We start from the raw sequence: 230,686 nt of genomic DNA, 5'->3' as shown, positions 1-230,686 counted from the left end.
CGGGTCCACTCATGAATGGCCGGCGGCAGCAGCGACAGGGCCAGTGCCGGGGTCGCACCGATCCGCAGGCTATGCCCCGGCGCGCGACGCAGGCTTTGCGCCAGGCGCCGCACCCCTTGCAGGCTCTCCGTGACCTTGTCGACCTCACGCTCCAGCTCCAGCGCTTCGGGCGTGGGCTGCAGTTTGCCGCGCACCCGCAGGAACAACGGAAAGCCCAGTTGCTGTTCCGCGTGCTGCAGAACCTTGGTCACAGCGGGTTGGGAAACATGCAGCAACTGTGCAGCACCGCTGACCGAGCCGGTCTGACGGATAGCCTGGAAAATCTCGATATGGCGAAGACGCATGGCAAGTCCATAACCTTTGTTTATGGCTCAGCGATCTTTATTCATTTTTCGCCACCTGTCACCTGGCCCTAACCTCAGGCTCGTTTCAACAACGACCTAGGACTGACATGGCTCAGCATGTATGCATCATCGGCGGTGGCGTCATTGGCCTGGCAACCGCTTACGCACTGGTACGCGACGGCTTTGACGTTACGCTGGTCGAGGCGCGCGATTCGCTGGGCAGTGAAACCAGCTTCGCCAACGGCGGCCAGCTGTCCTATCGCTACGTGGCGCCGTTGGCCGACGCAGGTGTGCCCTTGCAGGCCATTGGCTGGATGCTGCGTGGCGACTCGCCGCTCAGATTGCGCCCTCGCTTCGATCCTGCCCAGTGGCGGTGGATGGCCTCATTCCTCGGGGCTTGCCGCTCTTCGGTCAACCGCGCCAATGCAGGCCATCTGTTGCGCCTCGCGCTGTTGAGCCAGTCGACCTTGCAAGCCTGGCGAGAAGAAGATGGCCTGGGTGGTTTCCACTGGCGGCGCAACGGCAAGCTGGTCACCTTCCGCCAGGCCGGCAGCTTCGAACATGCGCGCAAGCACCTTGCCGCGCCCCAGCAACAACAGGTGCTGTCGCACGCCGACTGCACCCGCCTGGACCCGGCACTGGCAGAGGCGTTCTTTGTCGGCGCCATCTATACCCCGGATGAAGAAGTCGGCGATTGCCATGGCTTTTGCCAGCAACTGGCGGCGCGCTTGCAGGCTTCGGGACGCTGCAGATTCCGCCTGGGCCAGGCGGTGTCCGGCATTCGCCATGCCCATGGCGTGGTGAGTGCGATCGAACTGGGCGACGAGGTGCTGCCGGTGGAGCATCTGGTCCTTGCGGCCGGCCACCGCAGTGCCTTGCTGGCTCTGCCGGGTGTCGATCTGCCGCTGTACCCGCTCAAGGGTTACAGCCTGACAGTACCGATCGGCGCCCAGCACCGGGCGCCGGACCTGAGCATCACCGACTACGACCGCAAGATCGTCTACGCCCGGATCGGTGAACAGTTGCGGGTGGCGGCGATGGTCGACATTGTCGGTTTCGACCCGTCGCTGGACCCCAAGCGCCTGGCCTTGCTGAAACGCCAGGCCCGCGAGACCTTCGCCAATGCCGGTAATTATGACTATGCCATCGAATGGGCCGGCATGCGTCCGGCTACCCCTAGCGGCGTGCCGCTGCTGGGCGCAACGGCGTATCGCAACCTGTGGCTGAACCTTGGCCATGGTGCACTGGGCTTCACCCTGGCCTGCGCCAGTGCACGATTACTCAGTGAACTGATAGGCCAACGCCGCCCCTCCATTGACCTGCAGGGTTTTACGCCCCGTGCGGCTTGAACACTCACACCTGGAAAGGACCACCCGATGACCATTCACCGTATCCAGCCCAACCCACGCTTGTCCGGCGCCGTGACCTTTGGCGACCTGGTGTTTCTCTCCGGCCAGGTGCCGGACGATGCCACCGATGTCGGCGGCCAGACGCGCCAGGTACTGGAAAAGATCGACGCATTGTTGGCCGAGGCCGGCAGCGACAAGGACCATCTGCTCAGCGCGACCATTTACCTGAAGGACATCGGCAACGATTTCGCGGCAATGAATGACGTCTGGTCTGCCTGGCTATCGCCCGGCCAGGCGCCCAGTCGTACCACCTTGCAGGCCGAACTGGCGCGCCCGCAAGTGCTGGTGGAAATAACCATCATCGCGGCACGTCGCTAATCCCCCCACCTGCAACGGAGAATAACAATGCAAAAAATCACGTTGATCGGCTGCACCCTCGCCCTGTTGCTAGGCACTCAGGCCCATGCTGACGAAGCAGCGCTGGGGCCTACCTTGAGCAAGATCGCCAACGCCAACAGCATCACCCTGGGCTATCGCGACGCTTCAGTGCCGTTCTCCTACGTGGGCGATCACTCGGGCCAACCCATGGGCTACTCGGTAGACCTGGCGAACAAGATCGTCGAGCGGGTACAGCAGAAGCTGGCCTTGCCCCAGCTCAAGGTGAAGTACAACCTGGTGACATCGCAAACCCGCATTCCGCTGGTGCAGAACGGCACCGTCGACCTGGAATGCGGCTCGACCGGCGTCACCGCAGAGCGACAGAAGCAGGTGGCGTTTTCCTATGGGTTCATCTATGTCAAAGGCCAGTTGCTGACCGCCAAGGACAGCGGGATCAAGCACTTCGCCGACCTGCGCAGCAAGAATGTGGTGACCACTGCCGGCACTACCAACGAACGTTACCTGAAGAGCTACAACGTCGATAACAAGATGGACATGTCCGTGATCAGCGCCAAGGACCATGGCGAAGCGTTCCAGATGTTGCAGTCTGGCCGGGCAGCGGCGTTCTACATGGACGATGCACTGCTCTATGGCGAACGCGCCAAGGCCCGCGACCCGCACAACTGGGTGGTGGTCGGCGAAGAGCAGTCGCGGGAAATCTACAGCTGCATGGTGCGCAAGGATGACCCACAGTTCCTGGCGCTGGTAAATGCAGCGCTGGGCGAGCTGTACAGCTCAGGGGAAATCAACGGGATCTACCAGCGCTGGTTCCAACAGCCGATTCCGCCCAAAGGCTTGAACCTGGAGTTCCCGATGACCAGCGAACTCAAGGCCATCTTTGCCAAGCCGGTGAGTGACCCGGTGCAGTAACTTCAGTATCCCTCCCCTTCCGCTAAAAGGCAGTGACCTGCAAGGGTCACTGCCAAAAGCCGCTTGCGAGTGAGCGTTTTCATCGCCATGGCGGTCATGCCTGCCTGCCGCCGTATCCATCACGCAACCGCGTTGCCCGCCAGCTCCCACCCTTCAGGCCGCAGAGTGTGCCAGTCGCTGACCTGTTGATAGGCATGGCCGATGCGCAGGATCAGTGGCTCGGCGAACGCTTGCCCCACAACCTGCATCGAGACCGGCATACCCTTTTCATCGAACCCGATGGGCAGCGCCACCGAACACAGGTTCATCAAGTTGGCGAACCGCCCCAACAACGCCAGTGGCGTGCCATATTCGTCGACCTCCTCCAACGGCACGCTGCCAATAGCGTTGGTCGGGAAAACGCAGGCGTCGATGTTGGCCATCGCCTCCTGCATGGCTTGCCGGGCGGCACGGCGCTGATTGTGCAACTGGATATACGCCGCCGCGTCGATGGCGCGACCACTGAGTATGCGACGTTGGACATGGGGGTCGAAACGCAGGTCGTCGCGCTCGAACAAGCTGCCCAGGCTGGCATAACCCTCGGCGCTCATCAGCCCGCCAGCGATGCGCATGCACTGCTCCAGAGAAGTGGGCAGCGGTTGTTCGATCAATTGCATGCCCAACGCGGCCAGTTGCTTGAGCCCCTGGTCGTAAGCCTTCAGTACGCCGGGAGCGATATGCGCGCGTTCCGCCTGCGGCAGCACCCAGATGCGCAAGCCGGCTACCGGCCGGCCAAGACCGGCAGCGGCGCTGAATACCGGTGCCTGGGCCGCAACCGGGTCCAGCGGGTCCGGGCCTAGCAAGGCATCCAGCATCCACGCCGCATCTTCAACCGTGTGCGTGATAGGCCCGACCGAGTCCAGCGAAGGGCACAGCTCGATCAAGCCATGGCGGCTGACCAGGCCACGCGTGGTTTTCAGCCCGACCAGGCCGCACATGCCCGCCGGAATGCGCACCGAGCCGCCGGTATCGGTCCCCAGCGCAGCGCTCGCCAGGCCGCTGGCCACGGCCACTGCCGAGCCACTGCTGGAGCCACCCGGAGCGCGATGTACATTGCGGTCCCACGGGTTCCACGGCGTGCCCATCACCGCGTTGGTGCCCCAGCCACCGAAAGCGAATTCGACCGTTTGGGTCTTGCCAAGAATGATTGCGCCGGCACGCTCCAGGCGTTGCACCGCAGTGGCGGTCAACCTCGAAACGCGCGGTTCCTGCGCCAATGAGCCACCGGTAATGGCCTGGCCATCGATCTCGAACAAGTCCTTGATCGCCACGGGAATGCCATGCAGCGGCCCGAGGTGTATGCCGGACGCACGTTGACGATCCGCAGCAATCGCCGCGCTCAAGGCCCGCGAGGGATAGGCCTCGACATAGGCATTCAGTTGCTCGTCAAAACGCTCGATGCGCGCCAGTTGCGCCCGCACCAGCGCTTCGCTGGTCAGCGAGCCGGCCCGCAGCGCCTGCTGCAACTGGCCAATGCTGTGGAAAGTTACCTGATCCATGGTGTTCATAGGTTCAACCTCGCACGGTTTTGCGCCCGCGTGAAATGTGCTTTTCAAGCACACGCGACAGCATTGAAAGAGGGAAGGCGATTACGAAATAGAACAGCCCTACCAGCAGGAAGACATGCATTGGCAGGAAGGTTTCCGAAGCGATGGCCCGCGCTGCCAGCATCAACTCATCGGTGGCAATCAGGGCGCACAGCGAGCTGTCCTTGAGGATCGACACGTAGGCGTTGAGCAGGGGCGGCAATATGACCCGAAACACTTGCGGCAGGATGACGCTGGTGAACGCTTTCAGTGGCGTCAGGCCAATGGCGATAGCCGCTTCGCGCTGGCCGCGATGCAGCGAATCCAGGCCGCCACGGAGGATTTCCGCAACATACGCGGCCCCCTGCAAACCCAGGCCGATGGCCCCGGCCCAATAGCCGGACAAGGTCAACCCCAGGCTGGGCAGCGCGAAGTACAGGGCCAGCAGCAACGCCAGAAGCGGCACTGCCCGCATGCTCTGGATGAACAACGCTGCCAACCGCTTCAGGATCGCGCTCGGGCTTCGCATCGCCCAGACTAACAACGCCCCCAGCACGACCGCCAGAGCGAACCCTAACAGCGACAATTCGGCGGTGATCCGTGCACCGAGCATCAGGCGGACGCTCCAGTCGCTCCAGTACTCCGGGTATTGCTGAAAGAAACTGATCATCGCGCACTCCCCAGATGACGTTCGAGCCGAAGGAATCCCACACCGATCGGCACAATCATCACGGCGTAGATGCACATCACTGCCAGGTAGATCAGCGAAGTCTGGAAGGTGGAGGTCACCAGATTACGCGCCAGGAACATGATCTCCGGCACGGCAATGGCTGAGGCGATGGAGGTGTCCTTGACCAGTTGCGTGACGTAGTTGGCGAACGCTGGCAAGGTCACGCGCAGGGCCTGGGGCAAGAGAATGCAGCGCAGAATCTGCATCCGGCTCAGGCCGACAGCCAACCCGGCTTCATGCTGGCCGACATGCAACGACTGCAAGCCACTGCGGAAAATGTCGGCCAATACCGCACTGCCCACCAGGCTCAAGCCAAGGATGGCGGCCAGCCACGCGGGCAAGTTGATGCCAAGGTAGGAGAGTCCGAAATAGATCAGGAACAGGTGCGCCAGCGCAGGCACATTGCGCATCCACTCAATGAAGCAGCCGATCACGCCATGCAGCAGCCGTGAGCGACCGAATGTCAGCAACACGGCAAGCACCACGCCGCCGGCACTTGCCAGCAGCAAGGTGCACAGCGCGATTTCCAGGGCGGTGAGCGCGCCTTTCAACAGCAGGGGCAATAGCCCGAGAAACACTTCGAAATTCGCCATCAAGCGCCCTCCATGGCCATGCGCCCAAGAAAACTGCGGGTACGCTCATGACGTGGACTGTCGATTACCTGCGCCGAAGGCCCTTGCTCGACAATGTGCCCACCGTCCATGAAGATCACCCGGTCCGCCACATCCCGGGCGAAGCGCACTTCGTGGGTCACCATGATCATGGTGCGGCCCTCTTGCGCAAGCTCACGAATCACGGCAAGCACTTCCCCCACCAGTTCGGGGTCCAGTGCCGAGGTTGGCTCGTCGAACAGGATGACCTTGGGTTGCTGGGCCAACGCGCGTGCGATAGCCACTCGCTGCTGCTGCCCGCCGGACAACTGCTCGGGGTAGACCTCGGCCTTGTGCCGCAGGTGGACTTTTTCCAGCATGGCATCAGCCAGCTCGTAGGCCTGCTTGCGCGGCATGCCCTGCGCCTTGATCGGCCCCAGCGCGACGTTGTCGCGCACAGTCAGATGTGGCCAGAGGTAGAAAAGCTGAAACACCATGGCGATCTCGCGCCGCTGTGGGGCCATTTCCCGATCGCTCATCAGGCGTATGCGCTTGCCGTCCCTGACCTGACCGATCAGCTCGTCGCCCAGCCAGATATCGCCGCGGGTGGGCTTTTCCAGGTAATTGATGCACCGCAGGCAAGTGGACTTTCCCGACCCGCTGGGGCCGATCAACGACAGCGTTTCACCGGCTTTCAACTCCAGGTCGATGCCCTTGAGCACTTCCAGATCACCATAACTTTTGTGCAGGTCATGCACGCGCAGCAACGCAGGTTCGGACGGCGTCGACATCTTGGTTAACCTCTTTATTGTTATAGGTATGGCGATGAACCGGCACGGGCAACCAGGCCGATTCATCCGCTCATGCGCTTACTGGCAGCCAGGCAGTTGCCAGTCGGCCGGGCGGTCGACTCCCACCCTCAGGTTGTTGCCTTGCGGCACATACCAGACATCCTGGGACAAGCCGTAGCGGGCACCGATCTTGCGCATTTCACAGCTTTTCCAGAGGCTCTGGATCTGCTCGTTGACCGCGGCCACCAACTGCGGGCTGGCCTCTTTATTGAAGCCGTACACCACCTGTCCCAGGCCAGTCAGCAGTGGGAAATCCGGATCGTTGTCGGTGAACGCGTTGAAGCGCAGGTGCCATTGCTGGTTGCGGAAAATGGCGTACTGCATGACTGGCGGGTCGCCAATCACGGCATCGATACGCCCGGCGAGCAGATCGCGCACTGCGGCATCGGAGGTGTCGTACAGCGCTACCTGCAAGCCTTCGATCTTGCGCATCTCGGGAATGAACGAAAAACCCGTGATAGTGCCGACTTTCTTGCCCTGCAAATCCTTGAGGCTGTTCCAGTTGGTCTTGTCGGTCTGGGTGATGCCGTTCTTGAAATAGTGAATCGGGTCACTCACGGTCATGATCTTCGCACGCTGCACGGTCCAGCCCATGGTGCCGGCCATGACATCCACGCGGTTGGCTTGTACCGAGGCAATGGTACTGGCCCAGTCCATCAAGGCCGGCTTTACCTTCAAACTCAGCTTCTCGGATATTTGTTGAAGGATTTCACCGTCGTAGCCGACCAGCCGGCTGTCCTGATAACCGGTCCCGGGCATATCCCCGGTGAACGCGACGGTCAGGCTGCCCGGCTCTACCGTTTCCAGTGCGAAGGCCGGTAGCGAGGCCAGCATGGCGACCAGCAAACCCGCATGAATACTGGCAAACCGTCGAACATTGGGCTTGTTCATCACGTGCTCCTTGATTGCTTTTTTTTATGAACAGCATGGTGTTGGGCTAGCGCTCATCGTATGGTGATCAGCGGCATAACTGGTTGGATGGTTTGCAGGAATGATTGAATATTTGCGACATTTCGGAGATGCACTGCCCAACGCCTCCAGCGCAAGCCTCGTGGAAGCGCTGGACAAGGGGCAGGCACGACATCCGCCAAGCCGACGCGGCGCCGCCGAGCTGTCTATCGGTATCGTGCTATGGCCGCGCTTCCCCTTGCTGTCACTCTCGGGGCTGACCGATGCGTTGCGCCATGCTGCCGATACCGGCGATCAGAGCCGCCCGATACGATGCCAATGGAAAGTTCTCGGCACCCCCGGGCAAAGGGTCGTTTCCAGTTGCGGGCTGGACGTACCCATCGACAGTGAACTCGGCAACCCTCATCAATTCGATTACATCGTGGTGATTGGCGGGCTACTGGATTACCTGGAGACTGCGCCGAAGACTTATGCGGCATTCCTGCATCAGGCAGCCGCCGCTGACGTGCCGTTGATCGGCTTGTGCACAGGCAGCTTCGTGCTTGCGCGACACGGCCTGATGGAGGGGCGTACTGCCTGCGTGCATGCCTACCATTGCGATGACTGGAAACGCCTGTTTCCCAGATTGCGCTTTGTCAGCAACAGTGACTTCCTCATCGACAAGGACCGCATCACCTGCGCCGGCGGTATCTCGGTGATCGAGTTGGCCATCCACCTTATCGGGATGCATTGCGGCCCGGATCGGGCCGGCAAGGTCGTTCACCAGATGACAGTCGCGAAAAACAGCTCTGGCAGCTTCGTCGATCGGCGCAAGGCACTTGGCTACGCCAGCGCTTCGAACAGGCGCCTGCACGAAGCCCGTGATGCTGATGGAAAAGCACATGACCGAGCCTTTGGACATCGACGCGATCGCGAACCTTGTCGGTACCAGTAAACGGCAGCTGGAGCGGCTGTTTGTCGCCGAAACCGGTAGCACGCCGGCCCAGTTCTATCGCCAGGTCCGACTCCGGTTTGGCCGCTGGCTGCTCATCAGCTCGGATCGACATATCGGAGAAATCGCTTTTGAATGCGGTTTTGCCGATGCTCCCCATTTCATTCGGCATTTCCAGAACCTGTTCGGCATGTCCCCCGGCAAATTGCGCAAAGAACTGCTGCGAAATGCGACCCCGACCAAGGGGGAAACAGCTTCATGAACCGTGAATATCGAGCCGTCGCGGGGCAGAATATGACTTCACGGACCAGCCAGCATACAAGGACTTGCCATGCACCTGACCCACCGCCCCGTACAGCCCGACGATATCGCTGAAATCTGCAGCTTCCCGCAAAGCCCGGCCGAACTGTTCTACATGTTCCCCAAAGCCGACTACCCCCTCACCCCCGCGCAACTGAGCAATGCCATCGCCCAACGCAGCAGCTCCACGGTGGTGGAAGGCAACGGCACGGTGCTGGCCTTCGCCAACTTCTACAAGGCCGAACACGGCGGCGTGTGCGCCCTGGGCAACGTGGTCGTGGCCCCCGCCGCACGCGGCCACGGCGTAGCGCGCTACCTGGTAAACGCCATGATCGAACTGGCCCGCCAACATTTCGCAGCCCGGGAGGTATGGGTGTCGTGCTTCAACCACAACACAGCGGGCCTGCTGCTTTATCCACAGCTGGGCTTCGTGCCGTTCGGCATCGAGGAACGGCAGGCGCGGGATGGCTCGCGGGTGGCGTTGGTGCAGATGAAACAGGTGTTGATTCAGCCCGGCTGAGTCAGCGTGGCACTGCATGGGGCTGGACGAGAAGATTCAGAATACCTTGCAACAATCAGCCGCCGAACCTTCGCCCTACCTCGACGTCGGATCCTGCATCTGCCCGTTTTCGAGGTACCCCGCGTGAAAGACATCATCGTCCGCAAGTACCGCCTGGCCGTGAAGACCATCGGCTATATCGGCTGGTCGCTGTTCTGGCTGCTGATCTGGGATGTGCTGGTCACCATCGACTTCATGCTGTTCTTCAACAGCAAGTTCACCCTGCCGCTGATCCCGTTGACCTTGCTGGGTTCTGCGCTGGTGGTGCTGGTCAGTTTTCGCAACAGCAGCGCCTACAACCGCTGGTGGGAGGCACGCACGTTGTGGGGGGCGCTGGTCAACAGTTCGCGCAGCTTCGCGCGGCAGGCGCTGACCCTGATCGATGACCCGGACGATGGCCTGAACCCGGTCAAGGCAACCCTGCTGCGCCGGCATATTGCCTATGTGAACTGCCTGGCGGCGCACCTGAAGGGTGAGCGCTGCCCGGACGAACTGATGGCGTTCATCCCGCCGGCGGAATTCGAGCGGCGCAACCGCTCGAACAATTTTGCCAACGACATCCTCAGCGGCTCGGCGGCGCTACTGGCGCGGGAGTATCAGGCAGGCCGGCTGGACAGCATTCGCCTGGCGCGCTTGGAGTCGACGCTGGTAGACCTGTCCAATGCCCAGGGTGGCATGGAGCGGATCGCCAATACGCCGCTGCCCTACCCTTATGTGTATTTCCCGCGGCTGTTCATCACCCTGTTCTGTTTGATCGTGCCGGTGGGGCTGGTGGAGTCGCTGGGTTGGTTCACGCCATTGGCTTCGACGGTGGTGGGGTTCATGCTGCTGGCCATCGAGCGGATCGGGACGGATCTGCAGAGCCCGTTCAGGCTCAGTGAGCACCAGATTCAGATGGACAGCATTTGCGAGACGATCGAACGGAACCTGGAGTCGATGCAGCGGGAGGCGCAGTGTGGGGAGTTGGCTTAGTGCCAGACCTCAAGGGCCCTATCGCCGGCAAGCCAGCTCCCACAGGGGCAGTGGGATCCTGCGACCTTGCACAGTACCTGTGGGAGCTGGCTTGCCGGGCGATAGGGCCGCAACGCGGCCCCGGCAATCTGTCAGGCCCGCACATAGCGCTGACGCAACACATCACTCAACGCATCCACCAGCAATACCAGCACCAGCATACCCATTATCACCGTGCTGGCCTGGGCCTCCTGGAACAGGCTCAAGGTGGTATACAGCATCTGCCCCAACCCGCCAGCCCCGACAAAACCCAGCACGCTGGCCATGCGGATGTTGTTCTCCCACCGATACAGGCTGTAGGCCAACAGCTGCGGCCACAGATTGGGCAAGGTGCCAAAGCAGAACGCCGCCACCTGGCTGCCGCCCTGCAGGCGGATGGCCGCCGCCGGCTCCGGCGGTGCGTTCTCCAGCGCCTCGGCAAACAGCCGGCCCAGCACGCCAGCAGTATGCAGCGCCAACGCCAAGGTACCGGCATTCGGCCCAAGCCCGGCCGCCAGCACCGTCAGCGCGGCCCACACCAGCTCCGGGATGGCCCGCAAGGCATTCAGCAGCAGCCGCGCGCAGGCCTGCAATGGCCAACCGAAGCGGCCAGCGGCCGGCAGCGCCAACAGCATGCCCAGCACCATCGCCAACAAGGTGCCCAGGCCCGACATGGCCAGGGTTTCCAACGCCCCGTGCGCCACCGCGCGCAGGTGACCGGCAGACAGGTCCGGGTGCAGGAAACGCCCGGCATAGTCGCCCATCTGCCCCAGCCCGCCGTTGCCGACCAGCGCCTGCAAGTCCAGCTCCAGGTAGGCGAACGAGGCCATCACCGCAGCCACGATGGCGCCTAGCACCAGCCAATTGATGACCCGGTTCATGCCAGTCTCCAGCGCAGAACACGACTGAGCAGGTCGGCCAGCATCACCAGGACCAGGAACGTCAGCAGCATGCTCGCCACTTCCGCCCCCGCAAACATGCGCATCGACAGGTCAATCTGCTGCCCCAGCCCGCCAGCACCGACAAAGCCCATCACCACCGAGGCACGTACCGCGCACTCCCAGCGGTACACGGTGTAGGACACCACTTCGGACACCGCACTGGGCAGGATGCCGTAAAAAAAAGCAACCAGGCGGCCACTACCCGCCTGCAGCAAGGCATGGGCCGGGCGCTGGTCGACCGACTCGAAGATCTCGGCATAGACCTTGCCGAGCATGCCACTGTAGGTGATGGCAATGGCCAGTACGCCCGCCGTCGGCCCCAGCCCCACGGCCCGCACGAACAGCAATGCCCAGACGATCTCCGGCACACTGCGCAGGAAAATCAGCAACCAGCGCACCGGCAGGCGCAGCAGGCGCGACCACAACCCGGCGCGACCACCACGGGAGGCTGCACGCAGCGACAGGGCACGGCTGGTCAGCAACCCGGCAGGGACCGCCAGCAGCAACGCCAACGCCATGCCGGCCGTGGCCACGGCCAGGGTCTGCAGGGTGGCTTCATACAGCAGCGAAAGGAAGTCGGCATCGTGTGCCGGTGGCCAGAAGGCACTGGTGAAACTGGCGATTTGCTGGCGGTTCTCTGCCTGCAGCAGCACACCGGGGTTCAGTTCGCTCAACCGGATACCAGGCCATAGCACCGCCACCGCCAACAGGGTCAGCAGCAACCGCGGCAGCAGCGCCGGGTCGCGGGCATCGAGCTTCAGCATCGCGGAATCTGCACGGTCAGGGCCGGCCCCTGGCTTGGCGGTGAAGCCAGTTGTTCGTTGGCGTACAGCGCATCCAGCAACTGCTCGGTCACCGCTTGCGCCGGGCAGTCGAACGCCACCTGCCCTTCGCGAATACCAATCACCCGCGGGAAGTGCGCCAGCGCCAGCTCCACGGCATGCAGGCTCGCCACCAGGGTCACACCATTGGCCTGTGCATGGCGGTTGAGCAACGCCAGGCTGTGGTCAGCCAGCACCGGGTCCATGGCCGACACCGGCTCATCGGTCAGCAACACCTGCGGCCGCTGGTACAACGCTCGGGCAATACCCACCCGTTGCAACTGGCCACCGGACAATTGCCCGCACTGCACGAACAGTTTGTCGGCCAGGCCCAGTTCGGCCAGGGCTTGGCGCGCCCCAGGCACATCACTGGGGTACAGCAGGTTGAGCAGGCCGCGCAGCACACCCCACTGCCCCAGGCGGCCGGCCAGCACCGCCGTCACCACCCGCTGGCGCGGTGGCAAAGGTGGTGCCTGGTGCACCAGGCCTACCCGCGCACGCAGGCGCTGGCGGGCCCTGGCGGATAACGCCCAGGGCTGCTCGCCGAGCAGCTCCAGGCGCCCGCTACTGGGCTGGACGGCGGTCGCCATCAGGTGCAGCAAGCTGGACTTGCCCGCCCCCGAAGGCCCGATGATGGCGACGCGCTCGCCCTGGCCGATGCTCAGGCTCACGGCATCAAGCGCACGCACCGGGCCATGGCGCAGCCCGGCCCCGTGCAGTTGGATAGCCACGTTGGAAGCCACTGTCGATGTCACTTGAGCAGGCCGGCCTCGCGTGCAGCCTGTTCGGTGCCCACGTAGTTCTCAGGTTTGGTCTCGATGAAGCGGCTGGCGGCCTGCAGGTCGAGGATCGCCTTGTGCTCCGGGTTGGCCGGGTCAAGGTCGAGGAAGGCTTTCTTGATCTTCTCTTTCAGCGCCGGGTCCATGTTGCCACGCACGGTCCAGTTGTAGTCGAAGTAGGTCGGGGTGGTGGCGAACACCTTCACTTTGGCGGTATCGACCTTGCCGGCATCCACCAGCTTCTGCCACACGCTGGCGTTGAGCACGCCGCCATCGACCTTGCCGGCCTGCACCCAGGCCACGGTGGCATCGTGGGCGCCGGAGTAGGCAACGCGGCTGAAGTAGTCTTCAGGCTTGATGTTGTCCTGCTTGAGCATGAAGTAACGCGGCATCAGGCTGCCCGAGGTGGACGAGATGGAACCGAAGGCGAACGATTTGCCCTTGAGGTCGGCCAGGCTCTTCACATCGGGGTTGGCGGTGATGAACTTGGAGGTGAACTGCGCGTCCTGTTCACGCTGCACCAGCGGCGTGGCGGTCGGGTCCTTCAGGTGCACCTGGACGAAGGTGAAGCCTCCCAGCCAGGCCAGATCGAGGCGACCGGAGGCCAGCGACTCGACCACTGCCGGGTAATCGGCCACGGGTACGAACTTCACTTCCATGCCCAACTGCCTGGCCAGGTACTCGCCCAGCGGCTTGAACTTGCGCTGCAGTTCGGTCGGCGCTTCGTCCGGGATGGCGCTGACCCGCAGGGTTTCAGCGGCCTGGACGACAACGGCACAGCAAGACAGCACGAGGCCGGCGGCGAGCGCCAGGGGGCGTTTGAGCATGGGTGTTCTCCGGTTCAATAGCGGGGAAAGGCCGGCCTTTGCGCCGACAACGGGAATTATAAGAGGCGCAGGCTCAAAGGCCAGCTTTGCTACAATCGCGCAACAAATTGACCTGCCGAGGTACACATGAGCGAGCCGATTCGCCTGACCCAGTACAGCCATGGTGCCGGCTGTGGCTGCAAGATCTCCCCCAAGGTGCTGGACGTGATCCTCGCCGAAAGCGGCACCCAGGCCCTGGACCCGAAACTGTGGGTCGGCAACGCCTCGCGTGACGACGCAGCCGTGTATGCGCTGGACGACGAGCGTGGTGTGGTCTCGACCACCGACTTCTTCATGCCGATCGTCGATGACCCGTATGACTTCGGCCGTATCGCCGCCACCAATGCCATCAGTGACATCTACGCCATGGGCGGCGACCCGCTGATGGCCATTGCCATCCTCGGCTGGCCGGTCAACGTGCTGCCGCCGGAAGTGGCCCGCGAAGTGATCCGCGGTGGCCGTGCGGTGTGCGCCGAGGCCGGTATTCCGCTGGCCGGCGGCCACTCGATCGACGCGCCCGAGCCGATCTTCGGCCTGGCCGTCACCGGCGTGGTCAGCAAGCGCCACCTCAAGCGCAACGATACCGCCAGCGCAGGCTGCCGCCTGTACCTGACCAAGCCACTGGGCATCGGCATCCTCACTACCGCCGAGAAGAAGGCCAAGCTGCGCGAGCAGGACCAGGGCCTGGCCCGCGACTGGATGTGCACCCTCAACACCCCCGGCAGCCGCTTCGGCAAGCTCGACGGGGTCAAGGCCATGACCGACGTCACCGGTTTCGGTCTGCTCGGCCACCTGGTGGAACTGGCCGAAGGCAGCGGCCTCACCGCGCACCTGGACTACGCCGCCGTACCGCGCCTGCCCAGCGTCGACCACTACCTGGCCGAGGGCTGCATCCCTGGCGGCACCCTGCGCAATTTCGACAGCTACGGCCACAAGATCGGCGCCCTGAGCGACGACCAGAAGCACCTGCTGTGCGACCCGCAAACCAGCGGCGGCCTGCTGGTGGCAGTTGCCCCGGAAGGTGAAGCCGAGTTCCTGGCGGTGGCCGCCGAACTGGGCCTGCAACTGGCGCCGATCGGCAAGCTGGTCGAGCGACAGAGCCACGCGGTCGAGGTGATCTGATGCGCCCCGACTGCACCGATTTCCGCCAGCTGTTCCTCGACGACGTGCCGATGATGGACATGCGCGCACCTGTCGAATTTGCCAAGGGCGCCTTTCCCGGTGCCGTCAACCTGCCGCTGATGAACGACCAGGAGCGGCAGAGGGTCGGCACCTGCTACAAGCAGCAGGGCCAGGCTGCCGCTATCGCCCTTGGCCATCAACTGGTCAGCGGCGCCACCAGGCAGGCACGCCTGGAGGCCTGGGCAGCGTTCGCCAAGGCTCACCCGGAAGGCTACCTGTACTGCTTCCGTGGTGGCCTGCGCTCGCAGATCGTGCAGGGCTGGTTGCGCGATGAGGCGGGCATCCAGTACCCGCGCGTCAAAGGTGGCTACAAGGCCATGCGTACCTTCCTGCTGGAAACCACCGAGCAGGCAGTGGTGCAATGCGATTTCGTGCTGGTGGGGGGCCTGACTGGCACCGGCAAGACCGATGTGCTGCACCAGCTGGATAACGTGCTGGACCTGGAAGGCCATGCCAACCATCGCGGTTCCAGCTTCGGCAAGCGCGCCACCGCGCAGCCGGCGCAGATCGACTTCGAGAACCAGCTGGCCATCGACGTGCTGAAGAAGCGCGCCCGTGGCATCGAACAGTTCGTGCTGGAGGATGAAGGCCGCATCGTCGGCAGTTGCACGGTGCCGCTGGCGCTGTACCAGGGCATGCAGCAGTATCCGCTGGTGTGGCTGGAAGACAGCTTCACCAACCGCGTGGAGCGCATCCTGCGTGACTACGTGGTCAACCTGAGCGCCGAGTTCGTCAGCGTGCATGGCGAGGAGGATGGCCGCCGGCTGTTTGCCGAACGCATGTTGCAGAGCATGGCCAATATCTACAAACGCCTGGGCGGCGAGCGTCATCAGCGCTTGTCGGAGATCCTGCGCGAGGCGCTGGACGAGCAGCTGCGCAGTGGTGCGGTGGACTTGCATCGGGGCTGGATCGAAGGGTTGTTGAACGAGTATTACGACCCGATGTATGCCTACCAGCGCGCTGCCAAGGCAGAGCGCATCGAGTTTGCCGGGGATGCCGTGGAAGTGCGCGAGTACCTCAAGGCCCGAGCCCTGCGCGCACCGCGCATCTGACAGGCGCTGCAACACCTGTAGGAGCGGCCTTGTGTCGCGATAGGGCTGCACAGCAGCCCCGGCTATTGCTGCCTTGACGCTGACATCGCGGGGCCGCTTTGCGGCCCATCGCGACACAAGGCCGCTCCTACAAGGGCGGGCCAATAATTCCTGAAAAAGCTCTACTGCCTCGGGCTAAGCACCCGTTCCAGTTCCGCCGCGCGGTCGCCGGTCATGTCCATCAGGCAGGTGCCACCTTCCAGTTGCGCCATGGTCCCGCCACTGGCCTGCACATGGAACTGGCAATTGCCATCGCGGTAGGCCAGCCATTTACGCTGCACATCGCGCAGGCTCTTCTGCTGCCCGGCATCCAGCTTGGCCATCAGTTGCTTGTACACCCGGTTCAAGCGCTGATCCTGCACTTGCGTCTCGGCCCCGATGCACTCGCTCATGGCCACGGTGCTGGAGGCTTTGTCCATGCACTGTCCATAGGCCGCCGTGTAGTCGTCCGCCACCGCCAGCGGCAGCACGCAGGCCAGTGCCAGACCTGTCAGGTAATGCTTGATCATGCGAACTCTCCTTGTGGATATCACAGCGTCTGCGGCTGTTCCGGCGGCATCAGCACCTTGCCCGGCTCGAAGCGCAACGAAGGCATCTGCGTAGCCGTATAAAGCGCCACACCCAACGCCGCAATCAACGCCACGTCGAGCCAGTTCCAACCCGGCATGTCATTGGCACTGCGGGCCTTCCAGCAATGCCACGCCTGGCCCAGGCAGAACACCACCATCGCCGCCAGCCACAGGTAGAAGCCAGCACCAAAACCGGTCAGGTCATGGAATTCATAGGTCTGGTTATCGGGCAAACGCGTGATGCCGAAGCTGCTGGCCGCCAGGTACACAGCGGCCAACCCGGCCAGCAACGCCAGCCGCCGGAAGCGTCGATGGGCCAGGATCGCCAAGGCCAGTAGCGGGTTGGCGAACCATTGGTACAGGCCGAAGGGCACGCCCCACGGCCCGTAGAGCAGCATCTGCAGGGCCGGCATGTGGCGGTCGCCGCTCATCAGCGCGCCATCGAAGAACAGGGCGAGCAGGTAAAGCAGCAAGCTGACGCTCAGGTAGAAAACTGGCAAAAGATTTACTTCCTAGGCAACCGGGGGCTCTAGCAGAAGGCCATAAATACCCGAATCAGACAACTCGCCGCCAACGCACCAACGCGCACGCAGGGTACCTTCCAGCACAAAACCCTGGCGCTCCAGGGTGCGTGCCGACCCTTGGTTGCGCGGGTCGATTTCGCCTTCCAGGCGACGCATGTGCAAGGTATGGGCGAGGTAATCGATGAAACAGGTCAAGGCTTCGTCCATGTACCCCCTGCCCTGCACTGCGCTGGCCAGGCAGTAGCCGATCTCACCACGGCGGGACACATCGTCGATGTTGAACAGCTGGACCATGCCGATCAGTTCGCCGTTGTCGCGGCGGTACATGCCGAGCTTGAGCTGGTCGCCATTGGCATAGGCTTCGCGGTCGGCGGCCAGGGCGCTTTCGGCTTCGGCCAGGTCTTGCCAGGGGGCATGGTGCCAGTAACGCATGACCTCGGGATCGGCCATGATCGCCAGCCATTGGGCAGCATCGGCGTGGCGCATGGGGCGCAACTGCAGACGCGGGCTGTCGAGGCAGAGGTCACTGGGGAAACTACGGGGTGGGGTCACGCCGGATCTCCTGTCCATTGCTGGGGAGAGGACAGTTTAACGTCAAGCGATCGGTTCAAGCATCCCGGGGCTGCTGCGCAGCCCATCGCCGGCAAGCCAGCTCCCACAGGTTCACCGCAGGCCCGGAACCTTGCGCTGTACCTGTGGGAGCTGGCTTGCCGGCGATGGGCCGCAGAGCGGCCCCAGAAATCGCTCAGGCGCCGCGGTTCAACCCCACTTCCATGTCATTGATCAGCGCCTTGGCCATGGCACTGAGAATCCGCGCCGCGCTGCCGGCGATCTTGTCGCCCTCCATCTCGGCCTCTTCGTTCAGGTGCTTGATGCAGCCGATCAGCACCGACAATTCATCGAATGCGAGATCGAGCGGGACGCCGGGCTCTACCCGGTACAGCTCAAGGAATTTTTCCACGCCGGCGGTGGTGCGGGATTTGAGGTGGTCGCTCATGCCTTGGCCTCCTGCGCTTTCATGTGGGCTAGCAGGGCTTGTAGCAGGTCGGTTTGGGCTGACATCGCTTCCAGCAGGCTGGAACGCAGGGCTGAGGCTTCGGCGCCGAGGTATTGGATAATGGTGCCGGAGAGGTTGTCCATGACCTGGGTGGCCTGGGACTTGGCGGCTTGGTAGGTAAGGTCTGTAACAGATGGATCAGGTACGAGGTTAGTCATAGTCATCTCGGAAGTAGTCTCAGAGGCAACCCCAAACTTCGGGCTTCTCACACCCGGTCGCCAGTTGCGACGACGCTGAAACGCTATCTCTGAGGTATGTACTTGCCTATCAGACGGCATCCGACTGAGGTCGTAGGATAATTCCTAATCCCTGGCAACCTGAAGCATTTGGTTTCAGGTTCAGAATCTTCTTACAGCTGATGGCCTCTTCGCGGGCACGCCCGCTCCCACAGGGACCGCACAGTATTTGAACCCTGTGCAGTACCTGTGGGAGCGGGCGTGTTCTGGTCAAGTTTTTCCGGACACCGATTACGGTGATCAAGCCGCCTGCTGCTCCATGGCTATTGGCGACAGATAGTTGTTGTAGCTGTGGAGCCGGATTCGGTTGTATCGCATGAAGAAGCTGGTCATATCCTGCCTGGCTTCTTCAATTTCCTGGTAGCCCTTGGGCGGAACCCACTCTGACTTAAGCGTCCCAAAGAAACGCTCTGTTGGCGCGTTGTCCCAGCATTGCCCCCTGCGGCTCATGCTCTGCGTTATCCCATGCTCAAGCAGCTCGGATTGGAAGCGCTGGCTGGTGTATTGGCAGCCTTGATCCGAATGAAACATCAAGCCTGGCTGCTTGCCCCGAACCCCTACCGCCATCCTCAATGCCTTACTAACCAGGTTGGCATCGTTGATCAGGGAAAACGCCCAACCAACGATCCGACGGGCGAACAAATCAATTACTACTGCCAGGTGATACCAACGTTTCCCGACCATCAAACTGGTCACATCACCGCAACCAGACTTGGTTGATCGCAGTAGGCTCGAAGTTACGTTCGAGCAGGTTCTTAGCCACGAATGCCTCGACTCCTCTGGAGCGATACTGATGCCGACGGCGCTGTCTGCTGGCCAGATTTGCTTCCTGCATGAGTCTTCCGGCCAGATACCGACCTACCTTCAGTTGCTGGGCTTTCAAGTGCTCAGAGAGCATCCTTGCGCCTGCGCTTCCACGGCTTTCAGCGTGCAATTGCACGACCTTTTCCCTGAGCGCGTCACGCTTGGTATTAGGCGCTGAACGGCGGTGAAGCCAGTCATAAAATGCGCTACCGGGATACATTCAGCACACGGCAAAGCAGGCTGGTCGGATACGCACCAGACTCTCTCAGCTCCTCGATCAGGAAAAACGATCGGGATCCGACATCAAGAGAGCTGTAGCCTTTTTTAAGATTTCAGCCTCGGCCTCCAGGCGCTTGATCTTGGCCCGCAGTTGTTGGAGTTCTCGCTGTTCGTCGCTGATCGCCTTGGTACCGGCTACTGGCTGGCCTTTTTGACGCTCTTTGCGCACCTGATCAACCCACCGGCGCAGAGCCGTAGGGCCGACGTCCATTGAGGCGCAGACGTCGGGAATCGAGCAGTTGTCATCAAGAACCATGCTTGCAGCACGTTGCTTGAACTCGCGGGTGTAGGTCTTTCGTTCTTGCATGGAAACCTCCGGATTGGGCGAATCATATCGCCCTTAAGAGGTGTCCGGGGTCATTAGGCCAGTTCAGCGTGCCCGCGAAGAGGCCATCACAGGCAACCTGGATGCTTCAGGCCACCTCAGCCCCATCATCCGGCCAATGCGGCTCGTTGGCCTCTGGCGGGGTCAGCGGTGGCAGCCCATACGCCGCCCGCGCATCGTCGCAGCTGGGGTTATGCACCCCACCCACCCACGACGCCTCGAACTCGCGGCAGGGGCTGGAACGGTTGGCATAAATGGTACAAGCCACCTCTTTGCCGATCTCGCCAGCAAGGCTGACACAGCGGCAGGGCTTGGCATCGGTGCCGATCATGGCAACGCGGGTGGGGTTGATCTGTACCACCAGGTCGTCCGGCACAACGCCCCCGGCAGACTGGCATTCGCCCCAGAAGAAGGACACACGGAAGTACCCGCAGCAGGCGCCGCAGTCAAGGCAAGGGTTATATTCGGACATGATGGCACGGAGGGAAGGTTGTTGTTATCGGGGCTGGCCCGCGGCGCCATTTTCAGTCCAAGCGGGGGCGGCTGGATAGAGGGGCAATGCAAAAAAATCTGCCGCTGATCCGGCCGCCCGTTACGGCTAGCAGATGGCCTTGTAAGTCGCAGCATCCCAACGCTGCAAAGCCAGGCCTGCGCTCGGGTCGTACTCGCCACCCTGCACCTTGCTGAAGTAGGTGCGGGCTTCGCCGCAGTGCACCAGCCGGTCGTGCTTTTCGCCCTCGGTGAGCAGGGTATAGGACGCACTGCGCATGGCCTGATACTGCTGCTCAGCCGCCGCCATGAGCCGGTGATACTTCATCAGCTGGCTGTCGCCCAAGGCCAGGCGCTTGTCCAGTTGCACACCCCAGCGGGTCAGGCAGACCTCGGCAAAATGGCGAACAATCAACCCCGGTTCCACCAGCACCTTGCCGTCGCCCGCACCATCCACCGAGGCATTACCCACCAACGTGGCATGCCTGCCTGGCATCGGGTAGACACATATCCGAGTATTGCTTGCAACTATCGGAATCACGCAAGCAAAACCCTTGGAGCGCTCATCCCGCGAGTAGAAACCTACATACTCTTTGACGTTATCAGCCAGCATTACGCGCTCGACTTGTACATTGCCGACGCCCGGCACCGGGTCGATGGCAAAGATGTTCACCGGGATGCCGCGCAACACAGGGTCCTTTGCCATGGCGTTTGCCAGCATGTGGCAACTGATCCCTCCCCTGCTCCAGCCCACCAGGTTCACCTGGGTTGGCAAGCGCGGCTTGCGGAACATACTGATGATGCGCTCCTGCAATTCCTGTGGCGTTGGATGGCGATCACCGTAGTCGTAGGTACGCCAGAACCAGGAGGCAACGGAAGACACATCCGGAATGGGTACGCCAGCGGCCTTCAGGCGCTGGTACTCTTCCTCGCTCAGCTTGGTGCGCTGCCAGCTGCTTTCGCCCCTGATCACTTGCAGCACATGGTTGACGTTTTCTTCCCAGCCGCGGCCGAACAACTGACCGGTCCAGTTGAAGTAGCCGCCGGGCTCGACGAACAGGTGGTCGTCCTGGAGGTTGCCGCTGCCGGGGCCGTCCACGGCGATCCAGTGGGCGAACTCGCGGCCCTGGTCGTTGCTGGCCAGGGTCGAGACCAGTTCGCCATTCCAGAAGTTGGGGTTGGCATCGTCGAAGCGGTGCGAGCCGGTGCCGCAGAAGTAGGCAGTGAAGACACTCATGGGGGAATCTCTTTGGTGAGAAATGAGTGCTGACGATAGGTAGGCAGATGGGTGAGATGCAGGCGGAAAGCTCGCCTTTGAGTCCGTAGGGGGCTGCTTTGCAGCCCATCGCCGGCAAGCCAGCTCCCACAAGGTCCCCACAGGACCAGAACCTTGTGCAGTACCTGTGGGAGCTGGCTTGCCGGCGATGGGCCGCAAAGCGGCCCCAATGGCCTTACTTGCGAGCCAGGCCGTCAGCCCGGAACATCTGGCGGATGCCGCGAATGGCCTGGCGAATTCGGTCCTGGTTCTCGATCAGGGCAAAGCGCACATGGTCGTCGCCATAGTCACCAAAACCAATCCCCGGCGACACGCACACCTTGGCCTCGGCCAGCAGCTTCTTGGAAAACTCCAGCGAACCCAGGTGCGCATACTCCGGCGGGATCTTCGCCCAGACGTACATCGAGGCCTTGGGGTTCTCGACCATCCAGCCCAGCTCGTGCAGCCCTTTCACCAGCAGGTTGCGGCGCTGGCGGTACTGCTCGGCGATGTCGCGCACGCACTGCTGATCGCCTTCCAGGGCTGCAATGGCAGCCACCTGCAGCGGGGTGAAGGTGCCGTAGTCGTGGTAGCTCTTGATCCGCGCCAGGGCGCTGACCAGCTCGGGGTTACCGACCATGAAGCCGATTCGCCAGCCAGCCATGTTATAGCTCTTGGACAGGGTGAAAAACTCCACCGCAATGTCCTTGGCCCCTGGCACCTGCATGATCGACGGGGCTTTCCAGCCGTCGTAGACGATGTCGGCGTAGGCCAGGTCATGCACCACCAGCACGTTGTATTGCTTGGCCAAAGCCACCACACGCTCGAAGAAGTCCAGCTCCACGCATTGGGCGGTGGGGTTGGACGGGAAGCCAAGAATCATCATCTTCGGCTTGGGGATCGACTCGCGGATGGCCCGCTCGAGCTCGTTGAAGAAGTCCACACCCGGCACCAGCGGTACCGAACGCACCTGGGCACCGGCGATCACCGCCCCGTAGATATGGATCGGGTAGCTGGGGTTGGGCACCAGCACCGTGTCGCCCTGGTCGAGGGTAGCCAGCATCAGGTGCGCCAGGCCTTCCTTCGAGCCGATGGTGACGATGGCTTCGCTTTCCGGGTCGATGTCGACCTCATAGCGTTCCTTGTACCAGTTGGAGATGGCCCGACGCAGGCGCGGGATGCCGCGCGAGGTGGAATAGCCGTGGGTGTCTTCACGCTGGGCGACCTGCACCAGCTTCTCGACGATGTGCGGCGGGGTGGCGCCATCGGGGTTGCCCATGCTCAGGTCGATGATGTCCTCGCCACGGCGGCGGGCAGCCATCTTGAGTTCGGCAGTGATGTTGAAGACGTAAGGGGGGAGACGATCGATGCGCGCAAAGCGGCGCGGCGAACCTGGGTTGGCCATGGCTTCCTCTGAGTACGTAAGCGCCCGGAACCGTCCGAGCGACGCTGGCCGATGTGGCGGCCTGGATCAGAAGATAATGCCGAAACAGGATACCTGTAAAGGACAATTTCCTGTTTTGTTATATCTTTTCAGATGTATTTTTTGAAAACCTGGGATTTATGCTTTCCTGCGCTGGCCTCTTCGCGGGCTTGCCCGCTCCCACAGGGTTACCCACAACCCCTGAGACTTGCGCCGTACCTGTGGGAGCGGGCAAGCCCGCGAAAGGGCCGGCACAGGAAAAACACCCATAAAAAAACCCCGGCGCAGAGGCCGGGGTTTTCGTGAAACAGGCAGCTATTTCAGCGTGCGTATGTCATCAGCACGTCCGCGGCAGTCTGGCTGTCCACACCCATCATCACACTCAGGGCAGTGACGGTGAGGATGGAGAAGCCGAACACCTTGCGGGCCCACTTGCTGTCGTCCTCGGCCTTGTAGCCACCCCAGGCCATGTACAGCCAGTACAGGCCCATGGCAGCTGCCACGGCCAGGTAGCCGAGGCCGGCGTAACCGCCGAGGGTAAGCATAAGGGTCGCGAGCACGAAGGCCAGCACGTACAGCACGATCTGCTTCTTCGCCGCGAGGACACCACGTGCCACCGGCAGGACCGGAATGTTGGCAGCGCTGTAATCCTTGAAGCGGAAGATGGCGATGGCGAAGCTGTGCGGCATCTGCCACAGGCTGAACATCACCAGCAGGGTAACCGCAGCCAGGTCGAAGCTGTTGCTGACGGCGCAATAGCCGATCACCGGAGGCATGGCACCAGACAGGCTGCCGACCAAGGTGCCGTGCACCGATTTACGCTTCAGCCACAGGCTGTAGAAACCGACGTAGACGATGAAGCCGATCAGCGCACAGAACGCCGACAGCGGGTTGGCCTGGACATACAGCAGGCTGAAACCCGCCACCCCGAGCAGGGTGGCGTAGGTCAGCGCGAGGGGCAGCGACATGCCGCCCTGGACCATGACGCGGTTCTTGGTGCGCTCCATCTTGTGGTCGATGTCACGGTCGATGCAGTTGTTGAACACGCATCCGGACGCTACCACCAGCGAAGTACCGATCACCACCGCCAGGAACAGGGCGAAATCCACATGGCCCTTCGAGGCAAGGAAGAAACCGCCTGCCACGGAAAGCACGTTACCGAAAATGATCCCCGGTTTGGTGATTTGGATAAAGTGCTTAACGGACATGCAGTCTTACCTCACTTGGCCAACATTTCGAAGTGGATGCTGAACATGATCCACAGCGACAGGCCGACAAGCAGAGCGATCACCAGAGTGGTGAACAGGAACGTCGAAACGTTGTTGCGTTGCTCTTTCGAGCGGTCCATGTGCAGGAAGTACACGAGGTGTACGACTACCTGGATCACGGCCATGGCAACAATGATCAGAACGGTCAGGTTCTTCGGCAGGCTTGGCGACATGGCCAGGCCGAACGGGATCGCAGTCAGGATGATCGACAGGATGAAGCCGATCATGTACGACTTGACGCTGCCGTGGTTACCTTCGTGATGAGTGTCGTGTGCGTTAGCCATTACAGAACTCCCAGCAGGTAGACGACGGTGAATACGCAGATCCAGACCACGTCCAGGAAGTGCCAGAACAGGCTCAGGCAGCTCATGCGGGTCTTGGCGGTCGGCGTGATGCCGTGCTTGTTGATCTGGTACATCATGATTGCCATCCAGATCAGGCCGGCGGTCACGTGCAGACCGTGGGTGCCTACCAGGGCGAAGAAGCCCGACAGGAAGCCACTGCGCTGCGGGCCGAAGCCCTCGGCGATCAGGTGATGGAATTCGTAGATTTCCATCGCGATGAAGCCTGCACCGAACAGGAAGGTCACAGCCAACCAGCCCAGTACGCCCGCTTTCTTGCCATCGAACATCTTCAGCATGGCGAAGCCGAAGGTGATCGAGGACAGCAGCAGGAACAGCGTTTCAACAGCTACGAAATCGAGCTGGAAAATGTCATGACCCGACGGGCCGCCGGCAAAACTGCCGGACAGCACCGCGTAGGTGGCGAAGAGCGACGCAAACAGGATGCAGTCGGTCATCAGGTACAGCCAGAAACCAAGTACGGTCATCTGGCCCGAGTCGTGGTGGTGGTCGTCATGCCCATGGTCGTGACCATGAGCAGCACCGTGCATTACTTGACTGGACATTGATTACACCCGCTCAAACGATTCGACACGTGCGCCGGCAGGCAGAGCACCTGCTTTGGCCAGCGCTTTCATGCGCTCGCCTTCGATGCGCGCCACTTCTTCGGCCGGAACCATGTAGCCCTGGTCGTCACGCGCAGCGTGGCGAACGAAGACAGCGATGGTTGCAACCAGGCTCGCGCCAACCAGCCACCAGATGTGCCAGATGAAGGCGAAGCCGAAGACGGTCAGGAACAGGCCCATGAACAAACCGGTAGAGGTGTTGCTCGGCATGTGGATCGCTTCGTACTTGGCCGCAGGCTTGTAGGCAACGCCGGCTTCCTTGGCTTCGTGCCAGGCATCCAGGCCAACCTTCTCAGGCATGTGGGCGAAGTTGTAGAACGGAGGTGGCGACGAAGTCGACCATTCCAGGGTACGGCCGCCCCATGGGTCGCCGGTCACGTCCAGGTTCTGGTTGCGGTCGCGAACCGATACGTACAGCTGGATCAGCTGGCAGGCGATACCGAACAGGATCAGCACGGCGCCGACAACGGCTACGTACAGGTAGGGTTCCCACAGTGGGTTGTCGGAGTGGTTCAGACGACGGGTCATGCCCATGAAGCCCAGGGCGTACAGCGGCATGAACGCTACGTAGAAGCCCGAGATCCAGAACCAGAAGGCAGCTTTGCCCCACTTCTCGTTCAGGGTGAAACCGAAGGCTTTCGGGAACCAGTAGGCGAAGCCGGCGATGTAGCCGAATACCGCACCACCGATGATCACGTTGTGGAAGTGAGCAATTACGAACAGGCTGTTGTGCAGTACGAAGTCAGCACCTGGTACAGCCAGCAGAACGCCAGTCATGCCACCGATGGAGAAGGTGATCATGAAGCCCAGGGTCCACATGATCGGCGCGGTGAAGCGCAGACGGCCCTGGTAGATGGTGAACAGCCAGTTGAACAGCTTCACACCGGTCGGAATGGAGATCAGCATCGTCGCCAGGCCGAAGAAGGTGTTGACGCTGGCGCCGGCACCCATGGTGAAGAAGTGGTGCAGCCATACAGCGAAGCCCAGCACGGCGATGGCGCCCGATGCGTAGATCATCGAGTGGTGGCCGAACAGACGCTTGCCGGAGAAGGTAGAAGTGACTTCCGAGAACACACCGAAGGCCGGCAGGATCAGGATGTACACCTCAGGGTGACCCCACGCCCAGAACAGGTTGACGTACATCATCGGGTTCCCACCAAGCTCGTTGGTGAAGATGTGGAAGTCCAGATAACGGTCAACAGTCAGCAGTGCGAGTGCAGCGGTCAGGATCGGGAACGAAGCCACGATCAGCACGTTGGCCCAGGTGCAGGTCCAGGTGAAGATCGGCATGTCCATCAGCTTCATGCCAGGTGCGCGCATCTTCATCACGGTGACGAGGAAGTTCACGCCGGTCAGCGTCGTACCCAGTCCGGATAGCTGTAGCGCCCAGATGTAGTAGTCGACACCCACCCCAGGGCTGTACTGAATGCCCGCGAGCGGCGGATAGGCAACCCAGCCGGTCTTGGCGAATTCACCAACGCCCAGCGAGATGTTGACCAGCAGCACGCCTGCCAGCAACAGGTAGAAGCTCAGGGAGTTCAGGAACGGGAAGGCAACGTCACGTGCACCGATCTGCAGAGGAACCGCCAGGTTCATCAGGCCGGTGAAGAACGGCATCGCCATGAAGATGATCATGATCACACCGTGAGCGGTGAAGATCTGGTCATAGTGTTCAGGCGGCAGGTAGCCTTCGGAGCCACCGGTAGCGGCAGCCAGCTGGGTACGCATCATGATGGCGTCGGCAAAGCCGCGCAGCAGCATGACCATCGCGACGATGATGTACATCACCCCGATTTTCTTGTGGTCGACAGTCGTCAACCACTCGGTCCACAAGTAGGTCCACTTGCGGAAGTAGGTGATAGCACCGACGACAGCGATACCACCGAGCGCAATCATGGCAAGTGTCACCATGACTATCGGCTCGTGATAGGGTATCGCCTCCAGGCTTAGTTTACCGAACATCTCTTACTCCTCTGCACCGGCAGCTGGTTGCATACTCGATTCCACACCCTTGGTAGTGGCCAGATCTTTGCTGCCTGCTTCTTCGTGGCTCGGACGACCGCGGTTCATGCCTTCGTACTTGTCGACGATCAGCTGGAACTGGTCAGGCGAAGCCTCGCTGTACAGCGCGACCGGGTTGTTTTCGCTTGGTTTGGCCAAGGCGTCGTATTCGGCCTTGTCCAGCTTCTTCGGCGACTGCTTGACCTCGGCGACCCACTTGTCGAAGTCTTCCTGGGAGGTGGCAGTAGCCTTGAATTTCATGCCGGTGAAGCCAGCACCGCTGTAGTTGGCGCTGATACCGTCGAACTCGCCGTTTTCGTTGGCGATCAGGTGCAGCTTGGTGGTCATGCCGGCCATGGCGTAGATCTGGCCGCCCAGGCCCGGGATGAAGAACGAGTTCATCACGGCGTCGGAAGTGACGCGGAAGTTGACCGGAGTGTTAGCCGGGAAGACGATCTTGTTGACCGTGGCAATGCCCTGCTCCGGGTAGATGAACAGCCACTTCCAGTCCAGTGCGACCACGTCGATCTGCACTGGCTTCACGTCGGAATCCAGCGGACGGTACGGGTCCAGCTTGTGGGTGGAGTGGTAGGTGAAGTAGCCCAGGGCGATGATGATCAGGATCGGGATGATCCACACCGCGGCTTCGATCTTGGTCGAGTGCGACCAGTCTGGGGTGTAGGTGGCGGCCTTGTTGGAAGCACGGTACTTCCAGGCGAAAACCACGGTCATGATGATGACCGGAATCACCACCAGCAGCATCAGGCCGGTAGCGATCAGGATCAGGTTCTTTTGCTCAATGCCGACCTGGCCCTTCGGGTCGAGCAGGGTCCAGTTGCACCCACTGAGTAAAAGCATGCCTAAAAAGGGCAATATGCCAAACAGTCTGGGGTAACGCTTTTTACTCATCTCACGACCTCTAGATCAGCTTGCTTCAATGCAATTTGTGTTTTGGTAGCCAACACTTCGTCCTGCCAAGTGCGGCATTTCGCGCCCGTACTCGCTCCTGCCCGGGGTCCGACTGCAGGACCTAGGCGTGAAGCGAGTTAGCGGTGCTTATGGTTTCGTAGGCAACAGGCCTGTACTTCAGACCAAGTCCATTTGGTGCGGGAAAACGCGGAGGGGGGTCCGCCCGGTATCGCCGTTGGGCGAAACTTGACGAAGTCAGCAAAAAGGAGCGCTGGGGCTTCCTTCAATCCTGCGACTTGCAAGCAGTGCCGAACGGAAATTGGGGGCGATTGTAGATAGGTCGCCAACCCTTGACTATGACTTATTGAGCAACAGTCTTTTACAGAATCCGTAACAATACTGCTCGGAAATTCAACTTCGCGACAGTTTGTCGCACCCCGCTTGCTAGGCCCCAAAGCCGCATTCTGCAAGGCCTCCGGGTTGATCTGGATCAAGCGGGGAGCAAATTTTCCCTCTTCTCATGCGGTGCAAAAGACCCCATGCAATTCGGGACTTTTGTCTAAGCCCTGCGTCGGTTGCGATAGATACCGAGCGGAACCAGCACGGCCGTCAGGACAAACGCCACCAACGCCCATTGAGCCAGCGACAACCCGAGGATCGGTGGGTACGGCGTGCTGCAGAAGCCGTCGACCCGGAACACCAGCGGCCAGAGCTTGGCCAGCGGGAGATCGTCCACGATCGGCTGCAGGGTGTCGATGCCGCAACTGACCATGGGGTTGGCGAGTATATACACATGGTTGCCGGCCGCAACGATTCCGCCAATGGCGCTGAGCACCACCAGTGCCTCGAAGAAGGTCAGGCTGCGGCGCCCGGGCATCGCCGCGGCAATGAAGGCGAACACGGCGATGAACAGCAGCGCATAACGCTGCAGGATGCACAACGGGCAGGGAGCCTCGCCCAGGACGATCTGCATGTAGAGGGCGCCGCCGATCAGCGAAATGCAGATCAGGCCCAACAGCACCAGAAAGCGCCGTTCCCGATTCAGGCGCGATGTTTGTTCGTTCATTGCCGGTTCCTTCGATGGATAGTGGCAGCGTGGTCCGCCTGCCTGGGCGCAAGTCTACACGCTGGGCAGGGCCTTTGAGCGTGTCGAGGAAGCGGCGTGATAGCGCTGCGCAGGGCTATCCGGTGTGGCTGAGACCGGCCGCAACGACGTCGGTTCAACGCCGGGCGGCAAAAAAACGGCTGCCGGGTGCCGCGCAGGAGCAAGCCCCTCGACACCCGGGAGTGAAGGATACCGTGATTAAAGGAGGATTAAAGATGAAAGCTGCACAGTCGCTTTCATCTCTCCTTTATATATAGGCAGGAAGGTGTGGTGCGCCCAGCGGCTGGGATGAAGGCTCTGTAAACCTGTACCGGCCTCTTCGCGGGCCTGCCCGCTCCCACCAAGTACCCCACAAGGTTTGAAGCTTGTGTAATCCCTGTGGGAGCGGGCAAGCCCGCGAAGAGGACGGTACGGGCGCTACATCACTCCAGCGCAGCCGCCGGCCCGAAGAACTCGTAGCGGCTCTGCTGCTCTGGCACACCCAGGCCCTTCAACTGGCGCTTGACCGCCGCCATGAAGCCCTTGGGCCCGAGGAAGTAGGCATCCACATCACGCGCCTGCGGCAGCCACTCGGCCAGCAGGTCCTCGCTCAGCAGGCCGACGGCATCGGCAGCGGCGCCCCCCTGCGGTTCGGCGTAGCAGTAAAAGCGCTTGAGCTGCGGATGACGCGCGGCCAGCTCGTCGATCCAGTCGCGGAAGGCATGCACGGCGCCGTTGCGCGCGCAGTGGATGAAATGCACCTCACGCTGGGTTTGCAGTGCCGCCTGCAGCATTGGCAGGGTCGGGGTGATGCCCACGCCACCGCTGATCAGCACCAGCGGCTTGTCGCTCGCCGCCAGGGTGAAATCGCCAGCCGGCGGGAACAGCTGCAGGGTATCGCCCAGCGCCAGTACGTCGTGCAGGTAGTTGGAGACCTTGCCACCCGCCTCGCGCTTGACGCTGATGCGGTATTCCTTGCCGTCGCACAGTGCCGACAGGGAATAGTTGCGGCGCTGCTCGGCGCCGTCGATGTCCAGCTTCAGGCCGATGTACTGGCCAGGCTCGGCCTTGAGCACCGGCTTGCCGTCCACTGGAGCAAAGTAGAACGAAACGATTTCGCTGCTTTCCTGTTCACGGCGTACCAGGCGGAACTCGCGGGTACCGCGCCAGCCGCCTTCGGCTTCTTCCTTCTGTTTATAAAGGTTCTCTTCCGCGCCGATCAGGATGTCGGCCAACTGACCATAGGCTGCCCCCCAGGCGTCGATCACGGCGGGGGTAGCGATTTCCTTGCCCAGCACTTCTTCGATGGCACGCAGCAGGCAGCTGCCGACGATCGGGTAGTGCTCCGGCAGAATCTGCAAGGCAACGTGCTTGTTGATGATCTGGCCGACCAGGCCGCCCAGCTGCTCCAGCTGGTCGATGTGGCGGGCATACATCAGCACGCCGTTGGCCAGGGCACGGGGCTGGTCACCGCTGGCCTGGTGGGCCTGGTTGAACAGCGGGCGCACTTGCGGGTACTCGCTGAGCATCATCTTGTAGAAGTGGGTGGTCAGCGCTTCACCGCCGCTTTCCAGCAGGGGAACGGTGGCCTTGATGATTGCACGTTGTTCGGCATTGAGCATTGCAACAACTCCTGAGCCTGTGGCTTCAAATGACTGCCACGGCTGTTACAGCAATCGTGCCAACTTTTATCAGCAGCAAAATCAGGGGTTTGACACAGGTCATGTCAAAACGACCCACCTCGACGTATAGTCAAATCGACTAACGGGAGTCCATATGACCACAAAACCGCTGCTCACCACCCTGCTGCCGCTGGTCAGCGACCTGTCACGCGACCTGCCCGACCAGGAACGCTATCGCCGCCTGCTGCAGGCCATGCGTGGGTTGCTGCCCTGCGATGCCGCCGCGCTGCTGCGCCTGGACGGCGAGTGGCTGGTGCCGCTGGCAGTGGACGGCCTGAGCCCCGATACCTTGGGCCGGCGCTTCCGGGTCAGCGAGCACCCACGTTTCCAGATCCTGCTCAGCAGCCCGGAACCCACCCGCTTCGCCAGCGATTCCGGGCTGCCCGACCCTTACGACGGCCTGGTCAACGCCCCTGATGCCAACCTGGAAGTCCATGATTGCATGGGCTGCCCGTTGATGGTCGACGAGCGCCCTTGGGGCCTGGTAACCCTCGACGCCCTCACCCCGGGGCAGTTCCAGAGCCTGGAGCTGGGCGCCCTGCAGGCCTTCGCCAGCCTGGCCGCTGCCACGGTCACCGTGGCCGAGCGCATCGAACACCTGGCCCTGCGCGCGGAAGACGAACACCGCCGCGCGGAGATCTACCGCCAGGCCAGCGGCCAGGACAGGGAGCTGATTGGCCAGAGCCCTGCACACAAGCGCCTGGTGGAGGAAATCCGCCTGGTCGGTGGCAGCGACCTGACCGTGCTGATCACCGGTGAGACCGGCGTCGGCAAGGAGTTGGTGGCCCAGGCCTTGCACCAGGCCAGCAACCGCGCCGACAAACCATTGGTCAGCCTCAACTGTGCCGCCCTGCCTGACACCCTGGTGGAAAGCGAACTGTTCGGCCATGTGCGCGGCGCCTTCACCGGCGCCCATGGCGAGCGCCGCGGCAAGTTCGAGCTGGCCAATGGCGGCACCCTGTTCCTCGACGAAGTGGGTGAACTGCCGTTGGCGGTGCAGGCCAAGCTCTTGCGCGTACTGCAGAGCGGCCAGTTGCAGCGCCTGGGCTCGGACCGTGAACACCGGGTGGATGTGCGCCTGATCGCCGCCACCAACCGCGACCTGGCAGCAGAAGTACGCACTGGCAACTTCCGCGCCGACTTCTATCACCGCCTCAGCGTGTACCCACTGCATGTGCCACCGTTGCGCGAGCGTGGGCGAGATGTGCTGCTGTTGGCCGGCTACTTCCTCGAACAGAACCGTTCGCGCCTGGGGCTGAACAGCCTGCGCCTGAGCAGCGAGGCCCAGGCCGCGCTGCTGGCCTACGACTGGCCGGGCAACGTGCGTGAACTGGAGCACCTGATCGGTCGCTCGGCGCTCAAGGCACTGGGCCAACATGCCGACCGGCCCCGCATCCTCACCCTGGCGGCCGTCGACCTGGACCTGCGCGCAACGACAACGCCCGGCACCCCGCCCTCCCCTGCCGTGCCCTTGCCGGCGGCACCGCTATGCGAAGGAGGGCTGCGCGAAGCCGTCGACGACTACCAGCGCCAGATTATCGAGGCCTGCCTGCAGCGGCACGAAGAAAACTGGGCAGCGGCTGCCCGGGAGCTGGGGCTGGACCGCGCCAACCTTAGCCGCCTCGCCCGTCGGCTGGGCCTGCGCTGAGCTGAAACGGCGGCGCCCCTGTGGGAGCGGGCGCGCCCGCGAACACCGGCAGAGCCGGTGCCATGCAGCGCGTCGAAGCCTTCGCGGGCGCGCCCGCTCCCACAGGGGCCCACGCATTCCCTGGCACTGTGCAAAATGACTAAAGCCCGACCCAAACAGGCCGATAACCGGTTATCCCCTGTTCCCCACGAAGGTCACCATGGCCACGCAAAATGCTCGCGCGGACTCGCTGTCCCTGCTGCTGTTCACCCTGCGCAGCGGCAAGTTGATGGCAATCAACCTGCTCAAGGTCAGCGAGATCATCCCCTGCCCAGCGCTGACCAAACTGCCCGAATCGCACCCCCACGTGAAAGGCGTGGCGACCCTGCGCGGCAACTCGCTGTCAGTCATCGACCTGTCCCGCGCCATCGGCGAACGGCCGCTGGCCGATCCGGATGGTGGCTGCCTGATCGTCACCGAGATCAGCCGCTCGCGCCAGGGCCTGCATGTGCAGGCGGTCAGCCGCATCGTGCATTGCCTGAGCACCGACATCAAACCACCACCCTACGGCTCGGGCAACCGCTCGTTCATCACCGGCGTAACCCGGGTCGACAACACCCTGGTGCAAGTACTGGACATCGAAAAAGTCATCCACGCCATCGCTCCCCCGGTGCCCGAGCCGTCTCACCACACCCTGAACGACGAAGACATCAGCCTGCTGGCCGCCGCCAACATCCTGGTGGTGGACGATAGCCTGGTGGCCCTGCAGCAGTCAGTGCACACCCTGCGCAACCTCGGCATCGAATGCCACACTGCGCGCAGCGCCAAGGACGCCATCAACGTGTTGCTGGAACTGCAAGGCACCGCGCAGGAAATCAACGTGGTCGTTTCCGACATCGAAATGAGCGAAATGGACGGCTACGCCTTCACCCGCACCCTGCGCGAAACCCCCGACTTCCAGCACCTGTACATACTGCTCCATACCTCGCTGGACAGCGCCATGAGCGGAGAAAAGGCGACCCAGGCCGGAGCCAATGCCATCCTCACCAAGTTCTCCTCGCCGGAGCTGACCGATTGTCTGGTGGTGGCGGCGCGCGCCGTGGCGTTCGCCGAGCGCTGATATATTCGGAGACAAACTCCCCGGCTTGCCGCCGGGGGCGAGTCGGGCATAATTCGCGCCCCTCGCAAGTAATTTGCCGGAATCGCGTATGAAGTTTCTCAGTTCTATCCTGTTCACTTGCGCCCTCGTCAGCGGTATCGCCCAGGCCTCCAGCAGCCAGGCCTGGAACGAGCAGCGCCAGCAGATGCTCAAGGCTTGCCTGGCCGCCAGCCAGTTCAAGGACGCCCACGCCCGCAGCAAGCCCGCCGAGTTCGATGACCAGGTGGGCATGAGCGCCCTGCTGATCGAAGGCGTCTACCCACAGAAACACATGCAGCATCGCACCGGTACCGAACTGTGCCTGTACGACCGCCAGCACCAGCGTGCCTTCGTCAGCGAATGGAGTCCGGAAGCCAAGTGACCGACAACCTGCGTTTCGCCTGTACCGGCTGCGGCAAGTGCTGCACCGGCCACCACGTGCCCTTGACCCTGGCCGAGGCGCGTCGCTGGGCGGACAACGCCGGCCAGGTGGTGGTGCTGATCGAAGCCTTCGTGGTAGACGGGCCTGGCATGCCGGTAGAACAACGTGATCATGTGCTGCGTCGTTCCCATCCCGTGCCCTGCGGCGACAGCGAGGCACGTGTATCGGTGACTTTTGCCGCGTTCAACCCCGGGCGCTGCCGCAACCTCGACGACAACGACCTGTGTACCATCTACGACCAACGGCCGCTGGTCTGTCGCATCTACCCGGTGGAAATCAACCCGCATATCCCGCTGCGGCCAGACAGCAAGGACTGCCCGCCGCAAGCCTGGCAGCAGGGGCCGGAGCTGATTCACGGCACGCAACTGGTCGATGCCGGGCTAGAGGCGCTGGTGCAGGCCTCGCGCCAGGCCGACCGCGATGACATCGCCGCCAAGGTAGCGGTGTGCCAGGCGCTGGGGATGACCACCAGTGCGCTCAAGGGCAACGGGTTTACTGCCTATCTGCCGGACATGGGGGCGTTTGCTGCAGCTTTGGCGCAGGTTCCGGAGAATGCCCGGGCGCAGTGGACCCTGCATGTGGAGGATGAGGCGCTGGTGACGAGCTTGCAGGAACATGGATTGCGCACCACCAACGAGCCCCCGGTGTATTACGCCTTTATCAGCTTCTAGCTATGCCTTTGCAAGGCAACTGCCTTGCTAAGGAACCAAAGCCTGCCGCGTCCCCTGTGGGAGCGGGCGTGCCCGCGAACACCGGCGCAGCCGGTGCCATCCACCGCGTTGTATTCTTCGCGGGCATGCCCGCTCCCACAGGGGTCGCCGTTCGCATGCCACGAAACTGACAGTGCTGTCAGCCAGCGGTCACGCTGCCGACCCGGTTCGGGGACTATAAAGTTGACTACAGCCCTCTTTCCTCACCAATGGCCAAGGTGCCCGCACCGATGCGACGTCCGTCCCGCCCTGTCATCCTCGCCGCCCTGGCACTCCTGGTCCTGGCGGTAGCGGGCATCTGGTTCGGCCAGCGCCAGCCAGCACCTGCCGCCCGCGCGCAAACCGCCGTCCCGGTGCGCGTGGTCAGTGTTGTCCAGCAGAACGTGCCGCACTATGCCAGCGCCATCGGTTCGGTGCTGTCGCTGCACAGCGTCGAGGTGCGCCCGCAAGTGGAGGGGGTACTGACCCAGGTGCTGGTCAAGGAAGGCCAGTGGGTGAAGGAAGGGGACCTGCTGGCCACCCTCGACGACCGAGCCATCCGCGCCAGCCTCGATCAGACTCGTGCCGAACTCGGCCAGAGCCAGGCGCAGATCCAGGTCGCCAATGTCGACCTGCAGCGCTACCGCCTGTTGAGTACCGACAACGGCGTGTCGAAGCAGACCCTCGACCAGCAGCAGGCCTTGGTCAACCGCCTGCAAGCCACGGTAAAGGGCAACCAGGCGGCCATCGCCAATGCCGAGGTGCAGCTTTCGTACACGCAAATCCGCTCGCCAGTTACCGGCCGGGTGGGAATCCGCAATGTCGACACCGGCAACCTGGTGCGTACCAGCGATACCCGCAGCCTGTTCAGCGTTACCCAGATCGACCCGATCGCCGTCGAATTCGCGCTGCCGCAGCAAATGCTGCCGACCCTGCAGAGCCTGCTGAAGGCGCCCACCCCGGCACCGGTGCAGGCCTACATGGACGCCGACGGCGAACGCAGCCTGTTAGGCGAAGGCCACCTGGCACTGATCGACAACCAGATTTCCGCCACCACCGGCACCGTTCGGGTAAAAGCCGAGTTCGACAACAAGGACGGCCGCCTGTGGCCGGGCCAACTGGTCACCATCCGCCTGCTTACTGCCGTGGAAGAAAACGCCCTGGTGGTGCCGCCGCCGGTGGTACAGCGCGGTGTCGACGGGCACTTCGTCTACCGCCTGGACGGTGACAAGGTCACCAGTGTACCGGTCAAGGTGCTATACCAGGACAGCGGGCAAACCATCATTGCCGGGGTCAAGCCGGGCGAGCGCCTGGTGCTCGACGGCCAGTCGCGGCTCAAGCCGGGTTCACGGGTCGAAGTGGCCCCCGACGCCCCCGCTCCTTCGGAAATGGCCGACCGCCGGAGCCAGCCATGAACACGCGCAACGGTGTTTCGGCCTGGTGCATCGACCACCCCATCGCGACCTTGCTGCTGACCTTCGCCCTGGTGCTGCTGGGGGCCATCGCCTTCCCTCGCCTGCCGGTGGCCCCTCTGCCGGAAGCCGACTTCCCGACCATCCAGGTCACCGCCCAGCTGCCCGGCGCCAGCCCGGAAACCATGGCTTCGTCGGTAGCCACGCCGCTGGAGGTGCAAGTTCAGCGCCATCCCCGGCATGACCCAGATGACCAGCAGCAGCGCGCTGGGCTCGACCACCCTGATCCTGCAGTTCACGCTCGACAAGAACATCGACACTGCCGCCCAGGAGGTGCAGGCGGCAATCAACACCGCCACTGCGCGCCTGCCGCAAGACCTGCCCAACCCGCCGACCTGGCGCAAGGTCAACCCGGCCGACAGCCCAGTGCTGGTGATGACCGTCAGCTCCAGCCAGATGCCCGGCAACGACCTCAGCGACTACGCCGAAACCCTGCTGGCGCGCCAGCTGAGCCAGATCGAAGGGGTGGGCCTGATCAACATCACCGGGCAACTGCGCCCGGCGATCCGCGTGCAGGCGCAACCCGAGAAGCTGGCAGCCATCGGCCTGACCCTGGCCGACCTGCGCCAGGCCATCCAGCAGACCAGCCTGAACCTGGCAAAGGGAGCGCTGTACGGCGAGCACAGCGTGTCGACCATCGCCGCCAACGACCAGTTGTTTCACCCCGACGACTACGCCCAGCTGATCGTCTCCTACCGTGACGGTGCGCCGGTGCACCTGAGGGACGTGGCCAAGGTGATCGACGGCGCCGAGAACGCCTACGTCAAAGCCTGGTCCGGCGACCAGCCAGGGCTGAACCTGGTGATCTTCCGCCAGCCCGGCGCCAACATCGTCGATACCGTGGACCGGGTAATGGCCGCCCTGCCAAAGCTGCAGCAGATGCTGCCAGCTTCGGTCGAAGTGTCGGTGCTTCAGGACCGCACCCAGACCATCCGTGCTTCGCTGCATGAAGTGGAGCTGACCCTGATGATCGCCGTGGCCCTGGTGATCGGGGTGATGGCGCTGTTCCTGCGCCAGTGGTCGGCGACCCTGGTGGTGTCCAGCGTACTCGGCGTGTCGCTGATCGCCAGCTGCGCGCTGATGTACGTTTTCGGCTTCAGCCTGAACAACCTGACCCTGGTGGCCATCGTCATCTCGGTGGGCTTCGTGGTCGACGATGCCATCGTCGTGGTGGAAAACATCCACCGTCACCTGGAGGCCGGCGACGACAGCCGCACGGCAGCGCTCAAGGGCGCCGGGGAAATCGGCTTCACCGTGGTGTCGATCAGCTTCTCGCTGATCGCCGCGTTCATCCCGCTGTTGTTCATGGGCGGCGTGGTCGGCCGGCTGTTCAAGGAGTTCGCCCTTACCGCCACGTCCACCATCCTGATTTCGGTGGTGGTTTCGCTGACCCTGGCGCCAACCCTGTGCGCATTGTTCATGCGCCGCCCGCCCAGTGAGCACAAGGATGGCTTCGGCGAACGGCTGGTCAGGTGGTACGAAAAGGGCCTGGACCGCGCCCTCGCCCACCAGCGTTTGACCCTCGGCGTCTTTGGCGTGACGCTGGCACTGGCGGTGCTCGGTTACATGGCCATTCCCAAGGGCTTTTTTCCGCTGCAGGACACTGGCTTCATTCTCGGCACCAGCGAGGCAGCGGCGGATGTGTCCTACCCCTCGATGATCGAGAAGCACCAGGCGTTGGCAAAAATCATCGGTGCCGACCCGGCAGTGCGCGCGTTCTCGCACTCGGTGGGCGTCACCGGCAGCAACCAGACCATCGCCAACGGCCGCTTCTGGATCGCCCTGAAACCGCGTGGCGAACGCGATGTCTCCGCCAGCGAACTGATCGACCGGCTGCGGCCCAAGCTGGCCCAGGTGCCGGGCATTGTCCTGTACATGCGTGCCGGCCAGGACATCAACCTCAGCTCCGGCCCGTCGCGCACCCAGTACCAGTACGTACTCAAGAGCAACGACGGCATGGCACTGAACCTGTGGACCCAACGCCTGACCGAGCGCCTGCGGGAAAACCCGGCGTTCCGCGACCTGTCCAACGACCTGCAACTGGGCGCCAGCGTCACCCGCATCGATATCGACCGCCAGGCCGCGGCACGTTTCGGCCTGACCACCACCGACGTCGACCAGGCGTTGTACGACGCCTTCGGCCAGCGGCAGATCAGTGAATTCCAGACCGAGACCAACCAGTACAAGGTGATCCTCGAATTGGATGCCCGCCAGCGCGGCAAGGCCGAAAGCCTCAACTTGTTCTACCTGCGCTCGCCATTGACCAACGAGATGGTGCCGCTGTCGGCAGTGGCCCATGTGGCGCCGCCCAGTACCGGGCCGCTGTCGATCAGCCACGACGGCCTGTTCCCGGCGGCCAACCTGTCGTTCAACCTGGCCCCTGGCGTGGCCTTGGGCGATGCAGTGACCATCCTCGAGCGCACCCAGCGCGAGCTGGGCATGCCCGATTCCATCAGCGGCAACTTCCAGGGCGCGGCCCAGGCCTTCCAGAGCTCGCTGTCGAGCCAGCCGTGGCTGATCCTGGCTGCGCTGGTGGCGGTGTACATCATTCTCGGCGTGCTGTACGAAAGCTTCGTCCACCCGCTGACGATCATCTCCACCCTGCCCTCGGCCGGCCTTGGCGCGCTGATTCTGCTGTGGGCCATGGGCCAGGACTTCAGCATCATGGGGCTGATCGGCGTGGTGCTGCTGATCGGCATCGTCAAGAAAAACGGCATCCTGCTGATCGACTTCGCCCTCGAAGCCCAACGCCGCCAGGGCCTGACCCCGCAGCAGGCGATCCACCAGGCCTGCCTGACGCGCTTCCGCCCGATCATCATGACTACCCTGGCCGCCTTGCTCGGCGCGCTGCCGCTGATGTTCGGCTTCGGCACCGGTGCGGAACTGCGCCAGCCACTGGGCATCGCTGTGGTTGGCGGCCTGCTGGTGAGCCAGGCGCTGACGCTGTTCACCACCCCGGTCATATACTTGGCCCTGGAGCGCCTGTTCCACCGCCGCCAGGCCGCCCGTGTGGCGGCGCCCAGTGCCAGTTAGGACAAGACCATGCGTGTGCTGATCATCGAAGACGAAGAAAAAACCGCCGACTACCTGCACCGCGGCCTCAGCGAGCAGGGCTTTACCGTCGACCTGGCGCGGGACGGCATCGATGGCCTGCACCTGGCCCTGGAAGGTGATTACGCGGTGATCGTGCTGGATGTGATGCTGCCGGGCCTGGACGGTTATGGCGTGCTGCGCGCCCTGCGCACGCGCAAGCAGACGCCAGTGATCATGCTGACCGCCCGCGAACGGGTCGAAGACCGTATCCATGGCCTGCGCGAGGGTGCCGATGACTACCTGGGCAAGCCGTTCTCCTTCCTCGAACTGGTCGCCCGCCTGCACGCCCTGACCCGCCGTAGCAGCAACCATGAACCGCTGCAGGTGCAGGTGGGGGACCTGAACATCGACCTGATGGCGCGCAAGGTAACGCGCGCGGGCCAGCGCCTGGAGCTGACGGCCAAAGAATTCTCGCTGCTCAGCGTGCTGGCCCGACGGCAGGGCGAAATCCTGTCGAAAACGGCGATTGCCGAGCTGGTCTGGGACATCAATTTCGACAGCGATGCCAATGTCGTCGAAGTGGCGATCAAGCGCCTGCGCGCCAAGCTCGATGGGCCATTCGACAACAAGTTGCTGCACACCATCCGAGGCATGGGCTATGTCCTGGAAAACCGTGCGGGGTAATTCCATCGCACTGCGCCTGTCGGTACTGTTCATCCTGGTGGCGCTGGGCGTGTTCCTGCTGATCGGCTCGGCACTGTACCGCCAGGTCGACCGCAGCCTCGACTTGCTGCCGCAGGCCGAGCTGGATGCACGTTTCAGCGTGCTCGAATCTACCCTCAACCGCTTCGGCACCCCGGAGCACTGGGTCAAGATCAACAACAAGCTCAACCTGCTCAGCGAGGAGGACAAGCGCATCCGCTTCTGGGTAGTCAGCAGCGACCCGGCCTACGAATACGGCCACCCCAGCGAGCTGGTCCGCGCCTTCGCCGAAGGCCCGCAGGGCATGCGTGACCTGCGCCTGCCCGACCGCCTCTACCCTTACAAGGTGCTGGTCAGCGAGCTGCCGGCACTGGGCGAGCGACCGCCGCTGCGCTTTCTGATCGGCATCGACACCGAAACCTTCTGGCAGGCCCAGCACAGCCTGCTGGTGGCGATTGTCGGGCTGGCGGTGCTCGGCGTGCTGCTGGCCTCGCTGCTAGGTTACTGGGTGGCACGCATCGGCCTGCGCCCGTTGCTGGCGTTGTCCAACGAGGCCCAGGCGCTGGCCCCGCCACGCCTGGACGGGCGCCTGCAAACTGAGGACCTGGCACCGGAGCTGGCCCAATTCGCTGGCGCCTTCAATGCCGCACTGGACCGGGTCAGCCAGGCCTATACACGGCTCGAAGCCTTCAACGCCGACGTCGCCCACGAATTGCGCTCGCCACTGACCAACCTGATCGGCCAGACCCAGGTGGCACTGACCCGCGGGCGCAGCGCCGAGCACTACTTCGAAGTGCTGCAATCGAACCTTGAGGAACTGGAGCGCCTGCGCAGTATCATCAACGACATGCTGTTCCTGGCCAGCGCCGACCAAGGCAGCAAAGCCACCGCCCTGACCCAGGCTTCGCTGGCCGAGGAAGTAGCAACCACCCTCGACTACCTGGACTATATCCTGGAAGACGCGCAGGTCAGCGTAAGCGTGCACGGCGATGCCCAGGCGCCCATCGAAAAGGCGCAACTGCGCCGGGCGCTGATCAACCTGCTGAACAACGCCGTGCAGCACACTGCACCGCACCAGGTGATCGAGGTGCAGATCGCTGCCGGGCCGGAGCAGGTCAGTATCGCCGTGAGCAACCCGGGGCCGGCGATCGACGATGCGCACCTGCCGTTGCTGTTCGAACGCTTCTACCGGGTGGATGCGGCACGCAGCAACAGTGGGGGCGGTAACCATGGGTTGGGGTTGGCGATCGTCAAGGCGATTGCGCTGATGCATGGTGGGGAGGTGTTTGTGCGTAGTGGAGCGGGGCTCAATACTTTCGGCATCCAGTTGCCGATCCTGAGGGCTACGCGGTCCTTGTAGATACTCTGTTGGCGGTCAAGCTTTTCTGAGGTGTTCAGAGCTGAAAAGCTTGGCCGTATCAAATGGCTCATCCCCGCGCATACATGCCCAGATGCCTGTCAGGTACTTGCGCATGACAGCAGCGATAGCCTGCATTTTCTTCTTGCCCCTGTTGACCAACGACTCGTAAAAAGCCTTCGCATAAGGGTCGCAGCGCACTGCGGTCAAGGCAGGCATGTACATGGCTGCCCGTAGATAAGCATTCCCACTTTTGCCGAGTCTGCCGGGCTTATCAATGCTCGTTCCCGATTGGGTCTGTCGAACATCGAGACCCGCGTGGCGAGCTACCTGCGAGGACTTGAGCATTTGAGGAAGGATGGTCAGTTCAGCCAATGCCGCAAGTGCAGAGACTTCTCCCATCCCAGGCCCTGCGAGCAGCTGCTTGTACTGCCGAGTAAGCGTCGGACACTGGGCGACCAGCTCGCGGCCCGCCTTACGAAAGCGCTCAATTCGATTATCCAGTGAAGCAATCGCTTCCTCCTGATCCTCGATCAGCATCGACACGGTTGTAGCGGTCGCCTGCAATGCATGCAGTTCGTTCTTCGCCCTTGTACGATGCCCCACCAAACGATTGATGTGTCGCCCCAGAGCCCTCAGTTCAAGCTGCACAAGGCTTGGAGGTGTCCACAAGCGCGGTGTCATACGCTCGCCGTACTCGGACAGCAGTTGAGCATCTATTGCATCGGTCTTGCTGTTCACCAGCATCAGTTTGGCGAAATTGTGGAAGCTCTTGGGGTTGATCACGGATACAGGGAGGTCAGCCGCATGTAGCTCAAGGGCCAAGTCCAGGTAATAGATTCCGGTCGCCTCCATCACGATCGACTTGGGTTTGAGTGCCAGCAGCTTTTTCACCGCAGCCTTACGGCCTGCAGGGGTTTGAGCGATATCCCACTGTCCGGCCGGACGCCCATCTTTACGCACCCCAACGACCGAAGTACGTGAGCCGATATCGACGCCAACCCAGACACTCATTCCTTCCCTCTCCCAAGCGAGTTAGGTAACAATGGCCTCCGGTTCCCCGACCTCGAACTTCATGCTGCTGCAACCTTGTAATGCGAAGTCCGACTTGTCGGCTTCTCGATACTCTTCGCAGTGGGCAATGAGGCGGGGGCCTCTCTACATACAAGGTCAGGGGCAATACCTGCCTTCAGGAGCGATCGGCCTCCCCGGAAGTGCTTCTTCAGCCCGACGAGAATAACCTCTCCCGCTAGGCCAGACACAACATACAAGGAGCGGCCTTGTGTCGCGATGGGGCGCGCAGCGGCCCTAAATTCTGTGAAATAGCATCAATAGCCGGGGCTGCTGCGCAGCCCATCGCGACACAAGGCCGCTCCTACAGGGACCGTGTCTAGCACAAGGGTTTGCGGCGAAAGTCCAATTGCTTTTCCAGCGATAATTACCTTTTACGCAACAGTGCTTATCGCACTTCGCTCTGTTTCAAGTGCATTGAAAGGACTAACTTTACCCCTGTCCTCATTAGCACTTGCACCGCAAGAAGGTAGTTTCAAATGTCCAACAGTATGGGTATTGCCAGCGTCTTCGTCCTGTCTTCCCTGTTGTTGTCGCCCCTGGCCATGGCCGAAGAATCCAATGCTTTCGTCACCCGTAATGCCGAGTTCGCCGCGGTCCACCAGGAGGCCCGCGAAGCCGTAGCCGCACACCAGGCCGACACCGCAAAAGATGCAAACCAGACAGCCTCCAAGGTTTCTGTCGATGCCAATGCCGACAGCTGATCAAACACTGTCGCTGCTCCCGTTTTCCCTTGGCTACGCCATGGGCACCACAGGTGCCGATATGTTAGCCTTTTAAAGCCGCTGCCGATCAGCGGCTTTTTTTATGTGCTTTAACTATCAGCCCAGCTGTAACGTCTCCCTATAAAAAAGATGCACATTCGAAAATAACAACTGCCCCACCGCCACACCAGAGGAGCTAGTACCGGTGCCTTCCGCGTTTCGTTTTACCCCGCTGTTCCTTGCGTTGACTGCAACGATCCCTTTCGCCGCCCAGGCAGATGAAGACAAGGCTGATGGCTTCATCGAAGGCTCGTCCTTCAACCTGCATTTGCGTAATGCCTACTTCAACCGCGACAACCACAACGCTGGCGTGCGCGACACCCGCGAGTGGGGCCAGGGCGCGGTTGCACGCTTCGAATCGGGCTACACCCCGGGCGTGGTCGGCTTTGGCCTGGACGCCCACGCCATGCTGGGCCTGAAACTCGACGGCGGTGGCGGCCATGCCGGCACCAGCATCCTGCCCGAGCACATCAAGGACGACGGTGAGCTGGGCGCTGCCCCGCACGCGTTCTCCACTGCAGGTGCCGCAGTCAAGCTCAAGGCGTTCGACACCGAGCTGAAAGCCGGTGACCTGTTCCTGACCAACCCGGTGATCGCCGGCGGCGAATCCCGCATGCTGCCGCAGACCTTCCGTGGCGTGAGCCTGACCAATACCAGCATCGAGGGCCTGCTGCTCGAAGGCGGCCAGGTGAGCTTCACCAAGCCGTACAACCAGAGCGGCCACCGTCGCATCGACACTTACTACGGCTCGCTGGACGAGCATGACAAGAGCAAGCACCTGAACTGGGCCGGCGCGTCATGGAGCGGGACTCCGAACATAACCGCCAACCTGTATGCGGCCGAGCTGAAGGACATCTGGAACCAGTATTACGCCGACTTCGACTACACCTACGTGGTCAACGACCTGGTCAGCCTGAACCCTGGCGTGCACTTCTATCACACCCAGGACACCGGCCAGGCACTGCTGGGCAAGATCGACAACAACACCTACAGCGTGCACTTCACCGTCAACGCCGGGTACCACAGCGTCACCGCCGCCTACCAGCGGGTCAATGGCAACACGCCGTTCGACTACATCAACCTGGGCGACAGCATCTACCTGGACAACTCGCGCATGTACTCGGACTTCAATGCGCCGAACGAGCGTTCTTGGAAGCTGCAGTACAACTATGACTTTGCCGGTGTGGGCATCCCTGGCCTGACCACGGCGCTGTCGTACTCGCGCGGTGAAGCCGACCTGACCAAGGCCAGCCAGGACACCACCCACTACGACTACTACCGTGCCGATGGCAAGAACGCCATGCACTGGGAACGCGACCTGGACGTGAAGTACGTGTTCCAGGAGGGCGACCTGAAGGACCTGTCGGTGCTGGTGCGCTATGCCACCCACCGTGGCAGCCAGGGTTACGCGTCGATCGACAGCAACAGCGACAACGATGAACTGCGCGTGATCGTGGATTACCCGTTGAACGTGTTCTGATCCCGGACCGCAAGCTAGAGATCCAACCTGTGGGAGCGGGCGTGCCCGCGAACACCGGCGAAGCCGGTGCCATGCACCGCGGCGCTTGCTTCGCGGGCATGCCCGCTCCCACAAGGTTCGCGGTCAGTCCAGAATGAGGTATACCGCGATTCCGTCGGACAAATCTTGTTCGACAATCCCCGCTTCCCTAGAATGTCGCCGCCGCGAACGGCCCTGCCCACGCAGTAGCGAGCATGACCCCCCGATCACCGCGTTTCGCACTCTACAGGTCGCACCCCGAGCTGATCCTCAACCTGGGCAGTTGCCTTGCCGTGCTCGCCATCGTGGCCATCGTCAGCTACCTGCTGGCGCACGAGCGCGATAACGTCGAGCTCGCGGCGCTCCGCTCGTCCAACAATATCGTCCAGTTGATCGAAAGCGACATCCTGCGCAACGTCGAACTCTACGACCAGTCGCTGCAGAGCCTGATCTGGGCGGTCGGGCGCAAGGAACTGCCGGAAATTCCCGGCCCGGTGCGCCAACGCTTGCTATTCAATGAAGCCTTCGTCGACCGCAAACGCGGTGACGTGCTGTGGCTGGACAAGCACGGCAACGTCGTGGGCGATTCCACTAGCAGCGTGCCACGCAAAGCCAACCTCGCCGATACCGGGGTATTCCAGGCGCACGTGCACAATGCCAACCTCGGTTTACTGGTCGGCCCGCCGTTCAAGGCCAGGCTCGGCGACCTGGACTGGTGCATCAGTTTCAGCAGGCGCATCTCCGGGCCCAATGGCGAGTTCAATGGTCTGGCCGCCGGTGCGCTGCGCCTGTCTTACTTCAGCGACCTGTTCCGGCGCCTGGATATCGGTGATGACAGCAGCATCAGCCTGTTCAATACCGACGGTCAGCTGCTTACCCGCCAGCCATCACGGCCACAGGATCCGCTCATAGGAACCAACTACGCCAATCGCGCCAATTTCAAGCGCATACTCAACGACCAGAGCGGTAGTTTCACCGCCCGCTCTGGCAGCAGTGCCAAGCTGCGCATGTATACCTTTGCCCGCGTCCCCCAGCTGCCACTGATCGTGCTGGTGGCTCACTCCGCCGACGAGGTGTTCCAGTCCTGGCGCCGCACGGCGACCGTCGTAAGCGTCGCCACCGGCGTACTGTGCGCAGGAATACTCTGGCTGACGCTGTTGCTGGGGCGCGAGTTGCGCCGCCGCCACGAGGCTGAACAGTGCCTGGCGAGCCTGGCCGCTACCGACAGCCTGACCGGCCTGGCCAACCGCCGCCACCTGGACCAGGTACTGCGCCAGGAATGGGCCCGCTCCCAGCGCAACCGCAAGCCGCTGGCGGTGCTGATGGTGGATGTGGACCATTTCAAGGCGTTCAACCAGCGCCATGGTCACGCCGGTGGCGACCATGCCTTGCGCGAAGTGGCCAAGGCCATCGAGGCATGCATCCGTCGCCCCGCGGATCTGGCGGCACGCTATGGGGGTGAGGAATTTCAGGTAGTGCTGCCGGAAACCGACCTGGCCGGTGCGCAGCTGCTGGCCGAGCGCATCCGCGCCAGCGTCGAGGCGCTGGCCCCGTTCGCCGACGATGCCCATTCGGTCACGGTGAGCATCGGCATCGGCCTGTCGGGCACCCAGCACGACCTGGCGAGGGTGCTGGGTGCTGCAGATGAAGCGCTCTACCGGGCCAAGGCCAAAGGCCGCAACCGGGTAGAGGGGCCTGCCGACTAGCTGTGAGCGCGGGCGGCGTTGCGCAGGGCCCTTACCTGGTCATGGTTGCGCTGCACGCCTTGCAGCTGTTTTTCCACCAGGCTGTAGGTCTGGTCGCTGGCAGTGCGGCCCAGCTTCACCAGTTTCTCACGGGCTTCCTTGTAGGCCTTGAGGGCATGGTCCTCGCCTCGCTCCACCTCGTTCAGCACCGCTTCCTCATCCTTGCCGGTTACCATCGCCTTGAGGTTGACCCAACCCCGATGCAGGTCACCGCTGATGCTGGTGGAAGTTTCCGGGTCGCCACCCAGGCGGCGCACCTCGCTCTGCAATTCACCGGCAGCATTGGCACACTCACCGGCACGTTGCACGAAGAACGCTTTCAGTTCGGGGTTCTTCACATCATCGGCCGAGGCCTTGAAGCCTTTCTCGCCATCCTTGCTGTACTCGATCAGGTCGTTGAGCACATCGATCACGTCTTTGTTGGGATTGCTCATGGCACAAACTCCTTGGCAGGTGATAGTCACCTGTAAGAGAGCAGCGTTCGTGCCAACCGGCGCCAATCAATAAAATTCTTTGGAATCAGCTAGATACCGTTATCAGGTTGGCGCTGGAACCCGGCGTTCTGCATGATTGCCGCTTGGGCCTTCGTGCAGATTGCAGTATGGTCGGCGCTTTTCCGCAGCCAGGTGCGCCGATGATGAAGCCGGAAACCCTCGAACTGCTGGTGACCCGCACCATGCCGTTTGGCAAGTATCAGGGACGAATCATTGCCGACCTGCCGGGGGATTACCTGGCCTGGTTTGCGCGCAAAGGTTTCCCCGCGGGGGAATTGGGCGGCTTGCTGGCGCTGATGCACGAGGTCGACCACAACGGGCTGGGCGATCTGTTGGTGCCGTTGCGGCAGAAGCATCGGCGGTGACCTGTTCCGGCCTCTTCGCGGGCATGCCCGCTCCCACAGGTACTGCATGATCCTGAGGTTTGCAGTGCCCCTGTGGGAGCGGGCGTGCCCGCGAAGAGGCCAGTAATGCCTACAGAAGTCGCTAGCCCTTCACCGGCGCCACCGCCAACTCCACCCGCTCGCTCTTCTTGATCACCGCATACACCACCGCCGTCAGCAAGCTGCCCGCCACGATCGCCAACAGGTACAGCAGCGCATGGTTGATCGCATTGGGGATCAGCAACACGAACAGCCCGCCATGCGGCGCCATCAGCTTGCAGCCGAAATACATCGACAAAGCCCCGGTCAATGCCCCACCGGCCACGCTGGCCGGGATTACCCGCAGCGGATCCTTGGCGGCAAACGGGATTGCCCCTTCGGAGATGAAGCACAGCCCCAGCGCCAGGGCCGCCTTGCCCGCTTCACGCTCGCTCTGGGCAAACTTGCGTCGGGCCAGAATGCTGGCGATACCCAGGCCGATCGGCGGCACCATGCCGGCTGCCATGGTCGCCGCCATCGGCGCATAGCTCGACGAAGCCAACAGCCCCACCGAGAAGGCATAGGCAGCCTTGTTGATCGGCCCACCCAGGTCGACACACATCATGCCGCCCAGCAACAGGCCCAGCAGGATGGCGTTGGTGGTGCCCATGCTGTCGAGAAAGTGGGTGAGGCCTTCCAGCATCGCCGCCACCGGCTGGCCGACCACGTAAATCATCACCAGGCCGGTGAACAGGCTGGCCAGCAGTGGGATGATCAAGATCGGCTTGAGTGCCTCCAGGCTGCTGGGCAGGCGCGCCCAGCGGGCAATGGCCTTGGCGCTGTAACCGGCGAGGAAGCCGGCGACGATACCACCGATGAAACCGGCACCCAGGGTGCTGGCCAGCAAACCACCGATCATGCCGGGCGCCAGCCCCGGTCGGTCAGCGATGGACCAGGCGATATAGCCCGCCAGCAGCGGCACCATCAACTTGAACGCAGCTTCGCCGCCGATCTGCATCAACGCGGCCGGCAACGTGCCCGCCTCTTTATAGGCCTCGATACCGAACACGAACGACAGGGCAATCAGCAGGCCGCCAGCCACCACCATCGGAAGCATGAACGACACGCCGGTGAGCAGGTGCTTGTATACCCCGGCCTTCTCGCCCTTTGCCGGCGTGGTTGCCGCTGCGGCATCGCCGTTGTTTTCCACCCTGCCTTCGGCCAGGGCCTTGTCGAGGGTGGCACGAGCCTGCTTGAGTGCGATACCCGTGCCACAACGGTAGATGCGCTTGCCGGCGAAACGCGCAGTGGGCACTTCGATGTCGGCGGCCAGTAGCACTACATCGGCTGCGGCGATGGCTTCGGCAGACAAGGGATTGCGCGCACCGACCGATCCCTGGGTTTCGACGGTGAGCTGGTAGCCCAGTTGCTGCGCTGCCTGCTGCAAGGCTTCCGCGGCCATGAAGGTATGCGCAACGCCCGTCGGGCAAGCCGTGACAGCAACGATGCGGGCGCCAGCGCCGCCAGCCTCGGCCGGGCTGCCTGGCACTGTGGCCAGCAGCCGGGCGTTGGAAGCCGCTTCATCAAGGAATCCTTCGCGGTCGGCCAAAGCCTGGGATGGCGTGCTCTGGTACCACGCGCTTGCCGACGAAACGCCCCAGATCCACCGGGCCGGTGCTGACCACCAGCACCCAGTCGGCCTCGGCGATCTGCGTGGCGCTCAGTTGCCGCTCGGGGTGGCCGGCGACCTGCACTTCGACGCTGGTACTCCAGCCCCGCCGCTGGGCTGCGGCGGACAGCAAGCGCGCGCTCAGCACGCTCGACACCTGGCCGTTGGGGCAGGCAGTGACAATGGCAATGTTCATCGGCAACCCTCTTGTTGTTCTGTCAGTTGCACACCGGCTTCCAGACGCGCCAGTTGCTCGCGGTCACGAATGCCGAAACCAACCTGGGTAACAGCCTGTGCAGCGATCGCGGTGGCGCGGGTCAAGGTCCGCGCCGGGGCCTCGCCCAACAGCAAACCGTGGACCATGCCGGCCACCAGCGAATCACCTGCGCCTACCGTGCTGGCAACCTGTACCTTGGGTGGGCAAGCATGTAAGGCACGGTTTTGGGTAAACCAGCTGACGCCCTGTTCGCCCGCCGACACCACCACGTGTTCTACGCCACTGGCCAGCAGGCGCTCGGCAGCGGCGCGCTGCTGCGCCGGGTTATCCACAGCCAGGCCAAGCACCTCGCCCAGCTCTTCGGTATTGGGCTTGACCAGCCAGGGCGAGCTCTGCAGGCCGACACGCAGGGCTTCGCCGCTGCTGTCCAGGGCCACCTTGAGGCCTAGCGACTTGAGCTGTTCGAGCAACTGGCGGAACCAGTCGGCACTGATCCCGCGCGGCAGGCTACCAGCCACCACCACCGCATCGTGACCCGGGGCAATCTGTGCCAGGCGGCGCAGCAATGCACTGCGTGCCGCTTCGTCGACTTCCGGACCTTGGCCGTTGATGTCGGTGACACGGCCATCGGCCTCGACCAGCTTGATGTTGCTGCGGGTTTCCCCCGGTACGCGGACAAAGCAGTCGACGAAACCGCGCCAGTCGATCAGCGCCTCGAAGGGTTGCAGGTTATCGCGCCCCAGGAAGCCGCCAACCGTGACGCTGTGCCCCAGGTCAGCCAGCACCTGGGCGACGTTCAGCCCCTTGCCCGCGGCGTGGCTGTGCTGCTCCTGGCTACGGTTGACCTGCCCGGGGCGCAGGGTATGCAGGCCGATGGTGATGTCCAGCGCCGGGTTCAGGGTGAGGGTGAGGATCTTGGCCATTCAGTAACGCTCCACCAGCGCGCGAACCGCTGCGGCGCTGTCCTGTTGCAGAGCCTCGCGCGCCAGGGCGCGGGCCGTCTGGTAATCGGCCTGGCGAACCAGGGCCTTGACTTCGGCAATGCTGCGCGCGGCAACGCTGAGCTCGTCCACATCCAGGCCCAGCAGCACGGCCACTGCCTGCGGGTCGGCCGCAAGCTCGCCGCACACACCCACCCACTTGCCATGGGCATGCGCTGCGCGCACGGTCATGTCGATCAGGCTGAGCACCGCCGGGTGCAGGCCGTCGGCCTGGGCCGAGAGGCTGGGGTGGCCACGGTCGATGGCCAGGGTGTACTGGGTCAGGTCGTTGGTGCCGATGCTGAAAAAGTCCACTTCGCGCGCCAGTTGGGGTGCCAGCAGCGCTGCCGAGGGCACTTCGACCATGATGCCCAGTTGCAGGTCGGCTACCGGGATCTCGGCACGCAGGCGCTCGACCATGGCGCGCGCCTCGCGCCATTCGTGCACCTGCCCGACCATCGGGAACATGATGCGCAGCGGGCGCTGGTCGGCAGCGCGCAGCAAGGCCCGCAACTGGTCTTCCATCACCTGCGGACGCTGCAGGGTAAGGCGCACGCCGCGCACGCCGAGGAACGGATTTTCCTCGGCAGCGATCGGCCAGTACGGCAGCGGTTTGTCACCACCGACATCAAGGGTGCGCACCACCAGCGGGCGCCCGTCGAGGCCATCGAGCACGCGGCGGTACTCGGCTTCCTGGGTCGCCACGTCCGGCGCCTGGGGGTGAGCCATGAAAATCAGCTCGGTGCGCAGCAGGCCCACGCCTTCGGCGCCCTGCTCCACTACCTTGGCGATGCCATTGCTCTCGCCAATGTTGGCGAACACCTCGACCGCGTGGCCATCGCGGGTGACCGCCGGCTCGAAGCGGTTGGCCCAGGCGGCCTGCAAGCGTTGCTCGCGCAGGTCGCGCTCGGCCAGGGCCCGTTGCAATTCATCCGCCGGCGGCGCCACGCTGACCACGCCACGCTGGCCATCGAGCAGCAACGGCGTGCCACTGTCCAACAGCAGTATCGACGCACCCGCACCGACCACCGCCGGAATGCCCAGGGCACGGGCGACGATGGCACTGTGGGCGGTGGCGCCGCCCTGGGCGGTGACGATACCGGCGACACGGCTCGGGTCCAGCCGGGCGACATCGGACGGGCCCACTTCGGTCATCACCAGCACGTAGGGTTGCTCGGGTTCAACCTGGGCCGGCACGCCACACAACTGCGCCAGCACGCGGCGGCCGATGTCACGCAGGTCGGCCGCACGCTCGGCGAGCAAGGCATCGTGCAGCGATTCCTGCTGGCGCGCCGCCGCCTCGATCACCGCCATCCACGCTGCCGCGGCACTTTCGCCCTGGCCCAGGCGCTGCTCGACATCGTCGGTCAGGGCCGGGTCGGCGAGCATTTCCTGATGGGTGACGAAGATTTCGCCAATGGCCTTGTCGCTACGCTGGACCAAGGCCTGCAGCTCGCCATTCACGGCCGCCACGGCTTCACGCAGCTTCTGCCGCTCGTGGGTGCAGGACTCGCCGCGCAGGGGGTAGTCGAACTCACGCTCCACACACACATGCGCCGGGCCACTGGCAATACCCGGCGCAGCACCCACACCCTGGATGCGGCTACCGGCTTCGGGCGCTTGCAGCACTTCGACCACATCGCCGGCTACGGCCGCCGTGCTCTGTGGCAGTGGCTCCACCTCTTCGCCGAGGCCCTCTTCGATGGCGGCCAGCAGCACCGGCAAGGCATCGGCGGCGATGCCTGGCTCAGCTACCAGTTCCAGCGCCTGGCCACGTCGGGCGCCTAGGCTGAGCAGCTTGCTCAGGCTCTTTACCGACACCGCCGGCTGAGCGCTGTCGACCAGGCGTACACGGATTTCCCCCTCGAAACCTTTGGCCAGTTGCGCCAATACCTTTGCCGGGCGGGCATGCAGACCGTGCGGGTTGGCCAGTACGACACGCGCGCTGGGCCAGTCCGCAGGCGCCTCACCGCCCAGCACTTCCAGTACCGCACGGCTGCTGGTCGCCTGGTAGAGCATCTGCCCGCGGCCTTCGATCAGCACTTCGCACAGGCGCTCGAGCAAGGCCTGGTGGGCCGCACCGAGGCTGGCCAGGCAGAACAGGCCGTTGAGCGGCTGGTCGCGGTAACGCAGCGGCTGCTGCGGGGTGATGAAGGCCAGGCCCGGCTGGCGAACCTGGCGCTCGCTGTGCAGCCACCACAGGCCCTCACCCAGCGGCAGCGGCTCGGCCTGCTGCAGCAGGGCGGCAAAACCGTTGTCGACGCAGTCGGCACGCTGCAAAAGGCGGGCGCCACGCCAGGCCAGCTCATCGAAGTCTTCGGCCGGCACGTTCAGGCCGACCAGTTGGGCATCCAGCGCCAGTTCCTGTGGCGCGCCCTGCAACAGTTTCAGCAACGCCTCGGCGGAACTGGCGCGGCGCAGTGCTTCGGCCAGGTCGGTCTCGCCCAGGGCGCGGGTAAGCAGTTGCAGCAGGCGCAGGTGCTCGTCGGAGCGGGCGGCAATGCCGATGGCCAGGTAGACCATCTGGCCATCGCCCCAGTCCACACCCTCGGGAAACTGCAACAGGCGTACGCCGGTGGCATACACCAGGTCACGGGTCTGCGGCGTGCCATGGGGGATGGCGATGCCCTGCCCAAGGAAGGTTGAGCCTTGTGCCTCGCGGGCCTGCAGCCCTTGCAGGTATCCGTCGGCGACCAGGCCGTCAGCGAGCAGCCGGTCGGCCAGCAGGCGCAATGCCTCGGCCTTGTCGGCGGCCTTCTGGCCCATGGCTATTTGCTCTTTGGCGAGCTCGAGCATGACCTTCTCCTTTTGCAGTTCCCGGTCGGGTACTGGAGTATTGTTGTGAAATTCACATGAACGGCCAGTTCAACAGCCTTGCACGGATGGCAGCCGAGGCAGAAAATTCGGCAGCTGAAACGATTAATCTGACCAGGCGGCCACGTTACTCGATAATCTGCCGAGGAAAAAGCCCCATCCTGTCGGACAATTGCGACAATGGTCGTCTGCGCGTGGCGCCCGTGCCGGGTCAAACTACCCGGTCCGGCTTCACAGCCAGCCCCGGTAATAACAAGGAAAATTCGGTGAAACTCAGCGATATCGCCCGTCTGGCCGGTGTGTCCGTGACCACTGCCAGCTACGTCATCAATGGCAAGGCCGAACAGCAGCGCATCAGCAACAGCACTGTCGAGCGGGTACGCGCGGTGGTCGAGGCCCACGGCTTCACCCCCAACCCGCAGGCCGCTGGCCTGCGCAGCCGGCATACCCGCACCCTGGGCTTCATTCTCCCGGATCTGGAGAACCCCAGCTACGCCCGCATCGCCAAGCAACTGGAACAAGGTGCCCGCGCCCGAGGCTACCAGTTGCTGATCGCCAGCAGTGACGACCAGCCCGACAGCGAGCGCCAGTTGCAGCAGCTGTTCCGCGCCCGCCGTTGCGACGCATTGTTCGTCGCCAGTTGCCTGCCGCCGGAAGACGACAGCTACCGCGAACTGCAGGACAAAGGCCTGCCGGTGATCGCCATCGACCGCCGCCTGGACCCTGCGCACTTCTGCTCGGTGATCAGCGACGACCGCGATGCCAGCCGCCAACTGGCGGCCAGCCTGCTGAACGCCGCGCCGCGCAGCATCGCGCTGATCGGTGCACGCCCCGAGCTGTCGGTCAGCCAGGCCCGTGCCGGCGGCTTCGACGAAGCGCTGCAGGGCTATGCCGGCGAAGTTCGCCGCTATCAGGGCGAAGCGTTCAGCCGTGAGTGCGGCCAGCGCCTGATGCAGCAGCTGATCGACGAGCTCGGCGGCTTGCCGGATGCCCTGGTGACCACCTCCTACGTGCTGCTGCAAGGGGTATTCGACACCCTGCAGGCGCGCCCTGCCGATTCGCGCCAACTACAACTGGGCACCTTTGGCGACAACCAGTTGCTCGACTTCCTGCCGCTGCCGGTGAATGCCATGGCCCAGCAGCATGGCCTGATTGCCGCCACCGCCCTGGAACTGGCACTGGCCGCGATCGAGGATAAACGCTACGAACCTGGCGTGCATGCCGTCGGTCGAACGTTCAAGCAACGGATTACAGCGGCCTGACCATGCGCCTGATCGACACCCACACCCACCTGGACTTCCCCGACTTCGAAGCCGACCGCCCGCGCCTGCTGGCCAACGCGGAGGCGCGCGGGGTGGAGCGGATGGTGGTGCTGGGGGTGTATCAGGCGAATTTCCAGCGGGTATGGGACCTGGCCTGCGCCGACCAGTGCCTGTTCGCTGCGCTCGGCCTGCACCCGATTTACCTCGACCAGCATCGCCCGGAGCACCTGGTGCAGTTGCGCGAGTGGCTGGCGCGCCTGCACGGCGACCCTCGGCTATGTGCCGTGGGCGAGTTTGGCCTGGACTATTACCTGGAAGACCTGGACAAGGCCCGCCAGCAGGCGCTGTTCGAAGCACAATTGCAGATGGCCTGCGACTTCGACCTGCCCGCCTTGCTGCACGTGCGCCGCAGCCATGCCCAGGTGATCGCCACGCTCAAGCGCTACAAGCCGGCGCGGGCGGGGGTGATTCATGCGTTTGCCGGCAGTTATGAAGAGGCTCGTGAGTACATCAGGCTGGGCTTCCGGCTTGGGCTGGGCGGTGCGGCTACCTGGCCGCAGGCCTTGCGGCTGCGCAAGACCCTGGCGCGGTTGCCGCTGGACAGCGTAGTGCTGGAGACCGATGCGCCGGACATGGCGCCGGTGATGTACCCGGGGGTGAGGAACAGCCCGGAGCATTTGCCGGAGATTGCCTGCGGCGCTGGCGCAGGTGATGGGGGTGGATGTCGCGGAGCTGGCTGAAGCCAGCAGCCGCAATGCTTATGAGTTGTTCAGATGGTAGACCTGGCGCGGTCGCTGTAGGAGCGGCCTTGTGTCGCGAAAGGGCCGCAACGCGGCCCCGGCAATTTATGCGGCGAAGCTGAAAATCCGGGGGCCGCTGCGCAGCCCATCGCGACACAAGGCCGCTCCTACAGGGTATGCGCCCGACTTCAGCTCAGACCAGCACCGTCCACAGCGCAAACCCTGCATACCACAGCACCGCGCAACGCAGCAGCAGCTCCCACAGGCTGTCCAGCCGGCCCAGCCCGCGCTGGCTGTCTTCTTCCTCGGGAATGTCATCGGCAATGCGCCCGACCCGGGCCACCAGGTGTCCGGCGCTGATGTGCCAGTTCAACACCTCGTGCAGCATTACCCGGGTCACCGCGAGGAAGTTGCCGACCAGGGCAAAACTCAACGCCAGCACCCGTACCGGCAGCCAGTCCATGATGTGCCTCAGTTGCTCGGCACGGGCCTTCAACGCAGGTTGCCTGCTGTGCTCGCCGCACAACGCCAGCAGCCGATAGGCCAGGGCTGCGCCCGGGCCCAGCACGAAGTACCAGAAGATCACCGCGAAAAAGCCCTGGTACACCTGCCACAGCAGGTTGCCCTGCACCCGTACCAACAGGCTGTTCGGCTCGTCGGCCGCCAACCCCAGGTCACGCTCGGCCACGTGCAGTGCGGCTTGGTCATCACCACGCCGCCAGGCATCGCGGAACGGCCCCAGCGATGCCTTGGCATCGCCGCGGCCCAGGCTGTAAACCAGCACCAGCAGGTGCACCGGCAACGCCAGCAAGCCATACGCCACCGGCTCCAGCACATGCAGCAGCAACGCCAGCAGTGCTACCGGTGCCAACACCAGGATCGCCAGCGTCCACCACGGGTGCACCTTGCCGCTGCGCTCCAGGCGCACCAGCTCACCAAGGAAGAACCCGTCGCGCTGCACCTGATGGCGCAGGGCCGAGAACTTCTCGACCCACAGCGCCAGCAACAACACCAGAAAACTCATGCCTTGTCCTCGTTTTGCTGCAGCGCCTGACGGTAGCGCGGCCAGTCGAACGCCGGGCCAGGGTCGGTCTTGCGCTGCGGGGCAATGTCGCTATGGCCCTGAATGCGGTCCAGGTCGATGGTCGGCCAGGCACAGCGGATTTGCCGGGTAAGTTGCGCCAGCACCGCATACTGGGCATCGGTATAAGGCAGCTCGTCAGTGCCTTCCAGCTCGATACCGATGGAGAAATCGTTACAGCCTTCACGCCCGTCGAAGCACGACACACCAGCATGCCAGGCGCGGTCGAGCAATGACACGAACTGGGTTACCGCACCATCACGCTCGACGAACAGGTGCGCCGACACGGTCAGGTGGTTGATGCTGGCGAAGTATGGGTGTTCGTCGGGGTCCAGGCGGTTCTGGAAGAATTGCTGGACCTTGCCGGTACCGAAGCAGGCCGGCGGCAGGCTGATGTTGTGAATCACCAGCAGGGAAACCGATTCGCCTTCGGGGCGGGCATTGAAGTTCGGCGAGGGGCAGTGGGTGATTCCGATTCCGTGGAACCAGCCAGTGGCACGGTCCAATTGCATGGGGCAGATCCTGAAAACGCCGTGAACAGAACATCAGTATGCCCTGTGGCGACTGCCGTTTGCATGTGAATGATTGTAATGCTGTGGGAGCGGGCGGGCCCGCCCCCTCAGAGATCGTGCCAGCTTGGCGCCTACCGCCGCAGGCCCTCGAGCACCGCCTCCAGCGCCCGCTCGAACAGCAGCCCGTCATCCAGCACCCGCACGTCGCCCCGGTGCAGCGCCTGGGCCAGGCTACCGGCGTTCCATTCGCGCACCTTCATACCGGTACGGTTGGCGAAAACCAGCCGGTCGCTGCTGTCGATACGCGCCACCAGTTTGCAGCGCAGCGGTTCGTCCTCATCCAGCACCTCGACCCAGGTACCGACGCGCAGGCGCTCAACCTGGCGCACTGCCGCAGCCTGATCGTCGGCAAACTGCAATGGCGCGCAGGCGGGCTCTTCGGCAATGGTCAGCACGATATCATCAGCCACCAGCACGTCACTCAGGGGCTGGCCCGCTTTGCCAGGCTGCACCTCGTTACCTGCGCAGGCGCGCAGATGCAACTGCTCCAGTTGCAGGAAGAATTCGCGAGTCGCTGCTGAATCCAGGGCCACGCCGGCCAAGCCATCGCGCAGTGCCTTGAGCAGGCCCGGCACCTGCTGCAGCAAGGCTTGCGGCTCATGCGGCGGGGTGATGCTGGCCAGTAGCGTATCCATGGTCTGCAAGGCATCCCGCCAGGCCTGGGAGGCCTCGCCCTGCTTGAGCCAAGCCAGCAGCAACACCTGGCTCCAGGCCTGCACCAGCATCTGTACCACCACCTGCGGCAGTACCCGGCCGCGCAAACGCTGGTTAAGTGCGTGCTGCACCTGCTGCCTGGCCTGCTGGGCCCGGGCGCGCCCCTCTTCGGCGTCGCGTGTGCGCTGTTCAAGTAGCTCGTTGCGCCGCCGCTCGTCCTGGTTGAAAGCAAGAAAGTCTTCGAGCAGTTCGGCGAACAGGCTGGCATCTTCGGCAAAGTCATTGAGCAGGCGCTGGACGATACGCTCCACCCGCAGGTGCAGGCTGTCGCGCATGCCGTCGCCGCCGCACTCCCAGCCGATGGCCGCGCCGGCGATCTCGTTGAGCAGCCGCCGGGCCGGGTGACTGGCCCGACTGAACAGGCCCTTGTCCAGCAGCGCCACTTTCAGCAGTGGAATATGCAGACGCGCGATCAGCGCGCGCAGGCTGGCCGGCAAGTTGTCGTCGTTCTGGATGAAGGCGAACAGCAGGCCAACCAGGTTGATCATGTCTTCGTCAGCCACGTCGATGCGCCGGCGTGTGCCGCTGCGCACGCTGACCCTGAGCAGCAGTTGTTCAAGCTGTTGACCCAGCTCGAATTCGTCGGCCTCGTGGGTAGCGGGCACGTAGTGCTGCAAATGCGAAAGCAGGCGCAGCAAGTCGGCGGTGCTGATTGGCTGTGCGGCAGCCACCGCCTGCAAACGAGGCGCGAACTGCCCCCGCACCGGTGCCAGCAGTGGTTGCAAAGCGGCAAAGAAAGCCTGCCCTGCCGCGTCCGCGCCCCCCTCTTGTCCCAGGTTCGCCGACCCACGTCGTGTACTCACGCGCCGGTCTTCTACACGCCGGCGCGGTGCCGGCGGCAACTCGGGCAGCACACCGGCGGCGGCCAGCAGCTGGTTGGCTTCGCCATAAATCATGTCGACATCGCGCAGCACATAGCGCTCGAACAGTTTGAGCAGGACCAGTTTGACCCGCAGGCCGACCCCCAGGTTGCGGCCAGCATCAAGGAAGTAGCCACACAGCGCAGCCGGCCCCAACGGGTTGTGCTGCTCGTACAGGGGGCGGTCAAGCAGTACCTGCAAGCGCAGGCTCAGTTGCTGCAGGGCAATGCCGTCGCGCGACAGCACCCGCGCGACCATGCCTTCGATCGCGGCGGTACGCTCCACCTGGGCCTTGCTGCCCAGGTTGCCCGGCTCGACCATGTGCGCCCACAGGTCAACCTGACCGATACGGGCGAAGGCATCATAGAAGGTATCGAGAAAACCACGCTCGATGCTCTTGCGCTTCAGGCGCAGGTCGCGCATGGCTTCGAAGTACAGGTTCTGATCATGGCGATCGACGGCCTTGTCGGCCATTTCGAAGAGGGTGTCGTCAGCGTTGTCGAACAAGTCCTGCAGGCCCTGGCGCAACTGCAAGGCGGCCTTGTCGCGCACCTGCAGGAGCAACACCGGAAGGCAAGGCAGAGGCGCACGTACGCCTCGGTCGATGGCGGCCGCCAAGGGCACCACCTTGCCTTCATTCTGCATCCTGGACTCCTTGCAGGGTGTCTCGCCCGAAGGGGCTGAAGATCGTCAAAGTCATGACGCCAAATACCGGTCACCATTATCGGTAAAAATCCGCACAGCTGCCAGCACCGTTTCACCGGCTGGCTAATGACCCTGATTTACCCCGCCTGCTCACACAGGCCGACCAAAGGTCATCGCCAAGGCGACTGTACACACCGGCCCCCTGCCCTATAATCGCCGGCATCTAGCTTGTGGAGCCGACCATGCCGAACCTACGCCTCGCCGACCTGACCGCTGAAATCGAAGCCAACGTGCGCCGCGCGTTGTTGGAGGACATCGGCAGTGGCGATATCACTGCGCAGCTGATCCCGGCCGAGCGCCTGGCCAAGGCGACCATCATCACCCGCGAAGACTGCGTGATCGCCGGCACCGCCTGGGTCGATGCGGTGTTCCGCCAACTCGACCCTCGCGTGGCCGTGCACTGGCAGGTGGCCGATGGCGAGCGCGCCACCGCCAACCAGCCGCTGTTTCATCTGGAGGGCCCAGCGCGTTCACTGCTCAGTGGTGAGCGCAGTGCATTGAACTTCCTGCAGATGCTCTCGGGGGTCGCTACCCGTGCGCGCTTCCTGGCCGACCTGGTGGAGGGCACCCAGGTGCGCCTGCTGGACACCCGCAAGACCCTGCCGGGCCTGCGCCTGGCACAGAAGTATGCAGTGACCTGTGGCGGTTGTGACAACCACCGCATCGGCCTGTACGACGCTTTCCTGATCAAGGAAAACCACATCGCCGCCAGCGGCGGCGTTGCCGCGGCCGTGGCGGCGGCGCACCGCATTGCGCCGGGCAAGCCGGTGGAAATCGAAGTGGAAAGCCTGGATGAACTGCGCCAGGCGCTGGCCGCTGGTGCCGACATCATCATGCTCGACGAGCTGAACCTGGAAGAAATGCGCGAAGCCGTGCGCATTACCGCGGGCAAGGCCAAGCTGGAAGCCAGTGGCGGGGTCAACGAGACGACTTTGCGGGTGATTGCCGAGACAGGGGTTGACTACATCTCGATTGGTGCCATGACCAAGGATGTGAAGGCGGTGGACCTGTCCATGCGCTTGAGCCTGTGAGCTGATTGCGGACACAAAAAAACCGGCCATTGAGCCGGTTTTTTTTGGGGGGGCGCTTTGCGCCCCGGTGTTCTCGAATCAGAACGAGGCGTTGGCCAGCCCGTCCAGGTAACGCTCGACATCCAGCGCCGCCATGCAGCCGGCACCGGCCGAGGTAATGGCCTGGCGGTAAACGTGGTCAGCCACGTCACCGGCAGCGAACACGCCCTCGACGTTGGTGGCGGTGGCGTTGCCTTCACGGCCGCCGTTGACCACCAGGTAGCCGTCCTTGAGGGCCAGCTGGCCTTCGAACAGCGAGGTGTTCGGGGTGTGGCCAATGGCGATGAACACGCCGTCAACCTTGATTTCGTCGCTGCTGCCGTCGTTGTTCTTCAGGCGCGCACCGGTCACGCCCATGTTGTCACCCAGTACTTCGTCCAGGGTGGCGTTGAGCTTGAGTTCGATCTTGCCCTCGGCCACACGGGCGTGCAGCTTGTCGACCAGGATCTTTTCGGCGCGGAAGGTATCGCGACGGTGCACCAGCGTCACCTTGCTGGCGATGTTGGCCAGGTACAGCGCCTCTTCCACGGCAGTGTTGCCGCCGCCCACCACGGCAACCGGCTTGTTGCGGTAGAAGAAACCGTCGCAGGTAGCGCAGGCCGAAACGCCCTTGCCCATGAAGGTTTCTTCCGACGGCAGGCCCAGGTAGCGGGCGCTGGCGCCAGTGGCGATGATCAGCGCGTCGCAAGTGTACTTGCCGCTGTCACCCTGCAGGGTGAACGGCTTGTTGGCCAGGTCGACGGCGTTGATGTGGTCGAAGACGATTTCGGTTTCGAAACGCTCGGCGTGCTCCTGCATGCGCTGCATCAGCGCAGGGCCGGTCAGGCCGTGCGGGTCGCCCGGCCAGTTGTCGACTTCGGTGGTGGTGGTCAGCTGGCCACCGGCCTGCATGCCGGTGATCAGCAGCGGCTTGAGGTTGGCACGGGCGGCGTATACCGCGGCGCTGTAACCGGCAGGGCCGGAACCGAGAATGATGACGCGCGAATGACGTACTTCAGACATGTCGAACTCCTGTCGAGCGGGCCGCAGGGCCGGCATCGTGTGCCGGCTGCGCCAGCTTTGAAATTAAAAAGGACCCACGCAGCACTTGGGGAAGGCTACAACGCGCAGGCCCGGAAAGCAGAAAGTTGAGCGCACTGTAGCGAGGTCGCAAAGATTAAGGAAATATCCTTCGACAATCCACCTCATAGCCATCGTCTATTCAGCGATTTCATCGATTATCAAGCCCTGCCGCTTTTGTTACCGCCCGTTTCCCGCTCGCGGCCCGCCTTTCGTCGGCGCGGCAAACTCGGTAAGGTCAGCGCGTTTCCCTTCTCTGCGGAGTTTCTCGATGCAAGCCCCTGTACTCTCTGGCCCCCAGTACCTGCGCGAAGGCCTGAAACTGGTGCTGAGCCCCAACCTGCGGTTGTTCGTGCTGTTGCCACTGGCGGTCAATCTACTGCTGTTCGGCGGCCTGATCTACTTCGCCGGGCATCAGTTCAGCCTGTGGGTGGACGCCCTGATGCCGAGCCTGCCTAGCTGGCTGAGCTTCCTCACCTACATCCTCTGGCCGCTGTTCGTCGCCCTGGTGGTGCTGATGGTGTTCTTCACCTTCACTCTGGTGGCCAACATCATTGCCGCGCCGTTCAATGGCTTTCTGGCGGAAAAGGTCGAGGTGGTGGTGCGTGGCCAGGACAACTTCCCGGCGTTCAGCTGGGGCGAACTGGTGGCCATGGTGCCACGTACCTTCGGCCGTGAAATGCGCAAGCTGGGCTACTTCCTGCCGCGGGCAATCGGCCTGTTCATCCTGTCGCTGATCCCGGTGGTCAACGTGGTGGCTGCGCCGCTATGGCTGATCTTCGGCGTATGGATGATGGCTATCCAGTACATCGACTACCCGGCAGACAACAACAAGATGAGCTGGCAGGACATGCTGGCCTGGCTGCGCAGCAAGCGCTGGCAGTCGCTGGGCTTTGGCGGCATAACCTACCTGGCGCTAATGATTCCGCTGGTCAACGTGCTGATGATGCCGGCGGCGGTGGCGGGGGCTACGTTGTTCTGGGTGCGGGAGCGCAACTGATCCACAGACCCGATGACTTGCAGGACTTCCTGTAGGAGCGGCCTTGTGTCGCGAAAGGGCCGCTAAGCGGCCCCAGGATTTCAGCATTAATGCACAAATTGCCGGGGCCGCTTTGCGGCCCTTTCGCGACACAAGGCCGCTCCTACAAAAAGCAGACTGTGTCTGGCCTTGGTTTTACTGCCCCAACCGGCTGGAAAACTGCCCCACCACATCCACCACCCGCTTTGCCCCGTCCTGGATTTCGACAATAACGCTCCCCGTCTCGTCCGCCAGCGCCAGCCCCTGCTCGGCCTGACGCTTGCTGGTGTCGATGATCGCCACCGCCGCCTGGGCCAGCTGCTCGTTCTGCTGCACCACCCGGGCGATTTCCTCGGTCGCGGTGCTGGTACGCGAGGCCAGTTGGCGCACTTCATCGGCAACCACGGCAAAGCCCCTCCCCTGCTCGCCGGCGCGGGCCGCTTCAATGGCCGCGTTCAGCGCCAGCAGGTTGGTCTGCCCGGCAATGTCGCTGATGGTCTTGATGATCGAGCCAATCACCCGCGACTGGGTATCCAGCGCCTGGATGCCCTCTGCCGCCTCTTGCATGGACGCTTCCAGCCCGCGCATCACGCTGACGCTCTGGGTGACCACATCGGTGGCCTTGCGGGCGCTGGCATCGGTACCCAGCGAGGTGTTGTAGGCGACATCTGCCGCCTCTGCGACCGCCTGCTCCTGGTTGACCTGCTCGGTGATGACGGTGGCGAACTTGACCACCTTGTACAATACGTCATGAGCATCGAAGATCGGGTTGTACGATGCCTCCAGCCAGACCACCCGGCCATGGGCATCGATACGCTTGAAGCGCTCGGCAACGTACTCGCCACGGCGCAGCTTGTCCCAGAACGCCTGGTAACCGGCCGAGTTGACCTCCTCCGGCTCACAGAAAATGCGGTGATGCTTGCCACGAATCTGTTCCAGGCGGTAGCCAACGGTGGCCAGGAACCGTTCGTTGGCGGTGAGGATGTTGCCATCGAGGTCAAATTCGATCACCGCCGTGGAGCGCATCAGCGCTTTGATCAGGCTCTCATGCTCGCGCGAAGTCTCGATGGTGCGGGTCAGGTCGCTGGAGTGCAGCGTGAAATACTTGATGCGCCCCTCGCTGTTCTTGACCGGCTGCAGAATCGACCGCAACCAGGCTTCCTGGCCATCGCCGCGCAGCAGGCGGAATGCACCGTTCAGGTGTTCACCACGGCTGATCGCGCCCTTCATGCGCTGGTAGAAGTCCAGCGTCTTCACATGGGCAGGGACGATGTCCTCGATGTTGCGCCCAAGCAATTGTTCGGCACGGTAGAGCATCTCGCTCTCGAAGTTGCCGTTGACCATCTCGATCCGCCCCTGAGGGTCGAGTTGCAGTACCAGCATCTCGCTGTCGAGGCTACTCTTGACCTGCTCGATGGACATCAGGTCTTCGCGCAGCTGCCGGATTTCTTGCTTGAGCTTGTTGTTGAACATCACCGCTCTCCTGGAGCGCATCGTCGAATGCATCTGCATCGGCTGTCGCTGCCCCCTCTTGAGCGGCCTGCAAGGAAAAATTCACCAAACGGAAAGCGTCGGTAATCAGGCGTCATCTGTACGTCACATTACAGTCACATTGGCGCAACTCAGCAGGCGGACACTTTTGTCATGAATACACCCGCCCTACGCATTACTCTGGTCAGCGAAACCTTCCCGCCCGAGATCAACGGCGTGGCCAATACCCTTGGCCGCCTCAGCGAAGGGTTGCGCCAACGCGGCCATGAAATCGAAGTGGTGCGCCCGCGCCAGGCCGGTGAGGCACCGCTGCACAACGACCCGCACCTGATGCTGTGCCGTGGCTGGCCACTGCCGGGCTACCCGGGCTTGCAGTGGAGGCGAGGTATCGATGCACAAGCTGTTGCGCCGCTGGCGCCGACAGCGCCCGGATGTGCTGTACATCGCCACCGAGGGGCCGCTTGGGCTCAGTGCACTGCGCGCGGCGCGGCGCCTGGGGGTGGCGGTAGTCAGCGGCTTCCACACCAACTTCCCGCAGTATTCCGGCCAGTACGGGCTGGGCCTGCTGACGCGCCTGCTCACCCATTACCTGCGCTGGTTCCATCGGCGTACGGCGATCACCCTGGTGCCCAGCCTCAGCCAGCGCCTGGAGCTTGAGCGCCGCGGTTTCGAACGCCTGGAGCTACTGGCCCGAGGGGTTGATGCCTGCCTGTTCAACCCGGCCCGACGCAACCCTGCATTACGGGAAAGCTGGGGGCTTGGCCCGGATGACATCGCCGTACTGCATGTCGGGCGGCTGGCGGCAGAAAAGAACCTGGGCTTGCTGCGCCCAAGCCTGGAGGCCCTGCAGAAAGCCTATCCACACAAACGCCTGCGCCTGATCATGGTGGGTGACGGCCCACAGCGTGCCGCCCTGGAACAGCAGGTACCGGAAGCCGTGTTCTGCGGTGCCCAGCGTGGCGAGGTGCTGGCCGAACACTATGCCAGCGGTGACCTGTTTCTGTTTCCGAGCCTGACCGAAACCTTTGGCAATGTGGTGCTCGAAGCCATGGCCTCAGGGCTGGCGGTGGTCGCGTATGACGAGGCGGCCGCTGCGCAGCATATTCGCCATGGCCATAGCGGTGCACTGGCCATGCCGGGGGATCAGGCAGCGTTCATCGACGCAGCCTGTTGGTTGCTGGAAGAAGAAGAAACGTTACGGCGGGTGCGCCTGAATGCGCGAAAGCATGCCAGCCGCCAGGGCTGGCCAGGGATTGTCGAGCAGTTCGAGGGGTATCTGCATGCAGCCCGGAACCAGGCTGCGACTTCACCAGCTTCGAGGCTGGGTGCTACGCGATCTGTGTAGGAGCGGCCTTGTGTCGCGATCGGGCTGCAGAGCAGCCCCTCGATTGTTGCGACAATGCTGATATCCGGGGCCGCTATGCGGCCCGATCGCGACACAAGGCCGCTCCTACAGAGGGACCCGCGTCAGGCGCTTCAGGCCAAGGCTTTCTCGATAGCCTGTACCACCGCCGGATCATCCGGTGCCGTGCGCGGCGAAAAACGCGCCAGTACCCGCCCGTCCTTGCCCACCAGAAACTTCTCGAAATTCCAGGTTATGTCGCCCGGGAACTCCGCCCCCTCACCCGCCAGCAGGCGGTACAGCGAGTGGCGCTGCGGCCCGTTGACCTCCAGTTTGCCACCCAGCGGGAAGCTCACCCCATAGTTGAGGCTGCAGAACTCCTGGATTTCCTTTTCGCTGCCCGGCTCCTGGCCGGCAAACTGGTTGCACGGCAGGCCAAGCACGTTGAAACCCTTGTCCTTGTAAACCTGGTAGAGATTTTCCAGGGCCTTGTATTGCGGCGTGAGCCCACACTTGGAGGCAACGTTGACCACCAGCACCACTTGGCCCTTGAACGGTGCGAGGGGCAGCTCCCCGCCGTTCAACGCGTCCAGTTTCAGGTCGTGAAATGCACTCATGATGACTCCCCTCTCAGGTTCCCGGTTGCCGCGCGGGCAAATTCCGCCCACTAAAAAGGCGCTCGTCCAAACCGTCCACCTCCCGTAGGAAGGCAAATCGGCTTGCCCGAGCGCCTGGCGACTTTCTGAGCTTAGCGCAGAAAATCAGTGGTGATGGCCACCTTCACCGTGGATGTGACGGTGAGCGATTTCTTCATCGCTGGCGTCACGCACGTTGACTACCTTGACCTGGAAGGTCAGGCGCTGACCTGCCAGCGGGTGGTTGCCGTCAACGGTCACGTCGTCGCCGTCGATGTCACGGATGGTGACGATCTGCATTTGGCCATCCGGCGCCGAAGCGTGGAACTGCATGCCCACTTCCAGCTCGTCGACGCCTTCGAACAGGCTGCGGTTCAGGGTGCTGACCAGTTCGGCCAGGTATTCGCCGTAGGCCTCTTCCGGCTCGATGGAAACGTTCAGTTCGTCACCGGCCTGCTTGCCTTCCAGGGCTTTTTCCAGGCCCGGGATGATATTGCCGGCACCGTGCAGGTAAACCAGCGGTGCACCGCCGGCGGAGCTGTCGATGGTCTCCCCGGCGTCGTTGGTCAGGGTATAGTCGATGGAGACAGCCTTGTTGGCGGCGATCAGCATGGGGCAAGACCTTTTGCAAAAGTATGTAGAGCGGACAAGTGTAACCAAGCCATCGCCCGATTGCGAACGCACCGCGGACGAGCAACGGCCCATCAGTCGGATCACCGGCTTCCACCAGGACGAAGAAGGCCACTGGGTGGCCGAGCTTTCCTGCGGCCACACCCAGCACTTGCGCCACCAGCCGCCGTGGCAGGCGCGCCCCTGGGTGCTTGACCCGGTCCAGCGCGCGCAGCGCATCGGTCAGCCCTTCGCTTGCGGCTGGTGCGCACAAGGGGCCGATAGCGCTACCCTTGGCCGTTAATTTCTTGCACCGCTTATTTCGAGAAGCACGCATGCAGACATTTTTCATTGCGCCGACCGACTTCGGTGTCGGCCTGACCTCCATCAGCCTGGGCCTGGTGCGCACTTTGGAGCGCGCCGGCCTGAAGGTCGGCTTCTTCAAGCCGATCGCCCAGCCCCACCCGGGTGACACCGGCCCCGAGCGTTCCACCGAGCTGGTCGCCCGCACCCACGGCATCAAGCCCCCCGTGCCGCTGAGCCTGGCCCACGTCGAGCGCATGCTCGGCGATGGCCAGCTGGACGAGTTGCTCGAAGAAATCATCCGCCTGTACCAGCAGGCCTGTATCGGCAACGACGTGGTGGTGGTCGAAGGCATGGTACCCACGCGCCACGCCAGCTACGCGGCGCGGGTCAACCTGCACCTGGCCAAGAGCCTGGATGCCGAGGTGATCCTGGTATCGGCGCCAGAAAACGAAGTGCTCAGCGAGCTGTCCGGCCGGGTCGAGCTGCAGGCCCAGTTGTTCGGCGGCCCGCGCGACCCGAAAGTGCTCGGGGTCATCCTCAACAAGGTGCGCACCGACGAAAGCATGGCGGACTTTTCCACCCGCTTGCGCGAGCACTCGCCACTGCTGCGCGGCAACGACTTCCGCCTGCTCGGCTGCATCCCCTACCAGCCCGAACTGAACGCCCCGCGCACCCGCGACGTGGCCGACCTGCTCGGTGCCCAGGTGCTCAATGCCGGCGACTACGAGCAGCGGCGCATGAGCAAGATCATCATCTGCGCGCGCACCGTGGCCAACACGGTGCCGCTGCTGACCTCGGGCACGCTGGTAGTGACCCCGGGCGACCGTGACGACATTATCCTCGCCGTCAGCCTGGCGGCGATCAACGGCGTACCGCTGGCCGGCCTGCTGCTGACCAGCGACAGCAAACCTGACGCGCGCATCCTGGGTCTGTGCCGCGGCGCCCTGCAGGCTGGCCTGCCGATCCTGTCGGTCAGTACTGGCTCGTACGACACCGCCAACCAGCTCAATTCGCTGAACCGCGAAATCCCGGTGGATGACCGCGAGCGCGCCGAATTCATCACCGACTTCGTCGCCAGCCACCTCGACGCCGCCTGGCTGCACCAGCGTTGCGGCACCCCGCGCGAACTGCGCCTGTCGCCGGCAGTGTTCCGCTACCAACTGATCCAGCGGGCGCAGCAGGCCAACAAACGCATCGTCCTGCCGGAAGGCGCCGAGCCGCTGCTGGTGCAGGCTGCGGCCATCTGCCAGGCCCGCGGCATCGCCCGTTGCGTGCTACTGGCCAAGCCCGAGGATGTCGACGCCGTGGCCCGTGCCCAGGGCATCACCTTGCCGCCGGGCCTGGAGATTCTCGACCCCGAGTTGATTCGCGGGCGCTATGTGGAGCCGATGGTCGAGCTGCGCAAGAGCAAGAACCTCAACGCCCCAATGGCCGAGCAGCAACTGGAAGACCCGGTGGTGATCGCCACCATGATGCTGGCCCTGGACGAAGTGGACGGCCTGGTCTCGGGCCTGGTGCACTCCACTGCCAACACCATCCGCCCGGCCCTGCAGCTGATCAAGACCGCACCGGGTTCGAGCCTGGTGTCGTCGGTGTTCTTCATGCTGTTCCCCGAGCAGGTGCTGGTGTACGGCGACTGCGTGATGAACCCGCACCCAAGCGCTGCCGAACTGGCCGAAATTGCCCGGCAGAGTGCGGAGTCGGCGCAGGCCTTCGGCATCGCGCCACGGGTGGCGATGATCAGTTATTCAAGCGATTCGGCCAGCGACGAGGAAGTCGAGAAAGTGCGTGAAGCAACCCGCCTGGCACAGAGCGCGGCGCAGGAGCTGCTGATTGACGGGCCATTGCAGTATGACGCAGCGGCCAACCCGGCAATTGCACGGGACCTGGCGCCGGGAAGCCCGGTAGCCGGGCGGGCAACGGTGTTCGTGTTCCCTGACCTGAATACCGGCAACACGACCCACAAGGCGGTGCAACGCAGCGCCGACGGGGTCAGCCTGGGGCCGATGCTGCAAGGCTTGCGCAAGCCGGTGAACGACTTGCCACGCGGGGCGCAGGTTGACGACATCGTGCATACCATTGCCCTGACGGCGATACAGGCAAGCGTGGTGCGCTAAAAACCGGGGCTGCCTTGCAGCCCATCGCCGGCAAGCCAGCTCCCACAGGGTCTGCATGGCCCTTGAGCCTTGTGCGGTACCTGTGGGAGCTGGCTTGCCGGCGATGGGCCGCAAAGCGGCCCCAGGATCGATACCTTACTGCTGAACCTGCCCCTGGTCATACTGCTGACCCGGAATCGGCTTCAGGTTCACTTCCACACGACGGTTCTGCGCGCGGCCATTGGCGTCGGCGTTGCTGGCGATCGGCTGGTCCGGGCCCATGCCACGTACCGAGATACGCGAGGCATCCACACCCTGCGAAGTCAGGTAGGTGCTGACCGCCTGCGCACGGCGCTGGGACAGGTCCATGTTGTGCTGGCGGCTGCCAGTGCTGTCGGTGAAGCCAACCACTTCGATGGTGTTCTGGTTGAACTGTTTGAACGAGCCGGCCAGGTTGTTCAGCGGCGAGTAGAAGCTTGGCGCGATGTTGGCCGAGTCGGTGGCGAAGGTGATGTTGCCCGGCATGATCAGTTTGATCTGGTCACCCTGGCGCTGCACTTCCACACCGGTGTTGGCCATCTGCGCGCGCAGTTCGGCTTCCTGCTTGTCAGCGTAGTAGCCGTAACCGGCTGCGGCGGCACCCACGGCGGCGGCGCCAATCAGTGCACCCTTGCCCCGGTTGTTGTGATCGATGGCAGCACCGGCGATAGCACCGGCCAGCGCGCCCAGGCCGCCGTACTTGGCGGTTTTGCTCATCCCGGTGGAGCCCTGCGCCTGCCCCTGGCTGTCATAAGGGTTCTGGCCGGCACAGCCGGTCATCAGGGCAGCGGCGGTTGCGACGATAATCAGACGACGCATGGTGAACATGGACAAGCTCCTACTGAATTCATGAATGCTGCAGATCATAACGGGATCTATGCCAGCCTTGGATTGCATCGGCAACGAAAAATTCCATGAAAGTGCCTTCATGTGCCATCACGCACGCACGAAGGGGTTTTCGCGCATCTCGTCGCCCAGGCGGGTATCGGGCCCGTGGCCGGTCACCACGATGGCCTCCTCGTCGAGCCGGTACAGCCGCTCCTTGATGGACCGGACGATGGCCCGCTGGTCGCCGCCCCACAAATCAGTACGGCCAATGCCCCGGCGGAACAGGGTATCGCCGGCGATCAGCAGCTTGGCGTCGGCAAACCAGAAACTCATCGAGCCCGGCGTATGGCCTGGTGTATGCAGGGCCACGCCACAACCGCAGGCCAGCTCCTCGTCATCCCCCAGCCAGCGGTCTGGCGCAGGTACCGGAGTGTAGGGCACGCCGAACATCTGGCACTGCATTTCCAGGTTGTCCCACAGCGCCTGGTCGTCCTTGTGCAGGTGCAGCGTGGCGCCGGTCAGCTCCTTGAGCTTGCCCGAAGCGAGGAAATGATCGAAGTGCGCGTGGGTGTGAATGATGCTCACCAGCGTCAGGCCGTGGGCCAGCAGGCGGGCCAGGATCTTGTCCGGGTCACCGCCCGGGTCGACGACAATGGCCTTTTTGGTCAGTGGGTCGCCGATCAGCGTGCAGTTGCATTGCAGAGGGCCTACGGGGAAGGTTTCGCGGATGAGCGCAGATAGGGCTTGGGTCATTGCAGTTCTCATGAGGAAAGCGCAGCGCGCTAGAAGCGTCGAGTCTATTCAATCAAGCGCAGGCAGGTCGCCAAGATTACAAGCTCTTCCTGAGGCAAACGAAAAACCGGCCAATAGGCCGGTTTTCAGACAAATACGAGTGTGCAGCGAGGCGCATCAGCGCTTGACGTGCTGTCGTTCAGGACGGAATTCCTGCCAGAGGGCCTGCGGGCTCAAGCTCGCCCCCCTTCGCCTTCGCGACCTGAAGGAACCGCAGCTGGTTACGGGACACTCGACCAGCAAGACGTCTAGCTTCAGCCTCGAATTTTACAATGGCAAGCAATTCTACCCGTCTCGTTTTGGATCGCATGGTTACCTCCAAAAGCTTGATCGATGCAATCGATGTTATTAGGGATCAACCTGGATCACAAGCCGACCCTCGGCGGTCCAGGTGAAGCCAAGCGCCTCATAAACTGACCTTGCGCCCTCAATAGGGTCTTGTATTTCAATCTCTTGACAACCCAACATGCGAGCATAGAAGTCTATCGATGTCAGCGCCAAACCAGCGATTTCTCCCCGAAGTGGATGCGACCTGCTGGGATTACCTTGAAGCAGGATGACCTTGATACATAAACGACTCTTTCTAGGGCTTGCATAGCAGAGACCACAGAGCTCACTCCCAAACCAGATGGCAAGATCAAACCCTTTGGGATCGCTATCCTTCCAAACGACAATTTCTTCCCAAGGAAACACGCACTCAGCTGCCAGCCACTCCAGGCTAGCACTGACAGCCTCTTGCGTTATTGGCTCTAACCGGAGTTGGTCCAGCTCGATATCTCCGTTCAGTAGTTCTGGTTGCCGACACAGCAATTCATGAGTGAGGGCTCGGGCCTGGGATCGAAATATTTGGTATCGGAGTTTGCTGATTCGCCTTCTCATGCAAACCCCGCATTCAAAATGGAGCCACTGCCCATTTAGAACTCACGACCTACCGGGTGCATGCGTTCCCACACCTGCACGTCTTTCGGTTGCGCGGCATTGAAGTCGCACTGACCGAGGAGCGACGCAAGGTCATGACAGTTTGCGCCGAAGCCCGCACTCTTCCGACGCTCATTCGCTCCCAGGCTTTCAGTCGGTAAGCAGTGGATCAACCTCTGGGTAAATTTCTTCATAACCGCTTCGCTGGTAGTCATCGAAAGCCGAATAATTACCGACGTAACGCCCATGAAAAAGAGCTCAAAAGCCCGTTTGGTTGGGATCAGACTGCTCCTACAATTCACGGCGAAGAGTCGCCGCTATACCAGCAAGAAGCATTGCTTGATGTGTCAATACGGGCCGTGCTGTGCGGGCCTCTCTCAAGGCAAGAACAACCTGAACAACCCCCCCCCAAGCGCCCCGCCATTGGAGATCTCGATCCGCCCGCGCACCCCGCCGCTTTCATGCAGTGCCGCGATCCGCGCCGCAAAGTACAGGCCCAGGCCGGTACTGCCGCTGGTCGAGTCGATACCCTGGATGAATTCTTCCTGGCGTTCGAGCATGCGTTGTGGATAACCCGGGCCGTCATCGTTGACACAGATGACCAGCTGGTTGTCTGCCTCTTCGATGGTGATCAGCAAGGCATGCGCGGCAAAGCGGGTGGCATTGGTGATGACGTTGGCGATCACCGAGGCCACCAGTTCACGGTCGAAGAAACCCAGCGGGTTGTCGGTGTCGATGCGCCAGGTAGCAAGGATGTCCTTGTGCTTGAGCACTTCCTCGTGGGCGGCCAACTGGGCTTCGATGAAGTCGTCCAGTTCGTGGTAATCCGGGCACACCGGTAGCTGGTTCACACCCAGTTTGTACAACCCCAGCAACTGCACCAGCATGCCGTTGAGGTGGCGAAACTCATGCTCCATCACCCCTTGCTCGGCACCACCGCGCAGTTCCTCGGGCAAGCGCTGCACCCACTGGTTGTGGGACTGGATCAGCGCCGACAGGGTATTCTTCAGGTCGTGCACGGTGGAGGCGATCACCGTGGAAAAATCCAGCCCCTGATTGTCTTGATTCATGCGCCGAACACTCGGATGTGCAGTTTGCGGTAGCGGTCGTAGCGGTTGTCGCTGGCAGGGATGCCGGCCACGCTGCTCAGGGCGTCGCGACATTCCTGCATGATCGCCGGCGGAGGGCTGTCACCGCCGATGCGCAGCAGCGCCTGGGCAGTGTTGAGGGCGATGCTGATGTTCTTCGGCTGCATACCCAGCGCCTTGCGGAACAGTTGCAACGCCTCGCCGAGCTGCCCGCCCTGGTAACTGCGAACCCCCTGGCGGTTGAGCGTGACCGCTTCGGTAATGGCATTGAGCACGCTGGGGTCGTCCGTCAGCTTGCCGACCCTCCCCATGACCTTGGGGTCATCGCCATAACTTTCCACACAGCTTTTCAGCACGCCTATTGCCGCGGCTTCCTGACCCATGGCCTGCAACTGCGCGGCGACGGTCAGGGCCGAATCGACCGAGAAGAACTGGTTCATCTTGTCCAGGCGCTGGATCGCCTGTTCAGTCAGCTTGGCAGCCGTTTCAGGGTCGCCGGCCTGCTGCAGGCTGGCGGCCTTCATCATGCGGGCACGCACCTGCAGGCCCTGGTCCTCGGGGTTGTCCTTGGCCACTTCACTGAGCGTGCTGTTGATCTCGACCCGGGTGCGCGCATCCAGGCCAAAGCCGGCGTTCTTGCTCATCAGCGCCTGCACCAGGCCCAGGTTGTTCTCGGGGTCCTTGTAGCGTGAGCTCTGGCCCTGGTTCACCGCATGGCGGAACGCCTTCGAGGCACTCTCGAAGTCTTCGTTTTCCAATGCCAGCTTGCCCAACGTCGACTGCCGGCGCACCGACAACGGCGACAGCCGCACGGCTTCTTCGAGCATGTTCTGCGCGCGCCTGGTTTCACCCTGGGCCACCAGTACCTCGGCCATGCCATCATACAGGCCCGGCATGATCGGGAAGGCTTTGAGCGCCTGCTCGTACACCCCTTGGGCCTGGGCGTTCTGGCCACGCTTGTGCATCAGGCTGCCCAACGCCGAGTACACCCACGGCTGCGGGCGGCTGGCCAGAATGGCCTTGAGGAACTTTTCCAGCTCCTCGAAGCGGTTGAGGTTGCGCAAGGCATCGGCCCGGTAGCGCAGGCACAACGGAGCCAGGCGTGGGTCACGCTTGCACAGCTCGGCGCAGGCCGCCAGCACTTCGCCCGGGCGATTGCGGTCCAGAGCCTGCAGGATCGGCTTGAGCAGGGTCTTGCGCTGGTACAGCTTCTCAACGCGCTGGGCCAGGCCAACCCGGTTGAACGGCTTGGTCAGGTAAGCATCAGGCTCGTGCTCGATGGCGCTCAGGACAATGGCCTGGCTGCTCTCGGCCGTGACCATGATGAATATGCATTCATGGCTGATGTGCTTGTCGAGGATCAGATCTTCGAGCACCTGCTGGCCGTTTTTCTTGCCGTCACCCAGGTGGAAGTCCTGCAGAATGACGTCATAGCGCTTCTGGGCGCACATGCGCAGTGCCTGCTCGCCACTGTCGGCGGTGTCCACGTCACGCACGCCCAGCTCGCGCAGCATGGAACGGGTCGACGTGCGAAAGTCGGTAAAGTCGTCGACGATCAGAAAGCTCTTTTGCCCGTACTGCAGCATCAACACGACCTGCCTTGGAATGATTGAAAAATCGCGCGAAGCGATGCCACCGATCGCTGTATCGGCAGCTGGTCGGTAAAGATGAGGGTAGAGCGTTGCCGGCCACGGACCATGGCCTTGAGCCATGACTTTAGCGAGCAATGCCCCGCATGGCCAGTGTCATGCCAGCAACCCCAGGGATTTGGCCTTGGCCACTGCCTGGGTACGCCGCTCCACCCCCAGCTTGCTGTTGATATGGCTGGCGTGGGTTTTCACCGTATGCAGGGAAATGAACAGCCGCTCGCTGATCTGTTGGTTCGAACAACCCTGGGCAATCAGCTCGAGCACGGCCTTCTCGCGGCCACTCAGGGCTTCGCCAGGGGTGGCGCCTGGCATCTGCGGCAAGCGCTTGAGCAGTTCGGCCTGTACCGGGCAAGCGCCAGCTGCCTGCAACTGTTCGAGAAGCCACTGCGGGTGTTGTTCCAGCAACGGCTGGAACGGCTGCAGCACGCCGCCATGGGCTGCTTCCAGCAACCTTGGCAACAACTGGGCGGCCTGCCCTTCCCGGCCTTCGCCCAGCAACAAGCCAAGCCACTGGCACAGGGCACTGACGCAGAGCATCATGCCGCCACTGGCCTGGCCGCGCTCGACCAGGCCGGCCAGGCGTTGCGCCGCGTCGTCGCTGCGCGACTGGATACGCTCGAGCAATGCCTGCTGCAAGGCGATGTGCAATGGCAGCAACGGGTGGAACTCGGGGGCCGCCGCCGGTTGCTCGCCACCGTAGGTCTGGCCCAGGCGCAGCAGCCAGGACTCGGCCAGGTCGATGCGCCCCTGGGCCAGCCACAACTCGCATTTGACCAGGGTGATCATGGCCAGGTAGTAGACCGGCGGCACATCCCAGATATGCATCAACCGCTCGGCCTCGGCCAGTTCGGCAAAGGCTTCGGCAAAGTGCCCCTCCCTGCCATCGAGCGTAGCGATCACGCAGTGGCCGATGAGCACACTGATATCGCGGCAGGCCCGCGCCTCGCCCAGCCCCGCACGCAAGCGGGCACGGCCCTGGGCCGGCTGCAGACGCGAGACCAGCAGGTAGCCTTCGTAAAGCGTCAGCCGCGCGCGCACGGCATACAGGCGCTGTGCCGACAGCCCTTGCAGGCGCTGCAGCCCCTCGCGCACTTCGTCCAGCGCACGCAACACTTCGCCACGGGCATGCAGCACCCGCGCCCGGTCGTAATGGGCCAGGGCCTCGAACAGTGGGTTGCCGACACGCTGGGCCAGTTCCAGGGCCTCGCGGTTCCAGCCCCGGGCCCGCCAGAAATCGCCATCGGCAATTGCCAGGTTGGACAGCGTCGACAGGCACACCAGGCGTTGGCCATAGCGCTTGCTCGGCAGGCTCTGCAGCGCTTCGCCGCAATAGGCCAAGGTACGCTCGCGGTCGCCCCGGCCACGGGCGATCACCCCACTCAGCGCCAGCCACTGGGCCAGCATGGACTTTTGCGCGGTCGCCGAAGGTGCGGGCAGGAAGCGGCTGAGGTAACCCGCCAGTTCCTCGGCCGCGTCCAGCTGACACGCCAGGCCCAATGCCCAGCTGTACAGCACGATCAGCCGTGGCGTGCTGATGAGCAGGCTGTCGGGCAGGTCCATTTTCCAGCGCAGCAACATGCCAACGTTCTGTTCAGCCAGCAGTTGTTCCTCGGACAGGCTCTGCACGAGGTCGGCGGCGACATCGAGGTGACCGGCACGCAGTGCCTGCTCCACCGCTTCGTCAAGCAGGCCCTGGCTTTCGAACCAGCGGCAGGCACGCAGCTGCAGGCTGGCCAGCGGCTCGCTGGCCTGGCGGCTGCGCAGCAGGTCGGAGAACAGGTGGTGATAGCGGAACCAGTGGCCATGCTCGTCCAGCGGCACCAGGAAAACCTGGTGCGCCTGCAGGAAACGCAGGATCGCGGCACTGTCTTGGCGGCCGCGTATGGCATCGCACAGCGGGGCGCAGAACCGTTCCTGGCATGCCGTGTCGTACAGGAAGGCCTGTACGTCGGCGGGCAGCATGTCGATGACTTCTTCCAGCAGATAGTCGCGGATCAGGCCTTCGCCGCCATGCAAGGCCTGGGGCAAGGAATGTTCGTCGGCAGACTCGCTGGCCGCCAGTTGCCAGAAACGCAACCCGGCCACCCAACCATCGCTGCGCTGGATCAGATTGTCCAGGGCCTGGCCACGCAGGCCGGTGGGCTGGCGACCGATCACCGCCAGCGACTCTTCGTCGGTCAGGCGCAAGTCCTGTTCGTTGAGTTCGACCAGATGCCGCGACAGGCGCAGGCGCGCCAGGTGCCAGTCCGGGCGCTGGCGGCTGGTGACCAGCAGCACCAACCCGGCGGGCAGGTGATTGAGGAAGAACTGCAGGCAACGATCGAGCACTGGCCCCTGAGCCAGGTGATAGTCGTCCAGCACCAGCAGCAAAGGCGTATCGGCTTGCAGGTACAGCGCCAGCTCGTCAAGCAGGCCGTCGAGCCATTCCTCGAAAGCGAAAGGTTGGTGACGCTGGCGCATTTTCAGCAGGCCCATGGCCTGGCCGCCCAGCGCCGGGCAGTATTGCTGCAAGCCTTCGAGCAGGCGCTCGAGGAAGCGGCCAGGGTCGGCATCACGCTGGCTCAGCCCCAGCCACAGGCTACGCCAGTGTTCGGGCAGAGCTTCGCAAAATTCGATGGCCAGGGCGCTTTTGCCGAACCCGGCGGGGGCATTGACCAGCAAAAGCCGCCCGCCGAGGCCCGCTTGCAGCCGCTGGCACAGGCGCAGGCGCGGCACATGGCCGTCCGGCAAGGGTGGCCGGAAGAAACGCCCGTCCAGCAGGCCCAAGGCCTGGCTGGTGAATCCATGCGTACGGGACAGATCTGTCATGGCCGGCTCGTTCTGGTTGGAAGACTACGGCGGTATGGATGCTTGCGAGACTAGCGGGTAACGGTGCGCATTTGAAGATGATGGGCGCAATTGGGTTGTAAAAGACTACGACAAAAAGCAACAGCGCTGATGGACAGGGGCTGGGGCGGGGGTTTGCCGAGGTATTCACCAGATTTATTGCTGTACCGGCCCATTCGCGGGTGAACCCGCTCCCACAGGTACTGCACTGGACTTGAAACCTGTGCGATCCCTGTGGGAGCGGGTTCAACCCGCGAAAGGGCCAGAACGGGAAAATGAAACGCCCCGGACAAGCCGGGGCGCTCAGAGGTTGCGCGATACTTAGCGAATGCCCGACTGGCGCAGTGCCGCCGGCTGGAAGTCAGCCTTGCTGGCGCTGAAGCCGAAGTCGTAGGCGCGTTTTTCTTCGTTCTTCATGCCCAACGCCAGGTAACGCCCCGACTGCAGGTCGTAGATGGCCTCCAGGGTGTACCACGGCACCTCGACGTTGTAGTACGGCTGGGCATGCGCCTCGGACACGCGCCACAGCTGGCCACGGCCGTCGTACTGGTCGATCACCGCAGCCTGCCAGGTGTCCTCGTCGATGTAGAAGTCACGCTTGGCATAGATGTGCCGTTGGCCCGGCTTGAGGGTCGCAACCACGTGCCACACGCGGCGCAGCTCGTAACGGGTCAGGTCCTGGTTGATGTGCCCAGCCTTGATGATGTCGGTGTACTTGAGCTTGGGGTCGTCGAGCTTGTAGGCGTTGGACGCAATGTACAGCTCCTTCTTGCCTTCCAGCTTCCAGTCATAGCGGTCTGGCGCACCGTTGAACATGTCCAGGTTGTCCGAGGTGCGCAAACCGTCGGCCGCGGTACCTGGGCCGTCGTACGACACTTGCGGTGCCTGGCGCACGCGGCGCTGGCCGGCGTTGTAGATCCATGCCTTGCGCGGTTCCTTCACCTGGTCGAGGGTTTCGTGCACCAGCAGCACGGTACCGGCCAGGCGCGCGGGCGCGGTCACTTCCTGCTTGAAGTAGAACAGGATATTGCCCGGGTTGTTCGGGTCGTAATCCTTCATCCTTTCACGGAAAACGAACTGGTCGGAGAAGAACACCGGGTTGAAAGAGCCGTTCTGTTGCGGCGTGGCCTGGGTCACCAGGCGGCTGACGCTGCCGCCCCGATAGCGGGTGATGTGGTTCCAGATCACCTCCAGGCCGCTTTTGGGGATCGGGAACGGCACCGCCGTGCGGAAGTTGTTCAAGCCGTTGCCGCCTTCGACCAGGGTGGTCTTGGTGGCGTTTTCCTTGATGGCGGCGAACACGTCGGCCGGCACCGTGGAACCGCGGTGGGTCTTGAATACCGGGATCTTGAAGGTGTCCGGGTAACGCTTGAGCATGGCCAGCTGGCCCGGCGAGAGCTTGTCCTTGTACTGGTCTGCATTCTGCGCAGTGATGGTGAACAGCGGCTTTTCACTGCCATACGGGTCGGACAGGAAGCCCTTGCCGTCGACACTGCCTGCGGTCTTCGACAGCGGCTCCCACGGGCCGATCGAGCCGTCGGCGTTACCAGCTTTTTCGGCGCCCATCGGGGTCAGGGTACTGCCCAGCTTGGCCGCCTCGTCGGCGGATACTGCAGCCATGACGCTGGTCGCCAGCAGGGACAGGCCCAGTACACCGGCTTGCAGCAGACTTCTGGTCTTGTTCATGTCGTGTCGTCCTGGATCTGAATGCTTAGAAGTTCACGCCGAAGCTGAGCGCGACGAAGTCGCGGTCGTCCACGGTGGTGTACTTGCCATCGAAGAAGTTGGTGTACGACAGGCTTGCCGTGTAGGTTTGCTGATATTCGGCATCGAGGCCCAGGCTGATTGCCTTGCGTCCTTCCTCGAAGTTGGCGCCAGGGCCTGGCGAATAACCATCGACGTCGTGCGACCAGGCTACGCTGGGGCGCAGGTTCACCCCGGCAAAGACGTTGTTGTAGTCCCAGATTGCGCGGACGCGGTATCCCCAGGAATCGGAAGTGGTGTAACCATCGTTTTCGCAGTAGCGCGACACGTTGTTGGCATTGCTGGTGCCCAAAGTGTTGGTATTGAGCGTTTCACACTGGCCATTAGGCAGCGGCCCAGGGCCAAATACCGGATCTCGCCCGTAACGCAGCTTGGAGGTGCTTTCCAGCCCACCAACATGCGTCCAACCGACTTCCCCTACCATGGTCAACCGTTCGGCCCCCATCACCTGATCGAAGAAGTGGGTGAAGGTGGTTTGCAGCTGGGTGATTTCCTTGCGACGGTAACCTGGCTGATCGGTGCCAGCTCGACCTTGCAACACCGATACATCCGGGTTGAGGGGGGTCAGGCCGGAAAAGAGAATATCGGTGGTATTCAGTTGCACGGGCGCGTTCGGACGGTAACTGATCTCACCGCTCCAGGCAGTGCCTGTGGGAAGTGTCGTAGAGAAGCTCAGCCCGTATAGACGAATGTCTTCCGGGTACTCGACGTAATAGCTGGAGTTGCCTGCCACCTGCAGCGGCAAGAGTCTTGGCACCAGGCCGGCCAGCGCCGAAGCAGGTACACCAGCGCGTACCAGCGCACCTGCCAGGCCGGTGGCGCTGTAATGTTGAAGATCAGCGCCACGACCACTGAAAATTGGCGCGCGGCTGTGGTAGTTCATGAAATAGCCACCGAACTCGGTGTTCAGCGGTTCGAACATGTAGCGCATTGCAACGCCGAACTGACCACTGTCGCGTGCATCACGATCTGGACCGCGGTTTACGATTACCCCCTCATCGGGGGAACCATGAGTCACACCTTGCGCCGCCATCGCGGTCGCGACACGGTCATACAGCGGCCCAAGCTGGCTGGCCAAGGAGTTCTGAGTAGCCAGCACGGCCAGATTGTTGTTGCAGCCGTCGGCGATAACATCAGGCTGGGAGAAGAAGGTGCCGCAGTTGTCGACGACAGTCTGGTCCCACTCGATCTGGTAGAAGGCCTCGGCCGACAGGTTGTCGGTCAGGCTCTGCGAAACATAGAACATGTTGACCGGAATCAGGCCTTCCTTGATCTCGGCCCCGGGGCGGCGGAACGCCGACACGTCGATCGGGTTGATCGAGTTGATGCCGCCGCCGATGAAGGTACTTTCACCCCAGCTCACCACCTGCTTGCCCAGGCGCACCGAGCCAGGCTGATCGCCGATGGCGTAGTTGTGGTAGACGAATGCGTCGAGTAGCTCGGCACCGGACGATTTGGCGCCTTCCTTGCGGTTGGAGTCGCTGATGTCCTTGAACTCGCGGCCTTCGTCCTTCAGTTCGAAGTCGTACCAGTACTTGCCACGGACGAACACACCGGTGTCGCCGTACTTCAGTTCCAGGTCATGGATACCCTTGAAGATCTTGGAGAAGGTTTCGCCCTTCTTGAAGTTCAGGTGGCCATCGTCGGATGTCTGCGACAGGCCCTTGCCGCCGTTGTTCACCCCGATCAGGTTCTTGTTGGGGTTGGCCGTCGACCAGCTGGCGCCGATGGAGAGCGACGAGTCGAACTGGCCTTCGATTTCACCAATGTTGAAACTGACAGCGAAAGCAGGACTTGCGAGCGTGGAAGCAAGGCTGACGGCCAGGGGCAACTTGGCCCGGCGCCAGAACAGGTTTGCAGATTTCATCGACGCTACTCCATGTACTTTTTTTGTTATGGCAGTGAGTCCTTTCAAGAACGGCCCGAGCGACCGGTGTGCAGGCTTGCGCCCGCGGCGACACTGCTTGCGCATGTCGCCTTCCCCCATTCCTGAAAATCCCCTGGCCCCGACTATAGCCAGCAAGGCACAGGCGCTTGATCCCTCTAAAGTGTGATTTGCGCTCCGTGCTGCCAACTCGCTGTAATGCTGTCCCGGTTGCGCGCTGGCAGTGCTAAAGGATGGCGCATTTCTGCCGTTTGGCAAGGCCAGGCCGCTCTAGCATGCGGGTCGCGCGCAGTGGTACGCGACCCGCAAGGCGGTTACAGCGTGGACAGGAACGCGCTGTTGCTGGCCTGCCACTGGACGATGTCCTGGCGGATGCGTTTCTTGTCGAGCTTGCCGACACTGGTCTTGGGAATTTCAGTAACAACGGCGATCTGGCCTGGAATGGCCCACTTGTTGATGTGCCCTTGCTCGACGAACGGCTTGAGGTGTTCCTTCAACGCCTTGGCGTCGATGACCTGGCCTTCGCGCACCACCAGCAGGGCAAACGGGCGCTCGCCCCACTGCGGGTCGGCCACCCCCACCACCGCCACTTCGCGCACGGCCGAGTGGCGGCTGATCAGGTCTTCGAGGTCAAGCGAGGATATCCACTCGCCACCGGTCTTGATCACATCCTTGATGCGGTCGCGGATGTCGATGTAGCCCATGCCGTCCAGCGTGGCGACATCACCGGTGTGCAGCCAGCCGCCCTGCCACAGCTCCTCGCTTTTTTCCGGCTCCTTGAAGTAGCCCATGGTCAGCCACGGCGCGCGCAGCACCAGCTCACCCTGGGTTTCACCGTCGGCAGGCAGGAAGTTGCCGTCGCCGTCGACGACAGCCGCCTCGACCAGCGGTACCGGCACGCCGGCCTTGATACGGTAGGTGACGCGCTCATCCTCGCTGCCGGCTTGCAGCTCGTCGTTCAGGTGGGCGGCGGAAATCAGCGGACAGGTCTCGGACATGCCATACGCGGCGGTCAGCTGGATACCGCGCGCCAGGGCGGCCTGGTACAACGAGCGGTTGAGCGCGCTGCCGCCGATGATGATCTTCCAGCCGCCGAAATCCTGGCCTTGGGAAGTCGGGCAGTTGAGCAACATCTGCAGGATGGTCGGTACGCAATGAGAGAAAGTGACCTTTTCCTCACGCCACAGCTTGATCAGCATGTCAGGCTCGTAGCGCCCCGGATACACCTGCTTCATGCCGAGCATGGTGGCGGCGTAGGGAATACCCCAGGCGTGCACGTGGAACATCGGGGTAATGGGCATGTACACGTCGTTGCTGCCCAGCAGGCGCACGCTGTCGATACTGCCGGTCACTGAAGCTTCAGCCAGGGTATGCAGCACCAGTTGCCGGTGAGTGAAATACACCCCCTTGGGGTTGCCGGTGGTACCGGTGGTGTAGAAGGTGGTGGCCACCGAGTTCTCGTCGAAGTCGGGGAAGTCGTAGCCCGGGCTGGCAGCGGCCAGCAGTTGCTCGTACTCGCCCACCAGGTTGGGCAGCTCGGCGGTCTTGTCCGGGCCGTCGGTCAGCAGCAGGGTCTTGTCGACGGTAGTCAGCTGCCCGGCGATGGCCTGGTACAGGCCGACGAAATCGCTGTTGACCAGCACCACGCGGTCTTCGGCGTGGTTCATGGTGTAGAGAATCTGCTCGGGCGACAGGCGCACGTTGATGGTGTGCACCACCGCACCGATCATCGGAATGGCGAACATGCATTCCAGGTAGCGGTGGCTGTCCCAGTCCATCACCGCCACGGTGTCACCGGCCTTTACCCCGGCTTCGGTCAGCACGTTGGCCAGGCGCGCGATGCGTTCGTTAAGCTGTGGGTAGGTCAGCCGCAACTGGTCGCGGTAGACGATTTCGCGGGTCTTTTCATAGCGGCTGCCGGACATCAGCAGGCGCTTGATCAGCAGGGGGTAGGCGTAGGCGCCCTCGGCGGGCTTGATGATGCGGGTCTGCAACATGGGTATCCCTTTCTGAAAAGCGGGCCGGACAAGTCTGGAACTACTGTAGTTCGTCAATGTGACGGCTAAATCAGCCGAAGGAATGATTTGCATGGCGAAGGTATGAGTGGCGGGCGTTGACGGGCGGTAACCGCGGGCTAGACACTGCGCCGAAAGCTTCAGGATTTGTGCTGGAGCCAAAGGCCCTTTCGCGGGCACGCCCGCTCCCACAGTTACCCCGCCCTGCCTCGGAGAACTCCATGCCCAGCCCGCGTCGCGCCGTGTTTCTCGATCACCAGTCCCTGGACCTGGGCGATCTGGACCTCTCGCCCCTGCAGCAGCAGTTCGACACGTTCGAGCTGTTCGCCGCCACCCGTCCGGAGCAGGTCGCCGAACGCCTGCAGGGCGCGGTGGCGGTGATCAGCAACAAGGTCATGCTCGACGCCGCCACCCTGGCCGCCAACCCGCAACTGAAGCTGATCCTGGTGGCCGCCACCGGCACCAACAATGTCGACCTGGCGGCTGCGCGCGCCCAGGGCGTCACCGTGTGCAACTGCCAGGGCTACGGCACGCCGTCCGTCGCCCAGCACACCCTCGCCCTGCTGCTGGCCCTGGCCACCCGCCTGTGCGACTACAACCAGGCGGTAGCCGACGGCCAGTGGGCCAAGGCCAGCCAGTTCTGCCTGCTGGATTTCCCCATCGTCGAACTGGAGGGCAAGACCCTTGGCCTGCTCGGCCACGGTGAACTGGGCGGCGCGGTGGCGCGGCTGGCCGAAGCCTTCGGCATGCGCGTGCTCAGCGGGCAGATCCCCGGCCGCCCGGAACGCGCCGACCGTTTGCCACTGGACGAACTGCTGCCGCAAGTCGACGCCCTGACCCTGCACTGCCCGCTGAACGAGCACACCCGACACATGCTCGGGGCCCGCGAACTGGCCCTGCTAAAGCCCAACGCACTGGTGGTCAACACCGCCCGTGGCGGCCTGATCGACGAGCAAGCACTGGCCGACGCCCTGCGCAGTGGCCACCTGGGCGGCGCCGCCACCGATGTGCTGAGCGTGGAGCCGCCGGTCAACGGCAACCCGCTGCTGGAACCCGGCATCCCGCGCCTGATCATTACCCCGCACAGCGCCTGGGGTGCGGTGGAATCGCGCCAGCGCATCGTCGGCCAGCTCAGCGAGAACGCCCAGGCCTTCTTCGCCGGGCAGCCACGCCGCGTGGTCAGCTGAGCCCGGCGTCTACCTCTGCTACACTGCGCCACTTTTTTCCAGGAGGCGTCGTCCATGGACCCGCGCAGTGAAGTGTTGCTCCGCCAGGCAGAGCTGTTCCAGGGGCCGCTGCTGCTCGCCGGCGCCCCCGCCGACGGCCCGCTCGCCCAGTTGCCCCAGGCCCAGGCCTGGACCTGGCATGCGGGCGACCAGGCCGTGCTCGAAAGCCGCTTCGCCGGCCGCAGCCACTATGCGGTCGAGCCCCCTGAAGTGGCTTTTGAAAGTGCCGTGCTGTTCCTGCCCAAGTCCCGTGAACTGGCCGCCTACCTGCTCAACGCCCTGGCCTCGCGCCTGGCCGGCCGCGAGCTGTACCTGGTCGGCGAAAAACGCGGTGGCATCGAAGGCGCGGCCAAGCAGCTGCAGGCCTTCGGCAAGCCGCGCAAGCTCGACAGCGCCCGCCATTGCCAGCTGTGGCAGGTGACCATCGAGCACGCGCCAGAGGCCAAACCCCTGGAAAGCCTGGCCGAACGCTTCGAGCTCAGCCTGGAAGACGGCCCGTTGCAGGTGGTCAGCCTGCCCGGTGTGTTCAGCCATGGCCGCCTCGATCGCGGTACCGCCCTGCTGCTCAAGCACCTGGATGGCCTGCCGAGCGGCCATGTGCTGGACTTTGGCTGCGGCGCCGGGGTGCTGGGCGCCACGGTCAAACGCCGTTATCCACAAAGCCGGGTGACTTTGCTGGACGTGGATGCCTTCGCCGTGGCCGCCAGCCGCCTGACCTTGGCCGCCAATGGTCTGGAAGGCGAAGTGATCAGCGGCGATGGCATCGACGCGGCGCCGACCGGGTTGAGCCTGATCCTGAGTAACCCACCGTTCCATACCGGGGTGCACACCAACTACCAGGCATCGGAAAACCTGCTGAAAAAATCGGCCGTTCATCTGCAAAAAGGTGGCGAAATGCGCCTGGTTGCCAACAGCTTCCTGCGCTACCAGCCGCTGATCGAAGGGGCACTGGGCAACTGTCAGGTACGCGACGAGGCCGATGGCTTCCGCATCTACCGGGCAACACACGGCTAAAAACAGCGCTTGCCGAAAGCGTTTTGCCTAGGCAGAATCCGCACCGTCCTAGGGGAGTAGTCTCCCGCGAGCGCCCAGCTCGCCCGGTACGCGTCAACATACTTGGTCCACAGACCATGGCGCGTGCGACCCACCATGCCAGCCTGCATGGCGAGATCCGCATAGACGGATCCAGGGTTTGACAAGACCTATGACACGCACACCTTACCCGGGGCGGGGAGGCTGTACGTGTCATAGCCGTGTCGACCCGCCCCCGTAGGAATCCTGATGCTGGAATCTCTGTTGGTCCCCACCGCCATCGTTGCGCTCGCCGAAATCGGCGACAAGACGCAATTGCTCGCGCTCATTCTCGCGGCCCGCTTCCGCAAGCCCTGGCCGATCATCGCCGGTATCATCGCCGCCACTCTGGCCAACCATGCCGCGGCCGGTGCCGTGGGCGCGTGGATCGGCAGCTTCTTCAGTGACTCGGCACTGCACTGGATTCTGGCCGCGAGCTTCACCGCCACTGCGCTGTGGACCCTGGTACCGGACAAGATGGATGACGACGAAAACCCGGCACGCCGCTTCGGGCCGTTCCTGACCACGCTGATCGCATTCTTCCTGGCTGAAATCGGTGACAAGACCCAGGTCGCCACGGTGATGCTGGCTGCGCAATATCCGCACCTGATCATGGTCATTATCGGCACCACCCTGGGCATGTTGATTGCCAACGTGCCGGTGGTACTGGCGGGTAACTTCGCGGCGGACAAACTGCCGTTGACGCTGATCCGTCGCCTGGCGGCCACGGCGTTCTTCGTGCTGGCGATCGTGGCCGTTTATTCGGCGATGAAGGCCAGTGGCTGGGTGGGGTAACCCGAAAGACGACAGGCTGATGCCGAACCTGTAGGAGCAGCCTTGCGCTGCGAAGAGGCCGGTACAGGCACCAGGACATGTGGTGCTCATACCGGCCCTTTCGCAGCACAAGGCTGCTCCTGCAAGGGGTAAGCATCTGGAAGCCGGGGTTTACTTCCTGGCCGCCTGATACAACGGCATCACCTTCGGAATCGCCGCCTGCAGCGAAGCAATGCGGCTCTGCGACGCCGGGTGAGTGCTCATGAACTCAGGCGGTGCACCTTCGGAAGCCTGGCTCATCTTGTTCCACAGGGTAATCGCGGCATTCGGGTCGTAACCGGCACGCGCCGAGAGCTCCAGACCGATCAGGTCGGCTTCGTTCTCGTTGGCCCGGCTGTTGGGCAAGGTCATGGCATAGTTCACCACGGTATCGGCCATGGCCATGCCACCTTGGCCGAGGCCAAAGATGGCACCGGCCCCCTGGCGGGCCATTTCCACGCCATACGCCTTGGACATTGCCTCGCGGCTGTGCTCACGCAGGGCATGGGCGATCTCGTGGCCCACCACCGCAGCAATTTCCGCATCGGTGAGCTTGAGCTGGTCGATCAGCCCTGTGTAGACGATGATCTTGCCGCCCGGGCCGCAGTTGGCGTTGAGCTCGTCGCTCTTGATCACGTTGACTTCCCAGTTCCACTGCGCGGCATCCGGGCGGAACTTTGGCGCCTGGGCGATCAGGCGGTTGGCAATGACCTGCACACGCTTGGCATCGGCGCTGGACTTGTCGAGCACGCCTTTGTTCGATGCCTCCCCCAGGGTCTGCTGGTACGACTGGGCGTACATCTGGTTGACCTCATCGGTCGAGAGCATGCTGAACATGTACTGCTTGCGCTCGACGCCGACAGCTCCGCCGCTGGTGGTATTCACCGCCTGGCAGCCGGCTAGCAGGATGCCAGCACTCAACAGGCTGACGACAAAAGACTTACGCATGAAAACACTCCCTTTCTACATGCGCCGTATCCTAGGCTGACTCGCCGGTGGGCCGCCATAGCCGCATGGAAGATTTTCTTCGCCTGTACCGGCCTTTTCGCGGGCATGCCCGCTCCCACAGGGAATGCCATCAGCCTGAGGTCAGTGTAATACCTGTGGGAGCGGGCGCGCCCGCGAAGAGGCCGGTACAGGCAACCCCTCAAGCCGGGGTAAGGCACTCTGGCGCATCCAGCTTCGGGTCATTGACGAAATTCGCCAGGGCCCGCTCACGCAACGTCGCCGGCGGGCTGGCCAGCAGCTCGTGCAAGCGGGTCAGCGGCGTGTCCGGGTCAAGCCAGGCCGCCTGCCCGGCCTCGTCCAGTATCAGCGGCCGGCGCTGGTTCATCGCCGCCTGGGTCACCACCGCGCAACTCAGCCACACCTGGTCCTGCACCGGGTAAGCCTCCCACACGGCAGCGAAGTACAGCGACGCGCCCTCCCCCGGGGTCAGCCAGTACGGGCGCTTGCGCACGCTGCCACGCCATTCGTAAAAGCCGTTGGCCGGCATCAGGCAGCGGCGCTGACGAAGCGCGTCACGAAACATCGGCTGCTCGGCCAGGGTCTCGGCGCGGGCATGGGCGGGGGTACGGGAAAGGTCGGTGAGCCAGGCCGGGGTCAGCCCCCAGCGCGCCTTGGCCAATTGCAGCTGGCCGTCGAGCTGGCGCTGGATCAGCACCGAGCCCCCCGGCGAGATGTTCCATTGGGCTGGCTGGCCGACGGGAAACCCCGGCAGACTGGCAAGGGCCTGAGGCCAGCGAAACAGGGCATAACGTCCACACATGGGCGAATTAAGAACCTAGCAGATCAAGGTACCGGGGAAACTCTCCGGTTCGTCGCCAACCAGTGGCTGGGCGTCATTGTACGCATCGATCAGTTGCCGTGCGTACTCGGCCTGCTCGTCAGCCACCGCAAGCCCCAGCAGGCCCTGCAGCGGCAACTCGCCGGCAGCACCGACCAGGTCACGGCCGACCAGGTGCGCCTCGATCCCCTCGCTGGCGAGCATGCCCGCCAGCATTTCCGCCTCGAGCAGGCTTTCCGGTTCGTAGATACGCTGCATCAGGCATCGTCCTCACGGCGGACGTCGAGCATCCATTCGTCACCATGCACCTGCAGAATGAACACCACAGGCTGGCAGCACACCTGGCAGTCCTCGGTGTAGACCTGGTCACCGCCTGACAGGTCAACAGTGGTTTCCACACGCTCGCCACAATAAGGGCAATCATAGAAGTCGGTTTCCAGCATCGAGGTCTCCGCAGTGACTTATGCGTATAATTGCCGGTCTATTTACAGGGCCTGTGTGTGTCCGAGCCGTTTTTCGGAGCCCGTCCCTACCTTATTACCCTAGCCGTTTCCAACAAGAGAGCATGATGGGCGAATTCGATGCCATCCGACCGTACGACGACGCTGAGGTCCCTGCCGTTCTGGCACGCCTGCTCAGCGACCCGGCATTCCTCGATATCCTCACCCACTTCCGCTTCCCGCGCGCGGCCGGTGCTCTCGGCTGGTTGCTCAAACCGCTGATCGCCCGCCGCCTGCGCAAGGAGTTCGCCGGCGTCACCTGTGTCTCGACCCTGCAGGACAAAGTCGAGTACTACGTCGACCAGACCATCGACCGCGCCACCGACGGCGTCACCTATTCGGGCGTAGAGCAGCTCAAGGCCGGCACCGCCTACCTGTTCCTGGCCAACCACCGTGACATTGTCATGGACCCAGCCTTCGTCAACTATGCGGTGTACCACGCCGGCCTGCCCACGCCGCGCATCGCCATTGGCGACAACCTGCTGCAAAAACCGTTTGTCAGCGACATGATGCGCCTGAACAAGAGCTTCATCGTGCACCGTTCGATCAGTGGGCGCCGCGAGAAGCTGGCGGCCTACCAGTTGCTTTCGGCCTATATCAACCACTCGATCCGCAACGACGCCACCTCAATCTGGATCGCCCAGGCCGAAGGCCGGGCCAAGGACGGTGACGACCGCACCGATTCGGCGATCCTCAAGATGTTCCACATGAGCCGCAAGGACGAGCCGTTCGGCGCGGTGATCCAGAGCCTGAACCTGACGCCGGTGTCGATCAGCTACGAATACGACCCGTGCGACCAGGCCAAGGCCCGCGAGCTGTACATCCGCGCCACCACCGGCACCTACAAGAAGGCGCCAGGCGAGGACGACAACAGCATCGCCAAGGGCATTACCGGTTACAAGGGCCGGGTGCACATCAACTTCGCCCCGCCAGTGACCGAGTACCACGAAGACACCAAGCAGCTGGCAGCGGAAATCGACCGGCAGATCCTTGGTGGCTACCGGCTGTTCCCGGTGCATTATCTGGCCTATGCCATGTGGGACGGCAAGGATGAGGCGCTGCAGGTGCCGAGCGCCGAGAAGGTGTTCCCGGCTGATGAGCTGGCCCGGGCGAAGGAAGAATGGCAACGCCGCCTGGATGCCTGCCCAGAGGAGCAGCGGCCGTACCTGGTGTTGCAGTATGCGACCCCGGTGCGCAACCAGTACCAGGTCAGGCAGCAGACACCGGTTGCCTGATCGATCCTTGGGCTGCTTTGCAGCCCATTGCGACACAAGGCCGCTCCTACAGGTATCCGCGATCCCCTGTAGGAGCGGCCTTGTGTCGCGATGGGCCGCAAAGCGGCCCTGAAATCTCAAATCCAGGTACTGAACCAGGACAGCAGCAGCGCCATCGCCAGGCACGAAAAACCGAGAATATAGAAGTACCGCGGTACCCGCAGGTCGAACGCGTCCACTACCCCCTCACCCATTGCCATGTATTCGCGGGTCTCGGCCTCGCGCCGCCGCGCACTGTGCAGCAACAACCCGCCCGGGCAGGTCAGCAGCAGCGCCAGCAGATTGATCAACTTGGTCGGGTGGGCGGCCAGGAACCCCCACAGCACTTGCAAGGACATCACGCAACCTCGATGTGAGCGACGGCAAAGGCCCGCATTCTACCCAACTCACAGCTTCACACCCGACCTTGGCGACAAACGTCATCAAGTTTCATCTGACAGCCGCCCAGGCAACAAAAAACCCGCTGCCTGGAACACAGGCAGCGGGTTTTGTTTTACCGCAGAAGGCTTACTGCCCCAGCACCTGACCGATGGTCGGGTCCTTGAACATGCGGGTCAGGGCATCGCTCAGCACATCGCCCACCAGCTGGGTGTTGGTTTCCTGGTTCGGCGCCATGCCGAAACGCTGGTCCAGCGAAGCGCCGTAACGGCCGCTGTAGCGGCGGCCGCCATTGGACACGTCGGCACGGAAGGTGGCACCGATAGTAGCCTCGGTCACGTACAGGTTGTCTTTCGGCGACTGGTACTTCAGCTCGGCCAGGGTCACGGTCAGCTGCGGCGCGTTGTAGGCGTTCGGCGTAGGGGTGAAGCCGAGCAGGCGCACCGCAGCTTCGGCCTGGGCCTGCAGCTTGGGCACGATGTCGTTACCGCTGACGCTGATGGTGCTGGTCTCGGGGTACATGCCACCGCGAGTGCCCAGGGACTGCGAGGCCCGGCCGTCAACCACCCGGACCACGACCGGCTGGCCATGGCCGACCGGGGCGAGCTGGGCCTTGAGCGTGGGTTGCGGGTTGAGTTGTTGCGGGCTGTGGGCACAACCGGCCAGGCTGAGGCTGGCCACGGCGATCAAACCGAACAACAGACGTTGCAACATGCGCGTTACTCCAGAAAAAGCGGCGAAGGCCCACAGTATACCTAGCCACGCATCGACCAGTCATCGGTCCGCCCCGCTTGTCACAATCGTTTCATCGCCACGCCCTTATCCTTGCGCCAAGCCCTAACGCAAAGGACTCGTCGCCATGGCCTCGCTCTGGACCCTGCTCTTCCAACGCCCGCGCCACAATGCCTATGCCCGCCTCGACGCCGACGGCAAATGCCTGGCCTTCAAGCAATGCAGCCAGGCGCCCGGCGGCAGCGGCTGGGTCCAGGTCGGCGAAATCCAGCTTGCCTGGCTGGGCCGCGAGCTACCCGCCAGCGCCCGGGTTTGCGCCCGCGCAAGCCGCCGCTGGCACCAGCGCATCCTCGCGGCCTGACAAACGCTGCAATAAAAACCACGAATGGCGACATTTCTGCCCGCGACATCGCTATAATCTCCCCCCGATTATAAGGACGTCTCCTGATCGGGCCCCGCACTCGCCGATTGACCCCGGCAACTTCAACGCTTCGCCCACAGAGAGCCTTCCACTCAGGTCTTGCATCGGCTGTCGTGCCTGCTTTCCGGCCCTTCACACTGCATGAACCTGCGGGTTGCCATCGCGCAGTCCCCTTTTGAGGTTCACGTCTCCAAAAGAGCGTGAAAAAACGGTTTTCACAACTTCACAAGAGTGTGGCGAGCAAATGAACAGTCTGGCATGTGCAAAAGCGGCAGATGTGTCCCGAACAGCCCTGAACAGGCGGCAAATGCGCTCATCCCGTATGAGTGTCTGAGCCGTTCCATAACGCACGCACGACACCTTGACCATAAGTCGAATTGCCGCACCCGTGGCAAACCGCGTTCAATACTGAGCCCGAAGACTGATTGGCGGTGTCCGCGGAAGTTGCAAGAACTGCGAAAAGTCGGACATGGCGAACCTGGCGAACCCAGGTCCTGTGCTGTCAATTAGGTAGCTGTAGATTGTGGAGACGCGTTAAATGGCGCAGAACGAATCGGTTGATGTGGTACTGGTAGGCGCGGGCATCATGAGTGCCACCCTGGCCGTACTGCTCAAGGAGCTCGACCCGACCCTGAAGCTGGAGGTCGTGGAGGCGATGGACTCCGGAGCCGCGGAAAGCTCCAACCCCTGGAACAACGCAGGCACCGGCCATGCCGGCCTGTGCGAGCTTAACTACACGCCCCAGGCCGCCGATGGCAGCATCGACATCAAGAAGGCCGTGCACATCAACACCCAGTTCGAGGTTTCGCGCCAGTTCTGGGCCTACCTGAGCAAGAAGGGCAACTTCGGCCCGGCGCGTGCCTTCATCAACCCTGTCCCGCACCTGAGCTACGTTGAGGGTGACAAGGGTGTTTCCTTCCTCAAGAAGCGCTATGAGCTGCTCAAGCAGCACCATGCCTTCGCCGACATGGAATACACCGAAGACAAGGCCGTGATGAACGACTGGATGCCGCTGATGATGCCGGGCCGCCCGGCCGACCAGCACATCGCCGCCACCCGCGTGCTCAAGGGTACCGACGTCAACTTCGGCGCCCTGACCAACAAGCTGCTGAAACTGCTGGGCGACTCGCAGGACGCCCAGGTCAAGTACAGCAAGAAGGTCGTTGGCCTGCGCCGTAACGGCAAGGGCTGGACCGTGAGCATCAAGGACGTCAACAGCGGCGGCAGCCGTGAAGTGGACGCCCGCTTCGTCTTCCTCGGCGCAGGTGGCGCGGCCCTGCCGCTGCTGCAGCTGTCGGGCATTCCGGAAAGCAAAGGCTTCGGCGGCTTCCCGGTCAGCGGCCAGTGGCTGCGTTGCGACAACCCGGAAATCGTCAAGCAGCACCAGGCCAAGGTCTACAGCCAGGCCGCGGTCGGCGCCCCACCGATGTCGGTACCGCACCTGGATACCCGTGTGGTCGATGGCAAGAAATCGCTGCTGTTCGGCCCCTATGCCGGCTTTACCACCAAGTTCCTCAAGCACGGTTCGCTGATGGACCTGCCGCTGTCGGTGCGCATGGGCAACATTGGCCCGATGCTGGCCGTGGCCCGTGACAACATGGACCTGACCAAGTACCTGGTCAGCGAAGTGATGCAATCGATGGAACAGCGCCTGGAAGCCCTGCGTCGCTTCTACCCACAAGCCAAAGCCGAAGACTGGCGCCTGGAAGTGGCTGGTCAGCGCGTGCAGATCATCAAGAAAGACCCGAAGAAAGGCGGCGTGCTGCAGTTCGGTACCGAGCTGGTATCGGCCCAGGACGGCAGCCTGGCTGCACTGCTCGGCGCATCGCCGGGTGCTTCGGTAACCGTGTCGATCATGCTGGAACTGATCGAACGCTGCTTCCCCGAGCAGGCCAAAGGTGCCTGGGCTGCCAAGCTCAAGGAAATCTTCCCGGCTCGCGAGAAGACCCTGGCGACCGATGCTGCCTTGTACCACAAGATCAGCGCCGACAACGACGCGGCTCTGGACCTGGTGGAAAGCAGCCCGGCGGCCAAGCATTACGCCTGATTCGGCTGGTAACGAAAAAACGCCCCTCGGGGCGTTTTTTTGTGCCTGGTTACTCACCAACCTGTGCCGGCCTCTTCGCGGGCATGCCCGCTCCCACAGGTTCGGCGCCGCCCTCAGGCTCTGTACCATCCCTGTGGGAGCGGGCGCGCCCGCGAAGAGGCCGGCGCAGGCTAACGATCAGCCACGGGCGTTGGCGATGATCTCGATGTACTCCGCCGCATTGCGCTGGTCAGCAATCTGCTCGACAAAGGTCTTGCCATGCTCGTCCTTGCCATCCAGGTCCAGCCCGGCCTCGACGAAGAAGCCGACAAAACGCTCGAAATCGTCGATGCGCAGGCCACGGTATGCCTTGACCAGCTTGTGCAGCGACGGCGAGGTCACGCCATCGGCCGGCTCGAACTGAAGGAACGCCTTGATATAGTCGTCACTGATCTCGTCACCGATTACCTGTTTCTTGTCTTTACGCATTGCCGACTCCAACTGGACCATCACGAAATTTCCAAGGTCGGCAGTGTACCCCCCGCAGCCCGGACGCCTCAACGCGTACGTACGGTCCCGGTGTGCAGGTCGGCCCAGACGTGGCCGTTGGCGTACGTGAGAAACTGCACATACAGGGTCTCGTTGCGCAGCAGGTCCATGATCACCCGGTAGTCGCTGACCGGGTAATTCAGGCTCAGGGTGCGGGTTTTCTCGTCGTACACAGGCTTCTTCAGGCTCTTGGCGGCCTCACCGTCGAAGGTCAGCAGCACCTGGGAAATGGTCGCGCCCTTGCTCAGCGGCTTGCCTTTGAGGCGTACCTGCAGCGACGAGGTGATCGGGATCGGCTGTTGGTCGGACTGGCGCTGGGTACCCACGACCACCGAGTAGTCGGTCACTTGCAGCAATTGCTGGCCGGTCGGCGCTTCCTGGCGCAGTGACTGGTCGTCAGGTGGCAGGAACTGGCTGTGCAGCGGTGCGGCGGCGAGTGGCAGGCTGATCGCCAGCAGGAGGGGAAGAAACGCACGCATGTGAGGCTCCTTGGATGAAGGAGCACTCTAGCATGGAGTGCCTGGGGCGTATGACCCTATCGCCCTGTAGGAGCCGGTACAGTCAACATCAATCGAACTGCGCGAGCATCCAGGACTGGTACTCGGCCACGCCTTCTTCACCTTCGCGCGGCGCCCAGTGCGCATGCTCGCCCTCGCCCACCGGCCGGTATGGGCCGGCCTTGCACTCGAACAGGATGCTGTCCGGCTCCAGCACCACCAGCCCATGGTAGGTGCCGGGCGCCAGGTCCACGCCGAGGCAGTCACCACCGGCCCGTAGCACGCGTTTGTCAGTCACCGCGCCCTGCTCATCGAAAATCAGCAGGCCCAGGCACCCCTTGAGCACGATCAGGGCCTCGGCCTTGTCGTCGCTGAGGTGGCGATGCGGCGGGATGTAGGTACTTGGTTGCAACCCGACCGCCATGCGGTGGCATGGCTCTTCCATCTCATGGAAATTGTGGTGCTGCCGCCCGCGCGGGTTGGCGGCAGCCCTTGCGGCCAGCCCGGCGAACAGCGACTGGTCGATGAACGCAGGCTGGCGCATGATCACAGCCCCTTTACGGCGAAGATGCCGTTGGCGTTGCGCCAGTAGCCTTTGTAGTCCATGCCGTAACCGAAGATGTAGCGGTCGACGCACGGCAGGCCCACGTAGTTGGCCTTGAGCTCCGGGCTGGCCTTGCGGTCATGGTCCTTGTCGATCAGTACCGCGGTGTGCACAGAGCGCGCCCCGGCATGCTTGCAGAACTCGATGATGGCGCTGAGGGTGTGGCCTTCGTCGAGGATGTCGTCAACGATCAGCACGTCACGGTCGATGAACGACACTTCCGGCTTGGCCTTCCAGAACAGCTCGCCGCCACTGGTCTGGTTGCGGTAGCGCGTGGCGTGCAGGTAGCTGGCTTCCAGCGGGAACTGCAGGTGGGTCAGCAGTTTGCCGGAGAAGATCAGGCCGCCGTTCATCACGCAGAACACCACCGGGTTCTTGTCGTGCAGGTCCTTGCAGATCTGCTCGCCGACTTTGGCGATGGCCGCTTCGACTTCGGCTTCGGTGTACAGGCAGTCAGCTTCCCGCATGACTTGACGGATATGCTCGAGATCGGCGGACATGGCGCTCTCCGGGGGGTGCATTTTGGAAAAGCGGGCAAAGGTACGCATCCGCTCGCCTCAGATCAAGCATTTATGGACTAACGTCCAGAATGACCAGACGACAGCACAGGCTGAATAGATTAATCTAGCGCGGTTTTTTTGCCCGCCTTTCGGAGCCCCCTATGCCTACTCGTGAGATCCGCCATCCGCTGATCCGCCACAAGCTCGGCCTGATGCGCCGTGCCGATATCAGCACCAAGAATTTTCGCGAACTTGCCCAGGAAGTCGGCGCGCTCCTGACCTACGAAGCCACCCAGGACCTGCCGCTCGAAACCTACGAGATCGAGGGCTGGTGCGGCAAGGTGCAAGTTGAAAAAATCGCCGGCAAGAAGATTACCGTGGTGCCGATCCTGCGCGCCGGTATCGGCATGCTCGACGGCGTGCTCAGCCTGATCCCGGGTGCCAAGGTCAGCGCCGTCGGCGTTGCCCGCAACGAGGAAACCCTCGAAGCCCACACCTACCTGGAAAAGCTCGCGCCGGACATCAACCAGCGCCTGGCCCTGATCATCGACCCGATGCTCGCTACCGGCGGCTCGATGGTCGCCACCATCGACCTGCTGAAGAAGGCCGGCTGCAAAGAAATCCGCGCCATGGTCCTGGTCGCCGCGCCAGAAGGCATCGAAGTAGTGGAAAAAGCCCACCCGGACGTGCAGATCTACACCGCCTCGATCGACCAGCGCCTGAACGAACACGGCTACATCGTGCCAGGCCTGGGCGATGCCGGTGACAAGATCTTCGGCACCAAGCAAAAGGACGCCTGATCATGCAGGACGGCTTCAACGACCCGCTCTGGCGCCAGGTCGTTTCGGGCGCGCAGATGCTCTTCGTGGCATTCGGCGCGCTGGTGCTGATGCCACTTATCACCGGCCTCGACCCGAACGTCGCGTTGTTCACCGCCGGCATCGGCACCCTGCTGTTCCAGCTGGTCACCGGCCGCCAGGTACCGGTGTTTCTGGCCTCGAGCTTTGCCTTCATCACTCCGATCATCCTCGCCAAGGGCCAGTTCGGCCTGGCCGAGACCATGGGCGGGGTGATGGCCGCAGGCTTCGTGTACACCTTCATGGGCCTGATGGTGAAAATCAAAGGCACCGGTTTCATCGACCGCATGCTGCCACCGGTGGTAATCGGCCCGGTGATCATCTCCATCGGCCTGGCCATGGCGCCGATTTCGCCGCCAACATGGCGATGGGCAAGGCCGGTGACGGCAGCGTGCTGGTGCCGTACACGACCGCCATGATGATCTCGATGCCGGCCCTGCTGACCACACTGATCGTCGCCGTGTTCGGCAAGGGCATCTTCCGCCTGGTACCGATCATTGCCGGCGTGCTGGTCGGCTTTGCCCTGTCGTTCGCCTTTGGCGTGGTCGATACCGCCAGGATCGCGGCAGCACCGTGGCTCGAGATCCCGAACTTCACCGCGCCGGCGTTCAACTGGCAGGCCATCCTGTTTATCGTCCCGGTTGCCCTGGCACCGGCGATCGAGCACATCGGCGGGGTGATCGCGGTCGGCAGCGTGACCGGCCGTGACTACCTGAAGAAGCCCGGCCTGCACCGCACCCTGCTGGGTGACGGCCTGGCCACAACCGCAGCCGGCCTGTTCGGCGGCCCGCCCAACACCACCTATGCCGAAGTTACCGGCGCGGTGATGCTGACCAAGAACTACAACCCGAAGATCATGACCTGGGCGGCGGTCTTCGCCATCACCCTGGCCTTCATCGGCAAGTTCGGCGCGCTGCTGCAGAGCATCCCGGTACCGGTGATGGGCGGCATCCTGTGCCTGTTGTTCGGCTCGATCGCGGCGGTGGGCATGAACACCATGATCCGCCACAAGATCGACCTGGCCGAAGCGCGCAACCTGGTGATCGTGTCGGTCACCCTGGTGTTCGGTATCGGCGGCGTGCTGATCGGCAGCGGTGACGGCCCGGATGACTGGGGCCTGAAGGGCATCGCCCTGTGTGCCATCGTGGCTATCGCCCTGAACCTGATCTTGCCGGGCAATGATGGCTGGAAGCACAAGAAGCTGGATGATCAGTTGCCTTGATCCTGCTTTAACCTGGTCTGGCCATTTCGCGGGCTTGCCCGCTCCCACAGGTACTCCACTGCCCTCTGGCATTGTGCAAAACCTGTGGGAGCGGGCAAGCCCGCGAAGAGGCCGGTACAGGCAACCTGAAAGTCAGGCTTTCTCGCACATCCCAGCCAGCGCTTTCACCCACTCCGGGTGATCATTCAGGCACGGCACCAGCACCAGCTCCCGCCCGCCAGCCTCGACGAACTGCTCGCTGCCGCGCATGCCGATCTCTTCCAGCGTCTCGATGCAATCGGCAACGAACGCAGGGCACATCACCAGCAACCGCTTCACTCCGGCCTCGGCCAGTTCGTCCAGCCGGGTTTCGGTGTAGGGTTCGATCCACTTGTCGCGCCCGAGCCGCGACTGGAACGATACCGACCACTTGCCGTCCGGTATGCCCAGCTTCTGCGCAAAAGCCTTGGCCGTGGCCAGACACTGCCCGCGATAACACACCGCACGCACCTCGGCACTGGCACCTTCGCAACAATCCGCCGCGCGCAGGTCATGCTTGCCGGTCGGGTAGAGCTTCTTCAGGTGCCGCTCCGGCAAACCATGAAAGCTCAGCAACAGGTGGTCGTAGTCCTGCTCCAGGTACGGCCGGGCGCTGGCCGCCAGCGCTTCGATGTAATCCGGGTGTTCGTAAAATGGTTGCAGCACGCGCATCTGCAACGGCAGCTGGCGTTCGCTTACCGTCTGTTTCGCCAGCTCCACCACAGTGGTCACCGTGCTGTCGGCGAACTGTGGGTACAGCGGCGCCAGGGTCACCTTGCGCACACCCTGTGCTACCAGACGCTCCAGCACCTCGGGCAAGGCCGGCTGGCCATAGCGCATGGCAATCTCCACCGGGCCATGGGGCCAGTATTCGACCATCGCCGCCTGCAAGCGACGGGTCAACACCACCAGCGGCGAACCCTCTTCCCACCAGATCGAGCCATAAGCATGCGCCGATTGCTCCGGGCGCTTGATCAGGATCAACGACACCAGCAGGCGCCGCAGCGGCCATGGCAGATCGACCACATAAGGGTCCATGAGGAACTGGTCGAGATAGCGGCGCACGTCGGCCACCGAGGTGGAGGCCGGGGAACCCAGGTTGACCAGCAGCAGGGCGTGATCGGTCATGCAGCGTCCTATGTCAGAGGCGGCTGGACAGGTTGTCCAGGGCCGATTGCAAATCGTTGAAGCGGAAGGTGAAGCCTGCCGCCAGCAAACGTACCGGGCGAGCGCGCTGGCCGCCGAGCAGCAGGGTCGACAGCTCGCCCAGCCCGGCCTTGAGCAGCAGTGCCGGCACAGGCAGCAACGCCGGCCGGTGCAAGGCGCGGCCCAGGCACCTGGCAAACTCGCGGTTGCGCACCGGCTCGGGGGCGCAGGCATTATAAGGACCGCTGGCATCCTTGTGCTGCAAGAGAAAATCAATCAGGGCGATCTGGTCGTCTATATGGACCCAGGGCATCCATTGCCGCCCGTCGCCCAAAGGCCCGCCCAGCCCCAGTTTGAAGGGCAGGCGCAGGCGCGACAAAAAGCCGCCATCACTGGCCAGCACCAACCCGGTACGTACCAGCACCACGCGAATGCCCTGGGCCTGGGAACGCAGAGCTGTCTCTTCCCAGGCGATGCACAGCTGGCTGGCGAAATCTTCGCGCACCGGCGGTGACGCCTCGGTCAGCTCGCGCTCGCCACCGTCGCCGTACCAGCCCACCGCAGAGCCAGAGATCAGCACTTGCGGGCGCTGTTCACGGGTACCCAACCAGGCCAGCAACTGCTCGGTGAGGGTGACGCGGCTGGCCCACAGCAGGTTGCGCCGGGCGGCTGTCCAGGGCCGGTCGGCAATCGGCGCGCCAGCCAGGTTGATCACTGCGTCCAGCTGATCATCCGCCTCCAGCTGCTCCAGGCGGGCGATGCCACGCACGCCGTTACCACATATTCTCGGCACCTGCTCAGGTCGCCGGCTCCATACCGTCAGGCGATGACCCTGGCCGAGCCAGTACTGGCACAGGTGCTTGCCAATCAATCCGGTGCCGCCTGTCAGCAATATATGCATGGCTGTGTCCTCGCAGAATGCGGCGGTGGTCTATTTTTAACATCAAGGCACTTTTTTGACCCGACGCTCTCGGATAAACATAGGCCAACCTGCCTGCCAACACGGAATATACTTATACAACATTTGAGCATTGTACAGGTTTGCCTGACAGCGTAGTCTGCTTACAGCAAGGTTTGAAGAGGCCATCATGACAGTACCTATTGCCATCATCGGGGCCGGTATCGCCGGCTTGTCAGCCGCCCAGGCCTTGCAGAAGGCCGGGCAATCCGTGCATTTGTTCGACAAAGGCCACGGCAGTGGCGGGCGCATGGCCAGCAAACGCAGCGAAGTCGGCGCGCTGGATCTCGGCGCTCAGTATTTCACCGCTCGTGACCGACGCTTCGTCGAGCAGGTACAACAGTGGGTTGCCGCTGGTTGGGCCGAGCAATGGAAGCCACAGCTGTACAACTACCGCGATGGTGAACTTAGCCCCTCCCCCGACGAGCAGACACGTTGGGTAGGCGTGCCGCGCATGAGCGCAATCACCCGCGGCCTGCTCAAGGACGTGACGGTCAACTTCGGCATGCCGCATCGCCGAGGTGTTCCGCGGCAAGCAGTACTGGCACCTGCAGGACACCGAAGGCTGCAGCCACGGCCCCTACAGCCGCGTGGTGATTGCCGTGCCGGCACCCCAGGCCACCCCGCTGCTGGCCTCTACGCCCAAGCTCGCTGCCGTGGCCGCCGGCGTGCAGATGGAACCCACCTGGGCCGTCGCCCTGGCCTTCGAGGCCGCGCTGGACACGCCGATGCAAGGCTGTTTCGTACAGGACAACCCGCTCGACTGGCTGGCGCGCAACCGCAGCAAGCCAGGGCGTGACGAGAAGTGCGACACGTGGGTACTGCACGCCACACCGGACTGGAGCCGGCAACACATCGATCTGCCCAAGGAAAAGGTAATCGAACAACTGTGGGGCGAATTTGCCGAACTGGTCGGCTGCGTGGTGCCGGCACCTGCTTTTGCCTTGGCCCACCGCTGGTTGTATGCACGCCCGAGCAGCAACCATGAATGGGGCGCGCTGGCCGATGCAGACCAAGGCTTGTACGCCTGCGGCGACTGGTGCCTGTCCGGCCGTGTCGAGGGCGCCTGGCTTAGTGGCCAAGAGGCAGCACGGCGGCTGCTCGAACACTTGGAATGATGGTTATACAAAAAAACAGGTTTGCATAAGTTCCAGGCTGTGCTGGAATAAACTTGTACAAGTTTCGACGTGCGTACAAGTTTATGGAGGCAGCCATGCACGACCCATCCGCCCACAGCAAGCCGCGCATCGCCATCAGCGCCTGCCTGACCGGGCACAGCGTGCGCTATAACGGCGGCCACAAGGCCTCTGATCTGTGCCGCACGCAGCTCGAGGAACACTTCGACTGGTTGCCGGTGTGCCCGGAGGTGGCCATCGGCCTTGGCGTACCTCGCGACCCGATCCGCCTGGTGGGCGACCCCGAGCAACCGGAAGTGGTCGGCACACGCAACCCGGGCATGGACCTGACCGGCCCACTGCGCACCTACGGCGAGCAGATGGCCGGCGAACTGGACGGCATCTGCGGCTACATCTTCATGCAGAAATCGCCGTCCTGCGGCCTGGAGCGGGTCAAGGTCTACCAGAGCAATGGCCACCCGGCCATCAATGGCGGGCGTGGCGCCTATGCCCAGGCATTCTGCGCCCGCCGCCCGGACCTGCCGGTGGAAGAAGAAGGCCGTCTGCACGACCCGGTCCTGCGCGAGAACTTTATCAGCCGCGTGTACGCCTACGCTGACTGGCAACGCCTGCTGGCCGAGGGCCTGAGCCGGGGTGCCCTGGTGCAATTCCACTCGCGTTACAAATACCTGCTGATGGCCAACAACCCCCAGGCCTATCGCACCCTGGGGCGTTTGCTTGGCAGCATGAATCGGGATGACGACCCGCAGAGTATCGGCCCGCGCTATTTCAGCCAGCTGATGCAGGCCCTGCGCCGCTGCGCCAGCCGTGGCACCCATGGCAACGTGCTGCAGCACCTGAGTGGCTACTTCAAAGAAGCCCTGACCCCACAGGACAAAGCCGAGCTGCAGGCCATCATCAACCAGTACCGGCAAGGTGTGGTGCCGCTGGTGGTACCGCTGACCCTGCTCAAGCACCATCTGCGCAAGCACCCCGACCCGTATTTGCAGCAGCAGGCTTACCTGCAGCCACACCCCGAAAACCTGGGGCTGCGCAATGCTGTCTGAGATCCTGCTGCCCATCGGCGAACTGGCCCGCCGCACCGGCGTCAACCCGGTCACCTTGCGCGCCTGGGAGCGACGCTACGGCTTGCTCAAGCCCCAGCGTACGGCGAAGGGACATCGCCTGTATCCGCTGGACCAGGTCGAGCGCGTCGAGGCGATCCTCGCCTGGCTGCAGCGTGGCGCTTCGGTCGGCCAGGTCCGCGAGCTACTGGACAAACCTCCCACTACGCCGCCCAGAGGCGACTGGCAGACCCGGCAGTTCCAGTTGGTCGACGCCATCGCCAACCTGTCGCAGCGCGCCCTCGACCAACAGCTCAACCAGGCCATGGCGCTGTACCCGGCCGTAACCCTGTGCGAGCAATTGTTGTTGCCGCTGCTGGACATACTCGAACTGCGCTGGCGCAACTACTTCAATGCCCGGGTGGAACAGGCTTTTTTCCACACCTGGCTGCGGAGCAAGCTGGGGGCCCGGGTTTATCACGACAACCAGTTGCTGCAAGGCCCGCCGGTGTTGCTGGCCGATGACCACGAGCGCGGGTTCAACCCGGACCTGTGGCTTTGCGCCTGGCTGTTGACCAACAACGGTATTGCGGTCGAAGTGCTGGAGCACCCTATCGCCGGCGCCCAGGTCAGCCATGCGGCCATTGCCCTCAAGGCCCGCGCGATTGTCCTGCACCTGGGGCCGCGCATCGATGCAAAGGCACTGCAGCGCACCTTGGGCAATGTGTCGCTACCCATCCTCCTGGGTGGTTCAACACTGGCGATGCACGAAGCCCAACTGCGCAACCTCGACCATCCCGACCTCTCGCTCTTCGATACCCCACAGGCAGCCTTGCGGTTGCTTCAGCGCAACGACCGGCCACCTGCGGCAATGGACCCATCATGCAATTGACCTGGCTGCGCAGCGACCTGCGCATCGACGACAACACCGCCCTCAGCGCCGCCAGCGAGCGCGGTCCTACCTTGGCCCTGTGGCTGGTCAGCCCTGGGCAATGGCGGGCTCATGACGACGCCGCCTGCAAAGTCGACTTCTGGCTGCGCAACCTGCGCGACCTGCGCCAGTCGCTGGAGCGCCTGAACATCCCCCTGCTGATCCGCAGGATCGACACCTGGGACCAGGCCCCACAGGCCGTGCTCGACGTCTGCCGCCAGCATCAGGTGCAAAGCGTGCACTGGAACGAGGAGTACGGCATCCACGAGCAACGCCGCGACGACACCACCCGCGCGCTGCTGGAAAGGTCGGCCATCCAGGCCCACAGCCATCTCGACCAGCTGCTGTTCCGCCCGGGCACCATCCTTACCCGCAGCGGCGACTACTTCCAGGTGTTCAGCCAGTTCAAGAAGAGCTGCCTGGAGCACCTGCACCGCGGCCTCCCTGCCCTGGCCCACCGGGTAAAACGCCAGGCACCGCTGCAAGTCAGCAGCGACCCGATCCCCGAGCACGTGGACGGCTTCGAAAAACCTGAGCAAGCCCTGCGCGACCACTGGCCGGCCGGCGAAGCCGAAGCTCAGGCGCGGCTGACCCGTTTTCTCGACGAAACCATCGACGACTACCAACAGCTGCGTGACTTGCCTGCCAGGCCCGGCACCAGCCAGCTCTCCGCCTATCTGGCCGCCGGCGTGATCTCGCCACGCCAGTGTCTGCATGGCGCCCTGGCGAGCAATCGCGGCGAGTTCGACAGCGGCAGCAGCGGCGTGCAAACCTGGATCAACGAGCTACTCTGGCGCGAGTTCTACAAACACATCCTGACCGGTTATCCACAGGTCTCGCGCCACCGCGCCTTCCGCGCCCAGACCGAAGCCCTGCCTTGGCGCGATGCACCGGCCGACCTCGAAGCCTGGGAACAGGGCCGTACCGGCTTCCCGATCATCGATGCAGCCATGCGCCAACTGCTGAACACCGGTTGGATGCACAACCGCCTGCGCATGATCGTGGCCATGTTCCTCACCAAGAACCTGCTGATCGACTGGCGCAAGGGCGAACGGCATTTCATGCGCCACCTGATAGACGGCGACTTGGCCGCCAACAACGGTGGCTGGCAGTGGAGCGCGTCCACTGGAACTGACGCAGTGCCCTATTTCCGTATTTTCAACCCGGTTACACAGTCGCAGCGTTTCGACCCGCAGGGGCGTTTCATTCGCCACTGGCTGCCGGAGTTGCAGGGAATGGATGAAAAAGCCATTCATCTTCCCGTAAGATCAGCCGATCTTTTTGTCAGACAGTCCTACTACAGTCCAATCGTCGATCTCGACAGCAGTCGCCAGCGCGCACTGGAGGCATTCAAGGGCCTCCCGCGCCAGCAGGATCAGAGGGCGCTATCTTGAATAATGCACGCAGTATCTGGGTAACGGGCGCCGGCAATGGACTAGGCCTGGCACTGGTGGAAGCGTTGCTCGCTGGAGGGCACCGGGTAGCGGCCAGCGGCAAACACAGCGAGGCACTGGATGCCTTGGCGGCGCGTTATGGCAGCCAATTGTTGCGCTTGCCCTGGCAGCTGCATGAAGAACAGCAGGCGGCCCAGGCCAGCCAGCAGATATGCCATGCCTGGTGCGCGCTGGACGGCTTGATCATCAACGCCGGCACCAGCGATTACCTGGCGGACGACGTGGCGGACAGCGAGTTGTTCGAGGCGATCGTCACTGGCAACCAGTTGGCCGGCGAGCATTGCCTGGCCAATGCGCTGCCGTTGCTGGCGAAGGGCGACTCACCGCAGGTGATGGCGGTGTTCAACCGTCATTCGGCGTTGCAGTTGTATGCGCCGACGCAGGTGACTGCGGGTTGGAACAGCATGCCGCAATGGATGCGCGAGCAGCGTCAGGCGTTGAAGGCTCAGGGGGTTGAGCTGACGGTGGTGGGCCCCCAGTCGTTAAAGACACCTGTCACGCCGGCGCAGGCAATACTGGAAGCGTGGACGCCGCAGAGTGCGGCCGAAGAGCTGCTGCGGCGCTGGCCGCAGGGGGAGCCGGAGCTGGTGCTGGAGGCTCTGGATCTCAGTAGCCTGTGGCCGTTGATGCGATAGCATCTGAAATCGGCATCGGCTTCTTCGCGGGTAAACCCGCTCCCACAGTACTCCCTGCACCTTGAGTCCAGTTGTGTACCTGTGGGAGCGGGTTCACCCGCGAAGAGGCCGGCCCAGGAGAGCTCAGAGCGCCATGCGGTAATGCAGGCTATAGCTCTCCACCCCATCGTTGGGCTGCTTGATGCCCGCGTTGGAATAGTGAATCGCCCGCACGCCAATCTCATGCCCACCGGCAAAGCGCAGACCGAAGCCGATGCGGTCCTCGAACTGGAATGCCGAGCCCAGCTCGTTGTCTTCCAGCTCGGTGCTGGAGAATGCCGCCACACCGATCCCCGCCTCTATGTAAGGCTTCACCGACTCCCCGGCAAACTCGTAAACGAACACCGGAGCAAACGACAGGCTGTGGTTGCTTGCAGTCTCGTCACCGTCCCAATAGGTGTAGGCCCCATCCCAGTAGCCCGTCAGGCGCCCGACGCTGGTCTGCCACCAGCTCGCTTCCCAATTCGATTGCAGCCCCAACCGGTAGACCATGGTCGAGTCGCCGGTCTGCCCAACCGAAAACGAAACGTCGGCAGCCTGCGCCGACAGCGAGTGCCCCAGGGTGAAGGCGGCAGCCGCCGCCAAGCCAAGCAGCTTCTTCATGAGCAACATCCTTCTTTGCTGTTATTAGTGTCCGCCTCATCTCAGGCAAGGCGGTAGAAAACGGCAGTGGCACGATAGTTCAGCTTCATTTCACGTTTTTTTCACAGTGAAAAGCTTTGCACACTGTCCGACTTATGCCACAGCAGGGGCAGGATATTTCTGAGAGATTGTGGATCTCCACTGGTCCACAAGCGGGTATCCCGGGCCGGGCCTTCGGCCAGCAGGTTTTGCGTGCCCAGCAGCCGCTGCAGCTGGCGGGCCACCGCGGCGCCGGTGTCGATGATGGCCACATCGGCTGGCACCATGCAGGCCAGCAATGGGCGCAGGAAGGGGTAATGGGTGCAGCCGAGAATCAGCGTGTCGCAGCCAGCGGCCAGCAACGGCTGCACATAACCTTGTAACAACTGGCGCAGCGCCGGGCTGCCCAGGTCGCCGGTCTCGATCAGGTCGACCAGCCCCGGGCAAGGTTGCGTAATGACCTGTACATCGCTGGCAAAGCGGTCGAGCAGCGCGGCGAACTTGGCGCTCTGCAGGGTACCGGTGGTGGCCAGCACACCGACCACGCCCGAGCGCGTGGCGGCAGCCGCAGGCTTCACCGCCGGCTCCATGCCCACCAGCGGCCAGGTCGGATACAACTCCCGCAGGTCGGCCACTGCCGCCACCGTTTGGCGGTATTGCAGGCCAGTACCATGGCCTTGGCGCCCTGCTCATGGAAGAACCCAGCAATGCGCCGGAGACGCTCACGGATATAGTCCTGCGACTTCTCGCCGTAGGGTATGTGGCCGCAATCGGCCACGTACAGCAGCGTCTCGTTGGGCAACAGGCGCTGGATCTCGGCTAGCACCGACAAGCCGCCGACCCCGGAGTCCATCACGCCAACCGGCGCCGAACGCTCAGCCATCGCGCTTGCCACAGACTGCACAGGCCGGGTCGCGCTTGACCCGCAATTCGCGGATACGCGTGCCGAGCGCATCGATCAATAGCAGGCGGCCCACCAGCGGCTCGCCGAACCCGGCCAGCAGCTTCATCGCCTCCAGCGCCTGCAGGCTACCCACCAGCCCCACCAGCGGGCCGATAACGCCGGCTTCGCTGCAGGTCAGTTCGGCTTCGCTGCCATGACCGTACAGGCAGTGGTAGCAAGGGCTGTAGTCACGCCGTGGGTCGAACACCGACAACTGCCCTTCCAGGCGGATCGCCGCACCGCTGACCAGCGGCTTGCCTGCCGCGACACAGGCGGCGTTGACCGCCTCGCGGGTAGCGAAATTGTCAGAGCAGTCCAGCACCAGGTCGACCGCTGCCACAGCGGCCGCCAGCGAGTCCTCGTCCAGGGCCTGGCGATGGGCAACCAGACTGATTTCCGGGTTGATCGCCTGCAAGCGCTGCAAGGCCGAGTCGACCTTGCTCATGCCAACGCTGGCACTGTCGTGCATCACCTGGCGTTGCAGGTTGGTCAGGTCGACGGTGTCGAAGTCAGCCAGGTGCAGCTCACCTACCCCGGCAGCGGCCAGGTACAAGGCGACCGGCGAGCCAAGGCCGCCGAGGCCTACGATCAGCGCTTTGCTCTGCTTGAGCCGCAACTGGCCGTCGATGTCGATCTGGGCCAGCAATACCTGCCGGCTGTAACGCAACAGTTCCTGATCACTCAGCATGGCAGGCGCCCCAGGGTAATGCGTTCATGGCCACCCAGATCCGTGCGGCTGGCGACCTCGATGAAACCTTGTTCAGTCAGCAAGGCGCGCACCGCCGCAGCCTGATCGTAGCCGTGTTCCAGCAGCAACCAGCCACCCTGCACCAGGTGGGCGGGAGCCTGTGCGGCAATTTCGCGCAGGTCGTCCAGGCCATCGGCACCGGCCACCAGCGCGCTGCTGGGCTCGAAGCGCACATCACCGGCGACCAGGTGCGGGTCTGCGGCGGCGATGTAGGGCGGGTTGCTGACAATCAGGTCGAAACGCTCGCCGGCCAGGCTGTCGAACCAGTGGCTGAGCCGTACCTGGACGTTCGCCAGGCCCAGCCGCTGGCGATTGCGCTCTGCCAGGGCGACGGCCTCCTCGACCCGGTCCACTGCGCTCACCTGCCAGGCCGGACGATCGCTGGCCAGTGCCAGGGCAATCGCGCCGGTGCCGGTACCCAGGTCAAGGACCTTGGCCGGCGTGGCAGGTTGCAGCTCAAGGGCGGCTTCGACCAGCAGCTCGGTATCCGGCCGCGGGATCAGGGTATGCGGCGCCACTTCCAGGTCGATCTTCCAGAAGCCCTGCAGCCCGAGAATGTAGGCGACCGGCTCGCCGCCACGGCGACGTTGCAGGTAGCCGGCATAAGTCTCGGCATCTTCGCTGCTGACGATGCGCTCGGGCCAGGTGTGCAGGTAGCTGCGCGATTTGCCGATGGCCGCGGCCAACAGCAGCTCGGCATCCAGCCGCTCGGTGGGCGATTCTGGCAACTGCGCGTTGCGCAGCAGGCTGGCGATGATGGTCATCAGTCCCCCAGGGCGGCCAGTTGATCGGCCTGGTATTCGGCCAGCAGCGGTTCGATCACCGCGTCCACGCCGCCGGCGAGGATGTCGTCCAACGAGTACAAGGTCAGGTTGATACGGTGGTCGGTCACCCGCCCCTGTGGATAATTGTACGTGCGAATACGCTCGGAACGGTCACCGGAGCCGACCAGCAGCTTGCGCTCGGTGGCGATGGCATTCTGCGCGGCGCTGGTCTGCATGTCGTTGAGCTTGGCCGACAGCCAGGACATGGCGCGGGCACGGTTCTTGTGCTGCGAGCGCTCTTCCTGGCATTCGACCACGATACCGGTAGGCAAGTGGGTGATCCGGATCGCCGAGTCGGTCTTGTTGACGTGCTGGCCGCCGGCACCGGATGCGCGATAGGTGTCTACGCGCAGGTCGGCCGGGTTGATCTCGATGGCCGCCTGTTCGTCCGGCTCGGGCAGTACCGCCACGGTGCACGCGGAGGTGTGGATACGGCCTTGGGATTCGGTCTCGGGCACGCGCTGTACGCGGTGCGCGCCGGACTCGAACTTGAGCTTGCCGTACACGCTTTCACCCTCGACGCGGGCGATGATTTCCTTGTAGCCGCCGTGCTCGCCTTCGTTCTCGGAGAGGATTTCCAGGCGCCAGCCGCGCTTTTCGGCGTACCGCGAATACATGCGGAACAGGTCGCCGGAGAAGATCGCCGCCTCATCGCCACCGGTGCCGGCGCGAATTTCGAGGAACACGTTGCGACCGTCGTTGGGGTCCTTGGGCAACAGCATGCGTTGCAGCTGCGACTCCAGCGTCAGCAATTGTTCCTTGGCTTCACGCACTTCTTCCACGGCCATTTCGCGCAGGTCCGGGTCACTGTCCTTGAGCAGCGCCTGGGCACCTTCGAGGTCGTCCTGGACTTTGCGCCACTCTCTATAAGCAGCGTAGACCGGCTCGACTTCGGCGTATTCACGGGAATAGGCGCGAAAGCGCGTCTGGTCGGAAATGACCTCGGCATCACCGAGCAGTGCGGTGAGTTCTTCGAAGCGGTCCTGGAGGATTTCCAGTTTGTTCAGCAGCGACGCTTTCATTGCGGGGATTTGTCCGTCGAGCCCTCGTTGAGGGCAAAGAGTTCCTGGGCCATGGCCAGCGCATCGAGGCGGCCCTCGGCCGAGAGCCTTTTCAATTGCACACTGGGCGCATGCAGGAGTTTGTTGGTCAGCCCCCGGGCCAGTTGGGCCAGTACCTCTTCGGGGTTGCCGCCGTTGGCCAGCAGGCGCTGGGCCTTTTGCAGTTCTTCGTCGCGCAGGCGCTCGCTTTGCTGGCGATAGGCCTTGAGCACATCCACCGCAGCCAGCTCGCGCAGGCGCAGCATGAAGTCTTCGGCACCCACCGACACCAGCTCTTCGGCGGCCTGGGCTGCGCCCTGGCGGCTCTTGAGGTTTTCCGCCACCACGTCGTGCAGGTCATCGACAGTGTACAGGTAGACGTCGTCCAGTTCGCCGACTTCGGTTTCGATATCGCGCGGTACGGCAATGTCGACCATGAAAATCGGCTTGTGCCGGCGCTGCTTCAGCGCGCTCTCGACCGCGCCCTTGCCGAGGATCGGCAGCTGGCTGGCGGTGGAGCTGATAACGATGTCGCTGTTGGCCAGTTCCTGGGGGATGTCGGCCAGCAGTACCGCGTGCGCACCGAACTGCTCGGCCAGGATGCTGGCCCGCTCCAGGGTACGGTTGGCCACGACGATGCGGCGCACGCCCTGCTCATGCAGGTGGCGGGCGACCAGGGTGATGGTTTCGCCGGCGCCGATCAGCAGGGCCTGGCTACGGCCCAGGTCGCTGAAGATCTGCTTGGCCAGGCTGACCGCGGCAAACGCCACCGACACCGGGTTTTCGCCGATGGCCGTGTCGGTGCGCACCTGCTTGGCGGCGCTGAAGGTGGCCTGGAACAGGCGCCCGAGCAACGGGCCGACGGTGCCGGCCTCGCGCGCCACGGCGTAGGCGGACTTCATCTGGCCGAGAATCTGCGGCTCGCCGAGCACCAGCGAGTCCAGGCCCGAGGCCACCCGCATCATGTGCTTCACCGCCTCGTGCTCTTCGTGCACGTAAGCGCTGGCGCGCAGCTCGTCCAGGCTGAGGCGGTGATAGTCGGCCAGCCATTGCAGCACGGCATCGGCGGACAGGTGGTCCTGCTCGATGTAGAGCTCACTACGGTTGCAGGTCGACAGGATCGCCGCCTCGCGGCTGGATGTCAGTCGGCAGAGCTGCTGCAGGGCGTCTACCAGCTGCTCTGGGGTAAACGCCACGCGCTCGCGTACGTCTACCGAGGCAGTCTTATGGTTGATACCAAGTGCAAGAAAGGCCATGCAAGGTCGCTGGTTGTGACGGGAAGCCGATAATTGTCCTCTTTCGCAGGTTTCAGGACAACCACCGTTCGCTATTGCGCTGATAGCGCTGCGGCTATCGCCGGCTCCAGGCCAGCATCAGCGGCAATTTCAGCTCACACCCCCGCTTTTGATCTGGCTTTTGATCTTGATCTTGATCTTGATCTTGATCTTGATCTTGATCTTGATCTTGATCTTGATCTTGATCTTGATCTTGATCTTGATCTTGATCTTCGCGACTTCAGGAGGCCGAGCAGAGGTCTTGCGGAGGGAGGTGACGGGCATGGATGCCCGTCAAGCGCTGAGGCCCCATGGATGGGGCCTGCAGCGCGTACTCCCGGGAGCAAGACCGGCGCGAGGGAACCCCGGAGCGCAGCGTAGGGGCCGGATGATGGGAGCGCAGCGTTTTTTGGTTACTTTTTGCCGCGTTTGGCAAAAAGTGACTCGCCGTAAGGGCGAAAAGGTGAGTATGCGTCGCCATCGTAAATGGACAATGCGCGATATCAAGACCATTACTTTTCCGCTCTTCGCTCTTCGCTTTCAAGCGTGGGCATCAACAACAAGGTCAACATTCATTTTCAAAGGTGGCGCTTAATCACCTTTCCGCCCTTACGGCGGGTCCCTTTTTGTCGTGGCAAAAAGGAACCAAAAACCGTCGGCTCCCATCATCCGGCCCCTACGCTGCGCTCCGGGGTTCCCTCGCTACGGGCCTGCTCCCGGGAGTACGCGCTGCAGGCCCCATCCATGGGGCCTCAGCGCTTGACGGGCATCCATGCCCGTCACCTCCCTCCGCAGTCCCTTCGCTCGGCCTCCTGAAGTCGCAATCTGCGGCGCCTGAACTATCGCGCGCTTAGAAGCAAGAGCAAGAGCAAGAGCAAGAGCAAGAATCCTGTGTTCGGGGCGCCGCGGCAGGCTCTGCGACGAACCACGCGCGCGCAGCGCGGTCTGCATGACCGAAGCGCAGCTTCACACCTTCGCAGGTGGGTTTGCCCCCGCGCTTGTGTCATCATGCTCCGACCGCCGGTGAGTCCTTCTTAAGCCTCCTTATGAACAAACCATACGCATTGCTGCTTGCCTTCGCCCTGCTCCAGGGCTGCCAGAGCCTGGTCCCGCAAAAGGCCGAGCCTCCCGTCGCCGAGGCCGGCAAGAGCGAGGCGGAAAAGCCCGTGGTGTATGGCTCGTTCAAGCAGGACACGCTCTATAGCCTGCTGGTGGCGGAGCTGGCCGGCCAGCGCAACCGTTTCGACATCGCCCTGGCCAATTACACCGACCAGGCCGCGAAAACCCAGGACCCAGGGGTTTCCGAACGCGCCTACCGCATTGCCGAATACCTCGGTGCCGACGAACCGGCACTGGACAACGCGCTGGTCTGGGCCCGCAACGACCCGCAGAACCTCGACGCCCAGCGCGCAGCAGCCATCCAGCTGGCCCGGGCTGGCCGCTATGACGACTCCATGGCGTACATGGAAAAGGTCCTGCAGGGCCAGGGCGACACCCATTTCGATTTCCTCGCCCTGTCCGCCGCCGAAACCGACCAGAGCACCCGTGACGGCCTGCTGCAAAGCTTCGAGCGCCTGTTGGTGAAATACCCGAACAACAGCCAGCTGGTGTTCGGCAAGGCCCTGCTGCTGAACCAGGACGGCAAGGCCGAAGAAGCCTTGGAGCTGCTCGAGTCGCACCCGCCGCAAAACGGCGAAATCGCCCCGATCCTGCTGCGCGCGCGCCTGCTGCAAGCCCTGGACCGTGGCCCGGAGGCCCTGCCATTGCTGCGCGGGGCGATTCGCGACAACCCCGACGACAAACGCTTGCGCCTGACCTACGCCCGCACCCTGGTCGAACAGGACCGCATCGCCGACGCCAAGGGCGAGTTCCTCAGCCTGGTACAGCAATACCCCGAGGATGACGAGCTGCGCTATTCGCTGGCCCTGGTGTGCCTGGAAAACAAGGACTGGGATGAAGCCGAGGGCTACCTGCAGGAACTGATCGAACGCGACAGCAACGTAGACGCCGCACACCTGAACCTGGGCCGCATCCGCGAGGAGCGCCACGACCCTGCAGGCGCCCTGCGTGAATACGCCCTGGTCGGACCGGGCCCCGACTACCTGCCGGCGCAACTGCGCCAGGCCGACATCCTGATCGCCAACGGCCGTGGTACCGAAGCCTCGCGCCTGCTCGCCGACGCCCGCGAAGCCCAGCCGGACTACGCCATCCAGCTGTTCCTGATCGAATCGGAAAGCTACAGCAACAACAACAAGGACGCCCAGGCCAGCCAGGTGCTGCAACAAGCCATCCAGCGCTACCCGGACGACCTCAACCTGCTGTACACCCGCGCCATGCTGGCCGAAAAGCGTGACGACCTGGCACAGATGGAAAAAGACCTGCGTGCTATCATCACCCGCGAGCCGGAAAACGCCATGGCCCTGAACGCCCTCGGCTACACCCTGGCCGACCGCACCACCCGCTACAGCGAAGCCAAGGCGCTGATCGACAAGGCCCACCAGCTGACCCCGGACGATCCGGCGGTACTCGACAGCCTGGGCTGGGTCAATTACCGCCTGGGTAACCTCGACGAGGCTGAAACCTACCTGCGCAAGGCTTTTGCCAGCTTCCCCGACCACGAAGTGGCCGCCCACCTGGGCGAAGTGCTGTGGACCAACGGCAAGCGCCGCGAAGCCCGCCAGGTCTGGGCCAAGGGCTTCGAAGCCCAGGCCGACAGCCCCATCCTGCGCAAGACCCTCCTGCGCCTGACCGGATCCGAGACCCTCTAACGCCATGTTCCTGCGCCATTGCATTACCTTCACCCTGATCGCCCTGCTGGCCGGCTGTGCCGGCTTCGGTAGCCGCGAGGCCCTGCAGGGCCACGGCGACCCGCAGCAGTGGCGCGCCCATAAAGAGCAGCTGAGCAGCCTCGACGGCTGGCAGATCAACGGCAAGGTCGGCATCCGTGCCCCGCGCGACTCCGGCAGCGGCACGCTGTTCTGGCTGCAACGCCAGGACTACTACGACATCCGCCTGGCCGGCCCGCTGGGCCGTGGTGCCGCACGCCTGACCGGGCGCCCCGGCAGCGTGGTACTGGAAGTGGCCAACCAGGGCCGCTACGAGGCCCCCAGCCCAGAAGCCCTGCTGGAAGAACAACTGGGCTGGCAGTTGCCGGTCTCGCACCTGGTCTGGTGGGTGCGCGGCCTGCCCGCCCCCGACAGCAAGAGCAAGCTGACCCTGGACGGCGACAGCCGCCTGGCCAGCCTCGACCAGGATGGCTGGCAGGTGCAGTACCTGAGCTACACGGAACAGAACGGTTACTGGTTGCCCGAGCGCCTCAAGCTGCACGGCAAGGACCTCGATGTGACCCTGGTGGTCAAGGACTGGCAGCCGCGCCAGCTGGGGCACTGATACATGCAATCTCTCACCCTGCCCGCCCCGGCCAAGCTCAACCTGTGGCTGCACATCATCGGCCGCCGCGCGGACGGCTATCACGAGCTGGAAACCGTGTTCCAGTTTCTCGACCACGGCGACGAACTGAGCTTCGCCGTGCGTGACGACGGCGTGATCCGCCTGCATACCGAGATCGAAGCGGTGCCGCACGACAGCAACCTGATCGTGCGTGCCGCGCGCAAGCTGCAGGAGCAATCCGGCACGACGCTGGGCGCCGATATCTGGCTGAGCAAGGTGCTGCCCATGGGCGGCGGCATCGGCGGCGGCAGCTCGGATGCCGCCACTACCCTGTTGGCCCTCGCCCACCTGTGGCAACTGGACTGGGATGAAGACCGCCTGGCCGCACTGGGCCTGAGCCTGGGCGCCGATGTACCGGTATTCGTGCGCGGCCACGCGGCATTCGCCCAGGGCGTGGGTGAACAACTGACCCCGGTCGACCCGGAAGAGCCGTGGTATGTCGTGCTGGTGCCGCAAGTGTCTGTCAGCACAGTAGAAATTTTTTCACATCCGCAGTTGACACGTGATTCACTCCCCCTTAAGATGCGCCCCGTTCCCGAGGGAAACAGTCGAAATGACTGCCAACCGGTGGTAGAGCAGAGTTACCCGGAAGTTCGCAATGCGTTGAATTCACTGGGTAAATTCACTGAGGCTCGACTGACCGGTACTGGAAGTTGTGTGTTTGGGGCCTTCCCAAGCAAAGCCGAAGCTGATAAAGTTCTGGCCCTTCTTTCAGCGACCCAAACAGGGTTTGTGGCGAAAGGAAGCAACGTTTCGATGTTGCATCGCAAGCTGCAAAGTCTGGTCAAGAAGTCGAGCGCATAAGCGTTCGCAGCAACAGATACAGGGGCGTCGCCAAGCGGTAAGGCAGCAGGTTTTGATCCTGCCATGCGTTGGTTCGAATCCAGCCGCCCCTGCCATTTTCCTTATACTCATCCAGGTTACCCTCAGCCTTCAGGTACTGCGCGTGTCCAAGATGATGGTCTTTACGGGGAATGCCAACCCCGATCTGGCTCGGCGTGTCGTACGTCAGCTGCATATCCCTCTCGGTGACGTCTCTGTCGGTAAATTCTCCGACGGCGAGATCAGCACTGAGATCAATGAGAATGTCCGCGGTAAAGACGTCTTCATTATTCAGCCGACCTGCGCCCCGACCAACGATAACCTGATGGAACTGGTAGTGATGGCCGACGCCTTCCGCCGCTCCTCAGCATCCCGAATCACCGCCGTGATTCCTTACTTCGGATACGCCCGCCAGGACCGCCGTCCGCGTTCGGCACGTGTAGCCATCAGCGCCAAAGTCGTCGCTGACATGCTCACTGTCGTAGGTATCGACCGTGTACTCACCGTCGACCTGCACGCTGACCAGATCCAGGGTTTCTTCGATATCCCGGTCGACAACATCTACGGCTCGCCCGTACTGGTCGACGATATCGAAGACCAGCGTTTCGAGAACCTGATGATCGTCTCCCCGGACATCGGTGGTGTCGTGCGCGCACGTGCCGTCGCCAAGTCCCTGGGCGTCGACCTGGGTATCATCGATAAACGCCGTGAGAAGGCTAACCACTCCGAGGTCATGCACATCATCGGCGACGTCGAAGGGCGCACCTGCATCCTGGTAGACGACATGGTCGACACCGCCGGCACCCTGTGCCACGCGGCCAAAGCCCTGAAAGAACACGGCGCTGCCAAGGTTTACGCCTACTGCACGCACCCTGTCCTGTCGGGCCGCGCGATCGAGAACATCGAGAAGTCGGTACTGGACGAGCTGGTGGTGACCAACACCGTTCCGCTGTCCGCCGCTGCTCAAGCCTGTGACCGTATCCGCCAGCTGGATATCGCACCGGTTGTCGCTGAAGCGGTGCGCCGCATCAGCAACGAAGAATCGATCAGCGCGATGTTCCGCTAAGCGGAACACACGCTGACGAAAAGCGCCCCGCCCCAACACTGGTTGTTGGGGCGGGGCTTTTTTGCCATCCCCGTTGGCGCTGGTCGCAAACGCCCTCGGGGGGCTACTTTGGAGAAACAAAATGACCGAATTCACTCTGAACGCCCAAGCGCGTACTGACCTGGGGAAAGGTGCGAGCCGCCGCCTGCGTCACTCCGCGAACATCCCAGCCGTTGTCTACGGTGGTAACCAGGACGCCCAGTCCCTGACCATCCTGGCCAAGGAAATCACCAAGCTGTTCGAAAACGAGGCTGCCTTCAGCCACGTTCTGGAACTGAACGTCGACGGCGCCAAGCAAAACGTCGTGGTCAAGGCCCTGCAGCGCCACCCGGCCAAAGGTTTCATCATGCACGCCGACTTCGTTCGCGTCGTTGCTGGCCAGAAACTGACCGCCAAGGTACCGGTTCACTTCATCAACGAAGAAGCCCCGGTCAAGAAAGGCGGCGAGATCTCCCACGTAGAAGCCGAGATCGAAGTTTCCTGCGAAGCCAAAGACCTGCCTGAGTTCATCGAAGTCGACCTGGCCAACGCTGAAATCGGCACCATCATCCACCTGTCGGACCTGAAAGCTCCGAAAGGCGTAGAGTTCGTAGCTCTGGCCCACGGTGATGACAAAGCTGTTGCCAACGTTCACGCTCCACGCGTTGCTCCAGAAGCAGAAGGCGCTGCCGAGTAATCCACTCGCGCGCCGGCGTTGATCGGGTTACAGTGCCGCGCGCCCTGTAACCCACCAACTCCAAGGAAGAGCCCCTGACGTGACCGCCATCCAGTTGATCGTCGGCCTGGGTAACCCCGGCCCCGAATACGAACAGACCCGGCATAACGCAGGGGCTCTTTTCGTTGAACGCATTGCCAGCGCCCAGCGCGTCTCGTTGACCGCTGACCGCAAGTATTTCGGCCTGACGGCTAAATTCAGCCATCAGGGCAACGACGTTCGTCTGCTCATCCCCACCACCTACATGAACCGCAGCGGCCAGTCCGTGGCGGCCTTGGCCAATTTCTTCCGCATCAAGCCGGAAGCGATCCTGGTGGCGCATGACGAACTCGACCTGCCCCCGGGCGTCGCCAAGCTCAAGCGCGGCGGTGGCCATGGTGGGCACAACGGCCTGCGCGACATCATCGCGCAGCTCGGCAACCAGAACGACTTCCACCGCCTGCGGCTTGGCATCGGCCACCCGGGCGACGCCAAACTGGTCTCCAACTTCGTCCTGGGCCGCGCGCCGCGCGCCGAGCAGGAGAAGCTCGACGCCAGCATCGATTTTGCCCTCGGCGTGCTGCCGGACGTGCTTGCCGGCGACTTCGCCAAGGCGATGCGCGAGCTGCACAGCCAGAAGGCCTGATTTCCTTTAGAGAGGGGAATACCCATGGGTTTCAATTGCGGCATCGTCGGCCTGCCCAACGTCGGCAAGTCCACCCTGTTCAACGCCCTGACCAAGTCTGGCATCGCGGCGGAGAACTTCCCCTTCTGCACCATCGAGCCTAACAGCGGCATCGTGCCGATGCCCGATGCGCGCTTGAATGCACTGGCTGAAATCGTCAAGCCAAACCGCATCCTGCCGACCACCATGGAGTTCGTCGACATCGCCGGCCTGGTGGCTGGTGCCTCGAAAGGCGAAGGCCTGGGCAACAAGTTCCTCGCCAACATCCGCGAGACCGACGCCATTGCTCACGTGGTGCGCTGCTTCGAAGACGAGAACGTGATCCACGTTTCCAACAGCGTCGACCCCAAGCGCGACATCGAGATCATCGACCTCGAGCTGATCTTCGCCGACCTCGACAGCTGCGAGAAGCAACTGCAGAAGGTTGCCCGCAACGCCAAGGGCGGCGACAAGGAAGCCCTGGCGCAGAAGGCGATCCTTGAACAGCTGATCCCGCACTTCACCGAAGGCAAGCCTGCGCGCAGCCTGATGAAGAACATGAGCGCCGAAGACAAGGCGGTCATTCGCGGCTTCCACCTGCTGACCAGCAAGCCGGTGATGTACATTGCCAACGTCGCCGAAGATGGCTTCGACAACAACCCGCACCTGGACGTGGTCAAGGCCATCGCCGAGGAAGAAGGCGCGGTAGTGGTGCCAGTGTGCAACAAGATCGAAGCGGAAATCGCCGAACTGGAAGACGGTGAAGAGAAGGACATGTTCCTCGAGGCCCTGGGCCTGGAAGAGCCTGGCCTGAACCGCGTTATCCGTGCCGGTTACGAGCTGCTGAACCTGCAGACCTACTTCACTGCCGGCGTACAGGAAGTACGCGCCTGGACCGTACGCGTCGGTGCCACCGCTCCGCAGGCTGCCGGCGTGATCCACACTGACTTCGAAAAAGGCTTCATCCGCGCTGAAGTGGTGGCCTATGACGACTTCATCCAGTTCAAGGGTGAGAGCGGTGCCAAGGAAGCCGGTAAATGGCGCCTGGAAGGCAAGGACTACATCGTCAAGGACGGTGACGTGATGCACTTCCGCTTCAACGTCTAAGCGCCAGCCTGCAGTCCCCACTAACCCCTTGAGGCAAACGCCTCAAGGGGTTTTGTTTTTTCTGGCTTTTGGCGAGCGGTACGCGCACCCTGTGTGGGGCTTTGGCTGACCCTACGGGTCAGCGTTGCCTGCCGTGTTGCTGATCAATCCAAGGAAGAACAATGAAAGAACACCAGTACGAGGTTCAGGTTACCTGGACCGGTAATAAAGGCATCGGCACCTCCAATTACACCGCTTACGCCCGCGACTTCAACGTCGAATCCGCGGGCAAAGCTACCCTGGAAGGCTCGGCCGACCCGGCATTTCGCGGTGACCCGCAGCGCTGGAATCCGGAAGACATGCTGGTGGCCTCACTAGCGGCGTGCCACAAACTCTGGTACCTGCATCTGTGCGCGGTGAACGAGGTAAATGTGCTGGCATACGTCGACAGGCCCTTGGGGCGCATGGTGGAAGGCGACTCCCAGGGCAAAGGGCGCTTTACCCATGTGCAACTGCGCCCGCGGGTGACTATCAGTGCCGACTCGGATCATGAAGTTGCCCTGCGTTTGCATGAAGATGCGCACCGTGAGTGCTTCATTGCCAACTCGGTGAATTTCCCGGTTGAGTGCGCGGCGGTGGTAACGGTCGCCTAGAAGATTTGAGATTGTCGGGGCTGCTTCGCAGCCCATCGCGACACAAGGCCGCTTCCAAAGTACAGCGCCAATCCATCAGTGAGCGGGGTTCCTGCAGAAACGGCCTTGTGTCGCGACAGGGCCGCAAAGCGGCCCCGGAATTCAGCATCTAAGCTGTGATTCAGCACCTTCCCCCGGACGCGCGCATCATGCCCGAAAAAACCCGCCTCGGCTGGCAACGCTGGTTACCCGGGCTGGTCACCCTGCTCCACTACCAACCCGCCTGGCTACCCAAAGACATCGCCGCCGGCCTGGTGCTCACCACCATGCTGGTACCCGTGGGCATCGCCTACGCCGAGGCCTCCGGCGTACCGGGCATCTACGGCCTGTATGCCACCATCATCCCGTTGTTGGCCTACGCCCTGTTCGGGCCCAGCCGCATTCTGGTACTGGGCCCGGATTCGGCGCTGGCCGCGCCGATCCTTGCGGTGGTGGTGCAGTACGCCGCCAGCGACCCGCAACGGGCAATCGCAATCGCCAGCATGATGGCCCTGGTTGCCGGGGCGTTCTGCGTGATCGCCGGGTTGTTGCGCCTGGGCTTCATCACCGAACTGCTGTCCAAGCCGATCCGCTATGGCTACATGAACGGCATCGCCCTCACGGTGCTGATCAGCCAGCTGCCCAAACTGTTCGGCATCAAGGTCGACAGCGAAGGGCCCTTACGCGACATCTGGCACCTGGGCCAGGCGCTGTTGGCCGGCCAGGGGCACTGGCCAAGCTTCTTCGTCGGCGCCGGTAGCCTGGTGCTGATCCTGCTGCTCAAACCGTTCAAGCGCATCCCGGGCATTCTGATCGCCGTGGTACTGGCAACGCTTGCCGTGAGCTTGTTCAACCTCGACCAGATGGGCGTCAAGGTACTCGGGCAATTGCCCCAAGGGCTGCCCAGCTTCGTCTTCCCCTGGGTCAGCGACATCGACCTGGTCGAAGTGGTACTGGGCGGGATCGCCGTGGCGCTGGTGTCGTTCGCCGATACCAGCGTGCTCTCGCGCTCCTATGCCGCGCGCATGAAAATGCCGGTCAATCCGAACCAGGAAATGTTCGGCCTGGGCGTTGCCAACCTGGCCTCGGGGCTGTTCCAGGGCATCCCGATCAGCAGCAGCTCGTCGCGAACCCCGGTGGCCGAGGCGGCGGGTTCGAAAACCCAGCTTACCGGTATCATTGGCGCGCTGGCGGTAACCCTGTTGCTGCTGGTGGCGCCCAACCTGATGCAACACCTGCCCAACAGCGCCCTGGCAGCGGTGGTGATTGCCGCAGCGTTGGGCCTGTTCGAGTTTGCCGACCTCAAACGCATCTTCCGCATGCAGCAATGGGAATTCTGGCTTTCGTTCACCTGCTTCGTCGGCGTAGCGGTATTCGGGGCGATTCCCGGCATCTGCATTGCCGTGGCGATATCGGTGATCGAATTCCTGTGGGACGGCTGGCGGCCGCATCATGCGGTGCTGGGCCGGGTAGATGGCACGCGCGGTTACCATGATGTGCAACGTTATCCACAGGCCCGGCGTATTCCGGGGCTGGTGTTGCTGCGTTGGGACGCGCCATTGTTCTTTGCCAATGCCGAGCAGTTCCAGAGCACGGTGATGGCGGCGGTGGATGCATCGCCTACGCCGGTACAACGGCTGGTAATTGCGGCAGAGCCGGTGACCAGCATCGATATCACCTCGGCGGACATGCTGGCCGAGCTGGACCGGGCGCTGGAGGCGCGGGGGGTGGAGTTGCAGTTTGCCGAGATGAAGGACCCAGTGAAGGACAAGATGCGGCAGTTCGAGTTGTTCGAGCATATGGGGGAGACAGCGTTTCATCCCACATGTTGGGGCAGCAGTGGATGCCTACCTGGAAGAGAGTGGGGTTGACTGGAAACCCTAGGTCTTCCTGGGCTGGCCTCTTCGCGGGCACGCCCGCTCCCACAAGGACTCCACAATCCCTGTGGGAGCGGGCGCGCCCGCGAAGAGGCCAGTACAGGAGAACTAAGCAGTCCGAACCCGCCGCCGATCAATCCATATGAGCATGCCACTGGCATACACCGACACCGCCAGAAACAGCGCCATGCGCACCGCAAATGCCTTGTACACATCCTGCCCGCCCGCGCTGTCCTGCACCGACTGCCCCAGCAAGATCAGCATGGTCGTCAGGCAACTCACCCAGTATGCCGGGCTTTGCCTGGTATCAACGGCACGGTAAAGCCGCCGCCCCTGCCAAAGGACAAACAGCAGCACCCACAGGAAAAACATCCACAGGTGCACGAACAGGCTCAACGCGCCCCACATCAATATCGCCAGCAACCCGGCCAGCAAGGTCGAGCCGATCAACTCTCGGCTGGCATGCCGCGCGCGGGTCTCGCCGGCCTGCTGCCCCAGACTCACGGCCTTCATGATCAGCGGCATGTACTGGTCGGGGGCGATCAGCGCCAGCAAAAACGCCGGCATCACGATCAGCGTGGCACGCAGAGCCACCCAGCTCACCTGGTCACTGTCGAGCAAAGGCGGCGCCGGCTGCGTTGGCGCATCGGCCGGCTCGGGAAACAGCACATGCGCCGCCGCCGTGCCCAGCACCGCCAGCAGCATGCCTTTGGCCAACGCTTCGACCACCGATAGCGCCAGGGTGAAGTCGCTGGTGCCCGCGGCAGCGATCATGGTCAGGCCGATGACCAGCAAATTGGCCAGCAGGCCGTTGCCGCCCTTCAGCGCGTAACGCAAGGTCAGGAACACCCCTACGCCTACCAGCAACACCCCGCTCACCGGGGCATGCCGCAGCAGCGGAATCAGCAGCAGCCCGGTGCCACACGCAAGCAGCACCAGTACCGCCAGGGTCCGGTGCCGCACGCAGGGGCAAGGGCTGGCTGCGCATGGCCAGCAACAGCACAGCGAACACCGGCGCCAGGATTGGCACCGGCAGGCCGATGCCGAAACTCACCGCCAGACACAACGCCACACCCCAGGCCAGGCGCAGGGCGCGCAGGCGGCGCAGCTCAATAGGCATATGACAGCCAGCTCATCAGCCACATGAACAGCCGGCCCAGCAGGTTCAATGGGTTACCTTCGCTTGGCAGGGCCATGACTTCGGCCTGGCCACCAACTCGCAAACCCATCTTGTCCTGCAACTGGTCACGTTCCAGTTCGACGATCACCGGGAAGCGTTGCGCCGAACGCAACCACTCGCGGCTGTTCTGCACGGTCGGCAATGTACCCGGCGGATTACTCTGGCCCACGCTCACGCCATAGCCGATGCTGCGAATACGCCCCTTCAGCACCGTGCCGGGCAGCGCATCGAGCACCACCAGCACCGGGGTTTCAGGGCGCAGCCGGCCGAGGTTGTTCTCGGTCATGTCGGCACTTATCCACACGTCATGGATGGCGATCAGGGTCATCATCGGGCTGCCAGCACCGACATAGTGGCCAACGTCGGTGCGCAGGTCGGTGATCAACCCGTTTGCATCGGCGCGTACCACCGTGCGCGCCAGGTCCAGTCGGGCCTTTTCCACATTGGCCGCCGCGCTGCGCAGCTGGGCGTTGTCGTCCTGCGCCCCGCCCTGCTGCTCACGGGCCCGTTCCACTTCGGCACGGGCTGCCGCCACCTGGCTGATGGCCTGGTCGCGGGTGGCCTGAGCGCCCTCCAGGCGGCGTACCGACACCGTGCCGGGGTCTTCATCGATCAGGCGCTTGAGCCGCTCGGCATCCTGCCGCGCCTTGCGCTCGTTGGCCTGGGCCGCCACCAGCGCCGCCTGGGCCGAGTCGATGCCAGCGGTGTGGGCGCCGATCTGCCGACGTACCGTGTCCAGGTCGGCTTCGGCACGGGCCAGGGCGATGCGGTACTGCTCCTGGTCCAGTTCGAACAACACATCGCCCTTGCGCACTTCCTGATTGTTGCCTACCGCCACACGCTTCACCTGCCCGGCCACCTCGGCACTCACCGGTACCACGTAGGCCTGCAGGCGGGCCTGCTGGGTATAGGGGGTGAAGCGGTCGGCCAGCAGGTACCACAGCAAGCTCATGGCGATCAGCAGCAGCACCCAGCGCATGCCGCGATCGGGGGCTGCCGGGGGTGGCGTTGGCGTGGCGTCGCTCATTTCGTTTCACCTTGTGCATGTGCGCTGGGGCCTGGTTCATCGAGCAGTTCGCCCCAGTCGGTGCGTTGCTGCATCTGCTGGCGCGTGGCCGGGTCGATCGGTGCACGGCTGGCGTCCCAGCCGCCACCCAGGGCCTTGTACAGCGTCACCAGGCTGCTCACGGCATTGCCTCGGCTGACCAGGTAGCCGTCCTGTTGCTGCAGCAGCAGTTGCTGTGCGTCGAGCACGCGCTGGAAGTCGGCAAAGCCTTCGCGGTACTGCGAGCTGGCCAGGTTCAGCGAGCGCTGCGCGGCCTGCGAGGCCTGGTCGCGAATGCTTGCGCTCTGCAGCGAACGCACCAGCCCGCTGGCGGCATCGTCGGCCTCGCGGGCGGCTTCGCGCACATTCTGGTGATACAGCTCGATCAGTTGCTGCAAGCGGGCGTCTTCCACACGTACGGCGTTCTTGCGCCGGCCGTAGTCGAACGGGTTCCAGATCAGGCTGGGCCCGGCGGCGATGTCGAAGGTATCGGGCAGGTGATTGGCCGTGACGAAGCTCCAACCGATGCTGCCCAGCAGGCTCAGCTGTGGATAAAGGTCGGCCTCGGCCACCCCGACCAGCGCCGACTGCGCCGCCACCGCCTGCTCGGCGGCACGGATGTCCGGGCGACGCTGCAGCAGGCTGGCGGGTATGTCCTGCAACACGGCACGGTCCGGCAACGGCAGCTGGCCGTGGCCGGCATCCAGCTGTGGCAGCGGCCCGGGCGCGCGGCCGAGCAGCGAACACAGCACGTTGCGCAGGGCATTGAGCTGGTTCTGGAACTCGGGGATGGTGGCCTGGGTAGCCAGGTACTGGGTGCGCGCCTGTTGCCAGTCGAGTTCGTCGTTTTCGCCATGACGGAACAGCCGCTCGGTTATCTCCAGGCTGCGCGCCTGACGGCGGGCGTTTTCTTCGGCGATATCCAGCCGCGCCTCGGCAGTGCGCAGGGCAAAGTAGGTGTCGGCCACCTGCGCACGCAACAGCAGCATGGCATCGGCGTAGTTGGCCTGGGAGGCGAAGTAGATGGCGTCGGCGCTTTCGATCGCACGGCTGAAGCGCCCCCAGAAGTCGATTTCCCAGCCGATGTCGAAGCCCGCGCTGGATTGCCAGAACACCGAGTCGCGAGCGGTGGCAGTGCCGGACTGGTCCTGCTTCAGGTACAAGCTCTGGGCGCGCAGCTGCTGCAGCTGTGGATAACGCCCGGTCTGCACGATGGCCAACTGGGCGCGGGCTTCGGCAATCCGCAAGCCGGCCACGCGCAGGTTGCTGTTGTTGGCATCAGCCTCAGCGATCAAGGCATCCAGGGCCGGGTCGGCGAACACCGCCCACCACTGGCGCAGGTCGGGCGCTGCGGCCTGCCGCCCGGCCTGCTCCAGCAGCGGGGTGTTCCAGGTGCTCAGCCACGGGTCCTGCGGCGGCTGGAAATCCGGGCCCACCTGGGTACAGCCTACCAACATGGCCGCCAGGCTCAGTGCACAACCACAAAAGCGTCCGGGCATGGCAGTCCTTGGCTCACGCCGTCGGTTCGACGGGGTTTTCCGGCACCTGCAGCGCCACCCACTGCCAGAACAATACGTAGGTGACGCCAAGGATCACCGGGCCGATGAACAGGCCGATGATGCCTTTGACCACCATGCCGCCCAGTGCCCCGATCAGCACCACCGGCATCGGCACATCCACCCCGCGCCCCAGCAGCAGCGGTTTGAGCACGTTGTCGGCAAGCCCGGGCGACGAAGGTATAGATGGCGAAGATGATGGTCGCCACGGTAAAGCCTTCGACGTTGAATACGTAAATGATCACCGGCACCGTGATCAGCGTGGCGGGTGCCTGGGCAATCCCCAGCATGAGAATGACGATGGCCAGCATCCCGGCCCCCGGCACCCCCTTGATGACGAAGCCGACCCCGATCAGCAGCATCTGGATGAAGGCAATGCCGATCACGCCCTGGGCCACCGCGCGAATGGTCGCGGTGCACAGCTTGGCCAGTGGCTTGCCACGCTCCTCGCCCGACACCCGCATGGCGATGCGCTGCGCCGCGATTTCGCCGCGGTCACCGAATGCCATGATGATGCCCGAGACGATGATCGCCGCAATGAACAGCAAAAATGCCCCCCCTGCGCTGGCTACTGCGCCCAGCACCGTGCGCCCGGCGCCTTTGAGTTGAGGCATCCACTGGTTCAGTGCACCAGCCATGTTTTCCGAGGCGGCCAGCCACAGCGCATGCACCTTCGGCCCGATCAGCGGCCAGGCGGCCACCGACTCGGGAGGTGCCGGCACGCTCCAGGCCCCGCTCTTGAGCAGCGTTACCAGGCTGTCCACCGATTCGCCAATGGACATTACCACCAGGTAGATCGGCACCAGCAGCACGACCAGTACCAGTAGAACGACCAGCGTCGCCGAAAGCCCGTCCTTGAGCCCTGTGCGGCGCTGGACGCGGCAATACAACGGGTACAAGGTCACCGCCAGGATCACCGACCACAGCATCAGTTCCAGGAACGGCTGGAACGTCTGGAAGGCGAACATGACCAGCGCTGCCACCAGGCCGGCCTTGATGAGCACATCGAGCAAGCCCCGCGACAGGCTGCTGTCCAGCTTGATACTTGGTTGCATCCTCACCTCCGAACGCCATGTGCGTCATGTGACGCGATTCAGTGGCCCGCTTCAGGGCTTGCCTGGGCCGGGCTGTCGTCACGCAACCGGCGCGCCAGGGCCATCATTACCAACGGCACCACCGCCATCGACAAGGTGATGGCCAGCACCAGCAGGTCATGCACCTGCTGCGCCAGCACCTGATGATCCAGCGCCAGCTTGAACACCACGAAGGCAAACTCGCCGCCAGACGCCAGCACCACGCCCAGGCACAGCGCCTGGGCCTGGTTGAGCCCACCGGCCATGCGCCCCAGGCCATACAGCAGCGGTAGCTTGATAACCACCAGCAGCAGGGTCAGCCCCAGCACCAGCAATGGCATGCCGAACAGCAGGCGCAGGTCGGCACTCATGCCCACGCCCACGAAGAACAGCCCCAGCAGCAAACCCTTGATAGGCTCGATCTGGGTTTCCAGTTCTTGGCGAAAAGGCGACTCGGCCATCAGGACGCCCGCCAGAAACGCCCCCAGCGCCATCGACACGCCCACATGTTCCATCACCCAGGCGGTGCCCAGCACCACCAGCAAGGCGGTAGCGGTCGACAGCTCGGGCAGGCCCGAACCGACTGTCCATTTGAAGACAGGGCTCAACAAGTAGCGGCCAAAGATGATCAGCACACCTATGCCAACCACCACCGCCAGCACCGGCCAGGCGCCTTCGTCGGCGGTACTGACATCACCACCGAGCAGTGGCACCACGGCAATCAGCGGGATCGCGGCAATGTCCTGGAACAGCAGGATCGCCACAGCCAGGCGGCCGTGCGGCTTGCCCAGGTCCTTGCGCTCGGCAAGTACCTGCAGGCCAAACGCGGTGGACGATAACGCAAGGCCCAGGCCCAGCACGATGGCAGCCGGCTTCGACTGGTCGAACAGCCAGTACGCCAGCAGGCCAAGCACCACAGCGCTCAGGCCCACTTGTAGCGAGCCGATGCCGAACAACGCACGCCGCATGGACCACAAACGCCGCGGCGACAGCTCCAGGCCGATGACGAACAGCAGCATCACCACACCCATCTCCGACAGGCGTGCCACGTTATCCGGGTTGTTCAGCAAGCCGAATACCGAGGGCCCTATCAAGATGCCCGCCAGCAGATAGCCGGGCACCGCCCCCATTTTCAAACGCTGTGCCAGCGGTACCAGAAGTACCACGGCCAGCAAAAACACCACCGTTGCCTGTAGCAGGCTGCCGTCATGTGGCATAGGTTTGCACCCTCGCTGCTCCCCGCAGGGAGGGATCAGAAACGCTGTTCTACCTCTTTGAACGGGTAGGGAACGGCCTTGTACTTGCCGATCTTGCCGCGTCTGGGCAGCTTCACCGCCTGCTCCCGGGTGATGTCCTTGTAGGGAATTCGTGTCAGCAGATGGCTGATAATGTTCAACCGGGCACGCCGCTTGTCGTTGGAGTGGGCCATGAACCAGGGCGCCCAAGCGGTATCCGAGGCGGCAAACATCTCATCACGGGCCTGTGTGTAGTCATCCCAGCGGGTGTAGGACTTGAGGTCCATGGGCGATAGCTTCCACAACTTGCGGCCGTCATTGATGCGGTCCTGCAGGCGCCGGGTTTGCTCTTCGGCGCTAACCTCGAGCCAGTACTTGATAAGGATGATGCCCGACTCGACCATGACCTTTTCGAACAGCGGCACGCCAGCCAGGAACCGGTCGGCCTGTTCGTTCGAGCAGAAGCCCATCACCCGTTCGACCCCGGCACGGTTGTACCAGCTGCGATCGAAGATCACCACTTCACCTGCGGCCGGCAGATGGCCGACATAGCGCTGCAGGTACATCTGGGTCTTTTCCCGCTCGGTTGGTGCCGGCAGCGCCACCACACGGAATACCCGCGGGCTGACGCGCTCGGTGATTGCCTTGATGGTGCCGCCCTTGCCAGCGCCGTCGCGGCCTTCGAAGACAATGCACACCTTCAATCCCTTGGCCACCACCCACTCCTGCAGTTTTACCAGCTCCACATGCAGGCGCTTGAGTTCCTTCTCGTATGCCTTGCCGCCCAGTTTTTCCTGCTGGTCTTCGGGGTCTTTCATCCTGGACGACTTCGACATGGCACTCTCCTGTGGGCGATGAAGAGTCAGTATGGTCGATCCATGGCGGTTTGCCGCTTCGCTTGATGTTTTCGCAGGTCGTGCGTCTAGCCGATTGATTTGGTGGGTGTTCGGCAGACTGTGGGAGCGGGTTTACCCGCTCCCACAGGGTAGGGTGTGGCCTCGAGGTCGGTTTACTTGGCCAGCTTGTTGTAGCTGGTCATCAGGTTGCGGTAATCCGGAATATGGTTGGAGAACAGGGTCCCCAGCCCTTCTATGTCATTGCGCCAGTCACGGTGCAGCTCGCAGGCCACGCCGAACCAGGTCATCAGTTGCGCCCCGGCCGCCTCCATGCGCCGCCAGGCCGAATCGCGGGTCAGTTCGTTGAAGGTGCCGGAGGCGTCGGTGACGACGAAGACCTCGAAGCCCTCCTCCAGTGCCGACAGTGCCGGGAAGGCCACGCACACTTCCGTCACCACACCGGCGATCAGCAGTTGTTTCTTGCCGGTGGCCTTGACGGCCTTGACGAAGTCCTCGTTGTCCCAGGCGTTGATGTTGCCAGGGCGGGCGATGTACGGGGCGTCGGGGAACTGCTCTTTCAGTTCGGGCACCAGCGGGCCATTGGGGCCGGTCTCGAAACTGGTGGTGAGAATGGTTGGCAGCTTGAAGTACTTGGCCAGGTCCGACAGGGCCAGGACGTTGTTCTTGAAGCGATCGGGGTCGATGTCCCTGACCAGCGAGAGCAAGCCGGTCTGGTGGTCGACCAGCAGCACGGCGGCGTTGTTCTTGTCCAGACGCTTGTATTGGAAGGCCATGACAGTTCTCCTTGCTTCTGCAGGTTGGGAATATCAGCGTAGGCAAGGATGAGGGGTGGGTAGGACCGTCAGTCGGTTCGCCTGCCGAGGCTGGCGAGGGGGCCGCAGGGCGGCCCCTGCAATGCCTAGCCGAGCACCTTGCCAGACACTTCATCGACCGCCGCCCTGGTGATGGCGACGATCTGCTCGGCATCCTCCTGGCTCAGCACCAACGGCGGCGCAAACCCCAGAATGTCACCATGCGGCATGGCCCGGGCGATCATCCCGCGCTCAAGGCACGCTGCCGACACCTGTGGCCCGACTTTCAACGCTGGGTCAAACGCCGTGCGCGCCTCGCGATCGGCCATGAACTCGACCGCGCACAGCATGCCGTCACCTCGTACTTCACCTACCAGCGGGTGGCCTTCCAGGGTTTCGCGCATGCGCCGGTTCAGGTATGCCCCCACCGTTTCGGCATTCTCGGTCAGGTTCTCGCGCTCGAGAATATCCAGGTTGGCCAGCGCCGCCGCTGCGCAGATCGGGTGCCCGGAGTAGGTCCAGCCGTGGCCCATGGGGCCGGCCTTCTGCGAGCCTTCTTCAATCACGTTCCATACCTTCTCGCCAACGATCACCGCCGACAATGGCGCATAGGCGCTGGTCAGGCCCTTGGCCGTGGTGATCAGGTCCGGGCGGATGTCGTAGCGCTGGCTGCCCATCTTCGAACCCAGGCGGCCGAAGGCGCACACCACTTCGTCGGCGATCAACAACACATCGTAACGGTCGAGCACGGCCTGGATCGCCTTCCAGTAGCCCTTGGGCGGTACGATGATGCCACCGGTGCCCATCAGCGGCTCGCCGATGAACGCGGCGACAGTGTCGGGGCCTTCGGCCAGGATCAGTTGCTCCAGCTCGTCGGCGCAGTAGCGCACGAAGGCCTGCTCATCCATGCCGGCCGGTGCCTTGCGGTACCAGTGCGGGCAGACGGTATGCTTGACGCCCTCCACCGGCAAGTCGAAATGCTGGTGGAAGCTGGGCAGGCCGGTAAGGCTGCCGGTCATGATGCCTGAGCCGTGATAGCCGCGGTCGCGCGAGATGATCTTCTTCTTGCGAGGGCGACCGAGGATGTTGTTGTAGTAACGCACCAGCTTGACCTGGGTCTCGTTGGCATCGGAGCCCGACAGGCCGTAATAGACCTTTTTCATCCCGGCCGGCGCCCAGTCGATAATGCGGCTGGAAAGCTCGATGACTGCCTCGGTCGAGTGGCCGACGTAGGTGTGGTAGTAGGCCAGCTCCTTGGCCTGGCGATGGATGGCGTCAGCGACCTCGGTACGCCCGTAACCGATGTTCACGCAGTACAGGCCGGCGAAGGCGTCGATCAGTTCGCGGCCTTCATGGTCACGCAGGCGAATGCCCTCGGCACCGGTGATGATCCGGCCCTTGAGCGCGCCGCTGGCGTGGTCATGGGCGTGGGTCGAGGGGTGCATGAAGTGGGCGCGGTCCTGTTCGAACAGCTGGCTGAAATCTTGGCTCATGGCAAACACTCCTTAGAACTGACCGTGGTGGTGCAGGCAAACGTATTTGGTTTCGACGAAGGGTTCGAAGCCCTCGCTGCCGCCTTCGCGGCCCAGGCCAGAGGCTTTCATGCCGCCGAACGGGATGGGGTGGCCGGTGAACTTGACGCCGTTGATCGCCACCATGGCGTGGTCGAGCCGGCGCACCAGCGGGTGCACGACATCGAGGCGGTTGCCGACGATGTAGGCAGCCAGGCCGTACTCGGTGTCATTGGCCATGGTGATGGCCTGTTCCAGCGTGTCGAACGGCATGACCCCGGCAATCGGCGCGAAGTTTTCTTCCTGGTAGATGCGCATCGCCGGCGTGACATCGGCAAGCACCGTCGGCTGGAAGAACCAGCCACCCAGCGCATGGCACTCGCCACCGACCAGGCGCCGGGCGCCACGCTGCAGGGCGTCCTCGACCCGGGCCTGGGTGGCATCGAAGGCGGCCTGGTGCATAAGCGGGCCGACCTCTGCCGCCGTCTCCTCGCCATCGACCATCGCCGGCCCAACCTTCAGCGCCCGCACCGCTTCGGCAAAGCGCGCCAGGAATGCTTCGTACAAAGGCCGCTGCACCATGATCCGGTTGGCCGCGCAGCAGTCCTGGCCAGACGTCTGAAACTTGGCTGCCACGGCCACCCGCACGGCCAGCTCCAGGTCGGCATCGGCACAGACGATGAACGGCGCATTGCCGCCCAGCTCCAGCGCCACTTTCTTCACATCCTGAGCTGCAGCTTGCAGCACCAGCTTGCCGACCCGGGTCGAGCCGGTGAAGCTGACCGCCCGCACGCGGCTATCGCGTACCAGGGTCTCCATGGCCATCTGCGGTTCGCCGATCACCACGTTGAACACCCCCGGCGGGAAGCCGGCGTCCTCTGCCAGCTGGGCCAGGGCGAGCGCCGAGAACGGTGTTTCGTGGGCCGGCTTGACCACCACCGTGCAGCCGGCTGCCAACGCCGCAGCCGCCTTGCGAGTGATCATGGCACTGGGGAAATTCCACGGGGTGAGCAGCGCGCAGACCCCGACGGGCTCCTTCAGCGTACTCAGCTGGGCACCCGCAATATGGCTGGGAATGGTCTGCCCGTTGAGGCGCCGGGCCTCCTCGGCAAACCAGGGGATGAAGCTTGCCGCATAGGCGATTTCACCGCGTGCTTCGGCCAGCGGCTTGCCCTGCTCCTCACTGAGAATGCGCGCCAGCGCCTCCTGGTGCTCGAGCATCAGTTCGGCCCAGCGCCGCAGCAGCGCAGCACGGCTGTCCAGGCTCTGCTGGCGCCAGGCCGGGAACGCCCGCTGGGCGGCATCCACGGCGGCGACGATCTGCTCGTGGTCGAGCAATGGCACATGGCCGATCACCTGGCGGTTGGCCGGGTCATGCACGGCGATGCTGTTGCCGCTGTGGCTGTGCAACCATTGGCCATCGATGTGGCACAGGCTGTTGAATGGGTAGTGGTGTGACATGACTGTTCTCCATACCTCGTTGTCGTGGCGCCAGGTTCAGGCCAGTACGTCGGCGATCACCGCCAAGGTGTCGCCGCACTGCACCAGCCCGGGAAAGTGCCGGGCCGTGAGCAAGCCATGGCGACGGGCGCGGTACTCGACCGGGGCGCTGCCGGTGCGGCGGATGTCATGGATGCGGGCGATCACTTCGCCCTGGCTGACCGTTTCGCCCAGGTCGCGGCACATCTCCAGCAAGCCGTCGTGCTCGCTGGCGATGAAGCAATCGCCATCGGGCATGTCCAGCAGGGTTGTTTCGCCCTGCTCCACTTCGCCGGCCAGGATGCCGGCGTGGATCAGCACGTTGCGCACGCCGCGCTCGGCCAGGGCCACGCTTTTCGCCGTGGAGGTGCCACCACCGCCCAGTTCGGTGGTAATGAACACCTTGCCCTGCTCTTCTGCCGCGGTGTCGTACATCGCCTGCGCATCCAGCTCGAGCATGCGCATGCTGTAGGGCGCGGCGAAGGCCCGCATACCGGCTTCACAGCGGGCCTGCTGGGCCTTGTCGGGCAGCACATGGCATGCAGCGAACGGCAGGAAGTCGAGGGTGCGACCACCGGAGTGGATGTCCAGGACGATGTCGGCCAACGGCAGCAAGGTGCGGCGGAAATAGTCGGCGATCTTTTCCGTCACGCTGCCATCAGGCCGGCCAGGGAAGCTGCGGTTGAGGTTACCCCGGTCGATCGGCGAAGTGCGGGTGCCCGCCTGGAACGCCGGTGTGTTCATGAACGGCACGATGATCACCCGCCCGCTCACCTGCCCGGCCTGCAGCTGCTGGGCCAGCTTGCTCAGCGCCACCGGGCCTTCGTATTCGTCACCATGATTTCCACCGGTGAGCAAGGCTGTCGGGCCATTGCCGTTCCTGACCACCGTCAGCGGGATCATCACCGCCCCCCAGGCAGAGTCGTCACGCGAGTACGGCAGCTTGAGGAAGCCGTGCTGCACGCCGTCCTGCTCGAAATCCAGGGTACAGGTGATCGGGTTGGCCACCGTGGCGGCGGCCTGTGCGATTGCATTCATGGGTCAGTCCTTCACGAACAGCTGGCGCGGCACGTTGCACAGGGTCTCGACCCCGGTCTCGGTGATGAGGATGCTTTCGGTGATCTCCAGGCCCCAGTCGTCCATCCACAGCCCCGGCATGAAGTGGAAGGTCATGCCCGGTTGCAGCACGCTGGTGTCGCTCGGGCGCAGGCTCATGGTGCGCTCGCCCCAGTCTGGCGGGTAGCTGATGCCGATCGGGTAACCACAGCGGCTGTCCTTGTGAATGCCGAACTTCTCCAGCACGCCGAAGAACGCCCTGGCGATGTCACCGGTGGTGTTGCCCGGCCGCGCGGCATCAAGGCCGGCCGCGATACCTTCGACCACCGCCTTTTCCCCTTCGAGGAAGTGTTGCGGCGGCTTGCCCAGGTACACGGTGCGCGACAGCGGGCAGTGGTAGCGCTTGTAGCAGCCGGCGATCTCGAAGAACGTGCCGGCGCCGCGGGTGAACGGTGAATCGTCCCAGGTCAGGTGCGGTGCGCTGGCATCAGCGCCGGTCGGCAACAACGGTACGATGGCCGGGTAGTCACCGCCATGGCCATCGACACCGAGGATGCCGCTGCGGTAGATCTCGGCCACCAGCTCGTTCTTGCGCATGCCGGGCTCGATGCGTTCGAGGATGCACCCGTGCATCTGTTCGACGATGCGCGCGGCGATGCGCATGTATTCGATTTCCTGCGGCGACTTGACCGCCCGCTGCCAGTTGACCAGCCCGGCGGCATCGCTGAAACGCGCCTGCGGCAAGTGCTTGCACAGCGCCTGGTAGGCCGCCGCGCTGAAGTAGTAGTTGTCCATCTCCACGCCGATGCTCAGGCCGCCCCAGCCCTTGGCCAGAATCACCTCCTGGCACAGGTAGTCCATCGGGTGGCGCTCGTGTGACTGCACATAGATGTCCGGATAGCCGACGATGTTGTCGTGCTGCATGAACACCGTGCGCCTGGCGCCGTTGGCGTCCTGGCCGCGACCAAACCATATCGGCTCGCCATCGAGCGCCAGCAGCACGCACTGGTGCACGTAGAACGACCAACCGTCATAACCGGTGAGCCAGGCCATGTTCGATGGATCGGTAACCAGCAAAAGCTCCAGGCCCTGTGCCTGCATGGCAGCGCGGGTCTTGGCCAGGCGCTGGGCGTATTCCTGCCGGCTGAACGGCAGGTTGACCACTGTGTGTGACATACAGATGCCCTTCTTGTGAGTGGGTTGCGAAAGGTGTCAGCTGTGGAACGCCAGGCCTTTGCTGGTGGCCATTGCGCGTTCGAAGGCAAGGTTGGCGATGGCGGTGTCCTGGGCCCCGGTGCCGGTCAGGTCGCACAAGGTGACCTCTTCGGCCTGTACACGGCCCGGGTGCAGGCCGGCGATGATCTGGCCCAGCTCGGAATGAACGGCCTGTTGGCTGACGGCGCCAGCGCGCAGGGCGTGGTGCAGTTCGCCCAGCACGCGGGTCTGGCTAAGGCGGTCGGCGACATACCGGTCGAGCAAGGCCAGTACCGTGGGCGCGATCTCGTTCTTGTGCTCGGCGTCCGAGCCCATGGCAGTGATGTGCAGCCCCGGTTGCAGGTGATGCGGCTGGATCAGCGGCTCGCGGCTGGGGGTGCAGGTGATGGCTATATCGACCGCCTGCATGGCCTGGTCGACACTGTCGCAAGCCTGTACCTGCAGTTGCCCGTCGCGCCCCAGGTCATCACACAACGCTGCAGTTCTCTGCGCATCACGGCCCCATACCTTGACCTGCTCGATCGGCCGCACCAGGCGCAGTGCCTGCAACTGCAGGCGTGCCTGTTCGCCACTGCCGATCAAGGCCACGCGGCGGCTGCTTTGGCGCGACAGCCAGCGTGCAGCCACCGCACCGGCTGCTGCGGTACGCACGGCGGTGAGGTAGCCATTGTCGAGGAGCAAGGCATCGAGCAGACCGGTGCGGGCCGACAACAGCATCATCATGCCGTTGAGGCTGGGCAGGCCCAGTTTGGGGTTGTCGAAAAAACCCGGGCTGACCTTGATCGCGAAACGTTCAAGCCCCGGCAGGTAGGCGGTTTTCACGTCCACCTCGCCGTTGTGCTCGGGCACATCCAGGCGCAGGACCGGCGGCATCGCCACCTTGGCCGTGGCAAGCAGGGCAAAGGCCTGCTCGATGGCATCGATCGCGTCACGGTCGAGGGTAACGCAGCTACGCAGGTCGGCTTCGCTGAGCAAGGTGATGGCCGGCATTCGAATACCTCCAGTGAAGAAAACGTGAGTTTCAGGCGTCGCCGCCGTTGATGACGCGCTGATGCTGTGCGCTGTCGACGTTGCGCCCGCTGACCAGCACCACGACCGGGCCGCGGGCCGTCACCAGGCCATCAAGCAGCGCGGCGATGCCGACTGCACCGGCACCTTCGACTACCAGCCGTTCGTGCTGGTAGGCGTGGCGCATGCCATTGGCGATCGAGGCTTCCGGCAGCAGGTGGAGTTGGTCGAGCAGGCGCTGGGTCATGCTCAGGGTGTGTTTGTTGCCCAGGCCGATGCCGCCGCCAAGCGAGTCGGCGAGGGTCGGCAACTCCTCTACCTCGACCGGCCTCCCGGCTTGCAGGCTGGCGTGCATCGCCGCGCCGCGCTGCATGCTGATGCCATGGGTGGTGATCGAAGGCTTGATGCTCTTCATGGCCAATGCCACACCCGCGAACAGGCCGCCCCCGGAGAGCGGAATCAGCACCTGCTCCACTTCGGGCAACTGCTCGATGATTTCCAGGCCCAACGTGCCCTGCCCGGCGACGACCTGAGGGTGATCGAAGGGTGGAATCAGTGCCGCCCCCTGCTGCTCGGCATATTGTTGCGCGGCCTGCTGGGCATCGTCCTGGGAGTGGCCGACGATGCACACCTCGGCACCCAGGTCGCGGATGGCCTGGACCTTGTTGCCTGGCACCAGTTGCGACAGAAACACGGTTGCCTTCACACCCAGTTGCGCAGCAGCGTGGGCCACCGCCCGGCCGTGATTGCCGGTGGAGGCGGTGACCACGCCGCATGCGCGTTGTTCAGCGTTGAGTGCGGCGATGGCATTGCTTGCGCCACGCAGCTTGAAGCTGCCGGTGGTCTGCAGGGCTTCGAGCTTCAGGTAGACCGGCGTGCCCAGGTGCCGTGACAGGCTGGGGGAAAGTTCCAGCGGCGTACTGCGCACCAGGCCGTGGATACGCTGGCGGGCGAGGTAGAGATCGTGAAGCGAGAGCGCTGACATGACCGGGACCCAACAAGTGAGCTGATGTTGGGCGGAGTGTATGAGGCGAAAATTGTCGTGATGAATGTACTAGGGCAATTTGTCGGGGAATTTGTTTTTGCCTGCACCGGCCTCTTCGCGGGCACGCCCGCTCCCACAGGAATCGCGCACGTCCTGAACCCTGCGCCGTACCTGTGGGAGCAGGCATGCCCGCGAAGAGGCCGCTACAGGACAGTTACAATTCGTGGATCTGTGGATACTGCCCGAACAACTCCCGCATATCGCCCAGGGCCTGGCGCAGCTTTGCCTCGGAACATTCGGCGCCCACGCACAAGCGCACGGCCCGCGGCCGCGGTGTACCGCGCACCAGGAACGGCTCTGGCGGCGTCACCGCAATCTGCCGACGGCGCAAGGCGCGCACCAGGCTGTCCACTTCCCAGCGCTCGGGAATGTTCAACCAGGCACCCAAGGCATGGGCGTGCTGACCACGCACATATTCGCCCAGGTATTCACGCAACAACGCCTGACGCTCGCCCAGCAAGGTGCGCTGTAGCGCCACCAACTGCGCGGCGCGCCCGTCATTGATCCAGCGCGAGGCAATCTCCGCCACCAGGGGCGTGGCCATCCAGCTGTTGACCCGCAAGATGCTCTCGGTGCGCAGCGCCAGGCGCTTGGGCATGGCCAGGTAGCCCACGCGCAGGCCGGTCAGCACCGACTTGGTCATGCTGGTGCAGTAAAACGACAGCTCCGGCGCATAGGCACTGAGCGGCCTCGCATGGCTGCCACCCAGTAGCGGCCCGTAAACGTCATCTTCGATGATATGCACGCCAAAGCGCCGGGCAATTTCGGCAATCTCCTGGCGTCGGCTGTCGGGCATCAGGCTGACGGTGGGGTTGTTGAGGTTGGGCGTACACACAAGCGCGGTGACCCGCTCGTTGCTGCAGATATCCTCGAAATGTTCCGGGTTGATGCCCTCACGGTCCATCTCCAGGCCTTTGAGGGTGAAACCGAGCACCTGTGAATTGCCGATCACGCCATGGTCGGTCAACCCTTCGCACAGCACCACATCATCCGGCCCGGCCAGCGAGGCCAGGGCCAGGAAGATGGCGTGGGCGGCGCCGTTGGTGACCAGCACATCGTCACGCTCGACCTGCATGCCCAAGCCGGCAAGCCAGCGTACCGCGGCCTCGCGATGGCTCTCGAAACCGGCAATGGGCCGATAGGCATGGATCCAAGGCTGCTCCTCTTCCACGGCCAGCTCGGCGCAGGTGTCGCGCCAGATGCGTTCATGCACCTGGGTGTGCAGGATGCGGGTGATGGAGAAGTCGACCAGGGTACGCTCGGGCAGGTCGATGATGTCATCCGACACACGGTCGCTCATGCGCCGGCTGACGAAACTGCCACGGCCGATCTCGCAACGCACCAGGCCTTGGCGCTCCAGCTCCTTGTAGGCATTGGTCACGGTTTGCACGCTGATGCCCAGGGCATCGGCCACCTGCCGCTGCGGTGGCAGGCGCTGGTCATGTACCAATACGCCGCGCTCGATTTCGCCGGTAACGGCCTGGACCAGGATCTTGTATTTGGACTCGCCGATGCGGGCCGCGTCCAGGGCTGCCTTCCAACTGTGCATCATGATGTTCGCTTCACTTGCCAGGGCCAGGGTCACAGCATCCCCTGTACAAGTGCCCCGGGCAATTGTCCTAGTGCAATGCCATCGCCGTTTCAGCTTTTGTATGCTCGGCCCAAGGTCGAACTCCCGCTGCCTGGCAGCCTCGAACAAACGACCCACCCTGCTTTCGCTGTTTTGCTCCACTGCCTCCTAACACAGAGCCGTCGACGACGGTTTTTATAACAAACAGGAGCTTCATTGATGAGCCAGCCTTTCAACGTTCCACGCCCCTTCCAGCGCCTGCTGTTGGCCTGTGCCACCTTTGGCGTGCTCGCCAGCGCCCAGGCCGCCAGCCTGGACGAGATCAAGGAAACCAGCCATATCCGCATCGGCTACGCCAACGAAACCCCGTTCGCCTTCACCGAAACCGATGGCCGGGTAACCGGGGAATCACCGGAAATCGCCAAGGTCATCTTCGAGAAAATGGGCATCAAGCAGGTCGATGGCGTGCTCACCGAGTGGGGTTCGTTGATCCCGGGCTTGCGCGCCGGGCGCTTCGATGTGATTGCCGCCGGCATGTATATCACCCCGGCACGCTGCAAGCAGGTGATCTTCACCGACCCGCAGTACGCCCTGCCGGACACCCTGCTGGTGGCACAGGGCAACCCGAAGAACCTGCACAGCTACGCCGACATCGCCAGGAACCCGGACGTGAAGCTGGCGATCATGGCCGGCACGGTCAACCTCGCCTATGCCCGCGACTCCGGCATCACGGATGCGCAGATCCTTCAGGTGCCGGACACCACCGCCCAGTTGCAGGCCGTGCGCGCCGGCCGCGCCGATGCTGCCGTGGGCACCCAGCTGACCATGAAGGGCCTGGCGAAAAAGGGTGGCGACAAGGTCGAGGCGATCAGCGACTTCACGGATGACCCGGCCCACACCGGCTATGGTGCCCTGGCCTTCCGCCCCGAGGACAAAGCCCTGCGCGACGCAGTCAACGCCGAGATGAAGAAGTGGCTGGGCAGCGAGGAGCATCTGAAGACTGTCGCGCCGTTCGGCTTCGACCGCAGCAACGTGACAGACAAGACCGCCGCCGAGCTCTGTGCCCAGCAGTGAATCGAGGTGGCATGGCGCTTGCCGTGCCATTCCCTGTGTAATCCGATTATTCAGGTCGAACCATGGGTGAATTGATACCGTTGTTACTGCAAGGCGCCTGGGTCACTATCCAGGTCACCTTCTTCGGCTCGCTGTTGGCCATCGTCGCCGCGATCCTCGCCGCCCTCGGCCGGCGTTCGTCATGGCGCCCGTTAAGCTGGCTGTGCGTGGCCTATATCGAACTGTTCCGTGGCACCTCGTTGCTGGTGCAGTTGTTCTGGCTGTTCTTCGTATTGCCGCTGCCACCGTTCAACCTCGAACTCAGCGCCTACACCGTGGCCATCGTCGGCCTAGGGCTGCATATCGGTGCCTACGGTGCCGAAGTGATGCGCGGGGCGATCAGCTCTGTGGCCAAGGGGCAGTACGAAGCCAGCACCGCGCTGAACATGCCCGCCTCCATCCGATTCCGGCGGATCATTCTGCCGCAGGCATTGCTGGCGGCCATCGCCCCTGGCACCAACCTGTTGATCGAACTGCTGAAAAATACCTCGCTGGTGTCGCTGATCACCCTGTCGGACCTGAGCTTCCGCGCCCGTCAGCTGGACCAGGCGACCTTCCAGACCCTGGAAATCTTCAGCCTTACCCTGCTGCTCTACTTCGTCCTGGCGCAGGTCATCAACCTCCTCATGCGTCGAGTCGAACGGCGCCTGAGCCGTGGTCGTCTGCGGGGGAGCCTGTCATGAATTTCTGGGACTGGAACTACGTCGCGCAAATCCTGCCCGCATTGCTGCAGGCGTCGCTGAAAACCCTGGGCATCACCTTGGTAGGCTTCCTGATCGCAGTGGTGCTGGGCCTGTTCCTGGCCATCGCCCGGCGCAGCCGCCAGGCCTGGCTGTCGTGGCCGGTGGCATTGCTGATCGAGTTCATCCGCAGTACGCCGCTGCTGATCCAGGTGTATTTCCTCTATTACGTGCTGCCCAACTACGGGGTCAACATGACCGCCATGCAGGCCGGCATCATCGGTATCGGCGTGCATTACGCCTGTTACCTGGCCGAGGTTTACCGCGGCGGCCTCGACTCGGTGGCGCGCAGCCAGTGGGAAGCGGTGGTCGCCCTCAACTTCGCACCGTGGACCGCCTACCGGGTGGTCATTCTGCCCCAGGCGATCCGGCCGATTCTGCCGCCGCTGGGCAACTACCTGATCGCCATGCTCAAGGACACCCCGGTGCTGTCGGCCATCACCGTGGTGGAAATCATGCAGCAGGCCAAGAACGTCGGCTCGGAAAGCTTCCGCTACCTCGAGCCGATCACCCTGGTCGGTCTGTTCTTCCTGGCCTTGAGCGTCGCTCTGGCCTACCTCGTGCGGCGCCTTGAAGTGCGCCTGGAGCTCCGCTGATGATCGCGCCTGTGACCCACCTCGCAACCGCAACTACCACCCTGCCGTTGGACACCGCCATGCCCGCACCGGCCATCGCCCAACCCATCGTCAGCTTCAAGGACGTGACCAAACGCTACGGCAGCTTCACCGTGCTCGATGGCCTCAACCTGGATGTCGCCCCCGGTGAAAAAGTGGCGATCATCGGCCCCAGCGGCTCGGGCAAGTCGACGCTGCTGCGGGTACTGATGACGCTTGAGGGGATCGACCAGGGCAGGATCGAAGTCGATGGCGAATCGCTCACCCACATGCCCGGGCGCAACGGCGCGCAGCTCATCGCCAACGAGCGCCATGTACGCAAAGTGCGGGCGAAGATCGGCATGGTGTTCCAGAGCTTCAACCTGTTCCCGCACATGAGCGCCTTGCAGAACGTGATCGAGGCTCCGGTCCAGGTGTTGGGCGTGAAGCCGGCCGAGGCGCGCGAACGGGCTGCCGAGCTGCTGGAGATGGTTGGCCTGGGCAACAAGTTCGAGCATTACCCGTCGCAGTTGTCCGGTGGCCAGCAACAGCGCGTGGCGATTGCCCGGGCGCTGGCAATGCGTCCCAAGGTGATGCTGTTCGACGAAGTGACCTCGGCGCTGGACCCGGAACTGTGTGGCGAGGTGCTGAACGTGATCCGCCGGTTGGGCAGCGAGCACAACCTGACCATGCTGATGGTGACGCATCAGATGGGCTTTGCCCGGGAGTTCGCGGATCGGGTGTGCTTCTTCTACAAAGGGCAGATCCACGAACAGGGGACGCCGGCGCAGATCTACGAAAACCCGCAACAGGAACGGACCCGTGCATTCCTGAGTGCAGTGCGGGAGGCGAACTGACCGACGATCGTCGCTTCGGTATGCCCCTGTGGGAGCGGGCGCGCCCGCGAACACCGGCGAAGCCGGTGCCATGCACCGCGTTGCATGCTTCGCGGGCACGCCCGCTCCCACAGGATGTGCGGCGCGAAACCTACCTTGCAACCCGCCGATATTGCTGTTTGGGGCTCCGTGGTGATTCGGGATCGGTCATTTCGATCAACCCGGCAGCGAGTGCCGGGTACAAGTAACTCTTGCGGAATGTGGCACGGTGCGAGAGGCCCAGTTGGTGCATCAATTCGCTACTCTTTAAAGCGACGCCTGCAGGCAGCACATTCAGGAGACTCGCTACTTGGTCGCTTACTTGGTCGGTTACTTGGTCGGTTACTTGGTCACTGTCCTCTGCTTCGATAAGCGCCCGCAACAAGGCCTCGAGCATAAATTCGACAAACGGGGTTGCTTCTGCAGCTTGGTCGGCGGCGGCTAGGGCAGCGTAGTAAGCGTCCTGCTGCTCACGAATAACGGTTTCCACAGGCAGGTACGCCAACACCGGCCGCCACTGGCTGAGGAGAAGGGTCTGCCATAACCGTCCCATCCGCCCATTACCGTCAGCAAACGGGTGGATGAATTCAAACTCGTAGTGGAACACACAACTGGTAATCAGCGGATGCCAATCGTTATTAGCGAGCCAGTGCAACAAATCCTGCATCAGCGACGCCATCCGGCTGGCCGGTGGCGCCATATGCAGCAGGCGAGTGCCGCGATAGATGCCCACCCCTCCACGCCGGTAGCGACCAGCGTCATCTATAAGCCCATGCATCAGCATGCCGTGCGCAGTGAGCAGATCGTCCTGGGACTCAGCGCGCCAACCGGACATCGCGTCGTAGGTCGCGAACGCGTTACGGACTTCCTGGATTTCGCGTGGCAAGCCCAGAACCCGCTTGCCATCCAGCAAAGCGGTTACCTGCTCCACGCTCAGGGTGTTGTTCTCGATGGCGAGCGTTGCCTGGATGGTGCGGATACGGTTGCCTCGGCGCAGCTGTGGCGTCAGCGCGCCATCACGGTAGGCAGTCAACAACCCCACTTGCTCGCTGATTTCGGCAACCAGAGCCAGAATACGGGGTGTCACCGTCAGTGGTGGTTGGTATTTGCTCATTGCCTACAGCCCATGGGGATCAGCTGTCACCTTAATCCACGGATCACGCGAGGGTAAAGAAAGCGCAGCCATCACTTCACAAATTCCTGAACTGATTATTTGCCCGCAGCGATTTTTCCCCTCACCGACCGCCACCAGAATCGCTTCACCACAATCACAAGAACCGTGAGGCCACTCCCGTGGACCAGACACTCCAGGTACGGCAAGCTGCCGCCGACCTCGTTGCGGCGTTCGCCAGCAACGACACCGTTCGCTATTTCGCCTGCTTCAGCGAAGACGCCACCTTCCTTTTCCACACCCTGCCGCAACCGCTGCTGTCGCGCCATGCCTACGAGCAACTCTGGGCCCAGTGGCAGGCCGAAGGGTTTGCCGTGCTCGCCTGCGAATCGGGCAATTGCCCAGGTGAGCCTGCAGGGTGACGTGGCGGTTTTCATGCACGATGTGGCCACGCACATCCGCATCGCCGGCGAAGAACACCAGTTGAGCGAGCGCGAGACCATCGTCTTCCGCCGCCACGGCGAACGCTGGCTGGCCTGCCACGAGCACCTGTCGGTCGTATCGCCGGCCTGATCTGCTTTTTTACGCGGCCCTGCCGCCCTGCCATCGCACCCACAAGAAGGCCCGCGCACTGCGCCGGCCCACAACAACCGCGCTGGAGCATCACCATGAGCCACTCGACCGGTATCGAGACCAATGGCGTCGAACAGATCCCCGACGATCAACGCGACGCCTCCCCGCTGGACCTGTTCCGCCTGATCTTCGGCGGCGCCAATACCTTCGCCACAGCCGTGCTGGGCAGCTTCCCGGTGCTGTTCGGGCTGTCGTTCCAGGCCGGTGTGTGGGCGATCCTGCTCGGCGTCGGCGTAGGCGCGCTGATCCTCGCCCCCATGGGCCTGTTCGGCGCACTCAACGGCACCAACAACGCGGTGTCGTCGGGTGCTCACTTTGGCGTGCACGGGCGCATCGTCGGTTCGTTCCTGTCGCTTCTCACCGCAGTGGCGTTCTTTTCGCTGTCGGTGTGGAGCTCGGGCGACGCCCTGGTCGGCGGCGCCAAGCGCCTGGCCGGCCTGCCGGAAACCGACCTGACCCTGGGCCTGGCCTACGGCCTGTTCGCGGTACTGGTGCTGGTGGTGTGCATCTTCGGCTTCCGCTTCATGCTGTGGGTCAACAAGATCGCCGTGTGGGCCTCGAGCCTGCTGTTCCTGCTGGGCATCGTTGCCTTTGCCGGGCCGTTCGATGCCGCGTACGCGGGCAGCGTCAACCTCGGCCAGGCCGGCTTCTGGGCGGCATTCGTCGGTGCGGCGATCCTGGCCATGAGCAACCCGGTGTCGTTCGGTGCGTTCCTCGGCGACTGGTCGCGCTACATCCCACGTGAAACGCCCAAGGCGCGCATCATGCTGGCGGTGATCGCGGCCCAGGGTGCGACCCTGATCCCGTTCCTGTTCGGCCTGTGCACCGCCACCCTGGTGGCCACCCAGGCACCGGACTACATCGCCGCCAACAATTACGTCGGTGGCCTGCTGGCGGTGGCGCCAAGCTGGTTCTTCCTGCCGGTGTGCCTGATTGCGGTGATCGGCGGCATGTCCACCGGCACCACTGCGCTGTATGGCACCGGCCTGGACATGTCTAGCGTGTTCCCACGCCTGCTCAGCCGTGCCGGCGCCACATTGCTGATCGGCGTGCTGGCGATCGGTTTCATCTTCATCGGCCGCTTCACCTTCAACCTGGTGCAGAGCGTGTCGACCTTCGCCGTGCTGATCATCACCTGCACCAGCCCATGGATGGTGATCATGATCCTCGGCCTGATCACTCGCCGCGGCTTCTACCATGCCGACGACCTGCAGGTGTTCACACGCGGCCAGCGTGGCGGCCACTACTGGTTCCTGCACGGCTGGAACTGGCGCGGCATGGGGGCGTGGATCCCCAGCGCGGCGGTGGGCCTGTGCTTCGTCAACCTGCCAGGGCAGTTCGTCGGCCCGCTGGGCGACCTGGCTGGCGGTATCGACCTGAGCCTGCCGGTCACCCTGGGGCTGGCTGGTGTGCTGTACCTGCTGCTGCTCAACCTGTTCCCCGAACCTGCTGGCGTGTATGGCCCCCAGGGCCCGCGTTGGGTGCGTTGCAAAAGCACCCCGCACACGCCGGTAACCACTGCCGAAATGGCCTGACTGGAAACCGACCATGACCACTTCCCACTACATCGCCGGCCGCTGGGTCGAAGGCCAGGGCAGCGACTGCATCAGCGTCAATGACCCGGCCCTTGGGCAACCGTTCGCCGAACTGATGGCCGCCAGCATCGCCCAGGTAGACCAGGCCGTGACCGCTGCCCGTGGCGCCCTGCCCGCCTGGAAAAATACCAGCGTCAGCGAACGCGCCAGTTACCTGCGCGGTTTTGCCGAGCAACTCGGGCAGCGCCGCGAATCGCTGATCACCTTGCAGATGCGCAACAACGGCAAGCCACGTCACGAGGCGGAAATCGACCTGGACGACGCCATCGCCACCTTCGGCTACTACGCCGAACTGGCCGAGCAACTGCCCTCGAAAAACCGCGATGTGCCGTTGGCTGCGCCGGGTTTCAGCGCTCGCACACGCCTGGAACCGGTGGGCGTAGTCGGCCTGATCGTGCCGTGGAACTTCCCGCTGGTGACCAGCGCCTGGAAGCTGGCCCCGGCCCTGGCCGCCGGTTGCACCGTGGTGCTCAAGCCGTCGGAAGTCACCCCGCTGATCGAACAGGCCTACGGCCAGATCGCCGATGCCCTGGGGCTGCCGGCCGGGGTGTTGAACATCGTCAACGGCAAGGCCGAAACCGGCGCTGCACTGAGCAACCACAATGGCCTGGACAAGCTGTCGTTCACCGGCAGCAACAGTGTCGGCAGCCAGGTAATGCGCAGCGCTTCGGCGCAGTGCCGGCCGGTGACACTGGAACTGGGTGGCAAGTCGGCGATCGTGGTGTTCGATGATTGCGACGTGGGCCAGGCGGTGGAATGGATCGTCGCCGGCATCACCTGGAACGCCGGGCAGATGTGTTCGGCGACTTCGCGGCTGCTGGTGCAGGACGGCATTGCCGATGCATTGCTGCCGCGCTTGCAGGCGGCACTGGAAAACCTGCGGGTTGGTAATCCGTTGAGCGAAGAGGTCGACATGGGGCCGCTGACCAGCCAGGCGCAGTGGCTGAAGGTGGCCGGCTACTTTGCCACGGCGCGGGAAGAAGGCCTGCAGTGCCTGGCCGGTGGCAAGGCGCTGGACCGGGATGGCTGGTTCGTCAGCCCGACGTTGTATGCCGATGTGCCGAAAGACAGCCGCCTGTGGACCGAGGAAATCTTTGGACCGGTGCTGTGCGCGCGTCGCTTTGCGACCGAGGAACAAGCGATTGCCGAGGCCAACGATAGCCGTTTCGGGCTGGTGGCGACGGTGTGCTCCGCCGACCTGGAGCGCGCCGAGCGGGTGGCCGATGCGCTGGAGGTTGGCCATGTGTGGATCAACTCGGTACAGGCGGTGTTCGTCGAGACCTCGTGGGGTGGCACCAAGGGCAGCGGGATCGGGCGTGAACTGGGCCCGTGGGGGTTGTCGGCCTACCAGTCGGTCAAGCATGTGACGCGGTGTTTAGGCTGATAGCGCAAGGGGCCGCTTTGCGGCCCATTCGCCGGCAAGCCAGTTCCCACCCCGACCGCATTGACCTCAAGCCATGCGCTATCCCTGTGGGAGCGGGCTTGCCCGCGAAGAGGCCGGTACAGGCGACACAAAACTCTGCCCCCGCGTGACTTTCCCATCCCGGCGCAAAGTCCCACTTCCTGGTACCCCCACAATCACAACACCAGGCCGGACCACCCATGCACCCTCAACGCACCGCCTTGCACAATGAACTGCACGCCCGCCCGTCGCTGTACTTCAACGGCCCGGCGCATGTCTTCCACCTGGCCTTGCTCGGCGGCGATGCTGCCTGCGCGGCACTGCTGCAACGCTGCTGCCCGGAGGCCCTGGACACCGCAGCCGCCCAAGGCATCACGCGCCTGGATGGCCACCCGTTCAAGTGGGAGCGGCACACCGAGTTCTTCACCCTGACCCTGGTGGTGCCCTGCACTGCCGCCGACACCGCGTGGAAAACTCTGCCGCCGGTGCTGGCCGAGGCTATCGCCGCGCAAGCGGCACAAGTGATCAACGCTGTGCAGGTGCTGGTCCGTGACGAGCAGGAACTGGAGTTGCCCCAATACGGCTTCAAGGACCCGTGCGGCTCCTGCGTCGGCGGTGGCGATGCAGTGGTGTGGAGCGATTTTCGCCTGACCGAGGACGGCACCAACCGCTTCCTGTTCATCAACCGTCGCCTCAATGCCTATCGCCAGGGCCGCATGATCCGCCGCCTGCTGGAGATCGAGACGTACCGCATGATGGCCTCGCTGACCCTGACCACCGCCAAGGCCCTGAGCCAGAAGCTGGATGCCTTCGACAAGACCTTGGTCAGCCTCTCGGAGCGCAGTGCCGGGGTCGATGGCCATGATTCCAAAGGGCTGCTGGAAGCCATTGCCTACCTGTCACGCCAGGTGGTCAGCCGCACAGTGAAGACCCGCCACCGCTTCGGCGCCACGCAAGCCTATGCGCAACTGGTGTTCGAGCGCTTGGGTGAGCTGCGGGAAAGCCATGTGGGCGACTGCCAGCGCCTTGGGGTGTTCATCGAACGCCGGTTCAAGCCGACCGTGCGTTACTGCGCGGCCACCGAACAGCGCCTGGAGCAACTGGCGAAGAATGTGGCCAACCTGGGCGACCTGTTACAGGCGCGGGTACAGGTGGAGATGGAAGAACAGAACGCCGGGATCCTGCGCAGCCTCAATGCCCGCGCCGATGCCCAGGTGAAGATCCAGCGGGCGGTGGAGGGGCTGTCGATCATTGCCATCACCTACTACCTGCTGAACTTGTTCAAGCTGCTGTATGGCGGGCTGAATGTGCTGGGGTTGGGGCTGACGGCGCGGGATGGGGTGTTGGCCATGGCGCCGCCGGTGCTGTTGGTGTTGCTGGTGATTTTGCTGAGGATCAGGCAGGCCAAGCAGCATTGAGGCCGGGGGGGGGCGCTTTGCGCCCCATCGCGACACAAGGCCGCTCCTACAGGGATCGCGCAGCCGGTTGGATTGCACATTCCCTGTAGGAGCGGCCTTGTGTCGCGATGGGCTGCAAAGCAGCCCCCCAAGGCTCACACCGACTCGTCAGCCGAGCGAGCGCCCTCCTGCACCAGCACCATGCTTTGCGGCGACGACAGGGCGATACCCTCGTCACGCAACCGCCCAAGGATGGTGAACAACAGGTCGCTGCGCGTACCGGACACCTGCCGCGGCCCCGCCACGTAACCACTCACGCCAATCACCATGCCGCTGCTGGTCAGGTCCTTGAACGACACCGACGTGGCCGGCGCATCCAGAATCGCCTCGTGCTCCTGGTAAGCCGCCAGCAGCAGTTCACGCACGCGGTTGGCATCGGTTTCCAGCGGCAAGGTCAGGGTAATGCCGACCACGCCCAGGGCATTGCCCATGGTCACGTTGCGCACGTTCTGCGAGATGAACTGCGAGTTGGGCACAATCACCGTCGAGCGGTCGGACATCTGGATCTCGGTAGCGCGCACGTTGATACGGCGAATATCGCCCTCGACACCCGCCAGGCTGACCCAGTCGCCCACTTTAACCGGGCGCTCGGTCAGCAGGATCAGGCCGGAGATGAAGTTCTGCACGATCTGCTGCAAGCCGAAACCGATACCCACCGACAGGGCACTGACCACCCAGGTCAGGCTGGTGAGGTTGATACGCAGAGTCGACATCACCAGCATGGCCAGGAAGATGAAGCCCAGGTAACCCACCAGGGTCACCAGCGAGGCACGCATGCCGGCGTCCATGTCGGTTTCCGGCAGCAGGCGATCGCTCAGCCAGCGCTTGACCACGCGGATGGCGAACAAGCCACCGAGGAACATCACCAGCGCCAACAGGATGTCCTGGGGGACGATGTTCATGTTGCCCAGCAGCTTGCCGCCGGTACCGTCCCAGTCACCCAGGCTCAGCAACAGCTCGCTGGGGCTGGTGCCCGACGGCATCAGTGCCAGCAGCAGCGCCAGGAACAGCACCACGGTGCGACCGATGCCGGCCAGGATGGTGCTGGCCTGGGCCTGGTGGCGTGGCGCCAGGCCCAGGGTCGAGGCCAGCGCCAGGCCACCGGGTTGACGGGGCGACAGCAGGGTTTCGCAGAGGTCGCCAAAGAACGTGGTCAGCAGATAGGCGCAGGTGACCACCAGGCCCACCCACAGCAGCTTGGCAGTCAGGAAATAGGCAAGTGTCAGGTAACCGGTGAGCAGGGCCAGCAGGATCAGCGTCAGCCAGATCACCATCACGAACGGGATCAACCCGGCCAGCCCAGTGGGGCGCTCCAGGTCATGCTTGCGCAGGGTACGGCGGTAACGCAGCAGCGCACCGGCGAAGGTGACCGCCACGACCAGCGCGGTGAGGCCGTTGACTGCCACGGTCAGCGCCAGGCTGGCACCTATCACGCTGTTGATGCGTTCCATGGTCATCATGACCATCAGCGCCAACGCCAGCACCTTGGGGAACCAGCCCAAGGCACTGGCCACTTCATCGTGAATCGGCGGCAGGCGCCAGGACGGGCGCTGCAGCATCAGCATGGCGCGGCCCAGGCCGGTGATGAAGGCACTGAACACCACCAGGGCAAGTACATGGTTGGCCAGGCTGGCGATATCGGAGCCCAGCTCGGCGCTGCTCTCCAGCCCCCATCGTAGTAGCGAGACCGAGCCGGCGATGGTACCCAGGGTTGCCAGGCTCACCCCCAGCGCCAACGCACTGCGGCGCAGGCGGCCTTCGGGCAGCCAGCTGACCATGGCGTTGGCCAGCAAACGCTCGAGCATGCGGCGCACCAAGGTCCAGACCAGGATTGCTGCCACCAGGCTGGCAACGAACAGCCAGCGATTTTCGGCGCTGAAGGCACTGCCGATGGCATCAGCCGTCTCGCCACGCAGGTCACGCAGGCGTGCCACATCGTCCTGGGTGGGGCGAATGATGCTTTGCCAGAACGCCGGGCTCAGCGGGGAGGCCGCGCGGCTGGTGATCTGCGAGTTGAACTGGCTGCGGCGCAGGTTGACGATTTGCGTGGACAAGTCGCGCGCTGACTGGGTCAGCTTGGAGGCCTGGTCCTGCTGCGCCACCAAGGCTTTCTTCTCGGCCTCCAGCGCTTTACGCTGCTGGGTCAGGGTAGCCGCCTCGTCCAGCTGGACCGGGCCGATGACCTTGAGCTTGTCGTCGACTTTTTCAACATCAGTGGTGCGCAGGGCAGTCAACGCATCGGCCTGACGCTGCACCTGCATTGCGCCCAGACGCAACTGCGAAAGCAGATCGTCATTGGCGTCGCTGGGTAACGCCCTGGCGTATCTGGTCCAGCCGCTCGCTCAACTGCTCGATGCTGGCGTTTTCATCCAGCACGTTCGCTTCGGCAACCGCCAGATTGGACAAGGGCGTGGCCGGGGCCGACCAGGCCGGGCTGGCAATGGCCAGCATCAGGGCCATGAAAACCATCAGGCCTGGGCAATAACGGGCAAGGCTCACACGCCTCATCGAATATTCCTCTTTACAATTCGATTTGGCGGGGGATTCTACGCGGCTTCACGCGATCAGGAGAGTGCCGTTTCTCGCTTGAGCAACTGTTGTTTGCGCTCGACACCCCAGCGGTAGCCGCTGATGTCGCCGTCCTGGCGCACCACTCGATGACAGGGGATGGCCACGGCGATGCGGTTGGCCGCACAGGCCATGGCCACCGCACGCACCGCCTTGGGTGCGCCGATGCGCTCGGCGATGTCGGTGTAGCTGACCCGGCTGCCGGCCGGCACCTCGCGCAGGGCTTGCCACACCCGCTCCTGAAACGCAGTGCCTTGCACATCCAGTGGCAGGGCCAGGCCCAGCGCGGGTGCTTCGACGAAGCCCACCACCTCGGCGACCAACCGTTCGTAAGCACTGTCGCCGCCGACCAGGTGGGCCTTGGGGAACTGGTCCTGTAGGTCGTGCAGCAGGGCCTCGGGGTCGTCGCCCAGCAGGATCGCGCAAATGCCCTTCTCGCTCTGGGCCACCAGGATCGCGCCCAGAGAGCACTGGCCGAGGGCGAAATGGATGGTTGCCCCGGCGCCGCCGGCGCGGTATTGCCGCGGGCGCATGCCCAGGCGCTGGTCGGCGCTTTCGTAGAAACGGCTATTGGAATTGTAACCGGCGTCATAGATGGCATCGGTGACAGAGCGCTGGCCATCTTCCAGGTGGGCGCGCAGGCGCTGGGCAAGGAAAGCGGTGGCGTAGCCCTTGGGGGTGAGGCCGGTTTCGGCCTTGAACAGGCGATGCAGGTGGAAAGGGCTGACGGCCAGTCGGGCGCTGAGTTGGTCGAGGCTGGGCGCCGGGTCGCTGGCTTCGATCAGCCGGCAGGCGCGGGTAACCAGCTGGCTGTGGCGCGTGGCGCTGGTGGTGGCTATACAACGTTTGCAGGCGCGGTAGCCGGCGGCTTCGGCGGCGGCCGGGGTGTCGTAGAACTCGACGTTGGTTCGCTTGGCCAGGCGTGATTTGCAGCCGGGGTGGCAGTAGATGCCGGTGGTGCGCACGGCGTAGACGAAGTGGCCGGTGGCGGCGCTTTCGCGGGATGCCACGGCTTGCCAGCGTTGGTCGGGGGTGGTGTAGGGGTTCATTGGTCAGCTTCCAGATAAGTTGTCGCCTGTGCCGGCCTCTTCGCGGGCATGCCCGCTCCCACATGGATCGCGTCTGCCTTGATAATTGCGCTGTACCTGTGGGAGCGGGCAAGCCCGCGAAAGGGCCGGTACAGGCCATGCAAAAACCTCAGGCCCGCCACAGGTACCAGGCCGCCACGGTGCGGTACGGCCGCCAACCGCCGCCCAGCGAACGCATCTGCGCAGGCGTCGGTGCCTTGTCCAGCCCCTTCAGCCGCCGATACCCCTCGCGCACGCCAAAATCATCGACCGGCAGAACGTCCGAACGCGCCAGGCTGTAGATCAGCAACATCTCCACCGTCCACCGCCCTACCCCGCGCAATGCTACCAGCCGCTCGATCAACGCCTCGTCAGGCATGGCCAGTGCTTCTTCCCGAGTCGGCACCAGGCCATCCAGCCGGCCTTGGGCGATACCCTGGATCGTCGCCATCTTGCTCGCGGAAAAACCACAGGCGCGCATGGTTTCCGGTGTAACCGCCAGCAACTGTTCCGGCCCAGGGAACTCGGCGTCCGGAAACAGCGCCAACAACCGCCCCAGAATTGCCTCGGCAGCGCGGGCATGCAACTGCTGGTAGGCAATCGCCCGTACCAACACCTCGTATGGCTCACGCCCCGGCGTGGCCTGGTGCAGGCAAGGCCCGGTCGCCGCGATATGCCGCGACCAGTCCGGGTCGAGCGCCGCCAGGTATTCGGTGGCCTCGCGGTACGCGTCAGGCGAAAGATCGGCCAGGATCATGGCACCTCCATCAAGTCGATTGCAGGTCCAGCTTAGCGCAGCCGTTCATCGGGCAAACGCCGGTTCTTGCGCGACTAATTCCTGGCATGCCATTGCTCAGCGCCAGCCCCCGCGCATAGAATTGAGAACAATTCACAATCGCATATATCCCCAGGACCAGGCCTTCGCCAAGATGCAGATCAACGACACGCTCAAGCCGACCGAGGTCGCTCTGCTCTACCAGGCCCACCACAGCTGGCTTAGCGGCTGGCTGCGCAGCCGGGTGGGTTGCAGCGAGCACGCCGCCGACCTGGCCCAGGATACCTTCGTGCGGCTTTTGCGGGCGCGCCAGCTGTCGCCGCTGAAGGAACCACGCGCCTACCTCAGCAGCATCGCCCGCGGCCTGATGATCGACCAGTTCCGCCGCCGCGCGCTGGAACGGGCCTACCAGGAAAGCCTGGCTCATCTGCCCGAAGCCGAGGTGCCCAGCGAAGAGGATCGACTGGTCATCCTTGATACCCTGGCGCGCCTCGACCGTGCCCTGCACCAGCTGAAACCGCGTGCCCGCCAGGCATTTTTGCTGGCTCAGCTCGACGGTTTGAGCATCGTGCAGGTCGCCCTGCGCCTGGGTGTGTCGCGGGCCACCGTCGAGCGGGACCTGGCCAAGGCTCTGGCCGTCTGCTACCGGTTGCGCTATGCCGACGCCTGACAACGCGCCCGCGCAGGCGCAGGTCGACCAGGCCATCGACTGGCTGGTGAAGTTGCGCTTCGACAGCCCCTGCCCGCGTACCGAGCAGCAGTTCCAGCACTGGCTGGCCAGCCATCCGCACAACCCTTTGGCCTGGCAGCGGGTCAGCCACCTCAGTGACGAACTGGCCGGGCTGCCCAAGGGCCTGAGCCGCCGCACTCTGGATGGCAGCCAACGCCAGCGCATCAGCCGCCGCGACCACCTCAAGCTTCTGGCTGTGCTGGCCGTGGGCGGCAGCCTGGGCTGGGCCGCGCGCGAACCGCTGGGCATACCTCAGATGCTGGCTGACAGCAGCACGGCCACCGGCGAGCGCCGCCAGTTGCAAGGCAGCGATGGCAGCCGTATCCAGCTCAATACCGCCAGCGCCATCGACCTGCGTTACAACGCCGGGCAGCGCCGGCTGCAACTGGTGCGTGGCGAGGTGAGCCTGGACAGCAACCCCAACGATAACCGCCCGTTCCGCATCGACACCCGCGTTGGCCAACTGGCCACCCTCGACGGGCAACTGCTGCTGCGCGAGAACGACCAGGGCCTGTTGCTGGGGGTACGCCGGGGCGACGTCACGCTGTTCCCTACCTCAGCCTCGCCACGTCGGGTGCTGCCAGGCGAAACCTTGCAGGTGTGGGCCAGCGGCAGCTTCCAGGCGGTGACGCTGTACAGCGACCCTTGGGGCTGGACCGACGGCGTGCTCAGCGTGCAGCAGATGCCGCTGGGCGAGTTCATCGCCGAGCTGGCGCGTTATCGCCCGGGCCTGCTGCGCTGTGCCCCGGAAGTGGCAGACCTGAAGGTGTCCGGTACCTACCAGCTGGCCGACACCGGGCAGATCCTGCAGCTGCTCACCCGCAGCCTGCCGGTGCGGGTCGACTACCGCACGCGTTTTTGGGTGAGCATCGGTGCGGCCTGAAAAAATTCCGAAAATAAATGAGGTGGAATCTCATTCTCGTCCGGCCTGAAGGAACAAAACCCGAAAAGTGGTCTTCACAACCTTCAGGAGCGCTTCATGATTGCCCCGTGTTCCCCTCGCAACGACAGGCTGCGCCGTGCCGTGCGCGCGGCCGTGTTCGGCCTTGGCTTGGCAGCTGGCGGTGCCTTCCCGGCCATGGCCCAGGCTGCAGTGGCCAGCCAGAGCCAGCAGACTGACTGGAACATCCCGGCCGGCCCGCTGGCCCCGGCGCTGGACCAGTTGGCCCGCCAGGGCGGCCTGAGCCTGTCGTTCGACGCGAACAGCCTGCAGGGCAAGACCACCCGCGGCGTGCAGGGCCGCCATGACAGTGCAGGGGCGCTATCGATCCTGTTGCAGGGCAGCAACGTTCAGGTCCAGCAGGAAAGCGCAACCAGCTTCCTGCTGATCCCGGCCCTGGAGGTGGGAAACGCCCTTGAACTAGGCGCGACCAGCATTTCCAGCGACCGCCTGGGCGAAACCACCGAGCACACCGGCTCCTACACCACCGGCGAAGTGACCATCGGCAAGATGCCGCAAACCCTGCGCCATACCCCGCAATCGGTCAGTGTGATAACCCGCCAGCGCATCGATGACCAGAACATCACCAACCTGACCAACCTGCTGGAGCAGACTCCCGGCGTGGTGGTCAACTACACCGACAGCGAGCGGGTGCAGTACTACTCGCGTGGCTTTGCCATCGATGCCATCCAGTATGACGGCGCCACCGTGGTGCAGAGCAGCGGTGGCGGTTCGTTCATCCAGACAGACTCGGCGTTCATCGACCGCGCCGAAGTGCTGCGCGGTGCCACCGGCATGCTGCGTGGCGCCGGCAACCCGTCGGGCACGGTGAACCTGGTGCGCAAGCGCCCGACCCATGATTTCCAGGCTACGGGCAGCGTGACCATGGGCTCGTGGAATGCCCAGCGCTACGTGGCCGATATCTCCGGCCCGCTGACCGAAGCCGGCAACGTACGCGGGCGGGTGATCGCCGTGCATGACGACCGCGACCTGTTCCAGGACTCGCGCATGGAGCGCAAGGAAGCATTCGGCGGCTCGCTGGCCTTCGACCTGGACGACAGCACCACGCTGACCACCGGTGTCGAGTGGACCAAGCTCGACGCCACCGGCGCTTGGGGCAACCTGCCCGCCGACGCCAGTGGCGCCCCCCTGCCCTTCGGCCGCAGCACCTACCTGGGCGCCGACTGGAACCGCTGGGACCGCAGCAACCTGAACACCTTTGCCGAACTGGAACACCGCTTCGACAACGACTGGACCCTGAAGCTGATGGCCCTGCGTACCCACTTCGAGCTGGACGACCATGGCTTCAAGCAAACCTACATGGAGCGCGCACCGGCCAACCTGAACCCCACCGGCAATCCGTACCTGATGCAATACCAGGTTACCGAAGGCGACGGCGGCGAGAGCCTGCAGAACAACCTGAGCGCCACCCTCAACGGCCCGTTCGACCTGTTTGGCCGCACCCACGAGCTGATGGTCGGGGTCGAGCGGATCCGCAACGACTCCTACGCTTCGGCCACCAACCGGGTGGTTTCCGGGCTGTACGACATCCGCTACTGGGACCCGAAAACCAGCCTGCCAGAGCCGGACATCGACATCACCGCCCACCCGGTGCGCACCCGTACTACCCAGCAAGCCGCACACGCCACCTGGCGCATTTCGCTGGCCGAACCGCTGACCGCGATCATCGGCGCGCGGGCCAACTGGTATGACTACGAACAGGAAAACAACGCCAGTGCCAACGGCAAGTTCAGCGTCGACGAGAAGATCGTGCCGTACGCGGCGCTGATCTACGACCTGAATGACAACTTCAGCGTGTACGCCAGCTACACCGAGATATTCAGCCCGCAGACAGTGGTGGACAAAAACAACTCGGTGCTCGACCCGATCATCGGCGAAGCCTACGAAACGGGCATCAAGGGCGAGTTCTACGATGGCCGGCTGAACACCAGCCTAGCGTTTTTCCGTATCAACCAAGTGGGTACGCCAGTGGATGACATGTCCACGGAGATCGGCTGCAACGGCACCACCGGCCGCTGCAAGATCGCCTCGGGCAAGAGCCGCAGCGAGGGCATCGACCTGGAAATTTCCGGCGAAGTGCTGCCGGGCTGGCAGGTCACCGGTGGCTACACCTACAACACCACCGAGTACCTGAAGAACTCGGCAGCCACCAATGGCAACGCGATCCGCACCACCGACCCGGAGCACATGCTGCGGCTGTTCACCAGCTACCGCCTGCCGGGCACGCTGGATGCCTGGACCATTGGCGGCGGCGTGCAGGCGCAGAGCGACATCTATTCCGAAAGCGGCACGGCGAAGGCGACCCAGGCGGGGTATGCGGTATACAACGGCATGCTCGGGTATCGCATCAACGACAACTACTCGGTGCAACTGAACGCCAACAACATCTTCGACAAGAAGTACTACCGACAGATCGGCACCACGGCGACGGGGTACTACTGGGGGGAGCCGCGCAATGTGTCGGTGACCTTGCGCGGGAGTTTCTGACAGGCATTTGCCTGACCGGCTGGCACCATTCCTGTAGGAGCGGCCTTGTGTCGCGATAGGGCCGCAAAGCGGCCCCCGGGCCTCAGCAGCGCCGCAGATATCGCCGGGGCTGCCTCGCAGCCCTATCGCGACACAAGGCCGCTCCTACAGGGACCGTGCAGCCCTGGAGGACCTCAGTCCACCACCGCCCGCAACCGCCCCGCGCACCGGTACGACTGCCGGGCAAAGCACACGAACAACCCGGCCATCAGCGCCAGCGCGATGGGCAGACCATGCGGCGCCACATCCATCGCCGCACCGCTCACCAAGGGCCCTACCAGGCTACCCACACCCCACAACAAACCCACGCTGGCATTGGCGGTAACCAGGTCCTGCCCCTTGAAGCGCTGCCCGATCAGCACCAGCGCCAGGGTATAGATGCCGCCTGCCACGGCGCCCAGCAGCACCAGCAGCGGCCACAGCAGCCAGGTCAGGTTCAGCAGCCAGGGCAGGCCGATACCGATCGCCATTGCCAGCAGCCCGCACACCAGGTGTAGCCCGGTGCGCTCCACCCGGTCGGCCAACCAGCCAAGCGGCAACTGGAACAACATGTCACCGGCAAACACCACGGTCACCATCAGCGCCGCCACGCCCACGGCAAAGCCATGGCTGGTGGCATACACCGGCAGCAACGACAGCACCACGGCATCGAAGAAAGAAAAGAACAAAACCGCTACGCACAACGCCGGCGCTACACGGAAGAAACCAGCCAGGCCGAAGCTTTTTTCGCCCTCTTCATGTTCCACATGGTCGTTGGGCACGGTCAGCACGATGCACAGCAGCGCCAGGCCATAGCAGGCGGTGACCACACCGGTGATCCAAGGGCTGTCGGCGCCCAGTACCGCCAGCATGGCCGGGCCGAGCACCTGAAAGCCGGTGAAACTGGTGGCGTACAGGGCCATGATCTTGCCGCGGTTGTGCTCCGGGCACAGTTCGTTTACCCACGACTCGCCGAGGATGATGGCGATACCCATGCCCAGCCCCAGGCCCAGGCGCAACAGCGCCAGCAGCCACAGTGAGCCGAACGCCGACTCGAGCAAGGCAATGCTGAGCGTGCACAGGCTGAAGCACAGCAGGTAGATGGTGCGCCGGGTGAGGTGGCGACAGCAGGCGTCGACCAGGAACGCCGAGAGCATCATGCCCGCAGCGGGGATGGCCGAGATGATGCCGATTTCCAGGGTGCTCGCACCGGCATCATGCAGGCGCAACGACACCAGCGGCAGGCTGGCCCCCAGACTGAAACCCACGACCGAAACGGCGAACAACAGGCCCGCCAGCAAACGCATGTTCATGTACCACTCCTTGCAAACCGAAAAGACGTGCAGACACAGGCGCGCCCGCCAGGGCGGCGAGCGACGCGAAAGCGCAGATCAGCTCAGGCGAGGTGTGGCGAGAAGGTGAAGGCAAACAGCACGCTGCGGCGACGCTTGAGCACCGTGTCGCTCGGCCACGCACGACGCAGGGCCTGGAAGGCAGGCTGGCGGGCGTCTGGCAGGGACTGGGTACGGCACATTGCTTTGACTACTACGCAGGTGGTTGGGAAAAGAGGCGGCACTCTAGGCCAAGGGTGTCAGGCCGTCAATCGTCGGGGGCCGCTACGCGCCCCATCGCCGGCAAGCCAGCTCCCACAGGTGGAGAGCAACTGTCTTGCAGGGGCTGCGCATGGCTCGAGGGCGATGCCGGTCGAGGTGGGAGCTGGCTTGCCGGCGATGGGCTGCAAAGCAGCCCCCGGCGATATCAGCGCTTGCCGGTACTCGGCAAGAATACCGCCAACAACCCGAACAACGGCAGGAACGAACATACCTCGTACACGTACTCGATACCACGCAGGTCCGCCACATACCCCAGCAAGGCGGCACCAATGCCACCAAAGCCGAACATCAGGCCGAAGAAGATCCCGGCGATCATGCCCACGCTGCCCGGCACCAGCTCCTGCGCATACACCACGATCGCTGAAAACGCCGAAGCCAGGATAAAGCCGATCACCACGCTCAACACAGTGGTCCAGAACAGGTCGGCATACGGCAGCACCAGGGTGAACGGCGCCACGCCGAGGATCGAGAACCAGATCACGGCCTTGCGCCCGATGCGGTCACCGATCGGCCCGCCAAAGAAGGTTCCCGCCGCCACCGCACCGAGGAACAGGAACAGGTGCAGCTGCGAGCTGGCCACCGACACACCGAACTTCTCGATCAGGTAGAAGGTGAAGTAGCTGGTGAAGCTCGCCATGTAGAAGTACTTGGAGAACACCAGCAGGCCCAGCACGATCAGCGCCGCAACCACCCGCCCGCGGGAAATGCCATGGGTCGCCTGCACGGCCTTGCGCGCCCTGGCCTGGTTGAGGTGCTCCTTGTACCAGCCACGCAGCATCAGGGTGACGCCGAGGAAGAACAGCGCAGCCAGGCCGAACCAGGCCACGTGAGTCTGTCCGAACGGAATGACAATGGCCGCCGCCAGCAACGGGCCGAACGCCGAGCCGGTGTTGCCGCCAACCTGGAAAGTCGACTGGGCCAGGCCGAAGCGCCCGCCCGAGGCCAGGCGCGCGATCCGCGAGGTCTCCGGGTGGAAGGTCGACGAGCCGATACCCACCAGCGCCGAGGCCAGCAGAATCATCGGGAAGCTGCCGACGAAGGCCAGCATCACGATACCCACCAAGGTGCACAGGGTGCCCAGCGGCAGCAAGATTGGGCGCAGGCCGCCGATCGGTAAAGAAGCCGACCCAGGGCTGCAGCAGCGAGGCGGTGATCTGGAACGTGAGAGTGATCATGCCGATCTGGGCGAAACTCAGGTCGTAGTTGGCCTTGAGCATGGGGTAGATCGCCGGCAACACCGACTGGATCAGGTCATTGATCAGGTGCGCCAAAGCGCAGAAACCGATGATGCGCATCACCAGCGGCGTGGCTTGGCTCGCCGCACTGGTGGATGCAGTGGAGGCGCTACTGATAGCCATGTGCCTGGGTCTCCATCCGTAGGTTGGGATCCGATTATCGGGAAACGAATAGATAGATAGCTACCTTTTTTAATTCGCTGATGCGGCGTACTTGCAAATGGTTCTCAATATAAATAGCATCCTTGCCAAATCCTCTGTCTTCATTGGGCGAAACCGCCCTTATCGCGAGCAGACCGAACCCATGAGCCCGATGCCTGCTCGCCCCCGTCCACGACCGATCACCACCCGCCGCAGCCATCTGGGCAAGGGGCTGGCGCTTCTGTTCCTGCTGGGGCTGGGTACTACCGCCTACCTCTACTGGCCGCTGATGCAGCGTCTGGGTAGCCAATTGCACACCGATACAGGTGAGCGACGCAGCCTGCGACTGGCCGATGGAACCCTCCTGCACCTGGAAGGTGCCAGCGCGATGAACGCCGACCTGCGCGGCCGCACGCGCCAGCTGCACCTGGTGCAGGGCCAGGTTGCCATTGAAGTGATGCTGGATGGCCGGGCCATGGAGGTGACGGTGGGAGATGCGCGCATCCAGGTGTTCGGTACCCGCCTGCAGGTCGCTCGCCGCGCTGACCATGACGAACTGGTGGTACTAACCGGCAAAGCCATGGTTACCCAGGACGGCGAACAGCGCTTGGTCTCGGCGGGCGAGCGGGTAACCTTCGATGGCGAACGTATCGGCCCGGTGCAGCACGCCGACCTCAAGGCCGCCGATGGCTGGCGCAGCGGGCAGATAAAAGCCGGCGGCATGCCGTTGGGCAAGGCAGACCCTGGGGCTGGCCGCTAAGTTTTTGAAAGCGTGCAAATTTTTTTTGAAATGAGTGTTGACAGGGGGGCCGTTCAAGAGAATAATGCGCGCCATCGGCTACATAGCTCAGTTGGTTAGAGCATAGCATTCATAATGCTGGGGTCCGGGGTTCAAGTCCCTGTGTAGCCACCAAACAAGACGAAGGGCTTACCGCAAGGTAAGCCCTTTTTCTTTGCCTGCGAAAAATACCCAGGCCCGCCCTCCTTCTCCTGCCTCAACGCACGCCGGTAACAGCGACGGCCAGACCAAGCCCGATCAGCGCCAGGCCGATCAGCCGATCCACCAGCATTTGCCGCTCGATCATCGCCTTGCGCAATGCCGTGCTGGAGAAGAACACCGCCACCAGGCTGAACCACAGCCAGTGGGCAACGGACATGAAAGCGCCGTAGGCAAAATCCAGTACCAGCGGGCTGCCGGGTTGCACCACCTGGGTGAAGGCGCTGATGACGAACAGCATGGTCTTGGGGTTGAAGGCGTTGGTCAGAAAGCCCGTGCGCAGGGCCTGCGTTACGCTGGCCGCAGAGCTGGCGACGCCGTCAAGGCTGATGCGCCGGGTGTTGGTCAGCGACTGGTAACCCAGGTAAACCAGGTAACCCGCGCCCAGCACTTTCATGCCCAGGAACAAAGCCGGGCTCTGGCTGATGATCACCGCGATGCCCAGCACCGTGTACAGAACATGCACCTGCACCCCCAGCGCAATGCCAACGGCGGCAGCCAGCCCGGCCTTGCGACCCTGTGCATAACTACTGCGGGTGACCATGGCGAAGTCGGCACCAGGGCTGATGACGGCGAGCAGGGTGAACAGGGCGACGGCGATGAGTTCGGTCATGCTGGTGGCTCTCGATAGGCGATGGAAATGCACAGACCAGGTAATTATCGAGAGCTTATGGCCCAGGAAAAATCGATTTATAGTGAGGCAAATCTGATAGTTTTCTTCACAGAGGTGTAGTGCCGGTGCCGGCCTCTTCGCGGGCTCGCCCGCTCCCACAAGTCGCTGTGAAACCCTGTGGGAGCGGGCAAGCCCGCGAAGAGGTCGGCACAGGCAAACAGGGATGCCATGAAACTGCCGCCACTCAACGCCTTCCGCTACTTCGACATAGCCGCCCGGACCGAGAGCTTCGTGCGCGCCGCCGAGCACCTGCACGTCACCCATGGCGCAGTCAGCCGCCAGGTGCGCCTGCTTGAAGAAAGCCTTGGCGTGGAGCTGTTCGAGCGCCGCAACCGGGCCATTTTCCTCACTCCTGCCGGCCGTGCCTTGCAGGGCACCACCCAGGCGATCTTCGAGCAGCTAGAAGGCGCCGTGCAGCATTTGCAGCAACAGGCCCGCGACAATGTGCTGGTGCTGTCGTGCGAACCGACCATCGCCATGCGCTGGCTGATCCCGCGCCTGCCCCGCTTCCATGCCGCCCACCCCGACCTGCAGCTGCACCTGGTGGCCGCAGGCGGGCCACTGGACTTCGCCCGCAGCGGTGTCGACCTGGCAATACGCCGCGATGACTTCCACTGGGACAAGCAGCTGTACCACCAGAAGATCTGCGACGAATGGATCGGCCCGGTGTGTCACCCCACCGCTCCCATCCAGCTTGAAGGCCAACGCCTGCTGCACAGCGCCACCCGCCCCGGCGCGTGGCCCACCTGGCTGCGCCTGAGCGGTCAGCAGGCCCGGCACACCGAGCGCAGCGACTATGAACATTTCTACCTGTCGATCCAGGCTGCCAGCGCCGGCCTGGGCCTGGCCATGGCCTCAGCCCTGATGGTGCGTGATGAACTCGACAGCGGGCAGTTGCAGGCGCCGTTCGGCTTTGTGCGCGACGGCTCGGCCTACCACCTGCTCAGCCCGCAGCCGTTGGAAGATGGCGGCAAGCGCCAGCGCTTCGCCGCATGGGTGATGGGCGAATGCCGGGACTGCCTGGCTCATCCGGGCTTGATGCAGAACGACGAAGCCGAACGGCCGTCACCACCCCAGGTACGATAACCCGCGGTATCCACATGAATACGCCCGGACGGATAGCGCCCAAGGCCCATGTTCCAGGCCTGGCCATGCTGCTGCCAGAAACGGCACAGCGGGTTGGGGTCCGCCCAGGCGGGTAGCAGGATATCGACGGCGAAGGCGCGAGTGTGGGCGCTGTTGGCGGCCCCGCCGGCGCAAACGTTCAGGCGTGGATCGCGGTAGGCCGAAACCACCTCGAACTGGCGCAGGATGCCTTGCTCGTCGAGCGTCTTGATCAGCGCGAGCGTCGACCGCACGGCCGGCCAGTTACTGGCAGGTGGCACGGCGAAAGGGGACGCACGGCACAGCTTCCAGTCCGAAGCCGAACGCAGCAACTGATGGATCGGCACCACACCATACAGGCGTGCATCCACCAGCATCTGGCGAAACGGCCGTGTCTGATGGTCCCCGGCCCATTGCGCGAACAACCACAAGTCACGCTCATCGGCCTGCACTGCAGCACACAGCATGCCCAGTGCCAGCGGCAGCCATCCAGCCCTTTTCATCCCTGCTCCCCCTGCCACAGTATGTGCACACTGCCGAGCACGGCAGCGCCCAACAAGGAGTTAAGCATGCACAAGATTGCCTTACCGAGCCTCGCCGCCCTGGCCTTCAGCGGCCTTGCCGCCGCCGACGCACGCATCGACCTGGGCGATGCCCAGCGCGTTACCCGCCTCTTCGCCTACCCCAACAACTGCCACGTGATCTGTTATCGCGACTGGACCCTGGAGCAGACCGTCGAACACTACCTGACCCAGAGCGTACGCCGCGACGGCCATGCCGCCGCCCAGGTGCAGGTTAGCCGCGACAATGACCGCCTGCACGCAACCATCAGTGGCGTACCCGCAAGCTATGCCAAGCCGCTGCGCAAGCTGCTCGACAGCGGTGAACTGGCCTATCAGGGAGCCACCCGGCTGAACAAGGACGGTAAATGGTCCTACGACTGGTACCTGTTCCTGCCACTGGGCATGGCCCTGCAGAACCGGCGCAGCATCGAGCTGCTGCACTTCCCGCCGGACTATTCACTGACCCAGGCCCAGGACTACCTGCGCTCTAACACCACCGACCGCTGGGCCGAGCTGCTGACATTCAATGGCGTCGACGCCAGCCAGACCCCGGCCTACCAGACCATCATCGATATCGCTCCCATCGCCGCACCGGCCAGCGCGGGCGAAACACTGAAGGAAACCTACAGCTACTTCAAGGACTACCAGGTACGCATGGTCGGCGAAATGACCCTGCAGAACCCCGCCAGGCCCCTGCCGATGGTGGCCTTCGGTGCGCCGGTACGCAGCTGGATCCAACAGCAGTACGGGCCGCGGGTAGATGTGCTGGGTCTGGTCAGCATCAGCCCGCAGCCAGGTGCCAAGGTGCCGGTGCTGGGTGCCAACCACCCTAGTGCCATCTGGTATGCGGCGAACAAGGACAGCCACGGTGGCGACCAGGATGCAGCCGATGCCGCCGGCCTGAAAATGATGGGGCAGGACCTGACCGCGGCCTGCTGGCAGGCAGGGATGGGGCGCAATCAACGGGCCGATGCCAGGCTGACGCTGGATGCCTGCTCGACCAAGTGGCAGGTAACGCAGAAGAAACAGACTTGCGAGCTATTCTTCCGCATCGTGCGCAAGTACACGCCGGAGCAGGCGGCCGCCAAATGCAATACCGGCAGCGTGACCAGAAGCCTGCGCGAGCTGGACAAGCCGGCCGAGGTTCAGCCGCTGGATTTGTGATCGACACACCGGCCCTTTCGCGGCCCTGCCCGCGAAAAGGGCCGGTGCAGGCCTGCTCAGTCTTCGAGCAGGGTGCAGGCCATCACCAGCGCATCCTCGCGGCCGCCGGCGATCGGGTAATAGTCGCGACGGCGGCCGATTTCGTTGAAACCGTAGCGCTCGTACAAACGATAGGCCGACTGGTTGCTGGCACGCACTTCCAGGAAGCACTCGCGACCATTGAGCTGGTAGGCCCGGGCCATCAGGTGCTCAAGCAGGCGCAGGCCCAGCCCGCGGCCCTGGTTTTCCGGTTTGACGGTAATGTTGAGCAGGTGCGCCTCGTCGATGATCACGTTGATCACGCCATGCCCCACCTGCTGCTGGCCGTCGAACATCAGCCAGACTTCGTACGACTTGAGCGCATCCTGAAAGATCCCGCGGGTCCAGGGATGACTGAACGCGGCATATTCGATCTTAAGTACGGCATCCAGATCCGCCTCGGTCATCGGGCGGAAGCTGATCGAGTCACTCATTCAACGCTCTTCCAGCGCGCCATCAGCTGGCGCATGGCTTTCCAGACGTCCGCCTTGCGCTGCGGCTCGTCCATCAACAATTCAAGGCCCGGCAAGGCCCAGGCTTCGCCCAGGCCCTCGAGCTTCAGGGTTTGGTAATAGGCGTCACCATCGGCATTGGCGGCAAAGCGCAGCGCCGGCAGGCCGACCAGCCACAGGCAGGTGCACGGGGCGTCCTCCAGGCGCGCCTGGACAAAGCCCTGGACGAAATCGCGCGCCGCCTCCGGGCCCTGGTCCATGTTGCCGCGCACCAGCAGCGGCCAGCGCACCGGCTCGCCGATGATCTGCGGGGCGTCGGGCAGGCCGGCAGCGCGCAGCATGTCCTTGAGCAGCAGGTAGGACGGGTCGCGGCTCTGGAACGGCTGGCCGGTGGCCAACTCCACCAGCAGCAGGCAACTGCCAGCGCGCAGCAACTGCAGCGAGAAGCGTGGGGGCGGCACCGGGGCCGGGCGTGGCGGTGCGGCCTGCTCCTCGGCCTCGGCGGGCTTGGCGACCGGCTTGGGCGCACTGCCCGGGCGCGGAATCTCGATTTTCGGCCGCTCGCCGGAGCGAGCCTGGGGGATGGCTGGCGCCTCGGTGGCAGCCGGTGCCGGCCTGACATCGAACTCGAGGTCCTCGACCGGCGCCAGCGGCAGCAGCAGCTCGGGCCGCGACGGTGCGGCGAACGGCAGTTCGGCGCGCGGCAGCCAGTGCACCACTTGCATGGCGGAAAGGTAGGCGCGGCGACGGGGTTCGGTGAGCAAGAGCGGGTATCCGAGGGGTGAAGACAGTGGGGCATTCTAACGCTGTTGGCTTTCGAGTGCTGCAACTGGTCGGCGGATTTTTGTTGCCTGTGCCGGCCCATTCGCGGGCGCGCCCGCTCCCACAGGTATCACCCAGAGTTGAGGTGCATGAAGGACCTGTGGGAGCGGGCAAGCCCGCGAAGAGGCCAGTGAATCCCCTGCGCAAGCAAAGGTTATCGCCCATTACAGACCAAGGGGTGAAAACCTCCCCCCCGGATGCAGTACAATCGCCCCCTTTTTCTTGGCAACGAGTCGAAGCCAATGATCGAACCCAAGCGCGTCCTGCGCGCCCTAGCCGAACACTGGGCCCTGATCGAGCCGCTGTGCGAGCGTTTCGACCAGGGCACCCTGAGCCTGGTCGAATTGCGTCAGCATGTGGGCCGCCAGCAGGTCGAGAGCACCCCGCAGGACATCACCCAGCTGCTCGACGTGTGGATCCGTCTGGATATCCTGGTCCCGGTGGCCAAGAGCCCGAACCGTTTCGAGCTCAACGCGCAGATCCACGATTTCCTCGCCTACCTGCGCCGCGAACACCGGCTAGGCCTGTGCCTGGAGATCGAAGCCTACCTGCGCCACCTGGAGCGCCTGGCCGGGCATATCCAGGACGCCTTCGACAATCGCGACAGCGACGACCTGGCACGCCAGCTGCGCCTGCTCGACATGCGCGTGCGCGATGTACTGAAGAAGCTCGACAACGACGAGCAGGCACTGGTGGCCGTGGCCGAACGGGCCAAGACCAGCAACCGCCAGATCCCGCTACGCCAGCGCTATGCCGAAGTACTGGCGACCTGGGACGAGTATGTCGAGCCGATGATCCAGCTGGTCAACGCCGACGGCGCCTTCGAACAGGGCGTACGCAAGGTCGAGACCGTATTGCTGAAGCTGCTGGGCGAACAGGCGCGCCTGGGCCACCTGGTCGACGACGACATGCTGCTGCGCACCCATGCGCGCATCCTGGAAATGCAGACCAGCGCCCAGCTGACCCTGCGCCATGCCCGCGAACTGCTGCTACCGCTGCGTGAAGAAGCCCGCCGGCACAACGCCGTGACCCGTGGCGCCGCGCTGGCCCTGTCGGTTATCCGGCGCAAGGGCATCGATGCCGTGCCGCAAGCAGCCATGCCGATGTTCACCCGCCCGCAAAGCACCTTCCTCGGCAGCGCCAGCCAGGTCGAGGCCTACGTCTACGCCCTGGCCCGCTTCGAGCCCAAGCCGGCGCGTTTCCCCAAGGCCCACAAGACCCAGTCCGGCGCCCTGCCCCGTGCACCGCGCACGGTCAAGGAAATGGCCGAACGCTGCGAACAGGCCCTGCCGCTGCCCGACCTGATGGTCTGGCTGCTGGAGCAGGAGCCCGAAGGCGCCACCGACGAGCTGCTGTACTGGTTCTCGCGCCTGTCGCGGGAAAAGCGCTTCAAGCGCGAACGCCTCGACCGCCGCGAATACACCACTCAGGAACACCTGGTCAGCCTGCGCTCGTTCGCCCTGACCTCCAGCCGCGAAGACGCCGCCAGCGCGCCTACCGAATCCAACGCGAGCCCAGCCCATGCATCTTGATCTTTCCGAACTGTCCCAGCTCGCGCCGATCTTCCGCGAGCTGTTCAAAGGCTTCCACGTCAGCCGCCGCGACCCCGAGCTGTACGCCCAGCTGTCGAACTTCCAGGACCAGTACCGCACCCTGTTCAAGGCCCTGGGCTTCGAACTGGTGTGTGACACCCGTGGCTTCTACTACTTCGTGCCGGACATGACCGCCGCGCAGGTCAACAAGACCGCGCAGCGCCTGTCGCTGTTCACCTTCATCCTGGTCGAACACCTGGCCGACCAGGGTCGCGACCCGATGGCCGTGCTCGATGGCGGCAGCATCGGCCGTGACGAACTGCCCTCGCTGCTGGACAAGTACCGCGACCTGTTCCTGCAGGCCGAAGTGCAGACCGTGGACGAGCTGGAAGAAAAAATCCTGCGCCGCATGACCCAGCTCGGCTTCGCCTTCGAGGAAGGTGGCATCTACCGCTTCCTGCCACCGATGCACCGTTTCCTCGACGTGTGCCTGGCCGTGCAGCAGGACCGCGACCTGGCGGCCACCCTGCACAGCGACCTGCCGTTGCCGACCCCGGTGCTGGTCGAGGAAGAAAGCCCCGAAGAACTCAACCGCACCGACGACCCGCTCGACCTCAGCCCCTTCGAGGGCGAGGAAAGCGAAGAGGAAGCCCTGGCCCGGGCCATCCGCGAAGAGCAACAGGAGATTGACGCATGAGCCAGGAACGCTACGGCATCCGCCGCTTCGCACTGCTCAACACCGCCGGCTACAGCCTTGGCCTGTTCCCGCTGGAACACCCGCTGTCGGTCTACGGTGCCAACAACCTGGGTAAATCGGCGTCGATCAACGCCTTGCAGTTCCCGATCCTGGCGCGCATGTCCGACATGAGCTTCGGCAAGTACAGCCTCGAGCAGTCGCGCCGCTTCTACTTCGCCAGCGACACCTCGTACATTCTCTGTGAACTGAGCCTGCCCCACGGCCCGCACGTCATCGGCGTTGTCGGCCGCGGACCGGGCGGCGGTTTCGGCCACCAGTTCTTTGCCTACAAGGGCGAACTGGACCTGGCCCACTACCAGAAGAACGACACCTGCCTGCGCCAGAAAGAGCTGTTCACCAACCTCGAGCGCTTAGGGATCAAGGCCTACGAGCTGAAGCCGGATGAGCTGCGGCGTCTGCTGGTCGGTGGGCACACCTCGGTGCCGCTGGACCTGACCATGATCCCGCTGCGCTCGACCAGCGAGCAAAGCCTGAAAACCTTCCGCGCGCTGTTCATCAACCTGCTGCACATGCGCGAAATCACCGCCGCCAAGCTCAAGCAGCTGTTCCTCGATGCCTTCGAGCACAGCCTGCGCTCCGGTAGCGTCGACTACATCGCCGCGTGCGAGGAAGCCTTCCGCGACGTGCGCCGCATGGAACAGGACTACAACGCCCTGGTCGCCGCCGGGCCGCTGGTCGAAGCCCTGGCCGGTGGTGTGGCCCAGCGCGACATCCTGCGTGGCAAGCTGCACCGCATTTCGCCTGTGCTCGACACCCTGCTGGGCACCTGGCAGGAATACGCCATGGCGCGCAAGGAAGAGCTGGTGATCCAGGCCGAGCACTACCGTGGCGAGCAGGACCGCCTGCAGAACGACCAGCGCGGTGGCACCCAGGAACTGATGCGCCTTGAGCGTGAAATTACCGGTATCCAGCGCTGGCTGGGCGAGCTGTCGGTGCTCAAGCACCGCTTCGCCCTGGTCGATGACGTCAAGGTGCTGGAGCAGCAACTGCTGGCGGCCAAGGACGCCCACGACGAACTGGCCGGCGCCCTGGCCCAGTCGCGGCAGTTCAGCGCCGAAGACCTGGACGAACGCGTCCGCGACCTGGAAAAGCGCCTGAAGCAGGTCAGGCAACAGCTCGACCACGCCGACAACAACAGCTATGCCCGCCTGCGCGAAGAGTTCTCGCAGCAGGACGTCGACCGCCTGATGCGCCTGTTCAACGGCGCGCTGTTCAGCCTGCCGCTGGGCGACCGCGGTATCGAACTGGACGACAGCGACCTGTGGGTAAAATCGCTGGAGGCGGTGCTCGAGGGCTTCAAAGGCGAACGCTTCGAAGCCCCGGGGCTGTCGATCGACCTGTCGCACATCGACCCACCGGCGCTGCAGGCCCTGGCCGACCGTGCCGCTCTGCGTGACCAGAAAGAGCGCCTGGAAAAAGAGCTGAAGCAGCTCAAGACCCAGCAAGCCGTGGCCGCCGACCGCTCCGCCTCCAAGGCGCAGACCGAAACGCTGTACCAGGAAGTACTGGACGCGCAAAAAGCGCTGGAAGACTTCCGCCGCAGCGAAACCCTGGCCGCCGAAGAGCCCGAGAAACTGGAACAGCTGTCGCAGCTCGAAGCCGCCCAGGACGAACTCAAGCGCTCCAGCGACGCCTTCACCGAACGTGTCCAGCAACTGTCCGCCAAGCTGCAGCTGGTCGGCCGGCAGATCGGCGACCTCGAGGCCAAGCAGCGCACCCTGGAAGACGCCCTGCGCCGTCGTCAGCTGTTGCCGGCCGACCTGCCCTACGGCACGCCGTACATGGAAGCCATCGACGATTCGATGGACAACCTGCTGCCACTGCTCAACGACTACCAGGACAGCTGGCAGAGCCTGCAGCGGGTGGACAACCAGATCGAGGCGCTGTACGCCCAGGTACGCCTGAAAGGCGTGGCCAAGTTCGACAGCGAAGACGACATGGAACGCCGCCTGCAGCTGCTTGTGAACGCCTACGCGCACCGCACCGACGAAGCGCTGACCCTGGCCAAGGCCCGCCGCGCCGCAGTCACCGACATCGCCCGGACCCTGCGCAACATTCGCAGCGACTACGACAGCCTCGAACACCAGCTGGCCCTGTTCAACCGCGAAATCAACAAGCGCCAGGTATCGAACCTGGAGAGCTTCCGCGTGGTGCTGGCGCCGAACAAGGAAGCGCTCAAGCACATCGACCAGATCATCCACAGCGCCGGTCAGTACGAAGAGGGCGAAACCCTGTCGGTATTCGACCTGACCCAGAGCGCCGAGCAGGACAACAAGAACGAAGAGGCCAAGGAATACCTGGCAAGACTGGTGGCGGCCAACCACAACCAACTGGGCCTGAAGGACCTGTTCGAGCTGGCGTTTGAAATTACCAAGGTCAACGGCCAGCCGGTGATCCATGCCGACATCGACGGTGCGGCATCCAACGGCACTACCATGACCATCAAGGCGCTGACCAACATGTACCTGTTGCTGCACCTGATGGACCGCGACCTGGCCGGTCGCATCCGCCTGCCGTACTACCTGGACGAAGCGGCGGACATCGACGAACGCAACCAGGCGGCGCTGCTGGAGACCAGCCTGCAGCTGGGCTTCGTGCCGATTCTGGCGAGCGTGAAGCCGCAGGTGTCGGCGCGCGTGGCGATCGACCTGGAAGGTGGCAGCGGGCCGAATGGCATCTACATCGACGAAGCGGACTGGAAGTTCATCAGCCGTCGGGATGAGGTGAAGGCGGTTGTGCGTGAGGACCAGGCTGAAGAGTTAGCCTGAGATCGCTGGGGCCGCTTTGCGGCCCTTTCGCGACACAAGGCCGCTCCTACAGGGGAACGCATATCCCTGTAGGAGCGGCCTTGTGTCGCGATGGAGGCCGAAGGCCTCCCGGCGATCTATCAGGCTATCAATGCGCCCAAGGCAGAATCGGAATCGCGGTCACCGCATTCTGCGGGCTGCCTTCGATCATGCGGTCGCTATACACCAGGTACACCAGCGTATTGCGTTTCTTGTCCAGGAAGCGCACCACCTGCATGGTCTTGAACACCAGCGAGGTGCGTTCCTTGAACACTTCCTCGCCATCCTTCAGCTCGCCCTTGAAACTGATCGGCCCAACCTGACGGCAGGCAATCGAGGCCTCGGCACGGTCTTCCGCCAACCCCAGCCCCCCCTTCACGCCGCCGGTCTTGGCGCGCGACAGGTAGCAGGTCACGCCCTCGACCTTTGGGTCGTCGAAGGCCTCGACCACAATACGGTCATTCGGCCCGAGGAACTTGAACACGGTGGACACCTGGCCGATTTCCTCCGCTCCGGCCAGCATTGGCAGCACCAGCGCTGCCACGCCGATCACGCGCTTGAACAGGCTCATACCAACACCAGATTGTCGCGGTGCACCAGCTCCGGCTCGGCGATATAGCCCAGCACGCTTTCAATGACATCGGATGGCTGGCCGATAATCTTTTGCGCTTCCAGCGCGCTGTAGTTGGCCAGGCCGCGGGCCACTTCAACGCCGTCCGGGCCGACACACACCACCATCTCGCCACGACGGAAGCTACCTTGGACGGTCTTCACGCCAACCGGCAGCAGGCTCTTGTTGGCCTGGCGCAGCGCCTGCACCGCACCGGCGTCCAGCACCAGGGTGCCACGGGTCTGCAGGTGGCCGGCCAGCCACTGCTTGCGCGCAGCAAGCATGCCGCGCTCGGGCGACAGCAAGGTCCCCAGGCGTTCGCCGGCCTTGAGGCGGTCCAGCACGCGCTCGATGCGGCCACCGATGATGATGGTGTGGGCACCGGAACGGGCTGCCAGGCGCGCGGCACGCAGCTTGGTCTGCATGCCGCCACGGCCCAGGGCGCCACCGGTACCGCCGGCCACGGCATCCAGTGCCGGGTCGTCGGCGCGGGCCTCATAGATCAGCTGGGCGTCGGGGTTGTTGCGCGGGTCGGCATCGAACATGCCATCGCGGTCGGTAAGGATCACCAGCAAGTCAGCCTCGACCAGGTTGGCTACCAGCGCCGCCAGGGTGTCGTTGTCACCGAAACGGATCTCGTCGGTGACCACGGTATCGTTCTCGTTGATCACCGGCACCACGCCCAGGTCAACCAGCGTGCGCAGGGTGCTGCGGGCGTTCAGGTAGCGCTTGCGGTCGGACAGGTCGTCATGGGTCAGCAGGATCTGCGCGGTGTGCTTGCCGTGCTCGCCAAAGCTCGACTCCCAGGCCTGCACCAGGCGCATCTGGCCAATCGAGGCAGCCGCCTGCAGCTCGTTCATCGCACTCGGTCGCGACGTCCAGCCCAGCTGGCTCATGCCGGCAGCCACGGCCCCGGAGGAGACCAGTACCAACTCCACGCCCGCCTCACGCAGCGCGACCATCTGCTCGACCCAAACGGCCATGGCACCGCGATCGAGGCCTTTGCCATCGGCGGTCAGCAGAGCACTGCCAATCTTCACGACCCAGCGCTTGGCGCCCGTCACCTTGCTTCGCATCTTCTTCCAACCTATGTCGAATCTATAGATACCGTGGATACAAAAACGCCGCTCCAAAGAGCGGCGTTTAGTGTACTGCAACCGGTCAGTCGCGCACGTAAATGATTTCCGGGCCGTCTTCGTCGTCCTCGAAATCATCGTCCCAACCATCATCGTCGCCGATGTCGTGCACGCTCTTGACGCCGGTGCGACGCAGGGTACGGGCGTCGTCCAGGGCCTGCAGCTGGGCACGGGCTTCGTCTTCGATGCGCTGGTCGAGGTCAGCCAGCTCTTCGGCATAGGCCGGGTCGTTGGCCAGGCGGTCAGCGCGGTCTTCGAGGTAGCGCATCAGGTCGTGGCTGAGCTTTTCGGTGCCCTGTTTGGAGATGGCCGAGATCACGTAGACCGGGCCGTCCCACTGCAGGCGTTCGACCACTTCCTTGACCCGCTCGTCGCGCTCGTCTTCCATGACCATATCGGCCTTGTTCAGCACCAGCCAGCGCTCACGCTCGGCCAGCGACGGGCTGAAGCGGGTCAGCTCGTTGACGATGACTTCGGCGGCATCGGCCGGGCTGCTTTCGTCCAGCGGCGCCATGTCCACCAGGTGCAGCAGCACGCGGGTGCGCGCCAGGTGCTTGAGGAAGCGGATACCCAGGCCGGCGCCTTCGGAAGCGCCTTCGATCAGGCCGGGGATGTCGGCAATGACGAAACTCTTCCAGCGGTCGACGCTGACCACGCCCAGGTTCGGCACCAGGGTGGTGAACGGGTAGTCGGCCACTTTCGGCTTGGCGGCCGAAACCGAGCGGATGAAGGTGCTCTTGCCAGCGTTCGGCAAGCCCAGCAGGCCGACGTCGGCCAGCACTTTCATTTCCATCTTCAGGTCGCGCTGCTCACCCGGCTTGCCTGGGGTGGTCTGGCGCGGCGCACGGTTGGTGCTGGACTTGAAACGGGTGTTGCCCAGACCGTGCCAGCCGCCCTGGGCGACCATCAGCTTCTGACCCGGGGTAACCAGGTCACCGATCACTTCCTGGGTGGAGGCGTCGATCACGGTGGTGCCGACCGGCACACGCAGGAACAGGTCGTCGCCTTTCTTGCCGGTGCAGTCGGTGCTGCCGCCGTTGGCGCCACGCTGGGCCTCGTGGTGACGGGTGTAGCGATAGTCGACCAGGGTGTTGAGGTTTTCGTCGGCAATCATGTACACCGAACCACCGTCGCCACCGTCACCACCGTTGGGGCCACCGTTCTCGATGAACTTCTCGCGACGGAAGCTCATGCAACCGTTGCCACCGTCACCGGCCTTGACCCGAATGGATACTTCGTCAACAAACTTCATTAAAACCGCCTCTCGCCAGTAGACGAGCTGAATGACTCAAAAACATGAGGCTCTTGCAAAAATGAGCGCGGCGGCCCCGTACGACCGTAGAAACCCACGCCGGCAGCCCATACAAACAGCTTTGCAAGAGGCTCACCACAAACGAAAAAGCCCCGTCGCATGACGGGGCTTCTGGAGCGACGTCGCGATTAAGCGGCGACGATGCTCACGTAACGGCGCATGAACTCGCCTTTTTTCTCGAACTTGATCACGCCTTCGATCTTGGCGAACAAGGTGTGATCCTTGCCCCATGCCAACGCCGTAGCCAGCGTGGAATTCGGTGCCGCGCTGACGGACGATGATGTTGCCTGGCTTGATAACCTGGCCGCCATACATCTTCACGCCAAGGCGTTTCGATTCTGAGTCGCGACCGTTACGAGTACTACCACCAGCCTTCTTGTGAGCCATGGTTCAATTCTCCAAATAAATTCAGGGGATCTAGGGGATTAAGCCTGGATACCGGTGATTTTGATCTCGGTGAACCACTGGCGGTGGCCCATACGCTTCATGTGGTGCTTACGACGACGGAACTTGATGATGCGAACCTTGTCGTGGCGGCCTTGCGAAACGACTTCGGCCACTACTTTAGCGCCAGCAACAACTGGAGCACCGATGGTGACTTCTTCACCGTTGGCGACCAGCAGGACGCGATCGAAGGTCACGGATTCGCCAGTGGCGACTTCCAGCTTTTCGATCTTGAGGAATTCACCTTCAGCGACTTTGTACTGCTTGCCGCCGGTAACGATTACTGCGTAAGACATGGTATTTCTCCGATAATCCTGCTCACCCAGCGCTTTATATGATGAGTATTGGCTGGCATGGCTGCACAGGGCTGGAACGGCCCGGCGCAATTGCGTAAGGCAGGTGCTGCCCAGGAAGTTAGGGTGCGCGATTGTACGCAACCGCGGTTTTGCTTGCAAGTACCGCCCCCGGCGCGCTGGCACCGCGCCTTGACACACCGGGACCCGCGACCTAGCATGCCGCGCAACCTCACTGGAGCAGCCGATGCAACCCCAATCCTTCTACCGCGCGGTGGCTGATGATTTCAGCGCCGTCGACGAGATCATCAAGAAGCAGCTGACCTCGCGCGTGCCGCTGGTATCGAAGATCGGCGACTATATCACGTCCGCCGGTGGCAAGCGCCTGCGCCCCCTGCTGGTGCTGCTGTGTGGCAAGGCCCTGGGCCGCGAAGGCGACGACCTGCGCCTGCTGGCTGCCACCATCGAATTCCTGCACACCGCCACCCTGCTGCACGACGACGTGGTCGACATGTCCGGCATGCGCCGTGGCCGCTCCACCGCCAATGCCCTGTGGGGCAACGCGCCGAGCGTGCTGGTGGGCGACTTCCTCTATTCGCGCTCGTTCGAGATGATGGTCGAACTGGGCTCGATGCCGGTCATGCAGATCCTGTCCAAGGCCACCCGCGTGATTGCCGAGGGTGAAGTGCTGCAGCTGTCGCGGGTACGCGACGCCAGCACTACCGAGGAAGTCTACATGGAGGTCATCCGCGGCAAGACCGCAATGCTGTTCGAGGCCTCGACCCACAGCGCCGCCGCGCTGGCCGAAGCAACCGACGAACAGCGCGAGGCCCTGCGTACCTTCGGTGACCACCTGGGCGTGGCGTTCCAGCTGGTCGACGACCTGCTGGACTACAAGGGCGACTCGCAGACCCTGGGCAAGAACGTCGGTGACGACCTGGCCGAAGGCAAGCCTACCCTGCCGCTGATCTACACCATGCGCGAAGGCTCCGCCGAACAGGCTGCGCTGGTGCGCCAGGCGATCCAGAAGGGTGGCCTGGAGGACCTGGAGCAAATTCGCGTGGCGGTCGAAGAGTCGGGTGCGCTGAAGTACACCGCGGAGCTGGCACGTGACTACGTGAAGCGTGCCATCGCCTGCCTGGAAGTGCTGCCGGCCAGCGAATACCGAGATGCGCTGGTCGAGCTGAGCGAGTTTGCTGTCGCGCGTACTCACTGACAGACCGCATCATCTCCATTCGCGGGCTTGCCCGCTCCCACAGGACAAGCACAGCCCTTGAGGCTGGCACTATCCCTGTGGGAGCGGGCAAGCCCGCGAACGCTTTTGTCCGGACATAATCCCTTCTGCAGAAATACCTTTTACAATGCGGGCCTTTAACCGTCCGTCTGTTTGTTTGAGGAACCGAAGTGAGCACTCTGCCACCCTGCCCGAAATGCAACTCCGAATACACCTATGAGGATGGCACTCAGCTGATCTGCCCTGAATGCGCCCACGAGTGGTCGGCCAGCGGCGACGCCGAAGCGGCCAGCGACGCGGTGGTGAAGAAGGACTCGGTCGGCAACATCCTGCAGGATGGCGACACCGTCACCGTGATCAAGGACCTCAAGGTCAAGGGCTCCTCCCTGGTGGTAAAGGTCGGCACCAAGGTCAAGAACATCCGCCTGTGCGACGGCGACCACGATATCGACTGCAAGATCGACGGCATCGGCGCCATGAAGCTGAAGTCCGAATTCGTACGCAAGGTCTGATTTTTCCGATAACAGCCAATTGGCGCTTGCTATTCAGATAATAAGAATTATTCTCATTGGAACTGCTATCCAAGGAGAATAGCCATGACTTATCTGATCGACGCCTGGCTGGACCGCCCTCACCCCTACCTGCGCATTCTTCATCGGGAAACCGGCGAAGTGTGCGCGGTGCTTGAAGAAGAAGCGCTCGACGAGCTGCGCGACCAGGGCGACCTGGACATGAGCGGGCTGAATTCGAGTGAACCGGGGGTGCTCAAGGAGCTGGTGCGGACTCTGTTTCTGTTCTGCTATGCGCGGGCGTTGCGCCCTGGGGGAACGGATTGGAATTGAGGCCAGCAGGGCCGGCCTCTTCGCGGGCATGCCCGCTCCCACAAGTACTGCACAAGCCTTGAAGCTAACGCCGCACCTGTGGGAGCGGGCAAGCCCGCGAATGGGCCGCAAAGCGGCCCCAAAGGCATTACAGAACGTCGAGCAGCTCGACGTCGAACACCAGCACGCTGTGCGGCGGGATGCTGCCGACGCCTTGGGCGCCGTAGGCCAGCTCGCTCGGCACGTACAGGCGCCATTTGCTGCCAGCGTTCATCAGCTGCAGGGCTTCGGTCCAGCCAGCGATCACACCACCTACCGGGAATTCAGCCGGCTGACCACGGTCGTAGGAGCTGTCGAACACAGTGCCGTCGATCAGGGTGCCGTGGTAGTGGGTGCGCACGTTGTCTTCGCGGGTCGGCTTAGCGCCTTCACCTGCGGTCAGTACTTCGAACTGCAGGCCCGAAGCCAGGGTGGTGATGCCGTCACGCTTGGCGTTCTCGACCAGGAATGCCTTGCCAGCGGCTGCAGCGGCTTCAGCCTTGGCAGCTGCTTCGGCTTGCATCACGTCGCGGATGACCTTGAAGCTGGCCGACAGGTCGGCTTCGCTGACGCGGCTGTCGGCGCCGTTGAAGGCGTCGGTCAGGCCGGCCAGGATAGCTTCCAGGCTGACGCCTGGTGGCGGGTTGTCGCGCAGCTGGCCGCCCAGCTGACGGCCGATGCCGTAGCTGACGCGAGTTTCGTCGGTGGACAGGTTGAGTTCGGACATTGTCGTGCTCCACTGCAGGGCGCAGTGAAGCCGCGCCCTTGATGAAAAGGGCGAGCAGCCTAGCACACTGGGGCGCAGCGAGCAGCTACCAGGCCGAGCGCTGGGAAATCGGCACCTTCAAGTCTTCTTCCGGGTGCGTGCCCATACCGCACATTTCGTCCTGCACCGACCAATGCACCAGGTTCATCGAGACCATGGAGATGGTTTGCAGCAACTTGCGCGCATCCTCCACCGAGTGCACGCGCAAGCGTTCGCCACGGGAGTCTGAGAGTGGGTGGGCGTGGCCCTTGATCCGGGCCTCGAGGAGGTAGTCACCACCTTCGATGGCGATCAGGTTCAGTTCGTCGACATGGCCAGCCCTGGCCTCGGTGTTGAGCTGATGCAGGTTCATGAGAGCACCTCGCGAAGGGAACCACGCATGAGAGCTCATTTTTTGTACAGAATGTGAGAATGCACAAGGGCATGACTGACGCCGCTCGTCAGTTGGACCGTGCTGGCCTCTTCGCGGGCTTGCCCGCTTCCACAGGGATTGCGAAGAGGCCTGAAAGGCTCAGTGCTTGGTCAGCTTGTCCAGGTAGCCCATGCAGAATGCCGAGACCACGAAGGTCATGTGGATGATCACGTACCACATCAGGTAATCGGTGGAGATGTTCTGTGCATCCATGAACACCCGCAGCAGGTGGATGGACGAAATGGCCACGATCGAAGCGGCAACCTTCATCTTCAGCGACGAAGAATCCATCTTGCCCAGCCAGTTGAGTTTTTCCTTGCTCTCGTCGATGTCCAGTTGCGAGACGAAGTTCTCGTAGCCGGAGATCATCACCATCACCAGCAGGCCACCCACCAGCGACATGTCGATCAGCGACAGGATCACCAGGATCAGGTCGGCTTCGCTGAGGGCGAAGACGTTGGGCAGGACGTGGACCACTTCCTGGAAGAATTTCAGCGCCAGGGCCAGCAAGCCGAGGGACAGGCCGAAGTAGATGGGGGCGAGCAGCCAGCGCGAGGCATACATCGCATTTTCGAGGATACGTTCCATGGAGTGTCGGGACTCATCAGGTGACTAAAAAAGCGACGGCGAGTATAGCCAGCCACCTGTTACAGCAAAAGCCCGGGGGCCGCTCCGCAGCCCATTCACTTGTAGGAGCAGCCTTGTGCTGCGAATGGGCCGCAAAGCGGCCCCCGGCCTCAATCAGGTCTCAGGATGAAACTGGTAATCCCCCAGGTTCCGACACCGCTCACCATTGATCCGCCGCAACTGCGCCTGCAAATGCAAACACCAGATCTGCGGATCCTCGGCCACCTGATACCCATGCAAGGTCAGGCTGTCGACAATGGCATTGAGCACCGATTCGGCCACCAGCGGCCCATGGAACGGCCCTTGGGCCTTGATTGCGGAGGGTTGTTCACCGGCCATGCCGGCGGCGAACAGCAGCGTCCACATGCCGTTGTCCCCGGCCAGCGGACGGATGCTGCATTCGATGCGGGTCACCAGGCCCAGGCACTGGCGTGTGAGGCTGAGATTGCGCATGGCCGCGCCCCCTCCAAAAAGCCTTGTTCAGCCTGAACCTCAGGCTGTTTCCATCCTGAACGCTAATACCGTCCTTAAGTTCCAGCATAGAAGAACCGTACAGAAAGATGGAAAACCGGCGCTAAACGGTAGCACATCGCCGCCAGCGCCGGTTTATTGACTCAGACCGGCTTGGCCTGGGCAATCACCTCTTCCAGGCGCTCTTTCTCCGCCTTCTCGATCTCCTCCTCGCTGATCATCTCGGCGATCTCGCGCAGGCGCTCCACCACCCGGGCGTTGACGCTGCCTTCGGTGAACTGGCCCTTGTCATCCAGCACCCCGGCCTCCTCGCCTACCAGCAGGCTCAACGCCTCGTCGGCCTGGCTGACCGCGTACACGTGGAACATGCCGTTCTCCACGGCCTGCAGCACGCGCTCGTCGAGCATCAGTGTGGCGACGTTGGCACGCGGGATGATCACCCCTTGCTCGCCAGTCAGGCCACGCGCTTCGCACAGGCGGAAGAAGCCCTCGATTTTCTCGTTGACCCCGCCCACTGCCTGCACTTCGCCAAACTGGTTGATCGAACCGGTGATGGCGAAGCACTGCTTGAGCGGCGTGCGCGACAAGGCCGAGATCAGCGTGCAGGCTTCGCCCAGCGAGGCGCTGTCACCGTCCACGTAGCCGTAGGACTGTTCCAGTGCGATGCTTGCCGAGATTGCCAGCGGGAACTCCTGGGCATAGCGGCTGCCCAGGTAGCCGGTGAGGATCATCACACCCTTGGAGTGGATCGGTTGGCCGAGGTTGACCTCACGCTCGATGTCGACGATACCGCTGCCGCCCGGGTACACGGTGGCGGAAATACGCGCCGGCATGCCGAACGCCGAATCACCCACTTCCAGCACGGTCAGGCCGTTGCACTTGCCAATGGCCGCGCCTTCGGTGTCGATCAGGATGATGCCGGCGAGCATGTCGTCCAGCACCCGCTGCGAAACACGGCCGGTGCGGGTGGCCTTGGCCTTGAGCGCACGCTCGATGTGCCCGGCGTCGGTCATTTCGTCATTGGCCAGCTGGCGGATGAAATCGGCTTCGCTGACCAACTGGAACAGGTCGCCGATACGTGCCGACAGGCGCGACTGGTTTTCTGCCAGGCGGGCACTGTAGGTGGCCAGGCGCGCCACCGCATCACTGGTCAGCGGCGCCATGCCCTCTTCGTTGGTGCGGGTGCGCAACAGCTGGGCGAACTGCTCCAGGTTCTCGTCGACCATGGGCATGTCTTCGTCGAAGTCCACCAGTACCCGGAACATCTCCTGGAAGTCCGGGTCGTGGTCCTGCAGTGCGTAGTACAGCTGGCGCGAACCGATGATGACCAGCTTGATGTTCAGCGGGATCATCTGCGGCGTCAGGCTGACGGTAGCCACCCGGCCGAGCTCGCCCAGTGGCGATTCCATCTTCAACTTGCGCGACTGCAGGGCACGCTTGAGCGCGTCCCAGACGAACGGCTCGCCCAGCATCTTCTCGGCTTCCAGAATCAGGAAGCCGCCGTTGGCCCGGTGCAGCGCACCGGGGCGCAGCTGGCGGTACGAGGTGTACAGCGCACCCTGGTCGGTGCTGTATTCGATACGGCCAAACAGGTTGTCGTAGGTCGGGTGCGGCTCGAACACCACCGGCGCACCGCCGTCGGCGTGGTGGCCGACCACCAGGCTGGGGGCGTACTGCTCTTCCAGCAGTTTGCGCGCGGCGGCGTCGGTCTTGCTGTCATCGACCAGTTGCTCGACCACGGTACGCAGCAGGTTCAGCTGTACCGACTGCAGGTAGGCGCAGACCGCAGCGTTCTCGGCGTATTTTTCCGACAACGGCGCCAGCAATGGCTGCAGGGCCAGGGTGATGGTTTCTTCGTTGAGCTGGCGCAGCTGGTTGTTCGACTCGCGTTTCCATTGCGGCAGGCTGGCCAGTTCTTCGTTCAGGCGCTCCTCGAGCAGGGCGATATCCTCGTGGAACTGCTCGCGCACCTCTTCCGGCAACTGGGCGAACTCGGCTTCATCCAGTGCCTTGCCGTCGGCCATCGGGGTGAAGGCGACGTTGCTGGCGTCGCGGTACAGGGCCACGTCCTTTTCCAGCGAGGCGCGCTCGATCACATCCAGGGCGCGGTCGTAACGCTGGTTGAAGGCGCGGTCGATAGCGCCCTTTTTCTGCTGGTACGACGGGTGCTCGAACACCGCCGGGAAGGTCGACAACAGGTTGTCGATCAGCCCGTTCATGTCGGCGATGAATGCCCCGGCGCTGCCGGATGGCAATTCCAGTGCGCGGGGCTCACGGGTGTCATCGAAGTGGTTGACGTAGACCCAGTCGGCGGGGGTCTGCTGGCGCTTGCCCTCGGCCTTGAGGTAGCGCTTGACGAACGAAAAGCGGCCGGTGCCGGGCTCGCCCATTACGTACACGTTGTAACCAGGGCGCGGCATGGCCACGCCAAACTGCAGGGCCTCGACAGCACGCTCCTGGCCCAGGACTCCGCGAAACGGCTCCAGATCGTCGGTATTGGTAAAGGCAAACTGCTCGGGTGAGAAACGCCGGGTCAGGGCTTCGGGCGCGAGACGCAGGCGCGCAGCGACAGGATCGGGCATTGGGTTTCCTTACTTCGGCGGGGCAGATACGCAGCATTCTGGCGCTGCCCGCGCGCGCCTTGCAAGGCTCCGCAGGACTTTATATCGCAGCCGGAGCGGGCCATGTACCAGCAAATTTTTCGCAATCAACAACGCAACTCTTAGATCGTGCCTAAACTCCAAGCTGCGCGGGTGGGTGAAAAGCTTCCCCGACCTGGCAACCGAGTTGCCAGAAACCCTGACCCTTGGTTAAGTCAAAAGAGAACAAATGCTATGAAACGGATTCTTCTGGGTACTCTGTTCACCGTCGCCTCACTCAACGCCATGGCCGAAGCGCCAGGCGGCCCGAACTGCGGCTGGGGCAACATGCTGTTCGAAGGCCAGCGCGGCACGCCGGCACACTTCCTGGCTTCCACCACCAACGGCACCTCCGGTAACGCCACCTTCGGCATGACCTCCGGTACCAACGGCTGCTCCACCAAGGCATCACTGACCTACGGTGGCAAGTCCTGGTTCGCCATGAACGGCATGATGAATGAACTGTCCGAAGACATGGCCATGGGCCAGGGCGAAGCGCTAACCACCTATGCCGTGGTCCTCGGCGTGGCTCCGGAAGACCGTGGCTACTTCGCATCGGTCACCCACCAGCACTTCAACCAGATCTTCAGCAGCGCCGATGTCACTGCAGAAACCGTCCACAGCAACACCCTGGCCGTTCTGAAGAACGACCCACGCCTGGCCAAATACGCAACCGAGGCCTGAGTCCAGCTGCTCCCGCCCCGGTTCCGGGGCGGGTTTCGCCTTTTTCGGCATCGTCAAGAAGTAGTTGCCCGATATGCTCAAACGCTTCGTATCCCTGGCGCTGTGTGCCTGCGCCCCTGTTCATGCCGCGCCCATGCTGGACCCTGGCCGTGTCCAGCAACTGGCCAACACCCCTTACTGGATAGCCTTGGGCCATTACGAAACCGCCAAGCTGGGTGGCTGGCGCAGCTATGTGGACGATGATGCGTTCTTCCTCGCCGAGGACGGCGCGCACCACCCCGACCAGGAGCTGCAAGCCACGGTCGAAGCGCTGTACGCCCCGGCCAACCTCGGCGACAAGCATGCCCAGTGCGTGTTCCCGGCGCGCACCCGCTGGCTGCGCGAACAGCTCGACCTGCAAGATTTGCCGCAACCGGACTGCCAGGAGTTCACCACCTGGTACCAGTCGATCGACCCGCACAGTGCGGCGCTGATCTTCCCGGCGGCCTACCTGAACAGCCCGTCATCGATGTTCGGCCACACCTTGCTGCGCATCGACCAGTCCAACACCCGCCGTGACGACACCACGCTGCTGAGTTACGCGATCAACTTCGGCGCCTACATCGAAGGCAGCGACAACAGCATCCTGTATGCCTGGAAAGGCCTGATGGGCGGCTACCCTGGCCTGTTCGCGCTGATGCCCTACCAGGAGAAACTGTCCGAATACCGCAGCCTGGAAAACCGCGACCTGTGGGAGTACCAGCTGGACCTGACCCCGGAAGAAACCGGGCGCATGGTCGAACATGTGTGGGAGTTGAAGCAGATCCAGTTCGACTACTTCTTCTTCGACGAAAACTGCTCGTACCGTCTGCTGGAACTGTTGCAGGTGGCCCGCCCGAGCCTGGACCTGACCTCGCAGTTCCCGCTGACCGCCATTCCGACCGACACGGTCAAGGCCGTGAAGCAGTCCGGCCTGGTCGCCAGCGAAACGTACCGCCCCTCGCGCGAACGCGAACTGCTGGCCCGGGCCGAGCCGCTCGATCATGGCGAAAAGCGCCAGGTGCTGGCGGTAAGTGCCGACACCGCACAACTGCAAAGCCCCGAATTCAAGGCCCTCCCCCGCCAGCGCCAGGCGCTGGTGCAGGATGCCGCGTACCGCCTGGAGCGCTACCGCGCCAATGGCCAGGAGCGCGACCCTGGGCAGGCCAGGCGCAGCTTCGAACTGTTGCGGGCAATCAACAGCAACCCGCCACCGCCGCTGCAGATCGAGCGCCCAGGCCTGCCCGAGGACGGCCATGATTCGCGCACCTGGCAGCTGGGCGTGGGCACCCGCGAAGACCGTGCCTATGCCGAGTACGGCCTGCGCATGGCCTATCACGACCTGAATGACAACGCCTATGGCTTCCCGCTGGGGGCGCAAATCGAGATCCTGCAGTTGAAGCTGCGCCAGTACGAAGGCAATGACTGGCAGGTGCAGCGCCTGGACCTGGCCACCATCCGCTCGCTGACGCCGCGCAACGAGTTGCTCAAGCCTTGGTCGTGGCAGGTGGCCGGCGGGCTGGAGCGGGTGCCGGGCAAGCATGATGACGAGGTGCTGGTGAGCCATGTGAACGGCGGGGCCGGCGGCACCTGGCAACTGGCCGACGGCTTGCTGGGCTTTGCCCTGGGTACGGTGCGGGTCGAGCACCACAATGATTTCGCCCAGTTCATCGCCCCGGCGGCGGGTTTCAATGGCGGGCTGCTCTGGCGCAACGGGTTGGGCAACATGACGCTTGAGGCCAAGGGCGATTACTTCGCCAACGGCGAGGTGCGGCGCAGCGTGAGCCTGAACCAGCAGTGGGAGATCAGCCAGAACCTGGGGGTGCGGTTGAGTGCTTCGCGGGAGTTCAGCCACCTGGCTACGGCGCAGAACGAGGTGATGCTTGAGCTGAAGTGGTACCACTACTGAAAACACTGGTTGCCTGCACTGGCCCTATCGCCGGCAAGCCAGCTCCCACAAGGTGATCACAGGACTCAAGGCATGTGCAGTACCTGTGGGAGCTGGCTTGCCGGCGATAGGGCCGGTACAGGCCACAGTGTGACCCAACCGAGTCTTTGACACTGTTTTGACACCCCCCCGACAAATCGCCACCTAGACTTTCCAGTATCAACCGGAGGGTTTTGTGGTTATGTCGCGGTACTGGTTCGGCGTGTGCATGGCGTTGTTGCTGTCTGGTTGCGAAACCACCCACGAGCAAATGGTCAACCGGGGTTATCCCCCCGCCTATGCCGATGGTTTCCAGGACGGCTGTAGCAGCGGCCGCCAGGCGGCCGGGCTGATGGTAGGCGGCTTTCGCAAGGACGTGCCGCGCTACCTGCACGAACGCACGTACGAAAGCGGCTGGGACGACGGTTTTCGCCAGTGCCACGCCATGCAGAACAGCGAAGAACAGCGCCAGTACCACGAGCGATTCTGGGACCAGCGCGAGCGCGACTGGGAGCAGGAAAAGGACCGCGATGCCGCACGCGCCTATCGCCACAACTGAGTCGCAAACGGACATTCCTTGAAACCGGCGGCCTGCGATGATGGTCTCCTGCACAAGGAGGCCACCCATGAGCCGAGCATTCGTCAACGAAGACCAGGCCGCTGCCCAGGCTGATCAGCCGGTCGAGCGAAGGGTCAGCGCGCAACCCAACTACCTCACCGCCAGTGGCTTGCGCCAGCTGCAGGAGCGCGTGGCCGAACTCAATGCCCTGCGCAGCGAACTACAGGCCCAGGGCGAGCGTGGCGACAAGCAGCGGCTGGCGGATACCGAACGGGACCTGCGCTACTTCAGCGCGCGGGTACAGAGTGCCCAGGTGGTGCCCGCGGCGACTTCGCGCAGCAAGGTGCAGATTGGTAGCCGGGTGCGGTTTGTCGATGCCCAGGAGCAGGAACATGTGGTGCGGCTGGTGGGTGAGGATGAGGCGGATGCCGGGCGGGGGTTGATCAACTGGGGTTCGCCGCTGGGGCGGGCTTTGCTCGGGGCGGGGCCGGGGGATGAGGTGGTCTGGCGGCGGCCGGTGGGGGAGCAGGTGATCGAAGTGGTTGAGGTTATGGGTGAAGATTGAAGGCCCTGGGGGCTGCTTTGCAGCCCATCGCGACACAAGGCCGCTCCTACAGGGATCGCGACAACCTGGATGATCGCGCAATCCTGTAGGAGCGGCCTTGTGTCGCGATCGGGCCGCAAAGCGGCCCCCTGCGGCCTCAGATCAAACGACGCCCTGCGCCAGCATCGCATCAGCCACTTTCACGAAGCCCGCGATGTTCGCACCTTTGACGTAGTTGATGCTGCCATCCGCCTCTTCACCGTAATGCACGCAAGCATGGTGAATCGACTGCATGATGTTGTGCAGCTTGCTGTCCACCTCACCGGCAGTCCACAGCAGGCGCATGGCGTTCTGCGACATTTCCAGGCCCGACACGGCCACGCCGCCGGCGTTGGAGGCCTTGCCCGGGGCGTATAGGATGCCGGCCTCCAGGAAGATATCCACAGCCTCCAGGGTGGTCGGCATGTTGGCGCCTTCGGCCACGCAGATGCAGCCATTGCGCAGCAGGATGCGGGCGTCTTCGGCGCCCAGTTCGTTCTGCGTGGCACACGGCAGGGCGATGTCGCACGGCAGGCTCCACGGAGTCTGGCCCTTGCGGAACTCCAGGCCGAACTGCGCGGCCAGTTCGCTGATGCGGCCACGCTTGACGTTCTTCAGCGCCATCACCGCATCCCACTGGGCATCGGTCAGGCCGGCTTCGGCGTACAGGGTGCCTTCGGAGTCGGACAGCGAAATCACCTTGCCGCCCAGGTCCATTACCTTGCGCGCGGCATACTGGGCCACGTTACCCGAGCCGGAAATCGCCACGCGGCAGCCATCGATACGCTTGTCCTGGCGCTTGAGCATTTCTTCGGCGAAATACACGCAGCCGTAGCCGGTGGCTTCCGGGCGGATCAGGCTGCCGCCGTAGGTCATGCCCTTGCCGGTCAGCACCGAAGTGAACTGGTTGGCCAGGCGCTTGTACTGGCCGAACATGAAGCCGATTTCGCGGGCACCCACGCCGATGTCGCCCGCCGGAACGTCCAGGTCAGCGCCAATGTGGCGGTACAGCTCGCTCATGAACGCCTGGCAGAAGCGCATCACTTCGGCGTCGCTCTTGCCTTTGGGGTCGAAGTCCGAGCCGCCTTTGCCGCCGCCCATGGGCAGCGAGGTGAGGGAGTTCTTGAATACCTGCTCGAAGGCCAGGAACTTGAGCACGCCCAGGTTGACCGACGGGTGGAAGCGCAGGCCGCCCTTGTACGGGCCGATGGCGCTGCTCATCTGGATGCGGTAGCCGCGGTTGACCTGCACCTTGCCCTGGTCATCGACCCAGGATACGCGGAACAGCACGGCACGCTCGGGCTCGACCATGCGCTCCAGGATGCCGGCCTGCAGGTAATGCGGGTTGGCCTCCAGGAACGGCCACAGGCTGCGCAACACTTCTTCCACCGCCTGGTGGAATTCAGGTTGGCCCGGGTCGCGTTGTTTCAGGCGCGCGAGGAAATTGTCGACAGATTCGATCATGGTAGACATCTCACCAAGAGGATTGGACTTATTGGTTTTTTTCAGGAATGTACCAAGAAGCAATCGCACCGGAATAGGGCGAAATGTCGTTTTTTTGAAATTATTTGGTGCGTTTTCTATAAGTGTATACAAAACCTTGGTCGGCGGCGGCTTCATTCGCGGGCGCGCCCGCTCCCACAGGTTTACCACAAGCTTTGGGTTCCAGGGGCTCCTGTGGGAGCGGGCATGCCCGCGAATGACGCCCAGCACCACTTTCCAGCCAGGCACAAAAATGGGGCCTAAGAAGGCCCCATTCCTGTGCATCGAAAAACCGGCTTACTGGGCCAGCTTCTTGTGCCGTACACGGTGCGGCTGGGCAGCAGCATCACCCAGGCGCTTCTTGCGGTCGGCTTCGTACTCGGTGTAGTTACCCTCGAAGAACACCACGTTCGAGTCGTCTTCGTACGCCAGGATGTGGGTAGCCACACGGTCCAGGAACCAACGGTCGTGGGAGATCACGATCGCCGCGCCCGGGAAGTCCAGCAGGGCTTCTTCCAGCGAACGCAGGGTTTCGACGTCGAGGTCGTTGGACGGTTCGTCGAGCAGCAGGACGTTACCGCCCTCCTTCAGGGTCAGGGCCAGGTGCAGACGGCCACGCTCACCACCGGACAGATCCTTGACGAACTTCTGCTGGTCGCCACCCTTGAAGTTGAAGCGGCCCACGTAGGTACGCGAAGGGATCTCGTAGTTGCCGATGCGGATCATGTCGGAACCATCGGAAATCTGCTGGAACACGGTCTTGCTACCGTCCAGGTCCTCGCGGCTCTGATCGACGCAGGCCAGCTGCACGGTTTCACCGATCTCGATAGTGCCCGAGTCCGGCTGTTCCTTGCCCATCAGCATGCGGAACAGGGTCGACTTACCGGCACCGTTACCACCGATCACGCCGACGATGGCGCCTTTAGGCATGGAGAACGACAGGTTGTCGATCAGCACGCGGTCGCCGTAGCCCTTGGTGACGTTCTTGAACTCGATGACCTTGTCGCCCAGGCGCGGACCGGCCGGGATGTAGATCTCGTTGGTTTCGCTGCGCTTCTGGAATTCCTGCGACTGCATTTCTTCGAAGCGCTGCAGACGGGCCTTGGACTTGGACTGGCGGGCCTTGGCGCCTTTGCGCACCCACTCCAGTTCCTCTTTCATGGCCTTCTCGTGGGCGCTCTGCTGCTTGTATTCCTGCGCCAGGCGCTCGGACTTGGCTTCCAGCCAGCCCGAGTAGTTGCCTTCGTACGGGATGCCGGCGCCGCGGTCCAGTTCCAGGATCCAGCCGGCGACGTTGTCGAGGAAGTAACGGTCGTGGGTAATGGCTACCACGGTGCCCGGGAAGTCGTGCAGGAAGCGCTCCAGCCAGGCCACCGAGTCGGCATCCAGGTGGTTGGTCGGTTCGTCCAGCAGCAGCATGTCGGGGGCCGACAGCAGCAGGCGGCACAGGGCCACGCGGCGCTTCTCGCCACCGGACAGGTGCTCGATGCGCGCGTCCCAGGCCGGCAGGCGCAGGGCGTCGGCAGCAACGTCCAGCTGGCGCTCCAGGTTGTGGCCGTCGGCGGCCTGCAGGATGGCTTCCAGCTTGGCCTGCTCGGCGGCCAGCTTGTCGAAGTCGGCATCCGGTTCGGCGTAGGCCGCGTAGACCTCGTCCAGACGCGCCTGGGCGTCCTTGATCACGCTGACCGCTTCCTCGACCACTTCGCGCACCGACTTGTTCGGGTCCAGTTGCGGTTCCTGCGGCAGGTAGCCAACGTTGATGTCGGGCATCGGACGGGCTTCGCCGTCGAATTCCTTGTCGACGCCCGCCATGATCCGCAGCAGGGTCGATTTACCGGCGCCGTTCAGGCCGAGCACGCCGATCTTGGCGCCCGGGAAGAACGACAGGGAAATGTTCTTGAGAATTTCCCGCTTCGGCGGCACGACCTTGCTCAGCCGATGCATGGTGTAGACGTATTGAGCCAAAACCAAGCCCTCTAATCAGATAGGTAAAGACATCGACGATCGCCCCGGCGCACTGGCCAGGGGGATGTATTTACGGGGGTGTCATTGAACAAAGTCGACCATTCTACGCCAACGCGCGGCGTTGCATAGGAGGGGCGGATGGTGGGGGTAGGACCGGGGAGAATCTATTGCCTGTACCGGCCTCTTCGCGGGCACGCCCGCTCCCACAGGTTGACCCACAGGCCCTGAGCAATCAGGGATCCCTGTGGGAGCGGGCGAGCGCCCGCGAAGAGGCCGACACAGCAGCCAGAGATGACTCAGACGTGACGCTGCCTGGCCTTGCCCCGCGGCAAGCGGCAGCGCTCGCCCTGCTCGGCCAGGCGCGCGGCCCAGGCGGACTTCACGCTGAAGCCACCGCTACGAACCGGCTGCTGCTCGGCAGCTTTGGCCGGCCTGGCGGCCGCAGGCGCACGGCTGACAACCTTGGCCGCCGGCTTGACCTCGGCCACGGCGACTGCCGGCTCAACTGCCGCCTTGGCGGTCTTGCGCAGTTCGGCCAGCGATGGGCTCTTGCTCTTGGCGACAGCGGCCGCCTCGGGTTTGCTCAGCGAACGCTGGCAAGACTTGCAGGATACGTCCTCGGTCACGGCAGTGCTGACAAGGGTCTGACTGCTGCGCCCGCAGGCGGAATCGAGGCCATTGGTGGAAAAGTGAGTAACCAAAACCGAACATCTCCGATGCGTTGTCATTTGAAGCGGGCGCTATTCTCGCACAGGTCGCAGGGGCTTGCCGAACCACCCGGCAGGCACCACCGGTCCTGCGGACTGGCACTTTGCCATAATCCGAGGCATGCTAGCCCGTTTCAGGTATCCGGCCTTATAGTGCACCACCGCGGTCTGGCGACCAGACACCGGCACACACCGTGCATGATCCATCCCTGCCATCGCCAGCCCAATCGCAGGATCAACGCTTGACCAATCTTACACATCCGTCGTCATTGCGTTCCGCGCCACAGGCGCCCGTCGCTTCGCTGCGCGGGTCGATCAAGGGTGCGCTGGCGCTGCTGGCCCTGATCCTGCTGGCCCTGCTGCTGTGGCAGTTGTTCGCCCAGTTCAACCATACCCAGGCCGACCTGCGCAAACAGAGCCTGAACGCCACCGCCGAACAGGCCGACCACCTGAGCCTGAACATGGCACTCAAGGCCCAGCAGGCCATGAATCTGATGCAACCCTATGTCAAGGCACCGGCGCCCAAGGCCCTGCCCGGCCTGCTGGGCAGCCTGCGCGAGCAGCTGCCGGCCCTGCAGAGCATGGCCTGGCTGGACGCTACCGGGCAGCTACAGGCCGACAGCCTGAGCGCAAGCCCCGACCGCCAGATGCTTGACGAGCTGCTCAGGCTGAACCAGGGTCGTCCGTACTTCTTCAGCAATTCGCCCGACAACCGCACCCTCTATCTGTTGCTACGCCAGGCCGCCGGTCAGGACCGAGGCTACTGGCTGCTGCGCCTGTCGCCGGACTACTACCGCACCCTCACCCTTCACCTGGATGGTACCCCCCACCCGCTGTGGCTGCTGGAAAACAGCCGCAACGGCGAAGTACTGCAACGCCATGCGCCGGCCGATACCAGCAACGAACCGCTGCAAAGCGTAATGCTGGCCTTCATCGACAACAGTACCTGGCAGCTGCGTGGTCTGTTCGACGCCAAGCGGGCCCAGCAGAAGCTGCTGCCGGCGCTGCTCGGCAAATGCCTGCTGGTGCTGTTCTGCGCCCTGCTGCCGGTGCTGGCCCTGATCAACATGCGCCGCCGCCAACGGGCGCTGCAGGAAGACCGTCGGCGCTACCAGGAAATCTTCGAAGGCACCGGCGTGGCCTTGTGCGTGCTCGACCTGTCCAGCCTGCCCGGCAAACTCGACCGCTACCACCTGCGCAACCGTGCCGGGCTCAAACACAGCCTGGCCCTGGACCCGAACCTGCGCCGCTCGCTGCTGCTGGAGCTGAAGATCACCGAGATCAACCAGGTAGCCCGCCAGTTGTTGAACATCGACTGCCACGAAGGTGCCTGGCAGCGCCTGATCGATGGCACCGGCGATGGCCGCGACAGCGTCGGCATGCAGCTGATCGACGCGCTGATCGAGCAACGCCCGCTGCTGGAGCTGGAAGTGCGCCTGCCGGCCCCGCTGGGTGGCGAGCTGCACCTGTGGCTGATGGCCCGCCTGCCGCAGCAACGCCGTGACTACCAGGCGGTGATCCTCAGCATCAGCGACATCACCAGCCGCAAGCAGGTGGAACTGTCGTTGCTGGAGCGCGAAAGCTTCTGGTCGGACGTGGTGCGCACCGTGCCCGACCAGTTGTACGTGCAGGACGTGCTCAACCAGCGGATGATCTTCAGCAACCGCCACCTTGGCCAGACCCTGGGCTACGACCGTACCGAGCTGGCGCAGATGGGCGACCGTTTCTGGGAACTGCTGCTGCACCCCGAGGACGCGGCGCACTACCAGGCACTGCGCCAGCAACAGCGTGACAACGGCCATGACCAACCGCTGCACTGCCAGTTGCGCTTCCGCCACCGTGATGGCAGCTGGCGCTGCTACGACATTCGCGAACAAGTGCTGACCCGTGACGCCGATGGCCTGGTGACGCGCATCATCGGCGTGGGCAAGGACGTGACGGTGCAGATCGAGGCCAGCCAGTCGCTGCGCGACAGCGAACAGCGCTACCGCATGCTCGCCGAAAGCATCAGTGACGTGATCTTCTCCACCGACAACCTGCTCAAGCTCAATTACGTCAGCCCTTCGGTGCAGAGCGTGCTGGGTTACCAGGCCGACTGGATCTTCACCAACGGCTGGCAGTCGATCATCGCCAACCCGGCCCAGCTCACCGGCATCTACAGCCTGATGGAGCGCGTCAGCAAGGCCATGAGTGACCCCGCGCAGCTGGCCCAGCTGCGCAGCCAGCTGCCGACCCAGTTGTTCCTGTTCGACTGCCTGCGCGCCGATGGCCGCAAGATCCCCATCGAACTGCGCCTGGTACTGGTATGGGACGATGAGCAGCGCTTCGAAGGCGTACTCGGTGTGGGCCGCGACATCAGCCAGCAACGCCGTGCCGAAAAGGACCTGCGCATGGCCGCGACGGTATTCGAGCACTCCACCTCGGCGATCCTCATTACCGACCCGGCAGGTTATATCGTCCAGGCCAACGAAGCGTTCAGCCGCGTCAGTGGTTACGCCGTCAGCGAGGTACTCGACCAGTTGCCGGGCCTGCTCACCGTCGACGAACAGCAGGAGGGCCACCTGCGCTACGTGGTCAAGCAGCTGCACCAGCGCGGCAGCTGGGAGGGCGAGGTGTGGCTCAAGCGCCGCGACGGCGACCACTACCCGGCCTGGGTCGGCATCACCGCGGTGCTGGACGACGAAGGCGACCTGGCCAGCTATGTGTGCTTCTTCACCGATATCAGCGAGCGCAAGGCCAGCGAACAGCGCATCCACCGCCTGGCCTACTACGACGCCCTCACCCACCTGCCCAACCGCACGTTGTTCCAGGACCGCCTGTACAACGCCCTGCAACAGGCCGAGCGGCAAAAGGCCTGGGTGGTGCTGATGTTCCTCGACCTGGACCGCTTCAAGCCGATCAACGACTCACTCGGCCACGCCGCCGGGGACCGCATGCTCAAGGACATGGCCCAGCGCCTGCTGGCCTGTGTGGACAACGACGACACCGTGGCGCGCATGGGCGGCGATGAGTTCACCCTGCTGCTGCAACCGCGCGCTACCCGCGAGATCGCGCTCAACCGCGCCATTCACGTGGCCGAGAACATCCTCGGCAGCCTGGTGCGGCCGTTCGTGCTGGAAAACCGCGAGTTCTTCGTCACCGCCAGTATCGGCATCGCCCTCAGCCCGCAGGATGGCAGCGAGCTGAGCCAACTGATGAAAAACGCCGACACCGCCATGTACCACGCCAAGGAGCGTGGCAAGAACAACTTCCAGTTCTACCAGGCGGAGATGAACGCCAGTGCCCTGGAACGCCTGGAGCTGGAAAGCGACCTGCGCCATGCCATGGAACAGAACGAGTTCATCCTCTACTACCAGCCGCAGTTCAGCGGCGACGGCAAGCGCCTGACCGGCGCCGAAGCGCTGCTGCGCTGGCGTCACCCGACCCGCGGCCTGGTGCCGCCGGGCGACTTCATCCCGGTGATCGAAGAACTGGGCCTGGTGGTGGACGTGGGCGACTGGGTGCTGCGCGAGGCCAGCCGCCAGCTCAAGGCCTGGCACAAGGCCAAGGTGCGCGTGCCCAAGGTATCGGTGAACATCTCGGCGCGGCAGTTCTCCGACGGCCAGCTGGGCACGCGTATCGCCACCATTCTGGAAGAAACCGGCCTGCCACCGGCGTGCCTGGAACTGGAGCTGACCGAAAGCATCCTGATGCGCGAAGTGAACGAAGCCATGCAGATTCTCGCCAGCCTGAAAAACCTCGGCCTGAGCATCGCGGTGGACGACTTCGGCACCGGTTACTCATCGCTGAACTACCTCAAGCAGTTCCCCATCGACGTGCTGAAGATCGACCGCACCTTCGTCGATGGCCTGCCCGAAGGCGAGCAGGATGCGCAGATTGCCCGGGCGATCATCGCCATGGCCCACAGCCTCAACCTGGCGGTGATTGCCGAAGGTGTGGAAACCCACGAGCAGCTGGAATTCCTGCGCGAGCATGGTTGCGACGAGGTTCAGGGCTACCTGTTCGGGCGGCCGATGCCGGCGCATCAGTTCGAGGCGCAGTTCGCCAACGAGACGCTGTTCATGTTCAATTGACCCCGACGCCTCCTGGCGTGCGCGGACTCTTGTAGGAGCGGCCTTGCGTCGCGAAAGGACCGCAACGCGGTCCCGACGATTTCGGCGGCAACGCTGCAATCGTGGGGCCGCTGCGCGCCCCTTTCGCGACACAAGGCCGCTCCTACAGGGACCGCGCCCGGGCTGACAAGCGCCCCCAAAAACGGACCTCTGAGTCAACTCCAGCGCCCGCCCAGCCCAGACACGGCGCGGGATGCAACATGAAGCCCATTGGTCCGCGACTTGATGCCACTTCATATGCCAGCCGCCAATCAATCGGTTAGAATGCCCACCCAATTCACCCCGATCCTTGAGGACCGCCATGTTCAGCCGTGATTTGACCATTGCCAAGTACGACGCCGAGCTCTTCGAAGCCATGCAGCAAGAAGCTCTGCGCCAGGAAGAGCATATCGAGCTGATCGCTTCGGAAAACTACACCAGCCCGGCAGTCATGGAGGCCCAGGGCTCGGTCCTGACCAACAAGTACGCCGAAGGCTACCCGGGCAAGCGCTACTACGGTGGTTGCGAGTACGTCGATGTCGTCGAACAACTGGCCATCGACCGTGCCAAGGAACTGTTCGGCGCCGACTACGCCAACGTTCAGCCGCACGCCGGCTCCCAGGCCAACGCTGCCGTCTACCTGGCCCTGCTGTCGGCCGGTGACACCATCCTGGGCATGAGCCTGGCCCACGGTGGCCACCTGACCCACGGTGCTTCCGTCAGCTCCTCGGGCAAGCTGTACAACGCCATCCAGTACGGCATCGACGGCAACGGCCTGATCGACTACGACGAAGTCGAGCGCCTGGCTGTCGAGCACAAGCCGAAGATGATCGTTGCCGGCTTCTCGGCCTACTCGCAGGTTCTGGACTTCGCCCGCTTCCGCGCCATCGCCGACAAGGTCGGTGCCTACCTGTTCGTCGACATGGCCCACGTTGCCGGCCTGGTTGCCGCTGGCGTGTACCCGAACCCTGTTCCGTTCGCCGACGTGGTCACCACCACCACCCACAAGACCCTGCGCGGCCCGCGTGGCGGCCTGATCCTCGCTCGCAAGAACGAAGAGATCGAGAAGAAGCTGAACTCCGCCGTATTCCCGGGCGCCCAGGGTGGCCCGCTGGAGCACGTCATCGCGGCCAAGGCCATCTGCTTCAAGGAAGCCCTGCAGCCTGAGTTCAAGGCTTACCAGCAGCAAGTGGTGAAAAACGCTCAGGCCATGGCCAGCGTATTCATCGAGCGTGGTTTCGACGTGGTTTCCGGTGGCACCCAGAACCACCTGTTCCTGCTGTCGCTGATCAAGCAGGAAATCTCCGGCAAGGACGCTGACGCCGCCCTGGGCAAAGCGTTCATCACCGTCAACAAGAACTCGGTACCGAACGACCCACGTTCCCCGTTCGTCACCTCGGGCCTGCGTTTCGGCACCCCGGCCGTGACTACCCGTGGTTTCAAGGAAGCCGAGTGCCGCGAGCTGGCTGGCTGGATCTGCGACATCCTGGCTGACCTGAACAACGAAGCGGTGATCGACGCCGTACGTGAGAAGGTCAAGGCCATCTGCAAGAAGCTGCCGGTATACGGCAACTGATTGGCGATTGCCTGACAGGAAAAAGCCCGGCCTAGTGCCGGGCTTTTTCGTTTTCGGGAGGCGAATCCTGTGGGAGCGGGCGTGCCCGCGAAGAAGACGACTCGGTGGATGGCACCGGCTGCGCCGGTGTTCGCGGGCACGCCCGCTCCCACAGGTTATGATAGCGTTCCTCCCTTCAAGCACAGGCCATACCTTGACCAGAGCGCAACTTGAAACGCACCAGGTCCCGATCTACTTCGCCGCCGTGCTCGCCGCCATCACGTTCGGCCTGCTGGCCAGCGACACTGCACGCCACCTGGAAGCCCTGGTCACCCCTGCCATCGCCGTACTGATGTACGCGATGTTCCTGCAGATCCCCTTCCTCGACTTGCGCCAGGGCCTGGGCAATCGCCGCTTCATGGCCGCCCTGCTGCTGGCCAACTTCATCCTCGTGCCCCTGCTGGTCTGGGCCATTACCCGCGGCCTGGTCGCACACCCGGCGGTCCTGATCGGTGCACTGCTGGTGCTGCTGACACCGTGCATCGACTACGTGGTGGTGTTCACCCACATCGGCAAAGGCGACGCCCGCCTGACCCTGGCCGCCACCCCCGTGCTGCTGTTGGTACAACTGGCGCTGCTGCCGCTTTACCTGGCCCTGATGCTGGGTGACAGCAGCAACGTGGCCATCTCCATCACCCCGTTCGTGGAAGCCTTCCTGCTGCTGATCGTGCTGCCGATGGTCCTCGCCGTGCTCACCAGCGCGGGTGCCCGTCATTCGCGCACGATGTCCACATGGAACGACGCCTGTGCGTGGATGCCGGTGCCGGCCATGGCCTTGGTGCTGGTGGTGGTGATCGCCTCGCAAATAACCGTGGTGCTGCGTGATTACGACCGTTTGCTGCCGGTGATTCCGGTGTACATCGGCTTCATGCTGTTGGCGCCAGTGCTCGGGTTCGTTGCGGCGCGCCTGCTGCGCCTGCCGGTGACCGAGGCACGGGCGGTAACCTTCAGCGCCGCCACGCGCAACTCGTTGGTAGTGTTGCCATTGGCGCTGGCACTGCCCGAAACAATGAGCGGGTTGGCCGCGGCAGCGGTGATTACCCAGACACTGGTGGAGCTGGTAAGCGAACTGATCTATGTAAGGGCGGTGCCCCGAGCCGTACGCTGACCCGGGGCTTCGGTCGCTCAGGGTCAGGCGCACTCAGGGCATACGGCAAATACCTGTACCTCGACCAGGTAACCCTCTCCCAGGTCTGCGCCTACACAAGCCCGGGGTGGTTTCGGACAACCCTGCAACCAGGCGTCGTACACCTCGTTGACCTGGTCGAAGTGGCTGTAGTCGGCAATCCACAACTGAACCCGGGTCAAGTGCTGCTTGCCGACCTTGGCCTCTGCCATCAACCCATCGATCGTACTCAACGCCTGGCGCAACTGCCCCTGCACATCCTGGCGCAGGTCGTCCGCGACCACGCCTGCCGTTTCGAACAGACCCCTGTAGCTGACCGCCAGCGACATTCGCTCGCCTGATCCATAGCGTTCGATCATCAAGCTTGCTCCCCTTATCCCAACTGGTTGAGGCAGACGACTTTGGGCTGGGTCATGTCCTCGTAGGCAAACCTCACCCCCTCGCGGCCAAGGCTTCCATACTTGGAGCCACCGAATGGCATGGCATCGAAGCGGTAGTCGGACGAGTCGTTGATCATCACGCCGCCAGCCTCTATGCGCTTCGCCAGGCTAAGTGCCAAGGACAAGTCACGGGTGAACACACCAGCATGCAAGCTGTACTCCGGGGCGTTGGCCAGTGATATTGCCTGCTCGATATCCTCGAAAGGCGCCAGCATCACCACCGGTGCGAAGACCTCCTCACGCCACAGCCGGCTGGCGTGGTCAACACCCTCCAGCACCGTCGGCGCATAGCTGGCCCCCTGGCGGCGATGACCGCAGAGCAGGCGGGCACCGCCCTGCAGGGCCTGGTTCACGCGCTCTTCAATCTGCCGGGCCGCGGCTTCGGTGATCATTGGCCCCATGTCGGTTTCGTGCAGGCCTGGATCCCCTACCACCATCGCCTGGGTCAAGGCGACGAAGCGCTGGCGGAACGCCTCATAGATCGAAGCGTCCACCAGGATGCGCTGGGTGCCGATGCAGTTCTGCCCCGCTGCCCAGAATGCGCCAGACACACAAGACTCGACAGTGGCCTCGAGGTCGCAGTCCTTCAATACCAGTACCGGCGCGTTCCCCCCCAGGTCCATGGCAAGTTTTTTCAGGCCCGCCCCCCGGGCAATCTGTTCGCCCGTGGCGAAGCCGCCCGTGAAGGAAATCATCCGCACTTCACGCACGGCCACCAGGGCCTTGCCCAGTTCGGCACCGCCAGTGGCCACGGTGACCACGGTCTCCGGCAGGCCCGCAGCGACCAGGTACTGCACCAGTTTCAAGGCAGAAAGCGGGGCCAGCTCCGAAGGCTTCAGAATGACCGCATTGCCTCCAGCAATCGCTGGCCCCAGCTTGTGCGCCACCAGGTTGAGCGGGTCGTTGTACGGGGTAATGGCCAGGATCAGCCCCAACGGCTCGCGGGTGAACCAGCCCTGACGCGACTCCGAGCCTTCATAGGCATCGAAAGGCACCACCTCGCCGGCGTTGCGCCGCGCTTCCTCGGCAGACAGCTTGAGGGTATTGATACAGCGCTTCACCTCCTTTTCGGCCTGACGCAGGGTCTTGCCCGCTTCGTCGACAATCAGGCCGGCAAAATCTGCTGCATCGCGCTCGATGAGCCGCGCGGCCTGCTCCAGAATGCTGGCGCGACGGTGCCGGGGCAGCGCGGCGCTTTCGCGTACGCCCTGACGGGCACGAACCAGCAGGCCTGGCACGGCATCGGCAGCAAGGTTGGCGACGCTGCCGACCAGGCTACCGTCGAAGGGGCTGTACACATCGATCAAAGCGGGTTGCTGGACGGCTACCCGGGACACGGAAGTCAGGCTCATGAAGGTTGCTCCTCAGGCCGAGCGGCCAGCGGCGTGGATGGCGACGATATCCGACAGCAGGGCGAATGCCGTTTCGACACGCCCCGCACCTGGGCCGGACACGGTCACCGCGCCCAGCAATTCGGTGTTGAACGCAACCGCATTGGTGGCACCGGAAATACCCGCCAGAGGGTGGTTGCCGGGCAACAGGCGCGCTTCGACGCTGGCACGCACCGAGCCATCGGTTTCTCGGCTGGCACTGCCGATCAGTTTCCAGCGCTGGCCCGCTGCCTGCGCTTGCTGGATCGCCGCGCTATCGAGGTTGCTGATGCCGCTGCAGGTGACATCGTTCACCTGCAAGCAGGCACCGAGCAGCTCGTTGGCGAGAATCACCACTTTCAGGCGCACGTCATACCCCTCCACATCGGCGCTCGGGTCTGCCTCGGCGTAGCACAAGTGCTTGCGCCTGGGCCACCGCATCGGCAAAGCCAAGCCCCTCTTCCATACGCGTCAGCACGTAGTTCGAAGTGCCGTTGAGGATGCCCTCGAAGCCCACCAGGCCTGCACCGGCCAAGGTCTGGCGCGCCATGCGCAGCACCGGTGTACCGCTCATCACCGCGCCTTCGTATTCGAACGACACACCATTGGCCTTGGCCAAGGCCTTCAGCGCCTGGGCATGCAAGGCGATCGGCCCCTTGTTGGTAGTGACCACATGCTTGCCCGCTTCCAGCGCCCAGCGGCAGAAGGTTGCCGCCGGTTCACCGTCCTTGGGGTTGGTGAAGGTGGCTTCGGCGATGATGTCGGCACCGGACTGCTTGATCACCGACTCGTTGAACGCCTCTGCAGAACCCTGAGGGATCTGCGCCAGGGCCCCCTTCTGAGCGGGCAGAGCCGCCAGGGTGGCCGCATCCAGGCCATTGCGGTCGATTGCCGAACCCAGGAACAGGTCGGTGACGCCAACGATCTTCAGGCCAAAGCCCAGCTCTTTCTGCCAGCGCGTATTGCGTTCGGCGATCAGTTGGGCCAGGGCACGGTTCACGCCGCCAAAGCCAACGAGTGCGATCTTGTATTCGGTCATGGTTTGCTGTCCTTTCCAGGCGATTGGTCGATGAGGACAAGCGTAAGAGCCGTGCAATGCCAGTTGAATATGGCAATCCGCTGTATTTACTGGCCAATCTGACCAGTACCCGATGCACGCCTGAGCGCCGCCGGAATGCACAACGCCGCCAGGGCGCAAGCCCGGGCGGCGTTGTTGTAACGAGGGTTGGCAAACGGCAGCGGGCGTCTCAGATCACCGTGGCCAGGACGAAGGATGTGACGGTGTTCTCGACCCCCGGCATGGCGGCAATCTCCTTCCATACATGGTGCACCCGTTCCGGGCTGGAAGCCTCGACGCGCAGCAGCAGGTCGAATTCACCGCTGAGTACTTCACACTGGATCACCTCGGGAATCTGGCGCAATGCATCGAGCACAGCTTCTCCGCGCATGCGGTCATAGCGGTAGACGAAGATGACCGCGTTGATCAACGAACTCGGCCGCCGCCCCTCACCGATGCGCAGGGTATAGCCCTGGATGGCGCCGTCACGCTCCAGGCGCTCGATGCGCTGGCGTACCGCATTGCGCGACAGGTTCACCTTGAGCCCCAGCTCGGCATGGGCAATGCGTGCATTGGCGGTGAGTTCGGCGAGGATACGCTCGTCCAGGGGATCGAGGATGCGCTTCATCGTCCGGCCTGCAACCGGGCCAGTAGCTCATGAACCCCCACCAGGTCGTCGGGTGCCAGCAGCGGCCCGTCGCCTGCAGCATCCACGACACTGGCCGGTACTTCACCATGCCAGGCCCCCAGCTCCGCCAGCAGCCCGGCGGACTTTTCCGGGGCAAACTGCCCCAGCGTGACGATGGGCGCGCCGATGTTACGCCGGTGCAGGCGCCCGGCGAATGCCCCGGTGGCGGCATGCGGGTCTACTGCGCTGCCGGTTTCGTGGAACAGCGTGACGATTTCTTCGCGGATCAGCGCGTCATCCACAGCATAGGAGTCGAACAGCATGCGCGCATGTAACCACTGGCGGTTGCCGATGCTCAACTCGCCACAATCCTCGAAGTGCTCCATCAGCGCCCGGGTCGCCCCGCCATCGCGGTCATACAGCTCCCAGACGAAGCGCTCCAGGTTGGAGAACAGTGAGAAGTCCATGACCGGCGACAAGGTCTGGCTGGTTGAGCCACGGCTGTAGCGATTGCAGTGGATGAACCGGTGCAAGGCATCGTTGCGGTTGGTGGAAACGATGATCTGGTTGATCGGCAGGCCCATTTTCTGGGCAATGAACCCGGCGTAGATTTCGGCAAAACTGGCCGTGGGGATGCTGAAACCCACCGGCCGAATCCCCCCGCCCAGCTGCAGCGCCGCGTGGAAATAGAACACGATCTGCGCCAGCACGCCGACCCAGTTGGTCGAGTTTTGAAGCTCACGGGGATCAACCCGGGGCATGGCCATGCACGCAGCAGCGCCGACACCAGCGACTGGCAGTCATCGAAGCTGCCGTCCACGGCCACGCAGCTGACGCTTTCGGAAGCGGCACTGCGCATCACCGCCGCCCGGTCGGCCGGTGTCCCGGCACTGGGGTACAGCGCCAGCAAGCGTGCCGTCGGGCAATGCCGCAAGGCTTCGATAGCGGCCACCGCCGTATCGCCGTTGCTGGCACCTACCAGCATGACCCGTTCGCAATCGGCCCCCAGGAAATGGCGGATGAGCCGCGCCTGCAACTGTGCGGCGAAATCCTTGGAAGACCGGGTAGGCCCGTGAAACAGCTGCAGAATCCATTCGTTATGGCCAATCTGCTGCAACGGCGCAATACCACGGTGCCTGAACCCACGGTAGCTGTCGCTGACCAGCGCCCTGAGGGTCGGTTCATCGAGGGTATCGCCAACAAACGGAGCCATCACCCGCCAGGCCAGTTCGTCGAACGGCAACCACGACCAGCTGGCAATCTCCTGCTGGCTGAAGGTCGGCACCGCGGCAGGCACGTATAGCCCGCCATCATCGGCCAGCCCGGAAAGCAGCGCCGTGCGAAAATCAACCCGTATCTCGTTGCCGCGCGTGGATGTGTACTGCATCGGTGCTCCAGGTAACTATGTGATTAACGGTGGGCCATCGCCACCAGCCAGTGGCTGAAGGCCTGGGCATCCGTGGACAACGCCTCACCCAGGCCACGTACCAGGTAAAACGACTCGCTCGCCTCGATGCGCTGGGCAAAAGGGGCCACCAGCCGCCCCTCCTGCAGCAAGTCCTCGACCAGCGACGAACGCGCCAGTGCCACGCCAAGCCCCAGTTCCGCCATGCGCAAGGTCGCCACCAGGGTGTCGAACTGCAGGCCGCTGGAAGAGTCGACCTGGTCGGCGCCAACCCGCTCCAGCCAATAACCCCACCCCTCCTCGTAACCCAGCACATGCAGCAACGGGACGCGGGCCAGGTCGCGCGGCTCGCGTAGCGGGGAGTCGGCAATCAGCGCAGGCGAGCAGACCGGCACCAGTACGTCACGGGTCAGGCGCTGCGCCTCCACGCCAGCCCACTGGCCGCTGCCCCAGCGGATTTCCAGGTCGTCCTCGGCATCCAGTTCCTTGACCCACAGGTTGCTGATGTAGCGGATGTCCACCTGTGGGTGCGAACGGCGAAAATCGGCCAGTCGGGGCGCCAGCCAGAAGTGCAGGAACGACAGGCTGCCGCGTACTTTCAAGGGCCGACGCTGGCGCTGCCCGAAAATTTCATTGGTGCCCACCGCCAGGCGGCTTATCGCATCCTGCACCACCGGCAGGTAGGACTGGCCCTCTTCAGTCAACCCCAGCCCCCGGGGCAGGCGCTTGAACAGCGCCACCCCCAACTGGCTTTCGAGGTGACGAATCTGCTGGCTGACGGCCCCCTGGGTGAGGTGCAGTTCCTCGGCGGCATGGGTGAAGTTCAGGTAACGCGCCGACACTTCGAAGGCTCTGAGCCAGTTCAAGGGGGGCAGGGTTTTCTGGGTCATCGGCGGTTTCTCTTGGCAACGTTCCGGTGGCCTAGTATCACCCTGCCCTGGCGGCCTCGGAACCTGGCGCGACGACTTCCAGCGGGCCTGCCCGGCGGCTGCGGAACTTGCACGTCAGCCAATAGGCCAGGTAGCACCAGGCAATGAAGGGCAAGCCGAAGTACAGGGCCACGCGCTGGGCCGGGTCGAAGGCAATGCCGATGCAGGCCAGTAAGCAGCAGAAGATCGCCGCCAGCGGCACGAACGGGTAGCCGCGCACCCGGAACTTCAGATCTTCGAGCTTGCCGCCATTGGCGATGTAATGGCGGCGGAAAGCCATTTGGCTGGCCGCGATGCTGATCCACACCACCACCACCGCCAACCCGGAAATGGACACCAGCGCCAGGTAGATGGTGTCTGGGGCAAACACACTGCTCAGCAGCGAAGCCATGCCGCCCGCCATGCTCAGGACAATGGCGTTGAACGGCGTGCCACGACGCGACAGGGCCGCATACCGGCGGGGCATGTTGCCTTGGTCGCTGAGGGTCCACAGCATGCGCGCCGCAGCATAGAGCCCGGAGTTGGCCGCCGACAGCAGTGCCGTGATGATGACGAAGTTCATGATGTCTGCGGCATAGGGGATACCGATCATGGCAAAGACCATCACGAACGGGCTTTCAACCACCCCGGCCTGTTCACGCGGCAACAAGGTAGCCAATACAAAGATGGTGCCGACGAAGAACAGCGCCAGGCGCAGGACCGTGGTGCGGATGGCCTTGGGCACGTTCTTTTCCGGGTCGCGGGTTTCGCCGGCGGCGATGCCGATCAACTCGGTGCCCGAGAACGCGAAGGCTACCGCCAGCAGGGTCATGGCGATCGACCAGAAGCCCGTGGGGAACAGCCCTTCGCGGGTGAAGTTGCCCAGCCCGGCACTGTGCGCCTGGGTAATTTCGAAAACGCCCAGGATCGCGCCGCCGCCCACCACCAGGAAGGCAATCACCGCCAGCACCTTGATCAGTGACAGCCAGAATTCGGTTTCGGCAAACGACCGCACCGAAATGATATTGCTGATGAACACCGCAAACCCGAACAGCGCACTCCATATCCACACCGGCGTGTCCGGGAACCAGCGCACCATCAGGATACCGGCAGCGGTGAATTCCGAGCCGATGGCCACGGTCCAGGTCAGCCAGTACATCCAGGCCACCATGTAGCCTGTACCCGGCCCGAGGTAGCGCGTGGCGTAACTGCTGAACGAGCCGACTTCCGGCATGTGTACCGCCAGTTCACCCAGGCACATCATCACCAGGTAGACCATGATCGCGCCAAGGATATAGGCGATGACCGCCCCCAGCGGGCCCGCCTGGTTGACGGTGTAGCCCGACGTCAGGAACAGGCCGGTACCGATGACACCGCCCAGCGCCAGCATGACGATATGGCGAGTTTGCATATCCTGCTTGAAGCTGTGCGCCGAAGCATTTCTCGTTGTCGTTGTCTGCAGGGACATTGTGATTTACTCATGAAAGTTGGCGGGCAAGGACGTTGCAACGACCTCGTCTTGGCAGAGCGAAGCGAATTGCCTTGCATATTGTTTTTGTTCGACTTCATGAAGTGGCACCCACCGCAAGCAGCGGGTGCTACGCGCCAGCCTCAGGCCTGTACTTCGGCCAGGCAGGCGTCTTCGTCACCGTGCAGTTCCTTTGCTGCGGCCAACTCCTGGCGCACCGATGCACAGGCCTGTGCCAGGTCTGCCAGCAGGTCCTCGGTGTCCTCGATGCCCACCGAAATGCGCACCAGCCCTTCGGAAATACCCAGGGCCAGGCGTTCTTCGAGGGTGTTTTCCACATGGCTGGTGGTACGCGCCGGGCCGTAGATGGTTTCTACCGCGCCCAGGTTGCCCGCCCGATGGGCGTACTTCAGGCGCGGCAGCAACCGCGCCACGGTGGGCATGCCACCTTTGAGCACGAAGCTGACGATGGCGCCGAAGCCGCGCATCTGCGCCTTGGCGATCGCATAGCCCGCGTGCTGAGGCAACCCGGGGTAGTTGACCGCTTCAACCAGCGGTTCGCTGGTCAGGTAATGCGCCAGGGCCTGGGCACTGGCCTGCTGCTGACGCACGCGCAGGGCCAGCGTCTTGATACCGCGGATGATCAGGTAGGCGGAAAACGGGTCCAGCGCTGCACCGTTGATCTCGCGGTAGTGGCGTACCTGCGCCATCAACGGCTCGGCACCACACACCACCCCACCCAGCACGTCACCGTGCCCGGACAGGAACTTGGTCGCGCTGTGCACTACCACGTCCACGCCCAGGGCCAACGGGTTCTGGTTCAGCGGCGTGGCAAAGGTGTTGTCGGCCACCACCACAGCGCCGGCCTGCCGGGCGGCAGCGCTCAGGCGCTGGATGTCCAGTACTTTCAGGGTGGGGTTGGTAGGGGTTTCCAGATACAGCAGGTCGCAACCTGCGGCGATCTCGCGTTCCAGCGCCTCGGTGTCGAGGGTGTCGCACAGGCAGACTTGCACGCCCATGCGCGGCAGGAACTCTTCGAAAATCTTGTTGGTGCCGCCGTAACTGTCGCGGGTCGATACAACGCGCTTGCCGCTTGAGAGGAAGGTATGCAGCACGGCACTGATGGCAGCCATGCCGCTGCTGAATGCCACCGCCGACTCGGCCTGTTCCAGCTCGCACAGCTTCGCTTCCAGTGTGGCGACTGTCGGGTTGCTCATGCGGCTGTAGATGTAGCCCGGCAATTTGCCCTGCGCCACGTCGTACCAGGCATCGATGTCGTTGTAGCCGTAGGCGGCGCTTACCACGATCGGGGTCTGGGTAGCGTTGTACGGGTGCTGGACCTGTTCCCCACCCCACACCACTCGCGTACCGATACCGACCGCTGCATTGCCCACGACTTTTTCGTTGTTGTTCATATCCGGTTCCCGCACCGCTGAGTTGTGTACACCGATTCGGCATCGGTTTCAGCGGACTATAGGGGCATGGCGGGGGGACTGAAAAACGATGGAATCGGGGTCTGAGTAGCGTTTTTTTTAATGGCTGGGGGCCAGACGGGCGCGGCAGCCGCCCGGCCCCCTTCAGGCTTTACACCAGATTGCGTTTCAGCTCGGCAATGTGCTCCGGGCCGATGCCACAGCAGCCGCCGACCATGCTGGCGCCGCGCTTGCGCCAGTCAGCGGCCCATGCCAGGTAACCCGGCGGGTCCAGGTCTTCGCGCAGCTCATCCAGGCCGTCGTTGGCGGTGGCTTCCTTGGGCTGTGGCGGGAAGGCGTTGGCATAAGCGCCAATGGCGACGTCAGCGTTGTGGCGTTCGATCACCGAGCGCGCCACATCGACCGCAGCGCCGATTACCTCAGGCTGGCTGCAGTTGAACAGCACGGTCGCCACACCCAGGCCGACCACCGCTTCGATGGCATCGGCCACTGGCTCGCCGGAACGCAGGCGCGGCGTTTCGTCCACGTCCTCGTCCTGCAAGGTGAACGACACCCAGAACGGCTTGCCGTCTTGCGGCAGGTGGGCGTGGATGGCCCGCACTTCGGCAACCGAGCTCTGGGTTTCGGCCAGCCACAGGTCGACATGCGGGGCCAGGCCCTGCAGTAACGGCGTCAGCACCTCCTCGACGCGCTCGGGCTGGAACAGGTCGGGGCGATAGGAGCCGAACAGCGGCGGCAGCGAGCCCGCTACCCTGACCGGGTGCGCACCGGTATCGGCGGCATGCCGCGCCAGTTGGCCTGCCAGGTTGGCCAGTTGTCGCCCTTCCTTGGCAAAACGCTCTTCGCCGATGTGGAACGGCACCACCGCATAGCTGTTGCTGGTAATGACCTGGGCCCCGGCAGCGATGAACGCTGCATGCACGCCAACCACCGCTTCCGGCGCCTCGCTCAGCGCCAGCGCCGACCACTCAGGCTGACGAAACGGCGCCCCACTGCGTTGCAGCTCACGGCCCATGCCACCGTCGAGAATTACCATCGCTCGCTGTTTCATATAACTACTCTAAAGGTACTTATGAATAAAATTCATTATGTAGGCGACACTTATAACTATTAAATACCGTTTCCTATCATTGGCCAACATTTCAGGTATGTCCATGCGATTTTCTACTGTGCTCGGTGCGGGCCTTGTGCTGCTCGCAACTGCTTCCCAGGCCTTTGCCGGTGCCACGCTGGAGCGGGTTGAATCGCGCAAGGAACTGGTCAACGTGCTGATGGAAAGCTACCCACCGTTTTCCTTCCTCAACGACCAGAACCAGCTGGACGGTTTCGACGTGGATGTGGCCAAGGCCGTGGCGGACAAGCTGGGCGTCAAGCTGCGCCTGGAAACCCCTTCGTGGGACGTGATCGCCGCAGGTCGCTGGAGCGGCCGCTACGACATCTGCATCTGCTCGATGACCCCGAGCAAGGCCCGCGCCGAAGTGTTCGACTTCCCGGTGGAGTACTACGCATCGCCTGCGGTGATCGTGGTCAACGCCAAGGATGAGCGCATCCATGGCGCCAAGGACCTTGAAGGCCGCAAGGTGGGTTTGACCAGTGCATCGAGCTACGAGAGCTACCTGAACAAGAACCTTGTGATCGAAGGCAAAGAAGACCAGAAACTCGAGTACCCCTTCGAATTCGTGCAGATCGCGCCTTACGACACTGACAACGTGGCCTTCCAGGACCTGGGCCTGGGCGCCGGCGTACGCCTGGACGCCATCCTCACCAACCTGGTGACCGCGCAGCCGCGCCTGGACCAGGACAAACGCTTTAAGCTGGCCGGCGCCCCGCTGTATGAAGAGCCGAACTCGGTGGCCATCGAGAAAGGCGACCCCGAGTGGGATGCCAAGGTGCGCCAGGTGTTTGCCGAGCTGAAGGCCGATGGCACCCTGGCCAAGCTGTCGCAAAAATGGATTGGCGCCGATATCAGCAAATGAGCACCTTTCCCCCATCCCCCAAGCCCGTGGTCAAGCCCGCGGGCAGCGGCCTGTTCGGCTTTCGCACCCGGCTGCTGCTGACCTGGCTGGCGCTGTTCGGGCTGTTTGTCGCGTTTTTCCTGAGCTTCGACCTTAAGTTCTCGATCATTCTGGAGAAATTCCCCAACCTCGCCGGTTTCAAGCTGGGGCCCAACGGCTTTCTGCAAGGCGCAGCGCTGACCCTGTTCCTGTGCCTGTGCTCGATGCTGGTGTCGGTGCTGTTCGGCTTTGCCGCCGCACTGGCGCGGTTGTCGAACAGCGCGGTGCTGGTGGGTGTCGCCAGCTTCTACACCTCGTTCTTCCGTGGCACGCCGCTGCTGATCCAGATTCTGCTGATCTACCTGGGGCTGCCGCAGCTTGGCCTGGTACCGGGCGCCATCAGCGCCGGCATCATCGCCCTGTCGCTGAACTACGGGGCTTACCTGAGCGAAATCTTCCGGGCCGGCATTCTCGGTGTCGCCAGCGGGCAACGTGAAGCGGCACTGGCGCTGGGCATGCGCACGCCACAGATTTTCTGGCATATCGTCCTGCCCCAGGCCATGCGGGTGATCATTCCGCCTACCGCCAACCAGTTCATCTCGATGCTGAAGGACTCATCGCTGATATCGGTGATGGGGGTGTGGGAGGTGATGTTCCTGGCGCAGTCGTACGGGCGATCGAGCTATCGGTACCTGGAGATGCTGACCACGGCGGCGGTGATCTACTGGCTGCTGTCGATCCTGCTGGAGCTGGTGCAGGCGCGGCTGGAGCGGCATTTTGGCAAGGCTTATCAGCGCTAAGGGCTGAATTGCAGGGACACTGTGGGGGCAACTGTCTTGCATAAGCCTTCTGGCCAGCACTGGCCCTTGTAGGAGCGGCCTTGTGTCGCGACGGGCTGCGCAGCAGCCCCAGGGTTTGCGCACAGACGCACACATTGCCGGGGCTGCTGCGCAGCCCGTCGCGACACAAGGCCGCTCCTACAGGGATCGCGCCAGCTTCCAGAAATTGAGCAAGACAGCCACTCCCACAGCGTCACAGCGCCTTCATTTCAGCAATATCCCGCGCCACCTGGTCTGCCGATTGATCGAACATCGCCTGCTCCTGCGCATCCAGCGGCAACTCGATCACCCGCGCCAGTCCCTCCTCCGCCAGTACGCAAGGCACACCCATGGCAATATCCTTGCGCCCGTACTCGCCCTGCAGAATCGCCACCGCCGGCAAGATGCGGTTTCGCCCGTTGGCGATCGCATCGACCATCTGCGCAATCGCCACGCCCGGCGCATCGCAGGCGCTGCCCAGCTTCTTCAACCCCAGAATCTCGCCACCGCCCTTGCGCGTGCGCTCCACGATCTGCTCGATCTGCTCACTGGACAAGAAGTGCGACAGCGGCACCGAACCGATCTGGCAGTAGCGCATCAGCGGCACCATGCTGTCGCCATGCCCGCCCAGTACCAGCGCCGTGATATCCCGGGCGGAAAAGCCGGTCTGCTCGGCGATGAAGCACTTCATGCGTGCGGTATCCAGCACACCCGCCTGGCCGAACACCTTGATGCGCCCCTGCCCGCTCAGGCTCCAGGCGCGATAGGTGAGCACGTCGACCGGGTTCGACACCACCAGCACCGTCGCGGTGGGTGCATGCTGCTTGATATCGGCCATGATCCCGTCGAGGATGGGCAGGTTGATACTCAGTACATCCTGCCGCGACTGCCCAGGCTTGCGCGGCACCCCTGCGGTGATGACCACCAGCTCGGCACCCTGCAGCATTTCAGCCTTGGCCCCGCCGTAAACCCGGGTATCGGAACCCGACTCGACTGCCGCCTGCCACACATCCAGCGCCTTGCCTTGCGCCATCTCGCCCTGCACATCCATCAATACCAACTCACGGCACAACTCTTTCCGCGCGATGATCTGCGCCGCCGCCTCGCCGACCATGCCGGCACCCACGATTGCCAGTTTTTTCACGTGACACCTCCCAGCGGCGCGCGCCACCAGGAACACGCCTGCAATACAGAGAAGTATCGCCTGTCGAGGCGAAAAGGCCACACAAAGGCAGTACCCTGTGGGAGCGGGCGTGCCCGCGAAGAGTCCAACGCGGTGCCTGGCACCGGCTGTGCCGGTGTTCGCGGGCGCGCCCGCTCCCACAAGGCCCCTGCCAACTCAATGCGTTATGTGCAGTGTTTCAGAAGCTCACCGACCGTGTCCTTGCACGGCGATATGCCATCTGGCAAGGTTGCCAGCAGAACGCCCGCCGACCGACCAGCGGTGCCTCACCTCAAAGGAAACCGGCCCTGTCGCTGCAACCCTCCGTTCGACGTGATCTGCTGATCCTGTGGCTTTCCATTGCCGCCGTTGCGCTGGTGCTGGCATGGCTGCTGCTGATCATCGGCCGCCAAGGCGCCGGCCCGCAGATTGCGCAGGCGCGCCAACTCACCTCGACCAGTTGCCAGGCGCTGCAGGCGGGTGCAGCACGCGTTGGCCAGCAACTCCCGTCTGCGCAAGATCAACCCTCTCTCATGACCCCAGCCGCAGCACAGGCGGTGCTTGATTTGGCACTGCGCGACCAGCCGGGCATGGAGGGCGGCTTCTGGCGAGCGGATGCGGGTGTGGTGGCCTACGCGTTCCCGACCTACGACGGCACGGGAATCAAGCGCGATCCGCCTAGCGCCGAGTTGGAGCGCATAGCCTCCACGGCCCAGCGCGCGCAGGATTCCGCAGGCCTCGTGGCAGACGTCCGACCGGGTTTGCGCGAAGCCGTGGCTTTCGCTGCATGCCCTGTGGACACCGAAGACCGGCGACTGATCGCCTGGACGCTGATGCGCGTGCCGCTTTTGGCCTCAGAAACAGTCAACACCTTGATCCTCGCGGTGAGCCTGCTGCTGGCGCTGGTCGTGGCCTCCGGCGCATGGCTGGGCTGGATGATTTCGCGTTGGCAGCGCCAGTCCGCCCATCTGCGAAAGCAACTGGCCCAGTCGGAACGCCTGGCCACGTTGGGGCGGGTTTCCGCGGGGCTCGCGCACGAAATCCGCAATCCTTTGGGCACGATGCGCATGAAGGTGGAAAACGCCATGGCGGCGCCGGCCGACCGGCGCGAAGCACGTGTGGCTGGCGCCCTGGAGGCGGTACTGTCGCAAACGGCACGGCTGGAGACGCTGGTGTCGAGCCTGCTGGCGTTGACGCAACCGTTGCGCGCCGAGCGCCAGGCGGTAGACCTGCAAGAATGGCTGGCGGAGCAACGCGATGCCCACGCCGAAGCGGCGCAAAACAAAGGCGTACGCATCACACTGGCGGTTGAACCGCAGCTGACCGCTAGCGCGAAGAAGGTTGCGCTGTTCGACCCGACACAAATGGCACGGGTGTTCGACAACCTGCTGCTCAATGCGATGGCGCACACCGAAGCACCCGGTGCAATCGAACTCGGTGCGCATCGCACGCGCCGTGGCACATTGCTGTTGTGGGTGGCGGACGATGGTTCCGGCATTCCGGCCGACTTGCGCGAAACACTGTTCGAACCGTTCGCCACCACCCGCGCAGGTGGTACCGGCCTGGGCCTGGCGCTGGTGCGCGAGATCGTGCAAGGTCACGGCGGGCGGGTCGGCCTCGCCGACTCGGCCAAGGGAACGCGTATAGAAATGGAGCTACCGTGGCCCGAATCCTGATCGTCGACGATGACGCTGCGTTCCGCGACAGCCTTGCAGAAATGCTGCAGGACCTGGGGCATGCGGTGCTGCAGGCGGAAACCACCGATGCGGGCCTGCACCAGCTGCGCACCGAGGACGTGGATGCGGCCATCGTCGACCTGCGCCTGCCAGGCGAGGATGGCCTGGTGTTCCTGCGCCGCGCGGCGTGCATCTCGCAGGTGCCGTGCATCATGCTCACCGCCTATGCGAGTGGCGGCAACACAATCGAGGCGATGAGCCTGGGTGCGTTCGACCATCTGACCAAGCCCGTGACCAGGGCCGCCCTGCTCGAAACGCTCGAACGGGCCCTGCGGCGAGCAGCCCACACCCCGGACAGCACCCAGGCGGCCGGGGCATCAGCTGCCGCAACAGAGCCCGCGGATGGCACCGAACTGGTCAGCAGCAGCGAGGCCATGCGCCAGGTCTTCAAGCGCATCGGGCTGGCCGCGAACTCCGACGCCACCGCCTTGATCCTCGGCGAGACAGGCACCGGCAAGGAACTGGTGGCGCGCGCCCTGCATCGCAACAGCGGTAGAGCCAGCGGCCCCTTCGTCGCAGTGAACTGCGCCGCGATCCCGGCCGAACTGATGGAAAGCGAGTTGTTCGGGCATGTCAAAGGCGCGTTCACCGGTGCCGTCAATGACCGTACCGGGCGCTTTCGCGAAGCCGATGGCGGCACCCTGTTCCTCGACGAAATAGGTGATATGCCACTGGCCACGCAGGCGAAGATCCTGCGGGTGCTGCAGGAGCGCGAAATCACCCCCGTGGGCGCCAACCACGTCCAGCCGGTGAACGTGCGCATCATCGTCGCCACACACCGAGACCTGCCCAGCGCAGTCAAGGAGGGGCGCTTCCGGGAAGACCTGTGGTACCGCCTGCAGGTAGTGCCACTGTGGTTGCCGCCGTTGCGTGAGCGCCTGGGCGACGTATTGCTGTTGGCCGAACACTTTCTGCGCCTGTTGGGCGGCGACTCGCCCAAGCGCTTGAGCGCGGCGGCAGCCCGCTTGTTGCTGGCCCATACCTGGCCTGGCAACGTGCGCGAACTGCGCAATGCCATGGAGCGTGCGGCCATCCTCAGCCACGGCCCGGTCATCGATGTCGAACACATCGGGTTGCAGCCTGCGGCTGCGCTTACCCCGGGCCTGGACATCGACTGGGACGGCCCTATGGCACAGGCCGTCGCCCGCCTGGAGCGCGAGATGATCGTGCGCGCCCTCGCTGCAACGGCTGGCAACCGCGCAGAGGCGGCGCGGCGCCTCGGGCTGTCCCGCCAGCAGCTCTATCGCAAGCTGGCCGAGTTCGGTCTGGACTAGCCCCTTCGCACGCAAGCCGGTGTCCGATCCCGTGACACCCAGGCGTCACGAGATCGGACGGAACATCGCCCGCAAATCACATAACTGCTTGATTTTATTGTAAATATTAATTGGCATGGTGCTTGCCCTGCAGGTTGGGTGCTTTCCCGATCCAAGGAGCTTCGTCTATGTCCAGGTATTTCATTGCCACACCTGTTGCGCTGGTATTCGGCCTCGGTAGCCTCAGCGCACATGCCATGCCGCCCGCCGCCGCCCACCTGCCTCCGACACCTCATCAGGGGGTGGAAGCCCCAGGCCTGACGGGCCAGTACACGGTGGAAGGCCAGGTGCAGCGGATGCTCATCAATCCCTACGGTGAAGTCGACGGCCTGCGCCTGAGCGACGGAACCATTGCCAGATTTCCACCGCACATGGCCGATGCGCTCACGGCCACGGTCAAGGTGGGGGATGCCGTGCGCATCATCGGACGGGCGGAAACGCGAGGCACGCTCAAGGCTGACGCCATCATCCACGCCGACAGCGGGCGCACCGTGTACGACCAGCCGCCGCCGGTTGGCCAAGGCCGAGCCCTGCCGCCACACCTGCGCGCCCAGCGCCTGCAGCCCCAACAGGTGGAAGGCCAAGTGGACACCGTGCTCACTGGCCCACGGGGCGAGGCCAACGGCGTCATCCTGAGCGATGGCAGCATCGTTCGTTTCCCGTCCGAGAGCCTGCGTCTTTCCGTGCAACCGGGCGCACCGTTCGCGGCGTCCGGGCTGGGCACGCGCAATGCGTTTGGCACCGCTTTGGAAGCGGTCAGCATGGGCACCACATTATCCACCCTGCAGCCGCTCTACGACCGCGCGCCATAAGGGCATGCCCCTATACACCCGGCCAGTGCGAGCTTCTGCCGCACCGGCCAGGCCGTCGCATTTGCGCTGACTGGAACTTCCCGATGCCCCCGACAACACCTTTCATACCCCCGGCACATGCCAGCTCACGGCGCTGGTTGTGCGGCCTCAACTTCTTCCTGGCCGACGTCCGTGATGGCCTGGGCCCCTTCCTGGGAGTGCTGCTGGTCAGCCACGGCTGGCGCGCCGATGACATCGGCTACGTAATGGCCGCCGGCGGCATCGCTGGCATGCTGGCGACCACGCCGATGGGCGCCTGGATCGATGCTTCGCGCCGCAAGCGACTTGTTCTGGCAAGCGGCACCCTCGCACTCATTCTCGCCACGGCAGCGCTATGGACCGCACCATCCTTCGGCGTCGCCATCGCCTCGCAGGTGGTGACAGGTGCTGTGGGCGCGTTGATGGGCGCCGGCATCATGGGCATCACCTTGGGCATGGTTGATCAGCGAGACTTGCCTCGGCAGCTCGGCACCAACGAAGCCTGGAACCACGCCGGCAACGTGATCGCGGCGGCATTGGCCGGGCTGGCCGGCTACCGCTGGGGGCTGTCAGCCGTACTGGTGCTGATGGCCCTGATGGCATGCGCTGCGCTTGCATGCCTGTGGAAGATCAATCCACAGGACATCAACCATGAGCGGGCCCGCGGTGGTGACCTCACTGGCAACCTGCCTGCGCAAGGTAGCCTTCATTCGCCTTCCCTGGTGCGGGTTTTGGCGGGCTCGCGCGAGCTGGGCCTGCTCGCGATCACCCTACTGCTGTTCCACCTGGGCAATGCCGCGATGCTGCCCTTGCTGGCACAGTCAGTCGTCACGCGAGGGTTGGCCGACCCTAGCATCTTCACGGCATCGACCGTCATCGTCGCGCAGCTGGTGATGATTCCGGTGGCGCTTTGGGCCGGGTGGTATGCCTCACGGCACGGGTATCGGGCGCTGATCATTACCGCCCTGTTGGCCTTGCCCTTGCGCGGGCTGATCGCCGGTTTCTGGCAGTCGCCGTGGGCGCTGATTCCGGTACAGGCCCTTGATGGAATCGGCGCGGGCCTGCTGGGGGTCGCCTTGCCTGGGCTTGTCGCTTGTATCCTGCGCGGCACTGGGCACGTCAATGCAGGGCTTGGTGCAGTGATGACGATCCAGGGAACAGGCGCAGCCATGAGTCACGCACTCGCCGGCTGGATCGCGCAGCATTTCGGCTATAGCGCAGCCTTCGTCGCCCTGGGCATCGTGGCCGCAATCGGGCTACTCACCTATACCTTTGGCATCGCCTCCCGCCTGCATCCGAAAAGCTTGTTTGAAAAGTCAGCGAAATCACTTTGACAAAAAATTGCTCGAGTAAACTGCATGCCTGCATTTGATCCATCCTTGCTCATCTGGACCGTGGCCGCCGTTGCGACCGGTGGGGTAATCCTGCGTCCCTGGCGCGTGCCGGAGTATGTCTGGGCGGTTGGCGCCGCTGTATTGCTGACCGTGTTTGGCCTGGTGCCAGTGCACACAGCCCTCGCCGCTGTCGCCGAGGGTGGCGATGTGTACCTGTTTCTGATCGGTATGATGGTGCTGGCCGAACTGGCACGCCAGGAAGGGCTGTTCGACTGGTTGGCCATGTACGCGGTGCAGCACGCCCGGGGCTCTGGCCAGCGCCTGTTCGACCTGGTGTTCCTGGTGGGGGTACTGGTAACGGTGTTCCTCTCAAACGATGCCACGGCTGTAGTGCTGACCCCAGCGGTGTACGCCGCATGCAGGGCGGCCAAGGCCGAGCCGCTGCCTTATCTGTTCATCTGTGCCTTCATTGCCAATGCCGCCAGTTTTGTGCTGCCCATCTCCAACCCGGCCAACCTGGTCGTGTTCGGCAGCCAGATGCCGCCGTTGCTGGAGTGGCTGCGGCAATTCACCCTGCCGTCGCTGGCCGCCATCGGCCTGACCTACCTGGTGCTGCGGCTGGCCCAGCGCAAGCAGATCCGCCAGCCCCTGGCAACGGCCATCGACGTGCAACCGCTGTCCAGCGGTGCACGCTTGTGCGCGCTGGGTATCGTGCTGACAGGCGCACTTTTGCTGCTGACCTCCGCCCTGGACCGGCAGCTTGGCTTACCCACCTTCTGCGCCGGCCTCGCCACGGCCGGGCTGATTCACCTGCGCCAGCGGCGCAACCCCGATGCCGGTGCTCAAAGGCGTGGCATGGGGCGTGTTGCCCTTGGTCGCCGGCCTGTTCGTGCTTGTGGAAGCGGTGGCACAGACGGGTGTGATCGAGCGCCTGGCCCATGCTTTGGCCGCACTGGCGCGCAGCTCCGAGCCCCAGGCGAGCTGGAGCGCCGGCGTGGTCGCAGCGATTGCCGGCAACCTGATGAACAACCTGCCGACCGGCCTGATCGCCGGCTCCGTCGGGCATATTGTCGAGTTACCCGCGAGGACCACTGCGGCGCTGCTGATTGGCGTCGACCTCGGGCCGAACCTGTCGATTACCGGCTCCCTGGCCACTTTGCTCTGGTTGGTTGCCGTTCGCCGTGAAGGCGAACACGTCGGTGCCCTGGACTTCCTGCGCCTGGGGGCACTGGTCATGCCTCCTGCATTGATCGGGGCGCTGTGGTTGCTTCATACGTGAAGTGGTTGGTCTCGCCTTTGCCTGCCCCGTTCGTCGGTCCAACCGACCGTGGCCGCGTTGAGGGTTTTCTGAACAGATACCCATCACCGGAAACGAGGTACTGATCATGGCAACTCCAAAGGACAACCTGCTCGACTGGCTGCGTGATGCCCATGCGATGGAGCAGCAAGCGGAAAGCATGCTCAAAGGCCAGGCTGAGCGCCTGGAGCACTATCCGGAACTCAAGGGCCGCATCGTCAGGCATATTGAAGAGACCCAAGGCCAACAGCGCCTGCTGGTGGAGTGCATCGAGCGTTTGGGCGGCAGCACATCGACCTTGAAGGACCTGGCCGGCAAACTCATGGCGTTCGGGCAGGCCGTGGGCGGAATGGCCATGAGCGATGAAGTGGTCAAAGGCGCCATGGCGGGGTACGTGTTCGAGAACATGGAAATCGCGTCTTACACGGTGCTGATCGAGGCAGCCGAGGCCGTCGGGGACAGCGCCACCGCACAAGCCTGTCGCTCGATCCTGAAGGAAGAAGTGGCCATGGCCGAATGGCTGAAGGAACATCTGCCAGAGGTAACCCGGGCGTTCCTGGCCCGCTCGGCCGACCCTGACGCCACAGCCAAGCGCTAAGAGTGCTACCCCGCGCCGGATCAACTCCGGCGCGGGCCTTTCTCATTGCTGTCCGCTGTTGACCTTGCCCAGCTCTGCTCCAGTCAGAGGTTGCGCCTCCGGATTCGACTGGGTGCGAAGCTTCATTGCCTCGACCACCGACGCGCTGTGCTCGTCCAGCTGAATGCTGGCAGAGCCATCGCCGCCGTCTACCGCCGGGTGCGGCTCGTCGACATAGATCCAGTCCTGCCCCTGGTTCCACGCCCCGCGCATTTCACCGCCCTGGGACAGGTTGAAATAGGTACGGTTGAGCTCGGGGTCACCTGGCAACTTGCCTTGCGGGAAGTTTGGCTGGATGGCGTGCAATGCCTTTTCGAACGACATCTGGTGGGCGATTTCGCGACTCATCAGGAAACCCAGCGCGTCTTTGATGCCTGGGTCGTCGGTGACGTTGATGCAGCCGTTCGTAGACGATCTTGGCCCGCGCCTCGGCGGCAATGTTCGAACGCAGGTCGGCAGTGGGTTCGCCAATGGTATCGATGTAGGCCGCACTCCAAGGTACGCCGGCGGAATTGACCAGTGGCGCCCCGGCCCCATACAGCAGGCTGGTGACATGTGAGTCGTTGCCGGCACCGGTCAGCGAGCGGTAGAGCTCGCCCTCGGCCTCCACGCCTTCAGCAAGGTTGCCCTTGGCCCCTTTGTTGAGCATGACCACGATCGAACCGATGATCTCCAGATGGCTGAGTTCCTCGGTCGCGATGTCGTAGAGCATGTCCTTGCGGCCAGGGTCGTCCTCACTGACCGCCTGGGTGAAATAGCGCATGGCTGCTGCCAGCTCGCCCTGCGGGCCGCCGAACTGCTCCAGCAACAGGTTGGCCAGGCCCGGATCAGGTTGCGCCACGCGTACGGTGTACTGCAATCGCTTGTTGTGCATGAACATAAGCAGGTCCTCAGGCATGCAGGGGCAGCCGGGCTGCCCCTGCGTTTTTCACGGATGACTAGCGGTCGTCGTCACTCTTGCGACCGCCGCCGTGGCTGTGCTGGCCACCGACCCGTCCGGCTTCCGAGGCTTTTTCCCGGTCATTGGCAAAGTTGCCCCCGGACACCTGCCCCCCCTTGCGGCCTGCTTCGGACGCACGCTCAGGGTCGTTCTTGAAGTTGCCACCCGAGGCCTGGCCACCCTTGTGGCCTGCTTCCGAGGCGCGCTCTGGATCGTTCTTGAAGTTACCCCCTGACATTTGCCCGCCTTTCTGCCCGGCTTCCGATGCCTTTTCGCGATCGTTGGCAAAGTTGCCTGGATTGGTATTGGCGTTGCCACCTTGGTTACCGCGGTTGTCCTGATTGCTAGCCATGATTGACACCTCATGTCGGTAGTTACACAGGAAGGTCTGTGTTCATCAGTGACAGAGCCCAAGCGGCGCATCTTGCAACGAATTTTGAAGGAGCTGACGAAATGCCCTAATGGATGTGGCCCCTGCTTCTTGCGACAACGATCATGGCGGCGGGGTATACAAAAAGCGTTTATCAGCGGCCCTGAAAGCCTGGTCCAAAAACAATCGCTCGCGAGTGAGGGCCAAACACCGTTCGATTCGCAGCCAGCCGTCCATCCGGCTGAACGGATGCGGCTCGCTCAGGATCAACCTAATCAAGTCGCTTGTCCCGGTTCAGCCCAGAGGGCATTCGCAATGGTCAACTACCTGTACGTAATCCGCTGCATGCTCGGCCAGCCCGGTACCTGCGAGTTGCGCAGTGGCCAGGTTCCGGGCATGAACACGAGTGCAGCACACCGCCGGATCATCACCAGCAACCCTGAGCGGGTATCGGTATGAACGCGTTCAGCGAAGAGCTAACCCTGGGACAGCGCCGGCTCGTAGCGATCAATCGCTGGTTTCTGCTCTACGACGACGTCGAGCAAAGACGAAACTGCCCTAGCACCCACCACGAGGAATTGGTGCGCCTGGCCGATGAAATGGACCGCCTGGGATTGGTGGACTGGCGCGAATGGCGGGACCTGCGGCGGCTGGCCGATCGAGGTTTTCTGAGAGCAATTGCTGGGGCTGACTATCACGGCGTTTAGTGCTGGCCGGCCTGGGGTTTCAGGAGGGCGAGCCACAGCAGATCCCCAGGGTGGGGCGCCGGGCAATTTACGCCTTGAACAATCGCTCGGCGATGAAGTCGACGAACACACGAATCTTCGGCGACAGATGGCGGCTCGATTGCCACAGCGCCCAGAACTGGCCCTGGTCGGAGGTATGCGCATCAAGCAGGCTTTCCAGGGCACCAGTCCTGACCGATTCACGTACCAGAAAGTCCGGCATGTAGGCGATGCCATGGCCGTCCACCGCAGCCATCAGCATCGCCTCCATGTTGTTCAGCGTAAGCACCGTGGGTAAGCGCAACTGGGTAATCTCGGGATCGGCGCCGAGGCTCCAGTCCATGATCTTGCCGGTCGTGACGAAGCGATAGCGCAGGCAGTCGTGTCGCTCCAGGTCGGCTAGCGTCTGGGGGCGCCCCTTACGTGCCAGGTAGGTTGGCGCTGCGCACAGGACGAAGCGGAACGGCCCGAGCTTACGCGACATCAGTTTTGAATCGGCTAGCCCGCCACTGCGGATCACCACATCGAAGCCATCGTCGATCAGGTCGACCAGGTGGTCGTTAAAGTCCATCTCCAGTTCGATTTCAGGGTACGCCTTGCGAAAAGCCGGCATCAGCGGCAGCAGAAAACGGTAGCCGATGGTTGGGAGGCTGACCCGCAAGCGACCACGCGGGGCCTGTATCGCATGGGACAGCATGGCCTCCGCATCCTGGAGGTCGTCGAGGATGCGCCGGCAGCGCTCATAGAACAGTTGGCCTTCCGCCGTCAGGCTGACCTTGCGCGTACTGCGCTGGAACAGCCGCACCTTCAACGAACTCTCCAGGCGGGCAACGTTCTTGCCGACCGCCGATGCGGAAATACCCATCGCCCGCGCCGCGCTGACGAAGCTCAACGACTCGGCAGTTTTCACGAAGGCGAGGATGCCGTTCAGGCTCTCCATGGCATTACTTCCTTTTTGTCCATTATGAGTGGAGTTCCAGCCTGTTTATCCATTATTGCGGCCACTATAGATTTAACGCACACGGTGCTACAACAGGAGGGATAGCGCAATGGATCAGGCTACTGATCACACCCCGCACGCGGGCCGTTACTATGTTCTGGCAGCCATCTGCCTGGCCGCCCTGGTGCTGCCGCTGAGTTTCACCGGTGGCGCCGTGGCCACGCCGGCCATCGGCAAGGCTTTCGATGCCGAGCCGGCCTCGCTTACCTGGATCACCAACGCCTTCATGCTCAGTTTCGGCAGCCTGCTGATGGCAGCCGGAACCCTGTCGGACATTTACGGGCGAAAGCGCCTGTTCACGCTGGGCCTGGCCCTGTTCGTCATCGTCAGCATCCTGCTGGCGAGCGTCTACAACATCGTCTGGCTTGATGCCCTGCGGGCGGTGCAAGGCGTTGCCGCCGCCGCTGCCCTGGCCAGTGGCTCCGCGGCCTTGGCTCAAGAGTTCGAGGACCAGGCCCGCACGCGTGCGTTCAGCCTGCTTGGCACCACGTTCGGGCTGGGCCTGGCCTTCGGGCCGATGGTCAGCGGCCTGCTGATCGAACAGTTCGGCTGGCGCTCGATCTTCGTCAGCACCGCGGTCCTTGCTGCAATCTCGCTGCTGGCGGCGTTGTCACGGATGCGCGAAAGTTTTAACCCCGAAGCGCCCAAGCTGGACCTGCCCGGTGTGCTTGCCTTCTCGAGCATGCTCGCACTGTTTACCACTGCGATTATCCTGGGGCCCCAGGCCGGCTGGCGCTCCCCGCTGATCCTGGGCCTGTTCGGCGGCGCGGCACTGAGCTTGCTGGCGTTCGTGACCATCGAGCTACGCGCCAGGCAGCCGATGCTCGAGCTGAGCCTGCTGAAATACCCGCGCTTTGTCGGGGTGCAGATTCTGCCGATCGGCACCTGTTATTGCTACATCGTGCTGATCGTGCTGCTTCCGTTTCGCTTGATCGGCGTAGAAGGCATCGCCCCGATGCACAGCGGCCTGATCATGCTGGCACTGTCGGCGCCGATGCTGGTGGTCCCGCTGCTGGCCGCCTGGTTGACCCGCTGGGTAAGTGCTGGCGTGCTGTCGGCTGCAGGCTTCCTGGTGGCGGCCGCGGGGTTGTACCTGTTGGCCCATGCCGCTATTGGCGATTACCAGCAACTGGTGCTGGCAATGCTGGTGATTGGTATCGGCACCGGTTTCCCTTGGGGCCTGATGGACGGGCTGGCGGTTAGCGTGATTCCCAAAGAGCAGGCAGGCATGGCCGCTGGCATCTTCAACACCACCCGCGTGGCGGGCGAAGGTGTCGCCCTGGCGATCACCATCGCCCTGCTCACTGCGCTGGTAGGTAACAGTCTTGGGCGCGTACTGCCTGCCGGCGATTACAGCGAACTGGCGCAGCGCCTGGTAATGGGCGACCTGGGCCAGGTTCAGGGCGTCGACCCGTTGCTGCTGCAGGCCGCGTATCTGGACGGCTTCGGCACCTTGGTGCTGGTGCTGATCGGGTTCACCGTTTTGTCGGCTGGTGCGGCGTTCTTCTTGCTTGGGCAAGACGACCAGGCAAGGCGTGCCAAAGCGCCTCACAGCAGCCTGCCAGCTTCCGATTCGGTGCGGGGCTGACGACGGCATGGCGATTACACGCAACAACGGGATCCCTGTGCTCGCCCTCGTCGGCCTGGCGGTGGTCTGTGGCCTGTCGGTGGCAAACGTGTACTTCAATCAGGCCCTTCTGCCGTTACTCGCCACAGCGTTGCAAGTGGGCACGGGTGAAGTCAGCTGGATCGCCACAGCTTCACAGCTTGGTTATGCGCTAGGAATGCTGCTGATTGTGCCCTTGGGTGATCGACTCGATCCACGTCGACTGTGCCAAGCCCTGCTGGGCTGGACCGCAGTGATGCTCGGCCTGGCCAGCATTACCAGTAGCCTGGCAGGCCTGGCGACGCTGAGTGCGCTAGTGTGCATGGGCACCTGCATTCCACAGGTGATGTTGCCCTATGTCGCTGGGCTGTCCTGCGCCCAGCATCGTAGCCGCAACCTTGCCCTGCTGCAGACCGGCCTGGTGGCCGGGATCCTGCTGTCGCGCTCGTTGGCCGGGCTGCTTAGCGAGCTTGCCGGGTGGCAGGCGGTGTACCGCTGCGCCGCCCTCGGTATGCTGGCTTGCGCGGTAGCCCTGCCCGGGTTGATCGACGCCCGCCCGCGCACTTCCGGTGCCCCCGGCTATGCGCAACTCATGTACTCAATGGCCGGCCTGGTACGCGTCGAGCCCCTGTTGCGTTTGTCGTGCGTGCTGGGCGCCAGCCTGTTTGCTGCGTTCAGTGCGTTCTGGTCGGTGATCGCCTTCAAATTGCAGGCATCGCCTCTGGGCCTGAGCAACGCTGACATTGGCATCTTCAGCTTCTGGGGCGCGCTGGCTGGCCTGCTCACGCCCATGGCGGGCAAGCTATGTGACCGCTACGGCACGGTAGCCATGAGCATCCTGTCGATCGTGCTGGCGTGCCTCGCCTTCACGCTGCTGATCAGCTGGCCGCAACTGGGCGTGCTGCTACTCGGCGCCAACTTGCTGTGCTTCGCGCTGCAGCTGGGGCAAGTGTGCAACCAGAGCAGGATCTTCAGCCTCAGTGCTGAGTACCGCAGTCGCCTGAACACTGTGTACATGGTGTGCAACTTCTGTGGCGGCGCCCTGGGCAGCGCCATGGGCGGCTGGCTCTGGCAGCACTGGCACTGGAAAGGCCCGCTACTATTCGGCCTGGCCTGCTCCCTCGGGGCCGGCGCTACATTGTTTACGATGTTACGGCCACACACCGGCACGTTACCCAGCCAGTGATTTCAAAAAAAACGCCACCTGCCCGGTGGCGTTTTTTTTGCCCAGCCAGCACTGCCCCTAATAAACCACAATTCACTGTTCTCCAATGGGTACTGCCGCACCGGCATATTCAACTTATAGTCCGGAGTCTTCAGCCTAAAATGCTCAAATACCACGAAATATCCTGAAATATAATTTCGCACATTAAAGGCCCATCCGGGCAGCCATCGCCTAGCTTGGCATACCGCCCATAGAATGATTATCGACGGGTTTGAACATGCGTGCATGCAACACTCAAAAAAGTATTGTCTTCATTCCCTTTGCCGGGGGTAGCAGCCGTGCATTCAAAGCGCTTCAGAGCACTCTTTCGCCGGGCGTCGACTGTATCGACATTCATTATTCAGGCCGTTATCAAGGCGCACTCGCACCGTCACCCACTACTGTAGGACATATGGCCAATGAGGTGATCGAGCACCTTCACAAGTCACGCCCAGCCCAGGTCGTGCTGTTTGGCTACAGCCTTGGCGCATTGGTGGCATATGAAGTCGCACAGCGCCAAGCGGCCATGCCGTGGGCCATCACCGAACTGGTGGTAGCGGCCTGTCGCCCGCCGCATCTGTTCAGCTGCCATGGCGTCAGGGTACACGATGAAGATGACGATTTTCTCGACTCTATTGCCACGTTCGGCACCGTTCCTCCCTACTTGTATAGCAACCCGGCCGCACGTAAATACCTGCTGCCCAACCTCAGGAACGACTTCCGTGCAGCGAGCACCTACTGCCATCGGCCTCGCCCGCAGTTGAATACACCGCTGACAGCCATAGCCGGTGCCCAGGACAGTTTCGCTCCATTCGCAGAGGTCCGGGCGTGGCGCCAATACAGCAGGGGGCGTTTTTCCGAACATTGCCTGCCTGGCCGTCACTTCTTCTACCAAACCCAAACAGACCGATTGTCAGAGATATTGCTGGACGCACTTGCTGCCTGAAACACCACCATCATCATTTAACTAACTGCAGAGGTAAAACATGGAAGCGCTCGCTCAGGCTTTGCCCGCCTCACTGTGCCCGTTTGCCGCAGGCGCTGTTGAGACCGATAACAAAACCGCCAACAACAAACATTACATCGTGGTTGGCAACCGTATAAAAAATCACTGCAACAATGACCTGTTCATTTCCGCAGATGCCGCCCACGCCCTTGCAAGTTCCGGACAGGGCGCACTGACATTGCATATTGGCCAGGGCGTCAGCGATGATCAACTTTCAAACTTGTACGCACTCAATAAACCGCAAATCAGCCTGGTTCCGGAACAGCTGAGCGTTCGTGCCTGCAGAAGCACAACGCATAAACATGAACGGCACAATATAGCCATCTCGAAAGTGGTCGATAACGGCAATGGCACCTTCAGCGCGGCGCTGATGATCGATGAAGCCAACGCCGAGCTCAGCGACCATCTCACCGGCCAGCACATCTCCGGAATGATGATCGTGGAAGCCGCCCGACAGCTGTCGATCGCCACCGCCGAACAGTTCTACATCGCACCCGCGGCCCGGGGCAAAGCCAACTTCATCACCAACAGTATTCGGGTCGATTACAACGACTTCCTGTTGCCGGTACCGACAGAAATCCTGTGCATTCCGGTCACCCTCAAGCGCAGCGGGCCGATCAACTTCCGCTTCACCGTCGCCATGCAGTTCCGCCAGCAAGGACGGGCCCTCGCGACGGTCGAGTTCGATACCTCCGTGATCGACTCGCGCTACTTCTACCTGAAGGAAAACCAGCTGCTGCACCGTTACATCACGATGATGGACTGACACAAGGAGCGTCCCATGAAGTCCCGTATCCTGGAAATTATCTACACCGCCATCCGCCTGGAAAACCAGAGCCTGGCTCACCCCATCGACCTGGCCGCCGGCGAAAAAACCGCGCTGTACGGGCATGGCGGTGCGCTGGACTCAATGAGCCTGGTGTCCATCGTTGTCGAAGTCGAGGCACTGCTCGAACAGCAACTTGATGTGCGCCTGACCCTGGTCAACGACAGCGCCATGTCGGCGGTACGCAGCCCGTTCGCCACCGTCGGTTCGTTCGCCAACTACATCAGCAAGCGTTGCGCCGAGGTGGAACATGGCTGAGCCGATCACGCTCATCACCGGCACCCGTAAAGGTATCGGTCGGCACTTGGCCGAGCACTACCTGACGCGTGGTCATCGGGTCATTGGTTGCAGCCGCCAGGCTAGCGATCTTGACCATCCCGGGTACGAACACTTCGCCCTGGACGTGGCCGACGAGGCCGCTGTGCTAGCCATGGTCAGCGAGATCCGCCGCAGCCACCAACGCCTGGATCACCTGATCAACAACGCCGGCATCGCCAGTATGAACCACTCGCTGCTCACCCCCTACAGTACCGCTGAACAGATCGTGCGCACCAACCTGCTCGGTACCTTTCTACTTAGCCGCGAGGCGGCAAAGCTGATGAAGCGTGAGGGTGCCGGGCGCATCATCAACTTCTCCACGGTGGCCAGGCCACTCAAGCTCGAGGGTGAAGCGCTGTACGCGGCCTCCAAAGCCGCTGTTGAAACCCTCACCGCAGTGATGGCCAAGGAGCTGGCCAGCTACGGGATTACGGTCAATGCCCTTGGGCCGACACCGATCGACACCGACCTGACCCGCGCCATTCCTGCGTCGAAGATGAACGCATTGCTACAACAGCAGGCGATCAAACGCTTGGGCAGCTTCGATGACGTCAGCCATGTCACCGACTTTTTCCTGTCGGCGCAGAGCGACTTCATCACCGGCCAGGTGATCTACCTCGGCGGGCTCTGACCGCATTCTGCCCCCCACCCTATCGGCTTTACCCAACTGGAGACATGCAGCATGGACATACTCGCCCTGAAAAAAGAGCTGGCCGAGCTTCTGGAACTGCCCGAATCGAAACTTGCCGACGACCTCCTGCTTGAGCCTTTGGCCACTTGGGACTCGCTGACCAAGGTGACCTTGCTTGGCGTGCTCAATGACCAGTTCGGCCTTGCCCTGCACCCGGAAATCCTGGACGAACTGAACACCCTCGGTGAACTGTTCGAAGCGGTCGCCAGCAGCCTCGCAGAACCTGCGTGAGGTACTCCGATGAACAGCACCCTTCATGGCCTTTCGATCCGCGCGGTTTCATCGGCGCTACCGGATCGTCAACTCACCCTTGATGACTTCGCCGCGCTGTTCGGTGAGCGCGAAGCCGCGCGGATTGCCAAAAGCACCGGCATCGGCAGTGTACGAATCGCCGGCGAGCTGTCCACTACCGATCTCGCCTGTGGTGCCGCTCGCAGCCTGTTTGACACCGCAGATGTCGACCCGTACAGCATCGATGCGCTCGTGCTGGTGACCCAGACACCTGATGCACTGATGCCGGCGAGCAGCGCAATACTCGCAGCCCGGCTCGGCCTGCGCCGGGACATCCCGGCGTTCGACCTCAATTTCGGTTGCTCTGGCTACGTGTATGGCCTGTTCCAGGCCTCGCTGCTGGTTGCCAGCGGTAGCTGCCGACGCGTGTTGCTGTGCACCAGCGACGTCATCAGCAAGCTGTTACAGCCACAGGACCATCATGTGCGCATGGTGTTCGGCGACGGTGCCAGCGCCACCCTGGTAGAGGCTGGCCCCCACAGTTTCTCGTTCGCTTTTTCCACCGACGGCAACGGCGCCAGGCATCTGGGGACACCGTTACGCTATCAGGCCGCAGAGCGCGAGCCAGGCACCACCAGCGCAGCAATTGGCAGCCTGTTCATGGACGGTGCGCAGGTGATGAACTTCGCCTTGGAGCAGGTTCCGGCCGCACTGCATGCCTTCTTACATGAGCTGCAGCTACCGGCTGACAGCATCCCCTACTTCCTGCTGCACCAAGCCAACGCCTTCATGCTGCATTACCTCGGCCGAAAGCTTGGCATCGACGCGGCTCGTATCCCGGTGCATGTGGACGGTATCGGCAACACCGGGCCGTCATCGATCCCTGTACTACTGTCGGCCAGCCCGGATGCCGAACGCCTGCGCCAGGACAACCTGGTGGCTTGTGGCTTTGGCGTCGGCCTTTCGGTTGGCCTGGCGCATTTGTCGCTGCGCGACACCCTGCTGATTCCCCCCGTCACCCTGACGACTTCACTCTGACAAGGACAACACCCATGACTACTCAGGCAATCTGGTTCGACTTCGGCGGCGTACTCTCCCCCTCTATCGCTGAGTTGTACCGAGTCTATGAAGGCAAGACCGGCATCAACCGCCAGCAGATGGAAGCGGCCATGCACGAAGTCGCACGTCCACTGGGCGTGCAGTTCCAGGCCCCCATTGAGCTTGCCCTGATGACCCAGGTGGAATGGGGGCAGGCAATGAGCGCCGCGCTGCGCAAGTTGTATCCGGGCATCGACCTCAGCCGCTGCGATTTCGACAACCACGGCGAGCAGTGGTTTGCCGACCATGAGGTCAACCCGCACATGTTCGAACTGTTCCACGAGGTCAAGGCGGCCGGGGTAAAGGCGGCCATCCTCACCAACAACACCGTTGAGTGGGAAACGTCGTGGCGGCGCATGGTCGGCCTGGACGACGTCACGGACGGCATCATCGATTCGTGCAAGGTCGGCCTGCGCAAGCCCGACCCACGCATCTTCGCGCTGGCTGCCCGCGAGCTGGGTGTAGACGACCACGGCTGTGTACTGATCGACGACGTCGAGGAGAACTGTGAGGCGGCCCGCGCCGCCGGCTGGCAGGCGATTCACTTCCAGGACAGCCTCGAAGTGCGCGACGCCGTGCGCGCGCTGCTTTATCCATCCCGTTGACACGTGGCAGGCCCGACATGACGACCCACAGCTTCCCCTTTGTGATGGACATCCCCAACCTGGATGCCGCGCCTTATTACCACGTGCTCGACAGCGACCAGCCACTGCAGCAGATCCGCTTGCCAAGCGGCCACGTCGCCACACACCTGACCCGCTACGACGATTGCCGTAGCTTCCTGGCCGACCCGAGTATCAGCCGCACCCTGTGCAACGTGGAAGGTGGCCCGACCTTCCTTCCAGGCCCGACCCAGCCGGAGCTGCTGCTGAACCTCGACAACCCGGCACACATGCGCTCGCGTGCCACTGTGGCCCGAGCCTTCAGCAAGCGCGGGGTGGAAAGCCTGCGCGAGCATGTACGAACCACCACCCGGCGCAACGTCCAGCGCATGCGTGACGGCGAGCTGGCACCGGACTTGTTCGCCTCGGTGTTACAGGACCTGACTGCCTCCACCGTGTGCCACATCCTCGGGATCCCGCTGCAGGACCGCGAATTGTTCCGCCCCTGGAGCCAGATCATCCAGTCGGCGCCGCCGGACGACATCCCGGGTATCGAAGTAGCGGTCAAGGCTAGCTTCGATTACCTGATGGACTTCGTGCGTGGCACCCGCCACGCCGAACCGGACGGGTTCATCCGGCAGTACGTCGACCAGCGTGCGAGCATGGACGACCCACTCACCGACGAGGAATTCGTCGGCGTGCTGCTGGGCATTCTGCTAGGTGGCGATCACAACGCCCTGAGCGTGATGACCAAATCGGTCTACACGCTTCTGTGCGCCCCCGCACTGTGGATGCACGCCCAGCATAACCGAGAGCAGTTGCCGGCACTGATCGAGGAGCTGATCCGGGTTATCCCGATCGGCAAGCTGTCGGCTTTCCCGCGCATCACCACTCAGGCGGTGAGTACCAGCCGTGGTGAGATTCCGGCGGGCACCTGCGTGTATGCCAATGTGTTCCTGGCCAACCGCGACCCGGCGGTGTTCAGCGAGCCGCTGCGGATCAACCCACTCCGTGAGGACAAGGCCGCACACATCCAGTTCGGCCATGGCATCCACAGTTGCATGGGCCCGGCCCTGGCCCGGCTGGAAATCGGCATCGTACTCGAGACGCTGATCGAACAGTTGCCCGACATGCAGCTGGACCGCGCGCCGCAATCGCTGGCCTGGATCAACGGCACCGTGCTGCGCCGTCCCAACGAACTTCCGGTGCGTTTCTGAGCGAAGCCTCACAAAAGGGAATTTCTGATGACTCTCAAGCCTCTGATCGACCAGCTCGACGGTTTTGCCGATACACCATTTCTCAACACCGAGCAGCAAAGCCATAGCTACGCCGAACTCAAGGCCGAGGTACTGCACCAGCTCGAACACCTGCAGGCCCAAGGTGTCGCAGCGCAGACCACGGTATTCGTCCAGGGCGATTTCTCGTTCCGTGGCATCGCGCTGTTCCTGGCGCTGTACCAGAACGGCAATGTAATTGCGCTGAACACCGCCAGCAACGAGCAGGAAGTGCAGAACAAGCTTGCCGCCGCTCAAGCCGAGTACCAGATCAATGCCGACAGCGGCGAGGTCACCCGGCACACTCCGCAGGGCGAAGACAATGCTCTGGTGGCCAAGCTCAAGGGGCTCGGGCATGCTGGCCTGATCCTGTTCAGCAGCGGTACTACAGGGCAGCCCAAGGCCATGTTGCACGACCTTGATCGGCTGGTGGCCAGCTACCAGAACAAGCGCTCTCGGCGCCTGAGCATTTTCCTGTTCTTGCTGTTCGACCATATTGGCGGCATCAATACCTTGCTCAACATCCTGACCATCGGCGGCACGGCAACCATTGCCGCCACCAAGAGCCCGGACATCGTCGCCCGATTGATCGCCGATCACCGGATCACGGTGCTGCCGACCTCGCCGACCTTCCTCAATCTGATGCTTATCAACAATGTCTTCGGGCGCTACGACCTGGGGGCCCTGCGCATGATTACCTACGGCACCGAGCCGATGCCCGAAAGCCTGCTGGGGGCCTTGCGCGAGAAACTGCCCAAGGTGAAATTCCTGCAAACCTTCGGCACCAGCGAAACCGGTATCATGAACACCAGCTCGCAGTCCTCCGACAGCCTGTTCATGCGCTTCCAGGAAGGCGATACCGAATACCGTGTGGTCGACGGCGAACTGTGGCTGCGCAGCGCTACCCAGGTGATGGGCTACCTCAACCACAGCATGGACAGCTTCACCGATGACGGCTGGTTCAAGACCGGCGACCTGGTCGAAGTCAATGCTGATGGCTACCTGAAGATCCTTGGCCGCAGTAAGGAGATCATCAATGTCGGTGGCGAGAAGGTGTACCCCGCCGAGGTCGAATCGGTGCTGATGCAGCACCCGCGCATCAAGGACTGCAAGGCCTATGGCGAGCGCAACGGCCTGACCGGGCAGTTCGTCGCCGCCGAGGTGGTACTCGATGGCGACTACGGCGATGCTACCGCCGAGGTCCTCCGGGCTATACGCCAGTACAGCCGCGAACGCATGGACAGCTACAAAGTGCCGGTCCGGCTCAAGGTAGTCGAGGCTATCCGTTACTCGGCGCGCTTCAAAAAGCTGTTGATTGCCTGACCTGCGTGATGCAACGCCAGCTGGTTTGCTCAGCTGGCGTTGGTCATCAGGTCAGTCTCGCCCAAGAAGTCGATGAAAGCGCGTGTTTTGGGTGACAGCAGCCTGGTCGGCGACCAGACGATCCAGAAGTCACCCGGAAGACTCAGTTCACGCATTACCAGAGTCAACTCGTTACTGGCGATGTACTCCTGGATCACAAAGTCGGGAAGGTAGGCTACGCCCATGGCATTTCGGCAGGCCGCCAGCACCGCCTCGACACTGTTCATGACCATCGCCGTTTCAACCTGCACTTGAACCCGCTCGCCCTGCGCCTGCAACGTCCATGGCTGCAGCTTGCCGCTCGACGGCAGCTTGTAGCCGATACCCCGATAGCTGCTCAGGTCCTGAAGGGTGCGGGCGACGCCATAGCGCTGCAGGTATTCGGGTGCCGCGCATAGCACGAAGCGGAAGGTGCAGATCTTGCGGGCGGCCAGGCTCGAGTCCGGCAGCGCACCGCTACGGATTACCGCGTCAAAACCTTCTTCCACCACATCGACCATCCGGTCGCTGAAGTCCAGGTCCAGTTCTATTTCGGGATAGCGCCGGTAGAATTCGCGCATGCTTCCGGAAATCAGACGGTAGCCTACTGCCGGCAGGCTAACCCGTAGCACGCCCTTGGGCCTCTGCTTGGAGTTGGCCAAGGCCGCCTCGGCGTCCTGCAATTGCTGCAGCAGGGTGCGGCAACGGGCGAAGAAGTCTAGCCCCTCGCTGGTCAGGCTGATCTGTCGGGTGCTGCGATGGAACAAACGCACGCCAAGGCGCTCCTCAAGGCGGCTAACGCTCTTGCCCACGGCAGAGGAGGAAATACCCAAACCACGCCCCGCCAAGGTGAAGCTCTGCGACTCAGCCGCACGTACAAACGCGATCAAACCGCTCAAGCTGTCCTTCGACACCATCTAGATCAGATCCTTCTCAATCTAAAGCACTAAGTAAAACACCTAACCGGGCCAAAAGGATATCGCTCGGTTTTGACAGTTATACGCTGTGCCAGCGCTGCTCTGGTTGTTAACCGGAAGCATTTTGCCATACGCTTGAGATGTCAATAAGCCATCACCCAGCCAAGCAAGGAGTAGCCTGATGAAAATCGTTTCGCTGTTGATCGCTGCAGTCCTTTCGTTCTCATCAGTAGGCGCTTTTGCGCATAGTGGCGGTACTGACGCCAGGGGTTGCCACACCAATCACAAGACCGGTGACCATCACTGCCATTGAAATAGTCCGCAGCGCTGAGCCTTGGCGTTCCTGCCCCTGGGATGCCAACGCTTCAGCGGCCTGTGATATCTCGTCCGCCATTCATCGATGATCTCGCCTAACGCTCAGGAGCCTGGCCGTTTCGCTCCACGACCTTCCCACACTGCTCACTGGCCAGACGGCTGATGATCCGGATCGCCTGATGGATACCCGCCGTGTAGCGAAAGCTTATGCGCGGGTTGTGTTCGCATTCAGCATTTCGTCGTGCTGGACCAGGGCTTCGCCTAGCAGTTCTAGGGTCCAGGCGTATCAATCATGGTTGCTTTCATATCGCAGCCATCCAGCAGTCAATGAGCCTCCACCTACGCGGTCTTTTGGATGAATCCGCCCTTCACTGACAGGGACTTCCGGGAAGTCAAATGGGCTCATGCCTTCGATACAGGCAACGTTGACCCCGTATTGATCCGGTGAGGAGCGGCGCTGGTGGAATGTGTAGATGCCGCATTTCGAGCAGAAGTAGTGTTTTGCAACACGTGTGTTGAACTGATAAAGAGTGAGCGCCTCATGCCCTTGGGTGACAGTGATGTCGCCCAGGTTGGCTGATACCGCCACTGCCCCCCGCATACGGCAGAGCGAGCAGTTGCACCGGCGCGCTGTACGCACACCATCGGTCAAGCGAAGTGAAAAACGCACCGTTCCACAATGGCAGGCTGCCTGGTAAACAGGGCGATCATCGTGTTTTTCATCAGTCATAGCGTTTCTCTTGTCGTGTTAGAGGAAGCAAAGCAGCTGGTCTGCGGGTGGTGTGATGAGCGGGCGGGATCAGCCGCAGGAGGTACTGATGCAAAGCTCGGCCATCTGAAAATATCTATGACCGATTGAAGCACTATCTTAAAAAATCTCGCCAAACACCCCGAAAACACGGGGCGAAAGCCAAATGCCAGTCACCCATTATCTTGAAACCCGTACAACCGGAAGTGAAAAACCGCTGACTATTCTCTCGGCCGGGAAGCGGACTGAAGGTGGCCTGATCGGCCAAAAGCAGAAAACGGAAGAAACAAAAATGTCCGCACAAGGCAGGCATTTTGGGACGGGCCGAATGCAGGAAATCCTGAATCAAACCATCAAACTCTGGTGCGGAGACAGGAACCAAACACAGAACCTTTAAGCCAAGCAATACTGGATCTTTATGAATAGGATGCGCCAGACGTATCCCTAAACGTATCCCTAAACCTCGATCCACCCCAGCGATGGGAAGGTGGTCGGCTGATTTTAGAAGCGCACGCGCCAGAGGGCGATCATCCGTGATGGGCTTTCCTGTGACAGTTCGGACAAGCGGCGACTGAATTTTCGACCGTATCGTCTCCGCCATCAATCAGCCGTTGCTTGTGATGCACCTCTAGGTATGGCGTCTGATCCTTCCTTCTGAGAAACGGAGCCTCCCGGCCACACAGACCACAGATACCGTTCGCCCTCGACAGCACCTCCGCGACAACGTCTGGATTGCGCTCGAACACCCGGACCTGAACAAATTTTTGTTTGGGTACCCGGGGAGCAACGGCTAGACGAGCCATCCGCTGCTTAGGATTCTTAAGAGATTCTCGCACCTTCCTCTCGAAGTCTTGAGCCAGGTCTCTCGGCATGCGAACCACCTGAAATCCGAGCTTCGGTAGGTCACTAAGCGGGTGCGATGTATTGAAAGAGCCAGGAGGTTTTCCGATGGCTAGTGCGTAAATGTACTTGAGAGGGTAGAGAAGCCCACCAGGTGCCTCCAGATACCAAGCCCGAGGAGTGGTGTACTTGAAAGGCCGCTCTCCGCGTTCGTAGATGGCAATAGCCTTTTTCACCGAGGCTTTAGTCAAATTACCAGTGAGCATTCATACGTTCCTTCGAAGAATAGTGCTAGAGCAGGTGAGAGGGTGACCCCGGGGGACCCTGAGGATAAACAATGAACACGGGGACGGAAACCCGCGCCACTACGCTAGCGGACCGAGCACCAGGTTATTGAAATTTCAATCATTGAAATCTGCCTGGCCATGAGTGAAGGAACGATTCTTGCCGGTACGGTAAGGATGAGGGCAGATGTGCAAAAAGCTGCACAATTCACTCCGGTTCACCTGATTCACCAGTTCACTAAGCT

At 63.3% G+C, this 230,686-nt stretch carries 202 protein-coding genes, 2 tRNA genes, 21 pseudogenes and 1 riboswitch (1 of these 226 only partly in view); of the genes and pseudogenes, 102 read left to right on the top strand and 123 right to left on the bottom strand.

All coding sequences use genetic code 11. From position 1 onward, the window contains the following. Positions 1–344, bottom strand: partial view of a LysR substrate-binding domain-containing protein gene (locus QIY50_15200; GenBank protein ID WGV18800.1) — the 5' end (the start) only. It extends 565 nt beyond the left edge of the window; 344 of the gene's 909 nt are visible here — the first part of the coding sequence; it begins with the start codon at positions 342–344; its stop codon lies off the left edge, out of view. A 107-nt stretch (positions 345–451) separates the two neighbouring features. Here QIY50_15200 and QIY50_15195 point away from each other — a divergent pair, with 107 nt between their 5' ends. Genes QIY50_15195 through QIY50_15185 form a run of 3 tightly spaced genes read left to right on the top strand, consistent with a single transcriptional unit; the run spans position 452 to position 3,001 of the window. After that, a complete protein-coding gene (locus QIY50_15195; protein WGV18799.1) occupies positions 452–1,693 on the top strand; it encodes a D-amino acid dehydrogenase in 1,242 nt (413 codons plus the stop codon). Between the two features lie 27 nt (positions 1,694–1,720). After that, the gene (locus QIY50_15190; GenBank protein WGV18798.1) at positions 1,721–2,071 is read left to right on the top strand and encodes a RidA family protein; all 351 of its coding nucleotides are present in this window, start codon (positions 1,721–1,723) and stop codon (positions 2,069–2,071) included. Between the two features lie 27 nt (positions 2,072–2,098). After that, the gene (locus QIY50_15185; protein WGV18797.1) at positions 2,099–3,001 is read left to right on the top strand and encodes a transporter substrate-binding domain-containing protein; all 903 of its coding nucleotides are present in this window, start codon (positions 2,099–2,101) and stop codon (positions 2,999–3,001) included. A 119-nt stretch (positions 3,002–3,120) separates the two neighbouring features. Here QIY50_15185 and QIY50_15180 read toward each other — a convergent pair whose 3' ends face one another. The 5 genes from QIY50_15180 to QIY50_15160 all read right to left on the bottom strand — a co-directional run bounded on the left by QIY50_15180 (position 3,121) and on the right by QIY50_15160 (position 7,628). Then, on the bottom strand, positions 3,121–4,548 hold the full coding sequence (locus QIY50_15180) for an amidase (GenBank protein ID WGV18796.1): 1,428 nt from the start codon (positions 4,546–4,548) through the stop codon (positions 3,121–3,123). Positions 4,549–4,552: 4 nt separating this feature from the next. After that, positions 4,553–5,236: an amino acid ABC transporter permease gene (locus tag QIY50_15175; protein ID WGV18795.1), complete on the bottom strand. Its 684-nt coding sequence runs from the start codon at positions 5,234–5,236 to the stop codon at positions 4,553–4,555. After that, positions 5,233–5,889 (bottom strand): amino acid ABC transporter permease, encoded by a 657-nt coding sequence (locus tag QIY50_15170; protein WGV18794.1) that lies wholly within the window; start codon positions 5,887–5,889, stop codon positions 5,233–5,235. Before QIY50_15170 ends, QIY50_15175 begins: the two co-directional genes overlap by 4 nt. Continuing rightward, a complete protein-coding gene (locus tag QIY50_15165; GenBank protein ID WGV18793.1) occupies positions 5,889–6,677 on the bottom strand; it encodes an amino acid ABC transporter ATP-binding protein in 789 nt (262 codons plus the stop codon). The genes QIY50_15170 and QIY50_15165 overlap by 1 nt, the downstream gene beginning before the upstream one ends. Positions 6,678–6,755: 78 nt before the next feature. Next, complete coding sequence (locus QIY50_15160) at positions 6,756–7,628, bottom strand: ABC transporter substrate-binding protein (protein ID WGV18792.1); 873 nt, start codon at positions 7,626–7,628, stop codon at positions 6,756–6,758. 160 nt (positions 7,629–7,788) lie between these two features. Here QIY50_15160 and QIY50_15155 point away from each other — a divergent pair, with 160 nt between their 5' ends. From QIY50_15155 to QIY50_15140, 4 genes are all read left to right on the top strand, one after another. Next, entirely contained in the window at positions 7,789–8,580 is a 792-nt protein-coding gene (locus tag QIY50_15155) for an AraC family transcriptional regulator (GenBank protein ID WGV18791.1), read from the top strand. Next, positions 8,528–8,839, top strand: a complete 312-nt coding sequence (locus tag QIY50_15150; protein ID WGV18790.1) for a helix-turn-helix domain-containing protein — start codon at positions 8,528–8,530, stop codon at positions 8,837–8,839. Before QIY50_15155 ends, QIY50_15150 begins: the two co-directional genes overlap by 53 nt. A gap of 69 nt (positions 8,840–8,908) precedes the next feature. Further along, positions 8,909–9,397: a GNAT family N-acetyltransferase gene (locus QIY50_15145; GenBank protein WGV18789.1), complete on the top strand. Its 489-nt coding sequence runs from the start codon at positions 8,909–8,911 to the stop codon at positions 9,395–9,397. A gap of 123 nt (positions 9,398–9,520) precedes the next feature. Beyond that, the gene (locus tag QIY50_15140) at positions 9,521–10,408 is read left to right on the top strand and encodes a bestrophin family ion channel (GenBank protein ID WGV18788.1); all 888 of its coding nucleotides are present in this window, start codon (positions 9,521–9,523) and stop codon (positions 10,406–10,408) included. A gap of 131 nt (positions 10,409–10,539) precedes the next feature. On the opposite strand, the gene phnE is transcribed toward QIY50_15140, so the two are convergent. The 4 genes from phnE to QIY50_15120 are packed head-to-tail and all read right to left on the bottom strand — an operon-like array spanning position 10,540 to position 13,794. Further along, the gene (gene phnE / locus QIY50_15135; GenBank protein ID WGV18787.1) at positions 10,540–11,307 is read right to left on the bottom strand and encodes a phosphonate ABC transporter, permease protein PhnE; all 768 of its coding nucleotides are present in this window, start codon (positions 11,305–11,307) and stop codon (positions 10,540–10,542) included. Then, the gene (locus QIY50_15130) at positions 11,304–12,131 is read right to left on the bottom strand and encodes an ABC transporter permease (protein ID WGV18786.1); all 828 of its coding nucleotides are present in this window, start codon (positions 12,129–12,131) and stop codon (positions 11,304–11,306) included. Before QIY50_15130 ends, phnE begins: the two co-directional genes overlap by 4 nt. Continuing rightward, positions 12,125–12,919, bottom strand: coding sequence for an ATP-binding cassette domain-containing protein (locus QIY50_15125; protein WGV18785.1), 795 nt, complete (start codon positions 12,917–12,919; stop codon positions 12,125–12,127). The genes QIY50_15130 and QIY50_15125 overlap by 7 nt, the downstream gene beginning before the upstream one ends. Positions 12,920–12,939: 20 nt before the next feature. After that, on the bottom strand, positions 12,940–13,794 hold the full coding sequence (locus QIY50_15120) for a putative selenate ABC transporter substrate-binding protein (GenBank protein ID WGV18784.1): 855 nt from the start codon (positions 13,792–13,794) through the stop codon (positions 12,940–12,942). Between the two features lie 126 nt (positions 13,795–13,920). On the opposite strand from QIY50_15120, the gene selD reads away from it, so the two are divergent. Together selD and mnmH are read left to right on the top strand one after the other, a co-directional pair. Further along, positions 13,921–14,955 carry a selenide, water dikinase SelD gene (gene selD / locus QIY50_15115; GenBank protein WGV18783.1) on the top strand — a complete coding sequence of 345 codons (1,035 nt, stop codon included), beginning with the start codon at positions 13,921–13,923 and terminating at the stop codon, positions 14,953–14,955. Continuing rightward, entirely contained in the window at positions 14,955–16,067 is a 1,113-nt protein-coding gene (gene mnmH / locus QIY50_15110; protein ID WGV18782.1) for a tRNA 2-selenouridine(34) synthase MnmH, read from the top strand. Before selD ends, mnmH begins: the two co-directional genes overlap by 1 nt. Positions 16,068–16,228: 161 nt before the next feature. Here the strand turns inward: mnmH and QIY50_15105 are convergent, their stop codons facing one another. From QIY50_15105 to hmpA, 18 genes are all read right to left on the bottom strand, one after another. Beyond that, positions 16,229–16,615: a lysozyme inhibitor LprI family protein gene (locus QIY50_15105; protein ID WGV18781.1), complete on the bottom strand. Its 387-nt coding sequence runs from the start codon at positions 16,613–16,615 to the stop codon at positions 16,229–16,231. Positions 16,616–16,635: 20 nt separating this feature from the next. Beyond that, on the bottom strand, positions 16,636–17,175 hold the full coding sequence (locus QIY50_15100) for a hypothetical protein (protein WGV18780.1): 540 nt from the start codon (positions 17,173–17,175) through the stop codon (positions 16,636–16,638). A gap of 12 nt (positions 17,176–17,187) precedes the next feature. Then, positions 17,188–17,751: a GNAT family N-acetyltransferase gene (locus QIY50_15095; protein WGV18779.1), complete on the bottom strand. Its 564-nt coding sequence runs from the start codon at positions 17,749–17,751 to the stop codon at positions 17,188–17,190. Positions 17,752–17,944: 193 nt separating this feature from the next. Further along, positions 17,945–18,196: a DUF3077 domain-containing protein gene (locus QIY50_15090; GenBank protein ID WGV18778.1), complete on the bottom strand. Its 252-nt coding sequence runs from the start codon at positions 18,194–18,196 to the stop codon at positions 17,945–17,947. Further along, the gene (locus QIY50_15085) at positions 18,193–18,339 is read right to left on the bottom strand and encodes a hypothetical protein (protein WGV18777.1); all 147 of its coding nucleotides are present in this window, start codon (positions 18,337–18,339) and stop codon (positions 18,193–18,195) included. The genes QIY50_15090 and QIY50_15085 overlap by 4 nt, the downstream gene beginning before the upstream one ends. A gap of 393 nt (positions 18,340–18,732) precedes the next feature. Then, positions 18,733–19,188, bottom strand: a complete 456-nt coding sequence (locus QIY50_15080) for an IS3 family transposase (protein ID WGV18776.1) — start codon at positions 19,186–19,188, stop codon at positions 18,733–18,735. A 1-nt stretch (position 19,189) separates the two neighbouring features. Next, positions 19,190–19,432, bottom strand: a complete 243-nt coding sequence (locus tag QIY50_15075) for an IS3 family transposase (GenBank protein WGV18775.1) — start codon at positions 19,430–19,432, stop codon at positions 19,190–19,192. Between the two features lie 141 nt (positions 19,433–19,573). Then, on the bottom strand, positions 19,574–19,882 hold the full coding sequence (locus QIY50_15070; GenBank protein ID WGV18774.1) for a transposase: 309 nt from the start codon (positions 19,880–19,882) through the stop codon (positions 19,574–19,576). 106 nt (positions 19,883–19,988) lie between these two features. Beyond that, positions 19,989–20,372 carry a YkgJ family cysteine cluster protein gene (locus QIY50_15065; protein WGV18773.1) on the bottom strand — a complete coding sequence of 128 codons (384 nt, stop codon included), beginning with the start codon at positions 20,370–20,372 and terminating at the stop codon, positions 19,989–19,991. 126 nt (positions 20,373–20,498) lie between these two features. Continuing rightward, positions 20,499–21,626 carry a hypothetical protein gene (locus tag QIY50_15060; protein WGV18772.1) on the bottom strand — a complete coding sequence of 376 codons (1,128 nt, stop codon included), beginning with the start codon at positions 21,624–21,626 and terminating at the stop codon, positions 20,499–20,501. 214 nt (positions 21,627–21,840) lie between these two features. Beyond that, on the bottom strand, positions 21,841–23,049 hold the full coding sequence (alaC, locus tag QIY50_15055) for an alanine transaminase (protein WGV18771.1): 1,209 nt from the start codon (positions 23,047–23,049) through the stop codon (positions 21,841–21,843). 338 nt (positions 23,050–23,387) lie between these two features. Further along, on the bottom strand, positions 23,388–24,275 hold the full coding sequence (gene cyoE / locus QIY50_15050) for a heme o synthase (protein ID WGV18770.1): 888 nt from the start codon (positions 24,273–24,275) through the stop codon (positions 23,388–23,390). An 11-nt stretch (positions 24,276–24,286) separates the two neighbouring features. Next, positions 24,287–24,619, bottom strand: a complete 333-nt coding sequence (cyoD, locus tag QIY50_15045) for a cytochrome o ubiquinol oxidase subunit IV (protein WGV18769.1) — start codon at positions 24,617–24,619, stop codon at positions 24,287–24,289. Further along, positions 24,619–25,242: a cytochrome o ubiquinol oxidase subunit III gene (cyoC, locus tag QIY50_15040; protein ID WGV18768.1), complete on the bottom strand. Its 624-nt coding sequence runs from the start codon at positions 25,240–25,242 to the stop codon at positions 24,619–24,621. The genes cyoD and cyoC overlap by 1 nt, the downstream gene beginning before the upstream one ends. Positions 25,243–25,245: 3 nt before the next feature. Continuing rightward, complete coding sequence (cyoB, locus tag QIY50_15035; protein ID WGV18767.1) at positions 25,246–27,264, bottom strand: cytochrome o ubiquinol oxidase subunit I; 2,019 nt, start codon at positions 27,262–27,264, stop codon at positions 25,246–25,248. A 3-nt stretch (positions 27,265–27,267) separates the two neighbouring features. Continuing rightward, positions 27,268–28,212: a ubiquinol oxidase subunit II gene (gene cyoA, locus QIY50_15030; protein ID WGV18766.1), complete on the bottom strand. Its 945-nt coding sequence runs from the start codon at positions 28,210–28,212 to the stop codon at positions 27,268–27,270. A gap of 559 nt (positions 28,213–28,771) precedes the next feature. Further along, positions 28,772–29,278 (bottom strand): disulfide bond formation protein B, encoded by a 507-nt coding sequence (locus QIY50_15025; protein ID WGV18765.1) that lies wholly within the window; start codon positions 29,276–29,278, stop codon positions 28,772–28,774. A gap of 461 nt (positions 29,279–29,739) precedes the next feature. After that, positions 29,740–30,918, bottom strand: a complete 1,179-nt coding sequence (hmpA, locus tag QIY50_15020) for an NO-inducible flavohemoprotein (GenBank protein ID WGV18764.1) — start codon at positions 30,916–30,918, stop codon at positions 29,740–29,742. Positions 30,919–31,072: 154 nt separating this feature from the next. Here hmpA and norR point away from each other — a divergent pair, with 154 nt between their 5' ends. The 8 genes and pseudogenes from norR (at position 31,073) to QIY50_14980 (ending at position 41,441) form a co-directional block, all read left to right on the top strand. Further along, entirely contained in the window at positions 31,073–32,626 is a 1,554-nt protein-coding gene (gene norR / locus QIY50_15015; GenBank protein WGV18763.1) for a nitric oxide reductase transcriptional regulator NorR, read from the top strand. 199 nt (positions 32,627–32,825) lie between these two features. Further along, on the top strand, positions 32,826–33,725 hold the full coding sequence (locus QIY50_15010) for a chemotaxis protein (GenBank protein WGV18762.1): 900 nt from the start codon (positions 32,826–32,828) through the stop codon (positions 33,723–33,725). An 88-nt stretch (positions 33,726–33,813) separates the two neighbouring features. Next, positions 33,814–34,125, top strand: coding sequence for a hypothetical protein (locus QIY50_15005; GenBank protein ID WGV18761.1), 312 nt, complete (start codon positions 33,814–33,816; stop codon positions 34,123–34,125). Then, complete coding sequence (locus QIY50_15000) at positions 34,122–34,856, top strand: YkgJ family cysteine cluster protein (protein WGV18760.1); 735 nt, start codon at positions 34,122–34,124, stop codon at positions 34,854–34,856. The genes QIY50_15005 and QIY50_15000 overlap by 4 nt, the downstream gene beginning before the upstream one ends. Before the next feature lie 269 nt (positions 34,857–35,125). Beyond that, positions 35,126–36,289 (top strand): efflux RND transporter periplasmic adaptor subunit, encoded by a 1,164-nt coding sequence (locus QIY50_14995; protein WGV18759.1) that lies wholly within the window; start codon positions 35,126–35,128, stop codon positions 36,287–36,289. Further along, a pseudogene (locus QIY50_14990) lies at positions 36,286–39,379 on the top strand (multidrug efflux RND transporter permease subunit). Before QIY50_14995 ends, QIY50_14990 begins: the two are co-directional and overlap by 4 nt. 9 nt (positions 39,380–39,388) lie before the next feature. Then, positions 39,389–40,063, top strand: coding sequence for a heavy metal response regulator transcription factor (locus tag QIY50_14985; GenBank protein WGV18758.1), 675 nt, complete (start codon positions 39,389–39,391; stop codon positions 40,061–40,063). Next, positions 40,038–41,441 carry a heavy metal sensor histidine kinase gene (locus QIY50_14980; protein ID WGV18757.1) on the top strand — a complete coding sequence of 468 codons (1,404 nt, stop codon included), beginning with the start codon at positions 40,038–40,040 and terminating at the stop codon, positions 41,439–41,441. Before QIY50_14985 ends, QIY50_14980 begins: the two co-directional genes overlap by 26 nt. 15 nt (positions 41,442–41,456) lie before the next feature. On the opposite strand, the gene QIY50_14975 is transcribed toward QIY50_14980, so the two are convergent. Beyond that, positions 41,457–42,452 carry an IS110 family transposase gene (locus tag QIY50_14975; protein WGV18756.1) on the bottom strand — a complete coding sequence of 332 codons (996 nt, stop codon included), beginning with the start codon at positions 42,450–42,452 and terminating at the stop codon, positions 41,457–41,459. A 536-nt stretch (positions 42,453–42,988) separates the two neighbouring features. On the opposite strand from QIY50_14975, the gene QIY50_14970 reads away from it, so the two are divergent. From QIY50_14970 to QIY50_14960, 3 genes are all read left to right on the top strand, one after another. Then, positions 42,989–43,213 (top strand): hypothetical protein, encoded by a 225-nt coding sequence (locus QIY50_14970; GenBank protein WGV18755.1) that lies wholly within the window; start codon positions 42,989–42,991, stop codon positions 43,211–43,213. Between the two features lie 205 nt (positions 43,214–43,418). Further along, on the top strand, positions 43,419–44,753 hold the full coding sequence (locus tag QIY50_14965) for an OprD family porin (protein ID WGV18754.1): 1,335 nt from the start codon (positions 43,419–43,421) through the stop codon (positions 44,751–44,753). Between the two features lie 233 nt (positions 44,754–44,986). Further along, positions 44,987–46,477 (top strand): sensor domain-containing diguanylate cyclase, encoded by a 1,491-nt coding sequence (locus QIY50_14960; GenBank protein ID WGV18753.1) that lies wholly within the window; start codon positions 44,987–44,989, stop codon positions 46,475–46,477. On the opposite strand, the gene QIY50_14955 is transcribed toward QIY50_14960, so the two are convergent. Continuing rightward, the gene (locus QIY50_14955) at positions 46,474–46,950 is read right to left on the bottom strand and encodes a PA2169 family four-helix-bundle protein (protein WGV18752.1); all 477 of its coding nucleotides are present in this window, start codon (positions 46,948–46,950) and stop codon (positions 46,474–46,476) included. The genes QIY50_14960 and QIY50_14955 overlap by 4 nt on opposite strands. 203 nt (positions 46,951–47,153) lie before the next feature. Here QIY50_14955 and QIY50_14950 point away from each other — a divergent pair, with 203 nt between their 5' ends. Then, positions 47,154–47,375, top strand: a complete 222-nt coding sequence (locus QIY50_14950) for a DUF3820 family protein (protein ID WGV18751.1) — start codon at positions 47,154–47,156, stop codon at positions 47,373–47,375. 121 nt (positions 47,376–47,496) lie between these two features. Here QIY50_14950 and QIY50_14945 read toward each other — a convergent pair. From QIY50_14945 to ptsP, 3 genes and pseudogenes are all read right to left on the bottom strand, one after another. Continuing rightward, positions 47,497–49,237: pseudogene (locus QIY50_14945) on the bottom strand (PTS fructose-like transporter subunit IIB). Further along, positions 49,234–50,181, bottom strand: a complete 948-nt coding sequence (gene pfkB / locus QIY50_14940; GenBank protein ID WGV18750.1) for a 1-phosphofructokinase — start codon at positions 50,179–50,181, stop codon at positions 49,234–49,236. The pseudogene QIY50_14945 and the gene pfkB overlap by 4 nt, the downstream one beginning before the upstream one ends. After that, positions 50,182–53,034, bottom strand: coding sequence for a phosphoenolpyruvate--protein phosphotransferase (gene ptsP, locus QIY50_14935; GenBank protein WGV18749.1), 2,853 nt, complete (start codon positions 53,032–53,034; stop codon positions 50,182–50,184). It lies immediately after the preceding gene. A 284-nt stretch (positions 53,035–53,318) separates the two neighbouring features. Between ptsP and cra the strand changes: the two genes are divergently transcribed. Next, positions 53,319–54,314: a catabolite repressor/activator gene (gene cra / locus QIY50_14930; GenBank protein WGV18748.1), complete on the top strand. Its 996-nt coding sequence runs from the start codon at positions 53,319–53,321 to the stop codon at positions 54,312–54,314. 2 nt (positions 54,315–54,316) lie between these two features. Further along, positions 54,317–55,094 (top strand): annotated as a pseudogene (locus tag QIY50_14925) (TatD family hydrolase). 153 nt (positions 55,095–55,247) lie between these two features. On the opposite strand, the gene ampE reads toward QIY50_14925, so the two are convergent. From ampE to QIY50_14910, 3 genes are all read right to left on the bottom strand, one after another. After that, the gene (gene ampE / locus QIY50_14920) at positions 55,248–56,078 is read right to left on the bottom strand and encodes a regulatory signaling modulator protein AmpE (protein WGV18747.1); all 831 of its coding nucleotides are present in this window, start codon (positions 56,076–56,078) and stop codon (positions 55,248–55,250) included. Next, positions 56,075–56,647 carry a 1,6-anhydro-N-acetylmuramyl-L-alanine amidase AmpD gene (gene ampD, locus QIY50_14915; protein ID WGV18746.1) on the bottom strand — a complete coding sequence of 191 codons (573 nt, stop codon included), beginning with the start codon at positions 56,645–56,647 and terminating at the stop codon, positions 56,075–56,077. The genes ampE and ampD overlap by 4 nt, the downstream gene beginning before the upstream one ends. A 131-nt stretch (positions 56,648–56,778) precedes the next feature. After that, positions 56,779–58,926 carry a DUF1631 domain-containing protein gene (locus tag QIY50_14910; protein ID WGV18745.1) on the bottom strand — a complete coding sequence of 716 codons (2,148 nt, stop codon included), beginning with the start codon at positions 58,924–58,926 and terminating at the stop codon, positions 56,779–56,781. A gap of 242 nt (positions 58,927–59,168) precedes the next feature. Here QIY50_14910 and nadC point away from each other — a divergent pair, with 242 nt between their 5' ends. After that, positions 59,169–60,017, top strand: a complete 849-nt coding sequence (gene nadC / locus QIY50_14905) for a carboxylating nicotinate-nucleotide diphosphorylase (protein WGV18744.1) — start codon at positions 59,169–59,171, stop codon at positions 60,015–60,017. 78 nt (positions 60,018–60,095) lie between these two features. Here nadC and trxB read toward each other — a convergent pair whose 3' ends face one another. After that, positions 60,096–61,058 (bottom strand): thioredoxin-disulfide reductase, encoded by a 963-nt coding sequence (trxB, locus tag QIY50_14900; protein WGV18743.1) that lies wholly within the window; start codon positions 61,056–61,058, stop codon positions 60,096–60,098. Between the two features lie 328 nt (positions 61,059–61,386). On the opposite strand from trxB, the gene cysZ reads away from it, so the two are divergent. Continuing rightward, positions 61,387–62,115, top strand: coding sequence for a sulfate transporter CysZ (gene cysZ / locus QIY50_14895; GenBank protein ID WGV18742.1), 729 nt, complete (start codon positions 61,387–61,389; stop codon positions 62,113–62,115). Positions 62,116–62,289: 174 nt separating this feature from the next. Here the strand turns inward: cysZ and QIY50_14890 are convergent, their stop codons facing one another. Beyond that, positions 62,290–63,606: a PAS domain-containing methyl-accepting chemotaxis protein gene (locus QIY50_14890; protein WGV18741.1), complete on the bottom strand. Its 1,317-nt coding sequence runs from the start codon at positions 63,604–63,606 to the stop codon at positions 62,290–62,292. A 171-nt stretch (positions 63,607–63,777) separates the two neighbouring features. Between QIY50_14890 and QIY50_14885 the strand changes: the two are divergent. Beyond that, positions 63,778–64,969 (top strand): annotated as a pseudogene (locus QIY50_14885) (glycosyltransferase family 1 protein). Positions 64,970–65,100: 131 nt separating this feature from the next. Here QIY50_14885 and QIY50_14880 read toward each other — a convergent pair. Then, positions 65,101–65,583 carry a glutathione peroxidase gene (locus QIY50_14880; protein ID WGV18740.1) on the bottom strand — a complete coding sequence of 161 codons (483 nt, stop codon included), beginning with the start codon at positions 65,581–65,583 and terminating at the stop codon, positions 65,101–65,103. 144 nt (positions 65,584–65,727) lie between these two features. After that, complete coding sequence (locus QIY50_14875) at positions 65,728–66,213, bottom strand: peptidylprolyl isomerase (protein WGV18739.1); 486 nt, start codon at positions 66,211–66,213, stop codon at positions 65,728–65,730. Here QIY50_14875 and QIY50_14870 point away from each other — a divergent pair. Both QIY50_14870 and pta read left to right on the top strand, forming a co-directional pair. Next, positions 66,212–66,514 carry a DUF3565 domain-containing protein gene (locus tag QIY50_14870; protein ID WGV18738.1) on the top strand — a complete coding sequence of 101 codons (303 nt, stop codon included), beginning with the start codon at positions 66,212–66,214 and terminating at the stop codon, positions 66,512–66,514. The two genes, QIY50_14875 and QIY50_14870, sit on opposite strands and share 2 nt — an antisense overlap. Before the next feature lie 31 nt (positions 66,515–66,545). Then, complete coding sequence (pta, locus tag QIY50_14865) at positions 66,546–68,633, top strand: phosphate acetyltransferase (protein WGV18737.1); 2,088 nt, start codon at positions 66,546–66,548, stop codon at positions 68,631–68,633. Between the two features lie 135 nt (positions 68,634–68,768). Here pta and QIY50_14860 read toward each other — a convergent pair whose 3' ends face one another. From QIY50_14860 to QIY50_14825, 8 genes are all read right to left on the bottom strand, one after another. Next, positions 68,769–69,479, bottom strand: coding sequence for an OmpA family protein (locus QIY50_14860; protein ID WGV18736.1), 711 nt, complete (start codon positions 69,477–69,479; stop codon positions 68,769–68,771). Positions 69,480–69,587: 108 nt separating this feature from the next. Next, a complete protein-coding gene (locus QIY50_14855; GenBank protein ID WGV18735.1) occupies positions 69,588–70,232 on the bottom strand; it encodes an MBL fold metallo-hydrolase in 645 nt (214 codons plus the stop codon). Between the two features lie 1,334 nt (positions 70,233–71,566). Continuing rightward, positions 71,567–72,259: a HAMP domain-containing sensor histidine kinase gene (locus tag QIY50_14850; GenBank protein ID WGV18734.1), complete on the bottom strand. Its 693-nt coding sequence runs from the start codon at positions 72,257–72,259 to the stop codon at positions 71,567–71,569. Beyond that, on the bottom strand, positions 72,256–73,863 hold the full coding sequence (locus tag QIY50_14845; protein WGV18733.1) for a tetratricopeptide repeat protein: 1,608 nt from the start codon (positions 73,861–73,863) through the stop codon (positions 72,256–72,258). Before QIY50_14845 ends, QIY50_14850 begins: the two co-directional genes overlap by 4 nt. Before the next feature lie 159 nt (positions 73,864–74,022). Further along, a complete protein-coding gene (locus QIY50_14840) occupies positions 74,023–76,734 on the bottom strand; it encodes a LuxR C-terminal-related transcriptional regulator (protein WGV18732.1) in 2,712 nt (903 codons plus the stop codon). A 339-nt stretch (positions 76,735–77,073) separates the two neighbouring features. Beyond that, positions 77,074–78,438 (bottom strand): DUF1329 domain-containing protein, encoded by a 1,365-nt coding sequence (locus QIY50_14835; protein ID WGV18731.1) that lies wholly within the window; start codon positions 78,436–78,438, stop codon positions 77,074–77,076. Between the two features lie 25 nt (positions 78,439–78,463). Then, positions 78,464–80,383: a DUF1302 domain-containing protein gene (locus QIY50_14830; GenBank protein WGV18730.1), complete on the bottom strand. Its 1,920-nt coding sequence runs from the start codon at positions 80,381–80,383 to the stop codon at positions 78,464–78,466. A 332-nt stretch (positions 80,384–80,715) separates the two neighbouring features. Continuing rightward, on the bottom strand, positions 80,716–82,398 hold the full coding sequence (locus QIY50_14825) for a fatty acid--CoA ligase (GenBank protein WGV18729.1): 1,683 nt from the start codon (positions 82,396–82,398) through the stop codon (positions 80,716–80,718). A gap of 239 nt (positions 82,399–82,637) precedes the next feature. On the opposite strand from QIY50_14825, the gene QIY50_14820 reads away from it, so the two are divergent. The 3 genes from QIY50_14820 to QIY50_14810 all read left to right on the top strand — a co-directional run bounded on the left by QIY50_14820 (position 82,638) and on the right by QIY50_14810 (position 85,508). Beyond that, positions 82,638–83,603 (top strand): 2-hydroxyacid dehydrogenase, encoded by a 966-nt coding sequence (locus QIY50_14820; protein WGV18728.1) that lies wholly within the window; start codon positions 82,638–82,640, stop codon positions 83,601–83,603. 54 nt (positions 83,604–83,657) lie between these two features. Further along, positions 83,658–84,656, top strand: a complete 999-nt coding sequence (locus tag QIY50_14815) for a class I SAM-dependent methyltransferase (GenBank protein ID WGV18727.1) — start codon at positions 83,658–83,660, stop codon at positions 84,654–84,656. Between the two features lie 39 nt (positions 84,657–84,695). After that, positions 84,696–84,835: riboswitch (yybP-ykoY riboswitch) on the top strand. An 88-nt stretch (positions 84,836–84,923) separates the two neighbouring features. Continuing rightward, positions 84,924–85,508 (top strand): TMEM165/GDT1 family protein, encoded by a 585-nt coding sequence (locus QIY50_14810; protein ID WGV18726.1) that lies wholly within the window; start codon positions 84,924–84,926, stop codon positions 85,506–85,508. Between the two features lie 150 nt (positions 85,509–85,658). Here QIY50_14810 and QIY50_14805 read toward each other — a convergent pair whose 3' ends face one another. From QIY50_14805 to QIY50_14790, 4 genes are all read right to left on the bottom strand, one after another. Continuing rightward, entirely contained in the window at positions 85,659–86,474 is an 816-nt protein-coding gene (locus QIY50_14805; protein WGV18725.1) for a M48 family metallopeptidase, read from the bottom strand. Positions 86,475–86,673: 199 nt separating this feature from the next. Further along, positions 86,674–87,294, bottom strand: coding sequence for an SOS response-associated peptidase (locus QIY50_14800; protein ID WGV18724.1), 621 nt, complete (start codon positions 87,292–87,294; stop codon positions 86,674–86,676). Positions 87,295–87,309: 15 nt separating this feature from the next. Beyond that, positions 87,310–87,570, bottom strand: a complete 261-nt coding sequence (locus QIY50_14795) for a DUF2007 domain-containing protein (GenBank protein WGV18723.1) — start codon at positions 87,568–87,570, stop codon at positions 87,310–87,312. Beyond that, the gene (locus QIY50_14790; protein WGV18722.1) at positions 87,570–87,755 is read right to left on the bottom strand and encodes a CPXCG motif-containing cysteine-rich protein; all 186 of its coding nucleotides are present in this window, start codon (positions 87,753–87,755) and stop codon (positions 87,570–87,572) included. The genes QIY50_14795 and QIY50_14790 overlap by 1 nt, the downstream gene beginning before the upstream one ends. 125 nt (positions 87,756–87,880) lie before the next feature. On the opposite strand from QIY50_14790, the gene QIY50_14785 reads away from it, so the two are divergent. Continuing rightward, the gene (locus QIY50_14785) at positions 87,881–89,047 is read left to right on the top strand and encodes a 1-acyl-sn-glycerol-3-phosphate acyltransferase (protein WGV18721.1); all 1,167 of its coding nucleotides are present in this window, start codon (positions 87,881–87,883) and stop codon (positions 89,045–89,047) included. Positions 89,048–89,163: 116 nt separating this feature from the next. On the opposite strand, the gene QIY50_14780 is transcribed toward QIY50_14785, so the two are convergent. Continuing rightward, positions 89,164–89,424, bottom strand: coding sequence for a hypothetical protein (locus QIY50_14780; GenBank protein ID WGV18720.1), 261 nt, complete (start codon positions 89,422–89,424; stop codon positions 89,164–89,166). 169 nt (positions 89,425–89,593) lie between these two features. Then, on the bottom strand, positions 89,594–90,178 hold the full coding sequence (locus tag QIY50_14775; protein ID WGV18719.1) for a YajG family lipoprotein: 585 nt from the start codon (positions 90,176–90,178) through the stop codon (positions 89,594–89,596). A 145-nt stretch (positions 90,179–90,323) separates the two neighbouring features. Here QIY50_14775 and QIY50_14770 point away from each other — a divergent pair, with 145 nt between their 5' ends. Both QIY50_14770 and mqo read left to right on the top strand, forming a co-directional pair. Further along, complete coding sequence (locus QIY50_14770; GenBank protein ID WGV18718.1) at positions 90,324–90,557, top strand: hypothetical protein; 234 nt, start codon at positions 90,324–90,326, stop codon at positions 90,555–90,557. A 598-nt stretch (positions 90,558–91,155) separates the two neighbouring features. Further along, positions 91,156–92,664, top strand: a complete 1,509-nt coding sequence (gene mqo, locus QIY50_14765) for a malate dehydrogenase (quinone) (protein ID WGV18717.1) — start codon at positions 91,156–91,158, stop codon at positions 92,662–92,664. A 177-nt stretch (positions 92,665–92,841) separates the two neighbouring features. On the opposite strand, the gene QIY50_14760 is transcribed toward mqo, so the two are convergent. The 4 genes from QIY50_14760 to QIY50_14745 form a co-directional block, all read right to left on the bottom strand. Continuing rightward, a complete protein-coding gene (locus tag QIY50_14760) occupies positions 92,842–93,132 on the bottom strand; it encodes a PA4642 family protein (protein ID WGV18716.1) in 291 nt (96 codons plus the stop codon). Between the two features lie 68 nt (positions 93,133–93,200). Further along, positions 93,201–93,671: a hypothetical protein gene (locus QIY50_14755; GenBank protein WGV18715.1), complete on the bottom strand. Its 471-nt coding sequence runs from the start codon at positions 93,669–93,671 to the stop codon at positions 93,201–93,203. A gap of 88 nt (positions 93,672–93,759) precedes the next feature. Then, a complete protein-coding gene (locus tag QIY50_14750) occupies positions 93,760–94,233 on the bottom strand; it encodes a WbuC family cupin fold metalloprotein (protein WGV18714.1) in 474 nt (157 codons plus the stop codon). Positions 94,234–94,235: 2 nt separating this feature from the next. Beyond that, positions 94,236–94,793: a hypoxanthine-guanine phosphoribosyltransferase gene (locus QIY50_14745; GenBank protein WGV18713.1), complete on the bottom strand. Its 558-nt coding sequence runs from the start codon at positions 94,791–94,793 to the stop codon at positions 94,236–94,238. 161 nt (positions 94,794–94,954) lie between these two features. Here QIY50_14745 and upp point away from each other — a divergent pair, with 161 nt between their 5' ends. Together upp and QIY50_14735 are read left to right on the top strand one after the other, a co-directional pair. Then, positions 94,955–95,593 (top strand): uracil phosphoribosyltransferase, encoded by a 639-nt coding sequence (gene upp, locus QIY50_14740; GenBank protein WGV18712.1) that lies wholly within the window; start codon positions 94,955–94,957, stop codon positions 95,591–95,593. A 2-nt stretch (positions 95,594–95,595) separates the two neighbouring features. Continuing rightward, positions 95,596–96,872 (top strand): annotated as a pseudogene (locus tag QIY50_14735) (uracil-xanthine permease family protein). Positions 96,873–97,004: 132 nt separating this feature from the next. Here the strand turns inward: QIY50_14735 and hemH are convergent. Together hemH and QIY50_14725 are read right to left on the bottom strand one after the other, a co-directional pair. Further along, a complete protein-coding gene (gene hemH / locus QIY50_14730; protein ID WGV18711.1) occupies positions 97,005–98,018 on the bottom strand; it encodes a ferrochelatase in 1,014 nt (337 codons plus the stop codon). 13 nt (positions 98,019–98,031) lie between these two features. Continuing rightward, entirely contained in the window at positions 98,032–98,937 is a 906-nt protein-coding gene (locus tag QIY50_14725) for a TIGR01777 family oxidoreductase (protein WGV18710.1), read from the bottom strand. 187 nt (positions 98,938–99,124) lie between these two features. On the opposite strand from QIY50_14725, the pseudogene QIY50_14720 reads away from it, so the two are divergent. The 5 genes and pseudogenes from QIY50_14720 to QIY50_14700 all read left to right on the top strand — a co-directional run bounded on the left by QIY50_14720 (position 99,125) and on the right by QIY50_14700 (position 104,193). Continuing rightward, positions 99,125–100,112, top strand: a pseudogene (locus QIY50_14720) (NAD(P)/FAD-dependent oxidoreductase). A 95-nt stretch (positions 100,113–100,207) separates the two neighbouring features. Next, positions 100,208–101,176 (top strand): DUF523 and DUF1722 domain-containing protein, encoded by a 969-nt coding sequence (locus tag QIY50_14715; GenBank protein ID WGV18709.1) that lies wholly within the window; start codon positions 100,208–100,210, stop codon positions 101,174–101,176. Continuing rightward, positions 101,166–102,065, top strand: a complete 900-nt coding sequence (locus QIY50_14710) for a MerR family transcriptional regulator (protein WGV18708.1) — start codon at positions 101,166–101,168, stop codon at positions 102,063–102,065. The genes QIY50_14715 and QIY50_14710 overlap by 11 nt, the downstream gene beginning before the upstream one ends. Next, positions 102,056–103,498 carry a deoxyribodipyrimidine photo-lyase gene (gene phrB / locus QIY50_14705; GenBank protein WGV18707.1) on the top strand — a complete coding sequence of 481 codons (1,443 nt, stop codon included), beginning with the start codon at positions 102,056–102,058 and terminating at the stop codon, positions 103,496–103,498. Before QIY50_14710 ends, phrB begins: the two co-directional genes overlap by 10 nt. Next, complete coding sequence (locus QIY50_14700; GenBank protein ID WGV18706.1) at positions 103,495–104,193, top strand: SDR family oxidoreductase; 699 nt, start codon at positions 103,495–103,497, stop codon at positions 104,191–104,193. Before phrB ends, QIY50_14700 begins: the two co-directional genes overlap by 4 nt. Before the next feature lie 123 nt (positions 104,194–104,316). Here the strand turns inward: QIY50_14700 and QIY50_14695 are convergent, their stop codons facing one another. From QIY50_14695 to QIY50_14665, 7 genes and pseudogenes are all read right to left on the bottom strand, one after another. After that, positions 104,317–104,835, bottom strand: a complete 519-nt coding sequence (locus QIY50_14695; protein WGV18705.1) for an acyloxyacyl hydrolase — start codon at positions 104,833–104,835, stop codon at positions 104,317–104,319. Positions 104,836–104,936: 101 nt separating this feature from the next. Further along, positions 104,937–105,736: pseudogene (gene murI / locus QIY50_14690) on the bottom strand (glutamate racemase). After that, complete coding sequence (locus QIY50_14685) at positions 105,729–106,484, bottom strand: molybdopterin-synthase adenylyltransferase MoeB (protein WGV18704.1); 756 nt, start codon at positions 106,482–106,484, stop codon at positions 105,729–105,731. The pseudogene murI and the gene QIY50_14685 overlap by 8 nt, the downstream one beginning before the upstream one ends. Further along, positions 106,478–107,308 (bottom strand): peptide chain release factor N(5)-glutamine methyltransferase, encoded by an 831-nt coding sequence (gene prmC / locus QIY50_14680; protein ID WGV18703.1) that lies wholly within the window; start codon positions 107,306–107,308, stop codon positions 106,478–106,480. The genes QIY50_14685 and prmC overlap by 7 nt, the downstream gene beginning before the upstream one ends. Beyond that, the gene (gene prfA / locus QIY50_14675) at positions 107,308–108,390 is read right to left on the bottom strand and encodes a peptide chain release factor 1 (GenBank protein ID WGV18702.1); all 1,083 of its coding nucleotides are present in this window, start codon (positions 108,388–108,390) and stop codon (positions 107,308–107,310) included. The genes prmC and prfA overlap by 1 nt, the downstream gene beginning before the upstream one ends. Continuing rightward, positions 108,387–109,664, bottom strand: a complete 1,278-nt coding sequence (gene hemA, locus QIY50_14670) for a glutamyl-tRNA reductase (GenBank protein WGV18701.1) — start codon at positions 109,662–109,664, stop codon at positions 108,387–108,389. Before hemA ends, prfA begins: the two co-directional genes overlap by 4 nt. Before the next feature lie 129 nt (positions 109,665–109,793). Then, on the bottom strand, positions 109,794–109,967 hold the full coding sequence (locus tag QIY50_14665; GenBank protein WGV18700.1) for a hypothetical protein: 174 nt from the start codon (positions 109,965–109,967) through the stop codon (positions 109,794–109,796). 761 nt (positions 109,968–110,728) lie between these two features. On the opposite strand from QIY50_14665, the gene QIY50_14660 reads away from it, so the two are divergent. The 10 genes and pseudogenes from QIY50_14660 (at position 110,729) to sulP (ending at position 120,058) form a co-directional block, all read left to right on the top strand. Continuing rightward, a complete protein-coding gene (locus QIY50_14660; protein WGV18699.1) occupies positions 110,729–112,450 on the top strand; it encodes a tetratricopeptide repeat protein in 1,722 nt (573 codons plus the stop codon). A gap of 4 nt (positions 112,451–112,454) precedes the next feature. Continuing rightward, positions 112,455–113,072: a lipoprotein insertase outer membrane protein LolB gene (gene lolB, locus QIY50_14655; protein WGV18698.1), complete on the top strand. Its 618-nt coding sequence runs from the start codon at positions 112,455–112,457 to the stop codon at positions 113,070–113,072. A 3-nt stretch (positions 113,073–113,075) separates the two neighbouring features. After that, complete coding sequence (gene ispE / locus QIY50_14650) at positions 113,076–113,936, top strand: 4-(cytidine 5'-diphospho)-2-C-methyl-D-erythritol kinase (GenBank protein ID WGV18697.1); 861 nt, start codon at positions 113,076–113,078, stop codon at positions 113,934–113,936. Positions 113,937–113,956: 20 nt separating this feature from the next. After that, positions 113,957–114,031: transfer RNA gene (locus QIY50_14645), tRNA-Gln, on the top strand. Between the two features lie 47 nt (positions 114,032–114,078). Further along, positions 114,079–115,020 (top strand): ribose-phosphate pyrophosphokinase, encoded by a 942-nt coding sequence (locus QIY50_14640; protein WGV18696.1) that lies wholly within the window; start codon positions 114,079–114,081, stop codon positions 115,018–115,020. 121 nt (positions 115,021–115,141) lie between these two features. Further along, positions 115,142–115,735 carry a 50S ribosomal protein L25/general stress protein Ctc gene (locus QIY50_14635; GenBank protein WGV18695.1) on the top strand — a complete coding sequence of 198 codons (594 nt, stop codon included), beginning with the start codon at positions 115,142–115,144 and terminating at the stop codon, positions 115,733–115,735. A 79-nt stretch (positions 115,736–115,814) separates the two neighbouring features. Then, the gene (gene pth / locus QIY50_14630) at positions 115,815–116,399 is read left to right on the top strand and encodes an aminoacyl-tRNA hydrolase (protein ID WGV18694.1); all 585 of its coding nucleotides are present in this window, start codon (positions 115,815–115,817) and stop codon (positions 116,397–116,399) included. 24 nt (positions 116,400–116,423) lie between these two features. Continuing rightward, on the top strand, positions 116,424–117,524 hold the full coding sequence (ychF, locus tag QIY50_14625; protein ID WGV18693.1) for a redox-regulated ATPase YchF: 1,101 nt from the start codon (positions 116,424–116,426) through the stop codon (positions 117,522–117,524). 161 nt (positions 117,525–117,685) lie between these two features. After that, positions 117,686–118,156, top strand: a complete 471-nt coding sequence (locus QIY50_14620) for an OsmC family protein (protein WGV18692.1) — start codon at positions 117,686–117,688, stop codon at positions 118,154–118,156. 188 nt (positions 118,157–118,344) lie between these two features. Beyond that, positions 118,345–120,058: pseudogene (sulP, locus tag QIY50_14615) on the top strand (sulfate permease). 101 nt (positions 120,059–120,159) lie between these two features. Here the strand turns inward: sulP and QIY50_14610 are convergent. The 14 genes and pseudogenes from QIY50_14610 to QIY50_14545 all read right to left on the bottom strand — a co-directional run bounded on the left by QIY50_14610 (position 120,160) and on the right by QIY50_14545 (position 136,651). Next, positions 120,160–121,171 (bottom strand): annotated as a pseudogene (locus QIY50_14610) (DUF2955 domain-containing protein). Next, positions 121,161–122,258, bottom strand: coding sequence for an HlyD family secretion protein (locus QIY50_14605; GenBank protein ID WGV18691.1), 1,098 nt, complete (start codon positions 122,256–122,258; stop codon positions 121,161–121,163). Before QIY50_14605 ends, QIY50_14610 begins: the two are co-directional and overlap by 11 nt. Continuing rightward, positions 122,255–123,775, bottom strand: coding sequence for a TolC family protein (locus QIY50_14600; GenBank protein WGV18690.1), 1,521 nt, complete (start codon positions 123,773–123,775; stop codon positions 122,255–122,257). Before QIY50_14600 ends, QIY50_14605 begins: the two co-directional genes overlap by 4 nt. A 13-nt stretch (positions 123,776–123,788) precedes the next feature. After that, positions 123,789–124,887 (bottom strand): annotated as a pseudogene (locus QIY50_14595) (AI-2E family transporter). A gap of 38 nt (positions 124,888–124,925) precedes the next feature. After that, a complete protein-coding gene (locus QIY50_14590) occupies positions 124,926–126,122 on the bottom strand; it encodes a monovalent cation:proton antiporter-2 (CPA2) family protein (protein ID WGV18689.1) in 1,197 nt (398 codons plus the stop codon). A gap of 35 nt (positions 126,123–126,157) precedes the next feature. Next, on the bottom strand, positions 126,158–126,976 hold the full coding sequence (gene ppk2 / locus QIY50_14585) for a polyphosphate kinase 2 (protein ID WGV18688.1): 819 nt from the start codon (positions 126,974–126,976) through the stop codon (positions 126,158–126,160). Positions 126,977–127,149: 173 nt separating this feature from the next. Next, complete coding sequence (gene ycaC / locus QIY50_14580) at positions 127,150–127,770, bottom strand: isochorismate family cysteine hydrolase YcaC (protein ID WGV18687.1); 621 nt, start codon at positions 127,768–127,770, stop codon at positions 127,150–127,152. Between the two features lie 125 nt (positions 127,771–127,895). Next, complete coding sequence (locus QIY50_14575; GenBank protein WGV18686.1) at positions 127,896–129,281, bottom strand: aspartate aminotransferase family protein; 1,386 nt, start codon at positions 129,279–129,281, stop codon at positions 127,896–127,898. 12 nt (positions 129,282–129,293) lie between these two features. Further along, positions 129,294–130,760, bottom strand: a complete 1,467-nt coding sequence (locus tag QIY50_14570; protein WGV18685.1) for an NAD-dependent succinate-semialdehyde dehydrogenase — start codon at positions 130,758–130,760, stop codon at positions 129,294–129,296. A gap of 36 nt (positions 130,761–130,796) precedes the next feature. Continuing rightward, on the bottom strand, positions 130,797–131,816 hold the full coding sequence (doeB, locus tag QIY50_14565; GenBank protein ID WGV18684.1) for a N(2)-acetyl-L-2,4-diaminobutanoate deacetylase DoeB: 1,020 nt from the start codon (positions 131,814–131,816) through the stop codon (positions 130,797–130,799). Positions 131,817–131,819: 3 nt separating this feature from the next. Beyond that, entirely contained in the window at positions 131,820–133,010 is a 1,191-nt protein-coding gene (gene doeA / locus QIY50_14560) for an ectoine hydrolase DoeA (GenBank protein ID WGV18683.1), read from the bottom strand. 36 nt (positions 133,011–133,046) lie between these two features. Then, positions 133,047–134,039, bottom strand: a complete 993-nt coding sequence (locus QIY50_14555; GenBank protein ID WGV18682.1) for a cyclodeaminase — start codon at positions 134,037–134,039, stop codon at positions 133,047–133,049. Positions 134,040–134,070: 31 nt separating this feature from the next. After that, the gene (gene eutB / locus QIY50_14550) at positions 134,071–135,042 is read right to left on the bottom strand and encodes a hydroxyectoine utilization dehydratase EutB (GenBank protein ID WGV18681.1); all 972 of its coding nucleotides are present in this window, start codon (positions 135,040–135,042) and stop codon (positions 134,071–134,073) included. Positions 135,043–135,256: 214 nt separating this feature from the next. Beyond that, positions 135,257–136,651: a PLP-dependent aminotransferase family protein gene (locus tag QIY50_14545; GenBank protein WGV23061.1), complete on the bottom strand. Its 1,395-nt coding sequence runs from the start codon at positions 136,649–136,651 to the stop codon at positions 135,257–135,259. A gap of 240 nt (positions 136,652–136,891) precedes the next feature. Here QIY50_14545 and ehuB point away from each other — a divergent pair, with 240 nt between their 5' ends. From ehuB to ehuA, 4 genes are all read left to right on the top strand, one after another. Next, entirely contained in the window at positions 136,892–137,746 is an 855-nt protein-coding gene (ehuB, locus tag QIY50_14540; GenBank protein ID WGV18680.1) for an ectoine/hydroxyectoine ABC transporter substrate-binding protein EhuB, read from the top strand. Between the two features lie 62 nt (positions 137,747–137,808). Beyond that, the gene (gene ehuC, locus QIY50_14535) at positions 137,809–138,468 is read left to right on the top strand and encodes an ectoine/hydroxyectoine ABC transporter permease subunit EhuC (protein WGV18679.1); all 660 of its coding nucleotides are present in this window, start codon (positions 137,809–137,811) and stop codon (positions 138,466–138,468) included. Continuing rightward, entirely contained in the window at positions 138,465–139,121 is a 657-nt protein-coding gene (ehuD, locus tag QIY50_14530) for an ectoine/hydroxyectoine ABC transporter permease subunit EhuD (GenBank protein ID WGV18678.1), read from the top strand. The genes ehuC and ehuD overlap by 4 nt, the downstream gene beginning before the upstream one ends. Positions 139,122–139,180: 59 nt before the next feature. After that, complete coding sequence (ehuA, locus tag QIY50_14525; protein ID WGV23060.1) at positions 139,181–139,975, top strand: ectoine/hydroxyectoine ABC transporter ATP-binding protein EhuA; 795 nt, start codon at positions 139,181–139,183, stop codon at positions 139,973–139,975. Between the two features lie 130 nt (positions 139,976–140,105). Here ehuA and QIY50_14520 read toward each other — a convergent pair whose 3' ends face one another. Then, a complete protein-coding gene (locus QIY50_14520) occupies positions 140,106–141,107 on the bottom strand; it encodes a Fic family protein (protein ID WGV18677.1) in 1,002 nt (333 codons plus the stop codon). A gap of 179 nt (positions 141,108–141,286) precedes the next feature. Here QIY50_14520 and QIY50_14515 point away from each other — a divergent pair. The 4 genes and pseudogenes from QIY50_14515 to QIY50_14500 all read left to right on the top strand — a co-directional run bounded on the left by QIY50_14515 (position 141,287) and on the right by QIY50_14500 (position 146,152). Then, a pseudogene (locus tag QIY50_14515) lies at positions 141,287–141,677 on the top strand (nuclear transport factor 2 family protein). 95 nt (positions 141,678–141,772) lie between these two features. Next, on the top strand, positions 141,773–143,272 hold the full coding sequence (locus QIY50_14510) for a cytosine permease (GenBank protein ID WGV18676.1): 1,500 nt from the start codon (positions 141,773–141,775) through the stop codon (positions 143,270–143,272). Positions 143,273–143,285: 13 nt separating this feature from the next. Continuing rightward, the gene (locus QIY50_14505; GenBank protein ID WGV18675.1) at positions 143,286–144,716 is read left to right on the top strand and encodes an aldehyde dehydrogenase family protein; all 1,431 of its coding nucleotides are present in this window, start codon (positions 143,286–143,288) and stop codon (positions 144,714–144,716) included. Positions 144,717–144,934: 218 nt separating this feature from the next. Beyond that, a complete protein-coding gene (locus QIY50_14500) occupies positions 144,935–146,152 on the top strand; it encodes a DUF3422 domain-containing protein (protein ID WGV18674.1) in 1,218 nt (405 codons plus the stop codon). A gap of 134 nt (positions 146,153–146,286) precedes the next feature. On the opposite strand, the pseudogene QIY50_14495 reads toward QIY50_14500, so the two are convergent. The 3 genes and pseudogenes from QIY50_14495 to QIY50_14485 all read right to left on the bottom strand — a co-directional run bounded on the left by QIY50_14495 (position 146,287) and on the right by QIY50_14485 (position 150,583). Next, positions 146,287–148,699 (bottom strand): annotated as a pseudogene (locus QIY50_14495) (DUF3772 domain-containing protein). 56 nt (positions 148,700–148,755) lie between these two features. Then, positions 148,756–149,808 carry a bifunctional DNA-binding transcriptional regulator/O6-methylguanine-DNA methyltransferase Ada gene (ada, locus tag QIY50_14490; GenBank protein ID WGV18673.1) on the bottom strand — a complete coding sequence of 351 codons (1,053 nt, stop codon included), beginning with the start codon at positions 149,806–149,808 and terminating at the stop codon, positions 148,756–148,758. A 148-nt stretch (positions 149,809–149,956) separates the two neighbouring features. Next, entirely contained in the window at positions 149,957–150,583 is a 627-nt protein-coding gene (locus QIY50_14485) for a DNA-3-methyladenine glycosylase (GenBank protein WGV18672.1), read from the bottom strand. Positions 150,584–150,755: 172 nt separating this feature from the next. Between QIY50_14485 and QIY50_14480 the strand changes: the two genes are divergently transcribed. The 3 genes from QIY50_14480 to QIY50_14470 all read left to right on the top strand — a co-directional run bounded on the left by QIY50_14480 (position 150,756) and on the right by QIY50_14470 (position 154,779). Next, on the top strand, positions 150,756–151,271 hold the full coding sequence (locus QIY50_14480; GenBank protein WGV18671.1) for a sigma-70 family RNA polymerase sigma factor: 516 nt from the start codon (positions 150,756–150,758) through the stop codon (positions 151,269–151,271). Next, positions 151,258–152,214: a FecR domain-containing protein gene (locus QIY50_14475; protein WGV18670.1), complete on the top strand. Its 957-nt coding sequence runs from the start codon at positions 151,258–151,260 to the stop codon at positions 152,212–152,214. Before QIY50_14480 ends, QIY50_14475 begins: the two co-directional genes overlap by 14 nt. Before the next feature lie 96 nt (positions 152,215–152,310). Continuing rightward, positions 152,311–154,779 carry a TonB-dependent siderophore receptor gene (locus QIY50_14470; GenBank protein ID WGV18669.1) on the top strand — a complete coding sequence of 823 codons (2,469 nt, stop codon included), beginning with the start codon at positions 152,311–152,313 and terminating at the stop codon, positions 154,777–154,779. 173 nt (positions 154,780–154,952) lie between these two features. On the opposite strand, the gene QIY50_14465 is transcribed toward QIY50_14470, so the two are convergent. The 3 genes and pseudogenes from QIY50_14465 to QIY50_14455 form a co-directional block, all read right to left on the bottom strand. Beyond that, positions 154,953–156,110: an MFS transporter gene (locus tag QIY50_14465; GenBank protein ID WGV18668.1), complete on the bottom strand. Its 1,158-nt coding sequence runs from the start codon at positions 156,108–156,110 to the stop codon at positions 154,953–154,955. Positions 156,111–156,193: 83 nt separating this feature from the next. Beyond that, positions 156,194–156,331, bottom strand: coding sequence for a hypothetical protein (locus QIY50_14460; GenBank protein ID WGV18667.1), 138 nt, complete (start codon positions 156,329–156,331; stop codon positions 156,194–156,196). A gap of 224 nt (positions 156,332–156,555) precedes the next feature. After that, positions 156,556–157,768, bottom strand: a pseudogene (locus QIY50_14455) (MFS transporter). Positions 157,769–157,844: 76 nt separating this feature from the next. Here QIY50_14455 and QIY50_14450 point away from each other — a divergent pair. Both QIY50_14450 and QIY50_14445 read left to right on the top strand, forming a co-directional pair. Continuing rightward, positions 157,845–158,522 (top strand): annotated as a pseudogene (locus tag QIY50_14450) (FecR domain-containing protein). A gap of 100 nt (positions 158,523–158,622) precedes the next feature. Continuing rightward, a tRNA-Met gene (locus QIY50_14445) sits at positions 158,623–158,699 on the top strand. 82 nt (positions 158,700–158,781) lie between these two features. Here the strand turns inward: QIY50_14445 and QIY50_14440 are convergent. Continuing rightward, positions 158,782–159,396, bottom strand: coding sequence for a LysE family transporter (locus QIY50_14440; protein ID WGV18666.1), 615 nt, complete (start codon positions 159,394–159,396; stop codon positions 158,782–158,784). 228 nt (positions 159,397–159,624) lie between these two features. On the opposite strand from QIY50_14440, the gene QIY50_14435 reads away from it, so the two are divergent. Continuing rightward, positions 159,625–160,542, top strand: a complete 918-nt coding sequence (locus QIY50_14435; GenBank protein ID WGV18665.1) for a LysR substrate-binding domain-containing protein — start codon at positions 159,625–159,627, stop codon at positions 160,540–160,542. Here QIY50_14435 and QIY50_14430 read toward each other — a convergent pair. Continuing rightward, positions 160,482–161,063, bottom strand: a complete 582-nt coding sequence (locus QIY50_14430) for a D-Ala-D-Ala carboxypeptidase family metallohydrolase (protein ID WGV18664.1) — start codon at positions 161,061–161,063, stop codon at positions 160,482–160,484. The genes QIY50_14435 and QIY50_14430 overlap by 61 nt on opposite strands. A 66-nt stretch (positions 161,064–161,129) precedes the next feature. Here QIY50_14430 and QIY50_14425 point away from each other — a divergent pair, with 66 nt between their 5' ends. Continuing rightward, complete coding sequence (locus QIY50_14425) at positions 161,130–162,287, top strand: hypothetical protein (protein ID WGV18663.1); 1,158 nt, start codon at positions 161,130–161,132, stop codon at positions 162,285–162,287. A gap of 56 nt (positions 162,288–162,343) precedes the next feature. On the opposite strand, the gene rimI is transcribed toward QIY50_14425, so the two are convergent. Both rimI and QIY50_14415 read right to left on the bottom strand, forming a co-directional pair. Then, positions 162,344–162,799 carry a ribosomal protein S18-alanine N-acetyltransferase gene (gene rimI / locus QIY50_14420; protein ID WGV18662.1) on the bottom strand — a complete coding sequence of 152 codons (456 nt, stop codon included), beginning with the start codon at positions 162,797–162,799 and terminating at the stop codon, positions 162,344–162,346. Then, positions 162,796–163,581 (bottom strand): energy transducer TonB, encoded by a 786-nt coding sequence (locus QIY50_14415; GenBank protein WGV18661.1) that lies wholly within the window; start codon positions 163,579–163,581, stop codon positions 162,796–162,798. Before QIY50_14415 ends, rimI begins: the two co-directional genes overlap by 4 nt. Before the next feature lie 300 nt (positions 163,582–163,881). Between QIY50_14415 and mksB the strand changes: the two genes are divergently transcribed. The 3 genes from mksB to mksF are packed head-to-tail and all read left to right on the top strand — an operon-like array spanning position 163,882 to position 168,696. Continuing rightward, the gene (gene mksB / locus QIY50_14410) at positions 163,882–165,171 is read left to right on the top strand and encodes an Mks condensin complex protein MksB (GenBank protein WGV18660.1); all 1,290 of its coding nucleotides are present in this window, start codon (positions 163,882–163,884) and stop codon (positions 165,169–165,171) included. Next, positions 165,161–165,868, top strand: a complete 708-nt coding sequence (gene mksE / locus QIY50_14405) for an Mks condensin complex protein MksE (GenBank protein WGV18659.1) — start codon at positions 165,161–165,163, stop codon at positions 165,866–165,868. Before mksB ends, mksE begins: the two co-directional genes overlap by 11 nt. Next, positions 165,865–168,696, top strand: coding sequence for an Mks condensin complex protein MksF (gene mksF, locus QIY50_14400; GenBank protein ID WGV18658.1), 2,832 nt, complete (start codon positions 165,865–165,867; stop codon positions 168,694–168,696). Before mksE ends, mksF begins: the two co-directional genes overlap by 4 nt. Positions 168,697–168,823: 127 nt before the next feature. Here the strand turns inward: mksF and QIY50_14395 are convergent, their stop codons facing one another. From QIY50_14395 to rplU, 5 genes and pseudogenes are all read right to left on the bottom strand, one after another. Next, positions 168,824–169,285, bottom strand: a complete 462-nt coding sequence (locus tag QIY50_14395) for a CreA family protein (protein WGV18657.1) — start codon at positions 169,283–169,285, stop codon at positions 168,824–168,826. Then, complete coding sequence (gene proB / locus QIY50_14390) at positions 169,282–170,400, bottom strand: glutamate 5-kinase (GenBank protein ID WGV18656.1); 1,119 nt, start codon at positions 170,398–170,400, stop codon at positions 169,282–169,284. Before proB ends, QIY50_14395 begins: the two co-directional genes overlap by 4 nt. Positions 170,401–170,485: 85 nt before the next feature. Beyond that, positions 170,486–171,712, bottom strand: coding sequence for an Obg family GTPase CgtA (cgtA, locus tag QIY50_14385; protein ID WGV18655.1), 1,227 nt, complete (start codon positions 171,710–171,712; stop codon positions 170,486–170,488). A gap of 188 nt (positions 171,713–171,900) precedes the next feature. Beyond that, positions 171,901–172,159, bottom strand: a pseudogene (gene rpmA, locus QIY50_14380) (50S ribosomal protein L27). Positions 172,160–172,197: 38 nt separating this feature from the next. Continuing rightward, positions 172,198–172,512 carry a 50S ribosomal protein L21 gene (rplU, locus tag QIY50_14375; protein WGV18654.1) on the bottom strand — a complete coding sequence of 105 codons (315 nt, stop codon included), beginning with the start codon at positions 172,510–172,512 and terminating at the stop codon, positions 172,198–172,200. Between the two features lie 244 nt (positions 172,513–172,756). Between rplU and QIY50_14370 the strand changes: the two genes are divergently transcribed. The 3 genes from QIY50_14370 to QIY50_14360 all read left to right on the top strand — a co-directional run bounded on the left by QIY50_14370 (position 172,757) and on the right by QIY50_14360 (position 174,585). After that, positions 172,757–173,725 (top strand): polyprenyl synthetase family protein, encoded by a 969-nt coding sequence (locus QIY50_14370; GenBank protein ID WGV18653.1) that lies wholly within the window; start codon positions 172,757–172,759, stop codon positions 173,723–173,725. A gap of 188 nt (positions 173,726–173,913) precedes the next feature. Further along, positions 173,914–174,255 carry a zinc ribbon domain-containing protein YjdM gene (locus QIY50_14365; protein WGV18652.1) on the top strand — a complete coding sequence of 114 codons (342 nt, stop codon included), beginning with the start codon at positions 173,914–173,916 and terminating at the stop codon, positions 174,253–174,255. 84 nt (positions 174,256–174,339) lie between these two features. After that, on the top strand, positions 174,340–174,585 hold the full coding sequence (locus tag QIY50_14360; protein WGV18651.1) for a hypothetical protein: 246 nt from the start codon (positions 174,340–174,342) through the stop codon (positions 174,583–174,585). Positions 174,586–174,712: 127 nt separating this feature from the next. On the opposite strand, the gene QIY50_14355 is transcribed toward QIY50_14360, so the two are convergent. The 5 genes from QIY50_14355 to QIY50_14335 all read right to left on the bottom strand — a co-directional run bounded on the left by QIY50_14355 (position 174,713) and on the right by QIY50_14335 (position 179,461). Next, positions 174,713–175,330 (bottom strand): FKBP-type peptidyl-prolyl cis-trans isomerase, encoded by a 618-nt coding sequence (locus tag QIY50_14355; protein ID WGV18650.1) that lies wholly within the window; start codon positions 175,328–175,330, stop codon positions 174,713–174,715. A gap of 85 nt (positions 175,331–175,415) precedes the next feature. Beyond that, on the bottom strand, positions 175,416–175,721 hold the full coding sequence (locus tag QIY50_14350) for a DUF6482 family protein (GenBank protein ID WGV18649.1): 306 nt from the start codon (positions 175,719–175,721) through the stop codon (positions 175,416–175,418). Positions 175,722–175,880: 159 nt separating this feature from the next. Continuing rightward, complete coding sequence (locus QIY50_14345; GenBank protein WGV18648.1) at positions 175,881–176,369, bottom strand: TIGR00645 family protein; 489 nt, start codon at positions 176,367–176,369, stop codon at positions 175,881–175,883. A 153-nt stretch (positions 176,370–176,522) separates the two neighbouring features. After that, a complete protein-coding gene (locus tag QIY50_14340; protein WGV18647.1) occupies positions 176,523–176,861 on the bottom strand; it encodes a hypothetical protein in 339 nt (112 codons plus the stop codon). Positions 176,862–177,022: 161 nt separating this feature from the next. Beyond that, positions 177,023–179,461, bottom strand: a complete 2,439-nt coding sequence (locus QIY50_14335; protein ID WGV18646.1) for an AAA family ATPase — start codon at positions 179,459–179,461, stop codon at positions 177,023–177,025. A 252-nt stretch (positions 179,462–179,713) separates the two neighbouring features. On the opposite strand from QIY50_14335, the gene QIY50_14330 reads away from it, so the two are divergent. The 4 genes from QIY50_14330 to QIY50_14315 all read left to right on the top strand — a co-directional run bounded on the left by QIY50_14330 (position 179,714) and on the right by QIY50_14315 (position 183,271). Continuing rightward, positions 179,714–180,202 (top strand): DUF3015 domain-containing protein, encoded by a 489-nt coding sequence (locus QIY50_14330; protein WGV18645.1) that lies wholly within the window; start codon positions 179,714–179,716, stop codon positions 180,200–180,202. Between the two features lie 73 nt (positions 180,203–180,275). After that, on the top strand, positions 180,276–182,129 hold the full coding sequence (locus QIY50_14325) for a DUF4105 domain-containing protein (protein WGV18644.1): 1,854 nt from the start codon (positions 180,276–180,278) through the stop codon (positions 182,127–182,129). 220 nt (positions 182,130–182,349) lie between these two features. Further along, positions 182,350–182,706, top strand: coding sequence for a hypothetical protein (locus QIY50_14320; GenBank protein WGV23059.1), 357 nt, complete (start codon positions 182,350–182,352; stop codon positions 182,704–182,706). Positions 182,707–182,773: 67 nt separating this feature from the next. After that, positions 182,774–183,271 (top strand): GreA/GreB family elongation factor, encoded by a 498-nt coding sequence (locus tag QIY50_14315; protein WGV18643.1) that lies wholly within the window; start codon positions 182,774–182,776, stop codon positions 183,269–183,271. A 141-nt stretch (positions 183,272–183,412) separates the two neighbouring features. On the opposite strand, the gene gdhA is transcribed toward QIY50_14315, so the two are convergent. The 3 genes from gdhA to QIY50_14300 form a co-directional block, all read right to left on the bottom strand. Beyond that, positions 183,413–184,753: an NADP-specific glutamate dehydrogenase gene (gene gdhA / locus QIY50_14310; GenBank protein ID WGV18642.1), complete on the bottom strand. Its 1,341-nt coding sequence runs from the start codon at positions 184,751–184,753 to the stop codon at positions 183,413–183,415. Positions 184,754–185,068: 315 nt separating this feature from the next. Beyond that, positions 185,069–186,736 (bottom strand): energy-dependent translational throttle protein EttA, encoded by a 1,668-nt coding sequence (gene ettA, locus QIY50_14305; GenBank protein ID WGV18641.1) that lies wholly within the window; start codon positions 186,734–186,736, stop codon positions 185,069–185,071. A 296-nt stretch (positions 186,737–187,032) separates the two neighbouring features. Further along, the gene (locus tag QIY50_14300; protein WGV18640.1) at positions 187,033–187,437 is read right to left on the bottom strand and encodes a hypothetical protein; all 405 of its coding nucleotides are present in this window, start codon (positions 187,435–187,437) and stop codon (positions 187,033–187,035) included. Between the two features lie 248 nt (positions 187,438–187,685). Here QIY50_14300 and QIY50_14295 point away from each other — a divergent pair, with 248 nt between their 5' ends. From QIY50_14295 to QIY50_14285, 3 genes are all read left to right on the top strand, one after another. Next, positions 187,686–191,516, top strand: a complete 3,831-nt coding sequence (locus QIY50_14295; GenBank protein WGV18639.1) for an EAL domain-containing protein — start codon at positions 187,686–187,688, stop codon at positions 191,514–191,516. Between the two features lie 340 nt (positions 191,517–191,856). Further along, the gene (gene glyA, locus QIY50_14290; protein WGV18638.1) at positions 191,857–193,110 is read left to right on the top strand and encodes a serine hydroxymethyltransferase; all 1,254 of its coding nucleotides are present in this window, start codon (positions 191,857–191,859) and stop codon (positions 193,108–193,110) included. A 193-nt stretch (positions 193,111–193,303) separates the two neighbouring features. Further along, positions 193,304–194,257 carry a bile acid:sodium symporter gene (locus QIY50_14285; protein ID WGV18637.1) on the top strand — a complete coding sequence of 318 codons (954 nt, stop codon included), beginning with the start codon at positions 193,304–193,306 and terminating at the stop codon, positions 194,255–194,257. Between the two features lie 23 nt (positions 194,258–194,280). Here QIY50_14285 and QIY50_14280 read toward each other — a convergent pair whose 3' ends face one another. The 9 genes and pseudogenes from QIY50_14280 to QIY50_14240 form a co-directional block, all read right to left on the bottom strand. Continuing rightward, complete coding sequence (locus tag QIY50_14280) at positions 194,281–194,604, bottom strand: RidA family protein (protein WGV23058.1); 324 nt, start codon at positions 194,602–194,604, stop codon at positions 194,281–194,283. A 44-nt stretch (positions 194,605–194,648) separates the two neighbouring features. After that, a complete protein-coding gene (locus QIY50_14275; GenBank protein ID WGV18636.1) occupies positions 194,649–196,067 on the bottom strand; it encodes an aldehyde dehydrogenase family protein in 1,419 nt (472 codons plus the stop codon). 12 nt (positions 196,068–196,079) lie between these two features. Next, positions 196,080–197,124, bottom strand: a pseudogene (locus QIY50_14270) (homoserine dehydrogenase). A 208-nt stretch (positions 197,125–197,332) separates the two neighbouring features. Further along, on the bottom strand, positions 197,333–197,770 hold the full coding sequence (locus tag QIY50_14265) for an Lrp/AsnC family transcriptional regulator (protein WGV18635.1): 438 nt from the start codon (positions 197,768–197,770) through the stop codon (positions 197,333–197,335). Then, positions 197,767–199,157 (bottom strand): annotated as a pseudogene (locus tag QIY50_14260) (threonine synthase). The gene QIY50_14265 and the pseudogene QIY50_14260 overlap by 4 nt, the downstream one beginning before the upstream one ends. Before the next feature lie 23 nt (positions 199,158–199,180). After that, complete coding sequence (locus QIY50_14255) at positions 199,181–200,065, bottom strand: LysR substrate-binding domain-containing protein (protein ID WGV18634.1); 885 nt, start codon at positions 200,063–200,065, stop codon at positions 199,181–199,183. A 37-nt stretch (positions 200,066–200,102) separates the two neighbouring features. Next, the gene (locus tag QIY50_14250; protein WGV18633.1) at positions 200,103–201,551 is read right to left on the bottom strand and encodes an amino acid permease; all 1,449 of its coding nucleotides are present in this window, start codon (positions 201,549–201,551) and stop codon (positions 200,103–200,105) included. Between the two features lie 143 nt (positions 201,552–201,694). Next, positions 201,695–202,966 (bottom strand): cystathionine gamma-synthase family protein, encoded by a 1,272-nt coding sequence (locus tag QIY50_14245; protein ID WGV18632.1) that lies wholly within the window; start codon positions 202,964–202,966, stop codon positions 201,695–201,697. A 169-nt stretch (positions 202,967–203,135) separates the two neighbouring features. Continuing rightward, entirely contained in the window at positions 203,136–204,020 is an 885-nt protein-coding gene (locus tag QIY50_14240; GenBank protein WGV23057.1) for a homocysteine S-methyltransferase family protein, read from the bottom strand. Between the two features lie 118 nt (positions 204,021–204,138). Here QIY50_14240 and QIY50_14235 point away from each other — a divergent pair, with 118 nt between their 5' ends. Both QIY50_14235 and QIY50_14230 read left to right on the top strand, forming a co-directional pair. Beyond that, positions 204,139–204,960 (top strand): ABC transporter substrate-binding protein, encoded by an 822-nt coding sequence (locus QIY50_14235; GenBank protein ID WGV18631.1) that lies wholly within the window; start codon positions 204,139–204,141, stop codon positions 204,958–204,960. After that, a complete protein-coding gene (locus QIY50_14230; protein WGV18630.1) occupies positions 204,957–205,778 on the top strand; it encodes an amino acid ABC transporter permease in 822 nt (273 codons plus the stop codon). The genes QIY50_14235 and QIY50_14230 overlap by 4 nt, the downstream gene beginning before the upstream one ends. A 232-nt stretch (positions 205,779–206,010) precedes the next feature. Here the strand turns inward: QIY50_14230 and QIY50_14225 are convergent, their stop codons facing one another. Further along, a complete protein-coding gene (locus tag QIY50_14225) occupies positions 206,011–206,940 on the bottom strand; it encodes a malate dehydrogenase (protein ID WGV18629.1) in 930 nt (309 codons plus the stop codon). Between the two features lie 212 nt (positions 206,941–207,152). Here QIY50_14225 and QIY50_14220 point away from each other — a divergent pair, with 212 nt between their 5' ends. From QIY50_14220 to QIY50_14190, 7 genes and pseudogenes are all read left to right on the top strand, one after another. Further along, positions 207,153–208,634, top strand: coding sequence for an ATP-binding protein (locus QIY50_14220; protein WGV18628.1), 1,482 nt, complete (start codon positions 207,153–207,155; stop codon positions 208,632–208,634). Next, positions 208,619–209,968 (top strand): sigma-54 dependent transcriptional regulator, encoded by a 1,350-nt coding sequence (locus QIY50_14215; protein WGV18627.1) that lies wholly within the window; start codon positions 208,619–208,621, stop codon positions 209,966–209,968. Before QIY50_14220 ends, QIY50_14215 begins: the two co-directional genes overlap by 16 nt. 167 nt (positions 209,969–210,135) lie before the next feature. After that, entirely contained in the window at positions 210,136–210,819 is a 684-nt protein-coding gene (locus QIY50_14210; protein ID WGV18626.1) for a hypothetical protein, read from the top strand. An 83-nt stretch (positions 210,820–210,902) separates the two neighbouring features. After that, a complete protein-coding gene (locus QIY50_14205; GenBank protein ID WGV18625.1) occupies positions 210,903–212,171 on the top strand; it encodes an MFS transporter in 1,269 nt (422 codons plus the stop codon). Positions 212,172–212,195: 24 nt separating this feature from the next. Beyond that, positions 212,196–212,756, top strand: a pseudogene (locus QIY50_14200) (SLC13 family permease). Between the two features lie 247 nt (positions 212,757–213,003). Further along, positions 213,004–213,450 carry an ArsB/NhaD family transporter gene (locus QIY50_14195; GenBank protein WGV23056.1) on the top strand — a complete coding sequence of 149 codons (447 nt, stop codon included), beginning with the start codon at positions 213,004–213,006 and terminating at the stop codon, positions 213,448–213,450. Between the two features lie 106 nt (positions 213,451–213,556). Next, complete coding sequence (locus QIY50_14190; protein WGV18624.1) at positions 213,557–214,066, top strand: DUF892 family protein; 510 nt, start codon at positions 213,557–213,559, stop codon at positions 214,064–214,066. 42 nt (positions 214,067–214,108) lie between these two features. Here the strand turns inward: QIY50_14190 and QIY50_14185 are convergent. The 4 genes and pseudogenes from QIY50_14185 to QIY50_14170 form a co-directional block, all read right to left on the bottom strand. Then, positions 214,109–214,985: pseudogene (locus QIY50_14185) on the bottom strand (manganese catalase family protein). Positions 214,986–215,043: 58 nt separating this feature from the next. Further along, positions 215,044–215,151, bottom strand: coding sequence for a KGG domain-containing protein (locus tag QIY50_14180; protein WGV23055.1), 108 nt, complete (start codon positions 215,149–215,151; stop codon positions 215,044–215,046). Continuing rightward, a pseudogene (locus QIY50_14175) lies at positions 215,137–215,283 on the bottom strand (general stress protein). The gene QIY50_14180 and the pseudogene QIY50_14175 overlap by 15 nt, the downstream one beginning before the upstream one ends. Before the next feature lie 19 nt (positions 215,284–215,302). After that, a pseudogene (locus QIY50_14170) lies at positions 215,303–215,397 on the bottom strand (glucose starvation-inducible protein B). Between the two features lie 333 nt (positions 215,398–215,730). Between QIY50_14170 and QIY50_14165 the strand changes: the two are divergent. Beyond that, positions 215,731–215,874 (top strand): hypothetical protein, encoded by a 144-nt coding sequence (locus QIY50_14165; protein ID WGV18623.1) that lies wholly within the window; start codon positions 215,731–215,733, stop codon positions 215,872–215,874. After that, positions 215,871–216,122, top strand: a complete 252-nt coding sequence (locus QIY50_14160) for a hypothetical protein (protein ID WGV18622.1) — start codon at positions 215,871–215,873, stop codon at positions 216,120–216,122. The genes QIY50_14165 and QIY50_14160 overlap by 4 nt, the downstream gene beginning before the upstream one ends. Positions 216,123–216,189: 67 nt before the next feature. Here QIY50_14160 and QIY50_14155 read toward each other — a convergent pair whose 3' ends face one another. Beyond that, on the bottom strand, positions 216,190–217,080 hold the full coding sequence (locus QIY50_14155) for a LysR substrate-binding domain-containing protein (GenBank protein ID WGV18621.1): 891 nt from the start codon (positions 217,078–217,080) through the stop codon (positions 216,190–216,192). A 109-nt stretch (positions 217,081–217,189) separates the two neighbouring features. Between QIY50_14155 and QIY50_14150 the strand changes: the two genes are divergently transcribed. The 11 genes from QIY50_14150 to QIY50_14100 all read left to right on the top strand — a co-directional run bounded on the left by QIY50_14150 (position 217,190) and on the right by QIY50_14100 (position 227,319). Next, entirely contained in the window at positions 217,190–218,728 is a 1,539-nt protein-coding gene (locus QIY50_14150) for an MFS transporter (GenBank protein WGV18620.1), read from the top strand. Positions 218,729–218,765: 37 nt separating this feature from the next. Beyond that, entirely contained in the window at positions 218,766–219,932 is a 1,167-nt protein-coding gene (locus QIY50_14145; protein ID WGV18619.1) for an MFS transporter, read from the top strand. Between the two features lie 256 nt (positions 219,933–220,188). Next, the gene (locus tag QIY50_14140; protein ID WGV18618.1) at positions 220,189–220,896 is read left to right on the top strand and encodes a thioesterase domain-containing protein; all 708 of its coding nucleotides are present in this window, start codon (positions 220,189–220,191) and stop codon (positions 220,894–220,896) included. A gap of 40 nt (positions 220,897–220,936) precedes the next feature. After that, the gene (locus tag QIY50_14135) at positions 220,937–221,722 is read left to right on the top strand and encodes an AfsA-related hotdog domain-containing protein (protein ID WGV18617.1); all 786 of its coding nucleotides are present in this window, start codon (positions 220,937–220,939) and stop codon (positions 221,720–221,722) included. 15 nt (positions 221,723–221,737) lie between these two features. After that, positions 221,738–222,040 carry a hypothetical protein gene (locus QIY50_14130; protein WGV18616.1) on the top strand — a complete coding sequence of 101 codons (303 nt, stop codon included), beginning with the start codon at positions 221,738–221,740 and terminating at the stop codon, positions 222,038–222,040. Then, entirely contained in the window at positions 222,033–222,731 is a 699-nt protein-coding gene (locus tag QIY50_14125; protein WGV18615.1) for an SDR family oxidoreductase, read from the top strand. Before QIY50_14130 ends, QIY50_14125 begins: the two co-directional genes overlap by 8 nt. 51 nt (positions 222,732–222,782) lie before the next feature. Beyond that, positions 222,783–223,022, top strand: a complete 240-nt coding sequence (locus QIY50_14120; GenBank protein ID WGV18614.1) for a phosphopantetheine-binding protein — start codon at positions 222,783–222,785, stop codon at positions 223,020–223,022. A gap of 9 nt (positions 223,023–223,031) precedes the next feature. Next, positions 223,032–224,060, top strand: a complete 1,029-nt coding sequence (locus QIY50_14115; GenBank protein WGV18613.1) for a ketoacyl-ACP synthase III — start codon at positions 223,032–223,034, stop codon at positions 224,058–224,060. A gap of 14 nt (positions 224,061–224,074) precedes the next feature. Next, entirely contained in the window at positions 224,075–224,725 is a 651-nt protein-coding gene (locus QIY50_14110) for an HAD family phosphatase (GenBank protein ID WGV18612.1), read from the top strand. Positions 224,726–224,742: 17 nt separating this feature from the next. Further along, entirely contained in the window at positions 224,743–225,939 is a 1,197-nt protein-coding gene (locus QIY50_14105) for a cytochrome P450 (GenBank protein WGV18611.1), read from the top strand. A gap of 27 nt (positions 225,940–225,966) precedes the next feature. Beyond that, complete coding sequence (locus QIY50_14100) at positions 225,967–227,319, top strand: fatty acid--CoA ligase family protein (GenBank protein WGV18610.1); 1,353 nt, start codon at positions 225,967–225,969, stop codon at positions 227,317–227,319. 29 nt (positions 227,320–227,348) lie between these two features. Here QIY50_14100 and QIY50_14095 read toward each other — a convergent pair whose 3' ends face one another. Together QIY50_14095 and QIY50_14090 are read right to left on the bottom strand one after the other, a co-directional pair. After that, the gene (locus QIY50_14095) at positions 227,349–228,254 is read right to left on the bottom strand and encodes a LysR family transcriptional regulator (GenBank protein WGV18609.1); all 906 of its coding nucleotides are present in this window, start codon (positions 228,252–228,254) and stop codon (positions 227,349–227,351) included. Positions 228,255–228,855: 601 nt separating this feature from the next. Then, entirely contained in the window at positions 228,856–229,299 is a 444-nt protein-coding gene (locus QIY50_14090) for a GFA family protein (GenBank protein ID WGV18608.1), read from the bottom strand. A gap of 184 nt (positions 229,300–229,483) precedes the next feature. On the opposite strand from QIY50_14090, the gene QIY50_14085 reads away from it, so the two are divergent. Further along, on the top strand, positions 229,484–229,714 hold the full coding sequence (locus tag QIY50_14085) for a hypothetical protein (GenBank protein ID WGV18607.1): 231 nt from the start codon (positions 229,484–229,486) through the stop codon (positions 229,712–229,714). A gap of 130 nt (positions 229,715–229,844) precedes the next feature. Here the strand turns inward: QIY50_14085 and QIY50_14080 are convergent, their stop codons facing one another. Next, a complete protein-coding gene (locus QIY50_14080) occupies positions 229,845–230,423 on the bottom strand; it encodes an HNH endonuclease signature motif containing protein (GenBank protein WGV18606.1) in 579 nt (192 codons plus the stop codon). Positions 230,424–230,686 lie beyond the last annotated feature (263 nt).

Source organism: Pseudomonas putida, assembly GCA_029953615.1.
GTDB lineage: Bacteria > Pseudomonadota > Gammaproteobacteria > Pseudomonadales > Pseudomonadaceae > Aquipseudomonas.
Note: the sequence above shows the minus strand (reverse complement) of the source record. Positions and strands in the feature narration are given on the sequence as shown.

Bases quoted from the DNA above. Each gene is read 5' to 3' on its own strand.
- QIY50_14345 (WGV18648.1), bottom strand. From the start codon at position 176,369: ATGGAACGTATCCTCGAAAATGCGATGTATGCCTCGCGCTGGCTGCTC.
- cyoE (WGV18770.1), bottom strand. From the start codon at position 24,275: ATGTCCGTTAAGCACTTTATCCAAATCACCAAACCGGGGATCATTTTC.
- prmC (WGV18703.1), bottom strand. From the start codon at position 107,308: ATGACCATCATCGCCAGCCTGCTGCGCAACGCGCAGTTGCCAGAATCG.
- QIY50_14280 (WGV23058.1), bottom strand. From the start codon at position 194,604: ATGTCGCTGGCGGTCAGCTACAGGGGTCTGTTCGAAACGGCAGGCGTG.
- QIY50_15165 (WGV18793.1), bottom strand. From the start codon at position 6,677: ATGTCGACGCCGTCCGAACCTGCGTTGCTGCGCGTGCATGACCTGCAC.
- ychF (WGV18693.1), top strand. From the start codon at position 116,424: ATGGGTTTCAATTGCGGCATCGTCGGCCTGCCCAACGTCGGCAAGTCC.
- QIY50_14105 (WGV18611.1), top strand. From the start codon at position 224,743: ATGACGACCCACAGCTTCCCCTTTGTGATGGACATCCCCAACCTGGAT.
- QIY50_14590 (WGV18689.1), bottom strand. From the start codon at position 126,122: ATGCCACATGACGGCAGCCTGCTACAGGCAACGGTGGTGTTTTTGCTG.
- QIY50_14095 (WGV18609.1), bottom strand. From the start codon at position 228,254: ATGGTGTCGAAGGACAGCTTGAGCGGTTTGATCGCGTTTGTACGTGCG.
- QIY50_14825 (WGV18729.1), bottom strand. From the start codon at position 82,398: ATGTTGCAGACCCGCATCATCAAGCCCGCCGAGGGCGCCTACGCCTAC.
- phrB (WGV18707.1), top strand. From the start codon at position 102,056: ATGCAATTGACCTGGCTGCGCAGCGACCTGCGCATCGACGACAACACC.
- QIY50_14840 (WGV18732.1), bottom strand. From the start codon at position 76,734: ATGACAGATCTGTCCCGTACGCATGGATTCACCAGCCAGGCCTTGGGC.
- QIY50_14360 (WGV18651.1), top strand. From the start codon at position 174,340: ATGACTTATCTGATCGACGCCTGGCTGGACCGCCCTCACCCCTACCTG.
- QIY50_15025 (WGV18765.1), bottom strand. From the start codon at position 29,278: ATGAACGAACAAACATCGCGCCTGAATCGGGAACGGCGCTTTCTGGTG.
- QIY50_14255 (WGV18634.1), bottom strand. From the start codon at position 200,065: ATGACCCAGAAAACCCTGCCCCCCTTGAACTGGCTCAGAGCCTTCGAA.
- pta (WGV18737.1), top strand. From the start codon at position 66,546: ATGCAGACATTTTTCATTGCGCCGACCGACTTCGGTGTCGGCCTGACC.
- QIY50_14130 (WGV18616.1), top strand. From the start codon at position 221,738: ATGAAGTCCCGTATCCTGGAAATTATCTACACCGCCATCCGCCTGGAA.
- QIY50_14520 (WGV18677.1), bottom strand. From the start codon at position 141,107: ATGAGCAAATACCAACCACCACTGACGGTGACACCCCGTATTCTGGCT.
- ispE (WGV18697.1), top strand. From the start codon at position 113,076: ATGCAATCTCTCACCCTGCCCGCCCCGGCCAAGCTCAACCTGTGGCTG.
- QIY50_14835 (WGV18731.1), bottom strand. From the start codon at position 78,438: ATGAACAAGACCAGAAGTCTGCTGCAAGCCGGTGTACTGGGCCTGTCC.
- doeB (WGV18684.1), bottom strand. From the start codon at position 131,816: ATGAATGCAATCGCACAGGCCGCCGCCACGGTGGCCAACCCGATCACC.
- glyA (WGV18638.1), top strand. From the start codon at position 191,857: ATGTTCAGCCGTGATTTGACCATTGCCAAGTACGACGCCGAGCTCTTC.
- ehuB (WGV18680.1), top strand. From the start codon at position 136,892: ATGAGCCAGCCTTTCAACGTTCCACGCCCCTTCCAGCGCCTGCTGTTG.
- QIY50_14315 (WGV18643.1), top strand. From the start codon at position 182,774: ATGAGCCGAGCATTCGTCAACGAAGACCAGGCCGCTGCCCAGGCTGAT.
- QIY50_14335 (WGV18646.1), bottom strand. From the start codon at position 179,461: ATGCCCGATCCTGTCGCTGCGCGCCTGCGTCTCGCGCCCGAAGCCCTG.
- QIY50_14465 (WGV18668.1), bottom strand. From the start codon at position 156,110: ATGAACATGCGTTTGCTGGCGGGCCTGTTGTTCGCCGTTTCGGTCGTG.
- QIY50_14695 (WGV18705.1), bottom strand. From the start codon at position 104,835: ATGAAGAAGCTGCTTGGCTTGGCGGCGGCTGCCGCCTTCACCCTGGGG.
- QIY50_14440 (WGV18666.1), bottom strand. From the start codon at position 159,396: ATGACCGAACTCATCGCCGTCGCCCTGTTCACCCTGCTCGCCGTCATC.
- QIY50_14795 (WGV18723.1), bottom strand. From the start codon at position 87,570: ATGCAGCGTATCTACGAACCGGAAAGCCTGCTCGAGGCGGAAATGCTG.
- trxB (WGV18743.1), bottom strand. From the start codon at position 61,058: ATGTCTGAAGTACGTCATTCGCGCGTCATCATTCTCGGTTCCGGCCCT.
- mksB (WGV18660.1), top strand. From the start codon at position 163,882: ATGATCGAACCCAAGCGCGTCCTGCGCGCCCTAGCCGAACACTGGGCC.
- QIY50_14815 (WGV18727.1), top strand. From the start codon at position 83,658: ATGGACCCGCGCAGTGAAGTGTTGCTCCGCCAGGCAGAGCTGTTCCAG.
- QIY50_14320 (WGV23059.1), top strand. From the start codon at position 182,350: ATGTCGCGGTACTGGTTCGGCGTGTGCATGGCGTTGTTGCTGTCTGGT.
- QIY50_14985 (WGV18758.1), top strand. From the start codon at position 39,389: ATGCGTGTGCTGATCATCGAAGACGAAGAAAAAACCGCCGACTACCTG.
- QIY50_14425 (WGV18663.1), top strand. From the start codon at position 161,130: ATGCACAAGATTGCCTTACCGAGCCTCGCCGCCCTGGCCTTCAGCGGC.
- QIY50_14135 (WGV18617.1), top strand. From the start codon at position 220,937: ATGGAAGCGCTCGCTCAGGCTTTGCCCGCCTCACTGTGCCCGTTTGCC.
- QIY50_14435 (WGV18665.1), top strand. From the start codon at position 159,625: ATGAAACTGCCGCCACTCAACGCCTTCCGCTACTTCGACATAGCCGCC.
- QIY50_15195 (WGV18799.1), top strand. From the start codon at position 452: ATGGCTCAGCATGTATGCATCATCGGCGGTGGCGTCATTGGCCTGGCA.
- QIY50_14830 (WGV18730.1), bottom strand. From the start codon at position 80,383: ATGAAATCTGCAAACCTGTTCTGGCGCCGGGCCAAGTTGCCCCTGGCC.
- cgtA (WGV18655.1), bottom strand. From the start codon at position 171,712: ATGAAGTTTGTTGACGAAGTATCCATTCGGGTCAAGGCCGGTGACGGT.
- QIY50_14150 (WGV18620.1), top strand. From the start codon at position 217,190: ATGGATCAGGCTACTGATCACACCCCGCACGCGGGCCGTTACTATGTT.
- QIY50_14660 (WGV18699.1), top strand. From the start codon at position 110,729: ATGAACAAACCATACGCATTGCTGCTTGCCTTCGCCCTGCTCCAGGGC.
- QIY50_14165 (WGV18623.1), top strand. From the start codon at position 215,731: ATGGTCAACTACCTGTACGTAATCCGCTGCATGCTCGGCCAGCCCGGT.
- QIY50_14805 (WGV18725.1), bottom strand. From the start codon at position 86,474: ATGCGTAAGTCTTTTGTCGTCAGCCTGTTGAGTGCTGGCATCCTGCTA.
- alaC (WGV18771.1), bottom strand. From the start codon at position 23,049: ATGGCCAACCCAGGTTCGCCGCGCCGCTTTGCGCGCATCGATCGTCTC.
- QIY50_15150 (WGV18790.1), top strand. From the start codon at position 8,528: ATGACCGAGCCTTTGGACATCGACGCGATCGCGAACCTTGTCGGTACC.
- QIY50_14510 (WGV18676.1), top strand. From the start codon at position 141,773: ATGAGCCACTCGACCGGTATCGAGACCAATGGCGTCGAACAGATCCCC.
- mqo (WGV18717.1), top strand. From the start codon at position 91,156: ATGGCGCAGAACGAATCGGTTGATGTGGTACTGGTAGGCGCGGGCATC.
- QIY50_14140 (WGV18618.1), top strand. From the start codon at position 220,189: ATGCGTGCATGCAACACTCAAAAAAGTATTGTCTTCATTCCCTTTGCC.
- QIY50_14340 (WGV18647.1), bottom strand. From the start codon at position 176,861: ATGCGCAATCTCAGCCTCACACGCCAGTGCCTGGGCCTGGTGACCCGC.
- QIY50_14325 (WGV18644.1), top strand. From the start codon at position 180,276: ATGCTCAAACGCTTCGTATCCCTGGCGCTGTGTGCCTGCGCCCCTGTT.
- ehuD (WGV18678.1), top strand. From the start codon at position 138,465: ATGAATTTCTGGGACTGGAACTACGTCGCGCAAATCCTGCCCGCATTG.
- QIY50_14195 (WGV23056.1), top strand. From the start codon at position 213,004: ATGCCGGTGCTCAAAGGCGTGGCATGGGGCGTGTTGCCCTTGGTCGCC.
- QIY50_14080 (WGV18606.1), bottom strand. From the start codon at position 230,423: ATGCTCACTGGTAATTTGACTAAAGCCTCGGTGAAAAAGGCTATTGCC.
- QIY50_14210 (WGV18626.1), top strand. From the start codon at position 210,136: ATGTCCAGGTATTTCATTGCCACACCTGTTGCGCTGGTATTCGGCCTC.
- lolB (WGV18698.1), top strand. From the start codon at position 112,455: ATGTTCCTGCGCCATTGCATTACCTTCACCCTGATCGCCCTGCTGGCC.
- gdhA (WGV18642.1), bottom strand. From the start codon at position 184,753: ATGATCGAATCTGTCGACAATTTCCTCGCGCGCCTGAAACAACGCGAC.
- QIY50_14430 (WGV18664.1), bottom strand. From the start codon at position 161,063: ATGAAAAGGGCTGGATGGCTGCCGCTGGCACTGGGCATGCTGTGTGCT.
- selD (WGV18783.1), top strand. From the start codon at position 13,921: ATGAGCGAGCCGATTCGCCTGACCCAGTACAGCCATGGTGCCGGCTGT.
- QIY50_14555 (WGV18682.1), bottom strand. From the start codon at position 134,039: ATGCCGGCCATCACCTTGCTCAGCGAAGCCGACCTGCGTAGCTGCGTT.
- ppk2 (WGV18688.1), bottom strand. From the start codon at position 126,976: ATGTCGAAGTCGTCCAGGATGAAAGACCCCGAAGACCAGCAGGAAAAA.
- hmpA (WGV18764.1), bottom strand. From the start codon at position 30,918: ATGCTCAATGCCGAACAACGTGCAATCATCAAGGCCACCGTTCCCCTG.
- QIY50_14685 (WGV18704.1), bottom strand. From the start codon at position 106,484: ATGCTGAGTGATCAGGAACTGTTGCGTTACAGCCGGCAGGTATTGCTG.
- QIY50_15190 (WGV18798.1), top strand. From the start codon at position 1,721: ATGACCATTCACCGTATCCAGCCCAACCCACGCTTGTCCGGCGCCGTG.
- ampD (WGV18746.1), bottom strand. From the start codon at position 56,647: ATGCAATTGGACCGTGCCACTGGCTGGTTCCACGGAATCGGAATCACC.
- QIY50_14155 (WGV18621.1), bottom strand. From the start codon at position 217,080: ATGGAGAGCCTGAACGGCATCCTCGCCTTCGTGAAAACTGCCGAGTCG.
- QIY50_14800 (WGV18724.1), bottom strand. From the start codon at position 87,294: ATGTGTGGACGTTATGCCCTGTTTCGCTGGCCTCAGGCCCTTGCCAGT.
- QIY50_14575 (WGV18686.1), bottom strand. From the start codon at position 129,281: ATGAGCCAAGATTTCAGCCAGCTGTTCGAACAGGACCGCGCCCACTTC.
- QIY50_14470 (WGV18669.1), top strand. From the start codon at position 152,311: ATGATTGCCCCGTGTTCCCCTCGCAACGACAGGCTGCGCCGTGCCGTG.
- QIY50_14160 (WGV18622.1), top strand. From the start codon at position 215,871: ATGAACGCGTTCAGCGAAGAGCTAACCCTGGGACAGCGCCGGCTCGTA.
- QIY50_14755 (WGV18715.1), bottom strand. From the start codon at position 93,671: ATGCGTGCGTTTCTTCCCCTCCTGCTGGCGATCAGCCTGCCACTCGCC.
- rimI (WGV18662.1), bottom strand. From the start codon at position 162,799: ATGAGTGACTCGATCAGCTTCCGCCCGATGACCGAGGCGGATCTGGAT.
- ada (WGV18673.1), bottom strand. From the start codon at position 149,808: ATGAACCCCTACACCACCCCCGACCAACGCTGGCAAGCCGTGGCATCC.
- QIY50_14785 (WGV18721.1), top strand. From the start codon at position 87,881: ATGGGCGAATTCGATGCCATCCGACCGTACGACGACGCTGAGGTCCCT.
- QIY50_14190 (WGV18624.1), top strand. From the start codon at position 213,557: ATGGCAACTCCAAAGGACAACCTGCTCGACTGGCTGCGTGATGCCCAT.
- QIY50_14500 (WGV18674.1), top strand. From the start codon at position 144,935: ATGCACCCTCAACGCACCGCCTTGCACAATGAACTGCACGCCCGCCCG.
- QIY50_15005 (WGV18761.1), top strand. From the start codon at position 33,814: ATGAAGTTTCTCAGTTCTATCCTGTTCACTTGCGCCCTCGTCAGCGGT.
- hemA (WGV18701.1), bottom strand. From the start codon at position 109,664: ATGGCCTTTCTTGCACTTGGTATCAACCATAAGACTGCCTCGGTAGAC.
- QIY50_14635 (WGV18695.1), top strand. From the start codon at position 115,142: ATGACCGAATTCACTCTGAACGCCCAAGCGCGTACTGACCTGGGGAAA.
- eutB (WGV18681.1), bottom strand. From the start codon at position 135,042: ATGTCAGCGCTCTCGCTTCACGATCTCTACCTCGCCCGCCAGCGTATC.
- ycaC (WGV18687.1), bottom strand. From the start codon at position 127,770: ATGGCCTTCCAATACAAGCGTCTGGACAAGAACAACGCCGCCGTGCTG.
- QIY50_14235 (WGV18631.1), top strand. From the start codon at position 204,139: ATGCGATTTTCTACTGTGCTCGGTGCGGGCCTTGTGCTGCTCGCAACT.
- ehuC (WGV18679.1), top strand. From the start codon at position 137,809: ATGGGTGAATTGATACCGTTGTTACTGCAAGGCGCCTGGGTCACTATC.
- QIY50_14485 (WGV18672.1), bottom strand. From the start codon at position 150,583: ATGATCCTGGCCGATCTTTCGCCTGACGCGTACCGCGAGGCCACCGAA.
- doeA (WGV18683.1), bottom strand. From the start codon at position 133,010: ATGTCACACACAGTGGTCAACCTGCCGTTCAGCCGGCAGGAATACGCC.
- QIY50_15060 (WGV18772.1), bottom strand. From the start codon at position 21,626: ATGAGTGTCTTCACTGCCTACTTCTGCGGCACCGGCTCGCACCGCTTC.
- QIY50_15090 (WGV18778.1), bottom strand. From the start codon at position 18,196: ATGAGCGACCACCTCAAATCCCGCACCACCGCCGGCGTGGAAAAATTC.
- QIY50_15175 (WGV18795.1), bottom strand. From the start codon at position 5,236: ATGATCAGTTTCTTTCAGCAATACCCGGAGTACTGGAGCGACTGGAGC.
- QIY50_14350 (WGV18649.1), bottom strand. From the start codon at position 175,721: ATGAACCTGCATCAGCTCAACACCGAGGCCAGGGCTGGCCATGTCGAC.
- phnE (WGV18787.1), bottom strand. From the start codon at position 11,307: ATGAACCGGGTCATCAATTGGCTGGTGCTAGGCGCCATCGTGGCTGCG.
- QIY50_14250 (WGV18633.1), bottom strand. From the start codon at position 201,551: ATGTCCCTGCAGACAACGACAACGAGAAATGCTTCGGCGCACAGCTTC.
- QIY50_14855 (WGV18735.1), bottom strand. From the start codon at position 70,232: ATGACCCAAGCCCTATCTGCGCTCATCCGCGAAACCTTCCCCGTAGGC.
- QIY50_14570 (WGV18685.1), bottom strand. From the start codon at position 130,760: ATGTCACACCACTACCCATTCAACAGCCTGTGCCACATCGATGGCCAA.
- QIY50_14245 (WGV18632.1), bottom strand. From the start codon at position 202,966: ATGAACAACAACGAAAAAGTCGTGGGCAATGCAGCGGTCGGTATCGGT.
- QIY50_14745 (WGV18713.1), bottom strand. From the start codon at position 94,793: ATGTCCGCCGATCTCGAGCATATCCGTCAAGTCATGCGGGAAGCTGAC.
- QIY50_14125 (WGV18615.1), top strand. From the start codon at position 222,033: ATGGCTGAGCCGATCACGCTCATCACCGGCACCCGTAAAGGTATCGGT.
- QIY50_14120 (WGV18614.1), top strand. From the start codon at position 222,783: ATGGACATACTCGCCCTGAAAAAAGAGCTGGCCGAGCTTCTGGAACTG.
- QIY50_14970 (WGV18755.1), top strand. From the start codon at position 42,989: ATGTCCAACAGTATGGGTATTGCCAGCGTCTTCGTCCTGTCTTCCCTG.
- QIY50_14775 (WGV18719.1), bottom strand. From the start codon at position 90,178: ATGTTGCAACGTCTGTTGTTCGGTTTGATCGCCGTGGCCAGCCTCAGC.
- QIY50_14790 (WGV18722.1), bottom strand. From the start codon at position 87,755: ATGCTGGAAACCGACTTCTATGATTGCCCTTATTGTGGCGAGCGTGTG.
- cyoB (WGV18767.1), bottom strand. From the start codon at position 27,264: ATGTTCGGTAAACTAAGCCTGGAGGCGATACCCTATCACGAGCCGATA.
- QIY50_14770 (WGV18718.1), top strand. From the start codon at position 90,324: ATGGCCTCGCTCTGGACCCTGCTCTTCCAACGCCCGCGCCACAATGCC.
- nadC (WGV18744.1), top strand. From the start codon at position 59,169: ATGCCGAACCTACGCCTCGCCGACCTGACCGCTGAAATCGAAGCCAAC.
- QIY50_15010 (WGV18762.1), top strand. From the start codon at position 32,826: ATGGCCACGCAAAATGCTCGCGCGGACTCGCTGTCCCTGCTGCTGTTC.
- rplU (WGV18654.1), bottom strand. From the start codon at position 172,512: ATGTCTTACGCAGTAATCGTTACCGGCGGCAAGCAGTACAAAGTCGCT.
- QIY50_14275 (WGV18636.1), bottom strand. From the start codon at position 196,067: ATGAGCCTGACTTCCGTGTCCCGGGTAGCCGTCCAGCAACCCGCTTTG.
- QIY50_14715 (WGV18709.1), top strand. From the start codon at position 100,208: ATGCACGACCCATCCGCCCACAGCAAGCCGCGCATCGCCATCAGCGCC.
- QIY50_14505 (WGV18675.1), top strand. From the start codon at position 143,286: ATGACCACTTCCCACTACATCGCCGGCCGCTGGGTCGAAGGCCAGGGC.
- QIY50_15130 (WGV18786.1), bottom strand. From the start codon at position 12,131: ATGCTGAAGCTCGATGCCCGCGACCCGGCGCTGCTGCCGCGGTTGCTG.
- proB (WGV18656.1), bottom strand. From the start codon at position 170,400: ATGCGAAGCAAGGTGACGGGCGCCAAGCGCTGGGTCGTGAAGATTGGC.
- QIY50_14205 (WGV18625.1), top strand. From the start codon at position 210,903: ATGCCCCCGACAACACCTTTCATACCCCCGGCACATGCCAGCTCACGG.
- hemH (WGV18711.1), bottom strand. From the start codon at position 98,018: ATGACCGATCACGCCCTGCTGCTGGTCAACCTGGGTTCCCCGGCCTCC.
- QIY50_15085 (WGV18777.1), bottom strand. From the start codon at position 18,339: ATGGACAACCTCTCCGGCACCATTATCCAATACCTCGGCGCCGAAGCC.
- QIY50_14890 (WGV18741.1), bottom strand. From the start codon at position 63,606: ATGTTCAACAACAAGCTCAAGCAAGAAATCCGGCAGCTGCGCGAAGAC.
- QIY50_14110 (WGV18612.1), top strand. From the start codon at position 224,075: ATGACTACTCAGGCAATCTGGTTCGACTTCGGCGGCGTACTCTCCCCC.
- QIY50_14960 (WGV18753.1), top strand. From the start codon at position 44,987: ATGACCCCCCGATCACCGCGTTTCGCACTCTACAGGTCGCACCCCGAG.
- QIY50_14230 (WGV18630.1), top strand. From the start codon at position 204,957: ATGAGCACCTTTCCCCCATCCCCCAAGCCCGTGGTCAAGCCCGCGGGC.
- QIY50_14395 (WGV18657.1), bottom strand. From the start codon at position 169,285: ATGAGCCTGTTCAAGCGCGTGATCGGCGTGGCAGCGCTGGTGCTGCCA.
- QIY50_15120 (WGV18784.1), bottom strand. From the start codon at position 13,794: ATGCTCAAACGCCCCCTGGCGCTCGCCGCCGGCCTCGTGCTGTCTTGC.
- QIY50_14995 (WGV18759.1), top strand. From the start codon at position 35,126: ATGCGACGTCCGTCCCGCCCTGTCATCCTCGCCGCCCTGGCACTCCTG.
- QIY50_15145 (WGV18789.1), top strand. From the start codon at position 8,909: ATGCACCTGACCCACCGCCCCGTACAGCCCGACGATATCGCTGAAATC.
- QIY50_15160 (WGV18792.1), bottom strand. From the start codon at position 7,628: ATGAACAAGCCCAATGTTCGACGGTTTGCCAGTATTCATGCGGGTTTG.
- ptsP (WGV18749.1), bottom strand. From the start codon at position 53,034: ATGCTCGAGCTCGCCAAAGAGCAAATAGCCATGGGCCAGAAGGCCGCC.
- QIY50_14750 (WGV18714.1), bottom strand. From the start codon at position 94,233: ATGCGCCAGCCTGCGTTCATCGACCAGTCGCTGTTCGCCGGGCTGGCC.
- QIY50_14665 (WGV18700.1), bottom strand. From the start codon at position 109,967: ATGCCCGTCACCTCCCTCCGCAAGACCTCTGCTCGGCCTCCTGAAGTC.
- QIY50_14545 (WGV23061.1), bottom strand. From the start codon at position 136,651: ATGCACAGTTGGAAGGCAGCCCTGGACGCGGCCCGCATCGGCGAGTCC.
- QIY50_14860 (WGV18736.1), bottom strand. From the start codon at position 69,479: ATGTTCACCATGCGTCGTCTGATTATCGTCGCAACCGCCGCTGCCCTG.
- QIY50_14265 (WGV18635.1), bottom strand. From the start codon at position 197,770: ATGAAGCGCATCCTCGATCCCCTGGACGAGCGTATCCTCGCCGAACTC.
- QIY50_14845 (WGV18733.1), bottom strand. From the start codon at position 73,863: ATGCTGCAGTACGGGCAAAAGAGCTTTCTGATCGTCGACGACTTTACC.
- QIY50_14875 (WGV18739.1), bottom strand. From the start codon at position 66,213: ATGCTGATCGCCGCCAACAAGGCTGTCTCCATCGACTATACCCTGACC.
- QIY50_14850 (WGV18734.1), bottom strand. From the start codon at position 72,259: ATGAATCAAGACAATCAGGGGCTGGATTTTTCCACGGTGATCGCCTCC.
- cyoA (WGV18766.1), bottom strand. From the start codon at position 28,212: ATGAGTAAAAAGCGTTACCCCAGACTGTTTGGCATATTGCCCTTTTTA.
- QIY50_14820 (WGV18728.1), top strand. From the start codon at position 82,638: ATGCCCAGCCCGCGTCGCGCCGTGTTTCTCGATCACCAGTCCCTGGAC.
- QIY50_15185 (WGV18797.1), top strand. From the start codon at position 2,099: ATGCAAAAAATCACGTTGATCGGCTGCACCCTCGCCCTGTTGCTAGGC.
- QIY50_14725 (WGV18710.1), bottom strand. From the start codon at position 98,937: ATGCATATATTGCTGACAGGCGGCACCGGATTGATTGGCAAGCACCTG.
- pfkB (WGV18750.1), bottom strand. From the start codon at position 50,181: ATGGCCAAGATCCTCACCCTCACCCTGAACCCGGCGCTGGACATCACC.
- QIY50_14475 (WGV18670.1), top strand. From the start codon at position 151,258: ATGCCGACGCCTGACAACGCGCCCGCGCAGGCGCAGGTCGACCAGGCC.
- QIY50_14240 (WGV23057.1), bottom strand. From the start codon at position 204,020: ATGGTAATTCTCGACGGTGGCATGGGCCGTGAGCTGCAACGCAGTGGG.
- QIY50_14955 (WGV18752.1), bottom strand. From the start codon at position 46,950: ATGAGCAATCCCAACAAAGACGTGATCGATGTGCTCAACGACCTGATC.
- QIY50_14870 (WGV18738.1), top strand. From the start codon at position 66,212: ATGGGGCAAGACCTTTTGCAAAAGTATGTAGAGCGGACAAGTGTAACC.
- mnmH (WGV18782.1), top strand. From the start codon at position 14,955: ATGCGCCCCGACTGCACCGATTTCCGCCAGCTGTTCCTCGACGACGTG.
- QIY50_14620 (WGV18692.1), top strand. From the start codon at position 117,686: ATGAAAGAACACCAGTACGAGGTTCAGGTTACCTGGACCGGTAATAAA.
- QIY50_14910 (WGV18745.1), bottom strand. From the start codon at position 58,926: ATGCAGAATGAAGGCAAGGTGGTGCCCTTGGCGGCCGCCATCGACCGA.
- QIY50_14760 (WGV18716.1), bottom strand. From the start codon at position 93,132: ATGCGTAAAGACAAGAAACAGGTAATCGGTGACGAGATCAGTGACGAC.
- QIY50_14950 (WGV18751.1), top strand. From the start codon at position 47,154: ATGAAGCCGGAAACCCTCGAACTGCTGGTGACCCGCACCATGCCGTTT.
- QIY50_14880 (WGV18740.1), bottom strand. From the start codon at position 65,583: ATGAGTGCATTTCACGACCTGAAACTGGACGCGTTGAACGGCGGGGAG.
- QIY50_15180 (WGV18796.1), bottom strand. From the start codon at position 4,548: ATGAACACCATGGATCAGGTAACTTTCCACAGCATTGGCCAGTTGCAG.
- QIY50_14115 (WGV18613.1), top strand. From the start codon at position 223,032: ATGAACAGCACCCTTCATGGCCTTTCGATCCGCGCGGTTTCATCGGCG.
- cyoC (WGV18768.1), bottom strand. From the start codon at position 25,242: ATGTCCAGTCAAGTAATGCACGGTGCTGCTCATGGTCACGACCATGGG.
- ampE (WGV18747.1), bottom strand. From the start codon at position 56,078: ATGAGTTTTCTGGTGTTGTTGCTGGCGCTGTGGGTCGAGAAGTTCTCG.
- QIY50_14480 (WGV18671.1), top strand. From the start codon at position 150,756: ATGCAGATCAACGACACGCTCAAGCCGACCGAGGTCGCTCTGCTCTAC.
- QIY50_14780 (WGV18720.1), bottom strand. From the start codon at position 89,424: ATGTCCTTGCAAGTGCTGTGGGGGTTCCTGGCCGCCCACCCGACCAAG.
- QIY50_14980 (WGV18757.1), top strand. From the start codon at position 40,038: ATGTCCTGGAAAACCGTGCGGGGTAATTCCATCGCACTGCGCCTGTCG.
- QIY50_14605 (WGV18691.1), bottom strand. From the start codon at position 122,258: ATGAGCGACGCCACGCCAACGCCACCCCCGGCAGCCCCCGATCGCGGC.
- QIY50_15170 (WGV18794.1), bottom strand. From the start codon at position 5,889: ATGGCGAATTTCGAAGTGTTTCTCGGGCTATTGCCCCTGCTGTTGAAA.
- QIY50_14370 (WGV18653.1), top strand. From the start codon at position 172,757: ATGCAACCCCAATCCTTCTACCGCGCGGTGGCTGATGATTTCAGCGCC.
- QIY50_15065 (WGV18773.1), bottom strand. From the start codon at position 20,372: ATGTCCGAATATAACCCTTGCCTTGACTGCGGCGCCTGCTGCGGGTAC.
- norR (WGV18763.1), top strand. From the start codon at position 31,073: ATGACCACAAAACCGCTGCTCACCACCCTGCTGCCGCTGGTCAGCGAC.
- prfA (WGV18702.1), bottom strand. From the start codon at position 108,390: ATGAAAGCGTCGCTGCTGAACAAACTGGAAATCCTCCAGGACCGCTTC.
- QIY50_14975 (WGV18756.1), bottom strand. From the start codon at position 42,452: ATGAGTGTCTGGGTTGGCGTCGATATCGGCTCACGTACTTCGGTCGTT.
- QIY50_14330 (WGV18645.1), top strand. From the start codon at position 179,714: ATGAAACGGATTCTTCTGGGTACTCTGTTCACCGTCGCCTCACTCAAC.
- cysZ (WGV18742.1), top strand. From the start codon at position 61,387: ATGCAAGCCCCTGTACTCTCTGGCCCCCAGTACCTGCGCGAAGGCCTG.
- QIY50_14460 (WGV18667.1), bottom strand. From the start codon at position 156,331: ATGTGCCGTACCCAGTCCCTGCCAGACGCCCGCCAGCCTGCCTTCCAG.
- QIY50_14600 (WGV18690.1), bottom strand. From the start codon at position 123,775: ATGCCCGGACGCTTTTGTGGTTGTGCACTGAGCCTGGCGGCCATGTTG.
- QIY50_14710 (WGV18708.1), top strand. From the start codon at position 101,166: ATGCTGTCTGAGATCCTGCTGCCCATCGGCGAACTGGCCCGCCGCACC.
- mksE (WGV18659.1), top strand. From the start codon at position 165,161: ATGCATCTTGATCTTTCCGAACTGTCCCAGCTCGCGCCGATCTTCCGC.
- QIY50_14810 (WGV18726.1), top strand. From the start codon at position 84,924: ATGCTGGAATCTCTGTTGGTCCCCACCGCCATCGTTGCGCTCGCCGAA.
- QIY50_14100 (WGV18610.1), top strand. From the start codon at position 225,967: ATGACTCTCAAGCCTCTGATCGACCAGCTCGACGGTTTTGCCGATACA.
- cyoD (WGV18769.1), bottom strand. From the start codon at position 24,619: ATGGCTAACGCACACGACACTCATCACGAAGGTAACCACGGCAGCGTC.
- ehuA (WGV23060.1), top strand. From the start codon at position 139,181: ATGCCCGCACCGGCCATCGCCCAACCCATCGTCAGCTTCAAGGACGTG.
- mksF (WGV18658.1), top strand. From the start codon at position 165,865: ATGAGCCAGGAACGCTACGGCATCCGCCGCTTCGCACTGCTCAACACC.
- upp (WGV18712.1), top strand. From the start codon at position 94,955: ATGCCTACTCGTGAGATCCGCCATCCGCTGATCCGCCACAAGCTCGGC.
- QIY50_14355 (WGV18650.1), bottom strand. From the start codon at position 175,330: ATGTCCGAACTCAACCTGTCCACCGACGAAACTCGCGTCAGCTACGGC.
- QIY50_15105 (WGV18781.1), bottom strand. From the start codon at position 16,615: ATGATCAAGCATTACCTGACAGGTCTGGCACTGGCCTGCGTGCTGCCG.
- QIY50_14085 (WGV18607.1), top strand. From the start codon at position 229,484: ATGCCAGTCACCCATTATCTTGAAACCCGTACAACCGGAAGTGAAAAA.
- QIY50_15070 (WGV18774.1), bottom strand. From the start codon at position 19,882: ATGCAAGAACGAAAGACCTACACCCGCGAGTTCAAGCAACGTGCTGCA.
- QIY50_14090 (WGV18608.1), bottom strand. From the start codon at position 229,299: ATGACTGATGAAAAACACGATGATCGCCCTGTTTACCAGGCAGCCTGC.